A 230,686-nucleotide genomic window follows, 5' to 3' on the forward strand; every position below is an offset into this window, starting at 1 on the left:
GAACGTCTGCGGCTCGTCGCGCAGGCGACCGCGCTGCTGCTCGACATGATCAACCCGTCCGTGCTGGTGCTGACCGAGGCCGCGGTGATCCATCTGCCGCAGCTGCTACCGGAGTTCCACCGGGAGGTGGCCGCCCTTTCCCACCTGTGCGAGGACCCGGCCCGGGTCGTCGTCCCAACGAGCTTCGGCCGCCGGGTACTTGCGGTGGCGGCGGGCGCGACGGTGCTCGACGCCGTGTACCGGCAGCCGATGGAGCTGCGTACGGTCCGGCGGGACGGCACGCGGGGCGGCGGTGTGCGGGACGGCGCACGAGACGGCCTGCGGGACGCCGTACGGGACGGTCACCGCGACCGCGGCAAGGGTCGGGACCGGCGCCCGGACCGTGACGGGCGGGCCGCCGGATGAGGCCCGCCGGGATTACTTCCAGCCCGTCGCAAATGATTGCCGCAGGTCCGGCCGCACCCCAGAATCAACGTATGGACGCACGAGGGAAGGCCACCGTGGCCGCCGCCGCAGGTCGGCAGGCGGTCAACGCCTTTCGCCTCCACCATTTCGCCGGGCTCGGCTGTCGCCGCCCCGCGCATTCCTGACGCCCGTCCGGCGCCGGGCCGCTGACGTCCGCACCACACCGACGTCCAGCGCTTCGCGAAGCACTTCCCCAGGCGCTTTCCGAACGAACCACGTCCTGACCGTACGCACCCGGGTCACCGCTCGCACGGCCGCGCCGCGGCCCGCACCCAGCCGCGCCGGCGCACACCCCCGTACGACGTCCGGACGCGTCACCGCCCGCCCCGCCTTCCGCCCCTCCGTCACCGGGAGACCGAGCCATGCCTTCTGCCGACCGCCGCCAGCTGCACTTCAACCTGTTCCTGCTGGGCGTGGGCCACCACGAGGCCGCCTGGCGCCACCCGGCGACCGACCCGGCTGACCTCGCGGACATCGGCCACTTCCAGCGGCTCGCCCGCACCGCCGAGGCCGCCGCCTTCGACTCCGTCTTCCTCGCCGACGGCGTCGAGGCCAGGGCCGACACCGCGCACAGCCTGGCCAGCCACTTCGAACCGTTCACGCTGCTCGCCGCGCTGGCCACCGCGACCAGCCGCATCGGCCTGATCGGGACGGTGTCGACGGGCTTCTCCGAGCCGTACAACCTGGCCCGGCAGTTCGCCTCGCTCGACCACATCTCGCACGGCCGGGCGGGCTGGAACATCGTCACCTCCGCCACCGACCGGGCCGCGCAGAACTTCAACCGCACGGCCAACCAGGAGCACGCGACGCGCTACGAGCGGGCGGACGAGTTCCTGCGGGTGGCCACCGCGCTGTGGGACAGCTGGCAGGACGGCGCGCTGCGGCTGGACCGGGTGAGCGGCGCCTTCGCCGACCCGGACAAGGTGCGGGAGATCAACCACGTCGGCAAGCACTTCCAGGTGCGCGGGCCACTGAACATCCCGCGCGGCCCGCAGGGGCACCCGCTGCTGGTGCAGGCCGGATCCTCGCAGGACGGCCGGGGGTTCGCCGCCCGCTGGGCGGAGGCGGTCTTCACCGCGCAGCAGACCCTCGCCGAGGGGCAGGAGTTCTACGCCGACCTCAAGCGGCGGGCGGCGGCGCTCGGCCGCGATCCGGAGCAGGTCAAGATCCTGCCGGGCATCGTGCCGGTGCTCGGCTCGACCGAGGCCGAAGCGCGGGCGCTGGACCGGGAGTTGGACGAGCTGATCATCCCGCACCGGGCCATCGGCGTGCTGTCCTCGCTGCTCGGCGTGGACCTCTCCGACCATCCGCTGGACGCGCCGCTGCCCCCGCTGCCGCCGGTCACCGCGATCAACGGCGCCAAGAGCCGCTTCGAGTTGATCCGCGACCTGGCCGAACGCGACCGGCTCACGCTGCGGCAACTGGTCGGACGGCTCGGGGGCGGGCGCGGCCACCAGGTCGTGGTGGGCACGCCCGAACAGGTCGCGGACCACATCGAGGAGTGGTTCGGGCAGGGCGCCGCCGACGGGTTCAACGTGATGCCGCCCGTACTGCCCGCGGGACTTGAGGTGTTCACCGAGCAGGTGGTGCCGATCCTGCGGCGGCGCGGGCTGTTCCGCGCCGAGTACAGCGGGAGCACGCTGCGCGAGCACTACGGGCTCGCGCGGCCGGAGGCCCGGGTGCCCGAGGCAGCGCTCTCCCAGGCCACCGCCCCCGCCGAGGTGGCGAGTTGAGCCCGCTCCCCGTCATCTCCCGGCGCCGGTTCGCCGGTTCACTCGCCGCGCTCGGCGCCGCCGCCGGCCTCGGCGCCACCGCGGCCTGCGGCGGTCCGGCCCGGGCGGCCTCCGGCGGCCAGAGCAAGGTGATCCGCTACCAGGGCAGCGTCGGCACCGTCCTGCCACTGGAGTTGGCGTCCTCGCTCGGCTACCTCGGCGACGTGCGGCTCGACTGGATCGGCAACAGCATCAGCGGCCCGCAGGACATCCAGGCCACCGTCACCGGCGACACCGACATCGGCGGCGCGTTCAACGGCGCCATCATCCGGCTCATCGCGGCGGGCGCCCCGATCACGTCCCTGTACGGCTACTACGGCATCGACTCCACCATCTGGAGCGGCTTCTACGTCCGCGAGAAGAGCGAGATCCGCTCGGTCAGAGACCTGCCCGGCAAGACCATCGGCGCCAACACCATCGGCGGGCAGACCGAGGACGTACTCAAACTCAAGCTCAAGCAGGCCGGACTGGACGAGGACGCCGCCCAGTTGGTGGTCGTCCCGCCGGTCAGCGCCGAATCGTCTCTGCGCTCCGGGCAGTTGGACGTCGCCGTGCTCGGCGGTCCACTGCGCGACCTCGCGCTGTCGCGCGGCGGCATCCGGCCGGTCTTCACCGACTACGGGCTGCTCGGCACGTTCACCTGCGGCTGCGACGTGATGCGCGACAAGTTCATCCGCGACAACCCCGACACCGTACGGACCGTGGTCGCGGGCACCGCGAAGGCCGTCGCGTGGAGCCAGACGCAGCCGCGGGCCCGGGTGGTCGAGCAGTTCGCCCGGATCATCAAGGCCCGCAGACGCCAGGAGGACGACTCCCAGCTGAAGTTCTGGCACGGCTACGGCATCGCGGAGCGCGGCGCGGTCATCGCGGAACGCGAGTTCACCGTCTGGCTCGACCGGCTGGTCGACACCGGCATCGTCGGCCGCCACCAGCTCAGCGTCTCGCAGCTCTACACCAACCGGTTCAATCCGTACGCCTCCCGAGGAGCGACGTGAGCAGCGGCATAGTCTTCGAACAGGTCAGCAAGAGCTTTCCGGCGAGGGAGGAGCGCGGCAGCCGGTCGGGGCGGACGGGGCGGGGTGCGCGCAAAAGTGGCTCCGCGGGCGGCAGCGGACCGGCAGGCGCGAACGGGCCCACGACGCACGCGAACAGCCCCGTGCGCAAGGGCGGTTCCGCGGACTTCGCGGCGATAGCCGACATATCGCTGGAGATCCGGGCCGGCGAGTTCCTCGCGGTCGTCGGGCCCAGCGGCTGCGGCAAGTCCACGCTGCTCGACCTGCTGGGCGGCCTGACCACACCCACCACCGGCCGCATCCTGGTCGACGGCGAACCCGTCAGCGGGCCGGGCCTGGACCGCGGGGTGGTCTTCCAGCAGTACGCGCTGCTGCCCTGGCGCACCGCGCAGGCCAACGTCGAGTTCGGCCTCGAAGCCAAGAGGGTGCCGCGCCGGGAGCGGCGTGAACGGGCCCGCGACTACCTTTCGTTGGTCGGCCTTGACGGCTTCGCCGGCCACTACCCGCACGAGCTGTCCGGCGGCATGCGGCAGCGCGTCGCCATCGCCCGCAGCCTCGCGTTCGACCCCGGGGTGCTGCTGATGGACGAGCCGTTCGGCGCGCTCGACGCGCAGACCCGCGAGCTGCTCCAGGAGGAGTTGCTGCGGATCTGGCAACGCACCGGCAAGACGGTCGTGTTCATCACGCACGGCATCGACGAGGCCGTCTACCTCGGCGAGCGGGTCGCGGTGCTCACCGCGCGGCCCGGCCGGATCAAGGAGGTCGTCACCGTCGAGCTCCCGGACCGGGGCGGGGATGCGGACGTGCGCTCCAGCCCCGAGTTCGCCCGCCACCGGCACGCGATCTGGTCGCTGCTGCGGGACGAAGCCGTGGGCGGCGGCCCGGGCGCCGAGGTGCGGCCGGCGCCGCACGCGGAAGGAGAGGTCGTCCATGTCTGACACCGCACGCGCCGGAGGGCCGGGCGCGAGGCCCGCAACGCCGGCCGCCGCGAACGTATCGCCGGCGTCCGCGCCCCCCACGTCGCCCGCCGCGACCGCCGCTGAGTCCGTCACCGTACCCACACCCGACCCCGTCCCGTCGGCCGCCGACCTCGAACGCGCCCTGATCGCGGCGCCGGACGCGCCGGCCCGCGGAACAGGCGCGCTGCGTACGGCAGTACGCGCCCTGCTGGCTGTCTTCCGGCGGACCATCGCCGTTGCCCTCTTCCTCACCGGCTGGGAGATCCTGCCGCGCACCGGCGCCGTCGACAGCGTCTTCCTGCCGCCGTTCTCGAAGGTCGCCCAGGCGTGGTGGCACCTGCTGGAGAACGGGCAGCTGTGGACCAACCTCGAAGCCAGCCTGGTGCGTTCGCTCACCGGCCTGGCGCTGGCCGTGCTGGTCGCGATCCCGCTCGGCGTGCTCATCGGCTGGTACCCGCTGCTGGCCGAACTGCTCAACCCCCTGCTGGAGTTGCTGCGCAACACCGCGGCCCTGGCGCTGCTGCCGGTCTTCGTGCTGCTGCTCGGCCTCGGCGAGAGCTCCAAGATCTCGCTGGTCATGTTCGCCTGCACCTGGCCGATCCTGCTCAACACCATCGCCGGGGTGCGGTCGGTGGACCCGCTGCTCGTCAAGTCGGCCCGCTCGCTTGGCTTCCGGCCGTTCCAGCTGTTCCGCAAGGTCGTGCTGCCCGCCGCGCTGCCCACCGTCTTCACCGGCATCCGGCTGGCCGGCGCCGCGTCGATCCTCGTCCTCGTCGCGGCGGAGATGACCGGCGCGAAGGCCGGCCTCGGCTATCTGATCAACGCGGACCAGTACAACTTCGAGATCCCGCAGATGTACGCGGGCATCCTCACGATCTCCCTGCTCGGCCTGGTCGTGAACCAGGCCCTGGTGACCCTGGAGAACCGCTTCTCCCGCTGGCGCAGGCCAGTCGGCGCGTAGCCCCGCGCAGGCCGGCGGAGGCCGGCCGGCGCCCAACGCCCGCTGCCCGGCCCGGACCGGTCCGGCCCGCGCGCAACCCCGCACCCCACCCACCGCGAGGAGAGACACCCATGACCGTCAGCACCTCCACCCAACTCGACATCACCCGGATCGCCGGCCACATCGGCGCGCAGATCGACGGCGTCGACCTCGCCGCGGACCTCGACGGCGGGACGGTCGCGGCGATCCGCGCCGCCGTCCTCGCGCACAAGGTCGTCTTCTTCCGCGGCCAGCAGCTCGACGCCGCCTCCCAGGAGGCGTTCGCCCGCCGCTTCGGGACGCCGACCGCCGCGCACCCCACCGTCCCGTCGCTGGAGGGCAGCCCGGCCGTCCTCGACCTCGACTACTCGCGCAGCAGCGGCCGGGCCAACCACTGGCACACCGACGTCACGTTCGTCCAGCACCCGCCGCTCGGCTCGATCCTGCGCGCCGTCACCATCCCGGAGTACGGCGGCGACACCGTGTGGGCCAACACCGTACGGGCCCGCGACACCCTGCCGGCCGAGCTGCGCGAACTCGCCGACCGGCTCTGGGCCGTGCACTCCAACGCGTACGACTACGTCGCCGACGCCCGCCAGGGCGACGAGACCGCGGACGCCCGCGCGCGGCGCGAGGTCTTCACCTCGACGGAGTACGTCACCGAGCACCCGGTCGTCCGCGTGCACCCGGAGACCGGCGAGAAGGCCCTCGTACTCGGCGGTTTCGTCCGCCGCTTCGTCGGCTGGACGGGCAGCGACTCCCGCGACCTGCTGCGCGTACTCCAGGGCCACGTAACGGAGTTGGAGAACACCGTGCGCTGGCGCTGGGCGCCGGGCGACGTGGTGTTCTGGGACAACCGCGCGACGCAGCACTACGCCGTCGCGGACTACGGCGACCAGCCGCGGCGCGTGCAGCGGATCACACTGGTCGGCGAGACGCCGGTGTCGGTGAGCGGGGCGGAGAGCCGTGTCGTGACCGGGGACGACACGGCGTACAACACGTCGTTGGCCTGAGGGTTCGGTGCCCCGGGGCGCGGGTGGGCCGCGCCCCGGGGCAACGGGGGTGCGCGGGCTGCCCGTTCAGCCGCTCACGTGCCCGGCGTCCCGGAGATGCCCCGCCCCAATGTGCGCCCCGGACACCTCAGTTGGCGCCCTCACCGTACGCCGCCGCGATCTCCTGCGAGGACGCCCAGCGGCTGTACGTCGGGAACTTGGGCCAGCCCTCCGGGGAGTCCTGCCACTCCTCCTGGCGGCCGTAGGGCAGGACGTCCACCAGCGGGAACAGATAGCTGAGCTGCTCGGTGCCGCGGCCATCGGTGTGCCAGGTGCGGTAGACCTTGTCGCCGTCGCGCAGGAACACGTTGACCGCGAAGCCGTCGTCGGGCGCGGCGCCGACGTCGCTGCCGAACGGGCTGTTCGCCGTCGAGTACCAGCTCATCGTGTTGCCGACCTTGCGCTTGTACGCGAGCGCCTCGCCGATCGGCCCCTGGGTGACGATCACGAACCGCGCGTCGAACTTCTCCAGCCCCACGAGCCGGGTGAACTGGGAGGTGAAGCCGGTGCAGCCGCCGCACTGCCACTCGGCGCCGTCGTGCCACATGTGGTTGTAGACGATCAACTGCGGGTGCTCGCTGAAGATCTCCGCGAGCCGCACCGGGCCCTCCTCGCCCTCCAGCACGTAGTCGGGCATCTCCACCATCGGCAGCCGCCGGCGCTGCGCGGCGATGGCGTCGAGCTCGCGGGTGGCGGCCTTCTCCCGCACCCGGAGCGCGGCCAGCTCCTTCTCCCAGGTGACGGCGTCGGCGACGGGCGGCAGTGCGTTGGCGTTACTGCTGGTGGACATGGTGCCTCCGGGTGAGCGGTTGCCTTTTACGGGTGCCTTCCGGAGGTAGACTCCCGGGCCGCTCACAACTCATCGGTCCGCTTATGCGCGCCCGGAAAGAGCGGTTACGTCCGCAAGTATCGGGTCGCCCCGCGAGCGCCAGGTGCGGAGCGCCTCGGCTCAGCCGACGTACAGCCGCATGGCGGCGTAGTCGAAGGTGACGGCGAACGGCTTGAAGAACTCGTGGGTGATGTTGCCGATGAGGTCGAACCGCACCGCGCCCTCCCCCGGCACGGGGCCCGCGGAGCCGGGGAGGTGGCGGCCGACGGCGTCCCCGATGCTGACCCGGTCGGCGGTGATCGGGTAGATCGTGGCCGCGCCGCCGTTGACCGGGGTCGGGTGGTCGAAGTCGACGGTGATGCCGGCCCGTTCGGCGTTCGCCACGCTCGTGTTGAGGCCCGCGCCGATGGTGCCGGTGTCCATACCGGCGATCCCGGGGCCGTACCCGTTGAGCTTCGCGGGCGTGCACGGGACGTGATCCGGCAGCCACATCGGCTGCGGGCGCAGTCCGGTGCGGGCCGCCTCGGTGCGGAACTCCCGTTGCTGCGCCGGGGTTTTGCGGCGCAGGACGAGCGCCTTGCGCCGGTAGTCGAGGGTGGTCAGGAAGCGGTAGAAGACCGACCAGCCGATGGTGCCGTCGGGGACCGTGCCGTCGGGGAAGGCCAGGATCGCTTCGTCGATCCACGTGACCGGTACGTGGCGCAGCTCGATCTCCCCTATCCGCAGGCTCGGTGCGACGCCGAGATACGTCGTGCTGGGGCGCCCGTTGATCGTCATCGTCGTGGACGCGACGGCGCGCAGCCCCGCCTGCTCGGCCCGCTGGGTGGTGAGGGTGATGTCCCCCGCGCCGGTGTCGAGGACGAAACGCCAGGGCGCCAACCCGGCGACGGACGCCTCCAGTTGGGGCAGCGGGTCGACGGCGAGGAACGGGACGCGGGTGACCGGTGGTCCGTGCTGTTCGAAGGGGGTGCCGGTGACGGCGGCGGCCTGCACGCCGAGCGGCTCCGGCAGCAGCGGCGCCGCGCGGGCGTAATCGTCCTGGCGGATCAGGCAGTTGGCGAGCCGGCCGCGGGTGAACACGTCGTCGGGGGCCAGGCGCAGTGCCTTGAGGAGGAAGGACTCGGCGCGTTCGAGCCGGTCGGACAGCAGGTGGATGTACCCCGACTGGGCGGCGGCGTGGGCGTTGTCGGGGTCCGCTCGCAGCAGCCGGGCGTAGCCGCGGGCCGCGGCGGCGAACTGTCCTGACGTGAACAGCTGGTCGGCGTCGGCGGTGGGGTCCGCCGGGGGGACGGAAGTTCGGGGCGCCGGAGGGCGGTGCTCCGGGGTGGTGGTTCGGGCGGTGCGGGGCTCGGGGGTGCGGGGCGGTGACGCGTGGGCGGTGTCCGCCGCGCCCAGCAGCGGCAGCGCGCCGGCGCCGGCTGCCAGGCCGGCCTTCAGGAGGAAGCGGCGCCGGTCCAGGCCGGTGCGGGTGTGATCGTTCGTCGTCTGGTGGGTCATGCCACGACCTTGCCGCCGGCGGGCCGGGCCGCACATCTGGCTCAGGCCCGACTGCCGCGTCTGTCCCGGGACATACGCGTGGCTCCCCCGCCTCCTCCCCAGGACATACGGGCACCCTCCGCAGGTCGTACTCCCGGCTCCAGGATGTGTACGACCGACTCCCGCAGGCGTACGGCCCGCCCGCGGGACGGGTACGACCGTCCTCTCCCGCAAGGGCTACGGCCGCCAGCCGCACGGCGTACGTGCACCCCTCGCAGGGCGTACGTGCACCTCCCGCAGGACGTACGACCGCACACAGCAGCCGCCCGTACACTTTGCGCGGTCATGAGGGACGCGGCTCGCACTTTCCGGGCGTGGGTCCGTCGGCCGCCGCTCCAGGACGCGGCGCTGGCCTGCGGCCTGCTGGTGGCATGTCTGCTGGTCAACGACCCGTTCGCCCTGGTGCGGACGCAGGCGGACGGCACCGGCGACAGCCGGTGGAGCGGTCCTGGAGTGGTGTGGGTGTGGTGGACGGCGACCGCGCTCACCGCGGCCTGCGTCGCCCTGCGGCGGTGCCGGCCCGTACCGATGCTCGTCGTGTGCGCGCTGTCCACCGTGGCGCGGGTGGGCGTCGGCGTCCTTCCGACCGTCATGGACCTGGCGGTCCCGGTGCTGCTCTACACGGTCGCGGCCCGCTGCCCGCGGCCGATGTCACTGCCGGCCCTGGCCGGGCTGCTGCTGGCCGCGGCCTGGCTGATCGGCGGTTGGCCGGCCGAACAGCCGCTGCGGATACCGACATCGCGGGTGTGCGCCCGCCATGTCGCCGCGCCTGAACCGGCGTTGGCCGGCAGCACCTGGAGCACCTGGAGCACCCGGAGCACCGGTAGCGCCGGCCCGGCCTGCGAGGACGACGACCCGAGTCCGTGGCGCGCCCTGCCGGTGCTGGGATCGGTGCTGGTGGCCGCGTGGGCGGTCGGGGCGGGGAACCGCAGCCGGCGCGCGTACCTGGAGCAACTGCACGCCCGTGCAGAGGATCTGGAACGCGAACGGGACCACGAGGCCGCCCTCGCCGTCGCCGAGGAGCGCGCCCTGCGCCTGCACGACGTGGTCGCACACGGCCTGTCGTTGATCGTCGTGCAGGCGCAGGGCGCGGACGCGGCGCTCGACAACCACCCCGCCGACACCCGTACCGCGCTGCGGACGATCATCACCGCCGGCCGCGACTCCCTCGCCGACATGCGCCGCGTACTCGCCGCGCTCGGCGAGCCCGACGACCCCTGGCAGGCGCAACCCGGCCTCGCCCGGCTGCCCGGCCTGCTCACCCGGGTCCGGCAGGCGGGCACGCCCGTCCACCTGCGGATCGAGGGAACCTCGGCGGCGCTGCCCGCCGCGGTCGACCTGTCGGCGTACCGGATCGTGCAGGAAGCGCTGACGAACGTCATGAAGCATGCGGGTGCGGGGGCGGCCGCGGGCGTCGTCGTCTCGTACGGTGCAACCGAGGTCGCCGTCGAGGTGTACGACGACGGGGTGGGGGTCGTAGGCGGCGGGTCGGACGCGGGGTCGGACGCGGGGACGGGGGCGGCGTCCGGTATGAGGGCGGGTGCGGGGCTGGCGGGGACGGGAGCGGCGGCGGGGCCGGGCCCGGGTGGGAGCGGCGGCACGCTCAGCGGTATCAGCGCACGCGGCGGCACGGGCACCGGCACCGACCCCGGCCCCGGCCCTGGCACCGCCCCGGTCGGCGGTGGCAACGGCCTGCCGGGCATGCGGCGGCGGGTGGCGCTGCTCGGCGGCCACTTCAGCGCCGGGCCCGCCGACCGGGGCGGTTTCGTCGTACGGGCCGGCCTGCCCATCCACGCCGGCGGCGGGCGGTCAGGATGATCCGCGTACTCCTCGCGGACGACCAGGCCCTGGTGCGTACCGGCTTCCGGATGATCGTGGAGAACGCGCCCGACATGGAGGTGGTCGGCGAGGCGGGCGACGGCGCCGAGGCGGCGGCCATGGCCGCGGAGACCGGCCCGGACATCGTCCTGATGGACGTCCGCATGCCCGATGTGGACGGCGTCGAGGCGACCCGCCGGATCTGCGCCGGCGGCGCGGGCCACGCCCGGATCGTCATCCTGACGACCTTCGACCTCGACGAGTACGTCTACGCCGCCCTGCACGCGGGCGCCAGCGGCTTCCTGCTCAAGGACACCCTCGCCGCCGACCTGCTGTCGGCCGTCCGCGTCGTGGTCCGCGGCGACGCGGTGGTGGCGCCCAGCGTCACCCGCCGCCTCATCGACCGCTACGCCGGCACGCTGCCCGAGCGCCCCGCCCCGACCGCCGCCGGCCTGCGAGCGTTGACCGACCGCGAACGCGAGGTGCTGGCGCTCATCGCCCGCGGCCTGTCCAACACCGAGATCGGCGCCCGCATCCACGTCACCGAGGGCACCGTGAAAACCCACGTCAGCCGCATCCTGTCCAAGCTCCACCTGCGCGACCGCGTCCAAGCCGTGGTGTACGCCTACGAGTCCGGCCTCGCCCGGTCCGGCAGGTGACCCGGGGGGCCGACGACGTCCGTGCAACTCGTCCGCCCCCGTGGACCGTTCAGGGTCGGAACTGGATCACCGCATGTGTGCCGCTGGTCCGCCAGGCGTCGCCGCTCTCCTCCAGCGCGGCAAGCGTCAACGGCTCGATGCCGACGGCGACTTCGGACTTGAGGGTGCGCAGGGCCAGCAGCGGGCCGGGGAAGTACGCGGTGAGCTCGTCGAATGGGGTCGTCCCGGGCCAGCGCCGATCGCCCACCAGGCGACGGTAGTTGAGGTCGCCCTTGGCGATGGTGACCGTCGCCCGGGCGAGCTCGCCGCGCAGGTCGCCGGGCATGTCCGCGTACGGCAGTGGCGCGCAGGAGAACGGGTGGCTGCGGACGTCCAGCCGGCCGCTGGTGAGCGCGTCCCACAGCCGGCCGCCGATCTTCCCGGCCCGGCCAGGTGCCTCGGTGATGCGGCGCAGGCAGTCGATGACGTCCGCCGTCGTGGCGTCGGACACGAAGTAGGGGTACGGCTTGACGTGCAGCACGGCGGTCTCCGCCCGCCCGGTGTGGAGCAGGTGGTCCAGAAGGATGAGGTCGGGGATGAGCTCGCGCCCGGCGTTGTCGGCGATCAGGCAGACGGTGGCGCGGTCGGCATCCGCCAGGTGCCGCCAGAACGCGTCGCTGTCGTCCACGATGACCCGGCCGTCCTCCCCCTCACCGGGATCCCCGGAGGAGATCCGGAACCCGAGATCGGCCCGGTTCCCCCACAACGCGCCCGAGAGCAGGGCCTGATCCCGCGCGTCGAGCCCCAGCCCGCCCACGTCATCGAGCGCCGCCAGCTCCTCCGCGACGGCCGCCCCACCCAACTCCCCCCGCTTGAACGGCGCGAACGGATCAACCCCGCGCCAAGCCCCCGCCCCGAAGAACCCGACCGCGTCGAGCAGCCTGCGATAGAAGTAGCTCTCCGCCCAGAGAAACGGCACCTCGAACCACGACCGCCCGACGTGCTCCCGCCCCCACGACGCCCACACCCCCGCGTCAGCGGCTCCGCCCGGCAGGGCCTCGACAACCCCGCTCTGCGTTTCCTCCAGCAGGGCGTCCAACGCCCGCTGCTGCTCCGGCGGATAGGGAAACGCGTCCCGAACCTGCTGAATCAGAGCGGGATGCCGCTCGGCAAGAACGCTCCAGGCAAACGAGCCACGCTCATCACTCGTGATCACGGGGGCACCACCTACTTCGGCCATCTCCCCAGTGTCCCTTCCTCCGGCCGACCGGGAAGTCAGCCGGTCGCGCCAGGCGGGGCCCCGGAATCGGAGGTGACGGCGCCGATCACGCCGGCTGCCACAGCTCGATCCGGTTGCCCTCCGGATCGGTGACCCAGCCGAACCGGCCCACGCCGTCCATGTCCTGCGTCTCCTCGGCCACGTCCGCTCCCCTTGCTCGCAGTTGCGCGAGCATCGCGTCCAGGTCGCGGACGCGGAAGTTGAGCATGGTCTGCTGCCCGCGCGCCCCGAAGTAGTCGGTCCCGGACTCGAACGCCGCGAACACCGTAGGCCCGGCTTCCTGCCGCCACAGCCCGTTCTCGTCGGCGTCCAACCCCAGGCAGTCCCGATACCAGGAGCTCAGGCCCGCCGGATCGCCCGCCCGCAGAAAGTACCCGCCGATTCCCAGCACACGTTCCATGCGGCCATGGTGCCAGGACGCCGACCACGCCGGTCGGACGTCACGACCGCCCATCCCGGCGCAGCATCGCCGGCTGACCGATGATCTCGACGTACATGATCCGACCGTGAACGACGTCCACGTTCAGCATCCCCTCGGAGGGCAGCAGCGCCACACACCGATGACCCTCACCGAACGGCTCGCCCCGCGGGTGGTCGGCAGTCAGGATGCTCTGGCAGAAGTCGTCACCGCAGTCGCACTCGCCGAGGAGGCGAAGCTCCCGTGCGGAGACGGCCAACTCCCCTTCGCCCTCGGCTTCCAGGAGAGCGGTCAGCTCAGCGATGAGATCGGGGAAGACCACCCGAAGGAGAGGCCGGTCGTGTTCCACCCGCAGAGGATAGGCACGGCGGCGGACGTCCGTAAACGTGCTGCTGGTCCGTGCCGCGTCGCGGGGCCCGCGTCAGTGGACGTCGTACGTCAGGTGGGTTGCCGTTGAGGTCAGGGTGACGGTTCGGCGGGTCAGGGCGCGGGGGGTGCCCGGGGGGAAGAGGGGGGTGCCGGCGCCCAGGATTACCGGGGCGAGGTGCAGGGACAGGACGTCTACCAGGCCGGATGCCAGGGCTGAGCCGATCGTCGCGCCGCCGCCCATCAGCACGACGTCCAGGTCTTTGCCGCTCGACGCGGACGCCGCCTCGGCGCGCTCGCGGGCGGCGGCCACAGCGTCGGGGAGGCCGGTGGTCACGAACGTCCAGTCGAGGTCGGTGAGCCGGACCGACGCCGGCCGCGTGCTCGTCACCACGACGAACGGGGGCTTGCCGACCTCCGCGGCGCCGTAGCCGACCGTGTCGTCCCAGCCGCCCGGGCCGTCCACGATGTCGAAGAGCCGCCGGCCCATGACGACGGCGCCCGAGCGGGCCGTCCCCTCGCGCAGGAGCCGGCGGTCGTCCGGATCCTCGGAGAAGACCCACGTGTGCAGCGCCTCCCCGCCGGTCCCCAATCCGTTCTCCGGGCCCGCGTCCGGCCCGGTCACGAAGCCGTCGAGGGACATCGAGATGTCAGCGATGATTCGAGTCATACCAGGGCAGACCCCGGCCGCCCCGGGAACTCATCGGTCAGACCGTCGGGGAGTTCTGTCCGCAGCACCGGATACCTTGGCCGGCATGGGGACGGGGATCGACTACGTGCGCGGTGACGCGACGACGCCGCTGGGCAAGGGGCCGAAGGTGATCGCGCACGTGTGCAATGACCTGGGCGGCTGGGGCAAGGGCTTCGTGCTCGCGATATCCCGGCGCTGGCCCGAGCCGGAGGCCGCCTACCGGCGGTGGCACCGGGAGCGGTCGAAGAACGACTTCGCTTTGGGTGCCGTGCAACTGGTCCAGGTGGGGCGGCTGGTGTGGGTGGCCAACATGATCGGCCAGCACGGCATGCGCACCGGCAGCAAGGGCGTACCCGTGCGCTACGAGGCGATCGACACCGCGCTGGAGGCTGTCGCCGCCCGGGCCACCGAGCTGAGCGCGTCGGTCCACATGCCCCGGATCGGCTGCGGCCTGGCGGGCGGCAAGTGGGAGCGGGTCGAGCCCCTGATCGTCGCGCGCCTCGTCGCCGCCGAAGTGCCGGTCACCGTCTACGACCACGGGTGACGGTCACCCTCGGTCCACCCGAGGGATCACCACCGGCTACGTGACGACCCCCGTACCCGCGCCCCCGGCGCACCACAAACCTCACCCCCGCGCGGAGCGCCCCCGCGCATAGCGCCCCCACCCGGCGCGCCCCCACCCGCCGGACCGGAACCCGGAGCACCCCGCCCCGCACCCCCACAGACCGGGCGAAGTTCGCCGGCCAACTGACGAGTGTTCATGCGGGAGTTGCCGGCGGGACAGGAGTGGGCCGCGCGGTGTCTCTTGGTGTCTACATCAATGGGGGGATGATTCCTTATCAGAAGGTTCGCTGGAGAGCCGTGGCGGCGCTCGCCGGTGCCGTGGTCGCGGCTGGCGGTATCGCGGGGGCCGATGTCCTCGGCGGGAACGGGAACGCCTCCGCGGCGAGCATCGGGCAGACGTACAGCGCCGCCTGCCCGGCCGCCGACCAGGTAACTCCCGCCCTGGGCAGCAATCTTGTGGCCAACCCGGGCGCCGAGGACTACACCGCGGTCACCGACCTCGGCGCGCCCGACGGGGACCCGCAGGACGTGCCCGGCTGCTGGACGGCGTCCTCGCCGATGAAGGCGCCGGGCGCCGTCATCGAGTCGTACGCCTCGGCGACTCCGGGGCAGACCGGCAGCCGTACGTTCTACGGCGGCTACGACTACGACTCCCCGCAGGTCTCGATCGTCGGAGTCACCACCACCGCGACGCAGTTGATCGACGTCAGCTCGCTGGACGCGGGCGGGAAACCGTTCACGCTGACCGGCGCGCTCGGCGGGTACACCAACCAGAGCGACTACGCGACCGTCACCGCCGCGTTCGAGGACGGCAGCGGCGCCACCATCGGCTCGGCGGCCCTCAGCCCGGTCAACGCGGGGCAGCGCGCCAACGTCACCAGCCTCATCCCGGAGGCGGCGGTCGGCACCGTCCCCGCCGGCACCGAGAAGATCCTCGTCACGGTCGGCTCGACCGGCGTCAGCGCCGGCTACGGCATCGACGGCCGCGTCGACAACATCAACCTGACGATCGCCGCGGCCGGCACCGGCCAGAGCTACAACGCGCCCTGCCCGAGCGCCGATCAGGTCACCCCGGCGCTCAATGCCAACCTGATCGCCAACCCCGGCGCCGAGGACTACACCGCGGCCACCGACCTCGGCGCCCCGGCCGGCGACGACCAGACCGTCGCCGACTGCTGGACGAGCAACTCCCCGCTCAACGCCCCTGACGGCACGCAGGAGTCGAGGACGTCCAGCTACCCGGGCACGTCCGGCAGCCGGGTCTTCTACGGCGGCACCAACCCCAGCACCGTCGCGGTCGCCGGCGTCGTCACCACCGGCAGCCAGGTCATCGACGTCAGCTCGCTGAACGCCGACAACCAGCCGTTCAAGCTGGCAGGACAGGTGGGCGGTTACTCCACGCAGGGCGACTACGCCCAGGTCGTCGCGACCTTCCAGGACGCCGCCGGCAAACCCCTGGGGACCGCCGGCATCGGCCCGGCCACCGCCACCCAGCGTGCCAACACCTCGCAACTCCTCGCGGACGCCCGCTACGGCACGATCCCGCCCGGTACGAAGAAGATCACCGTCACCGTCATCACGGTGGCCGTCAGCAGCGGCGCCAACAGCGACGGGACCGCCGACGACCTCAACCTGACGATCGGTCAGAAGTCAGTCGGCCAGAGCTACGACGCTCCCTGCCCGACCGCCGACAAGGTCGCCCCGGCGCTGGACGCCAACCTGATCGCCAACCCCGGCGCCGAGGACTTCACGGCAGCGACCGCGCTGGGCGCGCCACTTGGCGACGACCAGACGGTCGCCGACTGCTGGACGAGCGCCTCGCCGCTCAACGCCCCTGACGGCACGCAGGAGTCGAGGACGTCCACCTACCCGGGCGTGACCGGCAGCCGGGTCTTCTACGGCGGCACCAACCCCAGCACCGTCTCGATCCCCGGTATCACCACCACGGGCACCCAGTCGGTGGACGTCAGTTCGCTCGACGCCGGCGGCCGGCCGTTCAAGCTGTCGGGCGACCTCGGCGGCTACGCGACGCAGGCCGACTACGCCACCGTCACCGCCAGGTTCCAGGACGCCCAGGGCGCCACGCTCGGCTCCGGCGTGATCGGGCCGGTCACCGCCGGCCAGCGCGACAACGTCTCCAGCCTGCTGCACCAGGCCTGGTACGGGACGGTGCCGGCCGGTACGCAGAAGATCGTCGTCATCGTCGCCACGGCGGGCGTCAGCAGCGGCGCCAACAGCGACGGCACCGCCGACAACCTGAGCCTCACGGTCGGTTCGAGCGCGCTGCCGACGGGACCGATCCTGCAGACGATGCCGTACGCGTCGGTCGGCGACGTGCCCGGTACGCACGTGGACCCGGGCACCGGCGCGGTCGTCCCCAACACCACACCGGGCGCGCTGTACCGCCCGGCGGGCGTCTCCGTCGACAGCGGGTCCGCGCCGAGTTCGGCGCACGCGCCGAAGGTCGGCACCAACGTGCTGTCGGAGCTGCGCGGCGGCGGCAGCGGCTCGGTGTACGTGTCCAACACCGGTGACAACGTGGTGGCGAGGCTGCTGAACGGCGACACGTCGATCCTGGCCGGCTCGCTGGAGGGCTACGGCGAGAAGGGCGACCGCGGCAAGGCCGCCGATGCCACGCTGTACCAGCCCGCGGGCACCGCCGTGGACTCCGACGGCAACCTCTACATCGCCGACAGCGGCGACAACGTGATCCGCGAGGTGACGACCGACGGGGTGATCCAGCGGTTCGCCGGCACCGGCACCGCCGGGCGCCGGCTGTCGCTCGCGGCCTCGGCGACCCAACTCAACCGCCCCGCCGCGGTGGTGGTGAACTCGGCGAAGACCGTGTTCATCTCCGACACCCAGAACAACCGGGTGCTCGAGGTGAACGCGAAGCGGATCGTCGTCCGGGTGATCGGCACCGGCAAGGCGGGCTACGCCGGTGACGGCAGGACGGCGTGGGGCGCGCAGCTCAACCAGCCGACCGGTCTCGCGCTGGACGCGAAGGGCAACCTGTACATCGCGGACTCGGCGAACAACGTGATCCGCCGGGTCGACGCGCGGACCGGCGTCATCACCACCGTGGCCGGCGACTACGCGGCGGACAAGGCGGACGACGGCCTCGGCGGGTTCTCCGGCGACGGCGGCCCGGCCACCTCGGCGCGGCTCAACGACCCGCAGGGCGTGGCCGTCGACGGCGCCGGGAACCTCTTCGTCGCCGACACCTTCAACAACGCGATCCGGCAGGTCACCCCGGCCGGGACCATCAGCACCGTGGTCAACTCCCAGGCCGCGCCCGGCGGGGAGAGCAGCGGGGCGGCGCCGTCCGCGTCGAGGCTCAACACCCCGTACGCGGTGGCGGTCGACCTGTCCACGCACCTGCTCTACATCGCCGACACGAACAACAGCGCCGTCGCGCAGGTGCTCGGGGTCGCCCAGGCCGGGAACGCGGCGGGCCCGGTGGCCCCCGGGAGGCACTGACATGGCGAGCGATCCCGACCCCGGGCGCACCGAACACCCGCGCACCGAACACCCGCGCACCGGCCACCCGCGCACCGACCGCGCCGAACAGCCCGCGCACGCCCCGACGTCCACGAGAAGAAGAGAGACGATGAGCAGCACCGCTTCCCACCCCTCGGGCCCCGCGGGCATATCCCGCCGCCGGTTCGTCGCGAGCGCGGCGACGCTGGCCGGCGCCGCCGGCATGGCCGGCATCCTGCCGGAGAACCTGGCGCGGGCCGCGACCGCGAGCCCGTCCAAGGGCAGCCTCTCCCAGGTCAAGCACGTCGTGTACGTGATGATGGAGAACCGGTCGTTCGACCACTACTTCGGCACGTTCCCGGGCGCGCGCGGCTTCAGCGACCGCACCGCGATCAGGCTGCCGAACGGCAACTCGGTGTTCCAGCAGCCCGATCCGGCGAACCCGGACGGGTATCTGGAGCCGTTCCACATGTCCACCATCAGCACCGGCGCCGCCGCCGTCCCGTCGCTCTCGCACGACTGGCGCGACCAGCACGCCTCCTGGAACCAGGGCGCGATGGACGGCTGGCTGACCACCCACCTCGCCTCCGACGGCGAGGTCAACGGGTCCTACACGATGGGGTACTTCACCCGGGAGGACATCCCGTTCCACTGGGCGCTCGCCGAGTCGTTCACGCTGCTCGACAACTACCACTGCTCGATCCTGGGCCCGACGGACCCGAACCGGCTGGTGTGGATGTCCGGCACCAACGACCCGGAGGGCAAGTTCGGCGGGCCGTGCCTGGAGACGGTGACGCCGAACCCGATGACGCACCCGTCGGCGGCGGAGATCCTGCACGACGCCGGGTACAGCGTCAAGACGTACTTCTCGGGCGCCACCAGCGGGTTCAACGTCTTCGCCTGGTTCGCGAACTTCCAGAACAAGGCGACGCTGCCGCTCGACCTCTACAACTCCGTGATGAGCGGGGGCACTTTGTACGGCGACGGCACCCCCGGCCGGGTCGGCATCCCGACCACCCCGACCCCGGCGGCCGACCCGGCGCTGGCCTTCGAGGAGGACTGCGCCAACGGCGTTCTGGCGGACGTCTCCTGGCTGTTCATGCCGAGCGAGGCCGACGAGCACCCGCCGAACCTGCCGGCCGCGGGCGCGCAGTACCTGGCGGCCAAGCTGGAGGCGCTCGCCTCCAACGAGGAGCTGTGGAACTCGACGGTGTTCGTGCTCAACTACGACGAGAACGACGGGTTCTTCGACCACGTGCCGCCGCCGGTGCCCAACCTGCGCCAGTACCCGGAGGAGTTCGTCACCATGCCGTCGCCGAAGGGCACGCCGGGCGGCGGCCTGCCGGTGGGCGCGGGCTTCCGGGTGCCGTGCATCATCGTCTCGCCGTGGACGGTGGGCGGCCGGATCTTCTCGGAGGTCTCCGACCACACCTCGGGCCTGCAGTTCATCGAGACGATCACCGCGGCGGGCGGCCTGTCCGGGCACGGCCCGGTCACGTTCACGCCGATCAGCAAGTGGCGGCGCCGTACGTTCGGCGACTTCACCGGCGCGCTGAACCTGCACGACCGCCAACCGGCCCCGACCAACCCGCAGTTCGACCCGGCCACCACGGCGGCGAACCTCGCCGCCCAGACCACGTCCGCGACCAAGCCGATGCCGCCCCGGCCGGGCGGAACTCAGTCCATGCCGCGCCAACTGCCCGACCACGGCCACCACAACTGACCGCCGCCTGAGCCGGCCGCGCGTGCGAAGGCACACCCCACGCACTGAGCGCGCGACCCGCAAGAGCACGCGTGAACACCGCAGGCCGCCCGCCACCAGCGGGCGGCCTGCGCCGTCCGCCCCGGGCCGCCGACACCCCGTTGGTGGTTCCTCCCCCGCCTCGTGGCAAAGCTCGGTATAAATTTGCCCATGACTCCGACAGAGCTCGACGGGTTGCGCATCCAACTCCGCGACACGCTCATCGACGGGGAGTCGTGGCTCCGGCGGATCGCCGCGATGGACGGGGCACCGGAGGACTGGGAGCGGACGGCCCTGGACGCCGCCGCCGAAATGCTGCGGCTGCGGACCCGCTCGGCATCGTCGCTGATCAAGGTCGCGATGCTGGGGGCGTTCTCCTCGGGCAAGAGCTTCCTGCTCAGCGCCTTGCAGGGCGGGCTCGAACTCGTCACCGTGCCGGACCGGGACGGCATCCCCGCGGAGAAGTTCGTCGGACTGCTGCCGTCCTCTCCCGTTCCCACCACCGCGTGCCCGGCGACCGTTGTTCCGGTCGAGCCGGAGGACACCGCGCACGACGCCTCCCAACGCGGCTTCCTGCGCGTGCAGTTCACCGACTCCCAGGACGACGAGTGGGAGGACGTGGGCAATTCACCGGCGCCGTCGGTGGTCGCCGCCTACGCCATGCAGGACGCCGACCCCCTCGAACGGCTCAGGCAGCACTGGGACCGCGAGGTCGCCGAGATCGAGATCCTGCTGTCCACCTACCGGTTGCCCGCGATGCTCTACGACCTCCCCGGCGCCGGCTCGGTGAACGCGATCCACGACACCATCATCAGACAGGCGATGAGCAAGGCGGACTGCTTCATCTACGTGGTGCACGCCTCGCGTTCGATGTCCGACGACGACCTCGAACTGATCCGGTTCCTCTACGCCCACCACAAGATCTCGAAGAAGCCGGTGATCTGGCTCGTCACGGCCATCGACTCGGCCACCCATCTCGACCACCGCAACGTCCGCGCCTGGCAGGCCAACGTCGACCGCAACAACACCTACCTCAAGGACAACTTCACCCTCGACGGGCGACCCGACATGGGCTTCATCAACGAGGGCTTCATTCCCGTGTCGCCCGCCTCCGAGGCCCGGTCGATCGCCCTCGAAGCGCAGGGAAACCTGGCCGAGGCCCGGACCAAGGCCGCCGAGAGCCGGATGGACGGCCTCCGCGCCATGCTCGACGACCTGATCAGCCGGGAGACCGGACAGCCGCACCTGGCCAGGGTGGCCGACGAGGCGAGCGGCCTGCTCGACCACCGGCTCAACTGGCTGAGCGACCGGCTCCGGATGGAGCGGACCCCGATCGAGGAGCTGCAAGGCTCCCTGTCCGCGCAGGAGTCGGAGCTGCACAAGGTGCGGGCCGCGGTTCCCCGGCTCAGGACGCAGCTGGAGGAGCAGCTCAAGGAGCACACCCGACGCGCCTGCCGGCCCTTCGACCGGCTGGCGGCCCATCTGCACTCCGTACTGGACGCGCAGATCCTCGCCACCGACGTGAAGCGGCCCACCAAGGCCAACCAGGTCCAACTGGCCAAGACCCAGGAGATGCAGAGCTGGATCGAGGCGCGGCCGGACGGCCCGGCCGCCCTGTGGGAGCGGCAGGTGGAGCACTTCAAGCGGGAGATCGTGCGCAGGGTGAAGGAGGAGCTGGGGGCCGACGACCGCGCCCGCCAACTCCACGGCCACAGCTTCGACATCGAGACCCTGACCATGCCGCGGGCGAGGATCGAGCGGCCGGCCGGCCGCGATCTCGTCCAGCAGACCGCGGCGCTCCTCGGCATCTCGGCGCCGATCGTCGCCACCGGATCGTGGATGGCCGGGATGGCGGCGGCCGGACTCGTCTTCCCCCCGGCGATCGCGGTGCTCGGCCTGTCGATGCTGGTCTACATGGGAGTCCAGCGCCGCCGGTCGCGGGCCACGTCCTTGGAGGTGACCCAGCGGGAGTGGATCGCCGCTCTGGACAGCGAGGCGCGCGAGGTGAGGGAGTCGTTCGAGCTGTCCATCGGCCTCCAGGGCATGGACCTGATCGCCAACCTCGTGGAGCGCCTGGAGAGTTACCAGGACGAGCTGGAGGGTTCGATGGCCCGGCTGCACGAGCGGATGGCCCACCCGGACACCCAGGACCAACAGGCACTGGTCGACCGCCTCCAGGCCGTCGTGGCGGAGGGCGAGAGCGTCATGACGCCGCTGCGAGCGCTGGGCACGGCGGTCGGCGCGGCTCCGAGGCGCTGAGGCGGGTGGGGCGGTTGCGGCTGAGGGCGCGCTGAATTCGGGCGTTCCGTCTACGGGGGCGGCGGCGCTGTACGTAGCCGGCCCGTGGTCGCCGGTCGGGGGCCGGTGGGCGGCAATACCGTGCCGGCCATGGAACGCAGTCGCATAGCCGCAGCAGTCGTCGCCGGATTCGCCGCACTCACCCTCGCCGCCTGCGGCGCGGCCGAGGCGAAGGACCCGCAGGCGGCCGCCCCGAGGACCAGCACCACCGCGCCGACCACCCCGGCGCCGACCACCACCGCCCCGCCCACGACCCCGCCGACGACCGCACCGACCACGCCCCCGACGACTCCCGCGACGACGCGGGCCACGACGGCCCCGTACACGGCTCCGCCGACGACCCACCGCACGACCACCCCGCCGCCCACCCACAAGGCCGCGCCCGTCGTCCGCCACACCACGCCCCCGCCGGTCCACCGCACCACGGCGCCCCCGGCCCCGACCGGGGTGTGCAGCATCCGCTCCAACGCGGGCAACTGCTACAAAGCGGGCCAGTTCTGCCGGAACGCGGACCTGGGCAAGTCGACGACGGACGCGTCGGGCCGCCCGATCACATGCGTGGTGGAATCCGGGGGGAAGCACTGGCACTACTAGCACTACTGGACGGGGGAACGGCGTGCGGCAGGCGGCTACAGGGGCGTTGGTGGGGCTGGCGGTCGGCGACGCCATGGGGTTTCCGACGGAGTTCAACGACATGGCGCAGATCGCCGCGAAGAACGGGCCGTGGCACACGATGCCGCTGCCGCTCTCCGCGGGACGGGCGTACGTCACCGACGACACGCAGATGACGCTGGCGCTGGGCGAGGGGCTGCTCGAAGCGCTCGCGGACGGCGGCCCGTTGACCGCCGAACGGCTGGAACCCCCCGTCCGCGCGCACTTCGTGGAGTGGTGGCAGTCGCCGGAGAACAACCGCGCACCGGGCACGACCTGCCTGAGAGCGTGCGAGGCGCTGAGCCGCGGCGGTGAGTGGGGAGCGGCCAGCCAGGTCGGCTCCAAGGGCTGCGGCGCGAACATGCGGGTCGCGCCGCTCGGCCTGATCCCGGGTCTCGACCGCCAACAGCGTTCGGGCGCGGCCCAGTTGCAGTCGGCGCTGACCCACGGGCATCCGACCGCGCTGGCCGCCAGCGACCTCACCGCGTACACCGTCTGGCTGCTCGCGCAAGGCACCCGGCCCGCCGAACTGCTGCCCGCCCTGCGCGAATACGCCCGGCAGAACCGGGAGCACTACCCCGCCGACTGGCTCGGCGACCTGGCCGAACGCGCGCACGACCACGACCGTGCGTCCTTCGCCGCCCGCGGCTGGGACGAGTGCCTGGCCGTACTCGACCGGCTGGAGGGCGCACTTGCGGCACCCGACCCGGAGGCCGACCCGTGCCTGGCCACCGGCCAGGGCTGGATCGCCGAGGAGGCGCTCGCCACCGGCCTGTACTGCTTCCTGATGCTGCCGGACGACCCGCCCGCGGTGGTCCGCCGCGGGGCCTACTCCTCCGGCGACTCCGACTCCATCGCCGCCCTGGCCGGCGCTTTCGCCGGCGCGCACCACGGTGTGGCGGCCTGGCCGGCCGAATGGGTCGAGGCGATCGAGTACCGCGACCGGCTGCTGGCGCTGGGCGCGGCCTGGGACGCCTGAGCGCCGCACTCGGCTCGCGCGGGCGTGCCCACGTGCGGGCCCGAGGCAGCGGGGCGGGTGGGCGGAAATCCAGGGGCCGTTCCGTGCGGGGTCCGGCAGCATAGGGGCATGTCGGACGCTGCCAGTGCTGTCTTCAGGGAATCCGAGCCGGGGCGCGGGGCCGCGCGGGCGGTGGGACGGGTCGAGGCTGCCCTGGCGGCTTCGGCGGCTCCGGGTGGGGACGGTCTGGAGCAGGACGAGCGGCTCGTCGAGGCTGTACGGGGCGCGGAGGCCGCCGGCGCCGGGGAGTCCGCCGCGGTGCTACGACTGCTGGCTGATCAGCCCCGGGGGCTACTCCGGCTGGATGAGGCCGTACGGCGGACGTGGGGCTACCACCTGCCCCGCCGTGGGCAGCCTCGGCGGGAGGCCGGGCCCGGTGGGTCGGACGGGCCGCTCGGCGTCGCGCTGGCGTCCGCTCATCCCGACGGGCGCGTACGGGAACGGACCGTGCGCCGGCTCGTCGAGTTGCTGGGTGACGGCCAACTCCCCGCTGACCTGCTGCCGTTCCTGATCCTGCGGACCGCAGACTGGGTGCGGCCGGTACGGGACCGGGCCCGCGCCGCGCTGGCGGTGCTGCTGGACGCGGAGCCGCAGCGGTTCGTTCCGGCGGCGCTGCCCGTCACGCTGCTGCTCGCACGGCGGGAACGCGGCGGGTTCGCCGAACGCCAGGTGCGCACGGCGCTGTTGTCCGCGCCCCGCACCGACCTCGTCCAGCAACTCCTGGCCGCGCCGGACCCGTTGGTGCGACGGTTCGTCCTGCGCGCCGCGCTCGACTCCCGGCGGCTGCCGCTCGCGGCCCTCGTCGCGATCACGAAGCGCGACGGCGACCGGCGCTGCCGGGGCATGGCTGCCGAGGCCGCCGTGCGCGAGGCGGTGTGGACCGCGCGGACCGACCTGCTGCGCCAACTCGCGGGGAGCCGGGACCCGGACGTCCGCGTGGTCGCGCTGACCGGCCTGGTCAGAACGGGGCTCGGCGCCGAGGTCACGTCATACCTGGACGACACCTCGCCGCTGGTCCGCGCAGTCGCCCGCGACGCGGTCCGCCGCGCCGGCGGTGACGCGCCCGGCTGGTACCGCAGCGCGCTCGCCGCCGCCGGCACGCCCGCGCCCGGCGCGATGGCCGGCCTCGGCGAGACCGGCCGCGCCGGCGACGCCGTCCTGCTGACGCCGCTGCTCGGCCACCCGGAGTCCGCCGTCCGGGCGGCGGCTCTGCGGGCGCTGCGCGTCCTGGACGCCGTGCCGGTGCGGGCCACCGTCCCGCTGCTGCGCGACCCGTCCACGAAGGTGATCCGGGAGGCAACCGCCGCCCTCCGCACGGTCGTCGGCCAACTGCCGGACGGGCTGGCCCGGTCGCTGCTGGCCGACCGCGACCGGGCGGCCGTCCGGCGGGCCGGATTCCGGCTGCTGAACGAACCCGACCCCGCCGAGCGGCTCCGCATCACCCTCGCCATCGCCGAGGGCGACCCCGATCCCCGGCTCGCGAAACGGGCCGCCGACGCGGCGGCCCGGCAGATCCGCGCCGAGCGCCTGCGGCGGTGAACGGGGCCTGCCGCAGCGTGCGTTCCGGACCGACGTTCCGGACCGGCGTTCCGGACCGGCGGACTGGATCGCACGACTGGATCGGCGAGGTGAGGGCACGCGTCAGCCATGGAACGCAGTGCGCAGGAGACTCCCGGAGCGGCCTTCGTGCTGGGCGGCGGCGGTGCGCTCGGGGCGTACGAAGTCGGCATGCTCAAAGCGCTGTTCGCCGCCGGGGTGAAGCCCGAGCTGGTGCTGGGGACGTCCGTCGGTGCGATCAACGGGGCGGCGGTGGCCGCCGAACCGTCGCAGGCGTCGGTGAGCCGGCTGATCGATCTGTGGACGGGGCTCGGCCAGGCGGGGGTCTTCTCCGGTTCGCTGGTGGGCCGGCTGTCCACGGCGGTGCGCAGCCGCACCCATCTGTACACCCCGGCGCCGCTGCTCGACCTGCTGCGCAGCCACCTGCCGGTCACGCTCATCGAGGAACTGGCCGTACCGTTCCAGTGCGTCGCGGCGAGCATCGAGCACGCCGCGGAGCACTGGTTCGACAGCGGACCGCTGGTCGAGGCGGTGCTCGCGTCGTCGGCCGTTCCCGGGCTGCTGCCGCCGGTCGGGATCGACGGCGAGCACTTCGTTGACGGCGGCCTGGTCAACAGCATCCCGGTGGGCCGGGCGGTCGCGCTGGGCGCCCGCGAGATCTACGTGTTGCAGGTCGGCCGGATCGAACGGCCGCTGGCCCCACCGAAGTTGCCGTGGCAGGTCGCCACGGTCGCGTTCGAGATCGCCCGCAGGCACCGTTTCGCCCGCGACATGGCCGACCTCCCGCCGCAGGTGACCGTCCACGTCCTGCCCAGCGGCGCGGCCCCGGCCGAAGCAGCCGGAACGCTGGGCCAGTTGCGCCACCGGACCTTCGGTCGGACGGCACAAAGGATCGAACGGGCGTACGCGGCCTCGTCGGACTACCTGTCGACGGCACTCGACGCGGCGAACGGCCAGAGGTGAGGGGCCGGGCGGCGAACCCGGAGGAGGAGCCGTTCGGCGAACCGGCCGCGAACCCGGGCGAGGGGCCGGCGCAAGTCCCGGCGGCGACACCGGGCAAGGGGTCGGTGCAAGTCCCGGCCGCGACACCGGACAAGGGGTCTGCGCAAGTCCCGACGTCTGACCTGCCGCCGAGCCCGGCAGTGCCCGCTCAGTCCCCTCCGCCGGCCGGCCAGACCGTACCGGCCCAAGCCACGGCCGCGAACTCGAACCACGGCCCATCCCATGCCCCGACCGCGAACCCGGGCGAGGAGCCGGCCGAAGTCCCGGCCGACGACCTGCCGCCGAGCCCGGCGGCGCCCCCTCAGCCCAATCCGCCCGCCGCGCCCGCCGGCCGAACCGTACCCGCCCAAGCCCGAGCGCACCCCGACCCGTCCACCGGCCGCAGCACCGTACCCGCCCAAGCCCGGCCTCACCCCTACCCACCCGCCGGCCGGGCCGTGCCGGCCGACAGCCGACCGCACCCCCACCCCACCACCGTCGCCCCGCGCTCCCTGCGCGCCGCCGCCGGAGAAGCGCTGGTCACCGGGGCCCGCCGGGTGATCACCACCTCGCTCCTGATTGCCATGCTCCCGCTGGTCGCCGCCGTGCTGCTCGCCGTGACGGTCCTCGGCGCGCCCGTCTCGCTCGCCACCCGCGGGCCGTGGCGGCCGACGCGTATGGCCGCGTTCGTGCTCACCTACCTCGTCGTCGACCTCGCCGGTCTGCTCGCGGCGACCGCGCTGTTCGTACGCCGGCCGCTCACCGGGCCGGCCGCGCGGGATCGGCGGGCGGCCGACGCGTTCGCCCTGCTCGCCCGGCTGCTCGCCGTGCTGCGCCGGGCGGCGGACCGGCTGTTCCGGCTGGAGGTCGAGATGACGCCCGCGCCGCTCGCCACCGCGAGGCAGCCGGACGCGCCCGCAGCCGTGCTCGTCCGGCACGCGGGGCTGGGCGACTCGTTCCTGATCCTGCAGATCCTGCTCACCGAGGGGGGTCTGCTGCCGCACACCGTCCTGAAGGGCCCGCTGCGGGCCGATCCGTGCCTCGACGTGCTGCTCGGCCGGGTGCCGCACTGCTTCCTGCCGCCGGCCCGCGGCACCGCCGAGGACGCGGTCGCGGCGCTGGCCGCCGGGCTGCGACCGCGCGACGCGCTGGTGATCTTCCCCGAGGGCGGCAACTTCACCCCGCGCCGGCACCGCCGCGCCGTCGCCTCGCTCCGCCGCCTGGGCCAGTACCGGCGCGCGTCGCGCGCGGCCGGGCTGCACTACGTCCTGCCGCCGCGGAACGCCGGGACCCTCGCGGCACTGGCCGCGGCCCCCACCGCCGACGTGGTCTTCGTCGGGCACGCCGGCCTCGACGTGATCGCCTCGCCGCGCGCGGCCTGGGACTTCCTTCCGTTCCGGCGTCCGGTACGGGTCCACTGGTGGCGGATACCGGCCGCGGAGATCCCGCGCGGGGAGGCGGCGGGCGGGGAGTGGCTGCTCGGGCAGTGGGAGCGGATGGACCGGTGGACGGCCGAGCAGGCGGGCGCGGCGACGCCGCGGGTCTAGGACGGGCAGGTGCCGCACCCCCAGGGTTCCCCGGTCCTTGGTTCCCTGATTCCCCGCCCCATGGTGGCGTACCTCACGAAAATCCGACAAAAGGAACTTGTGTGCTCACCCGCCCGTCTGACCCCACGAGGCCGATCGGGAAAGGCAGGCGGAGTCCGGCATGGGCGAGGCACGCGGCGACCACGAGCGCCCGGAGGACGCAACCTCCGGCAAGGATCGTGAGCGCAGGTTCGACCTGAGCGTGCCGCAGGTGGCGGGCAGCGCGGTCGCCGCGGTCGTGGCCGCGAAACTCGCGTCGAATCTCGGCGTGTACGGGACGATCCTGGGCGCGGGCGTGGTCAGCGCTCTGGGCACCTGCGGCGGTACGTTCCTCCAGCACGTCTTCCGGCACACCGGCCGGCAGGTGCAGGAGGTCGCCGTGCAGGCGCGCCCCGGGGTCCGCCGGATCCGGGGGCAGGCACGGGGCCGGGACCAGACGCAGGACCAGAGCCCGACGGAGACGCACGCGACGGACTCGACGGAAGCGGCGGCCCCGCCACCCACGGACCCGGCACCCACGGACCCGGTGCTCGCAGTACCGACGTCCGCAGAATCGGCGTCCGCAGAATCGGACCCGGGTCCGGGTCCGACCCCGGACCCCCGGCCGGCCCGTTCCCGCAGCTGGAAGCGCCCCGTCGCCGCCCTCGCCCTCGCCTTCGGCCTGACCATGGGCGGCATCACCTGCTACGAGGCCATCGCCGGCGAGAACATCAGCGGGCACGGCAACGGCACCACCGTCGGCAACGCCGTCAGCGGCCACAACTCGTCCCATTCGGGCGGCACCGGCCGCACTCCCACCCCCGCCCCCGGCGACGGCACGGGCACCGGCACCCCCTCGGACGGCGCCACCGGCACGCCGCACCGCAGCGACGGCAACGGGCGGCCAGGACCGGGCAGCACTTCGGCCCCGTCCACCCCGCCGTCCGCGAGCACCCCGTCCACGTCCGCGCCGTCCACGCCGTCCACCGGCCCCGGCACCGGTGACGGGCCGGGCGGCAGCCCCTCCCCGTCGGCCCCGCCGCCGGCCTCCGCACCGCCCGCGACCACCGCCCCGGCGCCGACGGCCACCCCGGGCGGCCAAGACGGCACACTCCCGGGCGGGGCCGCCGGCGACCCGACACCGTAACGGCGCGGCGCGGCGCTGCGCGGCGAACCCCTAGCTACAGCGTGCGTTCGAGGCGGTCCGCCAGGAGTTTCACGAAGCGGGACGGGTCGGGGAGTTCGCCGCCCTCGGCCAACAGGGCCATGGAGTAGACGAGTTCGGCCGTCTCGTCCAGCGAAGGGTCGTCCGCGCGCTCGGTGTGCGACCTGTTCAGGCCGACGATCAGCGGGTGCTTCGGGTTGAGTTCGAGGATCCGCTTCACATGCGGAAGCTCCTGGCCCATCGCGCGGTAGATGCTCTCCAGCGCCGGAGTCACGTCGTTCGTGTCGGAGACGATGCAGGCGGGCGAGACGGTGAGCCGGGAGGAGAGCCGTACCTCCTTGACGTTCTCGTCCAGTTGGGCGGTCATCCACGTCAACAGGCCGCTGAACTGCTCCTGTTGCGCCTCTCGCTCGGAGTCGGCCTCCTTCTTCTCCTCCTCCGTGCCGAGGTCGATCTCGCCCTTCGCCACGGACCGGAACTGCCTGCCCTCGAACTCCGGGACGGCGTCGACCCACACCTCGTCCACCGGGTCGGTCAGCAGCAGCACCTCGATGCCCTTGGCCTGGAACGCCTCCATGTGCGGGGAGTTCTCGACGGCCTGCCGTGACTCGCCGGTGAGGTAGAAGACGTGCTCCTGGCCGTCCTTCATCCGCTCCACGTACTGCGCGAGCGTGGTCGGCCGCTCCTTGTCGTGGGTGCTGTCGAAGGAGGACGCGGCGAGGATCGCGGCGCGGTCGGCGGGGTCGCCGAGCAGCCCCTCCTTCAGCACGCGGCCGAACTCCCGCCAGAACGTGGCGTACTTGTCCGCGTCGGCGGTCATCATGTCCTTGACCGTCGAGAGCACCTTCTTGGCCAGCCGCCGGTGCATCAGCTGGATCTGCCGGTCCTGCTGCAGGATCTCCCGTGACACGTTCAGCGACAGGTCCTGCGCGTCCACCACGCCCTTGACGAAGCGCAGGTACGGCGGCATCAGCGCTTCGCAGTCGTCCATGATGAAGACGCGCTTCACGTAGAGCTGGACGCCGCGCTTGTAGCCCTGCCGGAACAGGTCCTGCGGGGCGTGCGACGGGATGAACAGCAGCGCCTGGTACTCGAACGCGCCCTCCGCCTGGAGGCGGATGGTCTCCAGCGGGTCCACCCAGTCGTGGCTGATGTGCTTGTACAGCTCGTGGTACTCGTCGTCGGTGACCTCGCTGCGCGAGCGCGCCCACAGGGCCTTCATCGAGTTGAGCGTCTCGGGCTCGGCGGGGGCGGCGGGCTCCACCTCGGCATCGGTCGCGGCCTCGTCCGTCTCCCCGGGCGCCGCGTCCGTCTTCCCGGGCGCCGCGGACGGGGCCGGCGGCGCGGCCATCCTGATCGGCCAGGTGATGAAGTCCGAGTACCGCTTGACGATCTCCCGGATCTTCCACGGCGAGGTGTAGTCGTGCAGCTGGTCCTCGGAGTCCTCCGGCTTGAGCCGTAGCGCGATCGCCGTGCCCTGCGGGGCGTCCTCGACGGTCTCCACCGTGTACGTGCCCTCGCCGTCGGACGTCCAGCGGGTGCCCTCGCTCTCGCCGGCCCGGCGGGTGGTCAGCGTGACTTCTTCGGCCACCATGAAGCTGGAGTAGAAGCCGACGCCGAACTGCCCGATCAGCCCCTCGCTCGCCGCTGAACTCCCGCTGTCCTGGGCCTCCTTGAGCTCCCGCAGGAACGTGGCCGTACCGGAGTTGGCGATCGTCCCGATGAGGTCGACGACCTCGTCGCGGGACATGCCGACGCCGTTGTCCCGTACGGTCAGCGTCCGGGTCGACGGGTCGGCCTCGATGTCGATGTGCAGGTCGGACACGTCCGCGCCGAGTGTGTCGTCGCGAAGCGCCTCCAGCCGCAACTTGTCGAGCGCGTCTGAGGCGTTGGAGACGAGCTCGCGCAGGAACACGTCCTTGTTGGAGTAGATCGAGTGGATCATCATCTGCAGAAGCTGGCGGGCTTCCACCTGGAACTCGAACGTCTCGCTCGGCATAATCCGTTGGTCCTTCTCAGGCCACCAGGTCACCTGTTCATGGGGTCATGAGGTGACGGGGTGTGACGGGTACTGACCGCAGCACTCTAGAGGAGCGCCGCCGCCCGGCAGCGGCGCTCCCCGTGAGCAGAGGTGCCCGCGATCGGCCCGCCGGCCGCTTCTCCCCGGCCGGGGACCGGCCTCAGAGCTGGCGCTGCGCCTGCGGCTCGCGCCACATCGGGTACATGTGCGGGCCGCCGGGCAGGTCGATCGTGGTGCCGGTGAAAACGAAGCCGAGCCGCTCGTACAGGCGGCGGCTGCGCAGGCTGCTCGCCTCCAGGTACGCGTGCAGGCCGTCCCGGTCGCAGCGGTCGAGCACGTTGGAGATGAGGTCGGCGCCCCTGCCCTGGCCGTGCAGTTCGGTGGAGACGGCGATCAACTGGAGGTACTCGTGCGGCCGGTCGGTGGGGTGCGACTCGTCGAGTATCCGGACTATCTGCTCGATCCGCTCGTTGTCCGGGTCGATCGACTTGCGGAACTCGGCCGGCCCGTCGGCGGATTCGTCCCCGTGGGCGCCGCCGGCCGGCATGCTCATCCACAGCGCGACCGCCGAGCCGTCCTCGGCGATGTCCACATAGCCGTCGGCGAGCGCCATGTCGACGAAGGCGCCCATCATCATCGGGTTGCCGACCCGCCTGTCCTTCACGTCGGGGAAGATCCAACTGCTCACCGGGTCATCGTGGAACACCCGGTCGAGCAGCTGGGCCGCGGCCTCACGGTCGTCCGCTCCGGCCCTCCGAATCGCCAAACCCATCTGTACGACCGCCTTCCGCCTCAACGTCTCGACTGACTCCTCGGGCCCGGCGGCCGACCCGTACAACTGATCGTCCCGCCAGGGCGGTTGCAGCCTAGACCGTTCAGATGTTCTGGTGAACGGCAGGACCGCCCACCCGGAGCACACTCTTCCCCCTGGTGGTGCCGTCCGCCAACCGCTCGACTGCCAGGGCGAGTTCGCCGAGCTCGTACTCGGCGGTGACGTCCACCCGGACCTTGCCGTCCGCGAGCAGGTCCAGCGCGGCGCGGACGGAGGCGGCCAGCCGTTCGGGGTGGGTGCTGCTCAGCAGGCTGCTGTTGTACGTGAGCAGGGACGCGCCGCGCATCAGCAGGTCGTTGGTGTCGGCGAGGATGGGCTCGTACCCGGCGATGTTGCCGTAGGCCACCAACCGGCCGTGCGGCGCGAGCAGTTGCAGGCTCTCGCGGCGGGTGCCGGCGCCGACCGGGTCGAGCACGACGTCGAACCGCCGGTCGCCGAGCGCGGCGGGGAAGTCGTCGCGCAGCAGCACCTCGTCGTAGCCGAACTCGGCTGCGTACGCGGCCCGTTCCGGGCTTCCGGCCACACCGGTGACCGAGGCCGCGCCCCCCAGCCGGGCGAACTGGACCGCGAGCGTGCCCACTCCTCCGGCGGCGGCGTGTACGAGCACCCGCTCCCCCGGCCGCACCCGGGCGGCGGTGTTGACCAGGTCGTACGCGGTCGGCGTGCTCCAGCCGGCAGCCGCGGCCGTACGCAGCGGGAGCCGTCCGACGGGCAGCGCGAGGACGGCGGGCGCCACGACCACCTCGGCGCAGCAGCCCGACGCGGTCAGCACGGCGACCGCCTCGCCGACCCGGCCGCCGTCCACCCCGTCGCCCACCGACACGATGCGTCCGGCCGCCTCGAAGCCCGGGACGAAGGGGCGCGGCACGGGGAAGTGCCCGTCCCGGACCATCGTGTCCCCCCACTGGACCCCGGCGTACCCGACCCGGACCGCCACCTCGCCCGGGCCGGCGACGGGCACCGGCCGGTCCGTGACCTGGTAGCGGCCCTGCGCGTCGAGGACGACGGCCTGCATGGTGGTCATCACGGTCATGGGATGTAGCCTCCTGAGCTGACTCAGTATCCTGTGTCACCTGACCTGTCGAAAACTAGCTGTATAAGAGACCTGAGTCAACACAGGAACATGCGTGCACGTGCCGAGTGGGCGGGCGCGGGCGCGGGCCCGAGCGAAGGAGCGAGGAGAGCGATGGCCGACATCCCCGTCGAGGCGATCGAGGAGTACCTGTGCAACCGGATCAGGCGCGCCGAACAGGTGCTGATGGGCCACCACGAGGCCGTACTCCGCGGCTACGGCCTGACGATGACGCAGTACACGGCCCTGCTGGCCCTCGCGCGCGAGGGCGGCATGTCCGGCGCCCAACTGGCCCGCGCGTGCGGCGTGACGCAGCAGAGCATGGCAAGCGTCCTCACCACGATGGACAGCAAGGGCCTCATCCAACGCGAGCCGTCCCCGGTGCACGCGAAGGTCCAGATCAGCACCCTCACGGAGCACGGCCGCACCCAACTCGACGGCGCCTACGCCGAGGTGATCATCCTGGAACGCGCGCTGACGGCGGCTTTCACGCCGACCGAGTACGCGGAGCTGTGCGGCCTGCTGGAACGGGCGACGGTGGTACTCGCAGAACAGACGCCGACCCCGCCGGGCCGATCATCCCGCTGACGCGGGGGGTGGAGCGGGGGGCGAGCGCCCCGGCCGCAGGGGCGCGAGCAACCGAAGCGCACCCGCACCTGGGAGACGGGGCTCCGCCCCGACAGGGGCGCGAGGAACTGCGCGGCCAGCCCCCACCGGCCGTCAGCCACCCGACAACACCAGGGGCCACCCCCTCAGGGGCGCGGGGAACTGCGCGAGCAACCGAAGCGGACCGGCACCTGGGAGACGGGGCTCCGCCCCGACAGGGGCGCGGGGAACTGCGCGCTCAGCCCCCACCGGCCGTCATCCAACCGACAACACCAGGGGCCACCCCCTCAGGGGCGCGAGGAACTGCGCGACCAGCCACCGACGACCGGCACGCAACCACCGGCCCAACGGAGCAGCCCAGTTGTCCTCGGCCCACCGGCCGCCCCGGGGCTTACCGGCCCCCGCCGAGGGGACGGCAACCCGCCGACGGGGGTGATGAGCCGAGCCGGGAGGTATCGCGGCCCGGCCCACCACGCGTGTGGGCGTTACGCCGCCCCGCCCGGCCCAGCCGCAGGCGCCGAGTCGGACACCCCCGCCCCGACCGCCACCGAACCCTCAGCCGGGGCGTCGTCCTGCCCGCTGACCATCCAAGCCGCCGCCTCCGCCCGCGCGGCCCGCCGCCCAGGCGCAAGCAACCCCGCCGCGACCCCCGTCACGGCGACGACCGCCGCCACCACCTCCGCCGCCTTGAACCCGTCGATGAAGCGCCCCGGCGAGGAGTAGTCGCCGTGCGCGGCGAACACCGCCGCGAGGATCGCGACGCCGAACACCCCGCCCAACTCCCGCAGCGCGGTGTTCGCCCCGGCCGCCACCCCCGCGTCCTCAACGGGCACGGACGCGACCACCGCGTTCGCGACCGTCGGGAAGCACAGCGAGATCCCGATACCGGCGATGACCAGCGGCATCACCAACCGGCCGTAGCTGACGCCCGGTTCGGTGACCGCGGCGAGCCAGCCCAGCCCGCCGCCCTGCAACAGCAACCCGGCCACCATGAACGGCTTGTTGCCGAACCGGTCGGACATCACCCCGGCGACCGGCGCGACCAGCATCGGCATCGCCGTCCACACCAGGATCCGCAACCCGGCCTGCAACGGGTCGTATCCCAGGCCGGTCTGGAAGAGCTGCGCGATCATGAACAGCGAGCCGATCAGCGAGACCGCCTGGAAGAACACGACGACGTTCGCCGTCGAGAACGCCCGCCGCTTGAAGTAGCCGAGCGGCAACATCGGTGTGGGCGCCCGGCGTTCCCACCAGACGAACCCGGCGAGCAGCACCACGCCCGCGCCCAGCGAGCCGATCACCTCACCGCTGGCCCAGCCCGCGCTGGGCGCGCGGACCGGCGCCCAGGTCAGCGCGAACAGCGCCGCGAGCACCAACACCACCGCGATCGGGTCGAGTTGCGGCCGCGGCCCGCGGCTCTCGGTGAGCAGCAGCCGCGACAGCACGATGGTGACGACGCCGACAGGCACGTTGATCCAGAAGATCCACTGCCAGGAGATCCCCTGGATGATCGCCCCGCCGACGATCGGTCCCGCGGCCACGCCGAGTCCGGTGATGCCGCCCCAGACCCCGATCGCCGCGCCGCGCTTCTCCACCGGGAAGGCGTTGCTGATCAGCGTGAGGGTCAGCGGCAGGATCACGGCGGCGCCCGCTCCCTGCACGATCCGGGCGACGATCAGCCCGTTGACGGAGTCGGACAGCGCGCACGCGGCGGACGCGGCCGTGAACAGCCCCATGCCGAGTACGTACATCCGGCGGCGGCCGAAGCGGTCGCCGAGCGCGGCGCCGGTGAGCATCAGGCAGGCGAACGCCAGGTTGTACGCGTTGATCGTCCACTCAAGGTCCGACAGGCTCGCGCCGAGACTGCCGCGGAGCGTCGGCAGGGCGGTCGAGACGACCACCACGTCGAGGGAGGCGACGAACGCGCCGATGGAGCCGAGGACCAGCGTCCAGCCGGCCCGCTGCTGGGTCTGCGGAACGGACATCAGCGGCCGTCCCTCTTGGTGCCTGTGCCTGAACCGTTTTCGCCCGGAAGCCAGTTCGCGGCCGGGTGCGGGGGACTGGGTGGTTGGAGCACGCGGAGCGTGCTGTGCGCGCTGGGCGTGAAGAACGTGCTGGACATGGACGTACTCCGCTCGTGGAGTCCCTCTACCGGAGGGTGAGTTGTGCCGGTGGTCGTGGGGGGTGAATAAAGACCACGGCCACCGGCGGAACTCATCGGGCACAGCCCCCGGCCGGGCTCGGCGCGGCGCCCGACCGGCTCAACTCAGCACGGCGGGCAGGCCGAACAGCCTGAACATCGACGGGTCGCGGAACGCGAGGATCCCCGCGACGCCCGGGTCACCGGCGCCGGCGCCCGCCCCACCGGCACCCGCACCCGCTTCCGCTCCCGCCCGGGGGCCGAACGTCAGCATCTGCACGCAGTGCGGACGGAACAGCTCGCCGCCGCGGCCGTCCCCCGCCTCGTCGCGCCAGTACATCGCCAGGCCCAACTGCCCGCCGTTCGCCGTGACGGGCAGCGTCCGCAGCACCCCCGGCGCGCGGAAGATCCGGCGCCCGATGAACCGCCCGACATCCGCGCGGCCCGCGAACCAGTACGGCTCCGGCGGCATCTCCAGCGTCACGTCGTCCCGCAGCAACCGCAGCAGCGCCTCGATGTCGGCGTCGGCGAAGGCCCGCGCGTAGCCGTCGAGCAGCTCGCGGTGCCGGGCGTCCAGCCCTTGCGGGCGCACGTCGTCCTCGGTCAGCGCGTCCTGGTCCAGCTGCGAACGGGCCCGCTGCAGCGCGCTGTTGACGGCGGCGGTGCTGGTGTCGAGCAGCTCGGCGACCTCGGCCGCCCGCCAGCCGAGCACCTCCCGCAGGATCAGCACCACCCGCTGCTTCGGGGGCAGCCGCTGCAGCGCCACGATCAGCGCCAGCCGTACGCTGCCGCGCTCCACCACGATCGCGGCCGGGTCGGCGGTGAACGGGCCCGGCGCCGAGCCGAGCAGCGCGTCGGGCAGCGGCTGCACCCAGGAGATCTCCGGGCCCGCCGGGTTGTACGTCGCGTCCGGGTCGGTGGCCGGACCGCCGAGCCCGGCCGGGACGACCCTGCGGCTGTGGTGCCTGAGCGCGGTCAGGCACGCGCTGGTCGCGATCCGGTAGAGCCAGAAGCGCAGCGAGGAGCGGCCCTCGAAGCGGTCGTATCCGCGCCAGGCGCGCAGATACGTCTCCTGCACCAGATCCTCCGCGTCCTGCGCCGACCCCAGCAGCCGGTAGCAGTGCGCGAGCAGCTCCGGCCGGAAGGGCGCGGCGAGCCGCATGAACCCGTCCCGGTCCGTGCCCGTACCGCCCCCACCGCCCGGCACCCCTACGCCGCCGGCCCGCGAATCACCCGTCCGCGGCCCACCGGCCCGCAGGTCCCCGGCCCGTGCGTGCTCTGCGCGCCGCTCGCTGCTCACCGTGCTCACCGCGACTCCCTCGCTCACTTCGGGTCCACTCACTTCGGGTTCCGGGCAGGGAAGACCCCTGCCCGAATAGAGACAACGGGCGCGGCCGAAACTCATCGCGGCCCGCCCGGACCGGCCTGCCCGAGCCGGCCTGCCCGGGCAGCGCCCGGGCCCCGCTCCCCTACCCCTGACCTGCGGCTTGTCCCCGGGAGGCGTTTGCGACGGGGCTCGCCGGGCAGCCGAAGGTGGGTACCACGGCACGACAGGCGAAGGAGCAGACCATGGTGGAGCCGATTGCCGAACCGACCGGTGAGACGCCGTACGAGTCCCTGCGGGAGACCCGGAACGGCCAGGGGTCGGAAGCGGCGGCCCCCGACCGTCCCGCCCCGAGCGAGCAGTCCGGCCCCGACGAGGCCATGGAGCCCGCCACCCCCCGGATCGTGGTGGGTGTGGACGGCTCCGAGCCCTCCCTGCACGCCCTGCGCTGGGCCGCCAGGCAGGCCGCGCTGACCGGCGCGTCCCTGGAGGCCGTGATCGCCTGGGAGATGCCGTCGCTGTACGGCACCGGGATGATCCCCGGCATACCCGAGGGCTTCGACCTGGAGGACTCGGCGGCGAACGCGCTGTCCCAGGCGGTGGAGACCGCCCTGCCGCCGGAGCAGGCCACCGCCGTGGTGCAGACCCCGGTGCTGGGCAACGCGGCGCAGGCCATCCTCGACCGGGGCGAGGGCGCCGAGCTGATCGTCGTCGGAGTACGCGGGCACGGCACGTTCCGCTCGACGCTGCTGGGGTCGGTCAGCCATACGGTGACGCTGCACGCGGACTGCCCGGTCGTGGTGGTGCGCGGGAAGTCCGAGTAGCAGAGCCGGCCGGAATAGTAGGGGTGTCTGAGTAGTAGGGACGGGGACTGGGGCGGTCGGGCCGGTGCGGCGGCGCCGGCCCTTCGACGGTCATCCTACGAGCCCGGGGTCGACGCCCGCGGAAGTTATCCACAGGCCAGGTGACCTGAGGAGGTTATCCACAGGCTGGGGGGATCGCCGCCCCGGATGACCGCCGGGCGGAGCATCATAGGGCCATGAACGAGATCACCGGACCCGCCACCGGGTCCATGCCCGAGTGGGAGAAGCGGTATCGCGCGCCGCGCGTCGGACTGCCCGAGTGGGCTGAGGACGCCCCCGACCACAGCCTGTTCGTGTCCAACGTGACGGGCACCTACGAGCTGTACGCGTGGGATCGCGCGACCGGCGGGCGACGGCAGGTCACCGACCGGCCGAACGGCACGACGGACGGCACCCTGAGCCGCGACGGCGCGTGGGTGTGGTGGTTCTCCGACACCGACGGCGACGAGTTCGGCGTGTGGATGCGGCAGCCGTTCGGCGGTGGCGACGACATACCGGCGGCGCCCGGGCTCGACCCCTCCTACCCCGCGGGCCTGGCGCTCGGCGCCGACGGCCTGGCGGTGGTCGGCCGCTCCACGGACGACGAGGGCACGTCGGTGCATGTGATACCGCCGGACGGCGGTGAGCCCTACGAGATCTACCGGCACGCGGAGTCCGGCGGCGTCGGCGACCTGTCGGAGGACGGGACGCTGGTCGTCATCGAGCACACCGAGCACGGTGACGCGATGCACAGCGCGCTGCGGGTGCTGCGGGTGGCGGACGGCTCGGTCGTGGCCGAGCTCGACGACACCGACGGCGGCCGCCGCGAACTCGGCCTCGACTGCCTGGGATTCGCGCCGACGGCCGGCGACACCCGGCTGCTGGTCGGACACCAGCGCGCCGACCGCTGGCTGCCGATGATCTGGGACGTGGCGAGCGGCAAGGAGACGGCCCTGGCCATCGAGCTGCCGGGCGACGTGCACGCGGAGTGGTATCCGGACGGCTCCGCGCTGCTCGTGGTGCACGACTTCCACGCCCGCGGCGAGATGTTCCGCTACGACCTGGCGACGGGCACCCTCAGCCCGCTCGACAGCGCACCGGGCTCGATCGGCGGGGCGAGCGCCCGGCCGGACGGCACGGTGGAGTACCTGTGGTCGTCGGCCGAGCTGCCGCCGGCGGTGCGGTCCACCACCGGGGTCATCGTGCTGGAGGCGCCCGGGCTGCGGGCACCCGCCTCGGTGCCGGTGCGGGACGTGTGGGTGGACGGTCCGGCGGGGCCGATCCACGCACTGGTCCAGCAGCCGGAGGGGGAGGGCCCGTTCCCGGCCGTCTTCGAGATCCACGGCGGCCCGACCTGGCACGACTCCGACTCCTTCGCCGCCGGCCCGGCCGCCTGGGTCGACCACGGATTCGCGGTGGTCCGGGTCAACTACCGGGGCTCGACCGGCTACGGCCGGGAGTGGACGGACGCGCTCAAGCACCGCGTCGGCCTGATCGAACTGGAGGACATCGCCGCGGTGCGGGAGTGGGCGGTGTCCTCGGGCCTGGCCGACCCGGCGCGGCTGGTGCTCACCGGCGGCTCGTGGGGCGGCTATCTGACCCTGCTGGGCCTCGGCACCCAGCCGGACGCGTGGAGCGTGGGGATAGCCGCGGTGCCGGTCGCCGACTACCCCACCGCCTACGCCGACGAGATGGAGGCGCTCAAGGCCCTTGACCGCACCTTCTTCGGCGGCTCCCCCACCGAGGTCCCGGAGCGGTACGAGGCGTCGTCACCGCTCACCTATGTCGAGGAGGTCAGCGCGCCGGTCTACATCAGTGCCGGTATGAACGACCCGCGCTGCCCGATACGGCAGATCGACAACTACGTCGAGCGGCTGCGGGAGCTGGACAAGCCGCACGAGGTGTACCGGTACGACGCCGGACACGGCTCGCTGGTGGTGGAGGAGCGGATCAAGCAGGTCCGGCTGGAGCTGGCCTTCGCCCTACGGCACGTGGGCGGCTGAGGCACCGGAGTCGGCGCCGGCCTCGGCCTCCGCGGCGGCGGACCGGGCGGCGGCCTCCTGCTCCGGCTGCCCGGTCTGCTCCTGCTGCACCGGCTGGGCTCGGTCCTGGTGCCCGCCGAGACCGGGGCGGTCGGGCAGCAGGCCGAGGGCGGCGTCGGAGCGGGCCTCGCCCTCGCGCCGGACCAGCCGGAACCACATGAACACGGCGAAGCCGGCGAAGACGAACCACTCACCGGTGTAGCCGAGGTTCTGGAAGGCTCGCAGGTCGAGACCGCTGTCCGGCGGGGCAGCGGTGGGCACCGCCTTCAGCGGCGCGGCCGGGTCGGCGGCGGTGATCCAGCCGCCGTAGACCGGGTAGGGCAGCACGTTCACCAGCGAGGCGGCGCTGATGATGCCGAGCTGGCCGGCGGGCAGCGCGCCACCGTCGTAGACCCCGGCGGTGTCGCTGCTCTCCGGGTACTGGAGGGCGCCGGTGACGGTGACCTCGCCGGTCGGCGCCGCGGGCACGGCCGCGGCGCGGGCGGCGGTCACGTCACCGGGCAGCCAGCCGCGGACCACGGGAAGGGCGGCGCCGCCGCCACCGATACGAAGGGGGGTGAGTACGTAGTAGCCGGTGCGGCCGTCCAGCGAGCGGTCGGGGACCAGCAGTTGGTGGGCGGCGTCGTAGCGGCCGGTCGCGCTGACCAGCCGGCCCGAGTCGTCACCGTTCACCTGGGCGCGGGCGGTGGGCAGTACGGCCGTCAGCGGCACCGCCTTGGCGGCGGCCGCCGCGCTCTGGCTGTGCACGGCGGACTTGTGCTGGTCCACCCGGCCCTCGAACCTGCTCAGCTGCCAGCTCCCCATGAACACGCAGAAAGGCACGGACAGCAGCGCGAGCACACTGAACGCCAGCCAGCGGGGCGTGAGCAGGAACCGGTACACGCCTCAACGGTACGGGGGCGGTTCTCCGGCCCGGCAACCGGGACCCGTCAGGGCGTCGGGGTGGCCGTGTCGGTCGGGGCCGGCGGCACGGTCGCGGTGTAGATGGTGCCGGCGCAGGCGTCCTGGATGACCGGGCCGTCGACCGTCGGGGCGCCCGGTACGGCGGTGTGGTTGAGGGCCACGCTGGCCTGCGGCACGGACGGATCGGGTGTCTCGTCCATGAGGAGCTGCGGCGCGAGGTCCGAGGAGTCGGTGCCGGGGGCGGCGGCGCCACCGGGGTCGGCGCTGCCCGGGTCGGCGGTCGGGGTGTCGGTCGGCGTGGGCGTGTCCGGCGGGGTGGTCGGCACGGGGCAGCCGCCCGGCCCGGTGTCGGCCGGCACCCAGGCGAAGGCGACCTCGTAGTCCTCGCCGGGGCCGAGCACGATCGGCTGGTCCGGGTCGCTCGAGGGCAGTCCGGCGGCGGGGTCGCCTGCGGTGTGGTCCACCACGGCGATCTTGGAGGCGTCGGCGGCGCCGTGCGCCACCGCGTCCACCTGGCCGCCGTTGGGCACCTTGCAGGGAGTGCTGGAGACGTTGGCGACCCGGAACCAGCCGTAGACCTTGCCGCCGGAGTCCGGCGCCTGGACGTCGCTCGCGCCCTGGCCGAGCTGCGAGCCCGCACAGAGCGGGGCGTCGGCCGGCACCGGGTTGTGGCCGGAGGTGTGGGAGCTGGAGGTGCCGGGCGGGTCGTAGGTGCCGCCGTGGCCGGCCTGCGGCGGCGCCTGGCTCGTACTGCCGCTGCCGTCGGGCACGCCCGGGGATTTGCCGGGCACCCCGACCGAGCCGTTGGAGCCGCCGGCCGACCCGGAGTGCCCGCCGAGCGTCGGGGCCTGGGAGCTGGCGGTGCTGACGGCCGAGGCGCTGGTACGGCTCTCGTGGCCGGCCACCCGCATCAGCGCGGGCACCGCCATGCCCACGAGCAGTACGGCGGCGACGGCGCCGGCCAGTGCCTGCCGGCGGTGCTGGCGGCGGGCCGGGACGGCGCGCTGCAGGTAGTCGAGGGCGGCGGCGGAGGGCTCGATGGACCGTACGGCGTCACGCATGAGCGCGCGCACGGCGGCCTCGTCGAATGACTCCTCGCATTCGCTGTGCGGGGAGCGGGCCTCGGGCTCGGGTTCCGGATCCGGCTCGGGCGCCGACTTCTCGGCCGCGGTCTCCGGCTCGGGCGCGGCCTCGGGCTCCCGTGCGGGCTCGGGCTTGGTGTCCGCCTCAGGCGCCTCGTCCGCCTCGGCGACGGCCTCGGGCGCGGATTCGGCCTCAGCCTCGGCAGCGGGCTCGGCCTCAGCGGCGCCCTCAAGCGTGGGCTCGACCTCGGGCGCGGGTTCTGGCTGCGCCTCGGGCTCGGAGTTCTGGTGGTCCATGCCCTGCGGATCGTCGGGAACGTTCGAGGGGCTCATGCGGTCGCCTCCATCGCGACGCGCAGCGCCGCGAGTCCCCGCGAACCGTACGCCTTCACCGAGCCGAGCGAAATGCCCAGCGTCTCGGCGACCTGTGCCTCGGTCATGTCGGCGAAGTAGCGCAGCACCAGCACCTCGCGCTGCCGCCGCTGGAGCTTGCGCATGGCGGCCTTGAGCTGGTCGCGCTCCAGGATCTCGTACGCGCCCTCCTCCGCACTGGCCATGTCAGGCATCGGCTTGGAGAGCAGCTTCAGGCCGAGGATGCGGCGGCGCAGCGCGGAGCGCGAGAGGTTGACGACGGTCTGCCGCAGGTAGGCGAGCGTCTTCTCGGGGTCGCGGACCCGGCTGCGCGCGGAGTGCACTCGTATGAACGCCTCCTGCACCACGTCCTCGCACGAGGCGGTGTCGTCGAGCAGCAGCGCGGCCAGGCCGAGCAGTGAACGGTAGTGGGAGCGGTAGGTCTCGGTGAGATGGTCCACCGTGGTGCCAACAGCCATCGCGGCGTCAGTGCCCTCGCTCTCGGGGGCAGTGCCCACACGCACCGGCCAAGGCGCGATCACCGGAAATCCGCCATGCCCGTGCCCGCCGCCGGCACCAGGGGTGCGCGAATGCGGTCGCGGAACGAGCGGAGGGGCGATTCCGCCCAGCCGCCCGAATGTCGTTTCGATCCCCAGTGCCTCCGCCACGCCTGTATGACACGCATCCCCCCGTCAGGGTTGTACGCGGCGCAGGTGTAACCGTTCGAGTACGCACCGGAGTTCACGCGCGAGGCGACAGCGGCGGCAACAACGGCAGCAGCAGCCGGTCCGGCGTCGATCATCCCCATGCGTACCAGCTCTTCCTCAACGCCCCGCTCGCACCGACGCCCCCTGTGACCCGAGCGATGTGCCTCGCCCTGGGGCAGTTCGCTGACACAAAGACGCTCCCCTGTGACGGTCGGTTGCAGTCACGGGAGAGCAAATTCTCCAACGGGTGAGTGTGCTGCCACAAGTGGTCCAGACCTGCAGTTTCATCACAATCACGTGCGGGGCGCAACGATTTTCTCGTCGCGCCCCGCCGTTTCACGCCTCGCCGTTCCGCGGCCCACCCTCAGCGGGCCGCCCTCAGCCGTTCACCCTCAGCGGCCGGTGCCTCCGTACACGACGGCCTCGTCGCTGTCGCTGTCCAGGCCGAACGCCGAGTGCACCGCCTGGACGGCCGGCTTCACGTCGTCGACCCTGGTGACCACCGAGATCCGGATCTCGGATGTCGAGATCAGCTCGATGTTGACGCCGGCGTTGGACAGCGCCTCGAAGAACGTCGCGGTGACCCCGGGGTTGGTCTTCATCCCGGCGCCGACCAGCGAGATCTTGGCGATCTGGTCGTCGTACCGCAGCGAGTCGAAGCTGATCAGCGCCTGCGCCCTGGTCAGCGCCTCCATCGCCCGGTGCCCCTCGGTCTTGGGCAGCGTGAAGGAGATGTCGGTGAGCGCGGTGGCGGCGGCCGACACGTTCTGCACGACCATGTCGATGTTGATCTCGGCGTCCGCGATCGCGCGGAAGATCGTCGCCGCCTCGCCCGGCTTGTCCGGCACCCCGACCACCGTGATCTTGGCCTCGGACGTGTCGTGCGAGACACCGGAGATGATCGCCTGCTCCATCGGCCTGTCTCCTTGCGGTGGTTCGTTGCTGACCCAGGTGCCCGGAAGCCCGGAGAACGAGGACCGTACATGGATCGGGATGTTGTAGCGGCGGGCGTACTCCACACAGCGGTGCAGCAGCACCTTCGAACCGGAGCTGGCCAGCTCCAGCATGTCCTCGAAGGCGATCCAGTCCATCTTGCGGGCCTTCTTCACCACCCGCGGGTCGGCGGTGAAGATGCCGTCCACGTCGGTGTAGATCTCGCACACCCCGGCGTTCAGCGCCGCGGCGAGCGCGACCGCCGTGGTGTCGGAACCGCCGCGGCCCAGCGTGGTGATGTCCTTCTTGTCCTGCGACACGCCCTGGAAGCCGGCCACGATCGCGATGTTGCCCTCGTCGAGCGCGGTGCGGATCCGGCCCGGCGTGACGTCGATGATCCGGGCCCTGTTGTGCGACGAGTCGGTGATCACACCGGCCTGGCTGCCTGTGAAGGACTGCGCCTCGTGGCCGAGGTTTTTGATCGCCATCGCCAGCAGCGCCATGGAGATGCGCTCTCCGGCGGTCAGCAGCATGTCGAACTCGCGGCCCGCGGGGATGGGTGACACCTGCTCCGCGAGATCGATCAGCTCGTCCGTCGTGTCGCCCATCGCGGACACCACGACGACGACCTGATGGCCGGCCTTCTTGGTGTCGACGATCCGTCGGGCGACGCGCTTGATGCCTTCGGCATCGGCGACGGAGGAGCCGCCGTACTTCTGCACGACAAGGCCCACGTGCGCTCCTCGCTCAGGGGTTTTCTGTTGCGGTCGGCCCAGTTTAACGAGCAGGCCGGATCCGCCCCGGGCGTATTGCATGGTGAGACATGTCGCTCAGTACGTGATCACCTGCGGGAGGGCGGCCACGACGGGCCCCGGCCCCCTCCCCCGTGATCGCGTCGCCGGGCGCAGCCCCCGTGATCACCTAGCTGGACGCAGCCTCCGTCATCACGTGGCCGGGCGCAGCCCCAGCGTGCCGAGCTCCTGCTCCATCACCTTGCCGGCCTTCTCCGCGAGCGCGTCATCGTCATCGTCGTCGCTGCCGGTGTCCAGGCCGTCCAGCTCGTCCAGCGGACTGTCCAGCCGTACGTGCGCGACCAGCGACTGCAGCGCGCGCAGCGACGCGCTCGCCGTGGAGCCCCAGTTCGACAGGTAGGAGAACTGCCACCACCACAGCGCCTCGGAGATCCGCCCGGCCCGGTAGTGCGCGAGGCCGTGCGTGAGATCGGCCACCACGTCGGCCATGTCGTCCGAGATCCGGCAGGCCACCGGCGTGGACCGGGGCACGTACGGGTCGAAGACCTCCGAGTAGACGTCGATCGGCTCCAGGAGCGCGGCCAGCCGCTGCCGCAGGTCGTCCTCGTCCGGCTCGGGGCCGACATCCGGCTCGTACCGCTCGTCCGGCACGATGTCCTCGTGCGCGCCCAGCCGGCCGCCGGCCAGCAGCAGTTGCGAGACCTCGAGCAGCAGGTACGGGACCGCGCTGTCCGGGTCGTCGCCCTTGGCGACCTCGCGGACCGAGAGGATGAAGCTCTCGATCTGGTCGCTGATCTGGACGGCGAACTCGTCCGGCTCCTGCGGCTCGCGCGGTTCGGCGCCCGCGTCCGTACCGCTGCCGGTACCGGGGCCTGAGCCCGTGCCGGCGCCGTTCTCGTTCTTGTTCTTCTTGTTCACCACGGTGTCAGACATCGAGCAACCGCCTCCCTTCGAAGGCCCGCCCCAGCGTGACCTCATCCGCGTACTCCAAGTCGCCGCCCACCGGCAGGCCGCTGGCCAGCCGCGTCACCCGCAGCCCCATCGGCTTGACCATGCGGGCCAGATACGTCGCTGTCGCCTCGCCCTCCAGGTTCGGGTCGGTCGCCAGGATCAGCTCGGTGACGGTGCCGTCGGCGAGCCGGGCGAGCAGTTCCCTTATCCGCAGGTCGTCAGGACCGACGCCTTCGATCGGGCTGATCGCCCCGCCCAGTACGTGGTACTTCCCGCGAAACTCCCGGGTACGCTCCACCGCCACCACGTCCTTGGGCTCCTCGACCACGCAGATGACCGACGGGTCGCGGCGCGGGTCACGGCAGACCCGGCACAGCTCGTCCTGCGCGACGTTGCCGCACACACCGCAGAACCGCACCTTCGCCTTGACCTCGGACAGCACGTGCGCGAGCCGCCGCACGTCCGCCGGATCGGCCTGGAGGATGTGGAAGGCGATCCGCTGCGCGCTCTTGGGACCCACGCCGGGCAGCCTGCCCAGTTCGTCGATCAGGTCCTGAACCACGCCTTCGTACACGCCGACGCCTTCCTTGTTCCTCGTCGCATTGGTCGTACAGGTCGTAGGGGTCGTATAGGTCGTACGGGAGGGACCGGGGACCCGGTTGGCCGGGACCCGTGCGAAACGGGGCTCCGGACCTGGGTCAGAACGGCAGGCCGGGGATACCGCCGAGCCCCTGGGCGAGCGGGCCGAGCTTGGCCTGCTGGAGCGCCTGCGCGGTCTCGTTCGCGTTGTGGACGGCCGCCACCACCAGGTCGGCGAGCGTCTCGGTGTCCTCGGGATCGACCGCCTTGGGGTCGATGGCCAGCGCGCGCAGCTCGCCGGCGCCGGTGACGGTCGCCTTCACCAGGCCGCCGCCCGCGGTGCCCTCCACCTCCGTCTCGGCCAGCTCCTGCTGGGCCGCGGCGAGGTCCTGCTGCATCTGCTGGGCCTGCTGGAGCAGCGCCTGCATGTTCGGCTGACCACCAGGGATCACGGGTTCGCTCCTGCCTTACGACAACGGTCGTTCGCCGGCTGTTGAACGGTCGTTCAACAGCCTTCCGCGGTGGCCGCGCGGCCACCTTTCAGCTCACAGGGCGAGCCTACGTGCTCGTACGGCGCAGCGCCCTACGCCGTACGGAGGATCGGAACGGCGCTGCCTCCGCCCGGAGTACCGCCCTGGTTGCAGACGGGGTGTCGTCGCAGGTCAGACGTGCTTGATGTCCTCGATCACGGTGGCGCCGAGTTCCTTTATGAAGAGGTCGTGACCGGTTTGGACGGCCGAAACCTCCAGATCCGGATCGTCGTCCTCCGGGATGTCGTCCTCGATCGGGGGCGGCGGCGGGTCGTCGTCGTCCGGCGGGACGGAGTGCGTGAAGTCGGGCCGGGCGGCGGGGGCCGGCGCGGAACGGGGGGCGGGGGGCGCGGCGGCGGTGCGGAGCGCGCCTTGCGTGTCGGGGGGCGGGCCGCCCTGCGGGCCGCCTTGAGGGTGGCCGGGGCCCCCCGGACCCTGGCCTGCGCCCGGACCTGGGCCTTGACCCTGGCCTTGACCGCCGGGACCTGCACCTGGACCTTGGCCGCCGGGGCCGTTGCCGTACGCCGAGGGGCCGCCGCCGTACGATCCGCCGCCGTACGATCCGCCGCCGCCCTGGCCCTGCGGCCCGGGAGGGCGTGGCCCCTGCGGGGGCTGGTGCGGGCCGCCGGCCTGACCGCCCTGGCCGCCCGACGGGTCCACGATCGCCTCGATCCGCCACTGCACGCCGAGCGCGTCATGGACGGCCTGCTTCAGCACGTCCTCGCTGCCGCTGTTGGTGAAGCTGTTGCGGGCGCCGAGGTTGTCGAAGCCGATTTGCAGGGTCTCGCCGTCGAACCCGGAGACCTGGGCGTTGTTGAACAGCAGCATCCAGGTCAGCCGGCGCCGGTTCTTGACGGCGTCCAGGATCTGCGGCCACGCCTGGCGGACGCGGGTGGGGTCGCCGCCAGGTCCCGCCGACGCCGAGGCAGGGGTGGGGGCGGGGGCGGGGGTTGCGGCCGGCTGGGACGGGGGCGGCGCCGCTTGAGGCTGGGGTTGCTGCTGCGGTGCTCGCGCCGGGGGGCTCGCGGGGGCGCCCGCGGTCGTCGGCCAGGCGCCGGGGCGCGGGGCGGCGGGGGCCGGGGCGGGGGCCGCGGGGGGCGTTGCCTGGACGGGGGCGGCGGCATCGGCGGCTTGAGGTTGCGGGGCCTGCGGGGGTGTCGACTGCTGGGCTTGCGGTTGCTGGGCCTGCGGTGGCTGGACGGGTGTCTGCTGGGCGGGGGGCGGCGTGGCCTGCGGTTGCCGGGCTGCCGGCTGCTGACCCTGCGGCTCACCGGCCGTACGGTTGCCGGCCCCGCCACCCATCGCGGCGCGGGCGGCGGCAGCGCCACCGCCGGGCGGGACGGGCTGGCCGGGCTGGCCGCCGCCGTGCTGTTGCGGGCCGGTCTGAAGCGCGCCGGCGAGCGCGTTCTCCACTGGCCCGACGGGCCCGGCGGGTGCGCCAGGTCCGACGGCGCCGGCGGCCGCGAATCCGCCGCCCGTCATCATGCCCGCCCCCGTCCCGACCCCTCGCTCCAGCCGTTCCAGCCGGGCCTGCACCGACCGCTCGTCGTCGTAGGCGGCGGGCAGCAGCACGCGCGCGCAGATGAGTTCGAGCTGGAGCCGCGGCGAGGTGGCGCCGCGCATCTCCGTCAACCCGGTGTTGACCAGATCGGCGGCGCGGCTCAGCTCGGCGGCGCCGAACACGGCCGACTGGGCCCGCATCCGTTCGACCACCTCGCGGGGCGCGTCGATCAGCCCGGTGTCGACGGCGTCCGGCACGGCGGCCAGGATCACCAGGTCCCGCAGCCGTTCCAGCAGGTCGGCGACGAACCGGCGCGGGTCGTGCCCGCCCTCGATCACCCGCTCGACGATCCCGAAGACCGCGGCGCCGTCGCCGGCCGCGAAGCCGTCCACCACATCGTCGAGCAGCGCGGCGTCCGTATAGCCGAGCAGCGCGGTGGCCATGGCGTACGTCACGCCGTCCTCGGCGGCGCCGGCGAGCAGCTGGTCCATGACCGACATCGAGTCACGTACCGAACCGGCCCCGGCCCGTACGACCAGCGGATACACCCCGTCCTGCACCGGGATCGCCTCGCGGTCGCAGACCTCGGCGAGGTAGTCGCGCAGCGTGCCGGGCGGCACCAGCCGGAAGGGGTAGTGGTGGGTGCGCGACCTGATGGTGCCGATGACCTTCTCGGGCTCGGTGGTCGCGAAGATGAACTTCAGGTGCTCCGGCGGCTCCTCGACCACCTTCAGCAGGGCGTTGAACCCCGCCGAGGTGACCATGTGCGCCTCGTCGATGATGTAGATCTTGTAGCGGCTGCCCGCGGGCCCGAAGAACGCCTTCTCCCGCAGGTCACGGGCGTCGTCCACACCGCCGTGCGAGGCGGCGTCGATCTCGATGACGTCGATCGACCCCGGCCCGTTCCTGGCCAGGTCGAGGCACGACCTGCACTCACCGCAGGGGGTCGGCGTGGGCCCCTGCTCGCAGTTCAGGCAGCGGGCCAGGATCCGCGCACTGGTCGTCTTGCCGCAGCCACGCGGCCCGCTGAACAGGTACGCGTGATTGACCCGGTTGTTCCGCAGCGCCTGCTGCAACGGGTCAGTGACGTGCTCCTGCCCGATGACCTCGGCGAAGGTCTCGGGACGATAGCGGCGATACAGAGCGAGAGACACGCCTACGACGATATCCGGGCCCACTGACATCCGACCCCACCCCAGCTCCCCCGGGGCCCCGAGCATGCGAAGACCCCCCACGCACCCGCCAGAGCCCACCTACCCTTGCTGCCTTCCGGCCCTGGGGGAGTTCAGCGAGATAGCGCCACGTGAGGGGCTGCGCCCAACCCTACCCGATCCCCCACCCCCGAACGAGTTCGCTACCACCCCTCCACGTCTTGTACTGTTTGCGGCGGAGGATTCGCCTAGTGGCCTAGGGCGCACGCTTGGAAAGCGTGTTGGGGGCAACCCCTCACGAGTTCGAATCTCGTATCCTCCGCCAGTGCCTCACCGGGCACGACGTCGATGGGCCCCGCTGCTCGCAGCGGGGCCCATCAGACGTTCCTCAGCCCTCGTTGTCCTGGTTTTTGTCCACAGAGAAGGCCGAGGGTCCCAGATGGCGTCGGCAATCTTCTTGGCGACGTCCTTCAGCATCGCGTCCGGCACATGGAGGTAGCGCGCCCGCATGTGGGCGGACGTACCCGGTTCCCAGCCCATGATCTGGTCGATGACCCGGGCGGGGACCCCGAGCAGCATGGGCACGGTGGCCGCAGTGTGCCGGGCATCGTGCAGCCGGCCGTCCCGCACCCGTGCGTCCACCAGGAGCCGCTTCCTGTTCGGGCTCAGCGGGCCGCCTAACGCCCTGGTGAACGAACGTCCCGAGCGTCGTCGCCGACAAGCGCCTGCGGGACTACGGACGGGTTGATCAGCCCATAATTGGAGTCAGTACCGAGCGACCCGGCGCATCGCACCCGCCCCCGTGCACTCACCGCGATCGGAGAGCATTGTGAAGAACAGCGAGTTGTGGCGAGTGGTTGACAACGAGAGTGGTATCCAGTCCATCGTCAGCACGCCCTCCGAGGCGGTCGCGTTTGTCAACAGCCGGTTCGACACCGATGACGACGACGAGCCGTTCAGCATCACCAAGGTCGGCCCTCTCCTTCCGAAGCCGCTCGAGGTCCTCACCGCATGGGCAGCCAAGAAGGACGGCGAGCGAACCGACGGGCGTACTGCCCCGATCACCATCAGGCCGGTTGTGACGGACAACGCTAGCGAGTGCGATGACGTCGTGCTCTGGGGCGACGTGTACGTCTCTTGGGACCACGACATGTACACCGTCGAGGAGCCGGACAGCTCCGAGTACAGCGAGGCTTACAACGCAGCCGAGTTGAGCGCGATCCTCGACGAGTACGCCGACGACTACGAGTACGCACCTGAAGGGCCCGACAGCCACAGGTGGCCGAAACCGGAAGAGTTGATCACCTACGGCGCCCAGGAATGTGCCAAGCGGTTCGGGCACCTCGACGACGACGCCCTACTGTGGCTCGCTGCCACCCGCATCACGCTCGCCGTGTGGCGCAACACACCCGTCGAGAACTGGCATGCCGGGAAGAGTCCGCTCCACGACGGCACAATGATGCGGATCAACACGGCAACCACCCGACTCGTACGCTCGATGCTGTCGTTCGACCATGTCGACTGGATCGGTCTCGGTCTCGCGATCGTCAACCCGTCCCGGGTTCTACCGACCGGGCAGTCTGTCCTCGAGCTCGGGCTGGCCTGCCACAACCCTGACGACCCGGCACACGAGGTTGATCCGCGCGTAGAACTCGCGGGGATGGCACAGGTCGCGATCTCATGGGGGCGAAGGTACTGCCTTAGCGAGAAGGAGTTCGGCCTGCGAACCCTGATCGAATCCTTGTGCGCGTCCGACAACGGCTGGTTCGGGGAACCGAGTTGGGGGCGCATCGTCGATCGGTTCCTTACGGCTGTCGACGACCGGGAGAATGCGCACTGGCGCATACACCGGGACAAGCCTTGGTTCGACGAGTGGTTCACCAACCGGCCGGCCGACATTGCGGACACCACGGAATTTCGTCGTCTGCTCCTTGCCGGGCCCGACCTGCTGTCCGAGGAGGCCGCCGAATGGTGCGTGGAAGGTGCCATCGGCTACGTCTGCCAGGACAACCACGCAAACGGCTGCCCGCGGTGCGATATCCCGCTGGCAACGGAGTCCTCAAACGAGTGACGGCAGTGGCCAGCGATTCTAAATCCCGTGTCAGTTCGGCCAGTCACATGACATCGCGACTGAGAGAATGACACGGGATCTGAGAACCTACAAACTATTCAGCGATCCCCAGTCATGCTGACGAACCTTGCGTAGTGCCCCTGGAAAGCAACCGTTGCTATACCGTTAGGTCCGTTCCGATTCTTCCCGACGATCAGGTCTGCTTCACCCGCTCTTGGAGACTCTCGGTCGTATGCATTCTCACGATGGAGAAGGATCACCGTATCCGCGTATTTTTCCAAGGACCCCGGGATTTCATATAGGTCCGGACGGCGAATGCAGCAGACTTCCATGCCAAGTTAATTTCCGCCCGCGCACGGAACCCCGTGGCAAACGGCATCCGGCCGTCGGCGCCCTCGACCGCGTTCTCGGTGCCCGAACGTGACGAAGGTCTTGGTCGGCAGGGTACACCGAGGGTGATTGTTCAAGCATATAGCTGGGCTGGTATTCGACTGAAGGTCGTTCGACGGCCTGCACCCGCAGGATTTCACCGACGGCCGAGCAACCAGGATCAGGCCATGTCCGCCACCTCAGCCGCGTCACGGAAGCCCGGACGGACCGGGGATTCCTCCCGTTCCGCCCGGGCGCGGCCCGGGGTGCCCTCCAGCAGGACTGGCGCCGGCGCTCGCCACCGCCTCCGCCCGGGCGTCATATGACCGGCTCGGAGGGTTGCAGTTCGGGTTGCATTCGCCCCCGTTCAAGTACGTCCGCAGGTCGCACGGGCCGGTGCTGCCTACCAGCTCAGAACGATGGCGAACTCTTGCGGATCACCCGACGAACAGTTGGAAAGCGTGTTGGGGGCAACCCCTCACGAGTTCGAATCTCGTATCCTCCGCCAGTGCCTCACCGGGCACGCTACGCGGGTGCCCGCCGGCGGCCCGAGGCCAGGCGCACAGGTGTCTACACTCCTCGGGCAGGACGAGAACGAGCGGACTCGATCCGACCAGGCCGACATGGAGAGCTACCTCGAGAATGCGCTGACGCTCCTCCCCTTGGTCGGAGTCACGCAGTTCGCAATCCTGGAAGCGCCATCGCAAGCCCGGCAACCGCTGTGGCCGTCGCTCCCGTGGAAGGGACGGACGACACCGAGTGATCTGCGCTGCACTCGGCACAGACCCGAACGCCTTCACGACGACCTTCACGACGTGCTGGGCGACATCGAACGGACCTCTGACGGGCCGTGCGTGTCGGCACGAATCTACGTGGCAGGCCCGAAGCACCAGGAGTATGGTGTGTTGTATGGCGAGTAAGAAAGTAACGGTGACGATCCCCGAGGATCTTCTTGACGAGATCCGAGCGGAGGCGGCTGAGCGCGGCCTGTCGGCGTACGTCGCTGAGGCACTGCGGGTCAAGCGCGACCGGGACCGGCTCGTGGAACTCGTCGGCTGGATGGAGGAAGAGCACGGCCCGGTCACCGAAGACGAACGCACGACGGCCCTCGACGAGCTGAACAACCTCGACGCGGAGCACGAGCGTCGTCGGACCAGCAGTGTCGGAGACGCCGCGTGAAGAAGCGAGGCGGCGAGCACGGGCCCACGCTCCGGGCCTTCGTGCTCGATTGCGAAGCCTTGTCCCTGGCCGTACGCGGTGACCGGAAGATGATCGCCTGGCTCGACCTCGCGGCCCGGGGCGAAGCCGAGGTGGTGACATCTCCGATGACGTTGGTCGAGGCGTACGACGGTCGGATCACCGAGCAGCGCTGGGACTGGGTGCTCTCTCGCCTCAAAGTCGCCGACATCGGAAAGGACGAAGCCCGGCAGGCCCGCCGGCTCCTGGCCGATGCCAAGTTGCACGGTCACAAGTACGCGATCGATGCGGTGCTCGCCGTCGTTGCCCGTCGACAGCAGGGCCAGGTCACCGTCTTCACCTCGGATGTCGACGACCTGGAGAAGCTGCTTCCGAACACGGTCGTCGTCAAGAAGGTATGACACCGTCGTCCGGTCTCAGCTCTGGTCTCATTCGCCGTCGTCCAGTCCCGTCCGCTGGATCCTCGCTACGTGCTTCCGAGCGAGATGGCCACGAGCAGGATCCCCGCCGACGCCGCCGGCATTCGCGCACTTTCCGGCAGTCGCAGCACAGCTGGGAGCCACGTCATAAACGGTGCTACTACGGCGAGCCGTGCCAATCGCAGCGGCTCCCAGTTGTGAGCAGCCCCGCGCGGCGATTTCACTGCCGCGTGGAGTCTTTGCTTTCGGGGGTCAGCTCCGCAGGGTGGCGATGGCCTTCTCGATACGCCGTTGGCGCGTCTCGGGCTTCTTCGCGCTCTCGACGGCGCGCACGTGCTCGCGCTTGCGGCTATGGGAGAGGTTGTCGTAGGCGGCGCGGGCGAGTGGGTCGTCGTCCAGGGCCTGAGCGAAGTCCGGGGGCTCGACGACGACGCGCGGCTCGGTGTCGAGCTCCAGCTCGACCTCGACCTCCTCGCCGATCGCGACATCCGCGGCCTGCCGGTTGGCGTTGCTGAGGCCGAGCAGATGGCGGCCTCGCATGATGGCGACCCGGCTCTGCCAGGAATGCCCGTTGACCGTGATCGTCACCGGCGGCCCCGCGCCCCCGCCGAGCGCTGCTACCACCTCGGGCGGAACTTCCAGGCCCCGCATGGGCTCGGGTGGCTCGACGAGGGTGCGAAACTTCATGATCTTCCTCCTGTTGTTCTGCCTGCCCACCGCGGATCCGGCCCGCTCGGCTCCGTCGCCGCTCCCACTTCCCCCCACAGAACCATCGTCGTGTCCGGGACGGCTGCGACACGCGCCGCGCCCTCCCGGACGGCTGTGAGGCAGGAGAGCGCGGCTGCTCCGCGTAGGGCTGGTCGGTTCCTTGGGCGCTGTAGCCGAGACTCCAGATGTAGCCGTCCGGGTCGGCGGAGGTGCCGCCGTACCCGCCCCACGGCAGAGCACCGGCGGGCTTGGGGACCGTGGCGCCGGCCTTCTGGCCTCCGCCATGATCTCGTCGACCCGCGCCTCACTGCGGACGGCGTAGGTCAGGACCAGTCCGCTGAAGCCGCTGCCTTCCTGGTCCGTGCCCACCTGGTCGGCCAGGCCGTCGTGGCTGTAGAAGCCGACGGGCGAGGCGCCATCCGATGCGAAGAACACCGAGAAGCCGAAGTCGTTCTGGATCCTCCAGCCGAGCCCTTCGATGCAGGGCCGGAAATCAGGACGGCGTGGGGGAGTGACGTGCCCGGCTGACCGGCCGGGCCGACCGTGATCCAGCGCATCCTGCCCTGCCGGACATCGTTGCGGGCCTCGAAGCCGAGCGCCGGCCGCGGCCACCGGGCGCGTAGCACCCTCGGGGTGACAAGCCGCCTCCCTCGTCCAGCTCCTGCTGCGGGTGCGGCCCGAGCCAGTCCACGTGCCTCGAAGTCCCCAAGGGCTTCGTGCGTCCGTGCTTCGCGCGAACCGGCCCAGTGTCCGCCGGCGGTCAGTTGCAACTGGGCGGCGGGATGCCCGGGCCTGGCGCGTCGGCTCGCGCGCATCCATGCCGCAGTCGTCTCTCCTCTGGCGAACCATGCCGATTGCGGAATGTCTGATACCGGTGCCAACCGCATGTGATATTGCGAAATGCGGTTGAAACTCATAAATCTGGGGGGCAGCATCAACGTCTGTCACCGGGAAGCACCCGTTCGGGGGAGATCGGGTCACCGGCAACCAAGGCCCGCCGGACGATCCGGGCGGGCAAGGGGGAATACAGATGAAGCCTCGTCCTGCCTTCATGATCGCCGCTGTCAGCGGCGCCCTTGTGCTGGCACCTGCGTCAGCCACGACGACGTGGGCGGCCTCCGCGTCGTCGACCGGTGCCACGACGCTCGCGGGAGCCGACGTGTCAACGGCTCGGCAGGTGTCGTATCTGGCGTATCAGCCGCTCAGTACCGGCGGAACGGTGCCTGCGGCTTCGCTGCCCGCCGAAGCGCGCGCCCAGCTCGCGGGCGGGAGCGTGACGCCGGAGATCGCGACGCCACGCGGCTACAAACTGCGCAAGGGCGCACTGAAGTCCAGCTACATCTACCAGTCCGCCAACGTCTGGGCGGTCGAGGCATCGTGCGGATCGAACGGCTGCAAGCCGGTCCAACAGGTGAAGCTGTACCTCAAGGAAACCGCGGTCGGGAAGAGCTCCAAGCGTTGGACGCTCACTCTCTACGCCAGCCACTGGAGCGGCCCGGCGGCCTTCAGCCTGCGGTACTACTACGAGTGCGGTGTCAACATCGCCGGGGCCACGGACAAGACCTGCGCCAGTTGGCGCTCCGACCACGCTGACGTGTCCGCTGCCGGCGCCGCGCACAACGGCACGGTCCTGAACCACGGATTCGGCACCAGCACCAACGTCACGAAGTTCCCGATGGTCCGCTTCGACGTCAAGTTCGCCGACGGGAGTTCGGCGATCGGCGACGACGGCCACACCGGCGAGAAGTTCCGCGGCTGGGACGTCTGCGTCCGAGCCACGACCACTAAGATGTGCGGGAAGACGGGCGACGGCAACTAGAAACAAGACCTGGCCCTCTCAGAGCGGGGAGCTCTCCATGGCCGCACCTACCTGGGACGAGCTGTGGAGAGCCGTGGTCTCACGGCAGCGCCCCGCCCTGTCCGGTACGTACTCGGTGGCCCGCCCCCGCCGTGATTCCGGCAACGGTATGAAACCCGGGTTCGTCGCCGCCGGTGAGGCCTTCGCCTTCCGGCCACCAGGCTGGTGGCGGCGCTCCTACCACGATCCGTTCGGCCGTGCCGATGGCCCGCTGTCGATCACGGCCCCCGAGGAGTCGGACGGGGGCGGTCTCTCCTACGGAGAAGGCGGTTTCCCCTGGGACTTCGCCGAGTCTCCCGACCGGCTCGTCCTCGCTCGCCCGGGAGGCCCGCTCGCAGCCGCCGTGCCGCTGTCCGTACCCGAAGGCACTGTCTGCGCGGATCGCACGGCCTGGGCTGTCGACCTCGACATCCCCCTGGCCGGCCGGCTGAGGGTCGTCGTGGACGCCGCCGGCTTCTTCCTCCTGCAGGTCGCGTCCCCGGACGGGGCCTACCGTGAGGAGCTGACCGACCTGCGTTTCCCCACCCGCTTCCCGGCCGCCCTGTTCGACCGGCGGGAGGAGGAGGCTGCCAGGACGGCCTGGGAGGAACGCTGGCGTGCCACCGGACTCGCCTGGCGGAGCCGCCCGCTTCCCGTCCCCGGCTACTGGCCCACTCCCCGTCTTGAGCCAGCCATCCTCGACGGGGATCCGGAGAGCGGACTGCTGGTGATCGACCTCGGCCTCGACCTCGACGGAGCGGAGGGGTGCAGCAGTCCGCTCGATGCCCGCCTCGCCCGCCGTGGACGAGGCGAGCCACCGTACCTGGGCGGCATCTTCAGCGACCCCTCCATCGTCGTCCACACATGGACCGACCCTGCCTGGCAATGGGCCCTGGCCACCGACGGGCCCCCGCTCACCTCGGCCGAACTCGCCAAAGTCATCGCCTCCATGCCCGCCCCCACCAACGACCCGACCTGACCTCACGGCTTCGGACATCGAGGCTCGAACTTCGCGGGCAACCGGGGGCCAGGCCGCTCTCGCGACTGAACGTCTAGAAGCGACAGGCACGGAGATCCCCCTCGACGGTGGCACCTCGACAGTCGCCTTGATCCCCCACGCCGCGTGCGGGTCACCGGTCTCAGTTCTCGTCTCATTCAGTTCCGTCCGAGGGCATTCGGAACCCGGACCACCACGCCTCCGACGAGGTTAGGGCCGGCCGCCGGGCGAGTCCGCAGCTTCGTCGCGTTCGAGGGCGAACGGCACCGGCTCCCGGGTTATCGCGTCGCGGAGGTCTGGGGCGCACGAGCCCTACGGCCGATACACGATGCCCCGGTTCGGCCGGTAAAGCGTGACGATCCGGCCCCGACGCAGAGGGTTTGTCGGTCAGTGCCCTGACACGGTCGATCTTGCAGTGCCTCCTCCGATCCTGCCCAGGCCGGCGCGAGAGTTCCTGATCCTCCGGCCTCGCAGACTGTGGCCCCAACGAGGGTGACGCGATTCAGAGCCTGGTCGTCAGTGCGTACGGCTCGGGGATGTCGGTGCTCGCTGGGAGAGTGCCGCCGAGGACGGTGAGGGTGCCGTGGGAGGCGAGGGCGGCGTCCAGCCAGAAGCCGGCGCCGTCGGGCACGGACGGAAGCGGCAGGGAGGTCCAGTGGCCGGCGGCCCACCGCAGCACCGTGGTGTCGCCGACGGTGGTGATGCCGCCAGGTGTGGCGGTGAAGCCGTAGAGGCGGCCGGCGGCCGCGGGAACGGGTACCTGTCGCCAGGCGCCGCCGACCCGGCGCAGCACGAGGGCGTGGCCAAGGTCGTCAGGGTCGAGGAGCGTGCGCCCGGTGGCCCACAGCACCCCGTCGCGGTCCGTACCGAGCTGGTACACCTCCCCGTTCAACCCGGTAGCCGGCAGGGCGGCGGACTTCCAGCCGTACTTGTCATAGTGCAGTATCAGCGGCTGGTCGTCGCCGTTGTAGCCGCCGAGCATCACGTCCCGCGGGCCGAGCGCGGTCACTGAGGAGAGGTTGACGTGGGCCGCGTCGGGGACGGCCGTCTGCTGCCAGGCCGTTCCGTCCCAGTGCTCGACGAGCGCCTCGAAGTGCGAGACCACCGTGGTGCCGCCCGGCTTGCCGGGCGTCGGGGTCTCGCTGTCGGTGATCTCGGCCCAGCCGACCCCCCAGACGTCGTCCGCGGCCCTGGCCGAGACCGACAGCAGCCCGCCGCCGCGCGCGGCGTCCGGCAGCGGCGCGGTGACGATCCGCCAGGAGGAGCCGTCCCAGTGCTCGGTGAGGACCCCGCCGAGCGAGTCGACCTCGTCGCCGACGATCCACCCGTCGTCGGGATCGCCCGGGACCACAGCTGCCGCGGTGATGCGGCTTTCGCCGTCGAAGGCAGGCAGCGCTACCTCCCGCCAGCCGTGTCCATCGCCGCTGAAGAGCAGCGGGGTGGTCCTCCGCGCCTTGCTGCCGGGCACCTGCGTGACGCGCACCCCATACGCCCAAGTGGTGTGCGGGCCGACGCTCACACCGCCCAGCAGCGTGCCACCTGCGGGTGGCAGCGGGACCGGGGTGAAGCGGGACCCTTCCGCCTGCGCGGTTCCGCCGGCGCCGAGCAGCAGAAGAGTTATCGCCGCCGCTGTCGCCGCTCCGGTACGCCATCGCATGGGTGGATCTCCGTCAGTCTGTGAAAGGTCGTCACAGTTAAGACGCGCCGGAACCGCCGGAATGTTTCACCGGATGGCGCGTGGTGGGGGTGACTCCTTGCACCACTCACCTCCCGCTGCGGACGCACGTCGTAGGCGTCGGAGACTGCATCATCCTGATTGCGATCGGTGTGAACATCACCTCCGCGACAGACCAGCCGGCGGGCCTGGCGCACGGGTGGCCCGCCGGGCACGACCTCAGTGTTGCTTGCGAAGTACAGCTTGCGGGTACGGCCGCACCGCCGGCTCGTCATCGGGCCCAGGCCGCGCCGGTCCGTCCGTGCTCCAGGCCGAGCCGGTACCAGTCGCCGGCTGTCAGGACGTGCAGATCGGGGCCCCGCCCGAGCAACTGCGCTTCTGCGGGCAGGGGTTGGTCGTCTGGAAGCAGGACCAGATACTCGCCGGTGACGTGGAAGTCGCCATCCTCGAGGACACCGACGGCCAACCGATCGCGCTCTGGGGCGTAGCCCCCGAACAGGGCAGCGCGGGAGCCCTCCACCGCCAGCGCTTTCGGCCCCTGGACGGGGTTGCGCCACCCGGTCAGAGCGCCGTCTCGAACGCGAACGATGGGGAAGTCGGTGTAGTAGCAGGTCCAGGCGGTTTCCCCGTCGACATTCAGCGCATAGCAATCGCTGATCGCTCCTCTCGACAGGCCGGCCTCCCATGGGAAGTGCCAGTCCATGCGAAGGTCGGGGGCGAACCGGACCAGTCCGCTGGCTCCCATCGGCCTCGGGGCGCCACTGTCGCCCCAGCCGTAGTTGCCGTAGACCCCTTCGTCGAAGTACCCCACCCAGATATGACCGGTGGGCGTGGTGAGCACGTGCTCGATGGAAATGGATGCCTTTGCCGCCGACGCCGTGGTGCCCTGACGAACGGCCGACCTGTACATGCCTGCGGACCACCCCAGTCAAGCCGTAGTCCAGCAGACCGCGTCCGTCGCAGCCGAGCGGGATTCCGCAAGGCGGACACCACACGTCCGGATCCGCCGAGGGATCGGGGACGCCACAGGTCAGAGGGTCGCTGACGGGGCCTCGACCAGTTGCAGTTCCAGTTGCGTTCGTCTCTGTCCAGGAGCGTTCGCCGTACGTCCCGAGCCTGTTGCAGTGCAGGCCAGGACGGGGTCCGCTTCCGGGGTGAACCGGGCTGACCCTAGGGTGCAGTGGTGATGGATTCCCCGCCGCCGGCCGTCCTCTTTCTTGACGTGGACGGGCCGCTCATCCCCTTCGGGGGGACACGGGAGCAGTATCCGGACGGGTATCCGACGTACGTGCCGCAGGGAGCCGGCGGAAATCCGCTGCTGGCCAGGGTCAATCCGGCGATCGGGCCGCAACTGCTCGCATTGCCGTGCGACTTGGTGTGGGCCACCACGTGGGAGACCGAGGCCAACGAAAGCCTCGCGCCGCTCCTGGGTCTGCCGCAGCTCCCCGTGGTCGCCTGGCCCGACCCGACTGACGGGCCTGAGCCGGCGGGCCTGCACTGGAAGACCCGCACACTCGTCGAGTGGGCCGCCGGGCGCCCCTTCGCCTGGCTCGACGACGAGATCACCGATGCCGACCGCACCTGGGCCGAGGTCCACCACCCCGCCCGGACCTTCCTGCACCGCGTCGACCACCGTCACGGCCTCACCGCCGCCGACTTCGGCGCACTTGAGACGTGGTTGCGCGGCGGGTAGCGGTCCTCACCCAATCGTCGTCGGCAAGATCGTCGGGTCTGACACAGGCCGGCCACGTGGAGTCCATGCGCATCGGGCCCGACAGCACAGTCCTATACCTGCTCGTCGACACCGAGATTCCCATCACGGAGAGTCTCGCCGCGCACGGTCTGGAGGCGCCAGGCCGGACCATTCGTCTCCGCAGAACGTTCGGCGCGGTGTCACACGGTCGGGGGCAGGGGCCCTCGCCCTCTGCGGTCACGACGCTGGCGGAGATCACGCTCGCGCTGGAGGGCGGTCGCGGGGCGGGTGCTGTGCTGGGCGCTGCTCAGGAAGGGGGCGGTAGAGGACTTCGCCGGCGCGGCGGTGATCGCGTTGGCACGTCGGGCGCGAGGTGGGGTTCCCGTGGTGGTCTGCACGTGCTTCTCAGCGTCGTGGCACACGGCCTCAGCTCCGGACCTCTCGCACAGCGTTGCGCGAGGCGACACGGAGCGGCGGCGGAGCCGGGGCCGGGTCAGGAACAGCGCGGGACCGGGGAACAGCCGGTCAGAGGACTCGCGGCGAGACGTACCCGGCCGTGCACGGCGCCGGCCGCCCGGGACCCCGGCCCACCCCCTACGCCGCTCGCCCGGGACCCGGACCGTCCCCTACGCTGGCCGCCCGGGACCCGGACCGTCCCCTACGCCGCTCGCGCGCTGACCCGGCCCGCCCCCCTATCCCGCTTGCGCGCTGACCCGGCCCGTCTCGATCGCGTCGAGCAGTGCCTGGTGGTCGCGTTCGTTCTGGTCGGCATAGCTCTCGGCGAACCGTGCCACCGCCCGGTCGAAGACGTCACTGCGGCCGAGATAGGCGGCGATGGCGATCCGGTCCCCGGAACGTGCGTGGGCCCGGGCGAGCGTTCCGCCGCAGACCTCACCGAATGCCTCCATGGTCTGCGGCCCTTGGCGCGAGGGCACCGCGATGCCCTTCCAGTCGCGCAACTGGCGAACGTAGAAGTCCCGTTCCCTGCCATCGGGCGCGCGCACACGCTCCCAGCCCAGGAAGATGTCGCTGGCCGCCTGCATCAGCCGCTGACCGGCGACGACCCGTTGCCCCTGCGTGACGTACTCGCTCGCACCGACGTAGGGGGCGAGGACCGACTCGTCGGCCTCCTTGGCCTGGAGCAGCAGCGGATCGTCCCCGTCCCTGCCGAGCATCAGGATGATCCAGCAGCGGGTGCCGACGCTGCCGACGCCGACCACCTTGCGCGCCATGTCGGCCATGGTGAACTGCCGCAGCAGATGCTCACGGTCGGTGGGCAGGCTCCGCCCGTACCGCGACACCAGATCCCGGAACATCTCCTCCAACTGTCCGCGTTCGAGCTCGGGCAGCAGGTCGGACGCGCGCACGAGAGTGGGCGGTGTGGAAGCGATGCGCCGTTCGCCGTCGACGACCTCGGTCAGCTTCTCGAACGCCTGGCGGCTGTCACGCGTGCGCGCCTTCGCCATGGCGGCGGACAACCGCCGGCTCTCCCGCCGCGGCAGCCGCTCGGAGGCCAGTTCCCGCAACCGCCCGACATCGGCCTTCGCGTACCAGACGTCGAGATGGCGCATGCCGGCGAAGCCGCGCATCCGCTCGCGGTAGGACCGCACCGTGGAGCGGACGATCTTCGCGCGCCGGCCGTGGCTGAAGCCGTTCTCCCGTCCCGCGATGACCAGGCTGGCGGCCAGCCGCTTGACGTCCCACTCCCACGGCCCGGGCAGGGTCTCGTCAAAATCGTTGATGTCGAACAGCAGGTTGCGTTCGGGTGAGCCCAGCAGCCTGAAGTTCAGCATGTGCGCGTCTCCGCAGAGCTGGACGCGCAGGCCCGAATCCGGTGTCGTGGCAAGGTCGCCGGCCATGATCGCGGCGGCGCCCCGGTAGAAGCGGAACGGAGATTCCGACATCCGTCCGTAGCGGAGCGGGACCAGTTCCTCCAGACGGGTGGCCGACTGCCTCTCGATGACGTCCACGGGGTCCCGGCGCGCCCCGGACGGCTCGAAATGGCCGTGCTCCGAGCGAGGGACGCGGGCTCGCACCGACTTGCCGAGGGCAGCGCTCTCGTACGGTGAGAGCCGCTGCTCCGGTGTGCTCGCGCTGTGATCGGTCACGACACCGCCTCCTCGCTCTGCCGCCCCGACAACGCCGGAAGGCTGCCACCGCACCGGCTCCCACCGCACCATCGTCACACCCGCCGAAGCATCCCGCCCGCCCCGCACCGGACCACTCACCGTCACCGTCACCGGCACCGGCACCGGCACCGGCACCGGGCGACCCTGGCACCGTCTATCCCGCGCTCACGCGCCTGGAACGAGAGGGACGCCTGGCCACCCGGCTTGTCCCCTCGTCGAGCGGCCCCGCGCGAGATCCGCCCGGGCCCGGCACGTCGACGGCGTCGAGGCCGTCCTCGCCCGTCCGCTCCCCGCCGCTTCCCGCCGCTTCCCAGAAGGGCACCTGACGCCTGACGCCCTGGCCCGCGAATACCTCGGCGTCCGCCGGTCTCACCGTCACACCAACCGGGGCCGCAGGTTGGACCATTCGTCCAGCCGCGCAGCCAGGAGAGGATCCCGGAGGCGACCGCGGTGCTGCTCCGCGGCCCGGATGAGGTTTCCGGCCTGGCGTGAGCGGAGCAACTCGGCGCGGGAGCAGAGGTGGAGGTCGGAACGGCGGGCGAGATCGGCGGGAGTGCCGGGGATCGCAGCCAGACAGTCGCGGACCAGAGTGTCGGCCTCTGGCACGGTGACGTCATCGGGCAGTGGGGCGTAGCGGTCGTGGAGCGCCGCGACGAACCAGGCGCGGGATTCCACCGTGGCCAAGGTGGTGAACAGCCCCTGCCGCTCACCCTCGTCGAGGAGCCGGAGTTTGAGTCCGATCCAGGAGCCCTGGTTCTCTCCCTCCTGGCTGATGCGGAAGTCGATGACCTGCAGGTGGTAGAGCCACCAGTTGGTCCGTCCCTCTTCCGGCGCGGGTCCGTGACGGGCGAGCCAGTTCAACTGCTCTTCCGGGGTGGCCCGGAGCAGGTGGTCGAGACGGTCCAGTGCCGGGCGCCGGCTGGCGGAGCCCTGGGAGCGCACGACGGCTTGCCCAAGCGTCAGCGGCGCTCCGATCCGGTAGAGGGGCAGGTCGTCCGTACCGCAGGACAAAGAGCTCCTTCGCGGGCCGGCAAGGACGAAGACCTCGCTTTCGGGCTGCCACAGCTCGTGGAACTCCGGATCGGCACCCGGCACATCCCTCAGCGGCCACCGCTCGGCATCCAGCAGCGCCCTTATCTCCCCGAGGCGGGGAATCGCGGAGGAGAACGGGCCGTAGGCTGCGCGGATCGCAGGGTTGACCACTTCCGGGCCGACCGTCTCCAGCCGGTGGACCTGAACAGCTGAACCCACTCCCCGCCACGTCCGGTCAGCCCGCCGACGCTCCCACGTGAACTCGACCAACCCGAAATCGCGGGTCATCACCTCGCGCGTCCGGTGCTCACCGAAATCCGTTCCCAGTACGGCAGTCACCTGCTCCGGCGTGCTGTGAGCATCGAGGCCCAGGACCGTGCCTGAGCTGAGCACATCGGCGTAGAACTCAAGATCGCTCACCGGCCGTGCTCCCCTCTCACCCGCCGTGCTCTCCTCTCCCCCGCCGTGCTCTCCTCTCACCCGGCGCCCGAGCCGTCGGGCTGTGCGTCGGTCAGCGGCAACTGCGGGTGCGTGGCGCCGATGCGGGACGCGAGTCCTCCGGTCAGCGGGTAGGGGCGTTCGACCGGCAACAGCCGGCCGGCCTCAGCCGCCTGGCCCTCCCTGGTCAGTGCGTGGACCGCATGGCTGCGTTCGGTGACATCATCAACCCCCACGATCCACTCGTCGATGTAGCGGTGGACAGCCTCGCCCCGGAGGCCGACCTGGAGGGACCGAGCCGGCATCGGCTGCAGGTCGAGGTCCCGCTCCGGGTCCCACTGGATGCGCACGGAGCTGCGGCGCATCTCGCGCTTCCACTCGTCGCGAGAAGCGTGCATACGACCGTCGTACCCGGACGACACGCTGTGGGCGAGGGCCCACTCGAACCCTTCTCGGCGGATCTGGATGGCCAGCACCCGCTCCTGCCCCGCTGCGGTACCCCAGGAACTGCGGTACATCATCCACAGGAACGAGGGCTTGATCCACGTCATCCGCCCACGGTCGTATCGGTCGGGAAACCGTCCCGCGGCAGCCGCCGGGCAGGCGATCTCCGGCGAGTAGGCCTGGTAGACCGTGATCGTCTCGGCAGAGTAGAGGGCGCGGATCTCGCGCGTCACGACAGACACAGGTGCCATGGTCACCGTCGGTGCCGCCGCGGGCCACCGGGTTTTCACCGCGGAGCCGACGCACAGCCCGGTCTCGGCGCCGGTCCCCCGGAGCGGATTGGCTACGGTCCGCCAGGAAGCCCCACTCGGCGTCGGTCATGTCAGACGGATAGCGCGGCACTCCGTCCGGCCGGTCCGCGGCGTTCCCGTACACGTGCGCGCGGGGCCATCACACCCCTGTCGGACGGAGGAAGGTGCGGTCGAAGCGTCGGAACGGGTGGGGCCTCTCGCGTCGTAGTCGTAGGGGAGCAGGCTCAGGAGTTCCCGGGCGGCCACTCGGGGGCCAGGAGGGACCACACCTGCTTGTCGTAGCGCTCGCCGGCGTAGGGCCAGGCCTCGCGGCGGACGCCCTCCAGGGACATGCCCAGGCGCTTGGCCACCGCGGCGCTGCGGTGGTTGTCGGCGCGGCAGTGCCACTCGGCCCGGTGCAGCCCGCGCTTCCGGAACGCCCAGTCCAGCAGGGCGGCGCAGGCGGGGGTGACCAGGCGCCTCCCCTCCGCCGAGGGCTCCAGCCAGCAGCCGAGCTCGCAGCAGCCCGCGGCGGCCTGGAAGTCGGTGAACATCACGCCGCCCACCAGCACACCGCGCGACCAGATGCCGTACAGCCGGGCGGCGTCGCGGGCCTGCTGTTCGGCGTACCTGGCGAGCGTGGACCGCGCTCCCTCGACACCGGTGGTGACGAAGGCCGGGCCCACCCAAGGCCGGATGTGGTCGCGGGCGCGGTCGAGGTGGTCGGCGAACTCGTCGGCGTGCCAGACCTCCAGCGGGGCGAGACGGGCGTCATCGCTCAGCGGCAGTGCGAACACGGGTACCTCCCTGATTGCACAACAAGTGTTTTGTGAATGTAGCGTAGGAGGATGCCGCGTCCCAAGGGAGATCACGAGAGCCGCCGCCGCGAGGTCTCGGAGGCGGTGTGGCGGGTCATGTCCGCCGGTGGCTTCACCGGCCTGACGATGCGGGCCGTCGCCGGCGAACTCGGCTCGAGCACGGGCTTGTTGACCCACTACTTCGCCAGCAAGCACGCCCTGGTGAAGTACGCGCTCGACCTGCTGGAACAGCGCACCGCCGCCCGCCCGCGCCGCGAGGCGGGCGGCGGCCTCGACGGCCTGCGGGCGGCTCTGCTGGACATCCTGCCGCTGGACGCGGACGCCGTGGCAGGCAACCGCATCTGGGTGTCCTCGTGGGACTCAGCGCTCGCCGACCCGGAGCTGACCTGCGACCACGCGCGCAGATACGCCCACAGCCGTGGGGTGCTGGCCGCACGGGTGGCCGCGGCGCAGGACGCGGGCGACCTGCCCCCGGGCGACCCGGACCGGGTCGCCGCGTCGGCGCAGTCGTTCGCGCTCGGCCTGGTGGTGCAGGCGCTGCTGGACCCGGCGGCGTTCCCTCCCGAGCGCCAGATCGAGCTGCTCGACGACTACCTGACCGCACTCACCCGCGGCCCCGCCGGGGCGGGGCCTTCCCAGCCGTCGGCGAAGCCCGGGTAGGAGGAGTTATCGCCGGCCGACGGGTCCACCCTGCCGGACTGTCACGAACCCTCGGACGAGCAGTCGGAAAGCGGGCTAGGGGCACCCCCTCAGAAGGGCTCCGCCGACCCCTGCCCTCTATACATCCAGCGATATATAATCATTCCCATCATCGATATCAAGGGAGGTAGCCATGAGTCGGACGGTGATCGACCTCGACGACGAACTGCTGGCAGATGTAGCCCAAGCACTGGGCACGAGCACGAAGAAGGACACGGTCAACACGGCTCTCCGTGAGGTGCTGGACAACCGGCGGCGCGCCCTGGCACTCACCCGGCTGCGGACGGCGGCGGACGCGGGCGGCTTCGACCTGGACCTTTTTGAGGACAAGAGGAACTACCGTCGATGAGTGCGGCGCAGTTCCTGATCGATACCAGCGCCCTCGCCCGCTTCCTGCGGGGGGACGCCGGGCAGTACGGCTGGGATCGGGCAGCGGCAGCGGGACTCATCGCGACCTGCCCGGTGACCGAGCTGGAGTTCTTCTACAGTGCGCGTTCTGCTGAGGACCGGGCCCGGGGCATCGAGGACATGCGCCTGCTCTTCGGCTGGGTGCCGGTGGATGACCGGGCTTACGACCGCGCCTGGCGGGTCCAGGAGCTGCTGACCCGCAAAGGGCAGCACCGCAGCGCGGGCGCGGTGGACCTGGTGGTCGCAGCGACGGCGGAGCTCCAGGGGCTGACCCTCCTCCATCGTGACCGCGACTTCGACTGCATCGCCGCCGTCACCGGTCAGCCCCTCCAGTGGTACGGCCCCGACCCCGGGAAGTAGCCCGCCAGCACGAACACTGTTCGTCCTCGGAGGTTCTCTCGGGTCACCGTGTTCGGGGCCGTCCACGGCCACTCGTGACCCGTTGGAAAGCGTGTTGTGGGCAACGCCTCACGAGTTCGCATCTCGTATCGTCCGCCCCTCCGCCGTTGCTCGGGCCACATCCTTGGGCAAGTGATCCGCGGTCCGCCATGATTCGCACACTGCGGGCGGCGGCTCCGGTTCTCGCGATCAGCACGGAAAGCCGGATTCCTCGGCAGGTTTCCTCTTCGGGATCATCTCCGATCGCCGGCTCTTCAGTACCAGATGGCCACGAGGCGGCCGGCCGCGTCCCGTTCCGCGGTGGCGGGCAGGCGCTGCGCGGTTTCGACAGCGATGCGGTGCGCGGACCACGCCGCGGCGGCGGCATCCAGTACGTCGTCGGTGGGGACGGAGTCGGCCTCGCCGAGTTCGTCGCCGAGCTGAATGCCAGCGGCGGCCAGGAGAGCACGGCGTACGGCCTGGCCCCGCCAGCTCTTCTTGCTCTGACTCAGCGGAGTACCGCCGGCCATGGCCTGGAACGAGACCTCGGGGTGCATCTCGTACGGAGAACGTCCGTCTCGTCGTCTGGTTCCACTGACCTGACGCCCAGCGATCCCGGCCTGGCGCTCCGCGACGCGATGCCTCACCAATCACGACAAGGTCACAATGATGGGACTTTTCCAGCCTTGGGTCGACGCGATCCGACAGGATATCCCTCTCCGCACCGACAAGATCACGGTACGTGCTGGCACGCGGAGATCGTCAGGTGAGCGCGTTCGCGCGCAGCGAGGTCAGAGGGGCGTGCGATGGATCAGCCTGGAAACCAGCGGGGAAACAGAGGCCCTTCCTGGGCTCGTACGGATGCGGGCGCCGCAGAGCCGGCAGTGCCGGACGACCACGGTGTGGCCGCCGGGCCATCACCGAACGGTGTGCCTGAGATCGCGGTACCGACGGCGCTACCGCCGCAACGCGGGGGCCTGTTCGGTCGCCGGCGGCGCGACGAACCCTCAGAGGCAGCCGAGTTACGTGCGTGGATCACCAGGACACAGGGCGCGAGCGCGGAGCACATTGCCGGACTCATCCATCAAGTACGTTCTGAGGCAGCGGCTTTGAGGGCGGAGTCCCAGAGGGAAGCCGAAGGCATCCGCAACGACGCCCGAGACGTGGCCAAGGAGATCCTGGACGACGCCCGCAAGACGGCGAAGGAGACCCAGCGTCTTCAGAAGGACGCGGAGAAGTACCGCCGGGAAACCTACGAGGCGCAGACACACCTCGCCGCGACGCAAGCCAGAATCGTCACCACGGACGAGACAGCGCTGCTCCAGGAAGTGGGGATCTACTCCTACCGGCACCAGTTGCACGACGCCGTGGCCTACCGCAGCCGTCTCGACTCCTTGCAGGCGGAGATCAAGAACCTTGCGCGTGCGAACCAGGCGGTGCTCGGGGCTACGGACTGGACCGTCAACGGTTCCAGGCGCGAGGGCCAGAAGATGGTCCGCGACTTTTCCAAGCTCATGCTGCGCGCCTACAACGCGGAGGCGGACTACGCCGTACGAGCCATGCGTCCGCACCGTCTGAACTCGCTGATCGACCGGCTCTACAAGAGCCGGGAGACCATTGCGAAGCTCGGCGCGACCATGCACATCCGCATCTCCGACAACTACCACAACGCCCGGGTGCGGGAGTTGGAGCTCACATCGGACTTCCTGCAGAAGAAGGACGAGGAGAAGGAGGCCCAGCGCGAACTGCGGGCCCGCGAGAAGGAAGAGGCCGCGGTACAGCGCGAACTGGACCGTCAACGGGAGAAGCTGCGGAAGGAGCAAGGCCATTACGAGGCCGCGCTCCAGCGCCTCCGGGAGCGCGGCGACCACGCGGCGGTCCAGGAGATGGAAGCCAAACTCGCCGAGATCGAATCCGCGCTGCGCGATGTGGAGACCAGAGCCGCCAACATCCGCACGGGCTACGTCTACGTCATCTCCAACATCGGCGCCTTCGGCGACCGGATGGTCAAGATCGGCCTGACCCGGCGACTCGAACCCCTGGAACGCGTACAAGAACTCAGCGGCGCCGCCGTGCCCTTCCGGTTCGACGTCCACGCATTGATCTTCAGCAAGGACGCCGTCGGCCTCGAAGCGCAACTCCACCAGACCTTCGCATCACGCAGAGTCAACCGCGTCAACGGGCGCAAGGAGTTCTTCTACGTCACCCCCGGTGACGTGCGGGATGCGCTGCAACGCTATGCCGGCCAGCACCTGGTGGAGTTCACCGAAGAGCCCGAGGCACTGGAATGGCGAGCCAGCTCCTCCCCTCCCTCTGCGTCGTAGAACTGCCGGGGGTCTCTGGTCTGGTCTCGTTCGCCGGCGTTCAGCCGCATCTGGCCGACTGTCGAATGAACCTTCCGCCGCAGGTCAGGTGCCCCATCAGCCCGCAGGACACCCCTGTCGGCCTTACCTCCGACGGCCGTCGCCCCACCCCGGCAGGATCGGAGGCAGGTCGCTGAGCCCGCGGGCTGGTCGCTTCGGCGGCGGAGACTCCCCGTCGTCACCGTCCCAGTGGCGCGCGTACTGGTCCGGAAGGCTGCCCCAGCCCCGGTAGGGAACCGGGCGTTCGGGGGTCTCATCGAGTTCGTCGAGGGGATCGATGCGCTTCTCCGCCACCGTGCACAGGTGGGCCCAGTTGTCACCCAGGTCGAAGACGTAGGCGAACTGCTCGCCGGCCCGCAGCCTGCTCAGCTCGGTGGCATGGCCGTCCAGGGTGCCCTCCGGGGCCTCGCCGTCCCACCAGTCCAATGGGCTGACCGGTGTGCCGTCGGACAACGGACCAGTTCCACCCGGATGGACAGCCAGGTGCGTGCCACGATCGCCACCTCTTCATGCGCGAAGTCCAGGGGCCGGCGCCAAGGTTACTGACCATGACCGGCAGTCGCGGGACCGAAACGACCGGGCGACCAGGTGACCGGGCGAGCACGCTGACAGCCGCGGCGGCGGGATCAGAGCGTTCGTCGCGTCGCGCGCAGTACGACGTCGCTGACGTGGTGGGTGCTGGCCGCGCCGGCGGGGCGTGGGCGGGTTTCGTGGGTCTGGACCTGCCAGGTGCCGGGGTCGGCGGTGAGCGCGGCGGCGATCTCGTCGACTCCGACGAACGCCTCCGGGTCGTACATCCGGGTCTGGTTCGCCACGTCCACCGGGCCGCCCAGGGGGGTGAGGTCGTGGTGCACGACCAGCAACGTGCCGCCGGGGGCGACCGCGGCGAGCAGGCTGCGCAGGCCACGCTGGTCGGGGGTGCGCTTGAACGAGCCGTACTGCAGGGAGACCAGCTCGAAGGTCCCGGTGCCGAAGGGTGCGGAGTCGTTGACGTCGCCGCGTACGAGGGTGACGGCGAGCCCGCGGTGTTCGGCCTCGGCGCGCACCCGGGCGAGCGCGTTGCCGGAGATGTCGGTGGCGGTCACCTTCCAGCCGTGCTGGGCCAGCCAGAGGGCGTCGGCGCCCTCGCCGGTGCCGACGTCGAGCGCCCGGCCCGGGGACAGAGCGGTGGCCTCGTGGACGAGCGCGCCGTTGGGGTTGCCGCTCCACGCCCGGCCGGGGCCCGCGTAGCGGTGGTCCCAGTCGGCCTCCTCGCCCGAGTGCCGGACGGCGTCGCGCAGATCCTCCTCGGCGAGGCTGAAGGCGATCATCGCGCCGACCTGGCTGCCCTGAGCGGCCGACGGAAGCACTTGCAGGCTCGGGTCGGTGACGTTGCCGGCCGCGTAGATCCCCGGTACGGCGGTCTCGCCTCGCGCGTCGACCGCGAGGACGTCGCCGGCACCGGTCGGGTGCGGGGTGGCGGTGAGCCCGACGCCGGCCAGCACCTCGGCGCGCGCTCGGAACCGCGAGCCGACCACGACGGCGTCGGCCTCCAGCACGCGACCGTCGCCGAGTTCGACGCCCGACACCTCGCCGTCCGGCCCGGTGCGAACCCGGCTGACCTTGCCGCGCTCGACGACGACGCCGGAGGCGGCGAGGGCTTCGACGACTCCCTCGTCCACCCCGGCCGGGTCGTGCAGCACGACGGTCAGCCGGCCGGCCAGGTGCCGGAACAGCGGAGTGGGGTGCAGGCCCAGGGGGTTGGTGACGATCTGGACCAGGCGCTGGTCGCGCACCTCGAAGCCGTGGCAGAAGGGGCAGTGGATCACACCGCGTCCCCATCCCTCGGCGAGGCCGTCGATGGGGGGAAGTTCGTCGGACAGGCCGGTCGCGGCGAGGACGCGGCGGGCCACCAGTGTGTGCCCGCCGCTGAGGTCGAGGCGGAACCGGCCGTCGTCATGACGGTGCACTGCCACGACCCGGCCGGGAAGCACCTCCCCGCCGTAGGTGCGCACTTCCGCGCGCCCGATCTCCATCAGATCGCCGGGGGCGGCTCCTTCGTGGCCGAGGTAGCCGTGCATGTGCGCGGCCGGGGCGTTGCGCGGGGTGCCGTCGTCGACCACGACGACGCCGCGCCGCTGGCGGGAGAGCTGCAGGGCGGCGGCGAGACCGGCGGCCGAGCCGCCGATCACGGCGACGTCGCAGTGCCGCTCCATGGTGGGGTGCGGGGTGTTCCTGACCTGCTCGGACGGCTCGGAGTGGGCCGAGGACGGGCTGTGTGCGGCGTGCTCGCTCATGAATCCGACGGTACAGCGCCCTGCGCTTTCCGCAATGGCCCTTGCACAATCAGCAAGACGCGGTGGAGGATGGACGTATGCATGAAGTCGCCGACATCGAGGCCCTGGCGCGGTCGCGCCTGCGCAGCATGCGCACCACCCTGGGGTACTCCCTCGACGAGCTGGCCGAGCGCACCCACCTCAGCCCGTCGACCATCAGCCGGGTCGAGACGGGCCGGCGCACCCTCAGCCTCGACGTGCTCGTGCCGCTGGCCAACGCCCTCCAGATGAGCCTGGACGTGCTCTTCGAGGTGCCCACCGACGACGACGTCGTCATCCGTCCGGTCGCGCACAGCAGCGGCACGCGGACGACATGGCCGCTGAGCCGTCCGGACGGGCGGACGGTCGCGGTGAAGATGCGCCTCGAACCGCCCGAACCATCCGAACCACCCGACGCAGCGCCCGGTCAACGGATGCACCCGGGCCACGACTGGTTCCTCGTACTGGAGGGGCGGGTGCGGTTGTGGCTGGGCGAGCGACGGATCGACGTCGGCACCGGGGAGGCGGCGGAATTCGCGACGATGGTCCCGCACTCGATCACGGCTTTGGACGGCCCGGCCGAGTTGATCATGGTCTTCGACCGTGACGGCCAGCGCGCCCACGTGCACCAGTGAGCTCGACGCTCGCGAAGGGGCACGGCACACCGGGGGCCGCAGGAGGGGGCCGGGGGTTGCGGTCCGGTCTGCATGCGCGGCCGTTCAGACGGCGTGGGCGTCCTCCGGAGAGAATCCAGGCATGTCCACCGACGTGACCGGCATGATCGAGTGCAGACCCGGTGCCCGGCTCTGGGGGCCCGACGACGAGGACTCCGTGTGGCAGGCCGGCATCGACCTCTGGCTCCTCAACACGGGCAATGCCTACGACGCTCTCGCCTGCCTCTTCGGTGTGCGCAACACGTTCGGCTTCCGTCCCCTCTCCGAGGGCCGCGGCATGCCGGCTGACGCGTCCGACCGCCTGCGTGGCGAGCTCGCCTCATGCGGCGGTTCCGGACACTTCCACGGGACCACATGGATCTCCTGGGCAGAGCTGGCCTCCGCCGACTGGCAGGAGACGGACCTCTCCGGCACCCGCAGCCGCCAGTCAGCGGCGGGAAACGCCACGCGCTGGGGCCCGGTGTGGAAGGTGATGAGCACCCTCAGCGATGTCCACGGCCCAGAAAACGTCCGTCTCGTCGTCTGGTTCCTCTGACGTGACGCCCAGCGATCTCACCGGGCACGACCTCGCGGGCCCCCGCCGCGAGCGGTCGGGGTCCCGCGGCGCCGTGCGTCTCGCGGTGGGGGCTCGTGTCACCTTCGCCAGAAGAGGTGGTGGGTCACGCCGCTCGGGCTGGGGACCACCTCGAGGTGGAAGCGGTCGAGGAGGTCGTCGGGGGAATTCCAGAGGCGCAGGCCGGAGCCGAATTCGACCGGGGTGACGGCCACGTGCAGGGTGTCGACGAGGTCCGCGTCGAGGAACTGGCGGATGGTGCGGACGCCGCCGCCGAGGCGGACGTCCTTGCCCTGCGCCGCCTCGCGGGCCCGGGTCAGGACGGTGGCCGGGTCGGCGTCGACGAAGTGGAACGTGGTGTCGGAGAGCGTGAACGACGGGCGCTCGTGGTGGGTCATGACGAACACCGGCGTGTGGAACGGGGGCTCCTCCCCCCACCAGCCCTGCCACTCGTGGTCCTGCCAGGGCCCGCGCTGCGGTCCGAACTTGTTGCGGCCCATGATCTCGGCGCCGATGTTGTGGGAGAAGTCCCGGGTGAAGTAGTCGTCCAGGCCCCGGCTGCCCCCGGAGCCCGGGCGGCCCGGGAAGCTCGCCGTGGCCGTGGCCCATTCGTGCAGCCTCTCCTGGTGGTCCAGGCCGAACGGACGCTCCAGCGTCTGGTCCTCGCCGGCTCCGATTCCGTCGCTTGAGATACTGAAGTTCTGCACCCGCAGCAGTTGGCTCATGGCTCTCCCTATCAGGTCGGGTCCCGTCAGCGTGCGGCGAAGCGCCGCACACCATGGCGTCGAACGGGACCCGACCGGATCGACAGGGGTCACCGATTTCCTTCAGGGCCGGGGAAACGGGTTGGCGTGGTGCACCAGCTCCAGGGCCTGCTGCGGGAACCACGCGCCGGCCGCCGGGTCGGGGTAGCCGCGCTCAGGGTCGTTCGGGCCCGCGGTGCCGCGCGTGCACTGGCCGTCGGACTGGCCGGGGATCTTCACCCACAGCCTGGCGTCCTGCAGCGGGTCGCCGGTGTTGAGGGTGGGGAGGGCGCCGAGACCGCGGCCGGGCGGGTTGCACCAGTCCTGCGCGTCCGAGTAGACGCCGGCCGGCGGCACCCAGGGGCCCTGGCCGTTGCGGCTGGTGTCGGTGACGAAGTGCTTCATCGTGGCGGGCGCGGCGTGCACGTTCGCGTCGAGCCACGCCTGCGCGTCCGCCTGCGCCCAGTACTGGTTGGGGCACGAGGCGGCGTCGCCACCGCTTTGGACGTAGCTCAGGCAGGAGGAGATGAGCTTGCCGTACCAGGCGAGTTCGCTGTCCGAACGGTAGTTGGAGATGTTGAGGAAGAAGCCGCTCGCGTCGCCGACACCGCCGCTGATCAGCCGGGGCACGATGTCGTTCACGCTGTGCCAACCGCTGTGGCCGGCGTCGATGTACACCTTCTCGCTGCGGGCGGCGGACTGCAGCGCGTCGACGGCGTACCGGATCTCGTCGTAGCGCTCGGCGGTCCTGCTGCCCTGGGCGTCGTCCGCTCCGCAGTCGGACGGCAGCAGGGCCAGCGAGTCCGGCTCCAGGATGACGTCGGCCGGCCGGCCGCCGATGCCCGCCTTCACCGCGTCGATCCACGCCTCGTACTCGGCGGTGTTCGCGGCGCCGCCCGCCGAGTACTGCCCGCAGTCGCGACCGGGGACGTTGTAGAGCGAGAGGACCGGCAGGGCGTGCAGGCGGGCCGCGTCGCCGACGGTCTTGCTGACGGACGCCCGGACGTCCGCGGGGGCGTCGCCGCCGGTGAACCAGACGGCCTGCGGGGTGAGGGTCATGGCGCGGACGCCCACCGCGTCCAGGAGCTTCCCGTGCCGCAGCAGGTCGAGGACCTGGGCGTTCGCGGCGGGGTCGGCGGGCGGCGTGAACAGCCGCGCGGACGGCGTCCCACGGTGTTCGGGGGTGGCGGCATGCGCGGGGACGGCGGCGGTGGCCGCATGCGCGGGAACGGCGGCGGTGACGGCGGCCAGTGCGGCGGCCGCGGCGACGCAGAGGGAGCGGGTACGGCTGCGGGGCCGGACTTCGGCGGTACGGCCGCCGTCCCGGGTTGCGGCGGTACGGCCGCCGGCGCGGATGGTCATGGGGGGTGGGCTCCTCGGGGCAGCGGACGTGGCGGGGCGAAGGCTCGTCGGAACGACTGCATGGGAGCGCTCCCATACGCAGCGTTAGCATTAACCTCCGCACCACGCGACGGCGTCAATCCCCGCGCACGACGTATTTCCGCAGGAGGACTTCTTCATGACCGACCGGCCCTTGACGCTCATGGCAGTACACGCCCACCCCGACGACGAGGCCACCGGAACCGGCGGAATCCTCGCCCAGTACGCGGCGCAGGGCATTCGCACGGTTCTCGTGACGTGTACCGACGGCGGTTGCGGTGACGGACCGGAGGGTGTCAAGCCGGGCGATCCGGGGCACGATCCGGCGGCGGTCACCGCGATGCGCCGGGAGGAACTCCGGGCGAGCTGTGACGTCCTGAAGATCAGCGACCTGGAGATGCTGGACTATGCCGACTCGGGAATGATGGGCTGGCCGACCAACGACGCCCCCGGGGCGTTCTGGCAGACCCCGGTCGAGGAGGGCGCCGCCCGGCTCGCGGCGCTCATGCGGCACTACCGGCCTGATGTCGTCGTCACCTACGACGAGAACGGCTTCTACGGCCACCCCGACCACATCCAGGCCCACCGCATCACGATGGCGGCGCTGGACATGATCGCGCTGGAGACGGCCGCGCCGGAGACAGCCGCGCAGGGGACGGCCGCGCCGGAGACGACCGCCCCGGCGTCGAAGGTCTACTGGACCACGGCGCCCCGCTCGATGATGCAGCGGTTCGGCGAGGTCATGCGCGAGTTCGGTGAGGACATGCCCGAACCCGATCCTGCCGAGACCGCCGCGATGGCCGAGATCGGCCTCCCCGACGACGAGATCACCACATGGGTGGACACCACCGCGTTCAGCGGCCAGAAGTTCGACGCGCTGGCCGCGCACGCCAGCCAGGGCGAGAACATCTTCTTCCTCAAGATGGGCAGGGAGAGGTTCGGCGAGTTGATGGGCATGGAGACCTTCGTCCGCGTCCGGGACACCACCGGCGCGCCCGTCCCCGAGAACGACCTCTTCGCCGGCCTGCGCTGAGCGGTCCTCAGCTGCCGTCGCCGGCCACCACCGGGGCGACGTAGGTCCCGGGGTGGGTGGCACCGCTCTGGTCCATGACGTCGGCGAAACCGTCCCACTTCAGCGTGGCGGAGTGGGTCTCACCGGGCGGGGTGACCAGGAGGCTCGCAGCGTGGAACGCCACGGAGCCACCGGAGTTGCCGGCGTCGAAAGGCAGATAGGTGATCTCGAAGGAGGCGTCGGCGCCCGGCTTGACCGTCACCTTGCCGGCGGTCTTGGCCTGCCGGCTCAGCGACCAGTGCGAGCCGCTCGTGCTGACGATGTCGACCCCCGGAAAGCCCTGGAGGGCGCAGGTGCCGCTGCCCTTGTTGGTCAGCACCACGTCGATCCCTCCCTGGCTGTCCACCGACTGGGCGCCGCTGCCGGGGCCGAAGGAGAAGCCGAGGTTCGAGGTCTGGCAGCGCGTGCTGCTCGCGGGGGCGTCCCCGGTGCCGTTCCCCGCGCCTCCGGTGCCACCGTCGGCGGCCTTCGTCGGCGGAGCGGGGGTGGACGTGGTCCCGTCGGCAGCGCCGGTGGGCGTGGTCGCCCCTGCGTCCGCACTGGCCACCGCCGAGGTCGGCGCCGTGCTGGAGCCGGCCGCGTCGTTCCCTGAATCGCTCCCGCAGGCGGTGAGCGCCGCGCCCGCTGCCAGCGCCATGCCGACGGTCGCCGCTATCCGCAGGTGACGTACCTGAATTATCATCAGAAATCTCCTAAAAAGGCCGAATGTGGCGCTCTCGCTACTTTGATCCGGCGTCACATGATCTTCTCACGTGCCCCGCAGGTGTCCTGCTGCTCCCGTGGCACGCCTGTGGCACACCTGTTGCACGCCTGTGACAGTGCCGCCGGCCCGGCACGCGGGGCGGGAATTGAATTCCGGCGTGCGCCGGTTGTACGCCCCGCTCTTCTTTTCTCACCGCACTCTTCCGCGGACATTCACGGTCGGACAAAGAGCAGGTCAAGTGCCGTTTCAGGCAGGGACGCGAAAGCAAACGGAGAATTGCGCTCAGCGCCTTGTTTCTTTCGCCCGTGCGGGTGACGGCTGGCGCTTTCCTCCCTACCGTAATCGGCGGTGCGGGCACTCCTTGGTGCCCGCTGCCTTCCAGACGAAGGTGGGGACACACATGCTCCGACTTTTACGATCCCTTTCCTCCTCCGCCAGACCATCGCGGCCGCTCGCCGGAAGAGCGGCCGTCGCCGTGTCCGCGGCGCTGTTCGCGATAGCCGCCGGCTCCGTGCAGCCCGTCATGGCCCATGACGGTTCCGGCGGTACGCCGCCGCCGGCCAGTGGCGGCTCCACGCTGCTGAAGACCGCGCAGAACGTCACCAGCCCCGGCCAACTCCCCGTCCAGCACGGGGACACCGTCAACTGGACCGTCGGCTACCACAACACGGCCACCGGCGACCCGGCCGCCGCGACCATCACCGACCCGATCACCGGCGCGGGCACCGCGCAGACCTACGTGCCGGGTTCGCTGCACGTGCCGCCCGGCTGGACGCCCTCGTGGTCCACCGACGGCAGCACCTTCACCGGCACCGACCAGGGCGCCGCGACAACCGCCGTCCGGGGCACCGGCCCGGTGACGTCCGGCGCCGGGACCGGCGTGAGCAGCGACCTGCTGCCGCCGGTGCAGGCCGCCACCCGCACCACCGGCGGCGACGGCTTCACCCCGATCCTCTTCCACGATCCGTCCGGGGACGTCGAGGCGTGGAACATCTACCACCACACCGGCCCCGCGAACCCGGTGGTGGTCTGCAACGACCTGTCCTCGGGCCAGCCGTGCACCGGCGGCCCCTGGCCGCGCCCGCTCAACACCGCCTCGGGACCGCTGGGTTCGGGCAACACCGGGAACATCTTCACGCCGCTGTCGCCGCAGTACGTCCTCGATCCCGGCCGGCCGGGCGTCGTCTACTACCCGGCGACGACCTCCACCGCGGTCGGCGTGGGCTGTCTGGACATGGGCGCCCGCGCCAACTGCGGCTTCGTGCCGCTGGAGACCAGCGGCGGCACCCCGTCGAGCGCCAACGGCCTGGCCGGGCTGGTCGCTTACGGCGGCAAGGCGTACGCCACCGCCAGCACCGGCCAGGTGCTGTGCTTCGACATCGCCGGCCAATCCCCGTGCGCGGGGCAGCCGTTCGCCGCGATCGTGCCGCCGAACCACGACGTGCCGGGCAACACGTACGCCCTCTACCAGGGCGGCATGACGGTCGCCGACGGCCGCGTCTACGCCTCGTCGTCCCCGAACGCCGCCTCGACGACGCCCGGGGTCACCGCACTCGGCTGCTTCGACCCGGCCACCGGCGCGGTGTGCGCCGGCTGGACGACGCCGCACCCGGCCGGCCCGAGCACGAGCGCGTACACCTACAGCGCGTACACCTCGTATGACACCGCGGGCCATCCGAACGGCGTGTGCACCACCAACGCCACCGCCGGGGCACCCTCCACCAGTTGCTACGCGCTGGACGGCGGCCCACTGGCCGCGCCCGCCACCGGACTTGACGCGCTGCCGGCCGGCACCCTGACCTTCGCCCCCGAGGTCGTCACCTCCGGCGGCGACACCCGCAGCTACTTCGGCGTGTGGGGCGGACCGCTGCCCGGCGACACCGTCTGCTACAGCTGGACGCACGCCCAGCCCTGCGCCGGTTTCCCCGCGGTGGCCGGCCACCCCGCCGTCAACGGCGGTGTCACCCGCGACTACGGCTACGCGTACGACTCGACGACCCGCTGCCTGATCGGGCTCGGCGACGCCGGCGTGCTGTTCTCCATGGACCCGGCGACCGGCGGTTCACCGTGCCTGCACAGCGGCACGTCCGTCACCCTCACGCCCGCGGACTTCTACTGCGACGGCGGCAGCGGGCACGTCGCCGCCTACACCGAGGCCCGGCTGACCGGCCTCAACCTCGCGCACACCGATCCGGCCGGCACCACCGTCTCGGTGACCGACCCCGGCGGCACGGTGCTCGCCACCCCGCAGCTGTCCCCGGACGGCACCGTCGACCTGTCCGGCATCTCGGCCGCCGACCATCCGTCGATCACCGTGACCGTGCAGCTCAGCCTGACCGACACCAGCGACTTCACCGCCACCAACCACCCGGCCCTGACCGCGTCCTTCCAGGGCGACGACCCGCAGATCTGCCTGCGTACCGTCGTCTCCGCGGACTGCGCGACCACCCACGTCGACGACACCGCGACCGGCACCGACGGCACCGGCGCGCTGACCTCCAACCCCGTCTCGGTCGCCGTCGCACCCGGGGCGCAGTGCCACCCGCACGTCACCGTCAACAAGGAGATCTGCACGGTCTCCTCGTCCCACGCCTGCGGTCCCGGCGGTGCGGGCCCATGGGCCAAGTCCAGTCCCGTCGGCCTGCTGCAACTGCTCGGCACGGCCTACTGGCGGATCACCCTCACCAACACCGGGCCGGTGGACGCGTCCGGCGTCACCGTGAACGACGCGGTCACACCCGCCTGTTCGCATGCGGCCGGCACCTTCACGCTGGCGGCCGGCGCGACCAGGCAGGTCTACTGCAACTCCTTCCTGCTGGCCCTGCCGGTGAAGAACACCGCCAGCGCCACCTACTACCCGGCGGGCGCCCCGCACGGGACCCCGTCCGCCACCTCGCCGCCGTCCAGCGCGGTGGCCTGCTCCCTGCTGTGCATCCTGGCCGCCCCCGACCCGTCCTGACCGCGCTCTGACCAACTGACCGGGGGAACGAACCCGTGCCGCCGCTCCCCTGCGGCGGCGGCACGGGCGATCAGGGCTGGATGTCCGCGGACTCCATGCTCGCGACCGCGCGCGCGACGGTGTCCTCGTACAGGCCCAGCTTCGGCTTGAGCACGTGGGCGCCGGCGCCGAGCGGGAACTGGACCGTCTCCCGGCTCGACATGTGGTCGCCGTCGGCCAGCACGTTCATCTCGTTGACCCCGAACGCGGTGCCCTTGGTCGCGCCGCTGGGGTCGAGGTCGACGACGGCGTACGCGGTACGGCCGGCGTACACCGGACTCGCGGGCGGCCCGCCGAGACCGTCGGGAACCAGCGGCGTGATCGTCACCCCGCCGGTCGCCGAATCGGCGTTCCACAGGACGACGTGCGGGTAGTAGCTCAGGCCGCAGGAACGCGCGCCGTTGTTGCGGACCTCGATCACCCGCTGGGTGGGCGCCGAGGCGCGGCGGACCAGGTGCACGGAGATCTGCTTGCTGGAGCAGGGGTGCTTCCAGGCGTAGCTGTCGCTGGTGGCGTAGCGGCTGCGGGGGGCGGGGGCGGGCTTGGCGGGGCTGGGCTTGGCGGGGGCGGGCTTGGCGCTGCTGGGACCGGCTTTGCCGCTGCTGGAGGTGCTCGAAGTGCTGGAGACCTGCGAGGCGGTGCCGTCAGGTGGTGAGGCGGTCGTCGACGGCGGCGGGGCCGGCGCCGTGGTGTCCGCCGGGGAGGAGGCCGCACCGGCCTGCCGCGAGGGCGTCGAACTGCTCGCCGAGGCAGCCGAATCGGGCTGGCAGGCGGTGAGGGCGGCGGCACTGACCAGCAGGACCGCGGCGGAGGACAGAGCGGATTTCACATACATGGCGTTGGGCCCTCGCTGTCATCGGTTGGGATGCCGCAACCCTGCGCCGTGCTCCGCCCGCAATGCCACAGTTCCGCCACAGGTGGGGACGCTGGAATGATTCCGGCGACCCTGAACTGCGACGATGTCCTGGTCTGGAACACCGGGCCGGAACGGGGGCGAGGGTGGAATGGGCACCCACATCGAGGAGTTCGCGGAGCAGCTGCGGGAACTCAAGGAGCGCTCGGGCCGCAGCTACGGCATGCTCGCCACCTCGCTGCACGTCAGCACGTCCACGCTGCACCGCTACTGCAACGGCGCCGCCGTCCCCTTCGAGTACGCCCCGGCGGAGCGGTTCGCGCGGCAATGCGGGGCGAGCGCGGAGGAGTTGGTCGCGCTGCATCAGCGCTGGCTGCTGGCGGATGCCGCCAAGCGCCGGGAGTCTCACCGTCCGTCGGACGCCGCGACGGAGGGGGAGTCGGCCGGGCTCCCGGCGGTGCGTGTGCCGCCCGAGGACAGACCGTCCATGGACGGGCCGTCCGAAGCCGGGCCGTCCGGAGACGGGCCGTCCGGAGACGGGCCGTCCGGAGACGTGCGGTCCGAAGCCGGGCCGTCCGGAGACGGGTCACCCGAAGAGCACGCCCTCGTAGGCCACGCTCCCGTGGCGGCGCTGCACGCAGAGGTGGCGCCGCCCCCCGGACCCCCTTCCCCCGGCGTACCCGCCCTCCCCGACGTCGCGCACACGCCCGCGTCCGGCGGCAAGTGGCGCGGGCGCCGGGCGCGCCGTACCACCGTCGTCCTGGCGGCTGCCGCCGCGCTCGCCGCCGTACTCCCGCTGGTGTCGCACTCCGGCCATGGCGCCGACGACACCGGGACCTCGTCCCCGCTCCCGCACCCGACGGTGAGCGCGCTGGAGCGCCCGTCCCCCTCCGTGCCGGCGTCAGGCCGAACGCACGCTCCGGCCGGCGGGGCAGCTCCGGCCACGACCACGGCCACGCCGAGCACGTCGTCCGGGGCGACCGCCCCGAAATCCTCGCCCGCGCCGAACGCGTCGGACCGGCCCGTCACCGGCGGGAAGCCGCCCTTCCAGGTGACCGTGCTGGCGAACAACTGGGACACCCAGTGCGGCCAGTGGTTCCTGCTCAAACAGCCACCGGCGGAGGTCCCACCACCGCCGTCGCTGCAGGACGGGAACGCCTGGGCGGCCACGCTCGGCGGCATACCGGCCGGGCACCTGCGACTGCAACTGACCGCGCAGGGCCTGCCCGGCGAGCCGGTGGTGCTCCACGCGATGTACGTGAAGGTGCTCAGCAGCGTCGCGGCGCCGAAAGGCAACGTCTACACGCCCGAGGACGGCTGCGGCGGCGGGCTCGACCCCGCGTCGTTCGCCGTCGACCTCGACACGACCGCGCCGCGGGCCCGTGCCGTACGCGGCTCGGTGGACAACGGCGAGAAGGCCGCCACCGTCGACTTCCCGTTCCGGATCTCCGCGAGCGACCCGCAGGTCCTCGACGTGGACGGCCACACCCTGGACCACGACGTCCGCTGGTACCTCGACCTCGTCTGGACCTGCGGCGCCCGTCAGGGCACCCTCCGCGTCGACGACCACGGCACCCCCTTCCGCACGATCGGCATGAAGAACGACCCGGCCTACGGCTGGTCCTCCACCCGCTGGTCCCCCACCCCACCCGACCCGCAGTAACCGACCGAGCACCGCACGGGCGCACGACGTCACGCCCGTCACGCCAGTCGGCGACCGCGGACGAAGGGCACCAAGCCCACAGCACAGCATTCGGGACGACGTCCAGCCCGGCCCGTCTCACCGGCCGGTGCACCTTGCGGACCCGCTCCTGATCCTTTCCGCGCCAGTGCCTCACCGGGCGCGACGGCGATGGGCCCCACCGTCCGTGGTGAGGCCCATCGACGTTCGAAGGTTTCAGTGGCCAGCCCCTATGGAGCCCGAGGTCAGTTGACGATCTCGACGCTGACGGAGGCGGTTTCTGAGACGTGGTCGGGGTCTCCCGCATAGCTGACGGAATACTCGTACCAGCCGGTCAGGGCCGGGCGATCGGTGAATGTGAAGCTGCCGTCGCGCTTCACTTGCGAGGTGGCAATCTGCTCACCGGAGCGCGAGACCGTGACCTGTCCGTGAGACCGGTAAGGCAGCAGGGAACTGATGGTTCCGTGCACGGTCAGGCGCTTTCCGACCTGGCTCGATGTCGGTGCTTGGAAGGTGATGTCGCTGGACGCCTTGTGGACATCAGTGATGATGTCGAGGATCACCTCACCCGAGTACGGGAAGCGCGTGGCGAAGAGGCGGTTGCTGTCCGGGGCCCAGGCCAGCCCTCGTGGCAGCAGGTCCATATTCGGCCAGGACATAGCGATCTTACGTATCGCGGTGGTCGAGCCGGGCTTGTAGAGGTAGACGTCCCAGTCCCCGCCGGCCACAATGCCCGCGGCAACCGTACCGTCGGGGGCGACGGCGACGGAGTTGGGGTAGGGACCGGTGTCGTAGGTGGCGATCTCGGTCAGATCCGACATGCTCCACAGCTGATGGGCGTAGTTGGATCCCCGCGCCGTCACCACGCTCTGTCCGTCCGGGGTGACGGCCAGATCCTCGACGCTTCCGACCTCGTCGGTGTAGGCGACCTGCTGAGCGGTGCCCGATCCCACGTCGTACACCCGCATTCCCAGCGATCCTTGGCTCTCCGCGGCCACGAGGCGGTCGGGGGATGCGGGCGAGGAGGCGAGTTGCGGCTTGCCGTAGTACAGCGGGTCCCGGTCCAAGTCGACCACCGGGTTGGCCTCCTCGACGCTGACCGAGCCGATGCCGGCGTCGAAGACGGTGGCCTGGTAGGAGAACCAGAGCTTGCCACCCGCGACTGCCAGATTTTCTGGCTCGGTATCCTCCCCCGTGGCGAAGCGGCGGGTCTCCGTCAGAGTGGTGGTGTCGATGGCGGCGATCGCGTCGGCTTCGGGCAGCGCCACGTAAAGGGTGGCGTCGTCCCAGGACAGGGTCATGCCGCGAGCACCCTCGAGTCCTTCGATCTTCTTGAGCACATGGCCGTCGTGGTCAGTGGCAAGCACGGCGTCGTCTCCCGGTGCGCTGACGTACACATGCTGGCTGTCGGCAAGCGTCTGCCAGTGCGAGTTCACCGGGAGGACGATGCCGCTGCTGACGCCCTGCGCCTGCGCAGGGATCGGGCCGGCGAGCAGGGTCATTGAAGCGGCGATCGTGGCGAGCGCCACCCCTCCCGCAAATCTTCGTATGCGCAATGTAATAAACCCCCTTGGTGAGCGGGCGACCACACGCTGCGATCGCCGAGCCAACCGTACGGGCAGGCACTGACATCGACGCGGCAGTATTCTCGGCCGCTCTGCACGGGCCGAACCCACGACCTGACCGCGGCCCGCACCTCCGACCGCAACGCGGTCGAGCCGTATATGTCCAATTCGCGCCTTCAGTTCCTCAGCAGTGGCAGACTGCTGCCTCGCGGCCAAAGGAGGCAGGATGGGCTTCGGCTTTCGTGTGGGTGTGCCCGGGATGAGTGTGCGTGTCTCGACTCGTGGCGTCCGGACGTCCGTCGGCCCGCGAGCGGCAAGGATCAGCGTGGGAAGCGGGCGGACGGACTTGACGGGCTCGCGCGAGCCTACGGGGTCGATGTCGACTGACCCGGTCCAATAGCGCGATTCCGGTCGAGGTGGCTGAGTCGCGCTCTGTACGGAGCCCGTCAGTCCTGATGCCATGGCACGAGTGTGGGGGGGAGACCGTCGGCGTAGGGGGCTGCTGTGGGCACGTCCACTCGATGGCTGGGTCCGAGCGGAAGAAAGTGGACCGCGGCGAGGAGGCAGTTGGCGCGCTGGGAAGGTGATCCAGCCGATGACCGATGGTTGGAGAAGGCTGCCGCAAGCCATCTACGCGCCCTCCAGGAGGCGGTCCAGGCGGATCGCTCGGCCTTCGGCCTCTATGAGGCGTCCTGTGCGGCCGGAGAGCGGCTGGCCGGCATCCTCGATGCTCTGGCCACGGAGGGAACCGCTTCGCGGGATGCCCTTACTATCCGCCTCGTCACGGAAGTCGGTGGGAACGGCGGAACGCTTGCTGACGCCGCGGTGCGCCGCGCTGCTGCCGCCACCGTCGATGATGTGCTCCGCAGAAAGCCGGAGTTGGACGGCGCCATGCTGGGCCAAGGCTCAGGCGGCGGACTCACCTGGGACATACTCTGCGACCTCTACCAGGTGTTCTTCGCCGACATCGTGGGCGAGTTCCTCAAAGCCACCGTTGCGGAGCATGTGAAGCTGGCCGCCCCTGTGCTACTCGCGGTCGATCCGGAAGATCGGGTGGCTGACTGGGTGGCTGAGAAGCTCGTCGACCTGGTGCCAAATCCCTGTGAGGAATCGGCCGAGGCGACCGAACTTGCCGAAGCGGCGGCTACTGCGCAGTCGGTCGCGGACGCAGTGGAGGACCCGGTCGGCGCGCTCTCGGATATGGCCCGCTCACTGGTGCCGCGAGCGGTCGGCAGCGTGCTCGGGTTGATTTCCGGCATGGCGGCCGACGAGGAGGACGCAGCATGACGGAACTTCCGCATTCCCTTTGGTGGCGCGAGAGCCATGATGAGCGGCCGCAAGGCTCCCGCTGGAAGGAAATCGGCGGGCACTCGTTTCTGGAGCGTGAACAACGCATCATCGGGCCGGACCGGCTGCCAGGACCTGTGCCCGAGTGGGCTGATGAGCTCTTCCGCGTCGCGAGAGCCGTGTTCATCGCCGACAAGTACGTTCGCCGCACCCGTACCCAGGACCGTTGGAGTCGCCGAATTCGCCTCTCCGTTCCGGTGTCGCAGCCTGGGCGCTGGCACAGTACGGCCGCGCAGTCCCACCTGACCGCGCTCCTACGACTTCTCACCGGGGACGAATGGCACATCGAGTTCCGACGCCTCGGCCACCGATACATTCAGGATCCCTTGCCTGACGTCCCCTTACCTCGGGCATCCGAAGTGGCCTTGTTCTCCGGCGGGCTGGATTCCATGAGCTGGGCAGCTACTCGCGCCCGTGCGGCCGATGCTGGGCCCCTGCTTCTCGTGATGTTCAGGGAGATCGGCCTGCTCAGACTGCAACGGCGCGTCTACGCAGCCGTCCGGCAGTTGGAGAGGACCCGCGACATACTGCTCATGCCCTTGAGCCAGACTCCGCAAGGAGACGGCTCCGAGTCACGACTCGAAACCTCCTCTCGTACCCGCGGTCTACTGTACGCGGCAGGGGCGATCCGCGCCGCCACCGGTCACGGGGTGACGACCGTCCACATACCGGAGAACGGCCAACTCGCCCTCAACCCCGCTCTGACACCTGCACGTTCAGGTGCGTTGTCCACGCGCTCGGTACACCCGTGGACGCTGCACCACTTGAACGCTCTCGTACACGCCCTTTCCGGAGCAGGTAACGCGGTACAAGTCGTCAACCCTCTGGCCCTGCTGACGAAAGGGGAAGTGTGCCGCGCGGCTACGGCGACCTCTCTCCCTGCCTCCGCGCTGGAGGACACCCTCAGTTGCGGGAAACCGCCGGCCCGTCGCAGCAGAGGTCCTCGCAATGCCAACTGTGGCGTCTGCTTTCCCTGCCTGGTGCGCCGCTCCGGCCTGCTCCACGCGAACGGCGACGACAGAACCGACTACGAGACAGAACCGTGGTCCTCTGGCCTGTCGCCCAAGCGAACTGACGACTGGCGAGCACTCCAACGATGGCTGGTCACACCGTTCTCCCCGATCGATCTGCTGACCGACCGACCGCTCCCCCCGGAGACAGACTTGGCCATGGCGTACGAAGTCGTCCGTCGCGGACGGGGAGAACTGATGCGACTGCTGCCCACGGCCGAAGACTCGAACGCGGCATAACGACACATTCTCGATGGCCGGCATCGGCCACCCAGTCGCCCAAGTCCTCGAGCGGGACGGGCGCAACGAAGATGTCGACCCGGCGTCCACACTCGTTCGAGACGGACCCCGAGTCCGATCACGTAGGCGCCCTCTCAGAGAAGTAAACGGCCTCACGAACGACCTCGATCGGCCAAGAATGAGTTGAGGGAACCGACGAGCGCCTCGATCGACCTGTCGTCAGGGCTACTCATTCCGACGCATGGTCAGCAGGAGGATGTCAGGACTCGTCGTCGAGGATCTTCGCCGCGATTGGGCGCAACAGTGGAACCGCCTCCGGGGCGATGCGGAACCCGCTGGCTGATACGGCGTCGAACTCAGGATCGTAGACGGCGAGGAACAGCCGATCCGTGTCACCGACGGTCATACCCTGCTCTTCGAGCCGCCGGGCTGCCGTCTTCACGGGGCGGGTGAATCCACGAAGCATCCTGGTCTCGTCGTAGCCACCGATCTGGTAAACGGTGGCCCTGCTGACGAACCCGTCGTTCTGCGCCGCCTCAAGCAGAGCATGAGCCTGCACCTGCGCTTGCCCGAGCAGAAGGTCCACCAGCGCCTCTAGGGCCTCGGAGGTCCATTCGGTACCGGCATCGGAGGTGGTGGTCTGCAACTGCTCCAAGTCGCGTACCGAAGCGCTCTCCACCTTGAGGTCCAGCACGGATTGTGCCCGCTCCAGCAGACCGCTCGGCTGCACCATGAACAGTCGGTGTCCCGTCCGTTCGAGCATTTCCCGTACGAGTTCGGCGCGAGGACGGGCGGGCACATCTCCGTCCCTGAGCCTCCACCAGTCCTCCTTGCTGTCCCCTGTGACGAGCAGCACTTCACAGGAGCGCAGAGCACCCTCCACAAGGATCTGCTCCCAGACGAGGTAGTCACCTGTCGCCAGATCCTCTGGTTTGTTCTTGAAGTCCTCGTAGCCCGGGGGCTCTTCGGCCTCGCCTCGTCGTTTCGCCTCCCGAACCGCAGCCTCGTGCTGCTCCTGCGTCAGCGGGGGCCCGACGCGGCCTGCGAAGATGCGCTCCAGACGGGCAAGAACGGGATCGGCGTTGGTGTCGCTGGCGCCGGCCAACGCATCGCCGTCTGCCTGCCCCGCAATGAGGGACTGAATGCTCTGCAGAACCCCATCGAGCCTGCCACGGTGCTCAGCGATCGTTGCGCTTATTTCGGCTTCGTCGCCGACATGGACCTGCTTGAGCCATCGATCGAGCGCGTCGTTGGCAGACCGGCCCGCCTTCGACAACGCGGCGTGCACCTCACGCGCCCGTGCTCGATGATGTCCGAGCACGGACGGATTCTCACGATTGCGCCAGAACTCGACGAGAACCTGGTGTGGCACCCATAACCGCTCGCCGAGCCGCTCAAGAACGGTGAGCAGATCATCACGCGTTCGGTGGTTCGACCGGTACAGCGTCAGGAGGACGTTGGTGTCGACGACGACCAAGCCCTCGTCGAACAGCCGACGGTAGTCCTCTGCGGAAGGGGTGCGATACTCCACGAACCCGTCGAAGATGCCGCGGCTCGCTTCCAGCGCGGCTTCACCGCCGGGGCCAGTCCCGTTGCCTGCCATCTCAGACGTCCCTCCCGCCAAGTCGGTACCGCTCGCAATCTTCCCTCCAAGCCATGCGGCGGGCACCGGTTTCCTCAAAGATCGGGCGACGGCACGCGCTCCTTTCCGCCATGCCATCGGCGGGTGGCCACGGCAACCGTCGCCGGGGCCACCCGCCGGGCGGTCAGATCAGCGCGCGGGCCCGGTGTTCCCAGTCCGCGACCCGGGTCATCACACCACTGACCTGCTTGACCGCGGCCGAGATGTCTCGACCGGGCGCCCTCAGCTCCCGGCTCATCTTCACCAGCCACCGCATGCCGGCCTCGACCTCACTGAGCATGCCGATCACCTCATGGGTGGACTCGGCGACGCTGACCATCTGCTCCAGGAAGCCGGTCGGCGATCCTTCGCGGTGCTCCGGTGGCATCGCCTCGATGACGTCGAACGTCGTCTGGACTGCCGCATCCATCTCCACCATCTGCCCGGCGAAGCGGGTGCACGCTTCCCGGAGACCGGAGGCCGGCTCGGCCATCGCCTTCGCCAGCTCGTTCATCGCCGGCAGCCATGCGCTCATCGGCGACCCAGGTTGGGAGGCCCGCTCCAGCACGGGACCGATCTGCAGGGCGACTTCGGAGATCACCGTCATAAACCCGGCGATCGCCTCAGTGGTCTCGCCCATCGCCTCCGTCTGTTCCTCCACCCGGGCGAACCGGTCGATCAGCCCGGGGGTCTCCGGGTCTTCCGGCTCCGGCTCGACCACGGCCGGCAAGGGCGTCGCGGCAGGCAGCCCGAACAGGATCCGGGCCGGGGTCAGCGGCTCGAAGCCGTTGTGCAGGACACCCTCCAGTGCGGTCTCCAGATCCCGCCGCGCCGCGACCAGCCCGCTCCGGCTGCGCTTGAACATGATCGTCCGGATCTGCGAGAGGTCAAACGGCAACTGCCCGTGCTCACCGATGTGGATCACGGGCTTGCCGGTCAGATGCCGGATCCCGAGCTCGTATGTGACATTGCCGTTGCCCCCGGTGAGGTCGGCGATCACGACGTCATCCTGCAGCACGTGGCGGCAGATCTGCTCGGTGATCTCGCCCGAGTCGGCGATCCCGTCAGCCCGGATCGGGACGATTCGGTGCCTGGTGCAGGCAGGAAGGATCACCTTCTCGTAGATCTCCAGGTTCTCCTCGAACGCCTGGAGTTCCGGGCTCCCGTCCGGGGCGTGCTCGTTGCCGATGGGCGCGATGACGAAGCAGGTCGTCATCGGTACCTCCTCGGGAGCCGGATCGGTAACGGCCATGATGCTCATGCGTAGTCCTCCGTTTCGAATTCCGTCGCACGATCGCGCTGCTCCGCGAATTCGGCGCCGGCTCGCAGCTCAGGCGGGTAGACGGGGCGCTCGTCGATGCCGAGCGCCCGAAGCAGGTCGGCGGTGGGGATCCGGTACTGCCATCCGAGGCGCAGGACCGGGCAGGGGAAATCGTTCTCGTGGATGAGCTTGTATGCGGTGGCGGGGCAGAGCCCGAGCGCACGGGCGGCAGTGCGCAGATCGACGGCCAGCGGCAGGTCGAATGCTTCACCGAACGAGAGCCAGGTGCCGGAGCGAGGGGTCATCGCCGCCCTCCGACCGGACGCAGCGACAGGGTGCCGATCGGGCTGCCCTCGCTCGGGCGCCGTGCCCGGTGCACGATCTCTCCGAGGCCCAAGTGGCCTGCCAGTTCGCCCAGTCGGAAGCTCTCCAGGCGCTCTGGTGTGACGCTGAACCGCACCGTCGCGGACAAGCCGTCAGGCCTGGCAGGCGGCGACACGCACAGCTCCCAACCGTCCTGCCAGTCGCTGACGGGAGACTCCGCCGGCGCCTCCACGGCGAGGTGGGCGGCTGCCAGCGCCGCCACATCCGCGACCGGCCGTTCCCTGCGGGCCTGGGCGAACGTCCACACCTGGTTGATGGCGGGCCGAAGCAGTGCGCGGCCGGCCTCCTGGGCCTGCGGAGGCACGTCTGCGAGTGCTGTCAACAGGGCGAGAAGCGACTCGGATTCGAGCTCCCGTCGGTCGATCGGCCACCGGACCGCTATGCGGTAGAGAGTGCGCCGCATCGCGGGCAGCGCCAGCCAGAGCAGCAGTAGCCGGTCGTGTCCGGCCGCGCCCGTGTCACACTGCGCCGCAGCAACGGCCTCGCACCAGATCTCCTGGCGGATCCGCAGATCCGCCGACCTGCCGTACAGCACCCGCCGGGCCGCCAGGGCGGACACTCGGGCCGGGCCATCGGCCGTGGTGACCGCGAAAGGCAGTTCGGCGGCCCGGAAGCGGTGCTCCAGCAGGTCGAAGACCCGGTTGTAGTGGATCAGCCCCATGCTGACCCCCCCGAGTCGTCGGTGTCGTCACGCAGGTCGTCCACGATGCGCGAGCAGGCCCGGATAATCCGGTGCAACTCCTCGCGCAGCGTTTCGTACGGGACCGGTGAGAAGCCGGCCGCGCGCCGCCGGGTGCTCGCGGAGGACTGGTGGCCGCACGCGGCACCGTAGAAATACACGTCGCCGGTCCGGCCTTGGACGGACAGGCCCCGGATATCCTGCTGGCGGTTGCCGCCCGGGATGTCTTCATACGGGATCCGGCTTCCGAGGGGCGCGTCGCCGCTCATCGGCCTGCCTCGCCGTGTATCGCCCTGTAGACCACGGATCCGTGAATCACACCCTGTATCGCGGTGCCATGGACGCCGTGCTGCACAAAGCTCGACTGCTCCCGCTCCGCCGCTCGCGCCGGGGACCGGGGACCGTCCTCCGACGCACCGGGCGAGGGCTCCGCCGCGTCTTGCGGGTGCGCACCGGGCAACCGGAGCCAGCCATACCCGGCGAACCCCTTCTGCCGCACGTGGATGCGGCGGTACTGCTCCGGGTCAAGTCCGTGGAACCGCGAGCGCACCACGTCCTGGTAGAGGCGATCGGAGACCACGACGGCCAGGCTCGCCGACCCGGTGGCCGCCAGAGCCTGCTTCACCTCAGGTGCGTCCAGGTAACGGGCCACCGCGATCGGGGCGGGGCCGGAGAAGCCCAGAGCGGCCGTAACGGCCACGCCGACGTCGATGGCCAGCCGAAGCCGCATCCGGCCGACCGGCCGGCGGGTGGCGTTGTAGCCGCCGAGTTCGGCCGCCAGGTGCGTGACGTACTCGCCCAACACCAGCTGCTCAGGAGTGCCGGCCGGGAGGACCGCGAACTCCAGGTCGCCCTGCGGTTGGGTGGACCACTCACTGTGGTCCAGCCCACTTCGTTCGGCTGCCGCCCGCAGAACCCGATCGAGTTGGGCCTGTACGGCCTCCTGATGCGGGGTGTCGAAACGGCTGTACTGCTCAATGTCCGCCGCCAGGCAGAGGCGGCGGGTGATTTCCGGTCGGGGCTTGCCCGGGGGACTGCCGGCCGAATGCGATGCCATGAGAACCATCACCTGCTCAATGGAGGTTGGGCAATTGGCTGAGCTGGACGCCAACTGTGCTGCCGGTGAGCCCAAATCTCGGAGCAGGCCGCAAAAATGCGGATTCCTCGGTCCTGTCAGCGGCCGATCGCCGGCAGGAGTCCGATCGCCCGGAGGCGGTCCAACTTGAACACCTCCATCCGGCGGTTGGCGGTCGCGACGATCCCTTCGGCACGGAAAGTCGCCAGAGTCTTCTGAACCGTGCCCTGCCTCGCTCCGATGAGCCCAGCGAGTTCGATGTGCGTGAGGTTCACGCAGATAAGGGTGTACGAGCGGGCGGGACGGCCGTAGGTGCGGACGAGACGGCCGTGGTTCTCGGCCAGTTCGACGAGCGCCCGGGCCAGCCGCACTCGGGCGGGGAACGCGCTGAAGGCGATGCGCCAGGAATTCGCCGTGCGCTCGCGGCGATTGCTGAGCCGCGCAATCTGAATAGCGGCCTCCGGCCACTTGTCGAGGAAGCTGCGCATCGCTCGGCCTTGGACGACGTGTGCGTCGATGTCTTCGCACGCCGTCACCGTGGCAGACCTGGGCGCGCCCTCGATCACGGCCATCTCCCCGACCACGTCTCCGCCGACCCGGATGCCGATCAGGGCGTCGTGCCCGTTGCCGAGCCTGCCGGTGACTTTCACGCAGCCGGTCCTCAGAAGCACCAGGTAGTCGCCCGGTGCCCCTTCCACCAGGATCTTCTCCCCCGGCGGATACTTCTGCGGCGAACCGATACTCAGCAGTTCCTCCCGGACCGGCCCCGACAGGCTGCTGAGGAATCGGGCCGGCCGCGGCCCACCGATGTGATCCGTGCCGCGCCCTGCCGACCCCTGCATCGCGCGCTCCATACCCACCTCGCAGTCGAAACCTGAGTGCTTACCCGGCCAGGGAACTAGCCCCGGATTCGAGCAGAAAGGGCGTGCGAGAAGCATCTGGTGTGGCGTGCGCGCGCAGGGCGCGCGCCAGCGCAGGTGGAGCGCCCGAGCCGTCGCCCGGCGGCGGGATTGCCCATGGTCCGTGCTCTTCACCCGCCGCCTGGCAATTCAGCCCGTGCAAGTTCGATCTGCCAGTGCCTCACCGGGCAGGACAACGTCCGCCCCTGGTGCGGAGGTTGGCGGATGGCGCATGGTGGCCCGCATGGACTGGTTGCCACTGCTCTCCACGCTGGCCGGTGCTGCGATCGGCATCGTCGCCACGCTCATCGCGGATCGCAATCGCTGGAAGCGCGAGGATGACAAGGACGCTCTTCGGCTGCGGCTGGACGTCTACACGCAGTACACGAGCGCCGTGAAGGTGCTCGGTGAGACGCTGCGGGCGCTGGCCGAGCGGGAGCATGCCTCCGACCGTGAGCGGGCGTTCGCGTTGCGCGAGGCGTTTCGGGAGTCGGGCATCGCCCTGGCGTCCGAACGGATGTGGCTCATCGCTCCGGAACCCGTCGTCAAGGCGTCGAACGGCGTGTTCCACTGCCTGCGGCGCATCTGCGACGGCTACATCGACGGTGCTGCTGTCAGCGGCCCGGAGGATCAAGCCCGTTGGGAGGCACGCGGTCTGGCGGCTGCCAAGATGCGCAAGCTCATGCGCGAGGATCTGGGGGTCGGCCCCCTCACCGAGCGGCACACCCCCCTTCTCCACGACTACGACAGCCCTGCCGCGTAGCGGCAACCGCCCGCGACCGACCGACGCCAACGGCGGCCTGCGGGTGCAGCGCCTCCATGGAGCAGCCGACCACGAGCAGGACCACCGCCGTGGTTCCGGCCAGCAGCGATGCCCAGGACGGCGATCCCACCGCCCACGCCGACATCTGCCCCCGCGCCCCCGCCGGCTGCAACCCGTGACCTTCCGCTTGTTCCCCTGCCCCGGTGACCACCCCCGTGGATCACCGGAGTCGCTCCGATGTGAGGCGAAGCTAGCCTCAAGCGTCCTGAACTCGTCCTAGATCCGCCCTATCGCCAGGCCGGCTGGTCTGTCGGGATCGGTTCGGCGGGGGTGGGTTTGTGGAGGGCGGGGGTGGGCGGAGGGGCGTGGAACGCCCTTCCGTTTGGGGGGAGTTCGGCGTTCTGGTAGCGGAAGGGGAGGCCGGTGGCCGCGTCGGGGTCCGGGTGGGTCATCAGCTGGAAGTGGACGTGGGGCTCGGTGGAGTTGCCGGAGTTGCCGCAGCGGGCGAGGGGCTGGCCGGCGCGGACGCGGTCGCCCTCGCGTACGGTGAGCGAGCTTCGGCGCAGGTGTGCGTACAGCGCGTACGCTCCGTTGCCCAGGTCGAGGATCACGTGGTTGCCGAGGAGCCGTCCCGGGCCTGCCATGTCGCGCGCGGGGCCTTCGACGGCCAGTACGTAGAGCACGCCGAGCAGGGAGTTGCGGCTGCGGTGGTCGCGTCTGCCGTCGGCGGCGCGGACGACCGTCGCGTCCGCCACGGCGAGGACCGGTGCGCCGAAGCCCGGGAAGGCTTCCTCGCGCCGGGAGATCGGCCACACCCGCGCGAAGGCGGGGCGGGAGCCGCACGTGGGCTCCGCCACGAGGTCGATGGCGTAGGACTGCCCGTACGCGTGCGTGCCGTGGCTCGGCACCCGCGTGGCCGGGCTGTTCAACGCGATCCAGCGCCCGGAGACGGGGGCGGCCACCTCGATCGGCGCCCGCCGTACCGCCTGGATGTCGCGGGCGGTCAACCGTCCGCCGATGACGGTGCAGGCGGTCGCCGCCAGCGCGGGAACGTAGACCCACCATTGAGCGAAGGGCGGGGTGACGAAGAGGCCGGCGACCACCAGGCCCAGGAAGACCCACCAACACACCCTGCTTGCGGCCCTGTTGAGCTTGCGTATCGACATCACGTGTCACACCCCTCCTGGTTCGGGACTTCCGCATCGTGTACGGGGGGCGGCTGCCGGCCCACGTCCCCGTACGGCCACCGCGTCGTCACCGCCGCGCGGCGGACAACACCACGAGCAGGGGCACGACTCGGGCCGCCGGCACCCCGTACTTGCCGCGTCCCGTCGTGTGCAGCCAGCCCGCGCCGGCCAACTGCCGCAGGTGGTGGTAGATCTGGCCGGTGGTGCCGACCTCCGGCAGCTCCGCCAGCTCGGCGACGGTGTGGATGCCGCCGAGGACTCCGCGCAGGAGCTGCAGGCGCAGCGGATGGCCGAGGGCCGCGAGGGCGTCCGCCGTGGCCGAGTCGGCCGGTTCGTCCTCGGCGAGCAGCGCGTCGGCGGGCGTGGTGGCCTGCCACTCGTACCGTTCCTGCGGTGACAGCTGGACCGCGCCGGTGAAGAGCACGGCGCCGGCGGTGACGCCCGCCTCGTCCAGCTCCGCCTTCAGGTGTTCCAGCGCCCAGAAGTCGCCGCCGCTCACCGCGCCGGCGGCAGGCGTGTCGCGCGGCCCCCGGCCCTCCAGCTCGGCGAGCCTGCGCTCCAGCGCGCTCACCCGTTCCTCCAGCTCCATCCTGCCAATATACGTAGTTACGTAATTATTGCAAGCACGGAGCGTGGCCGCGCAGGCAGCCGCGCAGGCAGCCGTGCACCGGCTACCACCCGCCAGGCCCATGACGCCCGAGACTGCGGGCCGGAGCCCGTGTCACCGCCACTCACTGATGAGGTCCTCGGGTTCGATCGTCCGGACACCGGCCACCGCGCTGCCGCTTCTGGTCACCGCGACCAGCGGCGTCGACTCGTCGGCACCTGGCAGCTGGGAACGGTGGATGATCAGCTCGGTGAGGTCGTGGGAGTCGAACGGCCGGTTCTCCAGCCACTTGACCGAACCGACCCCGGTGATCCTCTTGGCGACCGGTCCGCGGTCCGCGCCCACGATGTCGATCTCCGGGTTGTTGGTACGCGTCCAATACCCGCCGACCACCCCCGTGTCGTCGGACACGACCGGTTCAGCGAGGTGGCGGGCAGGCCGCCGGCCGCCCTGCCGATCAGCGTGTGGGTCCGCTCGCCCGCACCGATGGCGCCGAGGACCTGGCGGGCCTGCGCGTCGGCCGGGAACTCGGCGGCCAGGGAGCGCTCAGCGCTCACGATCGCGGCAGAGGTCGGATCCTCGACCACCTCGGCCGGATAGTCGAGGACACCGGCCCCCCGCGGCAGGCGGTGACCGCCCCCACGCAATCCGACGCGGCGGATGACGCACCTGAACTACGCGGTTCGGGCGCGGTGACCGTCGCCCAGGGCTCGGCCGGGCAAAAGGCACGCCCCGGCCGAGGGGCAGAGCTCCGCGCAGCGGCCCGGCTGGGGGTCGAACCTCCCGCTCAGGCCCCCTCCCCCAGATCCTCGTGCAGCCGCGCCAGGTTCTTCGTACTCGCCCGCCGGTTCCCGGTCACCTGCGCCAAGTGCGCTTCGAGGGCGGCCAGTTGCTCGGGCCCGATCTCCGCCGCCCACCGCTCCCGGACCTCGGTGAAGAGCGCCGCCCCGAGCGTGGTCATCTCGTGGCCGCGGGCCGTGACCCGCAGCCGCTTCAGACGGGCGTCCCCGGGATCGGCCTCACGTTCGACGTATCCGAGCCGTTCGAGCGCGACGACCACCTTGGCGGCCGCCTGCTTGGACACCGACAGGCTGCGTCCCAACTCGGTAGCGGTGTCCGCGCCCCCGTCGATCGCGCGCAGGGCGAACTCGTGGGACGCGCGTACGCCCTCGTGGCCGCGGTTCGCCAGCTCGGCGTGCACCTCGTCCAGCATCGACTGGAAGCCGCCGAGCAGCAGCAGGGCCAGCTCGGCACCTGGTGACCGTGCCATGGGGCCCATCATACGAGCGCGCCTCCGCCCGGGTCGACAACTTGGTTGTCTATCGGTAGATTGACAACCAGGTTGTCGACTCAGAACGCGGAGGGAACGTATGGACACCAGGACCCGCGGCGCCACCATCCCGGGCGTCGAACACCACCACGTCAGCGTCAACGGAACGCAGTTGCACTACGTCTCGGCCGGCACGGGCGGCTCCCCGGTCGTGCTCTTCCACGGCTTCCCGGAGACCTGGTGGGTCTTCCACCGGCTGATCCCGCTGCTCAGCGCGCACCACCGGGTGTTCGCGCCCGACCTCCGCGGCTTCGGCGACTCCGCCACCGCCGGGCCGGACCACGACAGCGCCACCGCCGCCCGCGACCTGGCCGAGCTGATCACCCGGCTCGACGTCGGGCCGGTCCATCTGACCGGCCAGGACGTCAGCGGCCCGACCACGTTCCGACTCACCGCCACCCGCCCCGACCTGGTACGGAGCTACACGGCGATCGAGACCGGGCTGCCCGGCTTCGGCGTCGAACGGCTCGCGGACGTCACCCACGGCGGCGCGTGGCACATCGGCGTCCTCACCGCCCCCGGCATCCCCGAGATGCTGCTCGCCGGCCGGGAACGGGCGTTCCTCGCCGAGTACGCCCTGCCCTCCCTCTGCGCGACCCCCGGCGCGTTCACCGACCAGGACATCGACGAGCTCACCCGCGCCTACACCCGGAAGGGCGCGTTCGCGGGCGCGGCCGGCCTCTACCGGTCGATGCTCAGCGAGGGCGCGGAGATCAGGGAACTCGCGTCGCCGCCCCTCACCACCCCCGTACTCGCGGTCGGAGCGAGGTCCGGAGAGTTCACGCCGACGACGATGCGCCAGGTCGCCAAGGACACGAGGTCCGCCTCGATCGACGGCGTCGGCCACTACGTGGCGATGGAGGCGCCCGACCGGCTCGCGGACGCGCTCCTCTCCTTCTACCGGGAGACCGACAGCCCGACGTGACCCAGAGCCCGGCGGTACCGAGGACCCGGCGCAGCCAAGGGCCCGGCGCGAGAGCCGGCTTGGCGCAAACAGGAGGCCAAAAGCGCCCAACCGGCCCCACCCATAAGGACGTTCAGCCGATGCCCAGCGCCCGCAGCACCCCCTGGAGGTAGCCGATCGCGTGCGCCCGGCCCCGACTGGTGTACGCGGCCGAGGAGATGTCCATCCACGTGTCGAGGTCGCCCTCCATCGCGGGGACGTGGTCGTCGATCAGGAACCCGTCGAAGCCGGCCTCGTGCAACTTGCGGACGACGCGCGCCGGATCGAGGTTCCCCTCGCCGAGGAAGCACTCGCGGAAGGACGGCACGGTGTCCTGCACGTCGCGGAAGTGCACGTACGCGATCGCGCCGGCCGGCCCGAAGGTGTCGATGACCTCGTCGACCGCCGCCTGCCCGCCCATCTCGGAGACCGTCCCGAGGCACAGGTCGAGACCCCACGCGGGGCTGCGGCCGGCCTGTTCGCGGGCGCGCACCAGAGCGGCGGGGGTGGTGAAGATCCGCGCCGCGCCGCCGAGTCGGGTGTCGACCGGCGGGTCGTCCGGGTGCAGCGCGAGCCGGACGCCGACCTCCTCGGCCACCGGCAGCACCGCGTCCAGGAAATACTGGTGGTTGGCCCACATCCGCTCGGCGTCGAGCGGTTCGCCGAGCGGTTCCACCGGGGAGAGCCGGTAGGCGGCGAGGGAGTTGCCCGCGTCCGCCGCGTCGAGGTCGAACGCGGTGACCCGGGCGCCGCCCCGGCCCCGCGCCGCCATGTCGGTGCGCCAGACGTACGTCGGCATGAAGTGGTAGCCGAGCACGTCGATGCCGACGGCGGCCATGTTCCGTACGGTCTTGCGGTAGTTCTCGAGCTGCCGGTCCCGGCCGGGCAGGCCGCGGTGGATCTGCCACATGTGCGCGGTGGGGACGTTCTCCAGGCCGTCGATCCGCAGGCCGTCCGCGTCGCACCGCTCCCGCAGCCGCCGCAGTTCGTCCAGGCTCCAGTGGCCGGCCTCGCCGGGAAGCAGGTCCGGGGTGTGGAACTGGACGCCGGTCAGGCCGAGTTGGTGTGCGAAGGCCGCGACGCGCCCGTCGTAGACGTCGATGTGGCCGAGGGAGAGACGCACGGTCACGGCGGCCCCGTTCCTGTGATCTGCCTGGATGGGTGCGGGGGCGCCGAACAGGCCGCCCCCGCACCTCGGTCGTGGTCCCGGCTACTGGCCGAAGACCTGGAACTCCCAGAGCGAGTAGCCGTACTGGGTCGAGCGGGTGGTGCCGTACATCCTGATGTAGCGGCCGGAACCTGTGACGTTCAGGGTCTGGTTGCCGCCGGTGCCGGTGGTGGTGGAGTAGATCGACGTCCACGCCGTGCCGTCAGCGGACGTCTGGATCTGGAACGCCTTGCCGTACGCGGTCTCCCAGTTCAGCACGACCTTGCAGATCGAGTGCGTCGCGCCGAGGTCCACCTGGAGCCACTGCGGGTCGGCGAAGCCGGACGACCAGCGGGTGCCGTTGTTGCCGTCCACCGCGTTGGGGGCGGGGAAGGCGATGTTCTCCGCCGAGGACGCCGTCGCGCTCTTGTTCAGCGCGAGGTTGGCGGTGCCGCAGGTGCCGCCGCCGCCCGTGGTGACGGTCCAGCTGAAGGTGGCCGTTCCGGTGGTCCCGGCGCCGTCCTTGGCGGTGACGTTGACGGTCGAGGTGCCGGCCGCCGTCGGGGTGCCGGTGATCAGGCCGGTGCTGGGGTTGATCGACAGCCCGGCGGGCAGGCCGGTGGCGCTGTAGGTGAGGGTCTGGCCGGCCGTGGAGTCCGTGGCGTGGATCTGGGTGCTCACCGCGGAGCCGGTCGTGGAGCTCTGGTTGCCCGGGTTGGTGACGGTGACGTGCGGGGACGATCCCCCGCTGGGCAGTGTCCACAGCTGGCTGGCGGCGCCGGTGCAGGTCTCGATGTCGAGCCGGGCCCCGGTGTTGCCGCCCGGATCGGTCAGGCACAGGCCGGAGTTGTTGTTGACGAGTTCACCGTTGGCCTGGTGGGTCCAGTTCTGCGCCCCGGTGCCGTTGCACGGATACCACTGGACGGTGGTGCCGCTGGTGGTGCCGGCGCTGGTCACGTCCAGGCAACCGCCCTGCACCCGGACGGTGTTGTCGGTGTACGGCGACCACTGCTGGCCCGCGCTGCCGTTGCAGCCGGCCAGGCCGATCGGGTTGCCCTCGGTGTTGAGGCTGTTCTGGTTGGCCGCGCACAGGCCGCCGGGGCCGGTGACGGTCCCGGTCGAGGTGGGGGTGCCGGTCGGCGTGGAGTTGCCGCCCTGCTCGTAGACCGCCACGTAGCCGACGCTCAGCGTGCCGCCGGACGTGGTCGCCGACGTGGGGGTCGGCGAACCGTGGATGCCGTCCGGGTAGTTGCCGCCCATGGCGAGGTCGAAGATGATGAAGAAGCCGTGGTCGATGGCCTGTTGCCAGGCCGCGGTGCCGACCGACGCCTCGGTGATCGTGCTCTCCACCGTGCCGTCCATCAGGAACTGCAGTGTCTCGGCACTGGTGTTGGTGCGGTCCACGATGACCGAGTACGTGTGGTAGCCGGTCTGGCAGCTCGAACCGGCCCCGGGACACGGGATCAGGTCGTGCCCGCTGCTGCCCGCGCCGTCATGGAGCGTCTGGGAGCCCTCGTTGAGGGCGTTGACGTCCTCCATCATGTCGATCTCACCGGACTGCGGCCAGCCGCCGCCGGTCCGCATCGTCGAGCCGAGCGCCCAGAAGGCCGGCCAGTAGCCGAGGCCGTTCGCCGGGTTGGGCTGCTGGAGCGAGGCGGTCATCTCCAGCTTGCCGCCGGGCGGTGCCTGGAAGTCGCCGCGGGTGCTCTCGATCCGGCCGGAGGTCCAACTCCCGCCGCTGTTGATCGCCTTGAGCGTCAGATGGCCGTTGCCGTCGAGGTAGACGTTGTTCGTCGAGTTGGTGGTGTGCTCGATCTCACCGGTGCCGAAGCCCGATCCGATGTCGTAGAACCAGTTCGCCGAGGAGGGGGCGGAGCCGGCCGCGCCGGCGAAGTCGTCCCCGAAGACGGTGGTCCAGCCGGGAGGTGCGGGCGGCACAGTGGCGGCGGAGGCCGCCGGCGCGACCGCCAGCGTCGTGGCCGCGGCGCCGGTCAGACCGGCCGCGAGCAGTGCGAGCGTGGTGACCACCGAACGCCCGCGCGGCCCTGCACGATGGCGTGGGCTGCGGCCGATGATGCGCGGTAAGGAGAACATGCGTGGGGGTGTCCCTTCGAGTGCGCTTTCCGGTGACGGCTTCCCGGTGGCGGCGTGGATCAGGGCAGGTCGGCCTCGTCTCCCAACAGGGTGACGCGGCCGCGGAGCTGCGGTACAGACCTTTGGAGAGCGCTCTCAGGGATCTCAGGGAGAGGTGTACGACGCGGGCACCGACCGTGTCAAGGACTCGCGCAGCGACCGCTCGGAGCCTGTGAGGCTGCCCCCGGCGGACCGCCGTCACCGCGGGCTCGCGGCCGCCCCGCGTCCGGACGTCAGTCGGTGAGGACGGTGCCGAGGACGATCAGGGCGCGCCAGGTGCGGGCCATCCCGAACGGGGCGGTGGCGCGGACGACGGCGCGGATCTGCGCCGGGGTCGCTCCGGCGGTCAGCGCGCGGCCGACGTGCGCTTCGAAGCTCTCCTGGAGGGTCTGGTAGAGGACGTCCACCGTCAGGGTGGCGAAGGCCCGTTCGCGGCCGGTGAAGCGGGAGATGCCGGCGCGGATCCGGGACTGGAGGTCCATGTAGTCGGCGAATCCCTGGTCCAGTGCGCTCGCCTGGGCGCGGACCTCGGCGGGGATCTGGCTCCCGGTGCCGCTCGCGTCCACTTCGGGCACCGGGCCGGCCGGACCGGGCAGGCCGTGCGTCCGCTCGACCTCGGCCAGCCGCTCCAACGCGGCCAGCGCCGCCGGGTATCCGCTGTCGTAGGAGACGAACCGGATGAGCTCCCGCAGGTCGTCGGCGTCGAGCCCGGTCTCCAGGGCGCTCTGGACGTGCAGTTCGAACGGCATCCCGAGCGTCTGCTCGCACACGTCCGCGACGAGGTTCACCAGCGCGGCCTCGCGTGCGGTCAACTCCGGCCCCGACTGCGCGAGTCGGAAGCTGACGGCGGCCATCTCCGCGAACGCCGGGTCGAGTTCCTTGACCGCGGACCTGCCGGGCAGCGCCATGACGACTCCTTCGAGTGGGCGACTCCAACACTACAACCGTAGCGCTACAACCGCCCACACACAACGCGCAGCCGGGCCCCCGGGTGAACGCGGTGGTTCACCCGGGGGCCCGGCCAGATCCTCAACTCGCCCCGTGGGCGCTACCGTCGGCCGCGGTCCGCCTCCTGGAAGCCGACCGTGTAGGTGCGCGTGACCGACCCGTTGGCCGACGTCACCCTGATCGTGCGGGTGCTGATCCGGGACCCGGTGGACGAGAGGACCGGGCTGCCGTCGGTGACCCGCACCCGCGCCCCGTGCTCGGCCGGCACCGCGCCGACCGGCGGAATCCGCCCGTTCTTCGGCCAGTTGACGACGTACGTCGACACGTCCGCGTCGAACCCGTCGATCGGCACGCCGCCGACGGTGATCGCGGAGGCGTCGGCGACGCTCGCCTTCGTGGCGTCCGGCACGTTCGTCACCGTGACCGACCCGTCGGCGCCCACGACCACCTGCGCCGTCATCGCCGCCGCCAGGTTGATCCGCTCCCAGCTCGCCCCGCCGTCCCCGGTGAGGTCCAGCGGGTAGCCGGAGTCCGTCGCGGTCTGCTGGAGCACCTGCGTGCGCTGCTCGGCGGTCAGGCCGGGGAACGCGGTGAGCAGCAGCGCCGCCGCGTCGGACGGCGCCTGGAGCGTCTGCCCTGCCTTGCCGACCTGCGAGAAGCCGTAACTCAGCCGCTGGGTGTACAGGTTGACGTCCTGGGTCGTACTCAGCCCGTCGTACGAGTCACCCTCGCAGGCGGCGAGCGTGTCGCCGTACCCCTCCTTCTGGCACTGCGCGAGCAGCACGTTCTCGATCTCGGTGTGGGCCTGCGTCAGCAGGTCCGCGAACGCCGGGTCGGCCCACCGGTGCGCCACGGTGGCCTGCCCGGTGATCCGGCCGCCCATCACGTCCAGCGGGTAGTGGAACCCGAGCACGATCCGGTTGTTGCCGTACTCGGACGTGCGGGCCAGGATCGACGGCGCCAGCTCCGGCAGCAGCGTGGCGAGGATCGTCCCGGCCTCGTAACCGCCGTAGGTGTGGCCGCTGGGGTACGAGCCGTCGCCGGCGAGGCCGCCGTACGAGCCGTCCTGCGACTCGTAGATGTCACCGCCGTCGCCGACGAACCCGAGCCGTACGTACGGGCGCAGCGAGCCGTAGTAGTCCTTGGCGGCGGCGTGCGTGTCGATGCCCTGCGTGACCCGGCCGAACAGCGCGTTCGTCTTCGGCAACGCCCCGCTGTTCAGGGCGTCCTGGTAGATCTTGCCGAGCCGGGACCCGAGGCCGTCGGACATCGTGACGGTGGGGCTGCTGGTTGCGTCGACCTCGGCGCGGTCCACCTGCGCCTGTGTCGCCGCGTTGTTGATCGCGACCGCGGTCTTGTCGTTCTCGGCGGTGAGCGGAGTGCCGTCGGGAACCTTGGTGTTGGGGGCGAGGGTGCCGGGACCGAGGTCGCGGAAACCGCTGAGCAGGTCGTTGAAGTAGTCAGAACCGTCCCCGGTCGCAGGCCACTTGTCCGAGTCGTAGTCCGCCTTCAGGGTCTCGTCGGGGAAGGGCGAGGCGGTGTACGCCGGGTCGGCCGCGTCCTGGCTGCCGTCGGTGACGGCGCCGGTCACGGCCGGCTGCTGCGGCTGGTGGCCGCCGGTCGGCACCGGCGCGGTGGCCGCGCTCGGGCGCGAGGTGCCGTAGCGGTTCACCGCCTGCACGCGCGCGGTGTAGGACCTGCCCGACTCCAGCCGGGTGAACGCCGTACTGCGGGCGGCCGGATCGTTCACCCGGACCTGGTGTCCGCCGTCCCCGTGCCCGCCGTCGAGGGTGACGGTGTAGCCGGTGACCGGCGAGCCGCCGGTGTCCTCGGGCGCGGACCAGGCGACGGTCACGCTCGTACCGGACGACGTGGTCGACACCGCGCCGGGCGCGGCAGGCGCCGTCTTGGGCTTCGCGGTGAGCGCCGACATGGCGTGGTCGAGGGCGGTGTAGCGCGCGGTGAGGACGTCGTCGGTGGCCGCGCTGTCCGCGACCGCCGTCTTGGCCGCCGCCAGCGCCGTGGTGAACGCCTTCCACGTCGGGTCCGTGTAGCGCGCGTCATCGAGCGCCGAGGCGGTCGTGACCAGGTTCTCAAGTCGCAGCCTGGGCAGCGGGATCAGCTGGTCGGCGGCGAGGGTGAGGCTGCGGGTCTGGTTGTCGGCCTCCAGCTGGGTGGTGCCGTCGGCGGCCACCAGGGCCCGGGCGGCGGTGAGTTCACGGGTGAACACCGCGAAGTCGACGGCGTCGTACCGCTTCGCGTCGTCGGCGAGCCCCTGGTACTGCGAGATCGCCTTCTTCAGCGCGGACTTGTCGGTGGTGGCGGGCGTGCTGACGTGGTCGAAGGTGATCCGGCCCAGGTTCGCGACGTACGGGTGCGAGGAGTCCGGGGTGGTCACCAGCCGCAGGTGGACGTCGTGCCGGCCGGTGACCGCCTTCGGCAGCGTCAGGCGTGCCGTCCCTCCCGAGGACCACGCCGCTCCCGTCACCGGCAGCGGGATCGTCGCATACGGCGTGCCGGGGGCGGAGGCGTCGAACGAGTCCAGGTAGAGCTGGACGGCCGAACCAGTGCCGCAGCGCGCGGAGTTGTTGACGTACGTGATCGAGGCGGTGTCCTTCGTGGCGCTGCCGAAGTCGACGGTGCCGTAGTCCAGCCAGGCCCCGTCGTACGTGCCGCCGAGGTCGGTGCTCGAACCCGAGCCGCTCCAGCCGACCGGCTCGCTCTTGAGCCCGTTGCCGCTGTTGGCGGTGAACGCGGTGGCGTCGAACGCGGTCGGCGCACCGGCGTCCTGCGTCAGGGTCAGCGAGTAGACGTTGGCCACGTACGGCTGGGCGTCGGTCTGCGTGCTGGAGACGAAGTCGGCGTAGACGTCCTGGACGCCGTTGAACACGCTCGGATCGAGGTGCGCGGTCGCGGTGCCGATCGTTCCCCAGCCCGAACCGGTGGAGGCCAGCGGGATGGTGACGCTCTTGGCGCCGTCCTTCGCGCCGAGGTGCAGCTCGATGTGCGAGTCCGAGGCCGCCCGCGACTGCGGCTTGTCGTAGCTGACGGTGACGGTGTCGGCGCCGTCCCGCAGGTCGGTGTCCTTCCACTGCGCCCAGGCGCCGTTGGTGGTGTTCTCGAAGATGCCGCCTGAGAGGTTGAGCGGCAGCGTGCCGCCGCCGGTCGTGGTGGCACCGCCCGCCGTCAGCGTGGCCAGCGTGGTCGTGGGGGACGACGTCTGGTCCGGCGAGAACTGGTACCAGTCGAAGTTGGACACCCACTGCTGGCCGGCCGGGGCGTGGAAGACGAACGTCGCACTCCCCGCGTTCAGCAGCAGGTCGGGCTCCGTGATGGTGGCCTGCACCGTGCTGTAGTACTGCCAGCCGCCGGTGCCCGGCAGCGTGACGGTGCCGACCAGCGGGCCGTCGGCACCGCCCGCGTGGATGTCGACGCTGCTCGGTGTCGCGTTCGCCGGCTGGGAGTTGGCGTAGCGGACGGAGACGCTGTGCGGGGCGACCCCGCCGAAGTCCAGCTTGCCGTACTGCTCCCAGGCGCCGTCGGTCACGCCGCCGAGGTCGCCGTCGGAGTAGTACGCCTCACTGGTGAGGCTTGGGCCCTCCTTCTGGTCGGGGCTCTCGGCCTGGAGTACGGCGTAGCCGCCCTCGTCGATGGCGAGCGCGTCGATGGCCGAACGCAGCGCGTCCGTCGCGGCCATCAGGGTGCCGGTGCCGGAGGCGGTGTCGGCGAGGACGGTCCGGGCGCGCTCCAGCGCGGCCTGGAAGGTGTTCCAGGACGCGTCGGAGTAGTTGGCGGCGCGCACCAGGGACGCCTGGCCGACGAGCGCGGCCAACTCCGCGCGGTGCACGGCGGCGGCGGAGACGACCAGCGGGTCGGTGGCCGACACCCCGGCGCCGCTGACCGTCGAGGCCCGCGCGTGGGCGAAGGCCGCGTCGGTGAAGGTGATGCCGAAGCGCACGTCGGTCGTGGTGCTGCCGGTGAGCGTCAGGGTGGCGGTGCGCGAGCCGCTGACCCGGAGGTCCGCCGTGACGCCGTGCGGCAGGCCGGTCACGGTGGCGGCGCCGGTCCTGGTGAGGCTCGTTCCGCTGCGGGCGGCGAAGGACGCCGGTCCTGACAGGGCGAGTTGGACGCTGCCGCCGTGCTTTCCGCCGATCGTGCCGTCCGCGGTGGTGGCGATCGTGTCCGGGCGGGCCGAGACGACGGTGCCGTGGCCGTTCGTCCCGCCGCCGCCGTTCCCCGTGTCGGTGTCCAGCGAGTACGCGGGCTTGGTGTGGGCGCCCCACTGCGAGGGCTTGGCGCCCATCGTGAAGTCCAGGGTGCCGCCGGCGATGATCTGCGAGTAGTCCAGCCAGGTGTTGTCGAACCGCGAGCCGTTCAGGGTCGCGTTCTGCACGTAGTAGTTGCTCGCCGAGACGCCGTCCGCCTGGACCTTGAACTGCGAGCCGTTGGGGTAGGTGATCGTCGTGGAGTCGAAGAACGGGCTGCCGATCTGGAACTGGCTGGAACCGGCCGTCACCGGGAACAGGCCGAGGGCCGCCGCGACGAACATCGTTGACATCGTGCCGGCGTCGTTGTCCATCGTCGGCAGGAAGCCGTCCGGCGCGAGCTTGTAGACCTGCGTGTCGACCGGCGGGGTGAACTCGCCGCCGGAGCTGGGGGCTTCGTTGGTGGAGCCGGTCGCGATGTACCGGTTCCAGGTGGTGCCGGTGTAGATCGAGCGCACCCACTTCTGCGTCAGGCTGGGCTCACCGACGTAGTTGAAGAGGTACGGGGCCTGGAGGTCGATCTCGTTCGCGTTGGAGTGCAGCATGGTCGAGCCGTCGGCGGCCGCGGAGTCCTCGCCGAACATGTGCTCCACGGCGGCCTTTCCGGCCTTGTCGCCGCCCATGGCGTTGATGAGGCCGCCCATGTCGTAGGCGTCGTACCAGTTGTACTGCCACAGGGTGCCCTGGTAGAGGCCGGCCGCCTCGAACTTCGCGTAGTCCGTGCTCTGCCAGTCACCGCCCGACGCGCGCGGGGTGAGTAGGCCGACCTGGGTGCCGTCGGAGGCGGTCCACGCACCGGACTTGACCAGGTTGTCGATCGCCATCGTGGACTGCGTGCGCAGCTTGGCCGCGTCCGCGTCCTTGCCGAGCGCGCCCGCGATGACGGACAACGCCCACTGGTCGTAGCCCCGTTGGACGGTCGTACCGGGGTCGCCCGAGACGTACCCCTGCCGCAGCTGCGCGCCGGTGTAGTACCCGGCGTACGACATCAGCGCCGGGTACGCCTCGTCCAGCCGGTCGAAGTTCTTGTAGCCCTTCGACAGCGCGTCGGCGATCACCACCGCCGAGCGCTCCCAGCGCACCGTCGGCACCGAGTGCGTGAGGCTGCTGATGGACTTGCCCGAGCCGTGCACGTCGGCGAACAGCTCGATCAGCGACTGCACCATGTCCCGGTACGTCGCCGGGTCGATGTACGCCTCGACCGAGTACTTGCGGAAGTCGTCCCAGGTCGACCAACCGTCGTAGTACGTGAAGCCGTTGGCGGTGTGCACCGCCCCGTCGGCGCCGCGGTACGTCCCGCTGGTGCTGGTCGCGTTCACCGGCAGGCCGTACATCCGGTACAGGTGGGTGTAGAACTCCTTGGTGAGCGTCGACCCCGGGTCGGACGTCGCGGACGCGTGCACGGCGACGGCGCCGAGCGTGCTGTTCCAGTCCGCTTTCGTCCGCTCGCGTGTCTGGTCGAAGGTGCGGCCGCCCAGCTCGTTGTGCTGGTCGGTCGCGGCCTGTTCGGCACTGATCGGCGAGAGCGTGATGCGCAGTTCGACGTCCTTGCCCGCGGACGGGTCGAACCCGAGGACGGCGCCGGTGTCCGTACCGTCCTGCTGCGTCGCGTCGCTCAGCGTGCCGTCGTTGCCCCAACTCCGCAGCGAGGTCACGGGAACGTTGGTGGTGGCGTCGTAATACAGCTGGTACGAGGCGCCGTTGAACGAACCCGCGATCAGCCCGGTGATCGAGGTGGTGCCGTCCGCGAGCTTCGTCGCGTTCATGGTCGCGCGGGTGCGGCTGGTGTAGTTGTTCGCGAGGTCGAAGACCAGCTCGGGGTCGGAGCCCGCGGGGAAGGTGTACCGCTCCAGGGCGGTGCGCGTCGTCGCGGTCATCTCGGCGCCGATGGTGCCGGGGCCCTGCGTCACCGCCGAGCCGGTCCCGGACAGCGCGCCGAGCCCCACCCGGTACGAGCCGGGCGTCGCGCTCTCGTCGTCATGGCTGTACGGGTGCGCGTACGTACTGGGCGCGGGCCGCTTGTCGTACCGCACGGAGGTCGGGACGACCAGCAGGTCCCCGCCGCCGCCCGACCCGCCGACGCCGTCGAGGTCGGTCGCGGTGAACCCGGCGATGTGGTCCTCGTTGTAGTCGTACCCCGAGTGGTTGCGGTTCGGCGTGGTCATCGGATTGACCTTGGCCAGACTGTGCGGGGCCTCGGCGCCCGGCAGGTCGTTCCCGTCGTCGCCGGCGGTCGACACGAAGGGGTCGACGAGCTTGGTGTAGTCCGTGCTGGTGCCTTTGCCGGCGGAGGTGCCGGCGGACGCGGGCGGGGTGGGCGCCGCGCCGGCGACACCGGCCCCCGCGAGCGCGGCGAGGCCGAGCGCCCCGCTGAGCAGCACGGCGACCGTGCCGCGCGCGGGTCTGCGAAGGACGGCACGGAGCAGGGGAGTACGGGTTCTGCTGGACATGAGGCCTCTCGGGGGCGTCGCGGTACGCACGCACAACCCGGCAGACATCGTTGTCAGCCCAACACTGGAGCGTGCAGAGTGAAGACGGCAGTGGACAGGGGGGAGTATCCCCGCGGGGGTCGCGGACGTCCACTATCAGACACGGGGAAGGTTTCCGGGGGGCGAACGGGCGGGGGCTCCGCGGGGGTGACGCGATCAATCCCGTGGCTCGCGCGCCGGGTGCCCGGGGGGCGGGGCCGCGGTGTCGGCGCCCCGGCTACCCCCGGGGGGTGCGGGTGTCCGGGGCAAGGGCCCCGGCTACCCCGAGGGGCGCGGGGAACTGCGCCCTGGGGGCACCCCCGGCCGAAGGTTGGGGGACCACCACCGGCCCGGGGGCCCGGCAACCACCGCAAGGGGCTGGGCGGACGGCCCGCCTGCGGGCGCGCTCCGGCTGAGCGCGCAGTTCCCCGCGCCCCTGACGGGGCGCATACCTGGCCGGGAGCCCTCGTGCGCCGGGCGGGCGCAGCGCGACGGAACCGGGCCGGACCCCGGCAACCCCAAGAGGCGTGGCGGACGCAGCGGCGGCTGCCCCGGATACCCCCAGGGGCGCGGGGAACTGCGCCCTGGGGGCACCCCCGGCCGAAGGTTGGGGGACCACCACCGGCCCGAGGCCCGGCAACCACCGCAAGGGGCTGGGCAGTCGGCCCGCCCGCCGGCGCGCTGCGGCGCGGCTACTTGCTCGTCGCGAAGCGCATAAGCGCTTGCTCGTCCCCCTGCTTGATCTTGCCCGTCTCGTTGATCACCTGAAGCTTCCAGCCCTCCGCGCTCCTCGTCACCTTGGCCACCGCGCAGCCGTTGTCGTTGCTGAGCAGGCTCGGCCAGATGTCGGCGACCTGTTCGGTCGTGCCGCCGGTCGCGTCGTACACCTTGAAGCTGACGTTCCGCGCGTTCTGGAAGGCGCTGCGCTTCTTGTACGCGGCGGCGATGAACACGATCGAGGTAATGATCGGCGGCACCCGGTCGAGGACGACGGTCACCGTCTCGTCGTCGCCGTCGCCGCGCCCGGTCTGGTTGTCGCCGCTGTGCACCAACGAGCCATTGCCGAACGGGTCCAGGGAGTCCAGCCCGGCCAGCCGCACCGGGTCGGCGCCCTGCATCGCTATCGCGATCAGGTCGAGGTCGGTGCCGGACTTCTGCCGGATCTTGCCCATGATCCCGCCGCTGCTCCCGGCGGTGGGGTCCCAGGACACCCCGATGGACAGATGGGTCACCCCGCCGAGGTCCGCCGGCTCATCGTCCTTCTTGAGCGTGATCATGCGTGGTCCTTCTGTTTGGTTGGGACAGCGACACGTGAAGTGTGCCTGGTGCCCCGTATCGTGCCCGCCACCAGGTCCGGCGTCGACAGCGACGCGAGCATTCCGGGTGCACGGTCACCGTCCGTGCGAGCCGTCAACTCCCGAGCGCCTCACCGAGCCTGGCGTGGGCGGTGCCGGGAAGCAGTTGGTGCAGGGTCTCGGCACGGGACCTGACGAGGCCGTCGCGGTACGGCTGCGGCAGCCGCTGCCAGACGCCGACCGCCTTGTCCGCCGCGGCCGACGGATCACCGTCCGCGTTCAGGCACGTCGCCGCGTCCATCTCCAGCAGCGCGCGGGTCATCACGGAGGGTGAGCGCGTGAGGGCGAGCGCCGCCTCCTGCTCGGCATACGCGTCACGCGTACGGCCCAGGAGGGTGAACGCCTGGGACAAGTGCACGTGATGTTTCTGCGGCGGGTAGCCGAACCACGTGTCGGCGGCCTGGGCTCCGTCCAGGTGCTCGGCGATGCGGCGCGCGTCGGCGACCGAACGGAGCGCGCCTTCCTGGTCGCCGACCGCCGCGAGAGCCCGAGCGGTGACCGCCGATGCGAGCGCGGCAGCCGCTGACGGCCGCGGCCCGGCTTCCGTGCGGGCCCGGACGGCGAGGTCGGCAGCCGCCCTCGGGGCACCGTAGTTGAGCGGGACCATCGCGTGCCGGGCCAGCGCCCATGCGAGCATCTGCCGGTCACCGGACTCGCGGGCCGCCCGCTCGGCGGTGGCGAACCAGCCGTGTGCTTCGCGCTGGTCGCTGCGGTCGTGCTGGATGATCGCCACCAGCCCGGTGATTCCGGCAGCCGTACGCGCCAGGTCCGCCCGCGCGTTCGCGGCATGCGGGCGGCTGAGCAGGTTCCGCAGCAGGTCGAGGTCACCGTGCATCTGCGCCAGGGCGACGGCGGGGGGCCGGCCGTGGTATCCGCCACGATGCCGCTCGAACGCCCCGTCGAGATAGGCGAGATCACCGGCATCGGAACCGGACAGCGCCGCGTCGATGCCCTGCCTCGCCTCAGCGATACCGGGCAGTGCCACCGTGCCTGTCGCCGCGACCGCCGCCGCACCGAGAAACCTTCGTCGGTCCACCTCCGTGTCCTCCTCTCCGGTGTCCGCGCCGGCCTGACGCTGGAGCCTGCGCCGCTGCCTGCTCGCCCTCAGCGCCTGGGCGATCTCCGCGGCCGTCAGGCCGTAGACCTGGGCCAGCAGCGCATGCCAGGCGGGAATCGGTAACCGCCGTTCGGTCTCCCAGCGTTTCAGGTTCTCCGGGTCGAACCAACGCCCGCCTTGGGCCTCTTGCAGGACCGCCGCCTGCTCCTCGCGGGTGCGTCCGGCCGACTCACGAGCCGCACGCAGTACGGCGCCGATGCCCTCAGGTGCCATCATGCCCGCCTCCCCAGTGTCCCAAAGTCCCCTCGCCCGGTCCCGGCCCCCCAAAGCGGCCCCCCGGCGGAGAACGCACCCGCGCGGCACGACTTGCGGGCCGGGGCGGGATGCCGAACGGCCCCGTTGCCCGGTGAGGGGCGGCGGGGCCGTTGGCCTGTGGCGTGGGTGGGGCGGGTCAGACGGTGGGGAACTCCCTGGCCTTAACGCCCGCGACGAAGGAGGCGAACGCGTCGGCGGGGAAGGCCAGCACCGGGCCGTTGGGGTCCTTGCTGTCCCGGACCAGGAACTCACCGGTGGCCGCCGCGTGCGTCGGCGCCCACTCGACGCACTCGCCGCCGTTGCTCTGGCTGTAGCTGGAGGAGGTCCAGTCGGGGGCCTCGGGCCGGTCGGCGTGAGTCATGAGTAGCAGTCCTTCACAATGGAGTTGATCAACTCGGCCGTCTCATCCGGCGGCGCGGCCTTGGCCACCAACAAATCATAGGCATCCCGGGCTTCAGCAACATCGTCAGGTTCCGACAGCACGAAGCCGCGCGGGAAGCCGTCGACGTGCGCCACGTCCGGCCCGTCCGCAAAGGTGAGGAGCCCGAAGGGGCTGACCACCAGATTGTTGACCTTGCCCCTGGGGATGATCTGGACACGATGCCTTGGGGTCTCGGCGAGCTCGTGGATGTGCCGGAGTTGGGAACGCATGATCTCCGCATTCCCCACCGGGTTGCGAAGGGCGGACTCGTTGAGGATCAGCCAGAGCCTGGCCGGGTCATCGTCGCGGGTCAAGATCTCCTGCCGCTCCATCCGAACACGGATCAGGTCCGCCAAGTTGGTCGGCCGACCGGCGTGCAGGACCTCTTCGGCATAGGGACGGATCTGTACGAGCCCCGGTAGCAGCGTGGGGTGGAACATCTTCACCACCTCCGCCTTCTGCTCCAGCGCGACGTACGGTGCGAACCAGTCCGGGATGCCCCGCTTGGCGAGCTTGTTCCGCAACCGCAGGTACACCCCCGGCGTGCCGGCGACCCGGTCCATGGCCTTTGCGAACGACTCGGAGGCCATCACGTTGCCGCTCTCCACTTTCGAGACCTGGCCCTGGTTGTAGCGCAGCTTGAGGGCGAACTCCTCTTGCGACAGTCCGAGCGCCCGCCTGAGTGCCTTCACTTCCTCGCCGAAGAATGAGGCTGCGTCCCTGGGGGCGCCGTCATCACGGTCTGCGTTCTCGTTCACCTGTTCAACTCCCCGGTATGCCAAGCCGGTTCTCTTTTATGCCGGGCGCGTTGGCATGGGCTCAGCACTGTCGAGAGTACGCCTCGCAGGTCACTGTGTGTGTAGACCCGGTTGCAAATGCACGAGGGGGTGATTCACCCCCGCAACCAAGGACCGCAGCGAATGGACGCGGGCCCCACACCCCTCCAGACGACGAAGGCAGGCGAACGGTGAGCAGCACATTCCAAGGCACGATTCCGGCGAATGGCATGCCGTTACTCGAACCCGGGGCGCGCACCGAGCGCCGGGTTCCGGACGACGCGGACCGGGTGCCGCCGGTGGTGGTTGGGCGTTGGCCGTGCGCCCCCTCGTCGGTGCCGGCCGTGCGCCGCGAATTGCGGGGGGTGCTCGCCGAGTGGGGGTTGAGCGAACTCCGCGATGCCGCTGAGCTGGTGGTGAGCGAGTTGGTGACCAATGCCGTCAACGCGGGTGGGGGCGGGCGGGAGGTCGAGACGCGGTATGAGCGGGAACCCGCTGGTGTGCGGGTGGAAGTGGCGGACGGCAGCGGCGTCATCCCGGTCATGCGGGCGGCCGGACCGGGGGGCGGAGAACGGGCGGGGGCTTTGGCTCGTGGATGCCATCACCGGGGGGCGTTGGGGGTTTGACCGTGACCCGGGTATCGGCGGGAAACGCGTATGGGCGCGCATTGTCGAAAACCACGGGAGCGCAATAGCACGCGAAACTACGCGCCCGCGGGCCGGGCGGGGAGAAAGGTGACCGGGCGCGTCATGGTCACCGTTCCCTATATCTCCACGTGGAGCGAGGAGACCACCGAACGCCCGCACCGGGTGATGGATTTCCTCGGCCGGGTGGCGTACCACGACGAACGGCCCAGCGACCGGGACGAGCACGGCGTGCTGTGGAACCGCATCACCCACCAACCCGGCCAGGGCGAACCCCAGTTGGGGAAGGTCCACTCCCTACGCCAACGCGAAGTCATGACCGGGCTGCGCTGCCAGGTCTGCGCCGGACCCGCCGACCGCAACCAGGACGGCGTGCTGTGGCTGCTGCACGACGACCGGGGCGGCCCCGACCACTGGCCCGGCTGGCCCAACGACATGGCCGCCGTCCACCCCCCACTGTGCCTGCCCTGCGCCCGCAGATCCGTCCGCATGTGCCCCCACCTCACCAACACCTACGTCGCCGTCCGCGTCAAACACCACCCCATCGTCGGCGTCTACGGCGCCCTGTACGACCCCCGCAACCCCCACCGCCCCCTCACCGACGCAATCGTCGCCTACCACCACCATGAAATCCGCTGGACCATCGCCTCCCAACTCGTCCGCACCCTCCACGGCTGCCACCTCACCAACCTCGACGACGAGATGGGACCTCATCGACCGGGCTGATCGCCCGGCCACCCCCCGTCCCCGCCCGGCGGAGGGCCCGGCTCAGAGCAGGTCGTGGCGCATCGCGCTCGTCACCGCTGCCGTGCGGTCGGCTACTCCCAGCTTCGCGAAACTGCGGAGCAGATGCGTCTTCACCGTGGACTCGCCGATGAACAGACGGCGGCCGATCTCCGCGTTCGTGCAGCCCTCTGCTACCAGGCGTAGGACTGCGGTCTCACGCTCCGAGAGGCGGGGGCGTTCCGGGCGGTGGCGGAGTTGGTCGACCAGGCGGGCCGCCACTGACGGGGCCAGGACCGTTTCGCCGCGGGCGGCCGAGCGGACCGAGTCGGCGAGTTCCGCGCGGGCCAGGTCCTTGAGGAGGTAGCCGGCCGCGCCCGCCTCGACGGCGCGCAGGATGTCGCCGTCCGTCTCGTACGTCGTCAGGACGACCACCCGGGAGGGTAGGCCGGCCGCCGTCATCCGCACGATGGACTCCACGCCGCCACCGCCGGGCATCCGCAGATCCATCAGCACGATGTCCGGCCGCAGCGACGCGCTCAGCGCCTCGGCCTGCGGGCCGCTGGACGCCTCGCCGACGACCTCGAGGTCCGGTTCGGCGTCGAGCATCGCCCGCAGGCCCTCCCGGACGACGGGGTGGTCGTCGGCGAGCAGGATCCGGATCACCGCTCACCCCCGACTGCCGGGGCCAAAGGCAAGTCGCCGTCCGCCAGCGGCAGTTCGACGGTGATCGTGGTCCCCTCGCCGGGCGCGCTGCGGATCACCGCCGTGCCGCCCATCTCCGCCGCGCGGGCGCGCAAGCCGGGCAGGCCGTATCCGCGGGCGGGGCGGTCGGGGTCGAAGCCGCAGCCGGTGTCGCGGACGGAGAGCCGCAGCGCCCGCGGGGTGTAGTCGAGGCCGAGCGCGACGACCGCGCCGGGGCCGGCGTGCCGGCGGGCGTTGGCCAGCGCCTCCTGGCAGGTGCGCAGCGCGACCACCTCCACCGCGGGCGGCAGCGCCCTGACCGCCCCGGTGATCTCGACGGCGGCCGGCTCGCCGGTCTGCTCCTCCTGGCGGGCCGCCAACCGCCTTACGGCGTCGGGCAGTGAGCCGCCGTCGAGCCCGGCCGGGGTGCCGTGCGCCACCAGGGCGCGCGCCTCGGCCAGGTTGTCGCGGGCCGTGCCCTCCATCAACGCCAGGTGCCTGCGGGCCTGTTCGGGGTCGCGGTCCACCTCCGACTGCACGGCCTGCACCAGCATCAGCAGGCTGGTGAAGCCCTGCGCGAGCGTGTCGTGGATCTCCCGGGAGATCCGTTCCCGCTCGGCCAGCGCACCGCGCTCCGCCGACAGCCGGCCGACCTCCTCCCGGCTGGCGTCCAACTCGGCCACCAGGTCCGCCCGTTCCTCGCTCTGCGCGATGATCCGCATGATCCACCGGCCGACGACCAGCGAGAACGCCAGCGTCACGACGGCGAACAGCGAGTTGTAGTAGAGGTCGTGCGGCTCCGGCCGCCACAGCAGCGCCCAGCCCACCATCGGCAGCACGTTGACCACGAACACCGCGGCCAGCGCCGTGCCCCGGCGCAGCAGCATGAAGCACTGCGGCACCAGCGCGAACGCCGCCAGCCTGGTCTCGCCGACCAGCACGGCGGGCGGCAGGTACAGCAGCACCAGGACGACGATGTACCGGCGCGCGGCGACCTCGTCCTCGTCCGTGACGCCGAGCACCGCGCGGCGCGCCCACAGGTACCAGGGCACCGGCAGCGCGAACAGCCCGGCGGACACCACCCGGACCTTCAGGTCCGGGTTCTCGGCGGCCAGCGCGAAGAGTTCGGTGACGACCCAGACCACCGCGAAGTAGAGGTCCCAGGGCCGGAACCCCTCCCAGGCGTGCGAAGCCCGGGCCCCGGCCGAAGAGTTGAGCCACCCCGGCCCGGCCACACCCCGCCCCGGCCCGGGCCCCGGGCCGGCGCTCACCCGTCCGTACGGCTCTTCCAGCGGAACGTCAGCAGGCACAGCACCAATCCTCCGATGCACCAGGCCCCGAGCACCAGGGCGATCCGCCCGTATTCCCAGCTTCCCGCCGGTTCCAGCGCCGCCGCCGCGTGCGGCAGGAACACCCCGCGCAGCCCCTGGCACATCCACTTCAGCGGGAAGAACGCCCCGACGGTCAGCATCCAGTTCGGCAGCGCGTCGATCAGGATGTACACCCCGGAGATGAACTCCAGGACCAGGAACGGCAGGACGACCACCGAGCTGGCGCTCTGCGCGGACTTGGGCACGCTGCTGATCGCGATCCCGAGCAGCGCGCAGCCGGTGATCCCGAGGACGAAGATCCACCCGAAGGTGAGCCAGCCGGTCAGGTCCGACGGCAGGCTGACGTCGTACACCAGCGAGCCGAACACCAGCAGCAGCGCCGTCTCCAGCAGGCCGGTGAACAGCACCAACCAGATCTTGCCGAGGAAGTACGCGGCCGGCGGCATCGGCGTACCGCGCAGCCGGCGCAGCACCTTCTCGTCCCGCTCGATCGCAATCGAGATGCCCAGTGACTGGAAGCTGGTGGACATGATCCCCGCGGCCGTCATCGAGGCGACGTAGTACTGCGGGGCGGTGGCGCCGCCCGCGCCCTTCATCGTGCCGTCGAAGATCGTGGCGAAGAGGAAGAGGAAGACGATCGGGAAGGCGAAGGTGAAGATGGCCTGCTCGTTGCGGCGGAAGAACTGCCTGATCTCCAGGCCGCCGCGCAGCAGGCCGAGCGACCAGGCCCCGGGCAGCCGCCCGGAGCTCTCCGGGCCTGATGCCCCTGAACCCGTCTGCGCCGGAACGGAGTTGGTGGTGACGGTACGGCTGACAGCCATCAGTTGGCCTCCTGTCCGATGAGCCGCAGGTAGATGTCCTCCAACGTCGGCCGGGTGACCCGCAGTTCGGGGATCTCCCCGTCGAATCGGGCGCTCAGCTCGGCGACCGTCCTGGTCGGGGTGTCGGTCTCGGTGCTGTGCGGCGAGCCGTCCGGCTCGGCCCAGTGCACGGTGGCCCGGTCCTGCGCCCGGCCCGCGAGCGAGGCCGGTTCGCCCTCCGCGACGACCCGGCCGGCCGCGATCACCGCGAGCCGGTCGGCCAGCGCCTCGGCCTCGTCCAGGTAGTGGGTGGTGAGGATGATGGTGGTGCCCTCGTCGGCCAAGTCCCGTATCAGGGACCAGAACTGGCGGCGGGCCGCCGGGTCGAAGCCGGTGGTCGGCTCGTCCAGCAGCAGGAGTTCGGGGGCGCCGATCACGCCGAGTGCGACGTCCAGGCGGCGGCGCTGGCCGCCGGACAGCGCCTTGGTCCTGCTGCCGGCCTTCTCGGCCAGGCCGACCAGCGCGATGACCTCGTCCGGGTCACGGGGCTTCGGGTAGTACCGCGCGAAGTGCCGTACGGTCTCGGCGACCGTCAACTCGGCCGGCGCGGACTCGTCCTGCCAGACGATCCCGACCCTCGACTGCCAACGGCGGTTCGCCCGCCCCGGATCCTCCCCGAGCACCGACACCTCGCCGGCGTCCCTGCTCCGGTGCCCCTGGAGTATCTCCACCGTCGTGCTCTTGCCGGCCCCGTTGGGCCCGAGGATCCCGAACACCTCGCCGTGCCGGATACCTAGATCCACCCCGTCGACCGCGGTGACGTCGCCATACCGCTTGCGAAGCCCCCGTACGCGTACCGCTTCCTGAGTCATACCCCCAAGGTCCCCGCCCTGGCCGGGCGGCGGGTCCCCCGCGAGGCCCGCCCTCCGTCCACCGAACGACGGACACGGGCCCCGGTGTTGAGGTCCCCGTCAGCCGGCGGCCGGGGTCGCGCGGAGGGTGAGGAGGGTGATCTCGCTCGGGGCGAAGACGCGGAAGGGCGGGCCCCAGAAGCCGGTGCCGCGGCTGGTGTAGAGCTGGGTGCGTTCGCCGTGCCGGCTCAGGCCGTGGACCACCGGCTGGTCGATCCTGACCAGGAAGTTGAACGGCCAGATCTGGCCGCCGTGGGTGTGGCCGGAGATCTGCAGGTCGATGCCGGCGGCCGCGGCCTGCGGGACGTACTTGGGCTGGTGGGCGACCAGCAGGACCGGCTGGTCCGGGTCCGCGCCCTCCAGCGCGCCGGACAGGTTCGCGCTGTGCCCGGCCAGGCCGGAGGACTCCGCGGTCACGTCGTCCACCCCCGCGAGGACGAGGCGGTCGCCGCCGCGTTCGACCACGACGTGGCGGTTGTGCAGCGGCTCCCAGCCGAGTTCGGCCATCCGGTCCAGCCAGCCCTGGGCCTCGCCGAAGTACTCGTGGTTGCCGGTGACGTAGACCTTCGCCAGCCGTGACGTGATCGTCCCGAGCGGCGCGGACTGCCCGCGGCGCTGGGCGGGGGTGCCGTCGGCGATGTCGCCGGCGTGGACGACGACGTCCGGTTCGAGCGCGTTGACCTCCTCGGCGACCCGCGCCGACCAGCGGGCCCGGTTGATCGGCCCGTAGTGGGTGTCGGCCAGGACGACGACCCGGGTCCCGTCCAACCCGGCGCCGAGCCGCGGCAGTTGGACGTCCAGGCGCTTGATCCGCGGTACGCGCATGGCCTCGCGGTTCCCCCACGCCAGCAGGACGGCCACGACGGCGGCGACCGCCACGGCGACGACCCTGGCCCGGTCGGCGCCGCCGACGCCGAGCCCCATCAGCACCAGGTGCACCAGCCCGCCGATCACCGACCAGGTGAACAGCACCCAGACCGCCCCGAGCGTGCTGTCCGCGATGCGCGCCGCCCGGTCGTTGTGCCGCCCGTGGCCGGCGGCCATCAGGAACGGGAAGGTGGCCATCCAGCAGGCGAAGACGACCGTGCCGGCCAGGAAGACCGGGAACGGCCAGCCGGCGCCGGAGCCGAAGAGGGTCCACCAGGGGAGGGCGAAGAGGAGGGTGAGGACGAGGAGGACGATGACGATCCGCCGCCGCGGGCGGCGGCGGGGGTTTCCGGGTGCGGGGACGGGGACGGGCCCGGTGCCGGGCGGGGTTTCGGACTCGGCTTGGGGTCCGCTGCCGGGCGGGGTTGCGGATGCTGCCTGGGGTCCGCTGCCGGGCGGGGTTGCGGACGCTGCCTGGGGTCCGCTGCCGGGCGGGGTTTCGGACGCTGCCTGGGGTTGGCTGCCGGGCGCGGTGTCAGGCCCGGGCCCGGGCACGGCCTGAAGTCCCGTGTCGGGCTCGCCCCGGCGTTCGGTCTCCGGCCCGGCATCGGGCACGGTGCCGGGTGCGGTGGCGGACCCCGCCTGGGGTCCGGCCTCGGGTCCCGCGACGGTCACGTCGCTCGTCAACTCCCCGCCGGCTGCCCGAACATCCCGCTCCGCCCGGATGGACTCGCTCTCCGTCACCGCACCCGCCACCCCTCGCATCCACTGCCCCACCGCCGTCAACCCCCATCATCCGGCACCCGGATGCCGAGCGGGCCGACGGCCTCGTCCTCAACACAAGCGGAGTACGGCGTACTTGTGGAGCCGGTCACCGGCGTGGTGCCCTTGTGGCGCACGGGACACCTGTTTTCTGAGGAGGCGGACGAGTCTCATGATCAAGCGAATAGTCGCCGTGGCGGCACTGATCCCGGCCATGCTGGGCACCGCGACCGGGGTCGCCGCGGCGCAGCCCGCGCACTCCGCCCACTCCGCCGCGAAGGCGCCCGCGGCGGTGATCACCCTGACCTACGACGCCAGCCGGGCCGGCCAGTGGGCGAGCGCGATCACCCAGGGCGTGCAGAACTGGAACGCCGCCGAGCACAACGTGCGCCTCCAGCCCGCGAGTTCGCCGGGCGCGGCCGACTACGTCTACGTGGCGACCAGCGGCTGGCCGCAGACGACGCTGGGCCCGATCTTCCCCGGCGGCAGCGGCGAGGTGCAGCTCGGCCAGGAAGCGGTGGACGAGGGCTACGACATGACCCGGATCGCCGCCCACGAGACCGGCCACATCCTCGGCCTGCTCGACCACTACACGGGCCCCTGCTCGGAGATCATGTCCGGCCACGGCCCCGGCACCGCGTGCACGAACGCGAAGCCGAACGCGTCCGAGGCGGCGAAGGTCGACCGCTACTACGCCTCCGGCGCGAAGGCGCTGCTCCCGAACCGGCAGCGTGTGGTGGTGGACGTCTGGTCCGCCCAGGGGTCCCTGGCCTCCTCGCGCTGACCCGGCAGCGGACGGCGTCCGCCTCCTCAAGGGTGCTGCCCACGGAGGGAGTTGGCGGACGCGGTCCGCGATACGGCTAGTCCACCGGGTACTTACGGACGCGCGAGTCGTGGTCGAGTTGGTCCAGGCGCCAGAACACCTGGCCCTCGTACTCGGCCTCAAGGCGGATGCGCGTCAGATACGGGCGGGCCCGGTCGTCGTGGCGGACGGTGAGGGCGCAGGCCGCCTCCAGCGCGGCCTCCGCGCAGGGATCGGTCAGACGGGCGGCGAAGAGCTCGCGCAACTCCGGGGTGTCCAGGGCGGAGACCCCCAGGACGTACAGCGCGCTGCCCCGGGTCGGCCCGTCCTGGTCGGATGCCAGGGCGACCAGCGCCGACAGCACCTCGGGCGGGTCGGCGGGCCGGGGAAACCCGATCTCCCCGCACACCCGCTGGCGGACGTCCGCGTTCGGGTGGGCGGCGTGCGCCAGGATCGCGCCGAGGTCGTCGGCGCCCAGGTCGCCGACGACCCGGCCGGCGTACTCGCTGAACGCACCGAGCAGCGAGTCCAGCGTGCCCGGGTCGGTCTCGACGCCGAGCCGGCCGCGCAGCAGCTCCACGGCCTCGGCCCCGAAAGGCCGTTCGTCGAAGCTCATCGAGTGCAGCAGCTCCGCGCCGAACCGCCGCCGGGCGGCGGACGACTCGTCCCCCACCAGCGCGGCGGCGCAGCGGTACGTCTCCGTGTCCTCCCGCATCGAGAGCAGAACCAGGGACTCCGACCAGTCGTCGGAGTCCGGCCACGCGTAGTGCATCGCGCGGGCCACCAACTCCTCGCAGGGAGTGCGCAGTCCGAGACGGCTCTCCAGGTCGCTGACGATCGCCCAGTGGGCCTTGCGGGTCTCGGCGTGCCGGCCATCGGCGGTGGTCACGCGGACGTGGAGCACCGTCGGGCCGTAGTCCTCGCCGGGGACGGTCCGGTGGCTGACGGTGACGCCCGCCGCGTCGGACACGCCGAGCCGGCGCCGCAGTTCGACCTCCGGATCGATGTCGAGCCAGCGCAGCGCGAGCCGCAGCGCCCGGCGGTGTCGGCTGTCCGGCTTCGCCGCGTCGTCACCGGAGCGCCCGATCAGCGCGAGCAGCACGTCCGGCTCGCCGTGGTCCACCGCCCAGGCCACCGGATCGGTGCCGTCGTCCCACGGCGCGCCCGGATCGGCACCGGCTTCGACCAGCCGCTCGATCTCCTCAACGCGCCTACCCAGCACGGCATCCCGCAGCACCTCACCCCGCGAAGCCCCCCGCGCCCCGGCCTCCACCGACGTCTCCTCCCCCATCCCCTCACCCTGCCCGCCGGCCGGCCCCCCGGCAACCCCCGCCCACCCGGTGATCGGGACCCGCCGGTCGGACGGGCGGTGAACGGCCGTCGAACATCGTGTGAGCGGGGGTGGGGGCGGGGCTGGGCGTGGTTAGCGTGGGGGGCGGTGGGTGTCGCGGGGGAGGGGACCCGGTGCAGGACTGGTTGTCGGCGGACAACGTCATCGCGGTCGTGGGGACGGTGATCGGCACCGCGGCAACGCTCATTCCGTTCGTCGCCGACCGCAGGCCGCGCCGGCGCCGGATCGGGTACCGGGTGCAGATGGACGTGCCGGTGGACCGGCGGGGGGCCGACCCTGCCACCGCGTCCGCGACCGGGATCTTCCAACTCGACGGCGTGGAACCGGGATCGCTGGTCCTGCTGCGGATCGAGAACGACGGCTCCCACGACATCCACAGCTCGGACTACCCGGGTCCCGAGCACGGCCTCTCGGTGGACTTCGAACGCCGACGGATCTCGAAGTACTCGGTGCTGTTCCCGCGCAACTCCCGTTATCTGAACCGGTACTTCACCGAGGACCAGGGCTTCGGCCAGGACCGGCACGACCAGTCGGTGCTCCACTTACCGCGCGTCGAACTCCCGCGCGGCGAGCACTTCAAGCTGCTGGTGCTGCTCACCGGCGGCGAACCGGGCAACGCGATCCAGGTCAGCCCGGAGCTGATCGACGGCGACGTGCACGAGAACCGCTCGGCCCCGGTGGACGACCTCCCGCGCCGGTTCAGCCGGGCGGCGCAGGGACTGCTCGGGGTGCTGCTCGCCTGCGTGCTGGGGCTCAGCGGCTACCTCGTCTTCGGCCCCGACCGCACCGCGCACCCGGACTTCTGCCACCGCGGCACGCTGACGGTGGTCGGGTCCACCGCGTTCAAGCCGACCGTGCAGACGCTGAGCCGCAAGTACGAGTCGCTGTGCCCGGGTTCGACGGTCCGGGTGGACGCGGAGGGCAGCGAGAGCGGGCTGTCGGTGCTCCAGCAGTCCGACAACCCGGCGCACGTCATCGCGTTCAGCGACGGGCGCTCCGCGGACGCGTCCGTCACCAAGGGGCTCACGGCGGCCCCGGTGGGCAAGGTCGACTTCGCGGTCATCGCGGGACCGGGGGTGCGGGCCCGCGACCTCACCGCGGACCGGATCCGCGCGCTCTTCACGGGCCGGGCGCCGGCCTGGGGTACGCAGGAGGCCGATCGCGGGGGTGACGGCCGTCCGCTGCCGGTCGTACTCGTCGGCCGCCGGAGCGACTCCGGCACCAGGAAGGTGCTGCGGGACACCCTGCTGAACGGCGGCGGCGAGGCCGCGCAGACCTCGGAGGACTGCGTGCGCAGGTTCCCCGGCTCCGACGGCCAGGTGCTGCGCTGCGAACGTCCCAACACCGACGACGTGATAGCCACCGTGCGCAAGGTCCCCGGCTCGATCGGCTACGCCGAGTTGACCACCGCCGTCCAGCAGAAGGCGACCGTCCTCACCATCGGCGGCCTGGCGCCGGGCAGCGCCACCTACCCGTTCCACGCCACCGAGTTCGCGTACACGAAGACCGGGCTGCCCCGCGACTCGCTCGCCGCCGGATTCCTCACCTTCCTCGGCACCACGGCCTCCCAGGCGCTCACCTCCGAGGACGACAGCACGAGGTGACCGCCGGTCCCGGCAGGAACGCCCGATAGGAACGCCCGTGCGGGGCCCGGTAGGAGCGCCCGTGCGAGGCCCGGTGCGCGGCCCCGCGCAGCAGGCGAAGTGGCGCCGCAAAACAGCAAGTTGGTCTAGTCCTCTTGACGCGACGCCCGCCGCGCGGTTTGGTACGTACCAACTCAGGCCCCGAGACGCACACTCCCCCCACCACTCCCACGTCCGAGGGACTCCCATGCACCTTGCGAAATGGACGACTTCAGCGACCGCGCTCATACTCGCGTCCGCCGGCGCGGTCTTCGCCCTGGCCCCCGACGGCAACGCCGCCGCGACCACCGCGGCCAGTCCGGCCGCCACCGGCACCTACTCCGTGGCCCCCTACACCGACATGTCGAACGGCCAGGAGGGCCTGCTCGACACGGCCATCACCGGGCACGGCCTGAAGGCCTACACCGCCGCCTTCGTGATCGGCTCCGGCTGCAACCAGATCTGGGGCGACACCCTCCCCATCGGCAACGACTCCTTCACCGACCCGCTGATCGCCAGGGCGAAGTCCGAGGGCGCCTCCGTCATCATCTCCTCCGGTGGCGCCAGCGGCCTTGCGCTCGCCTGGACCTGTAGCAACCAGAGCTCGATCGACGCCGGCTACCAGGCGCTGATCAACGACTACGGCGTCACCCAGCTGGACTTCGACATCGAGGGCGCGGCGATCGCGGACACCGCCGCCGCGGCCCGGCAGATGCAGGCGATGAAGGACCTGAAGGCGTCCAACCCGAGCCTGAAGTTCTCCATGACGCTGCCGGTGCTGGCCAGCGGGCTGACCAACGACGGCGTGAACATCCTCAAGGCCGCCAAGACCGCCGGCATCAAGATCGACGTCGTCAACATCATGACCATGGACTACTACTCGGGTACCGGCACCGAGATGGGCCAGGGCTCGGTCGCCGCGGCCCAGGCCACCATGTCCCAGATGAAGTCCGTCGACTCCGGCTACACCTACGCCAACCTCGGCATCACCCCGATGATCGGCAAGAACGACGACGGCTCCACGTTCACCCTGGCGGACGCCACGACCGTGGTGAACTTCGCCACCCAGAACAACGTCGGCCGGCTGGCGTTCTGGGCGATCACCCGCGACCAGCCGTGCGGCGGCAACGCCAACTCGCTCCCCACGTGCAGCGAGATCAGCCAGAACACGCTGGCGTTCACCGACGCGTTCCAGCGCTTCGCCGGCGGCAACGGCGGCACCTCGACCGGCGGTACGAGCACGGGCGGTACGACCACCGGAGGTACCACCACCGGGGGTACGACAACCGGCGGGACTACGACCGGCGGTACCACCGGCGGCTCGTCGACCTGCGCCAACGCCTCGTGGAGCGCCTCGCAGATCTACACCGGCGGCAACAAGGTCTCGTGGAAGGGCCACAACTGGAACGCCAAGTGGTGGACGCAGGGCGAGGAGCCCGGCACCACCGGAGAGTGGGGCGTCTGGCAGGACCTCGGCGCCTGCTGACCCGCTCCTGAACGCAGCCGCCTGAACCACGTACGCCCGGGCACCGGACCCCGGCTCAGCCACCGCCTGAGCCGGGGTTCCGCGCTGTCGTCCGCGGGTGCCGGAGTGACAGGAAGCGGACTCGCGCCGCTGTGAAACCGCGTTGAGGACTCGGAGACCCGCGGCGGGCTTTAGCATGGCCCCGTCGCCGTGTCACGCACGACGGGAGACGGCACAGCCACGTCCATGGTGGCTGATCGTGGAGGGAGCACTGTGTCGAATCCCCGGCTGGACGACCGCCCCGTGGTCGAGGGGCCCGGTCAGGCCGACCGGTTCCGTCCTCCTGCGGGCGTCAGCCCCGAGCTGCTGCGGAGCGGCACGGACCATCCGGTGCTGACCGAGGTGCTGCGCCATCTGCTGGAGCGCCAGGCGCAGACGGTGGGCCTGCCGATCGCGTACTACGAGGACAGTCCCTGAGGTGGGTTATCGTCCGGAAGGCGGAGCGACGGGCTCCGCCGATGTGGCGGACGTGGCGGACGTGCACGCTTCCGCTCCGTGGCCGCACCGGCTGCTCGACGTGGCCGCCCTCCGGCACGCGGGCACCCCGCCGGTGCCCTTCCAGCAGTTCGTCCTCAAGCTGAACAGCCGCTGCAACCTGCTGTGCAGCTACTGCTACGTCTACAACGCCGCCGACCAGTCCTGGCGGGACCGGCCGCCGCGGGTCCGGCAGGATGTGCTGGAACGCAGCGCGGAGCGGATCGGCGAGCACGTGGCCGTGCACGGGCTGCGGCAGATCCGGGTCGAACTGCACGGCGGCGAGCCCCTGTTAGGCGGGGTGGACACCGCGCTGCGGCAGGTCGCCGAGGTGCGCGCCGCGGTCGAGTCCGCCGCCGGGCAGCACTGCGAGGTGCAGGTCAGCGTGCAGACCAACGGCACCCTGCTGACCGCCGAGGTGGTGCGCCGGCTCGCGGAGGCCGGCGTCCGGGTCGGTGTCAGCCTCGACGGCGGCCGGGCCGAGCACAACAAGCGCCGGGTCGACCACGCGGGCCGGCCCTCCTGGCACGCCGCCACCCGGGGCCTCGCCCTGCTGGCCGACCACCCGGAGGCGTACGCCGGACTGCTGTGCACCATCGACCTCGACCTGGACCCGCGGGACGTCCACGACTCGCTGATGGAACTCCGGCCGCCGGCCCTGGACTTCCTGCTCCCGCACGCCAACTGGGAGTCGCCGCCACCCGGCAAGGGCCCGTCGAGCGCCGGCGCGGCACCGTACGGAGAGTGGCTGGCCGAGGTCTTCGACCGGTGGTTCGACGGCGGCAAGTACCGCACTCGGGTACGGCTGTTCACCGAGATCATCGGGCTGCTGCTCGGCTTCCCGAGCCGTGCGGAGGCCGTCGGGCTCTCCCCGGTCGCCGCCGTACTCGTGGACACGGACGGTGACATCGAGCAGGTGGACAGCCTCAAGGCGGCGTACTCACAGGCCCCCACGACCGGCATGAACGTCTTCAGGAACAGCTTCGACGACGTCCTGGAGCACCCCGGCATCGCGGCCCGGCACCTGGGCCTGGACGCGCTCGGCGCGGACTGCCTGACCTGCCCGGTGCTGCGGGTGTGTGGTGGCGGCCACTACGCGCACCGCTACCGCCGGGAGAGCGGCTTCCGCAACAGGTCGGTGTACTGCGCCGACCTCGAACTGCTCATCCGCCATGTGGCGCACCGGATCGAGCCGGTGCTGCGCTCCGGTCCGCTGCTGTCCCAGTGAATCCGCTGCCGCCCGAGTGAACCCGTTGTGAGCCAGATGTCGTTGCACGGCAGGTGAAGCAGCGTCAGAATCTTGTCCTGAGCACTGACGGGGGCGGGGCTGCGGCACGGGGCTGGACGGCCAAGTGGACTGCGACTTGAAGGCGGGGCGAGGGTGGTCAAGTTGTTCATCAGCCACAGCACCAGTTCTGACAAGAGGACCGCCCGGTTGAGGGACGGCATCGCCGACGGCCTCAAGGGCCGGGAGTACGACGTCCTGCTCGATGTGCGCATCCGGCGGCCCAGCCGTCCCTGGCAGTTGAAGCTCGCCTGCTTCCTCGGGGAGTGCGACGCGGCCCTCGTCCTCGTCAACAAGGCGGCCCTGACATCGGACTGGGTGCGTCGCGAGACCAACATCCTGCACTGGCGCAAGACGCTGAATCCGGCCATGGTGCTGGTCACCGTGCTGGTGGGCGCGGTCAGCCCGGAGGAGCTGCGGAACTCCGAGATCGGCTATCTGGCCGAGGACGACCTGGAGAAGATCGGTCCCGGCGGCTCGGCCGGTTCGGCGGCGGAGGTCGGCCGGCTCGTCGCGATGTTCCCCAAGGTGCTGCGGGCGGGCAACGACGCGGTGAGCAGCTGGCTGCGCAACATCGCCATCCAACTCTCCGAGATCAAGCACGAGTCCACCTTCGCCGAGATCGCCCAGGAGCTGGAGATCCCCGCCGAGGAGCACACCGAGCTGGTCCCCGGGATGGCCCCGGTGCTGCTCGCCTCGCAGATGCTCGACACGCACGACATCGCCAAACTGCTCAAGACGCTGCTGGCGGCGCTGGACGGCGGCCTCGAACCGCGCCGCACCGCCTTGCTGGCGACGATGGTCTTCCCGGCCTGGGTCGACCGTGACGAGGCCCGGCGCATCGTGCGCGACACGGACGGCTCGGTCCGCCGGGTCATCATCCTCAACGTCGACAGCCCGCTGATCGGGCAGCAGTACCTGGACCGGGCGTTCTGCGTCAACAGCAGGAGCTACTACATCGCGCAGGCGGTGGGACGGCCGCTGGGCGAGGACGACCCGGAGTCGTACCTGCTCCACCAGTGCGAGGGCGCGGTCAAGGCCGCGCTGGGCCTGGAACCCCACGACGAGCTGGGCGCCCTGAAGGAACCGGCCGGCTTCGGCCGGTTCTTCCTGCTGCTCGACGCCAAGCGGTGCGATCTGCGGATCGTGCACCGGGTCATCGCCCAGTTGCACGAGAAGGTCCCCTGGATGCAGGTGCTGGTCATTCCCGGCCGGGGCGCGAACGCGCGGGAGCGCTGGCCGGGAAGTCCCGACGAAGTGCTGGTTCTCGATCCACCGTTCGAGGCGAGTCATGAGAATGTGGTCAAGTCCGCCGTACTGCGCGTGGCCGACAAGGTGGGTACGGTCAACGGGAGGTCGTGGTGAGCGAGCAGCACAGCGGTGCGGGGCAGCCGTCGGACGGCGCCGCGGAACAGGAATGGCTCGACACGCCGGACCGCGGCGACGGATACGTCTACGTCATGCCGGGCGACCTGGAGTTCGCGGTGAAGGTCGCCCTCGCCACCGGCCGCCCGCTGCTCTTACGGGGCATGCCGGGGTCGGGCAAGTCCTCCCTGGCGCCGTTCATCGCCCGCCAACGGGGCTGGCGTTACTACGAGCACGTGGTCACCTACCGCACCCAGCCGCGTGAACTGCTGTGGAGTTTCGACAGCGTCCGCAGGCTCGGCGACGCGCAGGTGGCAGGCCGCACCGGGGAGCGGCCCGACGACGCCGCGTACATCCAACCGGGCGTCCTGTGGTGGGCGTTGGCGCCCCGCTCGGCGCGCCGCAGGGGCAGGCGGGAGGACGCCGAGATCCCCGATCCGTGCCCCGACCCGTCCGAGGACAACCGCGACCGCAGCCCCGACCACGCCGTCGTCCTCATCGACGAGATCGACAAGGCCGATCCCGACGTGCCCAACAGCCTTCTCGTCCCGCTGGGCCTGCACAAGTTCCTGGTGACCGAGATCGGCGAGGAGATCCGCACCGAACGGCCCGACCCCGCCGCGCGGCCCGCCGCCAAGGACGCCGTCGAAGACGCCGTGGAGACCCACCACCTGGTCATCTTCACCACCAACGAGGAGCGCGAGCTGCCGCAGGCGCTGCTACGCCGCTGCGTGGTGCACGAACTGCCCGCGCACGGCCGGGACATGCTCATCAGCATCGCGAAGGAGCACATGCGGACGTGGCCCGGAGGGCTCACCCCGCAGGACGAGGAACTGGCCGAGGAGATCGCCGACAAGCTGGTGGAGGTGCGCGAGGAGGCCGACCGGCGGGATGTGCGGCGGCCGAGCACCGCCGAGTACCTGGACGCGCTGCGCGCCTGCCGGACGCTGAACATCCGCCCCGGCGGCGCCGAGTGGGAGATGCTGACCCGCAACGTCCTGCTCAAGCCGCAGCAGATGGCCGGTGACCAGGCATGACCGGTGAGATCTGGCTCGGCGACGTGGTCAGGGCGGCCAGGGCGCTGGGTGCCGGGTCCCCGGCGGAGTACGGCAGGATCGCCGCCCTGCTCGGCATGGGCGGCCGGCCGGCCGACCCCCGGCGCGCGGGCCCCGAGCCGCCCGGCGACGGCGCCCCGGCCCGGCAGGCGCCGGCCCGGGAGGACGACGAGGACCCCGCGCTGCCGCGTCCCGCCGACGACCCGTCGGTCTTCGGCCGCAGCCGGCGGCCGGCCCGGGCCGACACCGTCAACGTCCTCGTTCCCGTCCAGGACGCGGAACGGCCCGCGCTGCACTGGGCCACCCCCTCGCTGCCCCGCCCCGGCGGACGGGACCGGGCCAGGCGGCCCCCGCACCTGTCGCTGCTCGCGCCGCGCTCCACGGCCGCGCTGCTCAGCATGGTGCTGTCCCGGGTCACCGACGAGGGCGAGCTCGACGTCGAGCGCGCCACCGAGGAACTGGCGCACGCCCGCCCGCTGTCGGACCTCCCCCGGCTGCCGCTGCCCACGCTGCGCTACGGCGTGCAGATACTCGCCGACACCTCGGGCGCGATGGAGCCCTTCGCGCGGGATGTCGAAGAGGTCGTCGGCCAGGTCAGGGCGCTGGCCGGGATCACCGGCACGCAGGTGCTGCGCTTCGCCGACGTCCCCCTGCGCGGGGCGGGCCCCGGCTCCCGGGTCACCTGGCGGCGGCCCTACCGGCCGCCGCGACCGCGGGTGCGGGTGCTGATCCTGTCCGACCTCGGGGCCGGCGGTCCGGCCATGAACCCGTGGCGGGCCACCGAGCAGGAGTGGCGCGCCACCATCGACATGATCCGTCAACGCGGCTGCGAACCGGTGGCGTTGGTGCCGCTGCCCGAGCGCTACCACCCGCGCTGGGCCCGCGGGCTGCTGCCGACGCTGGCCTGGGACCGCGGCACCACCGTGGGCAAGGCGTCGGGGGTCAGGCCGTGACCGGGCAGCCGGGCCCCGGGCGGGAGTTAGCGGTCCTGCTCAGCATCGCCGCCCGGATCGAACCGGAGTTGATGCGGGCGGTGCGGCTGCGCGCGGCGCCCGGCCTCGATGTCGCCGCCGAGGTGGACTTCTGGTTCGGCGGCCTGGTCGCCCACCGCGGCTACGGCCATGTCGTTCTCAACCCGCAGCTGCTCGGCGAACTGCGGGCCGAACTGTCCGCGAAGCTGCGCCAGGCGGCCGACGGCGACCCCGTCCACCGGCTGTGGCCCACCTTCGTGGAGCTGCGGGTCGGGGAGTCCCCCGCGATGATCGCCCAGGAGACCGCCAACTGGCGCGCGGTCAGCGGCGATCCGGACGCCGACTGGCAGATCGACGAGGCGCTCCGGCCGGCCCTGCGGGCCCTGGTGGAGGAGGAGCGGGACGGCATCGCGCTGTGGTTCACCGAGGCGTGGGAGACGTTCCCCGAGCGCGTGCAACGCTCCACCACCGCCTGGCAGTTGCTGACGCTGTCGGCCGCGCGGCTGGACCAGGACCCGCCGGCCGGGCCGCGCCCGCCGCGGCTCGCGCTCGGCGACGCCGCCGTCATCGCGGAAGGGCTGCCCAAGGCGCCGCTGCACCTGGCGTGGGAGGGGCCCCGACTCCGGCTCAGCGACGTCCCGTTCGGGCCCGACGAGTTCGCCGTCATGGTGCCCGACACCGATCCGCGGATCGTGGAGCTGGTCACGGCCAACTCCGTACGGACCATCCTCGTCGGCCGGGACGCGTCCGTGGAGGAGTGGGTGGGGCCGGAGGGCGGCCGGCTGCACACCGCGGACGGATCGACGTACGCGCTGCCCTCCCCGGTCGTCACGCAGCCCGACTCCCCCCTGCCTGACGACTCTTGGGGTGGCGGGCCCACCTCCGAGGGGGACGAGCCGGCGGGGCACCGCGCCACCGGGCACATCAGCATCTGCTTCGCCGGGGAGAGCCGCCCCTGGGCGAAGTGGGCCGCCCATCTGATCGAGGCGGCCGGCCAGACCACCACCCTGCTGCACTGGGACACCGCCTCCCGCACCCCCACCGAGTCGCTGGGCTCGCTGCTGGCCGCGCCCGGCCAGGTGCTGCTGCTCATCAACGACCGGGCGCTGCGGCCCGATCTGCACGACGAGGCCGCGTGGGCCGAGGCGTTCCGGCTGGTCGTCGCCCCGAACCGGGACCGCTTCGCGGCCATCACGCTCAGCGAGCCGCTGCCGGGCGCCACCGCGCTGCTGCGCCCGGTGGACCTGGCCGGACTCGACGAGAGCCAGGCCAGGCGCAGAGTGCTGGAGACGCTGGGCGTCGATCCCGGCGAGGACCCGCCGCACCCGGACGGCCCGCGCTTCCCCAACGACCCGCTGCGGGCCCGCGAGACGCCCCGGCGCAACACCCAGTTCACCGGCCGCAAGGACGACCTGGAGGAGCTGTCGGAGCTGCTGGCCGACCCCGGCCCCACCGGCGCCCGGGTCGTCCTGCACGGCATCTCGGGCGTGGGCAAGACCCAGTTGGCCACCGAGTACGCGCACCGCTACGGCGACGGGTACGACATCGTCTGGTGGGTCACCTCAGGACCCACCGCACGCGAGGAGTTCGCGGCACTGGCCGCCCACCTGCACATCGCGGTGGGCCGTGACGTCGGCGAACGGGTCCGCGCCGTGCAGAGCACCCTGCGCGGCGCCGGCAGCGAGCCGCGCCGGCGCTGGCTGCTGATCTTCGACGGTGCCGACACCGTCGGCGAGATCCGCGACCTGCTGCCCGACGGGCACGGCGACGTGCTGGTCACCAGCCTCAGCCGCGACTGGGCCGTCATGCTGGGCTTCCAGGAGTTCACCGTCCGCCCGTTCACCAGGACCGAGAGCACGGCCTTCATCCGCCGCCGGGTACCGCACAGCACCGGCCCGCAGGCGGACCGGCTGGCCGAGGCCGCGGAGGACCTGCCGCTGGTACTGGCCCAGACCACCGGCTGGTTGAGCTCGAACCCCGACGAGCCGGTCGACGACTACCTGGACGCGCTGGAACGGCAGTCACCGGAAGAGCTCGCGGTGCGGACCGAGCCCGACTACACCGACGGCTTCGTACGGGCCTGGGGGCTGCTGCTCAGCACCCTCAGGCAGCGCAACCCCGAGTCGGCCGAACTGATCGAGCTCATGGTGATGTTCTCGCCGGACGCGATCCCGCTGCGGCTGATCGCCGCCGCCCCGCCCGGTGTGTTCCAGCCCGGCGGCCTTGCCAGCACGGTGTCGGACTCCACCCGCTGGGAGAACGCCCTGGCCGGGCTCGCCGACCTCGCCGCGATCCATCTGAACTACTCCCAGGACCCGTCGCGGGAGTGGGGCGTCGAGACCGCCCGGATGCACGGGCTCTACCACCGCTTCGTGCGCGGCAACCTCAGCGGCCCGCGCCGCACCGCGCTGACCGCCGTGGCCTGCGGGGTGCTGGCCGCGGCCAACCCCGGCCGGCCCCGGGACCAGCGCGAGTGGCCCGCGTACACCCGCCTCATCCCGCACCTGGACTACGCCGGCGCTCTGGACCGCGACGAACCCGAGGTGCGCAAGCTCGTCCTTGACTGCGTCGACACGCTCGTCCTGCGGGGCGAGTACGACACCGGGCTGCGGCTGTGCCAGCAGGCCGTCACCCGCTGGGGGCCGCGGCACCCCGACACCCACCCGGACATGCTGATCCTGCGGCACCAGCACGCCAACATCCTCCGCCGGGTGGGCCGTTACCGGGACGCGGAGGCCGTCGGACGGGCCGTCGTGGACGGGCTGGCCGGCAGCGCGGAGTCCGACGACCCGAACCTGCTGCGTGCCAAGGACGGCCTCGGCGGCACCCTGATGGCGCTCGGCCAGTTCGAGCGGTCCCGGGCCCTGTTCGAGGAGGTCTGGCGGGGCTACGCGAACCGGTCAGGACCGCAGGACCCCTACGTCGTCAGCGCCAGGGGCAACATGGCGCTGACGCTGGGCCTGCTCGGCCGCTACGCCGAATCCCTGCAGATTCACCTCGAGTTGTTCGAGCTGCGCGGCGGCAGCCTGGGGGCCGACCACTTCCGGACGCTGTACTCCGGCCTCTGCCTGGCCTGGATGACCCGGCTGCTGGGCCGCTACCGGGAGGCGCTGGCGGTGCAGGAGCCGAACGCCCGGCTGCACAGCCGGGTGCTGGGCCCGCACCATCCGCAGACCCTGCGCGCCGAGCACAACCTCGCCCAATGCCTGCGCAGGGACGGCCAGTTGGACGAGGCGACCAGCCTGTTCACCAGTGTCGTCGAACGCTCCCGGCAGGCGCAGGGCGAACTCCACCCGGAGACGCTGATGATGGCCTCCGACCAGGCCGCGCTGCTGCGCTCGACCAGCCCGCGGCAGGCCCACGAACTGGCCCGTACCGTCTACGAGCGCTACCTGCGGCTGCTCGGCCCCGACCACCCCTACACCGCGGGCTCGCTCGGCAACCTCGCGCTCGCCCAGTGGTCCGACGGCGACGAGCGAGGCGAGGCCGACGCCGCCGCGCACACCTCCTGGCGGCAGATGGTCCGCGCCGTCGGGGACGACCACCCGTGGACGCTCGGCTGCCGGCTCAACCTGGCCTCTGGGCTGGCCCTTTCGGGGCAGGCGCAGCAGGCGCTCGCCCACGACACCGACCTCATCGAGCCCACCGCCCGCCAGTTGGGCGCGGGACACCCGCTCAGCCTCGCCGCCGCCACCGCCCGCGCCTGCGACCTGCGCACCCTGGACCGGACCGAGGAGGCCGAGGAGCTGCGGCTCGACGTCGTCGCCCGGCTCCGCGACAGCCTCGGGCCGCAGCACCCGCACACCAGGTCGGCGGAGGCGCTGAAGCGGCCGCACTGGGACTTCGAACCGCAGCCGATCTGACCTCACCGGTTCGAGCCGCGGCCGATCCGGCCCGCACCGGTTCGAACCGCAGCCCATCTGACCCTCACCAGGACGCCGGACCCGGGTACGGCGGTCGCCCAAGGAGACCAGGCGCATGGACAGCCGGAGCACGGCCGACGGCCGGCACTTCACCATCAGCTACGCGGGGTTCAACCGGCCGTGGGCGGCCTGGATCGCCCACCAGCTCACCGGGCGCGGCCACCAGGCGGCCATGCGGCGCTGGAGCCCGCGGCCGGACGTGCCCTTCGAGGACGAGTTCGGCGCGCTGCTCGCCGGGCCCGGGAACGTCGTCCTGGTGCTGGACGACTGGTACTTCGGCCTCGGGCCGGTCCCGGAGGCCGACTGGGACCGGGTGCTGCGGCAGGCCGTGCCGCGGCACGCCGACCGGCTGACCGCCGTCACCGTCGCCACCCGCGAGGTGCCGGACGCCGTGTCGCTGCTCGATCCCGCCGACCTGCGCGACCTGGACGAGCAGGAGGCCGTCCGCAGGCTGCTGCGCAGGCTCTCCATCGACGCGGCGGAGGCACCGGTGCCGGCGGACGGTTCCGGCGCGCGCTTCCCCAACGAGCCGCCCGCGGTGGTCGACACCTTCCGCCGCAACATGCGCTTCACCGGCCGGGACGCCGAACTGGAGCGCATCCAAAGCCTGTTGACGGCCGGCGCGGCCGGGGCCGCCGGCCGGGTCGTGCTCAGCGGCGGCAGCGGCACCGGCAAGACCCAGATCGCCGCCGAGTACACCCACCGCTTCGGCAACGACTACGACGTGGTGTGGTGGGTGGACGCCACGCACCGCGCCGGCGCCCGCGAGCGGCTGGCCGCGCTGGCCCCGCTGCTCGGCCTGCCGGTCAGCGAACGCATCGGCGAGCGGATCAGGGCCCTGCACGAGGCGTCCCGGGCCGGCACGGGCGGCACCTGGCTGGTGGTCTTCGACGGCGCCGAGGACCCCGCCGAGCTGGCCGACCTGCTGCCGGACCGCCGCGCGCACGTGCTGCTCACCGGCGCCACTCGGGACTGGTCCGCGGTGCCCGGCACCCACGTCCTGGACATCCAGCCCTTCAGCCGCGTCGAGAGCGTCGCCTACGTACGGCGCCGGGCCCCTCGCCTCACCGCGGCGGAAGCCGACCGACTCGCCGCGGCCGTCCGGGACCTGCCGCTGCTGCTCTCCCAGACCGCCGCCTGGCTGAACGCCAACGACGAACCGCCCGAGGACTACGTGCGGCGGCTGCTCGCCGACGCCCCGGAGGGCGGCTACCCGCTCGGCTTCGGCACGGCCTGGACGACCACGCTCGCCACCCTGCGGGCGAAGCACGAGGACACCGTCGAACTGCTGCGCCTGCTGGCCTTCTTCTCGCCCAACGAGATCCCGGTCCGGCTGCTCACCGAGGTCAGGCACGGCGAACTGCCCGCCCCACTCGACGAGTTGGTGCACGACCAGCGCTCCTGGCACCTGGCGCTGCGCCGGCTGTCGGAGAACACCGCGGTGCGGCTTGACTACGAGCAGGAGCCGGCCGACTCCCCCGCCGTCGAGCAGGCCCGGATGCACCGGCTCTACCACCGCTTCCTGCGCGAGACGTTGAGCGCGCAGGAGCGGCAGGCGTACGCCGACATCGCCTGCCAGGTGCTGGTCGGCGCGGACCCGCGGCGGCCCGGCGACACCCGCGACTGGGAGCGGTACGCGCTGCTGCTGCCGCACCTGGAGTTCGCCGGCGCCTTCGACTCCGCCCGCCCGGCGGTGCAGGAACTGCTGCTCAACTGCGTGGAGTACCTGCGGGTGCGCGGCGAGTACCGCACCGCGCTGCGGCTCTGCGAGGAGATCCTGGCGCACTGGCAGCGCGACCTCGACCCCGCCCACGGCGCCCTGCTGTCGCTGCGGCACCGGCTGTGCCACATCCTGCGGCTGGCCGGCCGCTACGCCGAGGCCGAGACGTTCGGCCGCGCGGTCGTCCGGCTGCTGGCGGAGGCACGCTCCGACGACCAGCCCGAACTGCTGCGCGCCAAGGACGGGTTGGGCAGCACGCTGCTCGCTCTCGGCCGGTTCCCGCAGGCGCTCGACCTGTTCACCGAGGCCGCGGCCCGGTTCGCCGACCAGTTCGGCACCGAGGCCCCGCTGACCCTGGCCTCCCGGCACAACCAGGGCCTGGCCCTGCTGATGCTCGGCCGCTACACCGAGGCCCGCGCCATCCACCGGGACGTGCTGCAGATCCGGCAGCGCCGGCTGCGGTCCCGGCACCAGCTCACCCTGCTGACCGGCACCGTCTACGCACGGCTGATCCGGCTGATGGGCGACTACCCGGAGTCGGTCTCGCGGCTGGAGCAGATCGTGCGCACCCTGCGGCAGATCTCCGGCGAACGCCATCCGCAGGCCATCATGGCCGACCACCAACTCGGCGCGTCCCGGCGGCGGGCCGGCGACTTCGCCGAGGCCGGCGAGCGGCTGTCGGGCGCCTTCCACCGGGCCGCGCAGGTGCTCGGCCCCGACCACCCCGACACCCTCATCATGGAGGCCGACTACGCGACCTTCCTGCGCGAGTACGGGGACCTGAACGCCGCCCTGCGGCACTCCGAGTCCGTCGCGGACCGCTTCGACGGCCTACTGGGCGCCGAACACCCCTACAGCATCGGCACGTTGGGCAACCTGGGCCTCGCGCTCGGGCAGGCGGGCGACCACCAGAAGGCGCTGGACCTGGCGGAGGCGGCGCTGCGCTCCATGACCGGGGCGCTCGGCGACGACCACCCGTGGGTGCTGGGCTGCGCCCTGAACGTCTGCGGCGCCCGCAGCCGCGTGTACGACAACGAGGGCGCGTACCGGCTCAGCGCCGAGACCGAGCGGCGCGCCACCCGGCTGGTCGGCCCCACCCACCCGCTGACCCTGGCGGCGAAGACGGCGCTCTCCGACGACCTGCGCAACCTGGGCCGGGCCGCCGAGGCCGCCGCGTACGAACGGGATGCGGTCCAGGTGCTCGGCCAGACCCTCGGCACCGACCACCCGCAGGCCCGCGACGCCCGCCGCCGGGTGCGGCCCTACTGGGACTTCGAGCCGCAACCGATCTGATCCCGCGCTTCTCGTGACCGCAACTGTACGAAAAACTAGGGTATTTGTTGCAGTGAGCCGCCGGTTTCCGCGAATCTCCAGGAGCCCGTTGATGACGACCACAGTGCGCGCGACCGACCCCCCTCACGTATCCGTCGTCTACGCCGGGATCAGCAACGGCTGGGCGCAGTGGATCCAATGGGTGCTCGCCCAGGAGGGCTGGACGGTCGACGACGTGCGCTGGCGGCCGTTCGGGCACCTGCCCGAGGTGTCGCAGCTGCAGGAGTTCCTGGCCAAGCCCGGCCGGGTGCTGCTCGTCCTCGACGACTGGTACCTGCGCTTCGACACCGGCCGCAGCCGGGAGTGGGCCCAGGTACTGCGCGAGGTGATGCCCCGGCTGCGGGGCCGGGTCGGCGCGGTCACGGTGACCACCCGGGCGCTGCCGGACGAGTCGGTGAGCCTCGGCGCGGTCACCCTGCGCGGGGTCGGCCCGGAGGAGGCGCGTCGCCGGCTGCTGAAGGTGGTCGGGCGGGTGCCGTCCTCGCCCTACCAGCGGCAGGACGAGAGCCCGCGCTACCCCGAGGACCCGCCGGCCGTGGCGAACACCCCGCGCCGCAACCCGCGCTTCACCGGCCGCGAGGACCTGCTGAACGAGCTGCACGACATGCTCAACTCCGGTAACGGGGCGGGCGTCCGGGTGCTGCTGCACGGCCCGCCCGGGGTCGGCAAGAGCCAGTCCGCGGCCGAGTACGCGCGCCGGTTCGCCGGCGAGTACGACGTGACCTGGTGGGTGCCGGCCGCGACGAAGGCGGCGGCGCGGGAGGCGTTCGCGGCGCTGGCCCGGGAGGTGGGCCTCGGCGAGGGCGACCAGCTGACCGGCCAGATCGAGGCGGTGCGGGCGGCCCTGGAGAAGGACCCGAAGGGCAGCTGGCTGGTGGTCTTCGACGGCGCGGAGGACATCGACGGGATCGCGGAGCTGCTGCCCGCGGGCCGCGGGCAGGTGCTGATCACGGCGCAGAACACCGGGTGGACGCGGCTCGGGGTGCAGCCGCGCGAGCTGCCGCCGTTCGACCGGGACGAGAGCGTGGCGTTCGCGTGCCGCAGGGCGCCGCGGCTGAACGAGGCGCAGGCGGCGGAACTCGCCGCTGTGCTCGGGGACTTGCCGCTGGTGATCGACCAGAGTGCGGCGTGGATCGACGCGCATCCGACGACGGACATCGCGGATTATGTGCGGGTTCTGGGCGGGGCCGGGGCGCGGGACGGCGGGGCGGAGCCTGCCGGTGGGGGAGGCGGGGGCGTCGGGGCCGTTCGGGCCGGGGAGTCGGTGCCGGCGCGGACACCCCCGCAGGCGCCGTCGGCCCACCGCCAGGTGTGGGAGCGGACGCTCACCGGGCTCGCTGAGCGGTCCCCGCGGGTGCACGAGCTGTTGCTGCTGCTGTCGTTCTTCTCCCCCGACATGCTGCCGGTCCGGCTGCTGCACTCCGCCCGCCCGAGCGACCTGCCGCCGCGGCTCGCCTCCCTCATCACGGACGCGAGCAGCCGGGACACCGCGCTGCTGACGATCTCCGAACTGACGTCCATGCGGGTGGAGTTCGGCACAGAGCCGCAGCAGGACTCCACCAGCGTGATGTCGCTGCGCATGCACCGAAGCTTCCGCCGGTTCATCCGCGACGGGCTGACCCCGGAGGAGAAGCGGGCGTACTCCGCGACGGCCGCGCGGGTGCTGGTCGGCGCCGACCCCGGCGAGCCCGAGTCCCCCTGGAACTGGCGCCGTTACGCCGAGATCCTGCCGCACCTCGAACCGTCCGGCGCGCTGGAATCCGACGACCCCGACGTCCACCGGCTGCTGCTGCACTGCATCGACTACCTGCGGGTGCGCGGCGAGTACCAGGACGGCTGGGCGCTGGCCCGGCAGGTGCTGGAGCGCTGGCGGCAGGTCTTCGCGCCGACCGAGCAGCGCGTGCTGGCCGCCGCGTACCAGGAGGCGCGGATGCTGCGCGGCCTCGGCCGCTACGAGGAGGCCGAGAAGGCCGACCGGGAGCTGCTGGCGCTGTTCGCGGGAACGGGCGTCGAGGACGGCATCGAGCTGCTGCGCGCCAAGGACGGGCTGGGCGCCACACTGATGGCGCGCGGCCGGTACGACGAGGCGCGCGGGCTGTACGAGGAGGCCGCGCGCGAGGCCGCGGACTGGCTCGGCGAGCGGTACGTTCCGCAGACCCTGCAGTTCCGCACCAACCTCGCGCTGGCGACCGGGATGCAGGGCCACTACGCGGAGTCCTGCGAGTTACACCGCGACGTGTACGAACGGCGGGTGGGACTGCTCGGCTCGCGGGCCCGCCGCACCCTCCAGTCCGGCTACTACACCGCGCGGATGCTGCGGCTGCTCGGCCGGCTGAACGAGGCCCGCAGCCTCCAGGACTACAACGTGCACCTGCTGCGCAGAACCCTGGACGAGGCCCACCGGCAGACCCTGCTGGCCGAGCACAACCTGGCGCTCTGCCTGCGGCGCGACGGCGAGTTGGAGCCGGCCCGGGAGAAGATGCGCGAGGCCCGCCGCCGCCTCCTGGTCCTCAGCGGCGCCGACCACCCTGACGTCCTCATGGTCTCCCTGGACTACTCGATGCTGCTGCGCGTCCTCGGCGAACGCACCAAGGCCCGCGGCCTGGCCGAGGCGAGCGCCCAGACCTACGCCGACCGCCTCGGCGCCCTCCACCCGTACGCGATCGGCGCCCGCAACAACAACGCGATGCTGATGCTGGACGACGGCGAACTCGAAGCGGCCCGCGACCTGGCCGAGCAGTCGATGCGCCAGTTGGAGGAGACGATCGGCCGCGGCCACGTATGGACGGTGGGCTGCGCGATGAACTGCACGGCGGCGATGGCCGCGGTAGGCGACCCGGAATCCGCCGAACGCCTGGGCCGCGACGCCCTGGCCCGAGCGATCACCGCGGTCGGCGACCGCCACGTCCTCTCCCTTAACCTCCGCGCCGGCCTGGCCCAGGACCTCCGCACCCTGGGCCGCGACGACGAGGCGGACGCGCTGGAGCGGGCAGCGGTGTCGGTGCTGTCCGCGGAGTACGGCAGCGACCACGAACAGACGGTGTACATGCGCTCGGGAGCGCGCCCGTACTGGGATTTCGAACCGCAGCCGACGTAGCGGCATTTCCCCGATACGCCGTCCGGGTAATTCCCGACATGGCACAGGGCACCACGATGCTACCGTGCGAATTCCTCAGCATGGGAGAGACAAGTGGCGCCAGAATATGCCGGCAAGATCGCTCATGACGTCCGTGATTCCGTACCCGACTGGACCCCGTTCGCGGAGCCGAAGGCGCCGGAAGGGGCGCCGAATGTGCTCTACATCGTCTGGGACGACATGGGTTTCGGGTCGTGGGATCTCTACGGCGGCCTGATCGAGATGCCGAATATGAAGCGCATCGCCGACCGCGGAGTGCGGTTCACGCAGTTCCATACGACGGCGCTGTGCTCGCCCACCCGGTCGAGTCTGCTGACCGGGCGCAGTCCCGGCTCCAACGGCATGTCGACGATCGGGGAGTTCGCGGACGGATTCCCGAACATCTCGTGTGTGATCCCCCGGGAGAACGGCTTCATCTCCGAGACGCTCCGGGCGCGCGGCTACAACACGATGGCCGTCGGCAAGTGGCATCTGTCGCCCGCGACGGAGATGTCCATGGGGGCGTCCAAGCGGACCTGGCCGGTGCAGCGCGGATTCGACCGCTTCTACGGATTCCTCGGCGGACTGACCGACCAGTGGTATCCCGACCTCTGGTACGACAACCACCAGGTCGACGCGCCGGCCGGCCCTGACGACGGGTACCACCTGTCCAAGGACCTCGCCGACCGGGCGATCGAGTTCCTGTCGGACTCGCGGGCCACCGCCCCGGGAAAGCCCTGGCTGATGTATTTCGCGCCGGGCGCCTGCCACGCCCCGCACCACGTTTTCAGCGAGTGGTCGGACCGCTACCGGGGCACGTTCGACATGGGTTACGAGAAGTACCGGGAAATCGTGCTGCGCCGCCAGAAGCAGCTGGGCATCGTGCCCGAGCACCTGGAGCTGCCGGACATCAATCCGCTGGCGGGTGAGACCAGCGTGGACGGCACCCCGTGGCTCGACTCTGAGGTCGTACGCCCGTGGGCCGACATCAGTGAGGACGAGCGCAAGCTCCTGATCAGGCAGGCCGAGGTGTACGCGGCGTTCGCCAGCTACACCGACGCGCAGATCGGCAGGATGCTCGACTTCCTCGAACGCACCGGCCAACTCGACAACACCGTCATCGTGACGATGTCGGACAACGGGGCCTCCGCCGAGGGCGGTCCGCAGGGGTCGGTCAACGAGAACCGCTGGTACAACGGCGTCCCGGAGAATCTCGACGACAACATCCGGCACCTGGACCAGCTCGGCACCGAATGGACCCATCCGCATTTCTCCAACGGCTGGGCGATGGCCTTCAACACGCCGTTCAAGATGTACAAGGAGCACGCCTCCTGGGAGGGCGGCACCGCGGACCCGATGATCGTGTCCTGGCCGAAGGGCCTGCCCGACCAGGGCGGTGTCTGCCACGCGTACATGCACGCCATGGACGTGGTGCCCACGCTGTACGGGCTGCTCGGGGTCGAAGCGCCCGACCGGCTCGAAGGGGTGAAGCAGAGCCCGATCGAGGGGGTGGACATGGGCGCCGTCCTGCGCGGCCCCGAGGGCAGCAGCCCCAAGCACACCCAGTTCTACTCGATGCTGGGCACCCGCGCGATCTGGCGGGACGGCTGGCAGGCAAGCACCATCCACCCGCCGGCCCCGTCCGGTTGGGGGCACTTCGACGAGGACAAGTGGGTGCTGTACCACCTCGACCACGACCGCAACCAGATGGACGACCTGGCCGCCGAGAAGCCGGAACTGCTGGCCGAGCTGATCGCCCTGTGGGACGAGCAGGCCGCCTCGTTCAACGGATACCCGCTCGACGACCGGACCGCGGCCGACCTCAACAACATCGACCAGCCGAGTGTCGCCGACACCTCCGGTCGGCTGATGCTCCTTCCGGGCGGCGCCGAGGTCCCCGAGCGGGCCTTCGTCATCATCGGGCGCTCCTTCTCCGTCTCCGCCACCCTCACCGTGGACGATCCGGGGGCCGCCGGCATCCTGTTCGCCAGCGGCGGCCGTTTCGGCGGCCATTCCCTTTACCTGCTCGACGGTGTCCCGCACTACGTCTACAACTGGCTCGGCGAGCTCGAACAAAAGCTTGTGTCCGACAAGCCGGTGGCAACAGGCCGGACCATCGTCGTCGGCGCCGAGTTCGTGAAGAGCGGCACCGACGGGCCGTCGCCGACCGGAACGGCACGGCTGCTCATCGACGGTGACGTGGTGGCGGAAAGCGAGATCAAAGTGCAGCCGGCGTTCTTCTCCCTCTCCGGCGAGGGAACGAATGTGGGGCGGGACCGCGGCCAGCCGGTATCTTCTGACTACCGGTCGCCTTTCATGCTGACCGGGGCCACCATCGACCACGTCGTGGTCACGACCGGGGACGACGTCAGCATTGATTTCGAACGCGAATCCGAGGCCCTGTTCCGACGCGACTGAGACGGGACGCCCTCCACGCGGGATGGTGAACGTGCCGGCCGGCACGTTCACCATGGGCTGCGAGAACTTCTTTCCCGAGGAGAAGCCGGCCCATCAGGTCAGCGTGCCGGAATTCGCGATCGACACCCACCCGGTGACCGTCGCGCAGTTCCGCCGGTTCGTGAAGGCCACCGGTTATCTCACCGTGGCGGAACGGCCGCTCGACCCGGCGGACTATCCCGGTGCCGCACCCGCCGAACTGGTCCCCGGCGCGCTGGTGTTCCGGCGCACGCGGGGACCGGTGCCCCTTGACGACTGGCGGCACTGGTGGAGTTACGTCCCGGGAGCCGACTGGCGCCACCCCTTCGGCCCGGACAGCAGTCTCGACGGCCGCGACCAGCACCCCGTCACCCAGGTCGCGCACGCCGACGCGCTCGCCTACGCCGGGTGGGCCGGCAAGCGGCTGCCCACCGAGGCCGAATGGGAGTACGCCGCCCGCGGCGGCCTGCACGCCGCCACCTACAGCTGGGGCGACGACTTCGAGCCCAGAGGCCGGCGCATGGCCAACACCTGGGCCGGCGAGTTCCCCTGGCAGTTCCAGCCGGCCCGCGGGCAGGGCGCGCAGCCGGACACGACGCCGGTCGGCAGCTACCCGCCCAACGGATACGGCCTGTTCGACATGACCGGCAACGTGTGGGAGTGGACCGCCGATCGCTACTTCCCCAGGCACCGAGGCGCCGCCCCCGCGGCGTGCTGCGCACCCGCCATGCCGCAGACCGTCCAGTCCGCGGGGCCCGGTGCGGACGCGGAGGCAGCGCGGCTGATCCCCCGGGTCATCAAGGGCGGCTCCTACCTCTGCGCCCCCAACTACTGCCTGCGCTACCGCCCCGCGGCCCGCCAGCGCCAGACCGAGGACACCTCCACCTGCCACCTCGGCTTCCGCTGCGTGTCCGGCGCCGCCTCGCGAGAGGGGCGGGTGCCGTCCCCGGCCGGGGCCGCCGGGTGATCAGCCTGCTCGATGGGTTGCCATCTCGTCGTCGAGGTTGGTGAGGTGGCAGCCGTGGAGGGTGCGGACGAGTTGGGAGGCGATGGTCCAGCGGATTTCGTGGTGGTGGTAGGCGACGATTGCGTCGGTGAGGGGGCGGTGGGGGTTGCGGGGGTCGTAGAGGGCGCCGTAGACGCCGACGATGGGGTGGTGTTTGACGCGGACGGCGACGTAGGTGTTGGTGAGGTGGGGGCACATGCGGACGGATCTGCGGGCGCAGGGCAGGCACAGTGGGGGGTGGACGGCGGCCATGTCGTTGGGCCAGCCGGGCCAGTCGTCGGGGCCGCCCCGGTCGTCGTGCAGCAGCCACAGCACGCCTTGGTCGTTGCGGTCGGCGGGTCCGGCGCAGACTTGGCAGCGCAGCCCGGTCATGACTTCGCGTTGGCGTAGGGAGTGGACCTTCCCCAACTGGGGTTCGCCCTGGCCGGGTTGGTGGGCGATGCGGTTCCACAGCACGCCGTGCTCGTCCCGGTCGGTGGGCCGTTCGTCGTGGTACGCCACCCGGCCGAGGAAATCCATGACCCGGTGCGGGCGTTCGGTGGTCTCCTCGCTCCACGTGGAAATGTAGGGAACGGTGACCATGGCGCGCCCGGTCACCTTTCTCCCCGCCCGGCGCGCGGACGTTGGCGTTCCAGGGCGGTCACCGGGCAGCCGAGTACGTCGGCGATCCGCCGGAGATTGGGCGGCGTCGCACTTCGCCATCCCGACTCGATCTCGCCCATCAGCACCGGGGAGATACCGCCGGCGTCGGCGAGCGCGCGTCTGGTGAGCTCGCACTTCTCCCGCGCCCACGTCACGGCGGCCGGGTCCTGGCGGAGATGCTTCGGGCGCCGCCGGGTACGGGGTGCGGGCGCGGCCCCATGGCTCACGGTTCGGCCGGCCCCGACGCTTCCGACGACCCGGGCCCAGACTCGTTTGCCGCCCGTCACCGGGTCGTCGGCGAACCCCCAACGCCCCCCGGTGACCGCGTGCACGAGGGCCAGCCCCCGGCCGCTCTCCGCGTCCAGCGCGGCGTTCCGCATGTCCGGGTCGGCGGGACTGCCGTCCGCGATCTCCAGCCGCACGCCCACGGTGCCACGCTCGTACCGGGTCTCGATCTCCCGCTCGTGCCCACCCGCGTTGACCGCGTTGGTCAGCAACTCGCTCAACACCAGCTCGGCGTCATCGCAGAGTTCGGCCACCCCCCAGTCGGCGAGAACGGCCCGCAAGTCGTGCCGCGCGGCCGGCACGGAGGCCGCGACGCACGGCCAGGCCGCAACCACGACCAGGGGTACCCGGCACGCGGGTTGGGGGGCCGCGCACTCCCCGTGTCCCACGGGTTCAGGTACCCGTGGGGGTAACGCGTTGAGGTTGAGGTGAGGGTTAGAGAGCATGATCCGCTCCTCTCCGTAGCGGTACGACTACCAGGGCTGTCCAGAGTGGTCTACAGTCGCGCTGTCATCAACTTGCGCATTTTGCTCGGAGAGTTAGGGGTTCTGCATGGTGAACCGGAAGGATCTAGACCTCGATGCGTCTCCAGCGGCCCGGTTCGGGCAGCGTCTGCGGCAAATTCGAGACGAGAACGGATGGACGCAGGACGACCTGGGCGCTCGCATGAGGTGCACCGGAACCCACATTTCCGCCGTCGAAACTGGTCGCCGCCCTCCAACTAGTCGCTTCGCGGCAAGTGCTGACAGGGCGTTCGGTACCGGCGACAAGTTTCAGCGCATGGTGAGTGCGCTACAGAACACGGCGCTGCTGGAGGGGTTCCAGGAGTACGTACGGCAGGAGCTACGGGCCGCAGAGATCAGCCTCTTCGAACTGGGGATCGTTCCGGGTCTACTCCAGACACCGGAATACGCGGCGGCCATCGCCACGGGCGCCTTGCGGCGGGGGTCGATCACGGAGCAGCAGGCAGAGGAAAGGCTGGCTCTTCTTGCCGAGCGACAAGCGGCGCTAGGGCGGACACCCCCGCCATTCGTCTATGCGGTGCTGGACGAGAGCTGTATCCGGCGGCCGGTCGGCGGATCTGAAGTCATGGCTGCCCAGTTGGACAAGCTCGTTGCGTTCGCCGAGCTGCCGTCCACTGTGTTCCAGATCGCCCCGTTCGATCTCGGCGAGCGCCGCGCGTTCGACCTTCCGGTGACTCTCCTGATGCTCCCGGATCGGTCACAGATTGCCTACTCGGAGTCCGCGCAGCAGGGGCTGCTGGAGCGCGATACGCGCTTCGTTCAGCCCATGTTGACGGCCTACCATCAGCTACAGGCCGAAGCACTGTCGCAAACGACATCCGTGGCCATGATCGAACAGTTACGAAAGGGCACCCCGTGACGACCGACACCCCGCAGTGGTTCACGTCCTCGTACAGCAGCAACGGCGGCCAGTGCATCGAGGTCGCCGGCAACCTCATCGCCCCGCGCGGCGTCGTGCCCGTCCGGGACTCCAAGGACCCCGAGGGCCCCGCCCTCACCTTCCCCGCCGACGCGTTCGCCTTCTTCGTCGCGGGCGTCAAAGCCGGGGAGTTCCCCCTTACCTGACCCTCGACGGCGGCCCGCTACCCGTGGCGGACGGATAGCCGGGCCGTTCGGCTCCGAACACGGGGTGGTCCGGGCCCGAGCGGCGCTGGGACGGGCGCGGTGACGGACACAGCGCGGGCGGGTCAGAAAAGGGTCGGAGCTTCATCGGGGCCCCCGCCCGGCGGGAGACCGCGCAGCTCTTCCAGCGAGCCGGCCACCGTGGCGAGGTGGACGAAGAGGCGGGCCGCGACCAAAGCGTCGTAGTCGGCCCGATGGGGGCGCATGCCGGGGGGCAGGCCTTCGGCGAGTTGCAACGCCTCGGCCAGCGAGACCAGTCGGAAACTCTGCTGGCCGGGCAGGAGCCGTCGGGCGAGCTTGAGCGTGTCGAAGACCTCGGGGCACGTCCAGCCGGGCATCTTGCGGCGGAGGACGTTGGCATCCACGTGGGCGTTGTGCGCCACGAAGGCCGAGACGTCCAACGCCTTGAGCACGTCGTCCTTGATGTCCGCGAACACCGGGGCGTCGGCCACGGCCTTGTTGCTGATGCCGTGCACGCGCTGCGCCATCGGCGTGATCGCCTGGTCAGGGCGAACCAGCCACGACACCGGCGCCCCGACGACGCCGCCGACAATCGGGACGACCGCCAACTCCACGAGGTCGGGCGGCTGGTGGCCGTTCCCCTCGACGTCAACGACCGCGTAGGGGAGTTCCGTCCAGTCAGCCATCGTGCGTGCCGCCTTCCAGCCGATCTCAGCTCGGCCATGTCGCCGCTCCCGGTGCGGGTGCCGTACGTCGTGCACCTGGAACCCGAGGGCGTGTTGCAAGTAGTAACGAGGCTGCGTCGCCGGGTCAGGGAACCTCGGGGGTTGCGGCGTGGAGGAGGAGTTCGGCGCCTAGGGGGGTGAGGGTGTGGTGGGTGGTGCGGCCGGTGCGGTGGGTGGTGATCAGGCCCGCCCTCCGGAGGATCGTCGCGTGTTCGCTTGCTGAGGCTGGGGAGAGGCCGACGCGGCGGGCCAGCTGGCCGGTGGAGACGCCCTCGGCTATGACCTGGAGGACGGCTGCGCGGCTGTGGCCGAGGAGGGCGGCGAGGCCGTCGTGCGGGCCGGTCAGTTCGGGGAGGGGGCGGTCTCTGGTGACCTCGTAGTAGAGGGTCGGCTGCTCCTCGTCGGGGTCGCACGGGACGTACGAGGTGAACGCGGCGGGGGCGAGCAGCAGGCCGCGGCCGGACAGCCGGTAGTCGTACGAGCCCTCGGACACCGTGTCGATCTCCAGGTACGGGGGCCGCCAGCGCATCCGGGGGTGCAGCGTGGCCAGCAGCCGTTCGATGCCGCCGTCGCCCAACTGGCGTGCCCGCGAGGCGCGTTCGGCCGCGAGCAGTGCGGACAGCTCCGGCCAGTACGGGGCCACCGCCACCCGGTGGTAGTCGCGGACGGCCTGGGCCAGGCCGGTCGCCGCGCCCCGGTCGCCGTCGGCGAAAGCGCGGGTCCAGCCGGGCAGCGGGCGGTGCCGCGCCACGTAGGCCAGGTCCGCGCGCATCTCGCGGCGCGGGGTGCGCAGCAGGCGTTCCAACTCCTCGTCCAGCGTGGGCAGTCCGGCGGGCGGGCGCAGGAAGCGCGGGGCCGGGTGCGCGGCCTCGACCGGGGCGAGGCTGCCGAAGACCGCGAGCGCGGCGCCGGGCAGTTCGGCCCGCACGCTGCGCCGCCAGCCGTCCAGGTCGCCGCGCCCGGGGCGGCGGGACAGCCCGAAGACGCTCAGGGTGGCGGCGGTGAGCGGGCTCGGCGCGCCCGCCAGCCGGGTACGGGCCAGATCGGTCAGGCCGAAGTGAATGCGCACCGCTCCCCCTTGGACGGCGGATCCCGGACGGTCGGATCCCGGACGGTCGGATCCCGGACGATCGGATCCCGGACGCCCGGCCGCCGCCCCTGCCCGTCCACCCCGGCCTTTCGGGCACCGCCGAAACGTATGTCCCTCCCCCCTTTGTACATGGCAGCGTGCCCCCAGGGACGGCGCCGGCCGGACAGGGGGCGGCCGGTGCCGTCGGAACCAGCCAGCCACGACCGGAACGAGGGATGGCCATGCGGCTACGGACCAGGAACGTCGTACTGCTCGCGAGCGCGCTCACCGCACTCCTCGCCGTGCCGGCCGGCGCGCAGGCGCGCACACCCCCGGCCGGCGCGCAGGCGCGCACACCCCCGGCCGCCGGACAAACGAGCACGCCCGCCGCCGCACAGCCGAGCCCACCTCCCGGCGCGCGCGGACCGATCATCACGCACCCCACCGAGACCGCGTTCGACTACCCGGCCGGCGAGGTCTGCGCCTTCCCCTCGCACACCGACTTCCCGGTGGACGACCTCACCATGAAGACCTGGGTGGACGCCGCCGGCGACCCGGTGTTCGCCACCGAGACCGGCCCCCTGGTGCAGCGCACCACCAACCTGGACACCGGCCAGACCGTCGAGCGGAACATCTCGGGCGACGGCGTGATCACGTATCCCGACCCGGACTCGTACATCCTCAGCGGCAACGACTGGTCGGCCGGCTTCCACACCGCCGACCGCCCCGTGCACAACAAGTGGATCATCGCGGGCCCGTTCATGTCCGTGAAGATCACCACGGTGAACGGGCAGACCACCCGCTCCCTGCTGGCACTGGCAGGCCCGTACGAGGACCTCTGCAAGACGCTGTCCTGACCCGGCCACCGAGAAGCCCGGCACCACACAAGCGAAGGGCCCTGACCGCTCCAGGGGAACGGTCAGGGCCCTTCTTCACCTCAAAAAACGGCGAGCGGTCAGCCCAGCGTCCCGAGCGCCTCGTTCAGCACCTTCGACGGCCGCATCACGGCCGCCGCCTTGGCCGGCTCCGGCTGGTAGTACCCGCCGATGTCCACCGGCGACCCCTGCACCGCGATCAGCTCGTCCACGATCGTCTGCTGCTGCTCCGCCAGCGTCCCCGCCAGCGCCGCGAACGCCGCCGCGAGCTGCGCGTCCTCGGTCTGCGCGGCCAGCTCCTGCGCCCAGTACAGGGCCAGGAAGAAGTGGCTGCCGCGGTTGTCGATGCCGCCGAGCTTGCGGCTCGGGGACTTGTCCTCGTTCAGGAACGTCGCGGTCGCCCGGTCGAGCGTGTCGGCCAGGATCTGCGCCCGCGCGTTGCCCGTCGTCTGCGCCAGGTGCTCGAAGCTGACCGCGAGCGCCAGGAACTCGCCGAGGCTGTCCCAGCGCAGGTAGTTCTCCTTGAGCAGCTGCTGCACGTGCTTGGGCGCGGAGCCGCCGGCGCCGGTCTCGAACAGGCCGCCGCCGTTCATCAGCGGGACCACCGACAGCATCTTGGCGCTGGTGCCCAGCTCCAGGATCGGGAACAGGTCGGTGAGGTAGTCGCGCAGCACGTTGCCGGTGACCGAGATGGTGTCCTCGCCGCGGCGGATGCGCTCCAGCGAGAAGCGCGTCGCGTCCTCCGGCGTCATGATCTCGATCCGCAGGCCCTCGGTGTCGTGCTCGGGCAGGTACTCCCCGACCTTGGCGATCAGCTGGGCGTCGTGCGCGCGGCTCTCGTCCAGCCAGAAGACGGCCGGGGCGCCGGTGGCGCGGGCCCGGGAGACGGCGAGCTTGACCCAGTCGCGGACCGGCGCGTCCTTGGTCTGGCACATCCGGAAGATGTCGCCGGCGCCGACGGCCTGCTCCAGCACGACGGCCCCGGACCGGTCGGTGACCCGGACGCTGCCGGTGACCGGGATCTCGAAGGTCTTGTCGTGGCTGCCGTACTCCTCGGCCTTCTGCGCCATCAGGCCGACGTTCGGCACCGAGCCCATGGTGGCCGGGTCGAAGGCGCCGTGCGCCCGGCAGTCGTCGATGACGACCTGGTAGACGCCCGCGTAGCTGCTGTCCGGGATGACGGCGAGGGTGTCGGCCTCGTTGCCGTCCGGGCCCCACATGTGGCCCGAGGTGCGGATCATGGCCGGCATGGACGCGTCCACGATGACGTCGCTGGGGACGTGCAGGTTGGTGATGCCGCGGTCGGAGTCGACCATGGCGAGCGCGGGGCCGGCGGCCAGCTCGGCGTCGAAGGACGCCTTGATCTCGTCGCCCTCGGGCAGCGCGTCCAGGCCCTTGAGGATGCCGCCGAGGCCGTCGTTCGGGCTCAGCCCGGCGGCGGCCAGCGTCTCGCCGTGGCGGGCGAAGGTGTCGGGGAAGAAGGCGCGCACCGCGTGGCCGAAGACGATCGGGTCGGAGACCTTCATCATGGTGGCCTTGAGGTGGACGGAGAACAGCACGTCCTCGGCCTTGGCCCTGGCCAGCTGGGCGGTCAGGAACTCGCGCAGCGCGGCGACCCGCAGCACGGCCGCGTCCACCACCTCGCCGGCCAGCACGGGGACGGACTCGCGCAGCACGGTGGTCGAGCCGTCGTCGCCCTTGAGCTCGATCCGCAGGACGTCGTCCTGGGCGAGGACCGCGGACTTCTCGGTGGAGCGGAAGTCGTCCACGCCCATGGTGGCGACGTTCGTCTTGGACTGCGGCGTCCAGGCGCCCATCCGGTGCGGGTGCGCCTTGGCGTAGTTCTTCACCGACGCGGGCGCCCGGCGGTCGGAGTTGCCCTCGCGCAGCACCGGGTTCACCGCGCTGCCCTTGACCCGGTCGTAGCGGGCCCGGACGTCCCGGTCCTTGTCGGACTTGGGGTCGTCGGGGTAGTCGGGCAGCGCGTAGCCCTGGGCCTGGAGCTCGGCCACCGCGGCCTTGAGCTGCGGGATCGACGCCGACACGTTCGGCAGCTTGATGATGTTGGCACCGGGGGTCTTCGCCAGCTCGCCGAGCTCGGCGAGGTCGTCGGAGATCCGCTGCCCCTCCTCCAGCCACTCGGGGAAGCTCGCGACGATCCGCCCGGCCAGCGAGATGTCGCGGGTCTCCACGGTGACGCCCGCGGTGGCCGCGTACGCCTGCACCACCGGCAGGAACGAGTACGTCGCCAGGGCGGGGGCTTCGTCCGTGTGCGTGTAGATGATGGTCGAGTCAGTCACCGATGCTCCGCTTCGTGTCTTCTACGGTTCTCTACGGTCCGCTTGTCTTCCGTTTGTGTCTCGACATCAAGATACTCCGGCCGCCCACCGGCGGCCCAAACGGGGCAACGACGAACCGCGCCGACCCGGACGTTCCCGGGTCGGCGCGGTTCGTGGACGCTGCGGTCAGCCTGCTCAGCGGCCGGCCGGCCTGCTCAGCGGCTGCTCAAGCTGCTCAGCGGCTGGTGAAGGCGAAGTACGTCCAGTAGCTGTACGTGTTCACGTTGGCACCGTCACTGGCGGGGTGCACGAACTCCGCGCGGACCCGGTAGTGCAGGTTCGTCGGGTGGCTGCCGGTGAGCTCGGCGAACGCGGCGCTCGCGGAGGAGGTGCGCACGCAGGACGCGGTGGTCAGGTTGCGCCAGGCACCGCGGGTGTAGATCTGCGCGAAGTACGAGACGCACTCGTTGGCGTGGGTCGGCTGGACCACGGCCTTGATCAGCGGGTTGGTGTACGAGTGGTAGAGCTTGTACGGCGTGCTGCCGACGTTCACGCTGCTGATGTAGCGGCCCTGGGTCAGGCCCACCTTCGCGTACGAGCGGACACCGAGCGTCACCGTCTTGGGCGCGTACTTGCTGTCACCGCCGAACACCGCGCTGAAGTTGGTGCTGCGGGTCACGTGGAACGTGGTGGTGAGGTTGCCGTGCGAGTCGACGGTGCCCTTCTTGATGGTCACCTTCCCGCCGCCGTACTGCTGCGCGACGATGCTCAGCGTCCGGCTGACGGTCGCGCCGATGTGCGCGGTGACCGTGGCGTTGTCGTTGTAGTAGTACGTCTGCTTGTTCGTGGCGATCGAGATCGTCGCCGCGGCCCGCGGCGACTTCGTGTCGGCCTGCGCGGTTCCCGTCAGCGCGAGCGTGCCGGCCACGGTCGCCAGTGTGGCGACGGCGACAGCCTTGAGCGAAAGCATCTTGATGCGCATGATCCCCCATAAGTTCTGCTCGTCAAGTGGGCACAGGGGCTGACGTGTTCGTCGCCACGTCTGCGCCGCACTGAGGCAGCAAGATGCTACCTGTGCGTCTTCTCCGCTCGCAGGAAATTCCTGATAACGCTTTACCCAAGAAGCTCACGGGTCGGCGGCGGCGCACAACCGGCGGGTTCCGGAAAGGAGATGCCCCGGTGTTCGCGCCGGGGAGGGCGCGAGCACCGGGGCCGTCGATGGGCCGGGGCGGCCGGGATCAGCTGCCGTAGACCTGGAACTCCCAGAGCGAGTAGCCGTATTGGGTGGAGCGCGCGGTTCCGTTCATCCGCACATAGCGGCCGGTCCCGGTGACCGGGATGGTCTGGATGCCGCCGGTGCCGGTGGTGGTGGAGTAGACGGTGGTCCAGTTCGTGCCGTTGGCCGAGGTCTGGATCTGGAACGCCTTGCCGTACGCGGCCTCCCAGTTGAGCACCACCTGGCTGATGGTGTGGCTGGCGCCGAGGTCGACCTGGAGCCACTGCGGGTCGGAGAAGCCGCTCGACCAGCGGGTGCCGGTGTTGCCGTCCACCGCCATCGGGGCGGTGAAGCTGCCGTTCTCCGAGGACGAGGCGGTCGCGGTCTTGCCCTGCGACAGCAGGCTGGTGGGGCCGCCGCCCGGGTTGCCCGGGTCACCGGGGTCGCCGCCGCCGGAGGTCGGCGTGCCGTAGAGCGCCAGCTCGTACAGCGAGTTGCCGTACTGCGAGGTTCTCGCGGTGGAGTTGATCCGGACGTATCTGCCGGTCGCGTTCAGGCTGGTGTCCTGGATGTCCAGTGGCGAGTTGTTGTTGCTGTAGACGGTGGTCCAGTTGGTGCCGTCGGTGGACGTCTGCAACTGGTAGGCGGAGGAAGCCGCCGCCTCCCAGGTGACCGTCGCGTGGTTGATGTTGTAGTTCTGGCCGAGGTCGACCTGGAGCCACTGCGGGTCGCTGAAGCCGCTCGACCAGCGGGTGGTGACATCGCCGTCGGTGGCGTTGGACGCCGGGAACAGCGCGCTCTCGTTGGACGAGGACGTGGTCGGCTTGCCCTTGGCGATGTTGGCGCCGTGGTCGGGGTTCTTGTTGTAGACGGCCACGTAGTCGACGTTCATCTGGCCGCCGGAGACGGTGGCGGCGTTGGGGCCGCCGCCGAAGGCCGCGGGGAAGCCGCCGCCTATCGCCAGGTCGAAGATGATGTAGAAGCTGTGGTCGACGGCATGCGCCCAGGTGGCGGCGTCGACCTGGTTGGAGTTGATCGTGAAGTACTGCGCGCCGTCGAGGTAGTAGCGGATCTGCTCGGGGGAGGTCGAGCGGTCCAGCTCCACGGCGTAGGTGTGGTAACCGGTCTGGCAGCCGGAGCAGGCGTGCTCGCCGCTGCCGATGCCGGTGGTCTCGTTGCAGGGGCCGCCGGAGCCGACACCGCAGTGCAGGGTGCCGAACACGGAGCTGCGGCCGTTGATGTCCTCCAGGATGTCGACCTCGCCGGAGCCCGGCCACGGGTCGCCGACCCGCAGCGGGGAGCCCAGCATCCAGAAGGCCGGCCAGTAGCCGGCGCCGTTGGCGGTGCTGACGTTCGGCTGCTGGATGGACGCCTGCATCCGGACCACGCCGCCGGGGGGCGCCCCGAAGCCGTCCGCCTGCGTCTCGACCCGGCCCGAGGTCCAGTTGGCGGCCGGGTCGGTGCCGGTGTGCAGCGCCTTGAGCACCAGGTGGCCGTTGCCGTCGGTGTAGACGTTGGACGTGCTGTTGGTCATCGTCTCGATCTCACCGGTGCCGAACGTCCAGCCGGCGCCGGCGTCGTAGCGCCAGGTGTCGGTGTTCAGACCGGCGTTGGCGGCGCCGTTGAAGTCGTCGCTCCAGGTGGTGCTGAAGCCGGCCGGCGGCGCGGGCACGGCCGCGGGCTGTACGGCGGCGGGCTTGGCGGCGGCCGGCTGTACGGCCGAGGCGGCCGCCCGGTGGGTCGCGGCGGTCTGGTCGGCGGAGGCCGACGGGGTGCCCGCCAGCGTGACCGCCGCGGTGGCGCCGACCGCCAGCAGCCCGACGGCGAACCGCCGGACGTGCGGCATGCGAAGGCGCTTTCGTCTGATCGACATGCGTACTCCTTCTCCTGTGGGGGGAGGGCCGCCGGGACGCCGGGCCGGGCGGCCTTGTGGGGGGTGAAGGCGTGTGTGCGCGCGTGGTGAGAGCGCTCTCAGCGAGCGTCGGCCCTCGCCGGTGCGCTGTCAAGAAGAACGGCAACGTTTACGGAGACCGATCCGCAACCTCCCCGAAACCGGCGGCGGCGCCCCCAACCCCCGCCCAGGGCACCGCAGTAGCCGCGTATCACCTCAATTCGGACCGGGGACAGAGGTGCCAAACGGAAGGGGATACTGGGAGGGATTGCGGTGTGGCGTATCAGTCGTGCAACAGCCGCAACCGCGGACCCGGGGCGCGCCCTCCTACAGTGCGACCTGCGAGATGGGGAGACTCGAATTGATCACGGCACAGTCGGCGGACACCGCCGCAAGGGACAGGGACTCGGCCATGGGCCCCCGGCGCTCGGCGCGGCGGACGACGAAGGGCCTGCTCGCGCTCGCCCTCGGCGCCGTGCTGCTCGGTGCCACCGCCTGCGGTGGTGGTGGCGGCGGGCATGACAGCGGCAGCGGCAGTGACGGCAAGGGGGGCGGCGGCAGCCAGGGCGCGGCCTCGTCCACCGCCAACCCGAACGCCTCGCAGGCATCGCTCACCGTGCTGCCCAAGAACGGCTCCACCGGGGTGGACACCGCGGGCGCGCTGAAGATCTCGGCGGCCAAGGGCAAGCTCACCAAGGTCGCGGTGACCGGCGGCGGTGCCACGGTCGACGGCGCGATATCCGCCGACGGCGCCAGCTGGGCGCCGTCCGGGGTGCTGCACACCGGCACCAAGTACACGGTGGCGGCCACCGCGAGCGACACCGCGGGCAAGACCGTCCAGCAGCAGTCGACCTTCACCACGCTGACCCCCAAGGCCGTGAACTACGGCGTCTTCAACGTCGACGCCGGGGCGACGTACGGCGTCGGCATGGAGGTGTCGATCCAGTTCAACAAGGCGATCGACGGCTCCGACATGGGCGCGGTGCACAAGGGGATCACCGTCACCTCCGACCCGCCGGTGGACGTCCAGGGCCACTGGTTCGGCAACCAGCGGATCGACTTCCGCCCGGAGCACTACTGGGCGGCCGGCACCAAGGTCACCCTGCACCTGAAGCTGAACGGCGTGAAGACCGCGCCCGGTGTCTACGGCCAGCAGGCCAAGGACGTGTCCTTCACCATCGGCCGCAACCAGACCTCGGTGGTCGACAACAAGGACAAGATCCTCAAGATCTACCACGACGGCACGCTGATCAAGCAGTTCCCGGCCAGCCTCGGTGACGCGCAGCACACCACCTACAACGGCCAGATGGTCGTGATGGAGAAGGACCCGGTGGTGGACATGGACTCGCACACCGTGGGCCTGGGCAACGCCTACCGGATCAAGGACGTGCCGCACGGCATGCGGCTGTCGAGCTCGGGCACCTTCGAGCACGGCAACTACTGGCGGCCCAGCTCGACCTTCGGGCACGAGAACACCAGCCACGGCTGCGTCGGCCTGCACGACGTCAAGGGCGGCGGCGACCCGAACACCCCGGCGGCCTGGGTCTACGCGCACACCCTGGTCGGCGACGTCGTCCAGGTCGTGAACTCCCCCGACAAGGTGATCGCCCCGGACAACGGCTGGAACGGCTGGAACATGTCCTGGACGGCCTGGAAGACCAACTGATCCGTCCCTCTCCTCACGGGCCTCTCCGGCCCCGGCAGCAGTTGGCGCGGGCCCCGACCGGACCACCGGTCGGGGCCCGCTGCCGTGAGCGCCGGGCGCCCGCCTCCGCCGCCCCGCCGTCCGGGCCCGGCGCCGCGTCCATACCGCAACATCTTTCTCCTGCGCCCACGATGCGGTGGGCCGGTCGGCCGGGCAAACTCAGTACCCGACGCCCGGATCGGCCGAAAGCGGAGGAGGTGGTTCGCGTGCGCGGCCACCCACTGCTGACCGTCCGGGGCGCCTCCAAGCGGTTCGGGGCGGTGCAGGCGCTGCGTGACGTCGATCTGAGCATCGGGGCCGGCGAGGTCGTCGGGCTGGTCGGGACCAATGGCGCGGGCAAGTCCACCCTGGTCAAAGCCATCGCCGGGGTGTTTCCCCCGGACAGCGGAGTGATCGAGTGGAACGGCCGGCCGGTGGAGATCCGGCGGCCGTCCGACGCGCAGAAACTGGGCATCGCAACCGTTCACCAGAGCCTGTCGCTGTGCGACAACCTCGACACCGTCGACAACCTGTACCTGGGCCGGCCGCTGCGCCGGTTCGGGATGCTCGACTCGGTCAGGATGGAGAAGCGGTCCAGGAGCCTGCTGGACACGCTGGCGGTGAAGATCCCCAGCCTGCGGGTGCCGGTCGCCTCGCTGTCGGCCGCACAGCGGCAGGGCGTGGCCATCGCACGGGCGCTGATCGGCGACCCCGAGCTGATCATCCTGGACGAGCCCACCACCAGGCTGGGGCCGCGGCAGGCCACGCTGGTGCTGGAGCTGGTGCGGCGGCTGGCCGAGCAGGGCGTCGGGGTGCTGCTGGTCAGCCATGAGATGGAGGAGGTGCGGGCGGTCGCGGACCGGGTGGCGGTGCTGCGGACGGGCCGCAACCGCGGCCTCTTCGACACGAAGTACAGCACCCAGGAGCAGATCGACTCCGCCATCACCGGCAACCACACCATGGCGGTGAACCTCCAGCAGAGCCTGCTGCCGCACGGGCTGCCCGAGCAGGACGCGCTCGACGTCGCCTACCGCTACCTGCCCGCGCAGGCCGGGGTGGGCGGCGACTGGTTCGACGTCATCCCGCTGTCCGGCGCCCGGGTCGCGCTGGTCGTCGGCGACATCGTCGGCCACGGCATGCACGCCGCCGCGACCATGGGGCGGCTGCGGACGGCGGTGCACAACTTCTCCATGCTCGACCTGCCGCCCGACGAGCTGCTGGCGCACCTGGACGACCTGGTCGGCCGGATCGACAAGGACGAGGCCGCGGACGGCGGCGGCGCCCCGATCACCGGCGCGACCTGCCTGTACGCGGTCTACGACCCGGTCACCCGGCGCTGCGAGCTGGCCCGCGCCGGGCACCTGCCGCCGGGCCTGGTCCACCCGGACGGCTCAGCGGAATTCCTCGACGTGCCGGCCGGCCCGCCGCTGGGCCTGGGCGGCCTGCCGTTCGAGGCGGTGGAACGGGTGCTGCCCGAGGGCAGCCGGCTGGTGCTGTACACCGACGGGCTGGTCGAGGACCGCACCCGGGACATCGACGTCGGCCTGGAGCGGCTGCGGACGACGCTCTCCACCGCCGACCGCACCCCCGAGCAGACCTGCGACGACGTGCTCGGCGCGCTGCTGCCCGCCGACCCCAAGGACGACATCGCCCTGCTGGTCGCCCGCACCCGCGGCCTGCCCGCCGACCACATCGCCGACTGGGAGGTCCCGGCGGAGCCGGCCGCGGTCGGCACGGTACGCGACGCCGCCAACCGGCAGCTGGAGGAATGGGGCCTGGGCGAGCTGGAGTTCACCACCGAACTGGTGCTGAGCGAACTGGTCACGAACGCGATCCGCTACGCGTCCGGCCCGATCGGCGTGCGCCTGCTGCGCGACCGCAGCCTGATCTGCGAGGTGGCCGACACCAGCAACACCTCCCCCCACCTGCGCTACGCCGCGGCCATGGACGAGGGCGGCCGCGGCCTCTTCCTGGTGGCGCAGCTCGCCGAGCACTGGGGAACGAGGTACACGAGCTCCGGCAAGATCATCTGGGTGGAGCAGCGGCTGCCCGGCAGCCACCCGAACGGGGTGAGCGGCCTGGGCGGGCTGGGGCCGCTGTGAACGAGGCGCCGACCGCAGGGATGACTGTGCCCGCGTGGATGCGCGCGCCGGTCACCGCGGAGCAGTACGCGTCCTGGTCCGCGGAGCAGTGCACGGATGTCGAGATCCAGGACGGGATGGTCGTCGTGAGGCCCGGCGCGTCCAAGCGGCACAACCGGCTGGCCCGCATCCTCGCCAATGCCCTGGACGCCGCCTCCGGGGAGGAGTGGAACGCCGACACGGACTTCGACGTCCGGCTGCAGGACGTGCCGCTCAGCAACCGCCGGCCGGACGTCGTGGTGTACCGCGCCGACACGATCGACGTCACCCCCACCCGGCCGGAGCACGTGCTGCTCGTCGTGGAGGTCGTCTCCCCCGGCTCTGAGACCACCGACCGGATCGTCAAGGTCGATCAGTACGCCAGGGCCGGGATCCCGTTCTACTGGCGGGTCGAGCAGGCGGCCTCAGGCGTCCCGCTCGTCTACACCTACGTCCTGGACCCGGCGACTGGCAGCTACCGGGACGGCGACGTGTTCGCCGGTGTCGTCAAGGCGGTCGCGCCGTTCGGCGTGGAGGCGGACCTCGGGGCGGTGTGAGGCGGCGTCGGCTCCGTCCCGGCATGGCGGTGCCGCCGGGCGCTGTTGCGGCCGGCGGCACCTGTTCAGGGGGCGGGGGCGGGTCGGTCAGGTGGTCCAGACCTGGAACTCGGAGATCTGGGCGGCCGGCCAGCCGTTGTTCGCGGTGACGTCGAGCCGGATGTAGCGCGCGGTGCCGGCGGCGAAGGTGATCGTCACCGTGTTGTTGGCGGACGGGGTGAAGGCGTAGGACGCCGAGGACTTCAGCGACGTGAAGGTGGTGCCGTTCGTGCTGCCGGAGACCGCCAGGGTCTCGTTGCGGGCGCCCCAGCCCGCGGGGAGCTGGAGGACGACGCGGGACACGCTCTGGGACGAGCCCAGGTCCACCCGCAGCCACTGCGGGAAGGCGTTGTTGGCGCTCTCCCAGTAGCTGTTCTGGTTGCCGTCCGTGGTGTTCTGCGAGCCGTACACGTCGGCGTGGCTGGACTCGGCGGTGGGCTTGCCCGCCGCCAGGTTGGTGCTCACCGAGCCGGTTCCGGTGCCGGTCAGCGCCACGGTGGTCGGGCTGTTGGACGCGTTGCCGGCGATGGTGAGGGTGCCGGTGCGGGTGCCCGACGCGGTCGGGGCGAACTTCACGCTGACGGTGCAGGTGGCGTTCACCGCGATCGACGTCCCGCAGGTGTTGGTCTGCGAGAAGTCACCCGAGGTGCTGACCCCGGAGACCGACGCGGCCGCCGAGCCGGTGTTCTTCACCGTGACCGTCTGCGCCGCGCTGGTGCTGCCCGGCGCCTGGCCGGCGAAGGTCAGCGAACCGGGGTCGGTGGACAGCGTTCCCGTCGAGGGGCTGGTGCCGCCGCTGCTCGGGAACACCTGGAGGTCCGACAACTGGGCCGCGGTCCAGCCGGTGTTGCCGGTGATGTTGACCCGCACGTACCGCGCGGTGGCCGCGTTGAACGTGATGGTCACCGTGTTGTTGTTGGCGCTCGGGTCGAAGGTGTAGCCGGCCGAGCCGACGATGTTGGAGAAGCTGCTGCCGTCCGTGGAGCCCTGCACCGACAGCGTCTCGGTGCGCGCCGCCCAGGCCGCGGCCGGCGGGAGCTTCAGAACGACCTTGCCCACGCTGTAGTTCTGGCCCAGGTCGACCTGCGCCCACTGCGGGAACGCGCCCGTGCTCTCCCAGTACGTGGACGCGTCGGTGTCGGTGAGGTTCGTGGCCGTGTACAGCGAGTTGCTGGAACTCGCCGTCGCCGGGCGGCCGGCCGCGATGTTGGTGGTGCTGTCGATGCCGCTGCCGCTCAGCCCCACCGTGGTCGGGCCGTTGTTGGCGTTGCTGGCGATGGTGAGGCTGCCGGTGCGGGCGCCGCCGGCCGTCGGCTTGAACCCGACGGTCACCGTGCAGGTCGCGCCGACCGCGAGGCTGGAGCAGTTGTTGGTCTGGGTGAAGTCACCGCTCACGGTGACGCCGGAGACGGTCGCCGTGGTGGTACCGGAGTTGCTGACGGTCACCGTCTTCGAGGTGGCGGTCTGGCCGACCACCGTCGCGGGGAAGGACAGGCCGCCCGGGTCGGTGTTCAGGATCGGACCGGGCGCCACACCGCTGCCCGACAGGCTGACGGTGCTGCTGTTGCCGCCCGCGTTGACGGTCAGGGTCCCGGTGCGGCTGCCGGCCGCCGTCGGCGCGAACTTCACGCTGACGGTGCACGATCCGTGCGCCGCGATCGACGACCCGCAGGTGTTGGTCTGGCTGAAGTCACCGCTGGCGGTGATCGCCGAGACGGCCGCGGCCGACCCGGTCGGGTTGGACACCGTCACGCTCTGCGCGGCACTGGTCGAACCGGTCGCCACCGAACCGAAGTTGAGTGCGCCCGGCGAGGCGGTCACGCCCTCGTTGGGGTAGGGCGGGAAGACCGGGGCCGGCCACGGGCCGCAGATCGGCGTACCGGTGATGCCGGAGTTGCCGCCGCCGTCGGTCACCGCGAAGTTGTTGCCCTCGCAGCTGTAGATCGGCGAGGAGGCGCCGATCCCGGTGGCCGTGACGTTGCTGAACTTCGCGGCGCCGCCGGTCTGTTCCTGGAGCGCGAAGGTGCCCGCGCCGGCGATGGTGACGTTGTCCAGGCTGACGCCGCTGACGGTGCCTTCGACCCACTGCACGGCCTCGTAGGGGCTCTGCTCGATCAGCGCGTTGCTGACGTTGATCGGCCCGGTGATGGCGCCCTGGCTGCCGTCGAACCACAGCGCGCCGACACCGAACTGCCAGTTGGGGTCGAGGCCGCCGTCGCGGATCATCGTGTTGTTGGTGATGTTGGTCGTGCCGACCGGCGTTGAGGTGAAGCGCTGGCCGACGTGGATGCCGCCGCCCTGTGCCAGACCGGTGTCGACGACGCGGTTGCCGCTGACGGTGTTGTCGTGGCCGCCGTAGATCGCGATGCCGTTGGCCAGGATCTGCGTGCTGACGGTGTTGTTGGAGATCGTGTCGTTGGCGTCCGCGCCGAGTCCGGAGTCGGCCCAGGTCGCGATGCCGTCGTCACCGGTGTTGCGGATGTCGCTGTTGGTGACCGTCGAATTGGTCACCCCACCATGGAAGTTGATACCGTCCGCGGTGGTGTCCCGGATCCGCATCCCGGAGAAGGTGAGCTTGTCCATCGGGCCGTCCATCCAGGCCCCGACCTTCAGGTGGTCGATCCAGAGGTTGGAGACCGTGGAGTTGCTCATCGCGCCGCCGACACCGTTGACCTGCGCGGAGTCGTTGCGCTCCTGGACGTCACCGAAGATCGCGAAGTTCTGCAGGTGGACGTTGGTGCTGGCCGACGGGGCCGAGTTGCCGTAGAAGCCCGGCGCCGCTCCCGTCACCGACGAGTACCACATGCCGGCGCCCGCCACCGTGACGTTGTTGACCATGATGTGGCCCGGGACCTTGAACGTGCCCGGCGGGATCCACACCGTGCCGCCCGAACCGGCCGCGGCAATCGCCGCGTTGAACGCGGCGGTGGAGTCCGCCGCACCCGAGGCGTCCGCGCCCTTGCTCGTCACCGACACCGAACCGGACGGCTGCGGAAGGGCCCCGCCGACCTGCTCGAAGTCGGCGAAGTCGAGGGTGGTGACGGCGCTGCTGCCGCCGGTCTGCAAGGTGAAGGTGGTGCCGGCCGGATACGTCTGCGGCAGCAGCCGGTGCACCTCGTCGTAGAAGTGGTGCTGGTTGCTGCCCGGCTGGTTGGTGAACGGGTAGCCGCCGTAGTACCAGCTGTAGGCATTGGTCAGCGTGAAGTCGGGCTGCGCCGCGCCGTTGATCGCGAACGACAGCGGGGCGGTGTAGACCGAACCGCTGCCGGTGTCCGGGATGCTGTAGCGGAAGTCGATCGAGTTGGTCGCCACCGGAGTGGTGAAGGTGACGTACTTCCCGCTGCCCGACAGCGTCACCGCCTTGCGGTACGACGCCTCGTCGGCGAGCTGGCCGGCGGCGTAACTCGGGCCGATGGCCGAGCCGTTGGTGGCCGAGTTCTCCGCCTGCACCTCGACGTAGGGCAGGTTCGCCCCGTTGCCGCCGGTCGCGGTGGAGGCCGCCGCGGCGGGCTGGACGGCCATGGCGACGGCGCCGGCGGCCAGTAGCGCGGTGGTGCTGCCCAGGGCGATCGTTCGCCCCAGATATCTGATGGGCTGGAACAACTTCTGCTCCTTGGTCGACACGGAATGCCGGATGTGCACCGTCTGGGCCGCCATCGGCGGGAGGGGGGAAGCGAGGCGCGCGAAGCAGAGAGGATGGTGGGGGAGAAGCTGCGGAACAGGGGGGAGACGGCGCAAGGGGCACCGTAATCTCATGGACACGAGTCCGCAATATCGAGACGTATCTTTGTTCAATCGAAACTTTCTTGCGCAAAATTTGGTGTTTGACGGCAGTGAAGCGCAAGTGGCCAGAAGAGGGAGTGGCACGGCGTGACGCGCGTTACTGGTGGTGCTGGTGATACCGGACGGACCCTGGCGGAGATCCTCGACGCGGCCGCCGCCGGCCGGCTCCCGCCGCCCGACGGCCGCACCACCGTCGTCCCGCAGCCGAGCCACCGGGACGCCGGGGTGATCGCGTTCACCGCGCACTCGGTGGTGTTCACCGACCAGGACCCGCGGTGGGTGCGGGCCACCCTCGCGGCCCTCGACTGCGACGAGTTGGCGGCGACCATGAACCCGCGCTTCCTGTGCGCGCTGCTCGACCGCACCGGCCGGACCACCGACACCATCGACCTGCTCTCCGTCGGCACCGCGCTGCCCGGCGAACCCCCGCTGGAGCTGCGGGAGTTCACCGATCCCGCGCACCCCAGGGTGGCCCGCGCGCTCAAACGGCGGGACGGCGTGCGGGTCTGGGCGGCCGACGGCGGGGTGCTCGTCCTCGGCCGCGGCGTGGCCGGCCGCTGGGAGACCGCGATCGAGGTGGACGAGGACGCCAGGCACCGCGGTCTCGGCCGGGCGCTGGCCACCGCGGCCCGGCACCTCGTGCCGGCCGGCGCGGCCGTGTGGTCGCAGCAGGCAGCGGGAAACGCGCGCAGCATCCGGGCGTTCCAGGCGGCCGGGTTCCGGCCGGTGGGAGCGGAGTCGCTGCACTCGGCGCGGTAGGAGCGCCGCTCTGCCGCCTGGCACCGGTCGGAGGGTGAACGCGCAGGCCACAGGGCCTTCTTGCGTGATGACGTCGGAATTTGCAGCAAGTGATGCTGATCCGACGAAAACGGGTTCAGATATTGCGGCTCGGTTTCTCGGCGGTTACGGTCCCTCTCGTTGTCACACGAGATCACTCACCCCCCACAGACACCACATGCCCCAAGGCCCGGCGTTGAGGCGAGAGTTGTGGCGAGAGGAGAAAACGTGCATACGTCCCTCCGAAAGCTCAAGCGGGCGGTCGCGGTAGGAGGCAGCGGCGCGCTGCTGGTCTCCGCGGGCGCGCTCGCGCTGACCGCGCAGCCCGCCTTCGCGGCGGCGACCGGCGGCAGCGGCGCCGACCTGCCCTACTCCGAGGTGCAGGCGGAGAGCTCGGCCACCAACGGCTCGGCCATCGGCCCGAGTTACACCGCGGGACAGCTCGCCGACGAGGCATCCAACCGCAAGGCGGTCACGCTCCAGGGCAGCGGGAAGTACGTCACCTTCACCACTCCGGTGGCGACCAACTCGATCGACTTCCGCTACAGCATCCCCGACACCGGCGACGGCTCGGTCTACACCGCCCCGCTGTCGCTGTACGTGAACGGCACCAAGCAGCCGGACGTCACGCTGACCAACGCCTACAGCTGGTACTACGGCAGCTACCCGTTCACCAACTCCCCCGGCAGCAACCCGCACCACTTCTACGACGAGGCCCACCGGCTCTTCGACACCACCTACCCGGCCGGCACCACCTTCACGTTGCAGGTGGACGCGGGCGATTCGGCGTCGTCCTACACGATCGACTACGCCGACTTCGAGCAGGTGGCCGCGGCGAAGGCGCAGCCGTCCGGTTCGGTGTCCGTCACCGACAAGGGCGCCGACCCGACGGGCGCGGCGGATTCCACCGCCGCGTTCAACGCGGCGATTGCCGCGGCCGGTTCGGGCGGCACGGTGTGGATCCCGGCGGGCACGTTCAAGGTCCCGGGCCACATCATGGTCAACAACGTCACGGTGGCGGGCGCGGGCATGTGGCGCTCCACCGTGACCGGGGCCGCTCCCGGCTTCTACGGCAACTCCGCTCCCTCGGCCAGCACCGGCGTGCACCTCCAGGACTTCGCGATCTTCGGCGATGTGCAGGAGCGCAACGACTCCGCGCAGGTGAACGGGATCGGCGGCGCGATGAGCAACTCCACCGTGTCGAACGTGTGGATCGACCACCTGAAGGTCGGGGCCTGGATGGACGGCCCGATGGACAAGCTGACGTTCTCCGGGATGCGGATCCGGGACACCACCGCCGATGGGATCAACTTCCATGGTGGCGTGACCAATTCGACGGTCACCAACAGCGACATCCGCAACACCGGTGACGACGGCATCGCGACCTGGGCGGACTCCTCGCTGGGCGCGGACGCCAACGACACGATCTCCGACAACACCGTCAGCACGCAGATCCTGGCGAACGGCATCGCGATCTACGGCGGCCACGACAACACCGTGTCCGGGAACCTCGTGGTGGACACCGGTCTGGCGCAGGGCGGCGGCATCCACGTCGGCCAGCGCTTCACGTCCACGCCGGTCGGCACGACCAACATCACCAACAACACGCTGCTCAGGGACGGTGGCCTCGACCCGAACTGGCAGTTCGGCGTGGGCGCGTTGTGGTTCGACGGCAGCCAGGGCGCCATCGCCGGACCGATCAACGTCAGCAACGCGCTGATCCAGCAGAGCCCGTACGAGGCCGTCCAGTGGGTCGAGGGCACGATCAGCGGTGTCAGCCTGGACAACGTGACGATCTCGGGAGCCGGCACGTTCGCGCTCCAGGAACAGACCGGCGGCGCGGCCAAGTTCAGCAACGTGACCGCGACCGGCGTCGGCGCCTCGGCGCCCGTCTACAACTGCGAAGGGAACAACTTCACGGTCACGGACGGCGGCGGCAACTCCGGCATCGACGGCACCCCGTACTGCGGCCCCTGGCCGACCCCGGCCTCGTAGGCCCGGGACGGAACCGTTGGGTGGCGGCGGCCACCGGGTGCCCCGGCACCCGGTGGCCGCCGCCGGTCAGGTCGGATCAGGTCAGCACTCGCGCAGGCCGGGGGCCGGGTCCTGGCCGGTGTTCACGTCCACCGCGGGGACGTTGCCCCAGGCGCCGTTGTCCAGCTCGGTCCAGTACCAGATGTCGTTCTGCCCGGCGTGCGGGTCGCCGTGGCCCCAGCAGACGAACCAGTTGTACGTGCCGTTGAGCTGGCCGCGGGTGGCGGACCGGTAGGAGCGGTCCGCGTAGCCCTTGGCGCCGGCCCGGCCGCTGCAGTACAGCCGGCCGTCGGAGTGCACGCCGCAGTCGGCGGCCGGCTTGGCGGGGGCCGCCTTCACCGAGGCGGGCGCCGCCTTCACCGAGGCGTCGGCCAGCGCGGGCGAGCCCAGCGCGGTGAGACCGGCCGTCAGCGCCAGAGTCAGCGCCGAGCCCATGAGTGCGACCTTCTTGCGTACCTTCACCGCGTACTCCTCTTGTCCTGATCTTCGTACGTACATGGCGCAGTCGTACGCCCGTACGTCTACTCACGCAGAGTATCCGAATGATCACTATGAGGAGTTGATCTGCGGCGGCGCGCCGCGAATCGGCCGACGAACGTCGGCCCGCCCTCCGACCGCCGTCCGCCCGCACCCAGCCACCGTCAGACCCCGGGGCAGCTGTCCAGGCAGCAGCTGACGAAGTCCCGTACGACCGGGTTGTCGTCGTCCGCGGGCGCCCAGGCCACCCCGACCCGGGTCGGGCTGACCCCGCTGACCGGGCGGTAGACGATGCCGGGGCGGGCGTAGAAGCGCGTCGCCGACTCGGGCGCGAGGGCGATGCCGTAGCCGTTGGCGATCGCGTTCAGCCAGTCGTCGGGGTGCTCGGTGACGGCGCCGATCCTGACCGGCCGGCCGTCCCGTTCGTCCGCCGCCAGCCAGTAGTCCCGCCACGCGCCGGTCTCCGCCTTCGCCGCCACGAACGGCTCGTCCCACAGTTCGCTGAACGCGATCACCTCGCGGTCGGCCAGCGGGTGCGCGGCCGGCAGCACCACCCACCGCGGCTCGGTGAACAGCGGCTCGACCCGCAGCGCGTCCTGGCCGGGGATCGGCAGCCGCAGCAGCGCCGCGTCCACCTCGCCCGAACCGAGCCCTGCGCTCGGGTCGGACCAGGACGCCTGCAGCATCTCCGTCCGCCAGCCCGGCCGGCGGCGGCCGAACTCCGCGACGATCAACTGGGTCGCCTCACCGGCCGCGTTGGCCATGAAGCCGACCCGCAGCACCCGGGCGGCCCTGCTGGCGGCGCTCCTGGTGTCGCGCAGCACCCGGTCCCAGCCGGCCAGCACGCCGGGGGCCCGCTCGGCCAGCGCCCGGCCGGGCTCGGTGAGCGCCATGCCGGTACGGGAACGGGTGAACAGCCGCGTCCCGAGCTGCGCCTCCAGTTGCCGGATCTGCTTGGTCAGCGCGGGCTGGGACACGTAGAGCCGCTGGGCGGCCCGGGTCAGGCTGCCCTCCTCCGCCACCGCGACGAAGTAGCGCAGCAGCCGGGTGTCCACATCCATGCTTCCAGGTTATAGACGCAGGTATTGGACGCCAACCGGCGGTGCGGCGAGGCTCGGTGGCAGTGCCCGGCAAGAGGGACCGGGAGCCGGAACGGGGAGCTGGAACGGGGAGTGGGAGACGTGTTCGTCGCCTATGTGGTCGTCACCGCCGTCACGATCGCGGCCAACGCCGGGATCGCCGGCGCCGACTTCGCGAAGGCGGAGTTCGTACGGGCCAACTCGGCCGAAGTCGGCACGCCGGCCAACTGGTTGCCGTTTCTGGCGACGCTCAAGGCCGCGGGCGCGCTCGGGCTGCTGCTCGGGCTGCTCGGCGCCGGCCCGCTCGGGGTCGCCGCGGCGACCGGGCTGGTGCTCTTCTTCGTCGGCGCGGTCGGCGCGCACGTCAAAGCCCGGGTGTTCTACAACATCGCGTTCCCCGGGACGTATCTGGCGCTGGCCGCCGGCTCACTCGTCCTTGCGCTCGCGCACTGAGCGCTGGTCCGCCAACGGCTCGTCCGCGGCTGCGTAGCGCTTGCGCTCCAGGGCGACCAGCGGGCAGTTGAGCGCGGCGGCGATCTTGACGAGGTTGGCGGGGGTGGCGCTGCGCCAGCCGGACTCGATCTCGCCCATCAACTGCTCGGAGATGCCGACCAGATCGGCGAGCGCCCGCTTGGTCAGCCCCGACCGCTCCCGCGCCCAGGTGACCGCCTCCGGCTCCTGGTGAAGCCTGCTGGGGCGGGTGCGTGGGCGGGGCGTCATGGGGAAAAAGTAGCACGAGCTCCATATAACTACGTGCGAGCTACGCGTTATAAAGAGCGTAGTGATGCGAATATACGCAGCTCAGGCAAGCTGTTACCTTTAGGGGGTGCGCAGATATGGACGCAGAGCGCGTAGTTGTGCGAAGCTCGTCGCATGACAGAGCAGCCGGATGAGCCGGATGAGCCACCCGTCGGAGTGTTGATCAAGCAGGCCCTCGTGAGGGCGGGGCTCTCGCAGCGCGCCGCCGCGAAGCGGGCCAAGATCAGCGAGACCAGGTGGCGGCAGATCGCCGCCGGCTACCAGGTGATCAACAAGCAGCGGGTCGCCGACCCGGGCCCCGGCGGCACGCTGGCCCGGATGGCGCGGGTGGTCGAGGTGACCCCCGAGCAACTGGACGCGGTCGACCGCCCGGACGCGGCGGCGGCGCTCCGCGAGATCATCGAGGCGGAGGCCGAGGCCGGCCGGGCCGCACTGGCCGACACCGGCGCGGCCACCGGCCCGCAGTCCCGGGTCGACGAGCGCTGGCAGATGCTGGAGGCGCTGCTGCGCCAGGCCCGCACCGGCCTCACCCCACCCGAGTACGCCACCCTGGCCGCCCGCGTCACCGCCTTCGTCACAATCCCCCCGGACGACCCCTCGCCCCCGACCGAGTAGCCAGGGGGGCGCCGCGCCCCCGACCGAGTAGCCCCGGGGCGCCGCGCCCCCGACCGAGTAGCCCCGGGGGGCCGCCGTGACCGCCGAACTTGCGTCGGCCGTACGGAAGTTGCCCGTCCCGCACGAGTGCGGCGGCCACGGGACCCTCCCGACTGCCGGTGTGCGGGTAACCCGGACGGCGCTTCCGTGTGGCCGGGTGGCGGGGGCCGTCGTGTAGTGGGGGTGTGCGGCCCCGGTCAGGCGGCCCGTCGACCCGAGGAGACCTCGTGAGGTACCACGCCAGAGCCGTCGCGGCGATCGCCGGCACCGCACTCGCCGCTTTGACGGCTACCGCCTGCTCGGGCAGCGGTGACAGCAGCCACGCGGCGGCGGCCGCCACCGCTTCCCCCGCCACGTACGCCCCCGAGCAGGCGGCGCACGCCGCGCCGGCGACGGTCTCGACGAAGTCGGTGCCGCTGGGGAAGGTGCTCGTCAACGAGAAGGGGATGACGCTCTACGTCTTCGAGGCGGACAAGACGAGCAAGTCCACCTGCACGGGCGCCTGCGCGAAGGCGTGGCCGCCGCTGACGGTGAAGGCCAAGCCGACGGCGGCCGGCGGCGTCGACCAGAAGCAGCTCACGACGGCGAAGCGCCCCGACAGCAGCGCGCTCCAGGTGACCTACCACGGCCACCCGCTCTACCTCTTCGCCGGCGACACGAAGTCCGGCGACACGAACGGGCAGGGGCTCACCAACTTCGGCGCGAAGTGGTACGTGCTGGGCACGAACGGCAAGGAGATCAAGGCGTCCCCGAAGACGCCGAGCGTGGGCGGCTACTAACCCCCCTCCGGGCCCGGCCGGGGCAGGCCGGAGGGGCCCCGCCTGTCGTCGGTGGGGCCCCTCCGGGGGGAATCGAGTGGGGGTTACGCCACGTCGAAGCGGTCCGCGTTCATCACCTTGGTCCAGGCCGCTACGAAGTCGCGGGCGAACTTCTCGCTTGCGTCGTCGCTCGCGTAGACCTCCGCCACTGCCCGCAGTTCGGAGTTCGAGCCGAAGACCAGGTCGTTGCGCGTGCCGGTCCACCGCACCTCGCCGGAGGCGAGGTCGCGGCCCTCGAAGAGCGACTGGTCGGCGTTCGTGGACTTCCACGCCGTGCCCAGGTCGAGCAGGTTCGCGAAGAAGTCGTTGGTGAGGGTGCCGGGGGCGTCGGTGAGCACGCCGAGCTTCGAACCGTCGTAGTTCGCGCCGAGCACCCGCAACCCGCCGACGAGCACGGTCAGTTCGGGCGCGCTCAGCCGGAGCAGGTTCGCCCGGTCGAGCAGCAGGTACTCGGCCGGCAGCCGGCTGCCCTTGCCGAGGTAGTTGCGGAAGCCGTCCACGGACGGCTCCAGCGCGGCGAACGACTCCGCGTCGGTGTGCTCGTCGGTCGCGTCCACCCGGCCCGGGGTGAACGGCACCTCGATGTCGTGGCCCGCGTCCTTGGCGGCCTTCTCGACCGCGGCGGAGCCGCCGAGCACGATCAGGTCGGCCAGCGACACCTTCTTGGCCCCGGAGGCCCCGTTGAACTGCTGCTGCACGCCCTCCAGGGTGCGCAGCACGGTGGAGAGCTCCTCCGGGTTGTTGACCTCCCAGCCGCTCTGCGGCTGGAGCCTGATCCGGGCGCCGTTGGCGCCGCCGCGCTTGTCGCTGCCCCGGTACGTCGAGGCCGACGCCCAGGCGGTGGAGACCAGTTGGGCCACCGACAGACCGGAACCGAGGATCTTCGCCTTGAGGTCGGCGACGTCGGCCGCGTCGATGCTCTCGTAGTCCGCGACGGGCAGCGGGTCCTGCCACAGCAGCGTCTCCGCCGGCACCTCGGGGCCGAGGAAGAGCGACTTCGGGCCCAGGTCGCGGTGCGTGAGCTTGTACCAGGCGCGGGCGAACGCGTCGGCGAACTGCTCGGGGTTCTCGTGGAAGCGGCGCGAGATCTGCTCGTAGACCGGGTCGAAGCGCAGCGCCAGGTCGGTGGTGAGCATGTTCGGCGCGATCTTCTTGGTGGCGTCGTGGGCGGAGGGCGCGGTGCCCTCGCCGGCGCCGTCCTTCGGCTTCCACTGCTTGGCGCCGGCCGGGCTCTCGGTGAGCTCCCACTCGTAGCCGAAGAGGTTGTCGAAGAAGTTGTTGCTCCACTGCGTGGGCGTGGTGGTCCAGGTCACCTCAAGGCCCGAGGTGATGGTGTCGGCTCCCTTGCCCGTGCCGTGCGTGCTGTGCCAGCCGAGGCCCTGCGCCTCGATCGACGCGGCCTCGGGGTCGTCGCCGACCGCGTCCGCCGGCCCGGCGCCGTGGGTCTTGCCGAAGGTGTGGCCGCCGGCGATCAGGGCGACGGTCTCCTCGTCGTTCATCGCCATCCGGCGGAACGTCTCGCGGATGTCGCGGGCCGACGCGATCGGGTCGGGGTTGCCGTTGGGGCCCTCGGGGTTGACGTAGATCAGGCCCATCTGGACGGCGCCGAGCGGGTTCTCCAGCTCGCGGTCGCCGGTGTAGCGCTGGTCGTCCAGCCAGGTGGTCTCCGGGCCCCAGTAGACGTCCTCCTCGGGCTCCCAGACGTCCACCCGGCCGCCGCCGAAGCCGAAGGTGTCGAAGCCCATCGTCTCCAGGGCGACGTTGCCGGTGAGCACCAGCAGGTCGGCCCACGACAGGCTCTGGCCGTACTTCTTCTTGACCGGCCACAGCAGGCGGCGGGCCTTGTCGAGGTTGGCGTTGTCGGGCCAGCTGTTCAGCGGGGCGAACCGCTGCTGGCCGGCGCCGGCGCCGCCGCGGCCGTCGCTGATCCGGTAGGTGCCCGCGCTGTGCCACGCCATCCGGATCATGAACGGGCCGTAGTTGCCGAAGTCAGCCGGCCACCAGTCCTGGGAGGTGGTGAGCAGCTGCGCGATGTCCTGCTTGACGGCGGTGAGGTCGAGGGCCTTGAACGCGGCCGCGTAGTCGAAGTCCTCGCCGAGCGGGTTGGAGACGGCGGGGTTCTTCGCGAGGATCTTCAGGTTCAGCCGTTCCGGCCACCACTCGCGGTTTCCGCCACCCTGCGTCGGGTGCGGGGCGCGCCCGTGCGCGACGGGGCAGCCGCCGGCGGCCTCCGGCTGCTCGTCCGTCTTCGCGTCTACGACGATTGCATCATGGTTCTCAGACATGGGAATCCTTCTTCCGGCTTCCGGACCAGGGCGGATCACGGGGTTCGGCAACTGCGGACGATCGGGGTGGGGCGGTCGTGCGGTGCGGCGGCGGTTGGCTGTCGCCGGAACCGATCCTACGATGGACGGAGTCCAAGTCAAGAAGCGCACCAATTGCGTATCTCGTCGGAATCCGGACGACCACTGGTAATCTCGGGTGTCCCACGGACCTGAAAAGGTGAACCCATATGAGCGACCTGCTGGAGCGACTGCGTGGCCGTGGCTGGCGGATGACCTCCCAACGGCGGGTGGTCGCACAGGTCCTCGACGGCGACCACGTCCACCTCACCGCCGACGAGGTGCACGCCCGCGCGGCCCGGCGGCTGCCCGAGATCTCCCGGGCGACCGTCTACAACACGCTCGGTGAGCTGGTCTCGCTCGGCGAGGTGATAGAGGTCACCACCGACGGCCGCGCCAAACGTTACGACCCCAACGCGCACCACCCGCACCAGCACCTGGTGTGCTCCGGCTGCGGCACCGTCCGGGACGTCCACCCGTCGCACAGCCCGCTGGCCGATCTGCCGGCCGAGGAGCGCTTCGGGTTCACGGTGTCCGAGGCTGTGGTGACGTACCGGGGGCTGTGCCCTTCGTGCGTGTGAGCGCTTCCGGTTCCGACGGTTCGGGGTCGTTGCGGCCGTCGCCGGACCTCCCGCCGGTGGCGGGCCTGTCGCGCAGTTCCCCGCGCCCCTTGGGATGACCGGGGCACGTCGCTCGCGAAATCGCACGGACCCGCGAGGGGTGAACATCCGCTGATCTCGACGTGACCAGGGCCACGCGTGGGCAGAGGGTTGTCATGCGAGGGGACGCCGGGCCGAAGGACGTGCCGCTTCATGTGGCGTGTGTGATGGACGGGAACGGCCGCTGGGCCCAACTGCGGGCGCTGCCGAGGACGTCCGGGCACCAGGCGGCCGAAGCCCCGGTGATCGACGTCATCGAGGCCGCCAGGACGGCGGGCGTCCGGTGGCTGAGCCTGTACGCGTTCTCCACCGAGAACTGGCGCCGCCCCGGCAGCGAGATCGACTTCCTCATGCACCTGATGCGCCGGGTGGTGCGCAAGCACGCCCCGCTGCTGCACGCGCGCGGCATCCGCTGCCGCTTCCTCGGGGTGGCCGACCCGCGCATCCCCGCCCCGCTGGCCCGGGACTTCGCCGACCTGATGACGCTGACCGCCGGCAACCGGGGCATGACGCTGACGGTGGCGTTCGACCACGGCGGACGCCGGGACATCGTCGAGGCGGCCCGCTCCCTCATCCGCGACGGGGTGCCGGCCGACGCCGTCGACGAGCAGCTCTTCGCCGCGCATCTGCCCTTCCCGGACACACCGGACGTGGACCTGGTCATCCGCACATCCGGCGAGCAGCGCATCTCCAACTTCATGCTCTGGCAGGTCGCTTACGCCGAGTGGATCTTCCCGCCGGTGCTCTGGCCGGACTTCCGCGCGCCGCACTTTCTGGAGTGCCTGCACACCTACCGGCAGCGGGGGCGCCGTTTCGGCGGCGTGCCGTCACCCTCGCCGTCGCTGCCGCCGTCGCCCTCGCCGTACGTGAACGGAGAACCACGCCCGTGACCGAGACCCGGACCGGCGCGCCCGCCGCACAACCCGGTGAACTGTTCGGCCCCGACTCGCAGTTCCACCGCTTCTTCAACGATCCGCGCTGGGCGCTGGCCATGGTGCGGGCCACCGTCCTCGAAGCCGCGCACCCGCAGATCGGTGCGGCGCTGATCGACAACTCCACGTTCGTGGCGCACCCTTGGCGGCGGATGCGCAACACGCTCGTCAGCCTGCAACGGATGTTCGGCCCCGACGAGAGCGTCCGGCAGCGGGAGGCGGCCCGGCTCAACCGGATGCACGCGCGGATCAACGGCACCGACGAGCGGAGCCGGCCGTACGACGCGATGGACCCCGAGGTCCGCGGCTGGGTGGTGGCGACGCTCTTCGAGAGCTCGGTGAACATGTGCCGGGTGGCCGGACAGCCCCTGGACCGGGACTCGATGGAGGCGCTGTACGCCGAATTCCGCGCCTTCCACGCGGCCCTTGACGGTACGGCCGGCCAACTGCCGCCCGGGCTGCCGGAGTTCTGGCGGTACTACGACCGGATGGTCAACGAGGAACTGGAGAGCACCGAGGCGCTGCGGATCATCCTCTACCGGCTCTTCGACCACCTCCCGGCGCCGCCGCTGCTCGACGGCCTGCCCACCGTGTGGGCGGCGGGCCGCGCGCTCGCCGGGCCGGTGATCGGCGCGATCACCGTGGCGTCGCTGCCCGAGCCGTTCCGCCGCCGGGCCGGGCTGCCCGAGATCCCGGGCGCGCAGGTGCTGATGCAGGGCGCGTACACGGCGGCGGGGCTGGCCCGCTTCCTGCCGGACCACCTGATCAGGACGGAGTCGCTGACGCGGCTGCTGTATCAGTCGCAGGTGCTGGCGCCGGAGCCGCCGGCGGGGCCGTCCGCGGGGCCGTCCGCGGGGCCGTCGACCGGGGACGGCGAGCCGCGGGACGCGGCGCTCGCGGCGCTGCGCGGGCAGATGAAGCGGGCCGGCGCGCTGTTCCGGCTGGTCACGCCTTTCCCGGCGCAGCGCGGCCCGGCCGAGGACTCCCCCGCCGGGGACGTCCGGGCCGCCCCCGCCGAGGGGCCCCGGTGGAGCGCGGACGAGTTCTTCACGGCCGTCCTCGACCAGACCGGCGACGGCTACCTCGACTGGCCCGATCTCGCCGCCATGGCACGGGAATTGTCCTCCCGGCTCGACCTGGACGAGCCCGCCGAGACCGCGCTCTACACCGCGTACGCCGCCTGGTGGCGGGAACTCCAGGCGGCCCTGGACACGGACGGCGACGGCCGGATCAGCGGCCCCGAATACGCCGCCGCCGTCCCCTCCCTGGCCGGCCCGGCACTGATCAGAGTCGCCGAGGCACTCTTCGACGCCACGGACGCCGACGCCGACGGTTCGATCGACGCGACCGAATACCGCGCGCTCTTCCGCACCGGCTTCCACCGCACCATGTCCTCCGCGGCCCCCCGCTACACGCGCACCGCCTTCATCCAGGACTTCCTCTCCTTCATGTCCGGCCGCCGCCACTCCACCTCCTACGACCCGCTACTGGCCGGGTCTTAGCGGGGCTGCCGGCGCCGCGGCAGGGGTTACGGCGGGGGTTCGTCGCGCCTCAGCCTTCTCGGCGACGCCGATGCCGCCGAGCAGGAGGAGCGTGTACCAGACCACGAACACGGGAAAGGCCGGTCACTAGTCGGCGGTTACCGTGCGGTCACACCACGGATGCGCGCTGCGGATCGACGGGGTTGATCGCCTGTTCGTCGAAGCGGCTCTCCAGTGCCTCCAGGCCGGCCTCGTGCCGGAAGTCCTTCTCCGCCCCGGTGATCGGCAGCAGCCACAGGATGCGGGCGTGGGCGCCGTCGCCCCACGTGCAGAGCTCGAAATCCGGCCCGAAGGGATACGGCAGGCTCACCAGGTAGTGGTCGCAGGGCGAGTCGTCGAGCCATGGCCTGCCGATCGTGACCGTGTGTCCGACGTCGAGTCGTTGGTGGGCCGGGCCGCAGTGGTAGTACGCGTTCACGGTGGCGCTCTCCAGGTTGAGCCACTCGTCGCGTGGCGCCGCGAGGACGAACTCGACCCCGTGGCCTTCGTGTTGGGTCGACTCCCAGCACCCGGACGTCACGTGCAGCCACCAGTCGCCCGGGTGGGCGGGGTGGACCCGGAGCACCTGGAATCCGGGCGCGCGGTTGTCGATGCGCGCGTCGATCGCCGGGAGCTCGTCGATGACGCGGGCGGGGAATCTCTCGCGGAGATGACCGAGCAGCGCGGAGCGGGCGGAGGGGTGCGGCACCCGGTCATCATGCCCGAGAGCGGCGGAGGCGGGACTAGTCGGGTTGGGGGAGGCCCAGGAGGTCGTGGCCGGCGCGGCGGACGGTGGTGCGGACGGTTTCCGGGTCGTCCAGCTCCGCGGCGGACAGGGCGCCGTCGTGGAGGAGGACCAGGACGCGGCCGGCGTAGGCGGGGTCGGGGTGGCCGGCCAGGGACGCCAGGTCGGTGACCGTCTGCTGGAACCAGGCGCGGTGGTCGGTGATCGCCTCGCGGACCGGGTCGGACGCGTCGGGGTACTCGGCGGCCGCGTTGATGAAGTGGCAGCCGCGGAAGCCGGCCGCGCAGGTCACCTCGCCGATCAGGTCGAGCACCGCTGACACGCCCCGGGCCGCCTCGCCGCGCGCGACGGTCTCGGCGACGGCCGCGCGCAGCCGGTCGTCGGTGGCCCGCAGGTAGGCCACGACCAGGTCCTCCTTGGCCGGGAAGTGCCGGTAGAAGGTGGCCCGGGTGACGCCCGCCTCGGTGACCAGCCGGTCCACCGGCACGGTGTGGATGCCCTCGGCGTAGAAGAGCCGGCTCGCGGTCTCCAGCAGGCGTTCGCGCGGACTCGCGGCGGCCGCGGAAGCCGCGGCGGGCACAGAAGGCACGGCGGCGGTCTCAGGCATGCGTCCAGTGTAGAGACAGAACGTTCTGTTGACACCCGCCCCTGCGGTCCGTAGCGTCGAAGGCAGAACGAATGTTCTGTCTATCTCTTGTCCACCCGCTCAGCCCACCCCCGGGAGAACCCCCGTGTCCCATTTCTCGACCTTCATCGAGCGCAACAAGACCTTCGCGGACACCGACGCCAGGCTCGCCGTCCCGCCGATCCCCTTCGTCCCGTTCCAGCAGACCTTCGTGATCACCTGCATCGACCCCCGGGTGGAGCCGGCCGCGATCCTCGGTGTCGGGCTCGGCGAGGCCATCGTGCTGCGCTCGGTGGGCGGCCGGGTGACCCCCGCCGTCCTCCAGGACGTGGCCTGGATCAGCCATCTGCACGAGGCGAAGACGCCGGACGCCGACTGGTTCGACCTGGCCGTCATCCACCACACCGACTGCGGATCCGCCCTGTACGCCGACGACGACCTGCGGCACGACTTCGTCACCCGCGGCGGGTACGACGACCGGACGATCGCCGCGCTCGCCGTCGTCGAACCGGCCGCCACCGTCCGCGAGGACGTCGAACTGCTGCGCGCCTTCACGCAGTTGTCGTCCCGGGTGCGGGTCTCCGGCCACACCTACGACCTGCGAACGGGCCTGCTCACGACCGTCCTCGCCTGATCCGCCGGGCCGCCGACCGTCCGCCTTGCCGCACCGGCGCCGCGTCGGCCGCCCCGCTGCCTGCCCCTGCCGGTGGTAGCCAAAGCAGGGTGTGGCCCGGTTCCGCGCGCCCCGGCAGGCTCGTCGGCAGGACACAACGACCGCACGACCAAGGAGTGCACCACCATGGACCAGCTCGAAATCGGCGACGTGCGGATCGGCCGGGTGGTCGAGTTCTCCGGCCCCGTCGGCCTCACCACCGAGGGGTTCTTCCCCGGGTCTGACCCGGGGGTCTGGCAGGAGAACCGGGACTGGCTCGCGCCGCGGTTCGTGACCGCCGCCGACGACCAGGTGCAGACCGCCGTTCAGACCTGGGTCGTACGCAGCGAGGGCCGGACGATCCTCGTCGACACCGGCCTCGGCAACGGCAAGGAGCGGCCGTACGTCCCGGTGTGGTCGCACTACGACAGCGACTACCTGGCCGACCTCGCGGCGCTCGGCGTCGCACCCGGTGACGTCGACCTCGTGGTCAACACGCACCTGCACCTGGACCACGTCGGCTGGAACACCCGGCTGGAGGGCCGGGAGTGGGTGCCGACCTTCCCCAACGCCCAATACCTCGTGCACCGCGCCGACTTCGACTTCTGGAACCCGGAGGGCGACGCCACCCCAGGCTTCGGCCGCGGCAACCAGAACGCGTTCGAGGACAGCGTGGCGCCCGTACAGGCCGCCGGACAGCTCCAGTTGTGGGACGGCGAGCGCCACCGGATCGACGGCAGCCTGGTGTTGGAGCTCGCCGCCGGGCACACCCCGGGGTCGGCCGTGGTGACCCTGGACTCGAAGGGCGAGTCGGCGGTCTTCGCGGCCGACCTGCTGCACAGCCCGCTCCAGGTCTCGCACCCCGAACTCGCCAGCTGCTTCTGCGAGGACCCGGCCGCGGCCCGCACCAGCCGGGACCGGCTCCTCAGCCACGCGGCCGACCGCGGCGCGCTCATCCTCCCGGCCCACTTCCGCGCCGAGGGCGCCGCCCGCATCGGCCGCAAGGACGACGCCTTCACCATCACCGAGTGGGCCGCCTTCGCCTGAGCCCTCGACGCCGGACACGGGCCGGGCCGCGCCCGGTGATCGGCCCGGGGGCGTCAGAGCGCGGCGTTCAGGCGGGTGTGCTGGGACGGGGTCAGGCGCAGGGAGACGCCCGCCATCGCCTCGTCCAACTGCTCGACCCTGCTCACGCCGACGATCGGCGTGGCGGACGGGGACTCGCCGGTCAGCCAGGACAGCACCACCTGGTTGCGGGTCGCCCCCGTCTCGGCGGCGACCTCGTCCAGGGCCGCGAGGCGGCGGGTGGTGCCGGGGTGGTCGTACTCCGGGGGGAGTGGCTTGTCCGGGCGGGTGTAGCCGCCGCTCAGCAGGGGGGTGTACGCCCACAGGGCCATGTCCTGGTGCTGCTCCAGGTAGTGCAGCACCTCGTCGGTGACGGCCCCGAAGCGGTGGGACACGCTAGGCCGGGTACCCGGGCGCGGGCGCAGGTAGGAGTACTGCTGCTGTACGGCGGTGAAGCCGGTGCCGCCGGCCGCGCGGGCGATCTGCCGGGCGCGATCGACCTGCCAGGCCGGGTAGTTGGAGCAGCCGAGCCGGCCGACCGTGCCCGCGGCGACCAACTCGTCGAAGGCGCCCACCGTTTCCTCCAGCGGGGTGCCGGGGTCGGGCATGTGGGCCCAGTACAACTCGACGTGGTCGGTGCCCAGTCGGCGCAGGCTGCCCTCGATGCCGTTCTTGACGGCGGCGGCCGACAGCCCCTCGGCCGTCTCGGGGAACCGGCCCGCCTCGGCGGGTTCGCAGCCCACCTTCGTACTGATCCTGACCCGGTCGCGGACGCCCGGGCGGCTCGCCAGCCAGCGGCCGAGCAGCGCCTCGCTCTGGCCGCCGAAGCCGGTCGGGTCGGCCCAGAACGCGTAGCAGTCGGCGGTGTCGATCCAGACGCCGCCGGCGTCCACGAAGTGGTCCAGGATCTCGAACGACCGGCGTTCGTCCTGGACGGTGCCGAACAGCATGGCGCCGAGTACGAGTTTGTCTGTCATGCGCTTCACGCTAGGCGCGTTCGGTTCGGCGGTACGCTCCAATGCCGTGGCGGTTTCCCAGACCAATTTCGCGTGGGCGACGCTCCTGGCCGTCCGAGCGACGGGGTCGGCGGGCGCCCCGAACCGCCGCCTGCACGACCGCCTCGCGCAGGCGCTGCGCACCGCGATCCGCGACGGACGGCTCCCGGAAGGCGCCGCCGTGCCGCCCAGCCGCGCCCTCGCCGAGGAACTCGGCTGCTCCCGCTGGGTGGTGACCGAGGCGTACGGCCAACTCACCGCCGAGGGCTACCTGTCGGCCCGGGTCGGCTCGGCCACCCGGGTCGCCTGGTCACCGCGAACGGCCCCGCCGCGGCCCACCGCGCCGAGGGCCCCGGCGCCGCCACCCGTCCGGTACGACCTCGCGCCCGGCCTGCCCGACCTGCGGGCGTTCCCGCGCCGCCGCTGGGCGGAGGCGGTACGGGCGGTCACCGGTTCCGCCGTCCACTACGACCTCGGGCTGCCGGACCCCGCAGGGCACCCGGAGTTGCGCGGCACCCTCGCCCAGTACCTGCGGCGCTCGCGCGGCGCCGACGCGCACCCCGGCTCCGTGACGGTCTGCGCGGGCGTCACCGACGGCCTGGTCCGCGCCTGCCGGGCGCTGCGCGAGCGGGGCATCGCCGACGTGGCCGTGGAGGACCCGGGGTGGGGCCGGCTGCGGACCGCGGCGACGAGTGCGGGCCTGCGGGTCCACCCGGTGCCGGTGGACGGCGACGGCCTGCGCGTCGGCGGCCTCGCCCGCACACCGGCCAGGGCCGTGATCGTCGGCGCCGCCCACCAGTTCCCCACCGGCGCGGTGCTGTCGCCCGACCGCCGGGCGGGCCTGGTGCGGTGGGCCCGCGAGGTGGACGGCTTCGTCATCGAGGACGACTACGACGCGGAGTTCCGCTACGACCACCACCCCGTCGCCGTCATGCAGGGCATGGACCCGGGCCGGGTCTTCCTGCTCGGCTCGGTCAGCAAGACGCTCTCCCCCGCGCTCGGCCTCGGCTGGCTGCTGGCGCCCGCCGCGCTCGCCCCGGGCCTGCGGGCGGCGAACCCGGTCGCCGCCGCGCCGCCGGTGCTCGACCAACTCGCGCTGGCCGCGTTCATCGACCGGGGCTGGTTCGACGCCCATCTGCGGGCGGCCCGGCGGCGGTTCCGCGCCCGCCGCGACCTGCTGGTCGGCACGCTCGCGGGCGAGTTGCCGCAGGCCCGGGTGTCGGGAACGGCCGCGGGCCTGCACGTCCTGCTGCACCTCCCGCCCGGCGCGGACCCGCGCGCGACGGTCCGCGCCGCGGCGGCGGCCGGCCTGCGTCTTTCGGACCTGGACGACTACCGGGTGGCACCGTCGCCGGACCCCGCTCTCGTCCTCGGCTACGGCAACCTCACCGACCCCGAGATCGGGCCGGCCGTAGCGCTGCTCCGGGACGCCCTGCGGTAGCCCGCGACCGGGCTCCGGACCCGAAACCAGCCGGTCAGCCGCCTGCCCGCGCCCCTGGCAGGGCGCTGAGGGGGACCCGTACGGGTGGGGTCAACCCCCGTACCGACACGGGGACTTGCCTCATGTTCGGGGCCGATCACCCCTCGTAGGTTCCTTCGCACGGACCACTGAGAGGGAGCCCCTGATGAAGTACCGCAGCAAGATCGCAGGTGCGGCCGTCGTCGCCGCTGTCGCCGTCGCACTGCCCGCGACAGCCACGACCGCCACGGCGGCGGGGAGAAGCGACGGGGCGCGCCACAAGGAGGCGTCGGTGTTGCAGCAGGACCTGGACGCGGTGGCGGCCGGCGGCCCGACGAGCGCGCTGGTCGAGGTGAAGGGCGCGGGGCGGCGGACCGTCCGGGCCACGTCCGGGACGTCAATCGCCGGTACGCACAAGCCCGTTGACCCGGCGGGGCTGTTCCGGGCCGGCAGCGTCACGAAGGCGTTCGTCGCCACCACCGTCCTCCAACTGGTCGAGGAGCACCGGTTGGGGCTGGACGACCCGGTCGACCGGTGGCTGCCCGGACTCGTACCGGCCGGCGACCGGATCACCGTACGGGAGCTGCTGAACCACACCACCGGCCTTTACGACGTCACCGACACGCTGCCGCTGAGCCCGCCCACCGCGTTCCTGCCGATCCGCTACCGGACCTGGTCCACCACGGAGTTGGTGCGGCGCGGCACCGCGCAGCCCGCGCTGTTCGAGCCGGGCCAGGGGTACCACTACTCCAGCACCGACTACCTGGTGCTCGGCCTGCTGGTCGAGCGCGTCACCGGCCACTCCTACGCCGACGAGATCACCCGCCGCATCCTGCGGCCGCTGGGCATGTCCGACACCTCGCTGCCCGGCACGGACCCGCACATCCGCGGCAGCCACGCGCACAACTACATCCCGGACGGCACCGGCGGCGTCGTGGACATCACCGAGATGAACCCGTCCGTGATGAACGCGGCCGGCGAGCTGATCTCCAGCGCCGCCGACCTCAACACGTTCACCAGCGCCCTGCTCGGCGGCAGGCTGCTGTCGCCGCCGCTGCTGCGGGAGATGACGACGGTGTCGGCGCCGTCCGAGACCGGGCTCGGCCTCGAACCCGTCGAACTGCCCTGCGGGGCAACCGCCTACGGCCACGACGGGGACGCGCTCGGCAGCTCGACCTGGGCCTTCGCCACCCCCGGCGGCCGGTCCGTCACCCTGTCGGTGTCCTGGGGCACCGGCCGTCCGGCGAAGGCGGCGGTCACCAAGCTGCTGGACGACGCGCTGTGCGGCGGGTAGCCGTACGGCCCGGGGGACGACGCCAACTCCCCTACTCCTGCTTGCCGTAGAGGCGGAGCGTGATCGGCGCGCACAACAGCGTCAGGGCGGCGGTCGCCGCGAGCGACCAGGCCACCGCCCCACCGGTGTTACCCGTGTCGTTCATCAAGTCCCGTGCTGCGGTGGCGACATGGGTGAGGGGGTTGACGTTCACGACGGCCTGGAGCCAGCCGGGCATGGTGCTCGGCTGGACGAAGATGTTGCTGGCGAACGAGAGCGGCATCAGGACGGCGTTGGCGATGCTCACGACCACGGCCGCGTCGTGGATGAGCAGCGCCACCACCGCCCACAGCAGGGACAGCGACAGCCCGAACGCGATGACCAGCGCGACCGCGGCCAGCACGCCGGGGGCGCCGCCGGCCGGGCGGTAGCCCATCGCCAGGCCGAGGAGGACCACGATGGCCGACGCGAACAGGTAGCGGGCCGCGTCGCTGAGCAGCCCGCCGACCACGAACGAGCCGCGCCAGACCGGCAGTCCGCGGAACCGGTCGAAGGCCCCGCTGCGTACGTCCTGGGCCAGCCGGGCGCCGCCGTACATGGTGACGATCGCGATGCTCATGCTGAGCACGCCCGGCAGCAGCGACGTGAGGTAGTCGCCGGTCGAGCCGCTGACCGCGCCGCCGAACAGGTACGTGAACAGCACGGTGAACAGGATCGGGATGGCGGCGGAGTCCACGAGCTGCTTGGGATCGTGCTTGATCTTGAGCATCGCGCGTCTGCCGAAGGTGGCGGAGGCGGTGAGCGGCCCGGCGCGGCGGCGGGTGCGGCCCGCGGCGAGCAGCGCGTCGATCGGGTCGGCGCCGGGCGCGGCGGGGTTCGTGACGGGGGTGGTGACGGCGGGGGTGGCGGCTGCGGTGCTCATACGGTCAGTTCCTCGCGGTTGTCGGGGCCGGGGCCCGCCTGGTGGCCGTCGGTGGCGGGTCCGGCGCCGGGGCCGTCGGGACTGGTGCCGGGGCCGGCTGCCGCGTCTGGCGTCGCCTCCCGGCCGGTCAGGGCGAGGAAGACCTCGTCCAGGCTGGGGCGGCCGAGGGACAGGTCGGCGATGCCCACCCCGGCGTCGGCGAGCCGGGTCGCCGCCCGTCCGATCAGCCGGCCCACGTCGGCCCGGTCGGCATCCGGCCCGGCAACGTCCTGCCCGCCCCCCGTCCGGCTGGTGAGCAGCATCGACACCGCCAGCGGATCGGCGCCGGCCGCCTGGACCGTCCCCTCCAGCGCGGCGGCCAGGATCCGCAGCGCCTCCGGGCGCTGCGCCCCGTCGAGCAGCCGCAGGTGCAGCGTGTTCGAGCCGACCCGGGACTTGAGCTGCGCGCTGGTGCCCTCCGCCACGATCCGCCCGCGGTCGATGACCGCGATCCGCTCGGCGAGCTGGTCGGCCTCCTCCAGGTACTGGGTGGTGAGCAGCACGGTGGTGCCGACCGCGGCGATCCGGCGGACCAGCTCCCAGACCTGGTTGCGGCTGCGCGGGTCGAGGCCGGTGGTCGGCTCGTCGAGGAACAGCAGGTCAGGGGTGACGACGAGGCTGGCGCCGATGTCCAGCCTGCGGCGCATGCCGCCCGAGTAGCCGCTCACCGGGCGGCCGGCCGAGCCGGTCAGGTCGAACGCGGCGAGCAGGTCTTCGGCGCGGCGCCTGGCGGCGGACCGGGACAGGCCGTGCAGCCGGCCGAGGACGAGCAGGTTCTCGTAGCCGGTCAAGTCCTCGTCCAGGGAGGCGAACTGGCCGGTCACCGCGACCCGGGCGCGGATCGCGTCCGCGTCCGTCAGCACGTCGTGGCCGAGTAGCCGGGCGGTGCCGCCGTCCGGTCTGGTCAGGGTGGCGAGGATGCGGATCGTGGTGGTCTTGCCCGCGCCGTTGGGGCCGAGGAACCCGAACACCTGGCCGCGGCCGATCGTGAGGTCGATGCCGTCCAGCGCCCGGTGCTCGCCGTAGACCTTGACCAGGCCGCGCGCCTCGACCGCCGGCCGGCCTCCGGCCTCGCTCCCGCCCGGGTGTCGGCTCGCGCCTCCGGCCGGGTGTCGGCTCGCGCCTCCGGCCGGGTGCCCGCTCGCGTTCCCGGCCGCATCCCCGCCCGGGCCTTCCCTCAAGCTTTTCTCCAACATGCTGTAAGAGTTAGTTATCCCTGTCAGCTTGTCAAGGTTAAGCTCGGAGGCATAGCATGGTGACGATGTCCGACACGCAGGAAACCGCCCAGCCGCCCCGGCGCCGCCGCCGCAGATCTGACGCCCGGCGCAGCATCGACGCCATCCTCGACGCGGCCCGGGTCGTGCTCGGCGAGCGGCCGGACGCGAGCGTGGAGGAGATCGCGGTCACGGCCGGGGTCACCCGGCAGACGGTCTACGCGCACTTCCCGTCACGTGACGCGCTGCTCGTCGGCCTGGTCGAGGCCGCGTCGGCCGAGTACGACGCGATGCTCGACGAGGTGGGCCTGGACACCGCGCCGCCCGCCGACGCGCTGGCCGGATTCCTCGACGTCGGCTGGCGGTTCATGGACCGCTACCCGGTCGTGCTGAGCCAGTTGAACCCCACCGCGCCACGGATCCCGCGGCCGGAGAACGATCCGCATGACGTCGTACCGCCGCGGTTGGAGCGGGTCATCCAACGCGGCCAGCAGGCCGGCGACTTCGACGCTTCACTGCCGGCGGCCTGGCTCACCGCCGCCGTCTTCGGGCTCCAGCACACCGCGGCGGAGCAGGTCGTGACGGGACGGATGAGCAGCGAGGAGGCGGCGGCGGTGTGCCTGGAGAGCAGCTTGCGGCTGTGCGGCGGGCGGCACGGCGGTCACGCGGCCTGACGCCGGCCGCGCCGCCCGGTTCGACGTTCCCGCTCCCCGGTTTCTCCCCGGTCTCCCGTTCTGCCGTCAACGCCCCTTGCGCGGACGCACCTTCCGCAGGAGCGAGCGCTTGATCCGCTCCGGGTCGGGCCGCTCGTCGGCGGCATCGTTGCGTACGGCGAGGTTCCGGCGTGCCAGCCGCACCACCTCCGGGTCAACGCCCGGGCAGATCAGCACGATGTGGGCGAGCGGATCGTGCAGCTCCGTGGGCCGTTTGCCGACCGCCTCGGCCGCGCGCAGGTAGCGCTCCGCGATGGCTTCGGCGATCTCCGTGCGGTGCCCGCGCTGCCGCCACGCGGCGACGCACAGCGCGAACGCGGCGGCGTCGACCGTCCAGTCGTCGGGCCCGAACAGCAGCCGCATCAGCAGCGTGCGCCGGGCCGAGCCGGCCCATGGCTCGCCGGTCCGGTGGTGCAGGATGCCGACGCAGACCCATGCCTGGGCCAACCGCTGCCAGTACAGGGGGTGTTCGCGCTGCGCCTCCACCCACTTCTCCGCTCGCGGGTGCGGTATGTGGGCGAGCAGGCCGAGGAGTTCGGCCGATCCGAGCCGGCCCAGGGGCGCGGCGTGCTCGAACGCGAGCAGGGGGTCGGTCCAGAAGCCGGCCGCCACCCGGTTGAGGAGCGCGACGGCCGCCGGCGAGGGCGGTCCGACGGAGGCGGTGGCCTCGGTGGCGTCGGCGCCCTGGTAACTCCACAGCGGCGGGCCGAAGTCCGTCCTGACCGGTTTCCGCGGATCGGGTTTCCGCTGGTGCGGCACCGAGATCGTGACCTGCGGGAAGCGCGCGCGGTGGATGGCGGTCGGTGTCGGCGCCTCGATGGACGACATCTGCGCGGTGCCGGCGCCGACCTGGCCCTGGCCGGACGTCTCGATCCGCGTCCAGTGCCCGAACGACTCGCAGAGCGCCTCGGTCGGCGGGTGGACGACCTGTAGCCAGACGAACCCGGCGCAGGCGCGGGCCAGGCACTTGTGGACGTAGGGCTGCTCCGGATGGGCGAGGGTGAGGTCGACGAGCTGCGTCAACAGGGCGATGTCGCCGCCCTTTTCGGCCGCGCGGCCGCTCTCCCGGCCGGCCCGGTACCGGGCGGCGAGCAGCGCCGCCCGCGGCTTCAGCGCCGGGCCGCCGGCCGCTGACCCGCCGGCGGCCGCCGCGCGCTCGGCCCACCGCAGCGACTGCTCGGTGTCGCCTTGGTCGGCGGTGATGTCCACGAGGTCGAGGAGGAGTTCGGCGTTCTCCGGCGGCATCGCGGCGGCCCGCTGCCACACGCCGATCGCCCGTTCGCTCCGGCCGCCGTCGCGGAGCGCGTACCCGAGCATGATCAGGGTGAGCTGGGTGGCACGGCTGTTGGACCGTTCCCACTCCTCGGCCTTGACGCACCATGCGAGCGCGTCCTCGTACGCACCGAGCCGTCTGGCCAGCGCGGACAGGGTGCACAGGACGTCGGCGCCGACCTCGGCGCGGGCGGCGGCCTTCCGCGCGAGCGCCAGCCACGGGGCCAGCAGCGGTGCGATCTCCGGTGGCGCCGGGTTGTCCACGGCCTCCCAGATGGACGTGACGCACTTGCCGATCGCCAGCAGCGGGACGGAGTCGCCCAGTTCAGGGCTGAACCAGGGCGCGGCGGTCCATGGCTTCTCCGGATGCGCGGCGACCAGTTTCCCGAGCATCCGCAGCGCTTCGGACGTCTCCCCCCGTTCGGCGAGCAGCACGAGGATCGCGGCGGCGTTGCCGGGAGAGATGGTGCGGCCGTCCCCCTTGAACAACTCCCGCGCCGCTTCCGACGATCCGGCGGCGGCGACGATCTCCCGCAGCGCGACGTAGGCGTCCTGAAGCGCCGGGGCAAGAAACAGCGCCCACCCGAGATGGGACGCGGCATGCGCCAGATCCCCGCCGGCCACATACTCCCGGCAGAGCCGCACCTCGTCCGCGGCGCGTTGAGCCCCGCCGCCCGCCCAGCCCTTGACGCCGACCGCCATGCTGCTCCCCCGTCGTTCCCGTCACTGTTTCCCGGCGTCCGGCCCGTACCGATGGAGGGGCCGGCCGGTGACGGCCGCGACGCCCTTGACGTCGCGGTCCCGTTCGCCGTCCCGGTGCAGCAGGGTAAGCCCCCGGGCTCAGCGGTCCCTGAGCAGGTCGCGCGCCGCCGCGGTGAAGGCGCGGACGCGTTCGGTGGCGTTGTCCGCCCGCCACAGCAGGCCCCATTCCAGCGGCGGGGCGTCGCTGAACGGCACGTAGCCGACGTCGGGGCGGGCGTAGTAGCGGCGGGTGTGCGCGCCGACGGGGAAGACGCCGTGGCCCGCGCCGACCAGGGTGAGGATCTCGTTGAGCGTCGAGGCCGCGGGGCCCGGCGGGATCGGCCGGCCGGCCGGGGTGGCGTGTGGTGTGCGGGCGGCGCGGCGGGCCGGCGGCAGGTCGTCCGGCAGCTGGATCATCGGTGCGCGGGCCAGGTCCTCGACGCCGACCGCCGTGCGGCGGGCGAAGGGGTGGCCGTGCGGCACCGCGAGCATCCGGGCCTCGGTGATGAGGACCGGGCCCTGGGCGAGGTCGGCGTCACCGGCCGGGAACGTGTCGAGGCCGACGTCCGCCGTGCCGTCGCGCAGCCGGTCCGCGATCTCGGTGAGCTGCGCCTCGCGCAGCAACACCTCGCATTCCGGGTGCCGTTGGCGGAACAGTGCGCCCGCGCCCGCGAGCAGCTGGCCCCCGGCCGCGCCGACGAAGGCGATCCGCAACGTCCCGGTCAGGCCGCGCCCGGCCGCGACCGCCCGCTCGACCGCCGCGGTGATCTGCTGCCAGGCCGGGTGCACCTCCTCGTACAGCCGGCGGCCGGCCGCCGACAGCTCCACCCGGCGGCTGGTGCGGTTGAACAGCCGTACCCCCAGCCGGCGTTCCAGCGTGGCGACGATCTGGCTGACCCGGGCGGTGGACACGTGCAGGCGCTCGGCGGTGCGGCCGAAGTGCAGCTCTTCGGCGAGGGTGAGGAACGCGTCGAGCTCGCGCCGCTCCAGCACCCGGCTTCCCCTTCCGCCCGTTCGATCCGGCCGCCGCATCGTCAAGCGTGACTTTACGACCCTTGCGCGGCCGGGCATTGATGGGTGCTCCGGTGCGACGGATAGTCGAGGACGTGCCGGCACCGGCACGTCCAACCCCCCTGAGCTGCACAGGAGTACGCCCATGCCCGACGAAACGGCCGCCGTCGTAAGGGAGTTGCGCGACCGCGCGGAGATCGCCGACGCGCTGTACCGCTTCGGCCTCGGCCAGGACCTGAAGGACGCCGGACTCTTCGCCTCGTCCTTCGCCGCCGACGCCGAACTCGACTTCCGCCCGGCCGCCGCCAAGTGGGGCGCGGCGCCGCCGCTGATGGTGGGCCGCGACTCCATCGTCTCCACGATCCTCAGCGGTTTCGAGAACCGCGTCGACACCACCCACCAGGTCACCAACATCCGTATCACCCCGACCGGCAACGGCGACACCGCCCACGTCACGGCCCTGGTGGAGGCCCAGCACCTGCTGTCCGCCGACCCCGGCACGTACGCGCTGCTGAAGAACCCGTACGAGGTGGAGGCGGTGCGGGACGGCTCACGCTGGGTGATCAGGAGGATGCGGATCACGAACACGTGGTTCACCGGCGACCCGAGGGCGATCTTCGGCTGACCACCGGCTTGGCGCCCGCGGCGGGCGAACTCCCGGCTGGCAGCGGGCCGTTCAGCCGAACTCGCTCAACGGCGATGTGACCGCCGTCTCCCACCGCTCCCGGTGCCCGTCCGCCCGCAGCCGGTAGTAAAGGGTCTCCCGGGGCTCCTCGCCGGACGGTCCGGTGTGGTCGCCGGTGTTGTGCGCGAGGAGGTAGTGCGCGAAGAGCACGCTGCCGGCCGGCCCCAACGCCTGCACCGGAGCGCCGAGTTCGACCTTCGGGTACGGTCCCGGCGCCATGTCGTCGATCCGGGTGAGGGCGGCGCCGCCGCGCTCGGCGAGGTACCGGCCGAACCGCAGATGCGTGCCGGGCCACAGCCACAGGTTGCCCCGGCCGGGTGCCGTCTGGTCGGTCAGCCACGCACCGGCGAGCATGGTGAACGTGCCCGGCCTGCCGTCCGGTTCGGTCGGCGTCAGCCCGTCGACGTGCGGGCCGCCGGGCCGGTACGGCCACGGCGGGATCGTGGTGGCCACCTGCACACCCTCCGGCTGCTCGATGCCGAGACCGGACCGTACCAACTGCCCTGCCAGCCCGTCGATCCCCGTCCTGAGGTAGAAGGCGAGCAGCGGATGCCCCTGCCCGTGGAACTGCCGGAAGATGAAGTGCGGCCCGGTGTGCCCCTCGGCGGGGGCCGCTTCGCGAGCATGGCGGCGACGATCCTGCGCCCGGCTTTAGGGCCGGGTGTCCGGCTCGTCGTCGTCCTCTCGATTGAGGACCGTAGCTGTCCGCAAGGGCTCCTAACGTGGTCCATGAGCGGTGGGGGAAACGGGAACCCGCCGGTGGGCAGTAGGACGGAAGGCGCCGACCATGAGTGAGACGACGACCATCGACAGCAAGCCGGTCACCGATGGGGACGGCGGCGGGGCGGTTCGTGGGGAACGGGGGGATCTGCTTGTCGCGCTCGGGAAGCAGCGGCACTTTCTGCGGTTCACCGCGCGCGGCCTCAGTGACGAGCAGGCGGGGCAGCGGACCACCGCGAGCGAGCTGTGCGTCGGCGGCCTCATCAAGCACGTCACGTCCGTCGAGCGCGGCTGGGCGGAGTTCGCCGTGCACGGGCCGTCCGCGATGGGCGACGCGAGCGCCATGACCGAGGCCGACTACCAGCGGCGGGCCGAGGAGTTCCGCATGCTGCCCGGCGACACCCTGGCCGGCGTCCTGGACGCCTACGCCGAGCAGGGCCGCAGGACCGACGACCTGGTCGCCACGCTCCCCGACCTGGACGCGAGCCACCCGCTGCCGCAAGCCCCGTGGTTCGAGCCGGGCGCCCGCTGGTCCGTACGCCAGGTGATGCTGCACATCGTCGCCGAGACCGCGCAGCACGCCGGCCACGCCGACATCATCCGCGAGTCCCTGGACGGCGCGAAGAGCATGGGCTGACCCGCGACGGGGCTCCCGAAGGATCAGATGGTGGTGCGGTAGAAGATCTTGTCCGCCTTGTGCTCGGCGCCGAGCGAGGCGTAGAAGGCGAGCGCGCTCGGGTTGTCGGTGTCGGCGGTCCACTCGATCCGGATGCAGCCGGCGTCGGCGGCGACCTTGCGCAGCTCGCCCATCAGCGCCCGCGCGACCCCGCCCCGCCGGGCGCCGTCGCGCACGTACAGCTCCTTCAGGAAGAGCGACGTGTCCGGCCCGGAGGCCGGCCACAGCAGCGAGTACGAGGCGAGCCCGAGAACCGCCCCCGCACCGCCACCGCCGCCATCCCCCTCGCGGGCCAGCAGCACCGTGGCGACGGGCTGCCCGGAGAACAGCGCGCGCCGGATCCGGACCGGATCCCGGGGCGACGGGTCACCGCCGTAGTGCCCCTCGATCTCGCCGAGCAGGACGGACAGCTCCCCGGTGTCGGCCTCGGTGGCCGGGCTGATGTACATGTCCCTGTTCGCCGCCCCTCACAGTGAAGGCGCCACAGAACCGCCGCGCCGCCCCTTCGTCTCCTCAAGCCCCCAGCACCCTATCCGCGCCCCACCTGCGCGGGAGTGGCGGTGCGGGTGGCGCGCCAGCACAGCGAGCGGAAGGGGAGGTCGAACTCCTCGTCGGCGGGGAGGGACAGGCGGGCGCGGAGGGTGGTCTCGGCCTTCGCCAGGAGGCGGCGGCGGTCCTCCGGGGGAAGCATGATCACGCGGCTGTACGTGCCGAGGAGGGCCGCCGCATCGGCCGGGGTCGTGCGGCGGGTGCAGGTGACGGCGTTCTCCTCGGGGTCTTCGAAGAGCGGGCCGGCGGCGCGCAGGTCCTCGCGCAGGCGCGCGCCGCGGGAGGCCAGGCGCCGGTCGGGGGCCTCACGGGGGACGGCGGGATCAGGGGCCTCGCGGGAGGCGGCGGGATCGGGGGCCTCACGGGAGGCGGCGGGATCGGGGGCCTCACGGGAGGCGGCGGGGCCGGGGGCCTCACGGGGAGCGGCAGGGTCGGGGCGCAGGCCGGCGTACCACTCCGCCACCCACGGCACCGTGATGTCGAGGGTGTTCCAGACGACGCTGAGCCGGCCGCCGGGGCGCAGCACGCGGGCGATCTCGGGGACCGCACGCTCTGGGTCGAACCAGTGCCAGGCGGAGGCGACGACCACCGCGTCGAGTTGGCCGTCCGGGAGCGGCAACTCCTCGGCGGTGCCGTTCAGTACGGTCGCGTCCGGGCAGCGGTCGGCGAGCGTGGCCCGCATCCGGTCGTCGGGCTCCACGGCGACCACCTCGCCCGCCCGTTCCCCGAGCATCGCGGTCAACGTCCCCGCCCCGGCGGCCAGATCGAGCACCCGCCCGCAGCCCTCGGGCACCAGCCAGTCCACCGCCGCCCCGCACGGCGCCGGCCGCAGCCGCGCGTACTCCTCCGCGACCGTCCCGAACGTCCGGGCCCGCAGGCCCCGTTCGCTGTCCTGATCAGCCATACGTGCGTCTCCTGCGGGGCGAAACGGATGAAAGGGCGCGCGCCGCCGAGCTTAGAAGACCACCCGCCACCGGCGTCCGGCGGCCCGCCGCGGAGGCGGGACAGCGCGGGGATTCTCCCTGTCGGATGTCCTACGGAACCGATACGATTCGCTGGCCCTGAACGGCCCTCGTGATCGTCACGGGGCCGGGGCGACGTCTCCAGGGGGGGACCGTATGTCAGAGCTGTCCGGCGGTAAGCCACGCCGCCGCGAGCGTCGTCGAAGAAGAGCGGGTACGACCGCGATCACCGCGCTTGTCACCGGCGCCGCCGTCGCGCTTCTCGGGTGGGTGGGGCCCAGCTACGCCAGCACCGGATCGGCGGGTGCGAAGCCCACGGCCAGTGCCACGTCCGCGGCGCCGCAGCACAAGGCCGCGGCCACCCCGGCGGAGAACCCGCGGCCTGCGGCAACCAGCCCAGCAACGTCCAAGCCCTCGGCGCAGAGCCGTTCGACGTCCGCACCCTCGGCGTCCGGCCCGTCCACGTCCGCACCCTCGAAGTCCACCACCGCCACCTCCGCGCCCTCCGCCGCCAAGGTGAAGTCTCTGCGCGCCAAGGCCGCGGCCCACGCCCTCTCCTCGGCCTCCGCCAAGAACACCCAAGCCACCTCGTGCGGCGGCCCGTTGGCGTTCGACACCGTGCACGCCTGCGCCTCGATCGCCGACGGCGGCAGCGACACGTACACGCTCACCACCACCTCGGCCGACGACCTCCTGACGGTCCAGCTGACGCAGACCGGCGAAGGCGCCGTCACCGGGACGCTCACCGGCCCTGACGGCACGGACACCGGCTGCCAGATCACCAGTTGGTTCGGCCCCGCCGACTGTCCGACCGGCGCGGCCGGTACGTACACCCTCGTCGTCAGCGACGCCTACGACACCAGCGGCTACTCGCTCTCGGTGTCCTCCCTCCAGTCCTCGCCCTGCACCGGGCTCACCGCCTCCCAACTGACCTTCGGTGCACCGGCATTGACCGGCTCGCTCGCCGCGGGTGGCGCGTCCGCCTGCTACGCCCCCACCGGTGGCGGCAGCGGCGACCTGCTGCGGGTGGGCGGCCTGCCGGACGAGCTCGGCGCCACCGTCTACGACGCGAGCAGCACCGAGGTCTGCGACCTCCAGCGCGGCCGCGACACCTGCACGCTGACCGGCACCGCCCCGTACCGGGTGATCCTGCGCGACGACTACGCGCAGGCCGTCACGTACGAGGTGAACCTGAACCGGGTCTCGTACCCCGCCGGTTGTACGACGCTGGCGGCGGCCCCGTTCGGCGACCCGGGCCAGGCGGTCGTGTCGGGCACGCTGCCGGTCGGCGCCGCTGAGTGCCGCAGCCTGACGCTGCCCGACGGATCCGCGCGGGTCTCCGTCGAGGGCGGGGTGTCCAGCAGCGGCAACCTGGTCTGGACGATCTACACCTCGGACGGCCAGCAGGTCTGCGAAGGGATCGGCGACGCCGTCTGCGACAGCCTTCCCGGGGCCGGCACCTACACGCTGCTGCTGGAGAACACCTCGATCTTCGACGCGGTCGTCTACACCGCGGCCGTCATCCCGCTGACCGGTACCAACGGGTGCGCCACGAGCGTGGGTACGGCCTACGACCTGCCGCTGCTGCACCGCACCCTCGCCTCGCCGGTCCAGGTGGACTGCCAGCCCTTCAGCGGCACCGCCGGCGACCGCATCGACCTCACCACGAGCGGCGACGCGGGCGGCGGCCTCGCATCCACGATCGTCGACCCGTCGGGCACGCCGAGCTGTTCGACCGACGCCGGCGACGGCAGCAGCCAGGACGGCTGCGTGCTGACCGGCAGCGGCCCCTACCGGGTGATCACCACCAGCTGGAACGGCTACACCGACGCGTACACCATGCGGATCGCCCGGCTGTCGGACCCGGCGGGCTGCACGCCGCTGGCCCCGCAGACGTACGGCGGCGCGCCGGCCTCCTCGAACAACCCGTGCTGGCTGCTCCAGGTGCCCGCGGCCGGGACGTACGACGTCGGCGGTACGCGGGTCTACCACCAGGACGGCACCCGGTTCTGCGCGGACGGCGCCGAATCCTGCACGTTCCCGGCCGCCGGGACCTACGCCATGGTGTTCCGGCCGAGCTTCCTCGACGACACCCCGTTCACTCCGGTCTTCGTCTCGCACACCCAGGTCAGGGGGTGCGTGGCCACCTCCGACACCGGCTTCACCAGCGCCCCGGTGAGCTTCGACCTGACCGCGGCCGGCCGGCGTGACTGCCTTGTGCTGTCCACCGCATCCGGCAACGGCCTCTACCTGGTGTCCCGTTCGGACGATCCCGACATCGGGGCGGATCCGGTCGAGACGGTGTACGACGTCAAGGGCGTGCAGCAGTGCGACAGCGAATACGCCTTCGACGTCTGCAAGTTGACCGGCACCGCCCCGTTCCACGTGGTGGTGACGGCGCCCGTGCCCGGCCACTACGGGCTGACCGTCCAGCGCACCGCTGACACCGCCGGCTGCGCCGCGTGGCCGCAGTCCGCGTTCGGCGGCTCCACCGGTACGCCGTTCCAACTCACCGCGCAGCAGCAGACCGTCTGCCTGGCCCTCCCCGCGAACGGCCACTCCACGGCGGAGATGTTCGACTACACCGACACCACCAACAAGGTCAACGCGTCCGTGCGGGTGTACGACGCCGCCGGCAACGAGGTGTGCAGCACCGTCGGCAGCTCCACGACCACCTGCCGGTTCACCGCCGGCGTCGGCTACACGGCCGTACTGGTCGGCACCGGCACGGCCGACACCTACCACCTCGTGCACCGCGACGTGTCGTCCACCGCGACCTGCGCCGCGCCCGCCTCGCTGGCGATCGGCGGCCAGTCGACCGACTACAGCTTCACCTCGGCCCTGGACTCCCGCTGCCTGCGCGTCCAGGCCGCCGCCGCTGACAAGCTGTGGCTGTCGGTGCGGACGCCGGACGCCGCCGCGAAGACCGGCGCGGATCTGATCGTCGTGGACTCCACCGGCACGGCCGTGTGCTGGCAGCACGGCGTCGCGTGCCGGGTGACCGGCTCGGCGTCCTACGTGGTCATCCTGCTGGCCTCGGGCTACGCGGGCACGCCGATCGCCGCCCATGTGGACACCTGGCGGATCGGCACCACGGCCGGCTGGGTACCGCAGTGCACGGCGAACTCCCTTTCCCCGGACGGTTTCGGGCCACGCAGCGGCTCCCTCACGCAGACGTCCGCGGCCTTCTGCGGGGTGATGCAGGTCAAGCCGGGGCAGCGCTTCGAGGTCTACGGGACGGCGGCCGGCTCGACGAGCGTACCGGCGCTGGGCCTGTACAGCTCGGCCAACTGGCCCGGCGAGACCATCGACTTCGACTACCAGTGCACCCAGTACAGCCCGGGGTTCCACTACTCGTGCCTGGTCCTCGGCGCCGCCACCCAGGTGGTGTTCGTCATCAGCCCGGGCAACACGCGGCTCCCGGTGCAGTACACCGTCCAGGGCGTGTGCAGCTCCCAGTGCTCGACCGGGCCCAAGGCCGCTGACGTCACGTCGGTCTCCCCGGCCTCCGGGCCGACCAACGGGAACAACAAGGTGGTCATCCACGGCAGCAACCTCACGCTCGGCACCGAGGTGGATCTGGCACAGAACGCCGATCGGCCGGCCGAGTACCCGATGTCGACCCCGGTCTCGGTCAGCGCCGACGGCACGAGCCTGACCGTGCTGCTCAACACCTACGAGGTTCCGGTCGGCACGTACGACGTCGTCCTGGACCTCGCCGGATACTCGCCGGGCACCCGTTCCCCCGGCTACCTGCCGGGCGGCTACACGGTGACGGCACCGAACCCGCCGTCCAAGGGCGGCGGCCCGGCGCACATCACCGACCCCGCGTGGGTCGCCGCGCACCGGCCGAAGACCTGATACGGCAGATCACGAGGGACACGAGAAACACGAGAGATCACGACGCCGGCCCCGGCTCCACCGCGGGGGCCGGCGTCGGCGTTTCCCGGTCGGACCACGTGCCGGCCTGGGCCGCGGTGGTGGCCGCTGACGCGGCGCGGTCGGCGGCCGTGGGGGTGAGGGAGGTGCCCGTGTTGAGGAAGGCGTAGTAGAGGGGGGCGGAGACGGCGGCGATCACCGCGTGGGGGTCGGTGCCGGGGGGGACCTCGCCGCGGGTGACGGCGTCGCGGACGCAGCCCGCCCACTCCTCGATGCGGACCGCGTAGAAGCGGTGCAGGGCCTCGGCGGCCTGGTCGTTGCAGAGGGAGGCGGCGATCAGGGCCTTGAACAGGCGGCTCTGGCGGGGGTCGGTGAGGGTTTTGACGACGAGGCGGGCGTTGGCGCGGAGGTCCGCGTGGAGCGTGCCGTGGTCGGTGCGGGGGAGTGACTGCTCGGCCATGTCGGCCAGCAGGTCGGCGGCGAGGGCGCCGGGGCTGCCCCAGCGGCGGTAGACCGTCGTCTTGCCGACGTCGGCTTGGCGGGCGATCTCGGCGAGGTCGAGGGCTTCGAAGCCGTGGGCGGCGAGGGCTTCGCCCGCGGCGCGGAGGACGGCCTCGCGGACGCGGGCGGTGCGGCCGCCGGGGCGCTGGGCGCCGGGTGGAGCCACGGTTGCGGCGGGTGGCACGTCAGGCATGAGCCCTCTTTCCTTTCCGCGGTGGGTCGCGATACCGGACAGCTTATCGGAACAGGAGTTCCCTTAGCGACGCGACCCATGCTACTGTCCTGTCTTAACGGAACCTCAGTCCCGTTAACCAGATCCCCGAGCAAGGAAGCCTTGCCATGTCCACCACGAACGCGCCACGGCCGGCCGCCACCCACCCGACGGCGGCGGCCCCGCCGTCCGCGCCCGGGCCCGAGCAGCCCCGGCTCACCGGCCGCCTCAAGCTCGTCCTCGCCGTCCTCCTCGTCGCCCAGTTCATGCTGGCCGTCGACTTCTCGATCCTGAACGTCGCGCTGCCCACCATCGGCCGCGGCCTCGGCTTCTCGCTGGCCGGCCTCCAGTGGATCGCGACCGCGTTCGCGCTCAGCGCCGCAGGCTTCACGCTCTTCCTCGGCCGGATCGGCGACCTCGCCGGCCGCAAGAAGATGTTCATCGGCAGCATCGCGCTGCTCGGACTGTCCTCGCTGGTCGGCGGTCTGGCCACCACGCCCGGCGTGCTGCTCGCCGCCCGCGTCGCGCAGGGGCTGGCCACCGCCGCGGCCACGCCGGCCGGCCTGGCCCTGCTGACCACGGCCTTCCCCGAGGGCCCGCTGCGGCAGAAGGCGCTCGGCGTGAACGGGGCGCTGATGTCCGCCGGTTTCACCACCGGCGCCATCCTCGGCGGCGCGCTGACCGACCTGCTGTCCTGGCGCTGGTCGTTCTTCCTCAACGTGCCGGTCGCGCTCGCCGTCGTCGTCATCGCGCCGGCCGTGATCACCGAGTCCAGGCCGGCCCACCGGCCCCGGCTCGACCTGCCCGGCGCGCTCACCGTCACCGGCGGCCTGCTCGCGTTCGTCTACGGCCTCACCCAGGCCGGCGAGCACGGCTGGACGAGCGCGCACGCCGTGACCGGGCTGGCCGCGGGCGTGCTGCTGCTGGCCGGGTTCTTCCTGATCGAACGCCAGGTGGCGCAGCCGCTGGTGCCCCTGCGGGTGCTCGGGCGCCGCAACGTCGCCTGGGGGAACGTGCTCGGGCTGCTCGCGTTCGTCACCGAGACGTCGCTGGTGTACCTGCTGACGCTGTACCTCCAGGAGACCCTGGGCTTCTCCCCGCTCGCGGCCGGCGCCACCTTCGGCGTGCTGGGCGCGGGTACGGTCGCGGGCGGCCTGCTCGCGCCCCGGGTGATCGCGCGGACGTCCCTGCTGACCGCGCTGGTCGGCGGCGGCCTGCTCCAGGCGGCGGGTACCGCCGCGCTGCTCTTCCTCGGCACGACGACGGGCGCCTCGCTGGCCCTGCTGCTGCCGGCGACGTTCATCGGCGGCATCGGCAACATGCTGGTCATCGTCGGCTTCATGGTCACCGCGACCAGCGGACTGCCGGACGCGGAACAGGGCTTGGCGACCGGCCTGGCGTCGATGTCCCAGCAGGTCGGCATCACGATGGGCACGCCGATCATGTCCGCGGTCGTCACCGCGACCACGGCGGGCGCCACCACCCCCGCGGCGATCCACCACGGCGTGACCACCGCCATCGCCGTCAACGCGTCCCTGGTCCTGCTCGGCGCGACGGCCGCCGCAGCCTTCCTACGCCCCCGGAGCCGGCGGCCGGCCGCCGGGCAGAACCGGTGGCCGGGCGAGCGGCCGGCGCGATGAGATGGGGCACGCACCAGCCCCCCGCGAGCCGAACGCCCGCGCCCAAGGAGACGCCCCGTGCCCACGCCCGACCCCGGGCACGTGCCGGGCTACGACGGCACGCTCAATGACTACTTCCTGATCCGCACCGCCCGCTTCACCCCGTGTGGCGCGCTGTCCGGTGCCGAGCTGGCCGCCGACAACATCAGCGGGCTGGCCTGGTGGGACCCCGCGGAGATCATCGGCCACCGCGGGCCCGATCGCTTCTCGCCGCGCGACCTCGGTAACCGGCTGACGGCGCTGCTCACCTCGGGCGTGCCGCCGGCACCGATAGCGATCGGGCGGTGACTCCCGCCCGTTCAGCCGGCCGTACGTCGGCCCGCCGGGCACCTCCGGTCCCGGACATGCCGAACGGGCCGCCGGCAGGGGGTGGCCGGCGGCCCGCGGTGGGGCGGTGGGGCTGGGTCAGCCGTTGGAGACGCCGTTGGCCGAGAGGACCGGGACGTCGTCCACCAGGTGCGACAGCGGCTCGTCGCCCTTGATCTGGCTGCTGTTCTCGGCGCACTGCTGGTTCTGCGGCGACGACAGGACGTTGATGTCCTGGGCCGTGATCGGCACCAGGCCGACCAGCGAACCGACGTTGGCCTTGACCGGCAGGCCGACGCACGGCTTGTTCAGGCTGCCCTGGACCAGGCCGAGCTGGGGGCTCTCGGTGCCACCGGTCACGGTGTTGCCGTACGCCTGGGCGGCGCCGTTGCCGTTGACCGTGGTGGTGCCGTGGTCGTCGCCGAGGGCCATCGCCTGCGGAGCGGTGGTCGCGCCGACGGCGACGACCGAAGCAGCGAGGGCAGCGCCCGCGAGGATCTTCTTGATCATTATGAGTCCCTTTGTGGTGCTCGATTGCACGGTTCTGAAGGTCTGAAGCGATCTGATCAACCGCTCCCGACGGGTTTGGTTCCGGCGGTTCACTCCGATGGCGGAGTACCTGATCGCGCGGACGGCCCAGCGGGCGGCTCAGCCGCCGCCGAGACCGCCAAGCGGCAGGCCGCCGAGCAGCGAGGCGCCGGGGACGGCGCCCAGCACGGCGGACTTGGCGCTGTCGCGCACGGCGGTGGTGCCCTGGCCGAGCAGTTCGTCGGTCGGAGCGGCGTCCTTTAGCTGCTGGACGGTCTGGCCGGCCTTGCCGGCCTCGTCCAGCAGCGGGGCCACCGGCGCGTTGTCACCGACCTGCTGCAGCGGCTGCTGCGCGGTCAGTTCGTTGACGCCGCCGGTGATGCTGGTCGGCGGCATGGCCGTCATACCGGCCGTGCCACCGGACTCACCGCTGCCGACGGAATCGGCAAAGGCGGGTGCGGCGACGCCGACCGCCAGCATCGAGCCGGCCATGACCGCTGCAACCTTCGAAAACTTCACTTGCCACCCTTTCAGGAACGCCGGAGTCTGTCGCCATGAACAACGACCGGCGATAGCAACGGAAACGCCCGGTCAATCGCCCGACGCCCAGTCAGTCGCCCGACACTCAGTCAATCGCCCGGCGAATTCGCGACTGGCGCGCCGCACGGCGATAGAGCAGGGCTCCGCCCACGAGCAGAACCGCGCTGGTGCCCGCCGCCGCGCCCAGTTCGCCGCCGGACACACCGGTCTCGGCGAGCCCGGACGACACCGCGGGATCCTGCGTCGGATGGCTGACGGGCGGGGGCGTGACCTGCTGCTTCAGTGGCGTGGAGGGCGCGGGCGGCGCCTCGTGCGCCGGGGGCGCGTGGTGCGGGGCGGGCGGGCTCGACGGCGGCGGGGTGGTCACCTGCGGCGTGGCCGGAGCGACCCCGTTCCCGCAGGAATTGCCCATCGCCGGATTCAGCGCACCCACTCCGTCAACGGTGTTCCCACACGCGTTGACCGGGGCGTTCAGCGGAATCTCCACCGAATTCCCGGACAGAATTCCGGGCGAGCCCTGCGCCTCACCTTGGGCGCCGGAATCCGCGTACGCGTAGCCGCCGGTGACGGCGATGATGCTGCTCGCGGCAGCGGCGGTGAGCAGACTCCGGCTCAGGATCTGTCGCATCGACTCGTTTCTCCGCTCGGACCGATCAGCACCCGGGGCGGTACCCCGGGTGCGGTGAAAGCCGCCCCGGAGTGCGCCGCGCGCGCTCCGGGGCGGCACCTGGCCGGCAGCTGACCGCCCGCCAGGTCAACGTCACGTGCGCGACGCCGCTTTCCCAACGTCAGTTGCCTGACGTCACTGGTTGACGCAGGTGTTGCCGAACGCCGGGTTCAGCAGGCCGATCACGTCCACGGTGTTGCCGCAGAGGTTCACCGGAACGTGCACCGGCACCTGGATGCTGTTGCCGGACAGGACGCCCGGGGAGCCCGCGGTGAGGCCGTGGGCGTCGGAGTCGGCGAAAGCGGGGGCGGCGACGCCCATCGCGATGACCGTTCCTGCGGCGACAGCCGCAACCTTGGAGAACTTCACGGTTAACTCCTTTTCCGGCACGGTGTCTGGTGCCGCGACGACCATCGTCGCGGCCGGACACGAAAAGCCGCCTCCGTGCACACCGTTACCGACCGGGCTAACGACCGGTGATGACGGGAGAAACCCCCCAGCGTTGCTGACCTGTCATCATCCACCCGAATGGACGGGTGGATACAGCCAGATGGCACCGGACGGATTCGGCCGGGAATGCGGAAGGGGCGCGGAAAGGCTGCGCGGCAAGGGGCCGCGGAAAAGGGGGCGGCCCCGGCCGCCGGCGGAAAGCCGGGGCCGGGGCCGGTGTTGGTGCGGCGGGCAGGTCAGTGGTTGCCCGCACCGTTGCCGGAGAGCACCGGGATGTCGTCCAGGATGTGCGACAGCGGCTCGTCGCCCTTGGCCTGGGTGGAGTTCTCGGTGCACTGCTGGTTCTGCGGCGACGACAGCACGTTGATGTCCTGGACGGTGATCGGCACGACGCCGACCAGCGAACCGAGGTTGGCCTTGGCCGGCAGCGCGATGCAGGGCTTGTTGAGCGAGCCCTGGATCAGCGCGAACGACGGGCTCATGTAGCCGCTGGTGTAGGTGTTGCCGTAGGACTGCTCGGAACCGTTGCCGTTGGCGGTCGTGGTGCCGTGGTCGTCACCGATGGCCATCGCCGACGGGGCGACCGTCGCCGAGACGCCCGCGATGGAGACGGCCACAGCGGCCGTGGCGAGGAACTTCTTGATCACGGTAGGTCCTTCTTTGGTGAGATTGCCCCGGAAGGTGGGTCTGTCGTGGCTAACCTCGGCGCGCGCGAATAGTAATGATTGTTCACTCGAATGGATAGGGACGGCCGTCCGCCGCCGGCCGTCACACACAAGGGTGTATTGCGGGTAGCCATGTTGACGCTTCGTCAACATGGCTCTTGTGATCGTCGTAAGAGCATCAACCTGCTGACCGGCCGCGCGTCGCGCGTGATTCGCGCCCCGGCGTCTGCCACGGTGCATTCCTGTTCCCCGAGGATTACCTGACCGGCAGGCGATTCGTTGAGATCACGCGGGCTGCACAGCAGGGGCCGCGGGATGTGAATCACGACTTCGGCTTCTCCCACGACTCGGAGAGAGAGAACGGCGCGCGATGCGGCAAGCGCAACACCAGGAAGGGCTCGCGGGGCTGACGGTGCTTCATGTCACGCAGCCCGTCGAAGGCGGGGTCGCCCGCGTCGTCACCGACCTGGCCGCCGCGCAGGGTGGGGCGGGGGCGCGGGTGGTCGTCGCCGGGCCGTTGGCGCCGTCCGAGCGGTCCGGGCGGTCCGGGCCGTCCGAGCGGTCCGGCCGGTTCGCGGCGGAGGTGGAGCGCGCCGGAGCGCGGGTGGCGCACTGGAGCGCGCGCAGGTCGCCCGGGCCCGGGCTGCGCGCCGAGACGCGCGCGCTGGCCCGGCTGGTGCGGGACGTCCGCCCCGACCTGCTGCACCTGCACAGCGCGAAGGCCGGACTGGCCGGACGGCTCGCGGTGCGCGGCACCGTCCCGACCGTGTTCCAGCCGCACGCCTGGTCGTTCGACGCGGCCGGCGGCCCCGTCGGGTACGCGGCGCTGCGCTGGGAGCGGTTCGCCGCGCGCTGGAGCGCGCGCGTGGTGTGCGTCAGCGAGGCGGAGCGGCTGGCCGGCGAGCGGGCCGGGATCCGTGCGGCCTGGTCGGTCATCCCCAACGGCGTCGACCTCGGCCGTTACGCGCCCGCCGGCGATCCGGCCGCGGTGCGGGCGGCGCTGCCCGCGCTGTCCGGCCTGCCGGCCGGGGCGCCGCTGGTGGTGTGCGTCGGGCGGCTCTGCCCGCAGAAGGGGCAGGACGTGCTGCTGCGGGCGTGGCCCGAGGTGACGGCACGGGTGCCGGGCGCGCGGCTGGTGCTCGTGGGTGACGGCCCGGACCGCACGCGGCTGCTGCGGGACGCGCCGCAGGGCGTGGTCTTCGCGGGCTCGGCGGCCGACACGGTGCCGTGGTACCAGGCCGCGGACCTGGTGGTGCTGCCCTCCCGCTGGGAGGGGATGGCGCTGGCGCCCCTGGAGGCGATGGCCTGCGGCCGGCCGGTGGTGCTCACCGACGTGAGCGGGGCCCGCGAAAGCCTTCCCCCCGGTGACGCCGCCTCGGTGGTCCCGGTCGGGGACCCGGCGGCCCTGGCGTCGGCGATCGTCCGCGGTCTGACGGCCCCGGCGCCGGCCGATCCGCTCCCCCACGTGCGGGCGTCCCACGACATCCGAAGAACGGCCGCGTCCGTATCGGCCCTGTACGGCGACGTCCTCGCCCTGCCCAGCCCCGAGCGCAGGGAGAGTGCCCTCCGATGACCCGGGACCCCGCCACCCCCACGCCGCCGCCAGCCGCGTCGAACTCCGCTGCCCCGAGCCCCGTTTCCCCCGCGCCGGGCGGGGACCCGCAGTTGACGGCCGCGGGAACCCCGAAGCCGGGCGAGCAGCCCGCGGCGGCGGGCGCGTTGGAGCCGAGCGACGGGCCGAACTCCGGTGCGCGGACGCGTGATTCGGCTTCGCCGAGTGCGGGCCCGCGCCCGGAGGCCGCCGGCACGGGCGGGGCTGCGGGTTCCGCATCGAACCCCGGCACACGGACCACCGATCCGAGCCGACCCGGCCCCGCACCCCAGGCCGGCGGCCACGCCGTAACGGCAACACCCGGCCCGAGGCTCACCGGCAGCCCGAACTCCGGCTCACCCATGCCCGATTCGACGCGGCCCGGCTCGGACGCACGCTCCACGCCGCAGGCGGCTGGCGGTACGGACTTCCGTGGGCAGGGGGATGATTCGGCTTCGCCGGGCGCCGACCCGTATCTGGTGATCGCTCGGGCGGCAGCCTCAGGTGGGTTGACGGGGTCGGTGGTTGCCGCGGTGACGCGTGGCGGGCGCGGTGATGGCGGCGGGGCCGGTTGGGGGCTGATCGGGAACGGGGCCTCCAGCGGGCGGGTGGTGCTGGCGCGCGGGGTCGGCGGGGGCAGCGCGTTGTCCGCCGCACTCGCCGCCATCGACGCGGCGCCGCTGCCGCTGGGCTCCCCCGAGGCCGAGGCGGCGACCGCGGCCGGCAATCTGCGCCGGGCCGTACTCGGTGCCTCCGGCGGCTCGCGTGGGGCGGTCGGCGACCGCAACGCACCGCCGGTATCGACGGCGCGCCGGACGACCGCCGATGTCAACTCCGCATCCGCGAACGGGCCGCGCAGCCCCGTCCTCGCCAACGACACCCGCGCATCCCTCACCGACCGCAACGCACCGGCCGCGCCGGGAACCCGCCGCCCGACCGCCGACCTCAGCCCCGTACCCACGAACGGGTCCCGCGGGCTGACCGCCGACCTCAGCCCCGTGGCCGCGAAGGCCGGGTTCTCCACCCTTGCGGCGCAGCCGACCGGGAAAGCCGGCGGCGGCACGCCACCCACCCCCGCCGCTTCCGGTGGCGGGCCCGGGACGCCCGCGGCAACGGCCGCGCCCACACCCGGGATCCGGCGCGGAGCGCCCAGGCATCGGCGGGTGCGGGAGTGGGGGGCCGTGCGGATGCTGGTGGCGGCGGACTGCGTGGGGGGGCTGGCCGGGTTCGGGGTGGTGGGGCCCGGGATGGGGTTTGCCGTCTTGGGCGGGGTGCTTGGGGGGGTTGTGCTCGCGCATCGGCGGGCGGGGCTTTATCGGCCGGGGTTCGCGCCGGCCGCGTTCAGGGAACTGCCGGCCGTCACCGGGCGGGTCGCACTCGTCTGGGGGGCCGTGGCCGCCGGGATCGCCGCGTTCGATCCCGGACACGCGCTCGACTGGGCCGTGTTGGCCGTCGCGATCGCCGTCACCGTGGTCGTCACGGTCTCCGCGCGGGCCGTCGCCTACCGGGCCCGGCGGTGGGCCGCGCGGCGGCGTCCCGCCTCGACGCTGATCGTCGGCGGCGACCGCACCGCCGAGCAGGTGGCCGCCGCGCTGCACGCGCACCCCGAGTACGGGATGCGCCCGGTGGGCATCGTCGCGCGCGGCGCGCTCGAACTGCCGCTGCCCGGGCTGCCCGTGCTCGGCGATCCCGGCGACGTGACCCGGGCCGTGATCCAGAACGCCGTCCGGCACGCCGTCGTCACCTGCCCGCAGCCGCTGGACGACGAGACCACCGCGACCGTACGGCTGCTGGCCGCCCGCGGCTGCCAGGTGTGGCAGGTCACCGCCGGGCGGCACGGCACCGGGCCCGGCAGCCCGCCGGCCCCCGACCACCTGTGGGGCTTCGCGTGCCGCCGGCTCGACCCGTACCCGGCCACCGCCCCCGCGAGCCGCACCGCCCGGGCCGCCAAACGCGCGCTCGACGCGAGCGCCGCAGCGCTCGCGCTGCTCTGCCTGGCGCCGGTACTCGCCGCGTGCGCGCTGGCGGTCCGGCTGACCGACGGCCCCGGCGTGCTGTTCCGGCAGGAGCGGATCGGGCTGAACGGCCGCCCGTTCACGCTGCTGAAGTTCCGCACGCTGCGGCCCGCCGACGCGCACGAGTCGGCGACGCTGTGGAGCGTCGCGCACGACAGCCGGATGAGTACCGTCGGGCGGCTGCTGCGGCGCAGCTCGATGGATGAACTCCCGCAGTTCTGGAACGTGTTGCGCGGCGACATGAGCCTGGTCGGGCCGCGCCCCGAACGGCCCTACTACGTCAGCCAGTTCAGCCAGACGCTGCCCGGCTACCGGGACCGGCACCGGATGCCGGTCGGGATCACCGGCCTCGCCCAGGTGAACGGGCTGCGCGGCGACACCTCGATCGCCGACCGCGCCAGGTTCGACAACCACTACATCGACAGCTGGTCGTTCTGGCAGGACGTCTCCATCCTGCTGCGGACCGCGACCTCCCTCTTCCGGTTCGGCGGTAGCTAGCCCATGACGTTCGGCGGTAGCTGACCCATGACGATCCTCGTGCAACCGCTCCCGGCGGCCCGGCGGCAGGCCGACGCGCAGGCCCCCGTTCCAGCCCCGGCACCCTGGCCGGCCAGGCTCGGGTGGCTGGCCCCGCTGCTGCCCGCGCTCGCCACCGTCCTGCTGCTGGCAGCGCCGGTGAGCACCGGCGACGTCAGCACCTCGGGCAAGGTCACCCCGGCCGACGCGGCCTCCGCCGTGCTCGTACTGGCCTGCGCCGTACGGCTGTTGCGGGACCGGTCCCGCCCGCTGACCCTGGCCGCCGCGCTGTTGCTCGGCGCGCCCGCGGTCGGCTTCGCGCTGTCCGCGATGACCTCGCTCGACCCGGGCGCCGGGGTCGCCGGATTCCTGCGCTACGTCCAGGTGTTCGTCGCCGTGCCCGCGTCGCTGGTGCTCCTGCTGCGCGACCGGCGGGACTTCGCGGTGGTCGCCGGGTCGGTCGTCGTCCTCGCGCTCGTGCAGGGCGCGGTCGGGGTGACGCAGTACGCGACGGCCACCGGGGCGTCGTACATGGGCGAGAACATCCGCGCGGTCGGCACGTTCGGGCCCTCCGACATCATGGGCATGGCCACGGTGGTGGCGTACGGCCTGGTGATCTGCGTCGGTTGCGCGCTCGCGCCCGCGACGGCGGGGATGCCGGCCTGGCTGCGGCCGGTGGCGCTCGGCTGCGCGGCGGCGCTGGTCGTACCGCTCGCGGTGTCGTTCAGCCGCGGTACCTGGATCGCCACCGGGGCCGCGTGCGCGGCGCTCATCGTGCTGTCGGGCGGGCGGCGGGCGGTCCGGATCTTCGCGGTGCTCGCGGCCGGCGCGGTGCTGCTGGTCGGCGGGCTCGGCGTCGGCTCCGCGATGATCAGCGAGCGCGCGGCGAGCATCACGCAGGTCACGGACGCGCCCGACCCGTCGGTCACCGACCGCTACGCGCTGTGGGCCGCGGCGATCAGCATGTGGCGTGAGCACCCGGCGACCGGCGTCGGCCTCAAGCGCTTCCCCGAGGAGCGCGACGGCCACGCCTCGCTGGCGCTGTCCGCCGCGAGCGACACCGAGGGGGCCGGCCAGTCGTTCGTCCGCGAACCGCTGCTGTCCCCGCACAACATGTACCTGCTGGCGCTCAGCGAGCAGGGCCTGATCGGGGTGACCGCGCTGGTCGGCGGCTGGGCCGCGTTCCTGGCCCTCGGCACGCGGCGGTTGCGCGGCCGGCGCGCGGCGGGCGACGGCGGGGCGGCCGCGTGCGGGCTGACGGCGGTGGGACTGCTGCTGTGGCAGTGCGTGGACTTCCTGTACGCGGACATCGGCGGGCCGTGCACGGTGCTGACGGCGATGGTGATCGGGCTGGCGGCGTGGTGGTCGCTCAACTCGGCGAACGGGACGGCGTGATGGGCGGGGATCCGCGGGTGCCCGGCCCGGGGCCGGGGTCACCTGCCTCGACGGCCGGGTCGGGGGCGGGGCTGGGGTCGGCGGGTTCGACGGCCGCTTCGAGGACGGGGCCGGGCCAGGCGGCCCGGCTGCCGCTCGCGGGTGCGGCGTTCGCGGTGGCCGGGCGCCGCCGGGGCGCGGCGGTCGTGGAAGAGCGGAGCGGGCGGGCCGGGTCCAAGTCCTCTCGGACAGCGACGACTTGGGGGACCGCCGGAGGTCTGGTCTCCCCGGCCGCAGGTGCGGTCGCGCACCCGGCGGAACTCCCGGCCGCCACCGCGCACCAGCCCGTACCGGCCTGCACGAACGCCCGCAGGCCGGGGGCCGTCGGCGCCAACGTACGCCGAACCGCGCCGACTTGCGCGGAGGGCCCGGTCCCGCGCCCGGCGGCCCACGAACCGGTCCTCGCGGCCGCGTCCGACCCCCGCACACCGTTCAGCGCGCCCCAGACCGGGCCCACTTACCTGGCGGCTGCCGATCAGCCCGCCGACGTCAGCCCGAACTCGCCCCAGACCGGGACCGCTTCACCACCCTCCACCGGCTCGCGTTCGCGCTCGGCCGGCGGGTTCCTCGTCCGGGCCGCCGGGATCACCGCCGGGCTCAGTGCGGCCGGGTCCGTACTCGGTCTGGTGCGGGACCAGGCCATCGCCCACCTGTTCGGCGCCGGGGCCGCCAGTGACGCGTTCCTGGTCGCGTGGACCGTGCCCGAACTCGCCTCCACCGTCCTGATCGAGGACGCGATGGCGCTGCTGCTCGTGCCCGCGTTCAGCGGGGTGCTCGCGCGGGCCGGCGGGGGCGGGGTGCGGTCGCTGGTGCGGGACACGCTGCCGCGGCTGGTCGCCGTGCTGGCCGCCGTCACCGCGCTGCTCGTCGTCGGGGCGCCGTACATCGTGGACGTGCTCGCGCCCGGGCTGCGGGACACCCGGCTCGCGGTCGACTGCACCCGGCTGACCGCCGTCACCGTCTTCAGCTTCGGCCTGACCGGCTACCTCAGCGCGGCGCTGCGCGCGCACCGCAGGTTCCTCGCCCCGGCCGCGATCTACGTCGCCTACAACGTCGGCATCATCGTCACGCTGGTCACGCTGCACGGGCGGTTCGGGGTACGGGCCGCAGCGGCGGGGGTCGCGATCGGCGGCGTGCTGATGGTGTTGGTCCAACTCCCCACGTTCGTACGGGAGACGCGCCGTCCGAAGGCCGAGGCGCGGCCCGTCGAGCGGCTCACGGAACCGGCGGGCGGGCGGCGACGGCGGCTCGGACTCGCGCTGCTCGCGCCCGTGATCGTCTTCACCGTCAGCCGCCAGGCCCAGGTCCTGATCGAGCGGTTCTTCGCCTCCGACCTGCAAGCGGGCGCCATCTCGCACCTCAACTACGCGCAGAAGGTGGCGCAGATCCCGATGGTGCTGTCGCTGATGATCTGCACGGTCACCTTCCCCGTCGTCTCCCGCGCGCTCGCGGAGGGCGACCGCGAACGGGCCAGGCGGCAGGTCGAGCACGACCTGATGCTGGCCTGCCTGGTGGTGCTGCTCGGCACCGCGTACGTCATCGCCTGCGCGCCGCAGATCGTCCAAGTGCTCTTCCAGCGCGGTGCGTTCACCGCGGCGGACACCGGCGCGACGGCGTCGGTCATGCGGGTGTACGCGCTCGGGCTGCTCGGCCAGTGCCTGGTCGGGGCGCTGATCCGGCCCTACTTCTCGGCCGCGCGGCCGACCTGGTACCCGGCCGCCGTGATGGGCGTCGGCCTCGCGGTGACCACGGGCGTGGACGCGGCGGCCGTCGGACGGTGGGGCAGCTACGGGATCGCCGCGGGCAACGCCGCCGGGATCACCGTCACCGCGGCGCTGCTCCTGCGGGGCCTCGCCACCCGGGGCGTGCCGGTCAGGGCACGGGCCCTGACCGGTGGGCTCGGACGGGTGGTCGTGGCGGCGGCCGCTGCCACCGGGGCGGGTTGGGGTGTGGCGGCGGTGCTGCCGGGGCCCGCGCTCGGGGTGCTCGCGGGGTGCGTGGTGGTGCCCGTCGTGTTCGCCGCGGCGGCGGCGGTCGCCGGGGTGCCGGAGGTGCCCTATCTGTTCGGCACGGTGAAACGGAGGCTCAGCCATGCCAGTTGATCTCGCAGCGAACGGATCGGCCGGATCAGCCGGTTCGACCGGCTCGACCGGCTCGGTCAGGACGGCCGATACGGAAAGGACCGCGGGCGGGCGGCGGTCGCTCGCGCCGTGGGTGCTGATGTACCACTCGGTGAGCGAGGACGCCGACGATCCGTATCTCGTCACCGTCAGCCCGGACCGGCTCGGGCGCCAACTCCGGTGGCTGCGCGACCGGGGGCTGACCGGAGTCTCCGTCGGCCGGCTGCTGCGGGCGCGGGCGGCCGGGCAGGCACGGGGGCTGGTCGGGCTGACCTTCGACGACGGGTACGCCGACTTCCTCGATCAGGCGGTGCCGCTGCTGCGGCGGTACGGGCACACCGCCACGGTGTTCGCGCTGCCCGGGCGGCTCGGCGGGGAGAACGCGTGGGACGCGGAGGGGCCGCGCAAGCCGCTGCTCACCGCGGACGGGATCCGGGCGGTGGCCGCGGCCGGCATGGAGGTGGGGTCGCACGGGCTCGTGCACAGGCGGCTCACCGGGATCTGCGAGGAGGGGGCGCTCGATGCGGAAGTCGCGGACAGCCGGGGGCTGTTGCGCGAGTTGACCGGGGCGGCGCCGGAGGGGTTCTGCTACCCGTACGGGGCGCTCAACTCGCGCGCTTTGCTCGCGGTGCGGCGGGCGGGTTACGCGTACGCGTGCGCGGTGGATCCGGGGGCGCTCGCGGGGCGGTTCGCGCTTCCCCGCACATACGTCGGCGCGCGGGACGGTTCCCTTCGCCTGCGGGCGAAGCGCTTCCTGCACGCGGCGCGCCGCGAACGCTTGATGCCCTCCCCGGGCGGTACCCCCCAATGACCCCGACCCGCGGCCAACCCCGCAACCGGCTCACCCTCCAGCCCGTGCGCAGGCCCGCCGTGGCTCGTCGCGCAGTTCCCCGCGCCCCTTTTATGCACCGGGGCACCCGCAACCAGTGCCGTCCCGGCACTACGACGACCCCGAGCGGCAAAGGCCAAGCCCGCAACTGGCTCAGCACCCACCCCGCGTGCAGGCCCGCCGTGGCTCGTCGCGCAGTTCCCCGCGCCCCTAATATGCACCGGGGCAACCCCGGTGCACCGCTGGCCCCGTCCAACCGGGCAAGCGTGCGCGCCTGGCGCGACAACGCCCCGGCATCACCAGGGGCGCGGGGAACTGCGCGGCCAACCCCCACCGGCCGGGAGCCAGGCAACGACCCCACGCCGCGCGGCGGGCAGCCGGCGACAGCCGCAGACCCGGCATCACCAGGGGCGCGGGGAACTGCGCGACAAGTTACCGCCGGACGGGAGTCGGGCGGCGAACCTGAGCGGGAGGCGTGGGCGTGAAGGTGTTGCATGTGGTGACCGGGCTTGGGGTTGGGGGGGCCGAGCTGCAGCTTCGGGGGTTGTTGCGGGTCCTGCCGCAGAGCGTTCGGTCCGATGTGGTCGCGCTCACCAATCCGGGGGCCGTCGCCGACGGGATCCTCGCGGACGGGACCGCGGGCGTCACGCATCTCGGGATGCGGGGGAACCGGGATCTGAGCGCGCTGCCGCGGCTCGTGAAGCTCATCCGGCGCGGGCGGTACGACGTCGTGCACACGCATCTGTACCGCGCCTGCGTCTACGGCCGCCCGGCCGCCCGGCTCGCCGGGGTGCGGGGGGTGGTCGCCACCGAGCATTCACTCGGGGAGTCGCAGATCGAGGGGCGCCCGCTCACCCGCGGCACCCGCACGCTGTACCGGGCCACCGAGCGGCTCGGCGCCGGGACGTTCGCCGTGTCGGGGACGGTCGCGCGGCGGCTGCGCGACTGGGGGGTGCCCGAGGGCCGCATCCACCTCGCGCCCAACGGCATCGAACCCGACCGCTTCCGGTTCGATCCCGCCGTGCGGGCCGCCACCCGCGCCCGGCTCGGCCTGCCGGCGAACGCGTACGTCGTCGGCGGCGTCGGCCGGCTCGTCACGTCGAAGCGCTTCGACGTCCTGCTGCACGCCGTGGCCGCCGCGCCCCCGCACGCCCACGCCCTGGTCGCCGGGGCCGGCCCCGAGCGCGCCGCGCTCGGCGAGCTCGCCACCGCGCTGGGCATCGCCGGCCGCACGCACATCCTGTCCGCGACCGACGGCCCCCCGCTCGGCGTGCCGGAACTGCTCGCCGCCATCGACCTGTTCGTCTCGCCCTCCGCCGAGGAGTCCTTCGGGCTGGCCGTCCTGGAGGCGCTGGCGGCCGGCCTGCCCGTGCTGCACGCCGCCTGCCCGGCCGTCGAGGACCTGCCGGCCGCGGATGCTCCCGGCGCGCGCCTGGTGAGCGCCGGGGAGTTGGACGCCGCCGTCGCCGCGGAGGTCGCGGCCGGGCCGCGCCGGCTGCCCGTGCCGCCGGCCGTCGGCCAGTACCACATCGCCCGGACGGCGGACCTGGTGATGGACCTCTACACGCGCGTCACCGAGCACCGCACCACCACCACCCGGACGTCCACCCGTCGAACCGTCGAGAAATGAGAACCCGCATGGACGAGAACCGCAGCCGCCCCGCCGGCCCCACCCGTCGCCGCGGCCTGCCCCGCTGGCTGCCGCTCGGCCTCGGCATCGGCGTCGGGCTGCTCGGCGGGGTCGGCTACGGGCTGACCGCGTCGCCGCAGTACGCCGCCACCAGCTACGTGATGGTGGTGCCCGTGCACGGCGACTCCGCGACCGCGCTCGGCTTCGCGCAGGCGTACGGGCGGGTGGTCACCGGGTCCGCGGTGCTGGCGGGCGCGCAGGCCACCACCAAGATGAGCGTGGACGATCTGCGGGGCAGCGTCCAGGCCGCGACCTCCCCCGACGCGCCGATGATCTCCGTGACCGGCACCGGATCGCACGGTCAGACCGCCGCCACCGTCGCCAACGCCGTGGCCCGCTCGCTCACCGAGACCGGCAACCGCAACGCGGCCAGCACCGGCGTACGCCTGCTGGTGTTCTCGCCGGCCGCCGCCCCGACCTCGCCCTCGTCGCCTTCGGTCACGCTGTCCGGCGCGGTCGGGGCCAGCGCGGGCGGCCTGCTGGGCGGGCTGGTGCTGCTGGTACGGCCGAAGGACCGCCGCGAGGAGCCCGCCGCGGCCGTGCCGGGCCCCGCGCCCGAGCCGGTCCGCGAGCAGCCCGCCCGGACGGCGGCCAGGGAGACGGTGTGACCACCGCCGACCCGCTGACCGGGGCCACGGCAAGCCCGCCCGCCCCGGTCCGGGCTGCCCCTGCTGCCCGGGTTGACCCGCTCGCCAAAGCCACGGCTGACCCCGCCGCCCCGGCCAGCGCGAACCCGGCCGGCCCGATCTCGGCCGACCCCCCTGACGTGGCCAGCGCGAACACGGCCGACCCGGTCCCGGCCGACCCCGTTGTCCCGGCCATGGCTAACCCGGCCACCCCCGCCGCCCGCGCAGCGGAAGCCCGCCGCGCGACCGTCCCCGCGCCCGGTGGCGCGTCAACCGGCGCCGGGGCCCCCGACCTGACCGTCACGATCTGCCGCGACCCCGTCGCCTTCGCCGCCCTCGCGCGCGAGTGGGCCGACCTGCACCGGCGGTGCCCGGTCGCCACGCCGTTCCAGTCGCACGCGTGGCTGTACTCCTGGTGGCTGTCGTACGGGACCGGCGGCCGGCGCGGGGCGCGCCGGCTGCGGGTGGTGCTGGTACGCCGGGGCGAGCGTCTTGTCGGGGCGGCGGCGCTGATGCGCGGTCGCGGGCCGCTGCCCGTCCTCGTCCCGCTCGGCGGCGAGATCACCGACTTCACGGACGTCCTGATCGACGCTGACGCCGACACGGGCACAAACACAGGCACCGTCACCGCCGCGCTCGCCGCCGGCCTGCGCAAAGCCGCGCGCGGTGCGCTGATCGACCTGCCCGAGGTGCGCCCTGGCGCCGCCGCCGAGCGGCTGTACGCGCACTGGTCAGGGCCCAAGCGGCGGCTCCCGGACTCCGTCTGCCTGGAGCTGCCCGGCCTGCCGATGGACGAGCTGATCGCCCGGGTGGGCAGCTCCCGCGGCCAGCGGATCCGCGCCAATTTGCGGAAGCTGGACGCCGCCGGGGTCGTCGAACGCGAGGTGCCGGCGGCCGACGTGCCCGCCGCCGTCGGCACGATGCTGCGGCTGCACCTGCTCCAGTGGCAGGGGCGCGGGGTGACACCGGAGCACGTACGGCCGCGCTTCGCCGAGCACCTCGCCCGGGCTGCCGGGCTGATGACGGCCTCGGGCGAGGCGGTGGTCACCGAGTTCAGCGTCGGCGGCGAGGTGCTGGCCGCCAACCTGACCGTGCTCTCGCCGAGCCTGGCCGGCGGCTACCTCTACGGCGCGCACCCGGACCTGCGCGCCACGAAGGTGGACGTCACGACGCTGCTGATGCGGCACGGCGTGCGGCACGCGGCGGGCGGCGGCCGGGGCGCGCTGAGCCTGCTGCGCGGCGCGGAGCCGCACAAGTTCCACTGGCGGCCGGAGCACGTGACGAACCAGCGGCTGCTGCTGGCCGGCCGGCCGCTGGCCGCGCTCCTGCACGCCCGTTACGCCGCCGTCACCGCACGCACCCGGCTGGCCGGGGCCGCGGCCCGCCGGGTGCCCGCGCTCCGCGCCTGGCGGGCCCGGCTGAACGACCTCAGGTCCCGTACGACCTCCGGTACGACCTGAACCCCGTCACCGCGCGGACCCACCCCTACGCCCGGCCCCTACTTCTTCTTCGGCTGGAGCCGGAAGCACACCTGCCCGCTGGCGTACTGCTTCTTCATCTCCGGCGTCAGCTCCATCGGCAGGCAGGCGTCCACGGCGGGCGCGGGCGTGCTGACCGGCTTCGGGACGGGGGCGGCGCCGGGAACGGCGGTCGGGGTGGGCGTGGGCTTGGGCGTGGTGGGCGCGGGAGTGGGCGTCGGCGCCACCGTGGGTGTGGGCGTCGGCGTACCGGACGGCGTGGGCTCCGGGGCCACCGTGGGCGCGGAGCTGACCGTCGGGGTCGGCGTGACGGTCGGCGTGGGAACCGGGGCCGCCCCGGGAGCGGCCGTCTCCCCGGCCACCGGAGTCACACCGGCAGTCGGGGTCACCCCCGGCGTCTCGGTAGCCGTGGCCGTCCCACTGGGCGTGGGCGTCACACCGTCCGTCGGCGTCGCACTCGGAGTGGGCGTCCCCGTGGCACTCGGCGTCCCGCTGGGCGTCGGCGTACCGGTGCCGGCGTCCGTCCCCGTGGCCGTCGGAGTAGGCGTAGCCGTAGCCGTAGCCGTAGGCTCCACCACCGACTTCCGGTCGAACAGCGCCGTCCTGAACACCTTCGACGCCTTCGGGTTCTCGCCGCACTGCCACACGCCGTGCGGGCAGTAGTCGGTGATCGTCTGGTAGAGCGGCTTGTGGTCGCCGATCCAGTCCAGCATCAGGCTCATGTAGTCGGGGTTGTCGCCGTTCCTGAACAGGCCCCACTCGGGGTACGAGATCGCCTTGCCGTGCTCCTTGGCGAAGTCCACCTGCGCCTGGAGCCCGTACGGCTCGTTGACCTCGTCGTAGAAGGTCTCGCCGGGCGGCTGGTCGTAGGAGTCCATGCCGATGATGTCCACCGACTTGTCGCCGGGGTAGCACTGGGTCCAGCCGATGGCGTCCTGGCCGCGGTTCGGTGCGAAGTCGAAGCGGAACTTCTGGCCGGGCACCGCGCGCATCGCGGCCACGATCCGGTTCCAGTACGTCTTCCAGTCCGCCGGGTCGGGCCCGCAGCGGTGCGAGTACGTGGTCCCGTTCATCTCCCAGCCGAGCACGATGACGGTGTCGGGCACGCCCATCGCCACCAGCCGCTCCGCCAGCCGCGTGTAGTGGCTGTCGAAGTCGCCCGCGGCACCCTGCTGGATCCGGGAGCGCACCTCGGCGTCGTCGAGGCCGTCCTCGTTGTTCTGCTGCATGGGGACGTTGAGGACGAACAGCCGGTCGGCTTCGGCGCGCTTCCAGTCGGCCCACGGCTGGAGCAGGCTCGGGTCGCCCTCGATGCTCGACCAGCGGTCGCCGGGCAGGTAGGTGTGGCCGACGCGCAGTTCGGTGCCGCCGAGCCAGGTCTCCAGCTGCGGGATGTGCTGGACTCCGTCGGACCCGGAGTCGGTGAAGGCGCCCATGAACGCGAAGGCGTTCGGCGGGGCGGGGTGGCCGACCGGGCCGCCGGCCGCCTCGGGCGCGTCACCGGCGGCGGTACCGGCGGGGACACCGGCGAACGAGCGGCCGGCGGAGGTCGCGGCGGTGGAGACCGATGACACCGCCGACACCGCCGAGCCGAGCGCGGAATCGGTCAGCCCGGTCATCAGCAGGGCGGCCGTGACGACACCGACACCCGTCCCTGCCACCCAGTGGCGTCGGTTGGCCATGGTCACTCCCTCGTCGTTGAAGCATGCTGAGCACCGTTGTGCAAGAGCTCTCCTCACGGTCAGTCATAACGTAGGAAGAATTGCGCCGCCCGTTGTCCTGGGCCATCCGAGCCTGCCCGGCAGACGGTCCGTCAATCGGACGTAGGCGAGCCGCGTTCAGCAGCGGGCATTCGGTGCCCGGTAATCATCCGACACACCGTCAACCGCATTCCTTGACCAAGGCGATACGAAGTCCGCTGATACCCAGCTCATAGCGGCAGGAAGCCCAGAGCGACATCACTCGGGCGGATGAATTTTCGTGCAGCGATCACCGATTATTCGCGATTGCTCACCCCTACGGCGGCATGATGAGGCTCGGTAACGACCGCCGGACGACTACCGGACGACTGCCTGAAGACTGCCGAACGACCGCCCGCGAGCCAGAGGAGCCGGATGAAGACCGCACGGTCACGCGTGACCCGCAGGCGGCTGATCAGGAGGGGCCTGACCACCGTGGCCGCCGTGTCCGGTACGGGCGCGGCGCTGCGGCCGATGCTGGCCGCGGGCCAGCCGGGCGGCACCGGCGACGAGGCCGGTTCCCGTTCCGGCGACGGCCTCGACGACGGCAGCGGCGACGACACCGAGGCGCTGGCGCAGGGCGCCCCGCAGGACGCGCCCGCGCTGTTCGACGAGGTCTACCGGGGGCGCCGGATCCAGGGCTACCCGTCCACCGACGACGCGCGGCTCGACATCCGGATCGACGGCATGCCGCTGCACGTCATGCGCCGGGTGGACGGCAGCTGGATCAGCATGGCCAACCACTACCAGCCCTACACCACGCCGCTCGCCACGGCCCGTGGCGCGGTCGACGTGATCGGGCGCGCCGAGCTCGCCATGGACATGGACACCGAGCACCACCAATGACCACGACGAGGGGTCGGCATCCGTGTACACCCGGATCAACCAGAGGCATCTGACCAGCAGCCAGCGGACCCGCTTCGTCGAGGCGGTGGTCGAGCTCAAGCGGATGGGTTCCTACGACAAGTACGTGCGCCTGCACGCGAAGTACTTCGCGGCCGACGGTGAGACCGGGCTGCGGGTCGCCCACATGGCGCCGACGTTCTTCCCCTGGCACCGGCGGTTCCTGCTGGCGTTCGAGTCGGAGCTGCAGATGCTCGACCCCGAGGTCAGCATCCCGTACTGGGACTGGACGGTGGACAACTCGGCGAAGTCGCCGCTGTGGGCGCCGGACTTCATGGGCGGCAACGGCCGGGTGAGCGACGGGCAGGTGATGGACGGCCCGTTCGCGTACGGCACCGGCAACTGGCCGATCACCTACGGGGTCACCACCGAGAAGTACCTGACCCGCAACATCGGCCGCCCCGACCGGCCGATCGTGCTGCCGACGAAGGCGGAGCTGTCGGGCGCGCTGGCGATGCCGGTGTACGACACGGCGCCGTGGAACTCCGCGCCGACCACCAAGGGCTTCCGCAACAAGATCGAGGGCTGGACGGTCAGCGACACCAAGGGCGGCTACCTGCACAACCGGGTGCACCAGTGGGTCGGCGGCCACATGATCGGCGGCGCCTCGCCGAACGACCCGGTGTTCTGGCTGCACCACGCCTTCATCGACCTGATCTGGGTGCGCTGGCAGCGGCTGCACCCGAAGTCCCCGTACCTGCCGAGCCGCCCGCTGGCGGCCAACGACCCCGAGCACGGCCGGGTGATCAGCACGGACGAGCCGATGCCGCCGTGGGGGACGAAGCCGTCGCAGATGTTCGACCAGCGGCCGTTCTACTCGTACGAGGAGAACTGAGCACGGACGGTGTCCCCACGTACGCAACGGCCCCCCGCACACCCAGGGGGTGACGGGGGGCCGTTCGGTGGTGGTGCGGATCTACCACTCGCCGCCGTGCACGGAGGCGTTCTCGCAGTGGTTGCCGAACGCCGGGTTCAGCAGACCGATCACGTTGACGGAGTTGCCGCAGACGTTGACCGGGACGTGGACGGGAACCTGGATCAGGTTGCCGGACAGCACGCCCGGGGAACCGACCGCAGCACCCTGGGCACCGGCGTCGGCCGCAGCCACACCAGCGCCGCCGGCCAGCACGGCACCCGCGGCAGCGGTGATCGCCGCAGCCTTTGCGATACGCGACATCAAGATCTCCCTGAGACGAAACCAGCCGCAACAGCTGCGGCTATGACGCTCTGCGCAACGGGACGAGATCATGAATAGTCACGCAAGTTGAGCTGAACCGGTGACGAAGCGGCAGATTCCGCCGTGCGGGTGACTACCGCACCGGAGCGGCGTGCACGGCACCCGGGAGGGTGTGCACGGCGCCCGGGGCGGCCTGCTGGACGGGAGCGGCGGGGTGCGCGGGAGCCGCGGGGTGCGCCGGGGCGGCCTGCTGCGCCGGAGCCGCCGGGTGCGCGGGGACAGCCACGTGCGCCGGGGCAGCCGCCTGGGCCGGGGCCGCTACCGCCGGGGTGCCGGGCAGCGCCGAGTCGGCGGGCAGCGTCGGCAGCGCCGGGGCGCCGGGCAGCGTGGGCAGCGCCGGCAGGCCGGGCAGGTCGGCCTTGGGCAGCCCGCCGCCGAGCGCGGTGGCGACGACCACGTTGACCAGGCCGGTGACGACCTTGGTGCCCGCGGCGACCATCGCCTTGGCGTCCTTGGTCCCGGCGGCCTTGGCCAGCGCGTCGGCGTCCGCCTGGAGCGCGGTGAGGGCGTCGGCGCGCAGGTCGCGCGGGGCCGCCGCGGTCCTGCTCGACTTCGCCGCGTTGCCTGCGGCCTGGGCGGCCTGGCCGGCGGGGGCAGCCGGGACGGCGACCGCTGCCGGGGCCGCGGGGGCGGCGGCCTTGGCGGCGTCGACGGCCTTCTTGACCGCGTCGGTGGCGGCGGTGACCTTGGCCGGGTCGGCCGGCTGGGTCAGGGCGGCCTGCAGCAGGTCGGTGGCCGGCGTGAGGACGCCGCCCAGCTGGCCGAGCGTGCCGGCCTGGGCGAGCACGGCGTCGGCGCCGGGCACGGCAGCGGCGGGACGGGCACCCGAGGTGTTGGTGCCGTGGACGTCGGCGGAAGCGGCGTTGGCGCCGAGCACACCGCCGGCGAGCGAGGCGGCGAGCGCGGTGGAGACGACCACGCCGGTGATCCGGGGGTTACGCATGGGGACAGCTTCCCTTCGGTGGAAAAGAACGGCTACGCAGACCACGGTGAAAAGGGGGCCGCGAGGCCGCAACCGGGGAAATCGGGAAAGGGCCGCGGCCCGGCGGCAACCGGCGGACCGGAATCGCGAAGTACCGGTCGGGTGTTCCGACTTCGCCGCAGCACGGGAATTACCGGACGTCGCCCGCTGATGGGCCGTTAGAGTGCGTACGCGGATTCGACCGCTCCCCTAACGGGGGAATCCGGCGGCCGGGGTCGCCCGCTGAGGTGATATCGGCGGCAGGGGATTGCCCGCGGCCGTTAGGGTCCGGCGCATGAGCCAGACGAATACCGCGAACGACACGTCAGTCCTGAGCCGTCTTGGCACCCTCGTGGTGATCCCGTGGGCCGGCGCGCACCACGAGGACGGCCAGGACATGCCGTTCCTGATGGCCTATTCGCTCGGCGACGGGGTGGGCGGGCCCGCGGCGGTGCAGGAGACCGTGCACGCCGTCGCCCACGAGGCCGGGCTGCCGGTCGGCGGGATGATCCTGGACGTCTCCCGGGCGGCGAACCCGCCGGTGAAGGTGCTGGTCGAGGGCGGCAAGGCGGTGCTGACGATGCCGTACCTGCACGTCACCTGCCCGGTGCCGGACCAGTGGGTGACGGCGGCCAGGCAGCGCGGCACGGTGTACGTGATCCTGTCCGGGCGGCCGTGGCCGGAGGCGGTGCCGGGCCAGGAGGTCACCGAGGAGACGCTGATGGCCTTCGTCGGCGACGAGGACACGCTCGGGGCCGGGGCGCACGTGCTGGTGCCGGTGAGCACGCTGCGGCTGTAGCCGGGGCGGGCCGCGGGGCCTTGCGCGGGCGGGCGGCCGGGCGCGAGCCGGGCCGCCGCCGCCCGGGCAGCCCGGGCGGCGGTACGACGAAAGAAGCGGGGCGCCCCGCGGGACCTCGAAGGTCCCGGGGGCGCCCCGTTCGCGTGCCGGTGGCCGGGTGTCAGCCGTTGACGAGTTCGTTCCCCGCGCTCACCGCGTCGGTGCCGGCCTGCACGGCGTGCTTCACCGCGCCCACCTTCTGGTCGACCTTGTACTCGCCGAGGACGCTGGAGGTGGCGCCCTTGGCCTGCTGGCCCGCGGCGGCGGCCGTCACGGCGGTGCTGCTGAGCGTGCTGCCGAGATCGGCGGCCTGGGCGACGGCCGGGGCGGCGGAGGCGGCGGCGGTCAGCAGGAAGGTGCCGGCCGCGGCGGACGTGAGGATTCGGCTTCCATTCATGATCGATACAACGCGTGAACCGCGCGCAGGGCACGCGTACCGGCCGGTTCGGTCGCCCTCTTCCGCCATCTTCCGCCGTTTCGGCCCTTTCGACCCTTCCGCCCACGCTCACGAACGACCGCCTCCCTTACCGCCCTTCAGCGTCCGCCACGGCTGTAGCGCGGCCGTGACAACTGCCGCACAGAGCAACGACGTCCGGCGGGCAGGCTTCTCTCGTCACACCGTCACACCGTCACACCGTCAGCTCAGCACCACCGTTTCCGGGGGGATCCGCCATGTCCGCAGGCAACCGTCGCCGAAGCCGCCGCAGCACCGCCGCGGCCGTCGCCATGACCGTCGGCCTCACCACCGGGGCCGCGCTGCTGCTCAGCGCGTGCGGCCCGAACGACGCGACCGCCTGCTGCGCGCCGCCGCGGGCGAGCGGCAGCCCGACGGCGACGGCCGGTTCGAACGGCGGCACCGGCGGCAGCGGTGCCAACGGCTCCACCGGCTCGCCCTCCGACGACCCCAAGGGCGCCGGCACGCCCAGCGCGCCCGCCGTGCCCGCCACCCTCAACGGCACCGCGCACAGCCGGCTGACCATCAGCGACGGCTCCCGGTACGTGGTGATGAACGGCACCCGGGTGGACTTCGGCACCCAGGTCCGCGACCTGGCCTGGTCGCCCGACGGCAGCCTGGCCGCGTTCGTCGACGGCGACGGCGACCTGGCGGTGGCCGGCCCCGACGGCGGCGGGCGGCGGGTCATCGCCAAGAACCCCGGCGACCAGAACTGGTCGCACCCGACCTGGCAGGTGCGCCCGGCCGACACGCAGAGCGCGCTGCCCGCGGTGGACGACATCCTCTTCGCCGCCCGCAAGGACGGCGTCTCCCGGCTCTACGGCGTCAGCGCCCAGGGCACCGACGGCACCCCGCACCTGCTCACGCTCAACCGCGAGTTCGACGACAACGTCAAGCCGCTCCCGCAGACCGGCAACGCCTGGCCGAACGCCGGCGGCAAGCACGGCTCCTCGGTCTACGCCAACGCCGGCTCCGGCGAGGTCTACATCCGCGACGACTACCTGCGGCAGCAGGGCTCGGCCCTCACCCCCGGCTCGGAGCCGGCGATGGGGCCGACGAACGACGAGGACATCGTCTTCGTCCGCTCCACCGGCGGCCACGACCACCTGTTCGTGGAGCACTCCACCGACAGCGGCCCCGTCTACCGGGACCTCACCCCGAACGCCACCACCGACTACACCGAGCCGGCCTGGTCGTCGGACGGTCGTACGATCGCGGCGCGCACCCCCGCCGGCATCGTGACGCTGCCGGCCGACGGTTCCGCGGCCCCGGTCAAGGTGTCCGGCTACCAGGGCCTGCCCGCCTTCCGCTGACCGGCCGTCAGCCGCGCCGGGCGGCCAGCTCGGCGCGCAGCTCGTCCAGATGCGCGTCGGCCGTGTCGTGCGGCAGGAACTCCACCGGGTCCAGGAACCGGAACAGCACCTGGTCGGCGGTGACCGCGAACTCGTAGTCGGCGAAGCCGACGACCGCGCCCAGGCTGCCGCGCGCCGCGCCCCGTACGACATGCGACGTCAGGTCGTCGGGGCGCTCCGCGCCCAGCCCGCGGCGGGCGTTGGGCCGGGCCAGGTAGGGGCAGACCATCGAGGCGTAGAGCATGCACGCCCGGTGGCCTGGCCCCTCAAGGGTGGGCGTGAGGTTGCGGTACGGCCGGCCGGCTGCCAGCGCCTCGCCGATCGCCGCGCTCTCCGCCGCCCCGACCACCCGCCAGACGGGGCCGCGCGGTATCAGCACGTCGCAGACCGAGCAGCGCCGTTCCCGCGCGCAGTCGGCGCTGCGCGCGTAGTCGGTGAGCGCGAACCGCGGCTCGTCCCCTTCCCAGGGGGTGATCGCCGGCACCGGGTAGCCGCGTTCGTCCCGCGGTCGGCCCTCGACGGTCGGCGGCATCGGCACCGCGTCGAACCGCACGTCAGGACTCCCGCCCCGCCCGCCAGTCGGCGACGACCTGCTCGACGTCGAACGGCGCCAGGCCGAGCGGCGGCCCCTCCGGCGGCCTGCGTATCGCCGCGCGGATCTTGTCGTTGATGTCGGCGATGAGCTGCCGCACCTTCTCCTCCGAGCGCGCCTTCGCCACCGCGGCGACCACGTCCTCGGCCTCCTTGCGCAGCACCAGCGTCGGCGGCAGGTAGGACAGCCCCTCCGCCCGCATCTTGCCGCGCACCCACCACAGCTCGTCATAGGGCGTGTCGAGGGAGGGCAGCGGCTTGCCGGCGCCGGGCAGGTCGGCGAACTCCCCGCGCGCCTCGGCCTCGCGGATCTGCTTGTCCACCCACGTCTCGAAGGGAACGCCGGGCGGCTTGCGTTCGGTCATACCTCACTCCTCGCGTGGATCGGCAGGCTCGGATCCCGGGCGGCGGCCTCGGGCTCCGAGAGCGGCAAGCTCTGGTTCCGAGATTACAAGGGGGCGCCCGACCGGCGGGACGGCCCTGTGGATAACTTCCGCGGGCCGGCCGGCTACGGCAGCCGCGTACGGACTCGTCCCGCTACGGCAGCGGCGTGCGGGCCCGGGCCGCCAGCAGCGCCACGTCGTCCTCGGTCGCGGACGGCACGAGGCTGCGCAGGATCCGGGCGAGGGTCGCGTCCAGCGGGCCGTCCGGGCGCGGCAGGACCAGCCCGGCGAGCCGGGACAGCGACGCGTCGATGTCCTCGGTGCGGCGTTCCACCAGGCCGTCGGTGTAGAGCAGCAGCGTCTCGCCGGGCTGCCAGGGGACATACACCGTCCGGTAGACGCCGCCCAGGTCCGCGCCCAGCGGCGGCCCCGGCGGCACGTCGAGCAGCCGGACCCGGCCCTCGGCGCTGATCACGGCGGGCGGCAGATGGCCGGCGCTGGCGAACCAGCAGCCGCCGCGCGCGGAGTCGGCGAGCCCCAGCAGGCAGGTCGCGGGGCGCTCCGCGCGGGCCGCCGCCAGCAGCCCGTCCATCCGATGCAGGATCCGGTCCGGCGGCTCGCCGTCGCCCGCCACCACCCGCAGCATCGCCCGGTAGTGGCTCATGTCCACCGCCGCCCCCACGCCGTGCCCCATCACGTCGCCCATCGCCAGCAGCGTCAGCCCGCCGGGCAGCGCCAGGGTGTCGAACCAGTCGCCGCCCACCAGGTCGGTGGCGCCGGCCGGCAGGTAGCGGGTGGCCACGTCCACGTCGGGCTGCGGGTTTCCGGGAGTGGCGAGCAGCGCGCGCTGCAACTCCACGGCGATGCCGTGCTCGCGGCTGTAGCGGCGGGCGTTGTCCAGGCTGATCGCGGCCCGGTCGGCGAGCGCGCGGCCGATCGCGGTGTCCTCGTCGCCGAACGCGGGCGAGCCGCCGGCCCGCACCATGGTGACCGTGCCGAGCCGGCTGCCGCGCGCCGACAGCGGCACCACGAGCGCGGAGTGGATGCCGGCCGCACGGTAGGCCGCCACCCGTTCGGCGTTCGGCGCGGTCCTGCTGATCTGCTCGTCGGGCAGCAGGTTCAGCACCACCGGGTGGCCCGACTCCAGGCAGCGCGGGATCGCCGAGCCCGGCTGGTAGTCCACGTACTCGCCGGGCGTGCCGAAGATCCGCACCTGCTCGCGCAGCGCGGGCTTGGACGCCATCGCCGCCCTGCGCAGCCTGACGGTGCCGTCCGGCGGCGGCCGGTGGCCCTCGCCGCCGCCCATCGCCAGCACCTCCACCGTCGCGGTGTCGGCGATCACCTCGACCAGCAGGTCGGCCAGCTCCTGGCAGGTGCGGTCCATCTCCAGGGTCGAGCCGATCCGGGCGGCGGCGGCGTCGAGCAGCAGCAGCCGCTCCCTGGCCTGCTCCAGCTGGAGCAGGATCTCCCGGTCGGCGCTGACCTCGAGGATCACCCCGCACACGCCGTGCGCCCGGCCGTCGGGGTCGGTCAGCCGGTGGTAGCTGCCCTGCCAGTAGCGCAGCCGGTGCGGGGAGTCGGCGCGGGTCTGGCCGCTGGAGACCATCTCGCGGGGCTTGCCGTCGGCCAGCACCTGGCGCAGGACGTCGTCGTCCGAGTGCACGTCGGGGATCACCTCGGGCAGCGTCCTGCCGAGGTGCGCGGCGGCGGACAGGCCGTTCATCCGGGCCAGGGCGGCGTTGACGTAGGTGTAGCGCAGGTCGGTGTCCAGGACGGCGACGCCGGCGGCGGTGCCTTCGAGGAGCTGGCCCAGCAGCCACTGGGCGGGGACGTCGGACGGGGGCGGGGTCGGCCGCGGGTCGGAGGGGGACGGGGCGGTCTGTGGGGTGTCCGCGGGCGCGGGGCGCGGGCCGTCCGGTGGCTGGGGCCGGAGGCCGGACGGCGGAGGGGTCGCGGGTGGCGGAGGAGCGTCGTCGGGCATCGGCGGTCCTCCTCCTGGTGTCGGGCCGCCGGGCGGCGGGGCCGGGCTGCCGTGGCTCGCGGACCGGCGGACGGGACCGGCCCGCGGGGCCGGCCGTCGCCGGCGGGTACGTTCCACAGTGCCCGCAGGGCCGCGAGTCGGCGATTCAGGGGGCTTCCGGCTGCTCCGCGCGTGGCTGCCCGGCCTGCGGCGACCCGGCTTGCGGCGCCCCGGCCCGCTGCGGGCCGTCCTGCTGCGGCCCGTCCTGCTGCTCCTGGTCACCGGCGGCCTGGACGGCCTCGCCGATCCGGTCCCGCATCGGGCGGCGTTCCAGCGCCGCCAGCGCCTCGCCGATCAGCCTGCTGAGCGGGTACGGCAGCTCGGCCTCGAAGGCGGTGGCCGCCGCAGTGGTGGCGGCCCACTCCCGTTCGAGCGCGGGCAGCAGGGATTCCGCCCTCGGGGCGAGCCGGACGATCCGGCGCCGCGCGTCGGCGCCCGGTGTGAGGGTCACCAACTCCTGGCGGGCCATCTGGGCGACGGTCTGGCTGGCCGCCGAGTGCGTGACGCCCAGGGCCCCGGCCAGCTCCCTGATCGACGCGGGGCCGCCGGCCGCCAGCACCCGGACCACGGGCGTGAAGCGCGGCCGGAAGCCGTCGTCCAGGCCGAGGGCGGGGTAGCAGGCGGCTAGCTCGCCGTCGAGCAGGTCGAGGAGGTGGCGCAGCCGGGTGCCGAGGAGTTCGGGACCGGGGGGTGTGCTCATGATCCGATAATATAACAGCGCTGTTAGATTGACCGCGCCACAGCGCCCCGGCGCCCCCGCGAGCACGAAGGAGCACGCAGTGACCAGCCCCGACCCGCTCTACCCGCCCGTCGAGCCGTACGACGAGGGCATGCTCGACGTCGGCGACGGCAACCTCGTGCACTGGGAGGTGTCGGGCGACCCGGCCGGCAAACCCGCCGTATATGTGCACGGTGGCCCCGGTTCCGGCTGCCGGCCCTCGCAGCGGCGGCTGTTCGACCCGGCGCGCTACCGGATCGTGCTGTTCGACCAGCGCGGCTGCGGCCGGAGCACCCCGCACGCCGCCGACCCCGCCACCGACCTGAGCCGCAACACCACCGACCACCTGATCGCCGACATGGAGCTGCTGCGCCGTCACCTGGGCATCGACCGCTGGCTGCTGATGGGCGGTTCGTGGGGCTCCACGCTGGAACTGGCGTACGCGCAGCGGCATCCGGAGCGGGTGACGGAGATCGTCATCAACGGTGTGACGTCCACCCGGCGGGCCGAGATCGACTGGCTCTACCGGGGCGTCGGCCGGTTCTTCCCGGAGGAGTGGGAACGTTTCCGCGCGGCGGCCGGCCCCGATGTCGACGCCTCCGACGAGCTGGCCGGCGGCCTGGTGGCGGCCTACGCCCGGCTGGCCAACGACCCTGACCCCGCCGTACGGGAGCGGGCCACCGCCGACTGGTGCGCGTGGGAGGACGCGGCGGTGTCGCTCGAACCCGCCGGGAGCGCGCGCCCGTACAGCGACCGGCCCGACCGCGCAAGGCTGGCGATGGTCCGGATCACCACGCACTACTTCGCGCACGCCGCCTGGCTGGAGGAGGGCGCGCTGATCCGGGACGCGCACCTGCTGAAGGGGATTCCCGGCACCCTCTGCCACGGGCGGCACGATCTCAGCTCGCCGGTGGAGACGGCCTGGCACCTCACCAGGGCGTGGCCTGAGGCCACGCTCAAGGTCGTCTCCGACTCGGGCCACAAGGGCAGCGCCACGATGAGCGCGACGCTGCGGGCCGCGCTCGACGGCTACGCGGACGCCTGGACGGCCTGACGGGCCCGCCGCGGGGCCTGACGGGTGGGCTGCGGGGCGCGCTCAGCCCCCGTCAGCAACTCGGCCCCCGTCAGCGCTCAGCCCGCGTCAGCACTCGGCCTGGAGGATGTCGGCGAACTTCTCCAGGCCGACCGACCTGGACGCCTTCACCAGGACCACGTCGGCCGGGTCGAGCAGGCCGTTCAGCACCGGCAGCAGCGCGTCCGGGTCGGGTACCGACTCGATCCGCGGGCAGCCGCCGCGGCGAGCGGCCCCGGCCAGGGCGGTGATCTCGTCGCTGGTCCCGACGGTGACCAGGGTGCCGACGCCCAGTTCGGCGACCAGCCCGCCGATCTCCTCGTGCGCGGCCCGCGCGGTGTCGCCCAGTTCGCGCATCTCGCCCAGCACGGCGACCATCGGGCGGCCGGCGGCCAGCGACACCAGCGCGTGGAGTCCGGCGCGGGTGGACTCGGTGTTGGCGTTGAACGCGTCGTTGACGATGGTGACGCCGTCGGCGCGCTCCAGGACCTCAAGGCGGCCGGCCGACACGGGCTCCGCGGCGGACAGCGCCTCGCCGATCGCGGCCGTGTCCATGCCCAGGACGTGGGCGGCGGCGGCCACCGCGAGCGCGTTGTGCACCTGGTGGGCGCCCAGCAGCCGCAGTCGCACCGGGGCGGACCCGTCCGGGGTGTGCAGGGTGAACGCGGCCCGGCCGGCGTCGGTGCGCACATCTGTGGCGCGTACGGTCGCGTCCTGCCCGGTGCCGTACGTCACGACGGCCGCTGCGGTGCGGGTGGCCATGGCGGCGACCAGGTCGTCGTCGGCGTTGAGCACGGCGACCCCGCCGTCGGCGGCCGGCGGCAGCGACTCGACGAGCTCGCCCTTGGCCTCGGCGATCGCCTGCCGTCCGCCGAACTCGCCCACGTGCGCGGAGCCGACGTTCAGCACGATGCCGATGCGGGGCGGGGTGAGCGTCGTCAGGTACGCGATGTCGCCCTTGTGGCGGGCGCCCATTTCCAGCACAAGGTAGCGGGTGGACTCATCCGCGAGGAGGACGGTGAGCGGCAGGCCGATCTCGGTGTTGAAGCTGCCCGGGGTGGCGACGGTCTCGCCGTGCCGCCCGAGCACCTGGGCGAGCAGGTCCTTGGTGGTGGTCTTCCCGGCGGAGCCCGTCAACGCGACGATCTGGGCGTCGGCCGTACGGGTGAGCGCGTACTGGGCGAGCCGCCCGAGCGCCGCCTGTACGTCGTCCACGACGACCGCGGGCGCCCCCACCGGCCGCTCGGCCAGCACGCAGGCGGCCCCGCGGCGAACGGCCTCCGGCACGAAGTCGTGCCCGTCCACCCGGGCCCCGCTGACGGCGACGAACAGCCCCCCGTCCCGCACGGCCCGCGAATCGCTCGCCCCCGGCGCGTTGACGATCGCCTCGGGATCGCCCACGTCATGCAGGACCCCGCCGGTGGCGGCGGCGATTTCGGCGAGGGTCAGTGACATCGTCACGGCAGGGGCCTTTCGCGCTGGCAGCGGGCTTTCATCGTATGACCCGCCTTCCCCCCGCGCCGGGAAGCTCACCCCGGGTGCGCGCGCCCGCGGGTACGCGCCCTGCGCTGCCGGGCCGGGGTGCCGGGCGGGACGGGCTTGACGTCCGGGTGCTCGCGCCCGACGATCGGCGGATCATGGACATCCTCGTGGAGCCGATGTGAACACGCAGCCGACCAGCACCTCCCGACTCGTCGAGAACTGCCTTCGCGACGCGGAGTTCGCCGAGCTTCCCGGCTACCGGCGCAACAAGGTGCGCGACACCTACCAGCTGCCGGACCGGCGCCGGCTGCTGATCGCGACCGACCGGCAGTCCGCCTTCGACCAGGTCCTGGGCGTGGTGCCCCACAAGGGGCAGGTGCTGACCCAGACCGCGCGCCACTGGTTCGACGAGACGGCGGACATCTGCCCGAACCACGTCATCTCCTACCCGGACCCCAACGTCGTCCTGGCCAAGGACCTGGACATGCTCCCGCTCGAGATCGTGGTGCGCTCGTACCTGACGGGCTCGACCAACACCAGCTTGTGGCCGAGCTACCAGAAGGGTGAACGGGTGCTCTACGGCCACCCGTTCCCCGACGGGATGGTCAAGAACCAGCAGCTGGACCGGCCGGTCATCACGCCCACCACGAAGCCGCTGGACGGCGGGCACGACGAACCGATCACCGAGGCGGAGATCCTGCGCGACCGTCCGGTCACGCCCGCGCAGTGGGAGGAGCTGGCCGAGGTGAGCCTGAAGCTCTTCGCGCGCGGGCAGGAGATGGCCGCCGAGAAGGGGCTGATCCTGGTGGACACCAAGTACGAGTTCGGCGTGGACGAGGACGGCACCCTCGTGGTCGCCGACGAGATCCACACCCCCGACTCCAGCCGCTTCTGGACGGCGGACAGCTACCGCGAGCGGTTCGAGGCGGGGGAGGAGCCGGAGAGCCTCGACAAGGAGTTCCTGCGTCTGTGGGTCGTCAGCCGCTGCGACCCCTACCGGGAGCCGATCCCCGAGATCCCGGTCGAGACGCTGATCGAGTTCAGCACCAAGTACGTCGGCCTGTTCGAGCGGGTCACCGGTCTCGCGTTCGAGGCACCGGAGGCCGGGGCCCCGGTGCGGGAGCGGATCCGGAGCGCGCTGGCGACCGAGCTGCCCGAGTTCTTCTGACCGCCTTCTTCTGACCGCCTTCTTCCGACCGCCTTCTTCCGACCACCGCCCCTGCCCCGGAGGCGGCCGGCTGTCGGCTGTCGGCCGGCGCGGCCTCAGGGGGAGCCGGCCTAGCTGTATTGACCCGCAGGGTTGTTGACACGGCTGATCGGGGGTTGTCCTCCGAGTGCGGTGTGGCAGCGATGGTAGTTGTAAGCGTGCAGGAAGGGTGCGAAGGCTTCGGTGCGTTCGGTGTTGCTGGCGTAGGGCTTGAGGTAGGCCCATTCGTCGAGCAGGGTGCGGTTGAAGCGTTCTACTTTCCCGTTGGTCTGGGGCCGGTAGGGCCGGGTTCGTTTGTGGGTGATCCCGGCCGCGGTCAGGGCGTCGCGCCAGGCGTGGGATTTGTAGCAGGAGCCGTTATCGGTCAGGACACGCTCGACGGTGATCCCGTGGCCGGTGTAGAACGCCTGGGCCCGCTGCCAGAAGGCCACGGCGGTCTCTTTCCGCTCGTCGCCCAGGATCTCGCTGTAGGCCAGGCGGGAGTGGTCGTCGACGGCGGTGTGGATGAAGCTGTAACCGATCTTCGGGGTGCCGGAGGGGCTGCGGGCGGGTGTGGTGGCCTGGCGGTTCGCCTCGCCGGCCTGGCGGTCCATGACGCGGTGGCCGCCACCGTCGGGAATGTTCCCGAGTTTCTTGATGTCGATGTGGACCAGCTCGCCCGGCCGGTCCCGCTCGTAGCGGCGGATCACCGTGCCGGTCGGACGGTCCATCCAGGCCAGCCGGTTCAGGCCGTGCCGGGTCAGGATCCGGTGCACCGTCGATGTCGGCAGGCCGAGGACCGGGCCGATCCGGGCGGGCCCGAGCTTGCGTTCCCGGCGCAATTCGCACACGCGCACTTCGATAGCCGGCTCAGTCCGGTGCGGCGTGGTGCGGGGTCTGCTCGGCCGGTCGGCCAGACCCGCCTCACCCTCGTCCCGCCACCGCTTCACCCACTTGTAGCCCGTTGCCCGGGAGATTCCCATCTCGGCTGCCACATGAGCCACAGGCCGGCCGGCATCGACCCGCTGAACCAGCAGCCGTCTGCCGTGAACGGTCAGCCGGGCATTACGGTGGGACACGAAGACCTCCATGCGGTGCAGTCCTAGACAGCTCCACTGCATCGGAGGTCTTCGCCATGATCAAGCCCGACACGTGTCAACAACGCTCGTGATCAATACACCTAGCGGGGGAGCGACCTGCTCCACACCTCGCGTTCCCCCGCGCCCAGCTCGCCGATCCTGCTCCACCCCCACGCCGCGAGCGTCGTCGCGGCCGGCGCGCTGTCCTCGCTCGCCGGGTCCACCAGCGCCGTGGCCAGCGCGGCGTCGCTGCGCAGGAGGAGCTGGTTCATCAGCCGGGTCGCGATCCCCTGCCGCCGGTAGGCCGGCAGCACCATCAGGCCGGCCAGGGCGAACACCTGGCCGGAGGCCGTGAGTTCTTCGAGCTGGCGCAGCGCGCCGCCGGTGAACTCGCGCCACCACCCGTCGGCCCGGTCGAGCCGGAAACCGTAGGCCGCGCCCGTCATCCGGCGCTCGCTGGCGACGACCATGTCGAAGCCGGGCCGCCGCATGTCGTCGGCGAAGCGCCGCAGGAAGTCCTGGCGCTGGCTGAACTCCTGGCCCGCCGGGCCGTGGTACGCCTCCACGTAGACGTCGGCGACGTCTTCGCGCTGCTGCTCGGCCTGCCATCTGGACATGCGGCGGGTGAACACCTCGGTCACGAACGACTCGCCTCCCGCGTACGCCTCATGCCGACCCGCCACCTCTCCGGTCCGGGTCCGGCCGCCCCCTGCGTACGGCGTTCCCGATCACTACCCACATCGTCGCAGCAGGACACGGCCGGGGAAACAGCCCGGGTGCGGCCCGTTCTGGCCGCCGTGGCGGAGCCGGCTCGGGGGAGCCGGGGACAGGGCTACGACCCGGCCGCGTACAGCAGCGCGCGGGTGGCGGGCAGCGACGCGCGGGCCGGCGGCCAGGTCAGCCGCAAGTGCAGGGTGGGCAGCGGCAGCCGCAGCGCCGTGAGCGTGCCGGCCGCCAGGTCCGCGGCCACCGCGAAGGCCGGCAGCAACGCCACCCCCATGCCCTGCCGGGCCCAGGCGCGCATGACGGCCACGCTGCCGGCCTGGACCCGTTCCACCTCCGGGTCGAAGATCTGGTTGGCGGCGAGCGCGAAGGAGCACGACGAGGCCGCGTTGACCAGCAGCCGCTGGCCGCGGAAGTCGGCCGGGGTGAGCGGGCCGGCGCCGGCCCGCGGGTGGTCGGGGGCGGCGACCAGCACCAGCGGCACCGGGTCGAGGTCGAGGAAGTCGAGCGGGCGCTCGGCGGGCACCGGGAAGCCGAGGCCGCCGAGCGCGGCGCCGTTGTCGAGGACCAGCGCGGCGTCCAGCTCCGCGGCCTGCACCGACGCGAGCAGCGCGGCACGGGACGCCTCGGCCCGCACCTCCACCCGCAGGTCGGGGCGGCGGGCCGCCAGCCGGGTGACGATCGCGGGCACGATCTCCGCGGCGATCGACTCCAGCGCGCCGAGCCGTACGGTGGTCACCTCGCGGCCGGCCGCGTCCGCCGCGAGCACGTCGAGCCTGGCCAGCTCGGCCTGCTCCAGCAGCCGGCCCGCCCAGGTCAGCAGCCGCTCGCCGGCCGCGGTGGGGCGCATGCCGCGCGGGCCGCGGACGAAGAGGCTGACGCCGAGGGCCTGTTCGAGGGTGCGGACGGCCTGCGAGACGGAGGACGGCGCGAGGTCGAGCGAGACGGCCGCGTCGGTGACGCTGCCGTGCCGGACGACGGCCTCGAACGTGCGCAGCTGCCGCAACTCCATGGGTTCCATCGCTCACTCCCCCGCTTTCGGTTTCGCCGAACGCAGCGTGCGGCCGGGCCGGTGGAGCGGGCACGGTGGCGCGCCGCACTCTGGACGCCGTTTCCCCCTGAACACGCGAACCGGAGTTCTTCATGCCCGGCATACCCGGCGGCTCGTCCGCCGCCGCTCCATCCGTGACGCCCGCACCAGGTGCGCGTTCCCCCGCGCCCGGCGCCGCACCGAAACCGTACGCGCTGCTCGGCATCTCGCTCGGCTACTTCATGGTGCTGCTCGACATGACCGTGCTGTCGGTCGCCGAACCCGACCTGGCGCACTCGCTCGGCAGCTCCGTGGCCGGCCTGCAGTGGGCGGTGACCGGCTACACGGTCGCCTTCGGCGCGCTGCTGCTGTCCGCGGGGGCCGCGGCCGACCGCTACGGCGCGCACCGGCTGTTCCGGGGCGGGGTCGCGGCCTTCGGGCTCGGCTCGCTGCTGTGCGCGGGCGCGCCGGACCTGTGGACGCTCGTCGTCCTGCGCGCGGTGCTGGGCGCGGCGGCCGCCGCCTGTGTCCCCAGCTCCATGGCGATGATCACCCGGCTGTACCCGGACCCGGTACGGCGGGCCCGCGCGGTCGCGGTGTGGGCGGCCGTCAGCGGGGCGGCGCTGGCCACCGGGCCGATCGCCGGGGGACTGCTGGTCGGCCTCGCGGGCTGGCGGGCGATCTTCCTCGTCAACGTGCCGCTCGCCGCGCTCACCCTCACCCTGGTCGCGGGTAACGCCGTGCACTGCCCGACCACGCAGCGGCGGATCGACTGGCCGGCCCAGCTGCTGGCGTGCGCGACGCTCGCCCTGGGCACGGACGCGCTCATCGCGCTGGGCGCGCGCAGCTGGACGCACGTGGGCTGGTCGGCGGCCGGGACGCTCGCGGCGGGGGCGCTCTTCGCGGTACGGGAACGGCGCAGCCCCTCGCCCGTGCTGCCCCGGGCGGTGCTGCGGGCGCCCGGCATGGGCACGATGCTGGTGGCCGGGGCGGCGGTCGGGTTCACGTTGAGCGGGATGCTCTTCGTACTGCCGCTGCTGTTCCAGCAGCACCTGGGGTACAGCGCGCTGCTCGCCGGGACGGCGTTCCTCCCGATGACGCTGCCGACGGCCTTCAACCCGCTGCTCACGGGCCGGATCGTGGCGAGGATCGGCCCGCGCGGCCCGGTGCTCGCGGGTCTGTGCCTGCTCGCGGTGTCCGGCGCGGTACTGGGCGCCGCGGTCTGGTCGGCCGCCCCTTACCCCCTGCTGGCGGTGGGCCTGGCGGCGGCCGGCTTCGGCGTCTCCCTGGCGCTGCCCGCCCTGACGACGGCGGTGATCACGCTCGCGCCGCCGGGAGCGGCGGGTTCGGCCGGCGGCCTGCTCAACGCGGTACGCCAGGTGGGTGCGACGCTGGGCGTGGCGGCCCTCGGCGCCTTCCTGACCCTCCCCCCGGCGGCCACCCGGGCCGACCACGGCATGGCCCGCGCGCTGTTCCTGACGAC

195 protein-coding genes, 1 tRNA gene, 1 other RNA gene and 5 pseudogenes (2 of these 202 cut by a window edge) are annotated in these 230,686 nt (G+C 72.0%); 97 read left to right on the plus strand and 105 right to left on the minus strand.

All coding sequences use genetic code 11. The features are described from left to right. The 6 genes from ACQPW6_RS17175 to ACQPW6_RS17200 all read left to right on the plus strand — a co-directional run. Positions 1–405 carry the final stretch of an ROK family protein gene (locus ACQPW6_RS17175; RefSeq protein WP_433890511.1) on the plus strand. 984 nt of this gene lie to the left of the window's left edge, so 405 of the gene's 1,389 nt are visible here — the last part of the coding sequence; its start codon lies beyond the left edge, outside the window; its stop codon occupies positions 403–405. Between the two features lie 422 nt (positions 406–827). Then, complete coding sequence (locus ACQPW6_RS17180) at positions 828–2,198, plus strand: LLM class flavin-dependent oxidoreductase (protein WP_433890512.1); 1,371 nt, start codon at positions 828–830, stop codon at positions 2,196–2,198. Further along, positions 2,195–3,232 (plus strand): ABC transporter substrate-binding protein, encoded by a 1,038-nt coding sequence (locus ACQPW6_RS17185; RefSeq protein ID WP_433890513.1) that lies wholly within the window; start codon positions 2,195–2,197, stop codon positions 3,230–3,232. Before ACQPW6_RS17180 ends, ACQPW6_RS17185 begins: the two co-directional genes overlap by 4 nt. Before the next feature lie 161 nt (positions 3,233–3,393). Further along, positions 3,394–4,188 carry an ABC transporter ATP-binding protein gene (locus ACQPW6_RS17190; protein WP_433894563.1) on the plus strand — a complete coding sequence of 265 codons (795 nt, stop codon included), beginning with the start codon at positions 3,394–3,396 and terminating at the stop codon, positions 4,186–4,188. Beyond that, positions 4,181–5,170, plus strand: coding sequence for an ABC transporter permease subunit (locus ACQPW6_RS17195; RefSeq protein WP_433890514.1), 990 nt, complete (start codon positions 4,181–4,183; stop codon positions 5,168–5,170). The genes ACQPW6_RS17190 and ACQPW6_RS17195 overlap by 8 nt, the downstream gene beginning before the upstream one ends. Positions 5,171–5,280: 110 nt before the next feature. Next, a complete protein-coding gene (locus ACQPW6_RS17200) occupies positions 5,281–6,201 on the plus strand; it encodes a TauD/TfdA dioxygenase family protein (protein WP_433890515.1) in 921 nt (306 codons plus the stop codon). Positions 6,202–6,328: 127 nt separating this feature from the next. Here ACQPW6_RS17200 and ACQPW6_RS17205 read toward each other — a convergent pair whose 3' ends face one another. Both ACQPW6_RS17205 and ACQPW6_RS17210 read right to left on the minus strand, forming a co-directional pair. Beyond that, positions 6,329–7,030, minus strand: a complete 702-nt coding sequence (locus tag ACQPW6_RS17205) for a DUF899 family protein (RefSeq protein WP_433890516.1) — start codon at positions 7,028–7,030, stop codon at positions 6,329–6,331. A gap of 159 nt (positions 7,031–7,189) precedes the next feature. Continuing rightward, complete coding sequence (locus tag ACQPW6_RS17210) at positions 7,190–8,566, minus strand: aspartyl protease family protein (protein WP_433890517.1); 1,377 nt, start codon at positions 8,564–8,566, stop codon at positions 7,190–7,192. 324 nt (positions 8,567–8,890) lie between these two features. Between ACQPW6_RS17210 and ACQPW6_RS17215 the strand changes: the two genes are divergently transcribed. Then, complete coding sequence (locus tag ACQPW6_RS17215; protein WP_433890518.1) at positions 8,891–10,423, plus strand: sensor histidine kinase; 1,533 nt, start codon at positions 8,891–8,893, stop codon at positions 10,421–10,423. Continuing rightward, complete coding sequence (locus ACQPW6_RS17220; protein ID WP_433890519.1) at positions 10,420–11,082, plus strand: response regulator; 663 nt, start codon at positions 10,420–10,422, stop codon at positions 11,080–11,082. Before ACQPW6_RS17215 ends, ACQPW6_RS17220 begins: the two co-directional genes overlap by 4 nt. A gap of 49 nt (positions 11,083–11,131) precedes the next feature. Here the strand turns inward: ACQPW6_RS17220 and ACQPW6_RS17225 are convergent, their stop codons facing one another. From ACQPW6_RS17225 to ACQPW6_RS17240, 4 genes are all read right to left on the minus strand, one after another. Further along, entirely contained in the window at positions 11,132–12,301 is a 1,170-nt protein-coding gene (locus tag ACQPW6_RS17225; RefSeq protein ID WP_433890520.1) for a damage-control phosphatase ARMT1 family protein, read from the minus strand. Positions 12,302–12,386: 85 nt separating this feature from the next. Beyond that, a complete protein-coding gene (locus ACQPW6_RS17230) occupies positions 12,387–12,740 on the minus strand; it encodes a VOC family protein (protein WP_433890521.1) in 354 nt (117 codons plus the stop codon). A 40-nt stretch (positions 12,741–12,780) separates the two neighbouring features. Next, entirely contained in the window at positions 12,781–13,107 is a 327-nt protein-coding gene (locus ACQPW6_RS17235) for a hypothetical protein (RefSeq protein ID WP_433890522.1), read from the minus strand. 72 nt (positions 13,108–13,179) lie between these two features. Continuing rightward, positions 13,180–13,794 carry a dihydrofolate reductase family protein gene (locus ACQPW6_RS17240; protein WP_433890523.1) on the minus strand — a complete coding sequence of 205 codons (615 nt, stop codon included), beginning with the start codon at positions 13,792–13,794 and terminating at the stop codon, positions 13,180–13,182. 85 nt (positions 13,795–13,879) lie between these two features. Between ACQPW6_RS17240 and ACQPW6_RS17245 the strand changes: the two genes are divergently transcribed. From ACQPW6_RS17245 to ACQPW6_RS17290, 10 genes are all read left to right on the plus strand, one after another. After that, positions 13,880–14,359 (plus strand): macro domain-containing protein, encoded by a 480-nt coding sequence (locus ACQPW6_RS17245; protein WP_433890524.1) that lies wholly within the window; start codon positions 13,880–13,882, stop codon positions 14,357–14,359. Between the two features lie 284 nt (positions 14,360–14,643). Beyond that, positions 14,644–17,859, plus strand: coding sequence for a hypothetical protein (locus ACQPW6_RS17250; RefSeq protein WP_433890525.1), 3,216 nt, complete (start codon positions 14,644–14,646; stop codon positions 17,857–17,859). Between the two features lies 1 nt (position 17,860). Then, the gene (locus ACQPW6_RS17255; protein ID WP_433890526.1) at positions 17,861–19,582 is read left to right on the plus strand and encodes a phospholipase C; all 1,722 of its coding nucleotides are present in this window, start codon (positions 17,861–17,863) and stop codon (positions 19,580–19,582) included. A 189-nt stretch (positions 19,583–19,771) separates the two neighbouring features. Then, positions 19,772–21,859 carry a dynamin family protein gene (locus tag ACQPW6_RS17260; RefSeq protein WP_433890527.1) on the plus strand — a complete coding sequence of 696 codons (2,088 nt, stop codon included), beginning with the start codon at positions 19,772–19,774 and terminating at the stop codon, positions 21,857–21,859. A gap of 129 nt (positions 21,860–21,988) precedes the next feature. Continuing rightward, complete coding sequence (locus tag ACQPW6_RS17265) at positions 21,989–22,492, plus strand: hypothetical protein (RefSeq protein WP_433890528.1); 504 nt, start codon at positions 21,989–21,991, stop codon at positions 22,490–22,492. 46 nt (positions 22,493–22,538) lie between these two features. Next, a complete protein-coding gene (locus ACQPW6_RS17270; RefSeq protein WP_433894564.1) occupies positions 22,539–23,528 on the plus strand; it encodes an ADP-ribosylglycohydrolase family protein in 990 nt (329 codons plus the stop codon). A gap of 108 nt (positions 23,529–23,636) precedes the next feature. Then, positions 23,637–25,106: a hypothetical protein gene (locus tag ACQPW6_RS17275; RefSeq protein WP_433890529.1), complete on the plus strand. Its 1,470-nt coding sequence runs from the start codon at positions 23,637–23,639 to the stop codon at positions 25,104–25,106. Positions 25,107–25,214: 108 nt separating this feature from the next. Continuing rightward, positions 25,215–26,087, plus strand: coding sequence for a patatin-like phospholipase family protein (locus ACQPW6_RS17280; protein WP_433890530.1), 873 nt, complete (start codon positions 25,215–25,217; stop codon positions 26,085–26,087). Between the two features lie 476 nt (positions 26,088–26,563). Then, a complete protein-coding gene (locus tag ACQPW6_RS17285) occupies positions 26,564–27,652 on the plus strand; it encodes a hypothetical protein (RefSeq protein WP_433890531.1) in 1,089 nt (362 codons plus the stop codon). Between the two features lie 160 nt (positions 27,653–27,812). Beyond that, positions 27,813–28,817, plus strand: coding sequence for a hypothetical protein (locus tag ACQPW6_RS17290; RefSeq protein WP_433890532.1), 1,005 nt, complete (start codon positions 27,813–27,815; stop codon positions 28,815–28,817). A 34-nt stretch (positions 28,818–28,851) separates the two neighbouring features. Here ACQPW6_RS17290 and htpG read toward each other — a convergent pair whose 3' ends face one another. The 3 genes from htpG to ACQPW6_RS17305 all read right to left on the minus strand — a co-directional run bounded on the left by htpG (position 28,852) and on the right by ACQPW6_RS17305 (position 32,720). Beyond that, on the minus strand, positions 28,852–30,834 hold the full coding sequence (gene htpG / locus ACQPW6_RS17295; RefSeq protein WP_433890533.1) for a molecular chaperone HtpG: 1,983 nt from the start codon (positions 30,832–30,834) through the stop codon (positions 28,852–28,854). Between the two features lie 181 nt (positions 30,835–31,015). Further along, complete coding sequence (locus ACQPW6_RS17300; protein ID WP_433890534.1) at positions 31,016–31,627, minus strand: GNAT family N-acetyltransferase; 612 nt, start codon at positions 31,625–31,627, stop codon at positions 31,016–31,018. 103 nt (positions 31,628–31,730) lie between these two features. Continuing rightward, the gene (locus tag ACQPW6_RS17305; protein WP_433890535.1) at positions 31,731–32,720 is read right to left on the minus strand and encodes a quinone oxidoreductase family protein; all 990 of its coding nucleotides are present in this window, start codon (positions 32,718–32,720) and stop codon (positions 31,731–31,733) included. Between the two features lie 153 nt (positions 32,721–32,873). On the opposite strand from ACQPW6_RS17305, the gene ACQPW6_RS17310 reads away from it, so the two are divergent. Further along, positions 32,874–33,347: a MarR family winged helix-turn-helix transcriptional regulator gene (locus tag ACQPW6_RS17310; protein ID WP_433890536.1), complete on the plus strand. Its 474-nt coding sequence runs from the start codon at positions 32,874–32,876 to the stop codon at positions 33,345–33,347. Positions 33,348–33,850: 503 nt separating this feature from the next. On the opposite strand, the gene ACQPW6_RS17315 is transcribed toward ACQPW6_RS17310, so the two are convergent. Then, positions 33,851–35,350: a DHA2 family efflux MFS transporter permease subunit gene (locus ACQPW6_RS17315; protein ID WP_433890537.1), complete on the minus strand. Its 1,500-nt coding sequence runs from the start codon at positions 35,348–35,350 to the stop codon at positions 33,851–33,853. A 276-nt stretch (positions 35,351–35,626) separates the two neighbouring features. Then, a complete protein-coding gene (locus tag ACQPW6_RS17320; protein ID WP_433890538.1) occupies positions 35,627–36,814 on the minus strand; it encodes an RNA polymerase subunit sigma-70 in 1,188 nt (395 codons plus the stop codon). A gap of 395 nt (positions 36,815–37,209) precedes the next feature. On the opposite strand from ACQPW6_RS17320, the gene ACQPW6_RS17325 reads away from it, so the two are divergent. Both ACQPW6_RS17325 and ACQPW6_RS17330 read left to right on the plus strand, forming a co-directional pair. Beyond that, positions 37,210–37,653: a universal stress protein gene (locus ACQPW6_RS17325; RefSeq protein ID WP_433894565.1), complete on the plus strand. Its 444-nt coding sequence runs from the start codon at positions 37,210–37,212 to the stop codon at positions 37,651–37,653. 248 nt (positions 37,654–37,901) lie between these two features. Continuing rightward, positions 37,902–39,674: a prolyl oligopeptidase family serine peptidase gene (locus ACQPW6_RS17330; RefSeq protein WP_433894566.1), complete on the plus strand. Its 1,773-nt coding sequence runs from the start codon at positions 37,902–37,904 to the stop codon at positions 39,672–39,674. On the opposite strand, the gene ACQPW6_RS17335 is transcribed toward ACQPW6_RS17330, so the two are convergent. The 10 genes from ACQPW6_RS17335 to ffs form a co-directional block, all read right to left on the minus strand. Beyond that, positions 39,654–40,595 carry an SURF1 family protein gene (locus ACQPW6_RS17335; protein WP_433890539.1) on the minus strand — a complete coding sequence of 314 codons (942 nt, stop codon included), beginning with the start codon at positions 40,593–40,595 and terminating at the stop codon, positions 39,654–39,656. The two genes, ACQPW6_RS17330 and ACQPW6_RS17335, sit on opposite strands and share 21 nt — an antisense overlap. A 47-nt stretch (positions 40,596–40,642) precedes the next feature. Next, positions 40,643–42,031 carry a hypothetical protein gene (locus tag ACQPW6_RS17340; RefSeq protein ID WP_433890540.1) on the minus strand — a complete coding sequence of 463 codons (1,389 nt, stop codon included), beginning with the start codon at positions 42,029–42,031 and terminating at the stop codon, positions 40,643–40,645. Further along, on the minus strand, positions 42,028–42,705 hold the full coding sequence (locus ACQPW6_RS17345; RefSeq protein WP_433894567.1) for a SigE family RNA polymerase sigma factor: 678 nt from the start codon (positions 42,703–42,705) through the stop codon (positions 42,028–42,030). Before ACQPW6_RS17345 ends, ACQPW6_RS17340 begins: the two co-directional genes overlap by 4 nt. Next, complete coding sequence (locus ACQPW6_RS17350) at positions 42,588–42,857, minus strand: hypothetical protein (protein WP_433894802.1); 270 nt, start codon at positions 42,855–42,857, stop codon at positions 42,588–42,590. Before ACQPW6_RS17350 ends, ACQPW6_RS17345 begins: the two co-directional genes overlap by 118 nt. Before the next feature lie 291 nt (positions 42,858–43,148). Then, positions 43,149–44,423 carry an aspartate kinase gene (locus ACQPW6_RS17355; RefSeq protein WP_433890541.1) on the minus strand — a complete coding sequence of 425 codons (1,275 nt, stop codon included), beginning with the start codon at positions 44,421–44,423 and terminating at the stop codon, positions 43,149–43,151. A gap of 210 nt (positions 44,424–44,633) precedes the next feature. After that, positions 44,634–45,374: a DUF5063 domain-containing protein gene (locus ACQPW6_RS17360; protein WP_433890542.1), complete on the minus strand. Its 741-nt coding sequence runs from the start codon at positions 45,372–45,374 to the stop codon at positions 44,634–44,636. Further along, the gene (gene recR, locus ACQPW6_RS17365) at positions 45,367–45,966 is read right to left on the minus strand and encodes a recombination mediator RecR (RefSeq protein ID WP_433890543.1); all 600 of its coding nucleotides are present in this window, start codon (positions 45,964–45,966) and stop codon (positions 45,367–45,369) included. Before recR ends, ACQPW6_RS17360 begins: the two co-directional genes overlap by 8 nt. 124 nt (positions 45,967–46,090) lie before the next feature. After that, a complete protein-coding gene (locus ACQPW6_RS17370; RefSeq protein WP_433890544.1) occupies positions 46,091–46,423 on the minus strand; it encodes a YbaB/EbfC family nucleoid-associated protein in 333 nt (110 codons plus the stop codon). Positions 46,424–46,633: 210 nt separating this feature from the next. After that, the gene (locus ACQPW6_RS17375) at positions 46,634–49,156 is read right to left on the minus strand and encodes a DNA polymerase III subunit gamma and tau (protein WP_433890545.1); all 2,523 of its coding nucleotides are present in this window, start codon (positions 49,154–49,156) and stop codon (positions 46,634–46,636) included. A gap of 65 nt (positions 49,157–49,221) precedes the next feature. Then, positions 49,222–49,318, minus strand: an RNA gene (gene ffs, locus ACQPW6_RS17380) — signal recognition particle sRNA small type. A 72-nt stretch (positions 49,319–49,390) separates the two neighbouring features. Here ffs and ACQPW6_RS17385 point away from each other — a divergent pair. Further along, positions 49,391–49,478 (plus strand) — tRNA-Ser (locus ACQPW6_RS17385). 63 nt (positions 49,479–49,541) lie between these two features. Here the strand turns inward: ACQPW6_RS17385 and ACQPW6_RS17390 are convergent. Continuing rightward, a pseudogene (locus tag ACQPW6_RS17390) lies at positions 49,542–49,846 on the minus strand (site-specific integrase); the annotation flags it as partial. 136 nt (positions 49,847–49,982) lie between these two features. Here ACQPW6_RS17390 and ACQPW6_RS17395 point away from each other — a divergent pair. After that, the gene (locus tag ACQPW6_RS17395; protein WP_433890546.1) at positions 49,983–51,224 is read left to right on the plus strand and encodes a hypothetical protein; all 1,242 of its coding nucleotides are present in this window, start codon (positions 49,983–49,985) and stop codon (positions 51,222–51,224) included. A gap of 98 nt (positions 51,225–51,322) precedes the next feature. Here the strand turns inward: ACQPW6_RS17395 and ACQPW6_RS17400 are convergent. Then, a pseudogene (locus ACQPW6_RS17400) lies at positions 51,323–51,511 on the minus strand (DnaB-like helicase C-terminal domain-containing protein); the annotation flags it as partial. Positions 51,512–52,502: 991 nt separating this feature from the next. On the opposite strand from ACQPW6_RS17400, the gene ACQPW6_RS17405 reads away from it, so the two are divergent. Beyond that, positions 52,503–52,772 carry a CopG family transcriptional regulator gene (locus ACQPW6_RS17405; RefSeq protein ID WP_433890547.1) on the plus strand — a complete coding sequence of 90 codons (270 nt, stop codon included), beginning with the start codon at positions 52,503–52,505 and terminating at the stop codon, positions 52,770–52,772. Then, positions 52,769–53,191: a PIN domain-containing protein gene (locus ACQPW6_RS17410; RefSeq protein WP_433890548.1), complete on the plus strand. Its 423-nt coding sequence runs from the start codon at positions 52,769–52,771 to the stop codon at positions 53,189–53,191. The genes ACQPW6_RS17405 and ACQPW6_RS17410 overlap by 4 nt, the downstream gene beginning before the upstream one ends. Before the next feature lie 270 nt (positions 53,192–53,461). Here the strand turns inward: ACQPW6_RS17410 and ACQPW6_RS17415 are convergent, their stop codons facing one another. Beyond that, a complete protein-coding gene (locus ACQPW6_RS17415) occupies positions 53,462–53,896 on the minus strand; it encodes a YdeI/OmpD-associated family protein (protein WP_433890549.1) in 435 nt (144 codons plus the stop codon). 497 nt (positions 53,897–54,393) lie between these two features. Beyond that, positions 54,394–54,522 (minus strand): annotated as a pseudogene (locus ACQPW6_RS17420) (VOC family protein); the annotation flags it as partial. A gap of 425 nt (positions 54,523–54,947) precedes the next feature. Here ACQPW6_RS17420 and ACQPW6_RS17425 point away from each other — a divergent pair. Together ACQPW6_RS17425 and ACQPW6_RS17430 are read left to right on the plus strand one after the other, a co-directional pair. Beyond that, the gene (locus ACQPW6_RS17425) at positions 54,948–55,736 is read left to right on the plus strand and encodes a hypothetical protein (RefSeq protein ID WP_433890550.1); all 789 of its coding nucleotides are present in this window, start codon (positions 54,948–54,950) and stop codon (positions 55,734–55,736) included. 37 nt (positions 55,737–55,773) lie between these two features. Beyond that, positions 55,774–56,733: a hypothetical protein gene (locus tag ACQPW6_RS17430; protein ID WP_433890551.1), complete on the plus strand. Its 960-nt coding sequence runs from the start codon at positions 55,774–55,776 to the stop codon at positions 56,731–56,733. Positions 56,734–57,253: 520 nt separating this feature from the next. Here the strand turns inward: ACQPW6_RS17430 and ACQPW6_RS17435 are convergent. Together ACQPW6_RS17435 and ACQPW6_RS17440 are read right to left on the minus strand one after the other, a co-directional pair. Then, a complete protein-coding gene (locus ACQPW6_RS17435) occupies positions 57,254–58,408 on the minus strand; it encodes a hypothetical protein (RefSeq protein WP_433890552.1) in 1,155 nt (384 codons plus the stop codon). 289 nt (positions 58,409–58,697) lie between these two features. Beyond that, complete coding sequence (locus tag ACQPW6_RS17440; RefSeq protein WP_433890553.1) at positions 58,698–59,267, minus strand: hypothetical protein; 570 nt, start codon at positions 59,265–59,267, stop codon at positions 58,698–58,700. A gap of 345 nt (positions 59,268–59,612) precedes the next feature. Between ACQPW6_RS17440 and ACQPW6_RS17445 the strand changes: the two genes are divergently transcribed. Beyond that, positions 59,613–60,119, plus strand: a complete 507-nt coding sequence (locus tag ACQPW6_RS17445; protein WP_433894568.1) for an HAD domain-containing protein — start codon at positions 59,613–59,615, stop codon at positions 60,117–60,119. A gap of 692 nt (positions 60,120–60,811) precedes the next feature. Here ACQPW6_RS17445 and ACQPW6_RS17450 read toward each other — a convergent pair. The 4 genes from ACQPW6_RS17450 to ACQPW6_RS17465 all read right to left on the minus strand — a co-directional run bounded on the left by ACQPW6_RS17450 (position 60,812) and on the right by ACQPW6_RS17465 (position 65,249). After that, positions 60,812–62,299, minus strand: a complete 1,488-nt coding sequence (locus tag ACQPW6_RS17450) for a DUF2252 domain-containing protein (RefSeq protein ID WP_433894569.1) — start codon at positions 62,297–62,299, stop codon at positions 60,812–60,814. Between the two features lie 324 nt (positions 62,300–62,623). Continuing rightward, a complete protein-coding gene (locus ACQPW6_RS17455) occupies positions 62,624–63,700 on the minus strand; it encodes a hypothetical protein (RefSeq protein WP_433890554.1) in 1,077 nt (358 codons plus the stop codon). Between the two features lie 56 nt (positions 63,701–63,756). Beyond that, the gene (locus ACQPW6_RS17460; protein ID WP_433890555.1) at positions 63,757–64,413 is read right to left on the minus strand and encodes a DUF4291 domain-containing protein; all 657 of its coding nucleotides are present in this window, start codon (positions 64,411–64,413) and stop codon (positions 63,757–63,759) included. Positions 64,414–64,697: 284 nt separating this feature from the next. Then, positions 64,698–65,249 (minus strand): GNAT family N-acetyltransferase, encoded by a 552-nt coding sequence (locus ACQPW6_RS17465; RefSeq protein ID WP_433890556.1) that lies wholly within the window; start codon positions 65,247–65,249, stop codon positions 64,698–64,700. 51 nt (positions 65,250–65,300) lie between these two features. On the opposite strand from ACQPW6_RS17465, the gene ACQPW6_RS17470 reads away from it, so the two are divergent. From ACQPW6_RS17470 to ACQPW6_RS17480, 3 genes are all read left to right on the plus strand, one after another. Continuing rightward, positions 65,301–65,930 carry a TetR/AcrR family transcriptional regulator gene (locus tag ACQPW6_RS17470; protein ID WP_433890557.1) on the plus strand — a complete coding sequence of 210 codons (630 nt, stop codon included), beginning with the start codon at positions 65,301–65,303 and terminating at the stop codon, positions 65,928–65,930. A 172-nt stretch (positions 65,931–66,102) separates the two neighbouring features. Next, positions 66,103–66,318: a type II toxin-antitoxin system VapB family antitoxin gene (locus ACQPW6_RS17475; protein ID WP_433890558.1), complete on the plus strand. Its 216-nt coding sequence runs from the start codon at positions 66,103–66,105 to the stop codon at positions 66,316–66,318. Further along, complete coding sequence (locus ACQPW6_RS17480) at positions 66,315–66,737, plus strand: PIN domain nuclease (RefSeq protein ID WP_433890559.1); 423 nt, start codon at positions 66,315–66,317, stop codon at positions 66,735–66,737. Before ACQPW6_RS17475 ends, ACQPW6_RS17480 begins: the two co-directional genes overlap by 4 nt. A 293-nt stretch (positions 66,738–67,030) precedes the next feature. On the opposite strand, the gene ACQPW6_RS17485 is transcribed toward ACQPW6_RS17480, so the two are convergent. Continuing rightward, positions 67,031–67,402 carry a DUF429 domain-containing protein gene (locus ACQPW6_RS17485; protein ID WP_433894570.1) on the minus strand — a complete coding sequence of 124 codons (372 nt, stop codon included), beginning with the start codon at positions 67,400–67,402 and terminating at the stop codon, positions 67,031–67,033. A gap of 516 nt (positions 67,403–67,918) precedes the next feature. Here ACQPW6_RS17485 and ACQPW6_RS17490 point away from each other — a divergent pair. Beyond that, entirely contained in the window at positions 67,919–69,079 is a 1,161-nt protein-coding gene (locus tag ACQPW6_RS17490) for a DUF4041 domain-containing protein (RefSeq protein WP_433890560.1), read from the plus strand. Positions 69,080–69,202: 123 nt separating this feature from the next. On the opposite strand, the gene ACQPW6_RS17495 is transcribed toward ACQPW6_RS17490, so the two are convergent. Together ACQPW6_RS17495 and ACQPW6_RS17500 are read right to left on the minus strand one after the other, a co-directional pair. Beyond that, a complete protein-coding gene (locus ACQPW6_RS17495) occupies positions 69,203–69,571 on the minus strand; it encodes a hypothetical protein (protein WP_433890561.1) in 369 nt (122 codons plus the stop codon). Between the two features lie 173 nt (positions 69,572–69,744). Continuing rightward, positions 69,745–71,394: an FAD-dependent oxidoreductase gene (locus tag ACQPW6_RS17500; protein WP_433890562.1), complete on the minus strand. Its 1,650-nt coding sequence runs from the start codon at positions 71,392–71,394 to the stop codon at positions 69,745–69,747. Positions 71,395–71,471: 77 nt separating this feature from the next. Between ACQPW6_RS17500 and ACQPW6_RS17505 the strand changes: the two genes are divergently transcribed. Together ACQPW6_RS17505 and ACQPW6_RS17510 are read left to right on the plus strand one after the other, a co-directional pair. Continuing rightward, positions 71,472–72,047 (plus strand): helix-turn-helix domain-containing protein, encoded by a 576-nt coding sequence (locus ACQPW6_RS17505; RefSeq protein WP_433890563.1) that lies wholly within the window; start codon positions 71,472–71,474, stop codon positions 72,045–72,047. 121 nt (positions 72,048–72,168) lie between these two features. Next, on the plus strand, positions 72,169–72,621 hold the full coding sequence (locus ACQPW6_RS17510; RefSeq protein WP_433890564.1) for a hypothetical protein: 453 nt from the start codon (positions 72,169–72,171) through the stop codon (positions 72,619–72,621). Positions 72,622–72,719: 98 nt separating this feature from the next. Here ACQPW6_RS17510 and ACQPW6_RS17515 read toward each other — a convergent pair whose 3' ends face one another. Together ACQPW6_RS17515 and ACQPW6_RS17520 are read right to left on the minus strand one after the other, a co-directional pair. Next, positions 72,720–73,364, minus strand: coding sequence for a dihydrofolate reductase family protein (locus tag ACQPW6_RS17515; RefSeq protein WP_433890565.1), 645 nt, complete (start codon positions 73,362–73,364; stop codon positions 72,720–72,722). A gap of 102 nt (positions 73,365–73,466) precedes the next feature. Continuing rightward, entirely contained in the window at positions 73,467–74,744 is a 1,278-nt protein-coding gene (locus ACQPW6_RS17520) for a glycoside hydrolase family 6 protein (protein ID WP_433890566.1), read from the minus strand. 157 nt (positions 74,745–74,901) lie between these two features. On the opposite strand from ACQPW6_RS17520, the gene ACQPW6_RS17525 reads away from it, so the two are divergent. Next, complete coding sequence (locus tag ACQPW6_RS17525) at positions 74,902–75,795, plus strand: PIG-L family deacetylase (RefSeq protein ID WP_433890567.1); 894 nt, start codon at positions 74,902–74,904, stop codon at positions 75,793–75,795. Between the two features lie 7 nt (positions 75,796–75,802). On the opposite strand, the gene ACQPW6_RS17530 is transcribed toward ACQPW6_RS17525, so the two are convergent. Further along, positions 75,803–76,516: a DUF4232 domain-containing protein gene (locus ACQPW6_RS17530; RefSeq protein ID WP_433890568.1), complete on the minus strand. Its 714-nt coding sequence runs from the start codon at positions 76,514–76,516 to the stop codon at positions 75,803–75,805. A 496-nt stretch (positions 76,517–77,012) separates the two neighbouring features. On the opposite strand from ACQPW6_RS17530, the gene ACQPW6_RS17535 reads away from it, so the two are divergent. Beyond that, positions 77,013–79,496 (plus strand): DUF7617 domain-containing protein, encoded by a 2,484-nt coding sequence (locus ACQPW6_RS17535; RefSeq protein WP_433890569.1) that lies wholly within the window; start codon positions 77,013–77,015, stop codon positions 79,494–79,496. Between the two features lie 70 nt (positions 79,497–79,566). On the opposite strand, the gene ACQPW6_RS17540 is transcribed toward ACQPW6_RS17535, so the two are convergent. Beyond that, the gene (locus tag ACQPW6_RS17540) at positions 79,567–80,364 is read right to left on the minus strand and encodes a DUF4232 domain-containing protein (RefSeq protein WP_433890570.1); all 798 of its coding nucleotides are present in this window, start codon (positions 80,362–80,364) and stop codon (positions 79,567–79,569) included. Between the two features lie 175 nt (positions 80,365–80,539). On the opposite strand from ACQPW6_RS17540, the gene ACQPW6_RS17545 reads away from it, so the two are divergent. Beyond that, on the plus strand, positions 80,540–82,051 hold the full coding sequence (locus tag ACQPW6_RS17545; protein ID WP_433890571.1) for a helix-turn-helix domain-containing protein: 1,512 nt from the start codon (positions 80,540–80,542) through the stop codon (positions 82,049–82,051). Positions 82,052–82,314: 263 nt separating this feature from the next. Here the strand turns inward: ACQPW6_RS17545 and ACQPW6_RS17550 are convergent, their stop codons facing one another. After that, complete coding sequence (locus tag ACQPW6_RS17550; RefSeq protein WP_433890572.1) at positions 82,315–83,598, minus strand: hypothetical protein; 1,284 nt, start codon at positions 83,596–83,598, stop codon at positions 82,315–82,317. A gap of 603 nt (positions 83,599–84,201) precedes the next feature. On the opposite strand from ACQPW6_RS17550, the gene ACQPW6_RS17555 reads away from it, so the two are divergent. Together ACQPW6_RS17555 and ACQPW6_RS17560 are read left to right on the plus strand one after the other, a co-directional pair. Next, positions 84,202–84,921: a hypothetical protein gene (locus tag ACQPW6_RS17555; protein WP_433890573.1), complete on the plus strand. Its 720-nt coding sequence runs from the start codon at positions 84,202–84,204 to the stop codon at positions 84,919–84,921. Further along, positions 84,918–86,231, plus strand: a complete 1,314-nt coding sequence (locus ACQPW6_RS17560) for a 7-cyano-7-deazaguanine synthase (RefSeq protein WP_433890574.1) — start codon at positions 84,918–84,920, stop codon at positions 86,229–86,231. The genes ACQPW6_RS17555 and ACQPW6_RS17560 overlap by 4 nt, the downstream gene beginning before the upstream one ends. Positions 86,232–86,490: 259 nt before the next feature. Here the strand turns inward: ACQPW6_RS17560 and ACQPW6_RS17565 are convergent, their stop codons facing one another. The 7 genes from ACQPW6_RS17565 to ACQPW6_RS17595 form a co-directional block, all read right to left on the minus strand. Continuing rightward, positions 86,491–87,834, minus strand: coding sequence for a PIN-like domain-containing protein (locus tag ACQPW6_RS17565; protein WP_433890575.1), 1,344 nt, complete (start codon positions 87,832–87,834; stop codon positions 86,491–86,493). A gap of 163 nt (positions 87,835–87,997) precedes the next feature. Then, on the minus strand, positions 87,998–89,113 hold the full coding sequence (locus ACQPW6_RS17570) for a hypothetical protein (RefSeq protein ID WP_433890576.1): 1,116 nt from the start codon (positions 89,111–89,113) through the stop codon (positions 87,998–88,000). Then, positions 89,110–89,418, minus strand: coding sequence for a helix-turn-helix domain-containing protein (locus ACQPW6_RS17575; protein ID WP_433890577.1), 309 nt, complete (start codon positions 89,416–89,418; stop codon positions 89,110–89,112). The genes ACQPW6_RS17570 and ACQPW6_RS17575 overlap by 4 nt, the downstream gene beginning before the upstream one ends. Then, complete coding sequence (locus ACQPW6_RS17580; protein ID WP_433890578.1) at positions 89,415–90,158, minus strand: hypothetical protein; 744 nt, start codon at positions 90,156–90,158, stop codon at positions 89,415–89,417. Before ACQPW6_RS17580 ends, ACQPW6_RS17575 begins: the two co-directional genes overlap by 4 nt. Next, entirely contained in the window at positions 90,149–90,445 is a 297-nt protein-coding gene (locus ACQPW6_RS17585) for a hypothetical protein (protein WP_433890579.1), read from the minus strand. Before ACQPW6_RS17585 ends, ACQPW6_RS17580 begins: the two co-directional genes overlap by 10 nt. After that, positions 90,442–91,242, minus strand: coding sequence for a hypothetical protein (locus ACQPW6_RS17590; protein ID WP_433894571.1), 801 nt, complete (start codon positions 91,240–91,242; stop codon positions 90,442–90,444). The genes ACQPW6_RS17585 and ACQPW6_RS17590 overlap by 4 nt, the downstream gene beginning before the upstream one ends. Positions 91,243–91,349: 107 nt before the next feature. Further along, entirely contained in the window at positions 91,350–92,105 is a 756-nt protein-coding gene (locus ACQPW6_RS17595; protein WP_433890580.1) for a Crp/Fnr family transcriptional regulator, read from the minus strand. Between the two features lie 289 nt (positions 92,106–92,394). On the opposite strand from ACQPW6_RS17595, the gene ACQPW6_RS17600 reads away from it, so the two are divergent. Both ACQPW6_RS17600 and ACQPW6_RS17605 read left to right on the plus strand, forming a co-directional pair. Next, complete coding sequence (locus tag ACQPW6_RS17600; RefSeq protein WP_433890581.1) at positions 92,395–92,913, plus strand: hypothetical protein; 519 nt, start codon at positions 92,395–92,397, stop codon at positions 92,911–92,913. 56 nt (positions 92,914–92,969) lie between these two features. Then, positions 92,970–93,092, plus strand: coding sequence for a hypothetical protein (locus ACQPW6_RS17605; protein ID WP_433890582.1), 123 nt, complete (start codon positions 92,970–92,972; stop codon positions 93,090–93,092). A gap of 108 nt (positions 93,093–93,200) precedes the next feature. Here ACQPW6_RS17605 and ACQPW6_RS17610 read toward each other — a convergent pair whose 3' ends face one another. The 4 genes from ACQPW6_RS17610 to ACQPW6_RS17625 form a co-directional block, all read right to left on the minus strand. Further along, the gene (locus tag ACQPW6_RS17610) at positions 93,201–94,079 is read right to left on the minus strand and encodes a M23 family metallopeptidase (protein ID WP_433890583.1); all 879 of its coding nucleotides are present in this window, start codon (positions 94,077–94,079) and stop codon (positions 93,201–93,203) included. Positions 94,080–94,167: 88 nt separating this feature from the next. Continuing rightward, entirely contained in the window at positions 94,168–94,689 is a 522-nt protein-coding gene (locus ACQPW6_RS17615) for an ArsR/SmtB family transcription factor (RefSeq protein ID WP_433890584.1), read from the minus strand. A gap of 132 nt (positions 94,690–94,821) precedes the next feature. Continuing rightward, entirely contained in the window at positions 94,822–95,118 is a 297-nt protein-coding gene (locus ACQPW6_RS17620; protein WP_433890585.1) for a hypothetical protein, read from the minus strand. A gap of 376 nt (positions 95,119–95,494) precedes the next feature. Beyond that, positions 95,495–95,977, minus strand: coding sequence for a MarR family winged helix-turn-helix transcriptional regulator (locus ACQPW6_RS17625; protein WP_433890586.1), 483 nt, complete (start codon positions 95,975–95,977; stop codon positions 95,495–95,497). A gap of 100 nt (positions 95,978–96,077) precedes the next feature. On the opposite strand from ACQPW6_RS17625, the gene ACQPW6_RS17630 reads away from it, so the two are divergent. Beyond that, on the plus strand, positions 96,078–96,962 hold the full coding sequence (locus tag ACQPW6_RS17630; protein ID WP_433890587.1) for an alpha/beta fold hydrolase: 885 nt from the start codon (positions 96,078–96,080) through the stop codon (positions 96,960–96,962). A gap of 112 nt (positions 96,963–97,074) precedes the next feature. On the opposite strand, the gene ACQPW6_RS17635 is transcribed toward ACQPW6_RS17630, so the two are convergent. The 8 genes from ACQPW6_RS17635 to ACQPW6_RS17670 all read right to left on the minus strand — a co-directional run bounded on the left by ACQPW6_RS17635 (position 97,075) and on the right by ACQPW6_RS17670 (position 111,847). Continuing rightward, on the minus strand, positions 97,075–98,109 hold the full coding sequence (locus ACQPW6_RS17635) for a mannonate dehydratase (protein ID WP_433890588.1): 1,035 nt from the start codon (positions 98,107–98,109) through the stop codon (positions 97,075–97,077). A gap of 81 nt (positions 98,110–98,190) precedes the next feature. Next, positions 98,191–100,155 (minus strand): ricin-type beta-trefoil lectin domain protein, encoded by a 1,965-nt coding sequence (locus ACQPW6_RS17640; RefSeq protein ID WP_433890589.1) that lies wholly within the window; start codon positions 100,153–100,155, stop codon positions 98,191–98,193. Between the two features lie 338 nt (positions 100,156–100,493). After that, positions 100,494–101,168, minus strand: a complete 675-nt coding sequence (locus ACQPW6_RS17645; RefSeq protein WP_433890590.1) for a carboxymuconolactone decarboxylase family protein — start codon at positions 101,166–101,168, stop codon at positions 100,494–100,496. Positions 101,169–101,308: 140 nt separating this feature from the next. Further along, complete coding sequence (locus tag ACQPW6_RS17650; protein WP_433890591.1) at positions 101,309–107,923, minus strand: glycoside hydrolase domain-containing protein; 6,615 nt, start codon at positions 107,921–107,923, stop codon at positions 101,309–101,311. A 710-nt stretch (positions 107,924–108,633) separates the two neighbouring features. Next, a complete protein-coding gene (locus ACQPW6_RS17655) occupies positions 108,634–109,218 on the minus strand; it encodes a TerD family protein (RefSeq protein WP_433890592.1) in 585 nt (194 codons plus the stop codon). A 133-nt stretch (positions 109,219–109,351) separates the two neighbouring features. After that, a complete protein-coding gene (locus ACQPW6_RS17660) occupies positions 109,352–110,629 on the minus strand; it encodes a transcriptional regulator (protein ID WP_433890593.1) in 1,278 nt (425 codons plus the stop codon). Positions 110,630–110,804: 175 nt separating this feature from the next. Then, positions 110,805–111,029 (minus strand): DUF397 domain-containing protein, encoded by a 225-nt coding sequence (locus ACQPW6_RS17665; protein WP_433890594.1) that lies wholly within the window; start codon positions 111,027–111,029, stop codon positions 110,805–110,807. Continuing rightward, the gene (locus ACQPW6_RS17670; protein ID WP_433890595.1) at positions 111,026–111,847 is read right to left on the minus strand and encodes a helix-turn-helix domain-containing protein; all 822 of its coding nucleotides are present in this window, start codon (positions 111,845–111,847) and stop codon (positions 111,026–111,028) included. Before ACQPW6_RS17670 ends, ACQPW6_RS17665 begins: the two co-directional genes overlap by 4 nt. A gap of 209 nt (positions 111,848–112,056) precedes the next feature. Between ACQPW6_RS17670 and ACQPW6_RS17675 the strand changes: the two genes are divergently transcribed. Further along, positions 112,057–112,491 (plus strand): ATP-binding protein, encoded by a 435-nt coding sequence (locus ACQPW6_RS17675; protein WP_433890596.1) that lies wholly within the window; start codon positions 112,057–112,059, stop codon positions 112,489–112,491. Between the two features lie 108 nt (positions 112,492–112,599). Further along, the gene (locus ACQPW6_RS17680; protein WP_433890597.1) at positions 112,600–113,235 is read left to right on the plus strand and encodes a hypothetical protein; all 636 of its coding nucleotides are present in this window, start codon (positions 112,600–112,602) and stop codon (positions 113,233–113,235) included. 42 nt (positions 113,236–113,277) lie between these two features. On the opposite strand, the gene ACQPW6_RS17685 is transcribed toward ACQPW6_RS17680, so the two are convergent. From ACQPW6_RS17685 to ACQPW6_RS17705, 5 genes are all read right to left on the minus strand, one after another. Further along, positions 113,278–113,898 (minus strand): response regulator, encoded by a 621-nt coding sequence (locus ACQPW6_RS17685; RefSeq protein WP_433890598.1) that lies wholly within the window; start codon positions 113,896–113,898, stop codon positions 113,278–113,280. Then, positions 113,895–115,226 carry a sensor histidine kinase gene (locus ACQPW6_RS17690; RefSeq protein WP_433890599.1) on the minus strand — a complete coding sequence of 444 codons (1,332 nt, stop codon included), beginning with the start codon at positions 115,224–115,226 and terminating at the stop codon, positions 113,895–113,897. The genes ACQPW6_RS17685 and ACQPW6_RS17690 overlap by 4 nt, the downstream gene beginning before the upstream one ends. After that, positions 115,184–116,068: an ABC transporter permease gene (locus ACQPW6_RS17695; RefSeq protein WP_433890600.1), complete on the minus strand. Its 885-nt coding sequence runs from the start codon at positions 116,066–116,068 to the stop codon at positions 115,184–115,186. Before ACQPW6_RS17695 ends, ACQPW6_RS17690 begins: the two co-directional genes overlap by 43 nt. Continuing rightward, positions 116,068–116,919 carry an ABC transporter ATP-binding protein gene (locus ACQPW6_RS17700; protein ID WP_433890601.1) on the minus strand — a complete coding sequence of 284 codons (852 nt, stop codon included), beginning with the start codon at positions 116,917–116,919 and terminating at the stop codon, positions 116,068–116,070. Before ACQPW6_RS17700 ends, ACQPW6_RS17695 begins: the two co-directional genes overlap by 1 nt. Positions 116,920–117,018: 99 nt before the next feature. Beyond that, positions 117,019–118,146: a metallophosphoesterase gene (locus ACQPW6_RS17705; RefSeq protein ID WP_433894572.1), complete on the minus strand. Its 1,128-nt coding sequence runs from the start codon at positions 118,144–118,146 to the stop codon at positions 117,019–117,021. A 613-nt stretch (positions 118,147–118,759) separates the two neighbouring features. Here ACQPW6_RS17705 and ACQPW6_RS17710 point away from each other — a divergent pair. After that, positions 118,760–119,371 carry a snapalysin family zinc-dependent metalloprotease gene (locus tag ACQPW6_RS17710; protein WP_433890602.1) on the plus strand — a complete coding sequence of 204 codons (612 nt, stop codon included), beginning with the start codon at positions 118,760–118,762 and terminating at the stop codon, positions 119,369–119,371. Between the two features lie 76 nt (positions 119,372–119,447). On the opposite strand, the gene ACQPW6_RS17715 is transcribed toward ACQPW6_RS17710, so the two are convergent. Beyond that, on the minus strand, positions 119,448–120,680 hold the full coding sequence (locus tag ACQPW6_RS17715; RefSeq protein ID WP_433890603.1) for a HEAT repeat domain-containing protein: 1,233 nt from the start codon (positions 120,678–120,680) through the stop codon (positions 119,448–119,450). A gap of 173 nt (positions 120,681–120,853) precedes the next feature. Between ACQPW6_RS17715 and ACQPW6_RS17720 the strand changes: the two genes are divergently transcribed. From ACQPW6_RS17720 to ACQPW6_RS17775, 12 genes are all read left to right on the plus strand, one after another. Continuing rightward, positions 120,854–122,344: a PstS family phosphate ABC transporter substrate-binding protein gene (locus ACQPW6_RS17720; RefSeq protein WP_433890604.1), complete on the plus strand. Its 1,491-nt coding sequence runs from the start codon at positions 120,854–120,856 to the stop codon at positions 122,342–122,344. A gap of 226 nt (positions 122,345–122,570) precedes the next feature. Next, positions 122,571–123,848, plus strand: coding sequence for a chitinase (locus ACQPW6_RS17725; protein ID WP_433890605.1), 1,278 nt, complete (start codon positions 122,571–122,573; stop codon positions 123,846–123,848). 252 nt (positions 123,849–124,100) lie between these two features. Continuing rightward, the gene (locus ACQPW6_RS17730; RefSeq protein WP_433890606.1) at positions 124,101–124,304 is read left to right on the plus strand and encodes a hypothetical protein; all 204 of its coding nucleotides are present in this window, start codon (positions 124,101–124,103) and stop codon (positions 124,302–124,304) included. A 100-nt stretch (positions 124,305–124,404) separates the two neighbouring features. Further along, complete coding sequence (locus ACQPW6_RS17735; protein ID WP_433894573.1) at positions 124,405–125,589, plus strand: FxsB family cyclophane-forming radical SAM/SPASM peptide maturase; 1,185 nt, start codon at positions 124,405–124,407, stop codon at positions 125,587–125,589. 153 nt (positions 125,590–125,742) lie between these two features. After that, complete coding sequence (locus tag ACQPW6_RS17740; RefSeq protein ID WP_433890607.1) at positions 125,743–127,011, plus strand: toll/interleukin-1 receptor domain-containing protein; 1,269 nt, start codon at positions 125,743–125,745, stop codon at positions 127,009–127,011. Beyond that, complete coding sequence (locus ACQPW6_RS17745; RefSeq protein WP_433890608.1) at positions 127,008–128,048, plus strand: AAA family ATPase; 1,041 nt, start codon at positions 127,008–127,010, stop codon at positions 128,046–128,048. Before ACQPW6_RS17740 ends, ACQPW6_RS17745 begins: the two co-directional genes overlap by 4 nt. Next, positions 128,045–129,019 carry a hypothetical protein gene (locus ACQPW6_RS17750; RefSeq protein ID WP_433890609.1) on the plus strand — a complete coding sequence of 325 codons (975 nt, stop codon included), beginning with the start codon at positions 128,045–128,047 and terminating at the stop codon, positions 129,017–129,019. Before ACQPW6_RS17745 ends, ACQPW6_RS17750 begins: the two co-directional genes overlap by 4 nt. Next, a complete protein-coding gene (gene fxsT, locus ACQPW6_RS17755) occupies positions 129,016–132,900 on the plus strand; it encodes an FxSxx-COOH system tetratricopeptide repeat protein (protein WP_433890610.1) in 3,885 nt (1,294 codons plus the stop codon). The genes ACQPW6_RS17750 and fxsT (ACQPW6_RS17755) overlap by 4 nt, the downstream gene beginning before the upstream one ends. A 115-nt stretch (positions 132,901–133,015) precedes the next feature. After that, complete coding sequence (fxsT, locus tag ACQPW6_RS17760) at positions 133,016–135,973, plus strand: FxSxx-COOH system tetratricopeptide repeat protein (RefSeq protein ID WP_433890611.1); 2,958 nt, start codon at positions 133,016–133,018, stop codon at positions 135,971–135,973. A 91-nt stretch (positions 135,974–136,064) separates the two neighbouring features. Further along, entirely contained in the window at positions 136,065–139,109 is a 3,045-nt protein-coding gene (gene fxsT / locus ACQPW6_RS17765) for an FxSxx-COOH system tetratricopeptide repeat protein (RefSeq protein ID WP_433890612.1), read from the plus strand. 93 nt (positions 139,110–139,202) lie between these two features. Then, positions 139,203–141,545, plus strand: a complete 2,343-nt coding sequence (locus ACQPW6_RS17770) for an arylsulfatase (protein WP_433890613.1) — start codon at positions 139,203–139,205, stop codon at positions 141,543–141,545. A gap of 22 nt (positions 141,546–141,567) precedes the next feature. Then, positions 141,568–142,530 carry a formylglycine-generating enzyme family protein gene (locus ACQPW6_RS17775; RefSeq protein WP_433890614.1) on the plus strand — a complete coding sequence of 321 codons (963 nt, stop codon included), beginning with the start codon at positions 141,568–141,570 and terminating at the stop codon, positions 142,528–142,530. Here ACQPW6_RS17775 and ACQPW6_RS17780 read toward each other — a convergent pair whose 3' ends face one another. Continuing rightward, a complete protein-coding gene (locus tag ACQPW6_RS17780; protein ID WP_433890615.1) occupies positions 142,531–143,151 on the minus strand; it encodes a hypothetical protein in 621 nt (206 codons plus the stop codon). It lies immediately after the preceding gene. Positions 143,152–143,162: 11 nt separating this feature from the next. Next, positions 143,163–143,831, minus strand: a complete 669-nt coding sequence (locus tag ACQPW6_RS17785; RefSeq protein WP_433890616.1) for an ATP-binding protein — start codon at positions 143,829–143,831, stop codon at positions 143,163–143,165. Positions 143,832–144,048: 217 nt separating this feature from the next. Here ACQPW6_RS17785 and ACQPW6_RS17790 point away from each other — a divergent pair, with 217 nt between their 5' ends. Continuing rightward, the gene (locus tag ACQPW6_RS17790; RefSeq protein ID WP_433890617.1) at positions 144,049–144,879 is read left to right on the plus strand and encodes a helix-turn-helix domain-containing protein; all 831 of its coding nucleotides are present in this window, start codon (positions 144,049–144,051) and stop codon (positions 144,877–144,879) included. Then, a complete protein-coding gene (locus tag ACQPW6_RS17795) occupies positions 144,876–145,085 on the plus strand; it encodes a DUF397 domain-containing protein (RefSeq protein ID WP_433890618.1) in 210 nt (69 codons plus the stop codon). Before ACQPW6_RS17790 ends, ACQPW6_RS17795 begins: the two co-directional genes overlap by 4 nt. 122 nt (positions 145,086–145,207) lie before the next feature. Here ACQPW6_RS17795 and ACQPW6_RS17800 read toward each other — a convergent pair whose 3' ends face one another. Together ACQPW6_RS17800 and ACQPW6_RS17805 are read right to left on the minus strand one after the other, a co-directional pair. Then, on the minus strand, positions 145,208–145,789 hold the full coding sequence (locus ACQPW6_RS17800) for a 3'-5' exonuclease (protein WP_433890619.1): 582 nt from the start codon (positions 145,787–145,789) through the stop codon (positions 145,208–145,210). 124 nt (positions 145,790–145,913) lie between these two features. Beyond that, positions 145,914–146,897: an ArsR/SmtB family transcription factor gene (locus ACQPW6_RS17805; protein WP_433890620.1), complete on the minus strand. Its 984-nt coding sequence runs from the start codon at positions 146,895–146,897 to the stop codon at positions 145,914–145,916. 242 nt (positions 146,898–147,139) lie between these two features. Here ACQPW6_RS17805 and ACQPW6_RS17810 point away from each other — a divergent pair, with 242 nt between their 5' ends. Beyond that, positions 147,140–147,754, plus strand: a complete 615-nt coding sequence (locus ACQPW6_RS17810) for a hypothetical protein (protein WP_433890621.1) — start codon at positions 147,140–147,142, stop codon at positions 147,752–147,754. Between the two features lie 98 nt (positions 147,755–147,852). Here ACQPW6_RS17810 and ACQPW6_RS17815 read toward each other — a convergent pair whose 3' ends face one another. From ACQPW6_RS17815 to ACQPW6_RS17825, 3 genes are all read right to left on the minus strand, one after another. Then, the gene (locus tag ACQPW6_RS17815; RefSeq protein WP_433890622.1) at positions 147,853–150,072 is read right to left on the minus strand and encodes an NADP-dependent isocitrate dehydrogenase; all 2,220 of its coding nucleotides are present in this window, start codon (positions 150,070–150,072) and stop codon (positions 147,853–147,855) included. A gap of 214 nt (positions 150,073–150,286) precedes the next feature. Continuing rightward, positions 150,287–151,033 (minus strand): hypothetical protein, encoded by a 747-nt coding sequence (locus ACQPW6_RS17820; RefSeq protein WP_433890623.1) that lies wholly within the window; start codon positions 151,031–151,033, stop codon positions 150,287–150,289. 256 nt (positions 151,034–151,289) lie between these two features. Next, positions 151,290–153,140 carry a galactose-binding domain-containing protein gene (locus tag ACQPW6_RS17825; RefSeq protein WP_433890624.1) on the minus strand — a complete coding sequence of 617 codons (1,851 nt, stop codon included), beginning with the start codon at positions 153,138–153,140 and terminating at the stop codon, positions 151,290–151,292. Positions 153,141–153,519: 379 nt separating this feature from the next. On the opposite strand from ACQPW6_RS17825, the gene ACQPW6_RS17830 reads away from it, so the two are divergent. The 4 genes and pseudogenes from ACQPW6_RS17830 to ACQPW6_RS17845 all read left to right on the plus strand — a co-directional run bounded on the left by ACQPW6_RS17830 (position 153,520) and on the right by ACQPW6_RS17845 (position 157,519). Next, positions 153,520–154,824 carry a L,D-transpeptidase gene (locus tag ACQPW6_RS17830; protein ID WP_433890625.1) on the plus strand — a complete coding sequence of 435 codons (1,305 nt, stop codon included), beginning with the start codon at positions 153,520–153,522 and terminating at the stop codon, positions 154,822–154,824. Positions 154,825–154,994: 170 nt separating this feature from the next. After that, a pseudogene (locus tag ACQPW6_RS17835) lies at positions 154,995–155,573 on the plus strand (ATP-binding cassette domain-containing protein); the annotation flags it as partial. Positions 155,574–155,792: 219 nt separating this feature from the next. Beyond that, a pseudogene (locus tag ACQPW6_RS17840) lies at positions 155,793–156,944 on the plus strand (ATP-binding SpoIIE family protein phosphatase); the annotation flags it as partial. A 20-nt stretch (positions 156,945–156,964) separates the two neighbouring features. Beyond that, positions 156,965–157,519, plus strand: a complete 555-nt coding sequence (locus ACQPW6_RS17845) for a Uma2 family endonuclease (protein WP_433890626.1) — start codon at positions 156,965–156,967, stop codon at positions 157,517–157,519. 87 nt (positions 157,520–157,606) lie between these two features. On the opposite strand, the gene ACQPW6_RS17850 is transcribed toward ACQPW6_RS17845, so the two are convergent. Further along, positions 157,607–161,161, minus strand: a complete 3,555-nt coding sequence (locus ACQPW6_RS17850; protein ID WP_433890627.1) for a choice-of-anchor D domain-containing protein — start codon at positions 161,159–161,161, stop codon at positions 157,607–157,609. A 267-nt stretch (positions 161,162–161,428) separates the two neighbouring features. Between ACQPW6_RS17850 and ACQPW6_RS17855 the strand changes: the two genes are divergently transcribed. Further along, complete coding sequence (locus tag ACQPW6_RS17855; RefSeq protein WP_433890628.1) at positions 161,429–162,100, plus strand: N-acetyltransferase family protein; 672 nt, start codon at positions 161,429–161,431, stop codon at positions 162,098–162,100. A gap of 246 nt (positions 162,101–162,346) precedes the next feature. Next, positions 162,347–164,113 (plus strand): glycosyl hydrolase family 28-related protein, encoded by a 1,767-nt coding sequence (locus ACQPW6_RS17860; protein ID WP_433890629.1) that lies wholly within the window; start codon positions 162,347–162,349, stop codon positions 164,111–164,113. Between the two features lie 81 nt (positions 164,114–164,194). On the opposite strand, the gene ACQPW6_RS17865 is transcribed toward ACQPW6_RS17860, so the two are convergent. Together ACQPW6_RS17865 and ACQPW6_RS17870 are read right to left on the minus strand one after the other, a co-directional pair. Beyond that, a complete protein-coding gene (locus tag ACQPW6_RS17865) occupies positions 164,195–164,650 on the minus strand; it encodes a hypothetical protein (protein ID WP_433890630.1) in 456 nt (151 codons plus the stop codon). A 143-nt stretch (positions 164,651–164,793) separates the two neighbouring features. Then, positions 164,794–165,690 (minus strand): LysR family transcriptional regulator, encoded by an 897-nt coding sequence (locus tag ACQPW6_RS17870; protein ID WP_433890631.1) that lies wholly within the window; start codon positions 165,688–165,690, stop codon positions 164,794–164,796. 120 nt (positions 165,691–165,810) lie between these two features. Between ACQPW6_RS17870 and ACQPW6_RS17875 the strand changes: the two genes are divergently transcribed. Further along, on the plus strand, positions 165,811–166,161 hold the full coding sequence (locus ACQPW6_RS17875; protein WP_433890632.1) for a DoxX family protein: 351 nt from the start codon (positions 165,811–165,813) through the stop codon (positions 166,159–166,161). On the opposite strand, the gene ACQPW6_RS17880 is transcribed toward ACQPW6_RS17875, so the two are convergent. Then, positions 166,135–166,428, minus strand: a complete 294-nt coding sequence (locus tag ACQPW6_RS17880) for a helix-turn-helix domain-containing protein (protein WP_433890633.1) — start codon at positions 166,426–166,428, stop codon at positions 166,135–166,137. The two genes, ACQPW6_RS17875 and ACQPW6_RS17880, sit on opposite strands and share 27 nt — an antisense overlap. 216 nt (positions 166,429–166,644) lie before the next feature. Here ACQPW6_RS17880 and ACQPW6_RS17885 point away from each other — a divergent pair, with 216 nt between their 5' ends. Together ACQPW6_RS17885 and ACQPW6_RS17890 are read left to right on the plus strand one after the other, a co-directional pair. After that, on the plus strand, positions 166,645–167,082 hold the full coding sequence (locus ACQPW6_RS17885; RefSeq protein WP_433890634.1) for a helix-turn-helix domain-containing protein: 438 nt from the start codon (positions 166,645–166,647) through the stop codon (positions 167,080–167,082). Between the two features lie 266 nt (positions 167,083–167,348). Further along, positions 167,349–167,900: a COG4315 family predicted lipoprotein gene (locus tag ACQPW6_RS17890; protein ID WP_433890635.1), complete on the plus strand. Its 552-nt coding sequence runs from the start codon at positions 167,349–167,351 to the stop codon at positions 167,898–167,900. Positions 167,901–167,983: 83 nt separating this feature from the next. Here ACQPW6_RS17890 and katG read toward each other — a convergent pair whose 3' ends face one another. After that, positions 167,984–170,224, minus strand: coding sequence for a catalase/peroxidase HPI (gene katG / locus ACQPW6_RS17895; RefSeq protein ID WP_433890636.1), 2,241 nt, complete (start codon positions 170,222–170,224; stop codon positions 167,984–167,986). A gap of 227 nt (positions 170,225–170,451) precedes the next feature. Between katG and ACQPW6_RS17900 the strand changes: the two genes are divergently transcribed. The 3 genes from ACQPW6_RS17900 (at position 170,452) to ACQPW6_RS17910 (ending at position 173,374) form a co-directional block, all read left to right on the plus strand. After that, positions 170,452–170,862, plus strand: coding sequence for a Fur family transcriptional regulator (locus tag ACQPW6_RS17900; protein ID WP_433890637.1), 411 nt, complete (start codon positions 170,452–170,454; stop codon positions 170,860–170,862). A 194-nt stretch (positions 170,863–171,056) separates the two neighbouring features. Next, positions 171,057–171,830: a polyprenyl diphosphate synthase gene (gene uppS, locus ACQPW6_RS17905; protein WP_433890638.1), complete on the plus strand. Its 774-nt coding sequence runs from the start codon at positions 171,057–171,059 to the stop codon at positions 171,828–171,830. Beyond that, a complete protein-coding gene (locus ACQPW6_RS17910; protein WP_433890639.1) occupies positions 171,827–173,374 on the plus strand; it encodes an oxygenase MpaB family protein in 1,548 nt (515 codons plus the stop codon). Before uppS ends, ACQPW6_RS17910 begins: the two co-directional genes overlap by 4 nt. Before the next feature lie 148 nt (positions 173,375–173,522). On the opposite strand, the gene ACQPW6_RS17915 is transcribed toward ACQPW6_RS17910, so the two are convergent. Continuing rightward, complete coding sequence (locus tag ACQPW6_RS17915; protein WP_433890640.1) at positions 173,523–174,101, minus strand: suppressor of fused domain protein; 579 nt, start codon at positions 174,099–174,101, stop codon at positions 173,523–173,525. A gap of 34 nt (positions 174,102–174,135) precedes the next feature. Next, positions 174,136–174,744 (minus strand): TetR/AcrR family transcriptional regulator, encoded by a 609-nt coding sequence (locus ACQPW6_RS17920; RefSeq protein WP_433890641.1) that lies wholly within the window; start codon positions 174,742–174,744, stop codon positions 174,136–174,138. A gap of 124 nt (positions 174,745–174,868) precedes the next feature. Here ACQPW6_RS17920 and ACQPW6_RS17925 point away from each other — a divergent pair, with 124 nt between their 5' ends. Together ACQPW6_RS17925 and ACQPW6_RS17930 are read left to right on the plus strand one after the other, a co-directional pair. Further along, the gene (locus tag ACQPW6_RS17925) at positions 174,869–175,396 is read left to right on the plus strand and encodes a carbonic anhydrase (protein ID WP_433890642.1); all 528 of its coding nucleotides are present in this window, start codon (positions 174,869–174,871) and stop codon (positions 175,394–175,396) included. A 165-nt stretch (positions 175,397–175,561) separates the two neighbouring features. Beyond that, the gene (locus tag ACQPW6_RS17930) at positions 175,562–176,461 is read left to right on the plus strand and encodes an MBL fold metallo-hydrolase (protein WP_433890643.1); all 900 of its coding nucleotides are present in this window, start codon (positions 175,562–175,564) and stop codon (positions 176,459–176,461) included. A 53-nt stretch (positions 176,462–176,514) separates the two neighbouring features. On the opposite strand, the gene ACQPW6_RS17935 is transcribed toward ACQPW6_RS17930, so the two are convergent. After that, on the minus strand, positions 176,515–177,456 hold the full coding sequence (locus ACQPW6_RS17935; RefSeq protein ID WP_433890644.1) for an aldo/keto reductase: 942 nt from the start codon (positions 177,454–177,456) through the stop codon (positions 176,515–176,517). A 46-nt stretch (positions 177,457–177,502) separates the two neighbouring features. Here ACQPW6_RS17935 and ACQPW6_RS17940 point away from each other — a divergent pair, with 46 nt between their 5' ends. Next, positions 177,503–178,915, plus strand: coding sequence for a PLP-dependent aminotransferase family protein (locus ACQPW6_RS17940; protein ID WP_433890645.1), 1,413 nt, complete (start codon positions 177,503–177,505; stop codon positions 178,913–178,915). Between the two features lie 184 nt (positions 178,916–179,099). Continuing rightward, positions 179,100–180,227: a serine hydrolase domain-containing protein gene (locus tag ACQPW6_RS17945; protein WP_433890646.1), complete on the plus strand. Its 1,128-nt coding sequence runs from the start codon at positions 179,100–179,102 to the stop codon at positions 180,225–180,227. Between the two features lie 31 nt (positions 180,228–180,258). Here ACQPW6_RS17945 and ACQPW6_RS17950 read toward each other — a convergent pair whose 3' ends face one another. Then, complete coding sequence (locus tag ACQPW6_RS17950; RefSeq protein ID WP_433890647.1) at positions 180,259–181,128, minus strand: ABC transporter permease; 870 nt, start codon at positions 181,126–181,128, stop codon at positions 180,259–180,261. Next, positions 181,125–182,363 (minus strand): ATP-binding cassette domain-containing protein, encoded by a 1,239-nt coding sequence (locus ACQPW6_RS17955; RefSeq protein WP_433890648.1) that lies wholly within the window; start codon positions 182,361–182,363, stop codon positions 181,125–181,127. The genes ACQPW6_RS17950 and ACQPW6_RS17955 overlap by 4 nt, the downstream gene beginning before the upstream one ends. A 65-nt stretch (positions 182,364–182,428) precedes the next feature. On the opposite strand from ACQPW6_RS17955, the gene ACQPW6_RS17960 reads away from it, so the two are divergent. Beyond that, a complete protein-coding gene (locus tag ACQPW6_RS17960) occupies positions 182,429–183,055 on the plus strand; it encodes a TetR/AcrR family transcriptional regulator (protein WP_433890649.1) in 627 nt (208 codons plus the stop codon). A gap of 66 nt (positions 183,056–183,121) precedes the next feature. Here the strand turns inward: ACQPW6_RS17960 and ACQPW6_RS17965 are convergent, their stop codons facing one another. Beyond that, the gene (locus ACQPW6_RS17965; protein ID WP_433890650.1) at positions 183,122–185,068 is read right to left on the minus strand and encodes a tetratricopeptide repeat protein; all 1,947 of its coding nucleotides are present in this window, start codon (positions 185,066–185,068) and stop codon (positions 183,122–183,124) included. A gap of 138 nt (positions 185,069–185,206) precedes the next feature. Beyond that, positions 185,207–186,100, minus strand: coding sequence for a LysR family transcriptional regulator (locus tag ACQPW6_RS17970; RefSeq protein WP_433890651.1), 894 nt, complete (start codon positions 186,098–186,100; stop codon positions 185,207–185,209). A 163-nt stretch (positions 186,101–186,263) separates the two neighbouring features. Between ACQPW6_RS17970 and ACQPW6_RS17975 the strand changes: the two genes are divergently transcribed. Then, complete coding sequence (locus ACQPW6_RS17975; RefSeq protein ID WP_433890652.1) at positions 186,264–186,743, plus strand: nuclear transport factor 2 family protein; 480 nt, start codon at positions 186,264–186,266, stop codon at positions 186,741–186,743. Positions 186,744–186,794: 51 nt separating this feature from the next. On the opposite strand, the gene ACQPW6_RS17980 is transcribed toward ACQPW6_RS17975, so the two are convergent. Next, positions 186,795–187,256, minus strand: a complete 462-nt coding sequence (locus tag ACQPW6_RS17980; RefSeq protein WP_433890653.1) for a phytanoyl-CoA dioxygenase family protein — start codon at positions 187,254–187,256, stop codon at positions 186,795–186,797. Positions 187,257–187,590: 334 nt separating this feature from the next. Between ACQPW6_RS17980 and ACQPW6_RS17985 the strand changes: the two genes are divergently transcribed. Next, positions 187,591–188,160 (plus strand): DinB family protein, encoded by a 570-nt coding sequence (locus ACQPW6_RS17985; protein ID WP_433890654.1) that lies wholly within the window; start codon positions 187,591–187,593, stop codon positions 188,158–188,160. A gap of 23 nt (positions 188,161–188,183) precedes the next feature. Here ACQPW6_RS17985 and ACQPW6_RS17990 read toward each other — a convergent pair whose 3' ends face one another. From ACQPW6_RS17990 to ACQPW6_RS18000, 3 genes are all read right to left on the minus strand, one after another. Continuing rightward, a complete protein-coding gene (locus ACQPW6_RS17990; protein WP_433890655.1) occupies positions 188,184–188,648 on the minus strand; it encodes a GNAT family N-acetyltransferase in 465 nt (154 codons plus the stop codon). An 80-nt stretch (positions 188,649–188,728) separates the two neighbouring features. After that, entirely contained in the window at positions 188,729–189,652 is a 924-nt protein-coding gene (locus ACQPW6_RS17995; protein WP_433890656.1) for a methyltransferase domain-containing protein, read from the minus strand. Between the two features lie 339 nt (positions 189,653–189,991). Continuing rightward, on the minus strand, positions 189,992–190,225 hold the full coding sequence (locus ACQPW6_RS18000; protein ID WP_433890657.1) for a hypothetical protein: 234 nt from the start codon (positions 190,223–190,225) through the stop codon (positions 189,992–189,994). A 1-nt stretch (position 190,226) separates the two neighbouring features. On the opposite strand from ACQPW6_RS18000, the gene ACQPW6_RS18005 reads away from it, so the two are divergent. Continuing rightward, a complete protein-coding gene (locus ACQPW6_RS18005) occupies positions 190,227–193,571 on the plus strand; it encodes a hypothetical protein (RefSeq protein WP_433890658.1) in 3,345 nt (1,114 codons plus the stop codon). Positions 193,572–193,608: 37 nt separating this feature from the next. Here the strand turns inward: ACQPW6_RS18005 and ACQPW6_RS18010 are convergent, their stop codons facing one another. After that, positions 193,609–194,283 carry a TetR/AcrR family transcriptional regulator gene (locus ACQPW6_RS18010; RefSeq protein ID WP_433890659.1) on the minus strand — a complete coding sequence of 225 codons (675 nt, stop codon included), beginning with the start codon at positions 194,281–194,283 and terminating at the stop codon, positions 193,609–193,611. Positions 194,284–194,429: 146 nt separating this feature from the next. On the opposite strand from ACQPW6_RS18010, the gene ACQPW6_RS18015 reads away from it, so the two are divergent. Beyond that, positions 194,430–195,941, plus strand: coding sequence for an MFS transporter (locus ACQPW6_RS18015; RefSeq protein WP_433890660.1), 1,512 nt, complete (start codon positions 194,430–194,432; stop codon positions 195,939–195,941). Between the two features lie 57 nt (positions 195,942–195,998). Further along, positions 195,999–196,268, plus strand: coding sequence for a hypothetical protein (locus tag ACQPW6_RS18020; RefSeq protein ID WP_433890661.1), 270 nt, complete (start codon positions 195,999–196,001; stop codon positions 196,266–196,268). 117 nt (positions 196,269–196,385) lie between these two features. Here ACQPW6_RS18020 and ACQPW6_RS18025 read toward each other — a convergent pair whose 3' ends face one another. The 5 genes from ACQPW6_RS18025 to ACQPW6_RS18045 all read right to left on the minus strand — a co-directional run bounded on the left by ACQPW6_RS18025 (position 196,386) and on the right by ACQPW6_RS18045 (position 199,118). After that, positions 196,386–196,796 (minus strand): rodlin, encoded by a 411-nt coding sequence (locus ACQPW6_RS18025; RefSeq protein WP_433890662.1) that lies wholly within the window; start codon positions 196,794–196,796, stop codon positions 196,386–196,388. Between the two features lie 138 nt (positions 196,797–196,934). Next, a complete protein-coding gene (locus ACQPW6_RS18030) occupies positions 196,935–197,306 on the minus strand; it encodes a hypothetical protein (RefSeq protein WP_433890663.1) in 372 nt (123 codons plus the stop codon). Between the two features lie 133 nt (positions 197,307–197,439). Beyond that, positions 197,440–197,982: a chaplin gene (locus tag ACQPW6_RS18035; RefSeq protein ID WP_433890664.1), complete on the minus strand. Its 543-nt coding sequence runs from the start codon at positions 197,980–197,982 to the stop codon at positions 197,440–197,442. A 174-nt stretch (positions 197,983–198,156) separates the two neighbouring features. Continuing rightward, positions 198,157–198,390 (minus strand): chaplin, encoded by a 234-nt coding sequence (locus ACQPW6_RS18040; RefSeq protein ID WP_433890665.1) that lies wholly within the window; start codon positions 198,388–198,390, stop codon positions 198,157–198,159. Positions 198,391–198,707: 317 nt separating this feature from the next. Beyond that, the gene (locus ACQPW6_RS18045) at positions 198,708–199,118 is read right to left on the minus strand and encodes a rodlin (RefSeq protein ID WP_433890666.1); all 411 of its coding nucleotides are present in this window, start codon (positions 199,116–199,118) and stop codon (positions 198,708–198,710) included. A 388-nt stretch (positions 199,119–199,506) separates the two neighbouring features. Here ACQPW6_RS18045 and ACQPW6_RS18050 point away from each other — a divergent pair, with 388 nt between their 5' ends. From ACQPW6_RS18050 to ACQPW6_RS18085, 8 genes are all read left to right on the plus strand, one after another. Further along, positions 199,507–200,709 carry a glycosyltransferase gene (locus tag ACQPW6_RS18050; RefSeq protein WP_433890667.1) on the plus strand — a complete coding sequence of 401 codons (1,203 nt, stop codon included), beginning with the start codon at positions 199,507–199,509 and terminating at the stop codon, positions 200,707–200,709. A gap of 995 nt (positions 200,710–201,704) precedes the next feature. Then, entirely contained in the window at positions 201,705–203,240 is a 1,536-nt protein-coding gene (locus tag ACQPW6_RS18055; RefSeq protein ID WP_433894574.1) for an exopolysaccharide biosynthesis polyprenyl glycosylphosphotransferase, read from the plus strand. 27 nt (positions 203,241–203,267) lie between these two features. Next, the gene (locus ACQPW6_RS18060) at positions 203,268–204,653 is read left to right on the plus strand and encodes an O-antigen ligase family protein (protein ID WP_433890668.1); all 1,386 of its coding nucleotides are present in this window, start codon (positions 203,268–203,270) and stop codon (positions 204,651–204,653) included. Beyond that, complete coding sequence (murJ, locus tag ACQPW6_RS18065; protein WP_433890669.1) at positions 204,617–206,794, plus strand: murein biosynthesis integral membrane protein MurJ; 2,178 nt, start codon at positions 204,617–204,619, stop codon at positions 206,792–206,794. Before ACQPW6_RS18060 ends, murJ begins: the two co-directional genes overlap by 37 nt. A gap of 118 nt (positions 206,795–206,912) precedes the next feature. Continuing rightward, complete coding sequence (locus tag ACQPW6_RS18070; protein ID WP_433894575.1) at positions 206,913–207,623, plus strand: polysaccharide deacetylase family protein; 711 nt, start codon at positions 206,913–206,915, stop codon at positions 207,621–207,623. 499 nt (positions 207,624–208,122) lie between these two features. Then, complete coding sequence (locus tag ACQPW6_RS18075; protein ID WP_433890670.1) at positions 208,123–209,271, plus strand: glycosyltransferase; 1,149 nt, start codon at positions 208,123–208,125, stop codon at positions 209,269–209,271. Positions 209,272–209,279: 8 nt separating this feature from the next. Next, on the plus strand, positions 209,280–209,939 hold the full coding sequence (locus ACQPW6_RS18080) for a lipopolysaccharide biosynthesis protein (protein WP_433890671.1): 660 nt from the start codon (positions 209,280–209,282) through the stop codon (positions 209,937–209,939). Beyond that, positions 209,936–211,417 (plus strand): GNAT family N-acetyltransferase, encoded by a 1,482-nt coding sequence (locus ACQPW6_RS18085; RefSeq protein WP_433890672.1) that lies wholly within the window; start codon positions 209,936–209,938, stop codon positions 211,415–211,417. The genes ACQPW6_RS18080 and ACQPW6_RS18085 overlap by 4 nt, the downstream gene beginning before the upstream one ends. A 38-nt stretch (positions 211,418–211,455) precedes the next feature. Here the strand turns inward: ACQPW6_RS18085 and ACQPW6_RS18090 are convergent, their stop codons facing one another. Beyond that, positions 211,456–213,117 carry a glycosyl hydrolase gene (locus tag ACQPW6_RS18090; RefSeq protein ID WP_433890673.1) on the minus strand — a complete coding sequence of 554 codons (1,662 nt, stop codon included), beginning with the start codon at positions 213,115–213,117 and terminating at the stop codon, positions 211,456–211,458. A 432-nt stretch (positions 213,118–213,549) separates the two neighbouring features. On the opposite strand from ACQPW6_RS18090, the gene ACQPW6_RS18095 reads away from it, so the two are divergent. Together ACQPW6_RS18095 and ACQPW6_RS18100 are read left to right on the plus strand one after the other, a co-directional pair. Continuing rightward, on the plus strand, positions 213,550–214,020 hold the full coding sequence (locus ACQPW6_RS18095; RefSeq protein ID WP_433890674.1) for a tyrosinase family oxidase copper chaperone: 471 nt from the start codon (positions 213,550–213,552) through the stop codon (positions 214,018–214,020). Positions 214,021–214,042: 22 nt separating this feature from the next. After that, positions 214,043–214,912 carry a tyrosinase family protein gene (locus tag ACQPW6_RS18100; protein WP_433890675.1) on the plus strand — a complete coding sequence of 290 codons (870 nt, stop codon included), beginning with the start codon at positions 214,043–214,045 and terminating at the stop codon, positions 214,910–214,912. 81 nt (positions 214,913–214,993) lie between these two features. Here ACQPW6_RS18100 and ACQPW6_RS18105 read toward each other — a convergent pair whose 3' ends face one another. Both ACQPW6_RS18105 and ACQPW6_RS18110 read right to left on the minus strand, forming a co-directional pair. Further along, positions 214,994–215,254, minus strand: a complete 261-nt coding sequence (locus ACQPW6_RS18105) for a chaplin (protein ID WP_433890676.1) — start codon at positions 215,252–215,254, stop codon at positions 214,994–214,996. 133 nt (positions 215,255–215,387) lie between these two features. Then, the gene (locus ACQPW6_RS18110) at positions 215,388–216,257 is read right to left on the minus strand and encodes a hypothetical protein (RefSeq protein ID WP_433890677.1); all 870 of its coding nucleotides are present in this window, start codon (positions 216,255–216,257) and stop codon (positions 215,388–215,390) included. Positions 216,258–216,570: 313 nt separating this feature from the next. Between ACQPW6_RS18110 and ACQPW6_RS18115 the strand changes: the two genes are divergently transcribed. Beyond that, positions 216,571–217,074, plus strand: coding sequence for a DUF5949 family protein (locus ACQPW6_RS18115; RefSeq protein WP_433890678.1), 504 nt, complete (start codon positions 216,571–216,573; stop codon positions 217,072–217,074). 160 nt (positions 217,075–217,234) lie between these two features. Here the strand turns inward: ACQPW6_RS18115 and ACQPW6_RS18120 are convergent, their stop codons facing one another. Beyond that, on the minus strand, positions 217,235–217,510 hold the full coding sequence (locus tag ACQPW6_RS18120) for a hypothetical protein (RefSeq protein ID WP_433890679.1): 276 nt from the start codon (positions 217,508–217,510) through the stop codon (positions 217,235–217,237). Positions 217,511–217,785: 275 nt separating this feature from the next. Here ACQPW6_RS18120 and ACQPW6_RS18125 point away from each other — a divergent pair, with 275 nt between their 5' ends. Continuing rightward, positions 217,786–218,880, plus strand: a complete 1,095-nt coding sequence (locus ACQPW6_RS18125) for a hypothetical protein (RefSeq protein ID WP_433890680.1) — start codon at positions 217,786–217,788, stop codon at positions 218,878–218,880. Positions 218,881–218,887: 7 nt separating this feature from the next. Here ACQPW6_RS18125 and ACQPW6_RS18130 read toward each other — a convergent pair whose 3' ends face one another. The 4 genes from ACQPW6_RS18130 to ACQPW6_RS18145 form a co-directional block, all read right to left on the minus strand. Beyond that, a complete protein-coding gene (locus ACQPW6_RS18130) occupies positions 218,888–219,472 on the minus strand; it encodes a hypothetical protein (protein WP_433890681.1) in 585 nt (194 codons plus the stop codon). A 1-nt stretch (position 219,473) separates the two neighbouring features. Continuing rightward, positions 219,474–219,875, minus strand: coding sequence for a DUF1992 domain-containing protein (locus ACQPW6_RS18135; RefSeq protein ID WP_433890682.1), 402 nt, complete (start codon positions 219,873–219,875; stop codon positions 219,474–219,476). Between the two features lie 172 nt (positions 219,876–220,047). Beyond that, positions 220,048–221,874 (minus strand): SpoIIE family protein phosphatase, encoded by a 1,827-nt coding sequence (locus tag ACQPW6_RS18140; protein WP_433890683.1) that lies wholly within the window; start codon positions 221,872–221,874, stop codon positions 220,048–220,050. Positions 221,875–222,019: 145 nt separating this feature from the next. After that, the gene (locus tag ACQPW6_RS18145; RefSeq protein WP_433890684.1) at positions 222,020–222,613 is read right to left on the minus strand and encodes a MarR family winged helix-turn-helix transcriptional regulator; all 594 of its coding nucleotides are present in this window, start codon (positions 222,611–222,613) and stop codon (positions 222,020–222,022) included. Positions 222,614–222,692: 79 nt separating this feature from the next. Here ACQPW6_RS18145 and pip point away from each other — a divergent pair, with 79 nt between their 5' ends. After that, positions 222,693–223,685: a prolyl aminopeptidase gene (pip, locus tag ACQPW6_RS18150; RefSeq protein ID WP_433890685.1), complete on the plus strand. Its 993-nt coding sequence runs from the start codon at positions 222,693–222,695 to the stop codon at positions 223,683–223,685. An 87-nt stretch (positions 223,686–223,772) separates the two neighbouring features. Here the strand turns inward: pip and ACQPW6_RS18155 are convergent, their stop codons facing one another. Then, positions 223,773–225,158, minus strand: a complete 1,386-nt coding sequence (locus ACQPW6_RS18155; RefSeq protein WP_433894576.1) for a UDP-N-acetylmuramoyl-tripeptide--D-alanyl-D-alanine ligase — start codon at positions 225,156–225,158, stop codon at positions 223,773–223,775. A gap of 205 nt (positions 225,159–225,363) precedes the next feature. On the opposite strand from ACQPW6_RS18155, the gene ACQPW6_RS18160 reads away from it, so the two are divergent. After that, positions 225,364–226,353 (plus strand): phosphoribosylaminoimidazolesuccinocarboxamide synthase, encoded by a 990-nt coding sequence (locus ACQPW6_RS18160; protein ID WP_433890686.1) that lies wholly within the window; start codon positions 225,364–225,366, stop codon positions 226,351–226,353. Between the two features lie 110 nt (positions 226,354–226,463). On the opposite strand, the gene ACQPW6_RS18165 is transcribed toward ACQPW6_RS18160, so the two are convergent. The 3 genes from ACQPW6_RS18165 to ACQPW6_RS18175 all read right to left on the minus strand — a co-directional run bounded on the left by ACQPW6_RS18165 (position 226,464) and on the right by ACQPW6_RS18175 (position 229,194). Next, positions 226,464–227,450, minus strand: a complete 987-nt coding sequence (locus ACQPW6_RS18165) for an IS481 family transposase (RefSeq protein WP_433894407.1) — start codon at positions 227,448–227,450, stop codon at positions 226,464–226,466. Between the two features lie 101 nt (positions 227,451–227,551). Next, a complete protein-coding gene (locus tag ACQPW6_RS18170) occupies positions 227,552–228,133 on the minus strand; it encodes a GNAT family N-acetyltransferase (RefSeq protein ID WP_433890687.1) in 582 nt (193 codons plus the stop codon). A 149-nt stretch (positions 228,134–228,282) separates the two neighbouring features. Then, positions 228,283–229,194, minus strand: a complete 912-nt coding sequence (locus tag ACQPW6_RS18175) for a LysR family transcriptional regulator (protein ID WP_433890688.1) — start codon at positions 229,192–229,194, stop codon at positions 228,283–228,285. A 122-nt stretch (positions 229,195–229,316) separates the two neighbouring features. Here ACQPW6_RS18175 and ACQPW6_RS18180 point away from each other — a divergent pair, with 122 nt between their 5' ends. Next, positions 229,317–230,686 carry the 5' portion of an MFS transporter gene (locus tag ACQPW6_RS18180; protein WP_433890689.1) on the plus strand. 52 nt of this gene lie beyond the right edge of the window, so 1,370 of the gene's 1,422 nt are visible here — the first part of the coding sequence; the start codon lies at positions 229,317–229,319; the stop codon falls past the right edge of the window.

It is taken from the genome of Streptomyces sp. CA-111067, assembly GCF_050956065.1.
GTDB lineage: Bacteria > Actinomycetota > Actinomycetes > Streptomycetales > Streptomycetaceae > Actinacidiphila.

Excerpts from the sequence above, each read along its gene's own strand:
- ACQPW6_RS17515 (WP_433890565.1), bottom strand. The coding sequence starts at position 73,364 with ATGAGCCAACTGCTGCGGGTGCAGAACTTCAGTATCTCAAGCGACGGA.
- ACQPW6_RS17360 (WP_433890542.1), bottom strand. The coding sequence starts at position 45,374 with ATGTCTGACACCGTGGTGAACAAGAAGAACAAGAACGAGAACGGCGCC.
- ACQPW6_RS17205 (WP_433890516.1), bottom strand. The coding sequence starts at position 7,030 with ATGTCCACCAGCAGTAACGCCAACGCACTGCCGCCCGTCGCCGACGCC.
- ACQPW6_RS17865 (WP_433890630.1), bottom strand. The coding sequence starts at position 164,650 with ATGTACGTACGAAGATCAGGACAAGAGGAGTACGCGGTGAAGGTACGC.
- ACQPW6_RS17325 (WP_433894565.1), top strand. The coding sequence starts at position 37,210 with ATGGAGCCCGCCACCCCCCGGATCGTGGTGGGTGTGGACGGCTCCGAG.
- ACQPW6_RS17650 (WP_433890591.1), bottom strand. The coding sequence starts at position 107,923 with ATGTCCAGCAGAACCCGTACTCCCCTGCTCCGTGCCGTCCTTCGCAGA.
- ACQPW6_RS17625 (WP_433890586.1), bottom strand. The coding sequence starts at position 95,977 with ATGGCACGGTCACCAGGTGCCGAGCTGGCCCTGCTGCTGCTCGGCGGC.
- ACQPW6_RS17695 (WP_433890600.1), bottom strand. The coding sequence starts at position 116,068 with ATGGCTGTCAGCCGTACCGTCACCACCAACTCCGTTCCGGCGCAGACG.
- ACQPW6_RS17645 (WP_433890590.1), bottom strand. The coding sequence starts at position 101,168 with ATGGCGCTGCCCGGCAGGTCCGCGGTCAAGGAACTCGACCCGGCGTTC.
- ACQPW6_RS17530 (WP_433890568.1), bottom strand. The coding sequence starts at position 76,516 with ATGATAATTCAGGTACGTCACCTGCGGATAGCGGCGACCGTCGGCATG.
- ACQPW6_RS17660 (WP_433890593.1), bottom strand. The coding sequence starts at position 110,629 with ATGATGGCACCTGAGGGCATCGGCGCCGTACTGCGTGCGGCTCGTGAG.
- ACQPW6_RS17945 (WP_433890646.1), top strand. The coding sequence starts at position 179,100 with ATGAAGTACCGCAGCAAGATCGCAGGTGCGGCCGTCGTCGCCGCTGTC.
- ACQPW6_RS18105 (WP_433890676.1), bottom strand. The coding sequence starts at position 215,254 with ATGTCGCGTATCGCAAAGGCTGCGGCGATCACCGCTGCCGCGGGTGCC.
- ACQPW6_RS17200 (WP_433890515.1), top strand. The coding sequence starts at position 5,281 with ATGACCGTCAGCACCTCCACCCAACTCGACATCACCCGGATCGCCGGC.
- ACQPW6_RS17955 (WP_433890648.1), bottom strand. The coding sequence starts at position 182,363 with ATGTTGGAGAAAAGCTTGAGGGAAGGCCCGGGCGGGGATGCGGCCGGG.
- ACQPW6_RS18120 (WP_433890679.1), bottom strand. The coding sequence starts at position 217,510 with ATGAATGGAAGCCGAATCCTCACGTCCGCCGCGGCCGGCACCTTCCTG.
- ACQPW6_RS17585 (WP_433890579.1), bottom strand. The coding sequence starts at position 90,445 with ATGAGCGGCGACGCGCCCCTCGGAAGCCGGATCCCGTATGAAGACATC.
- ACQPW6_RS17575 (WP_433890577.1), bottom strand. The coding sequence starts at position 89,418 with ATGACCCCTCGCTCCGGCACCTGGCTCTCGTTCGGTGAAGCATTCGAC.
- ACQPW6_RS18125 (WP_433890680.1), top strand. The coding sequence starts at position 217,786 with ATGTCCGCAGGCAACCGTCGCCGAAGCCGCCGCAGCACCGCCGCGGCC.
- ACQPW6_RS18095 (WP_433890674.1), top strand. The coding sequence starts at position 213,550 with ATGAAGACCGCACGGTCACGCGTGACCCGCAGGCGGCTGATCAGGAGG.
- ACQPW6_RS17500 (WP_433890562.1), bottom strand. The coding sequence starts at position 71,394 with ATGAGCGAGCACGCCGCACACAGCCCGTCCTCGGCCCACTCCGAGCCG.
- ACQPW6_RS17935 (WP_433890644.1), bottom strand. The coding sequence starts at position 177,456 with ATGACAGACAAACTCGTACTCGGCGCCATGCTGTTCGGCACCGTCCAG.
- ACQPW6_RS17700 (WP_433890601.1), bottom strand. The coding sequence starts at position 116,919 with ATGACTCAGGAAGCGGTACGCGTACGGGGGCTTCGCAAGCGGTATGGC.
- ACQPW6_RS18015 (WP_433890660.1), top strand. The coding sequence starts at position 194,430 with ATGTCCACCACGAACGCGCCACGGCCGGCCGCCACCCACCCGACGGCG.
- ACQPW6_RS18115 (WP_433890678.1), top strand. The coding sequence starts at position 216,571 with ATGAGCCAGACGAATACCGCGAACGACACGTCAGTCCTGAGCCGTCTT.
- ACQPW6_RS17565 (WP_433890575.1), bottom strand. The coding sequence starts at position 87,834 with ATGGCAGGCAACGGGACTGGCCCCGGCGGTGAAGCCGCGCTGGAAGCG.
- ACQPW6_RS17725 (WP_433890605.1), top strand. The coding sequence starts at position 122,571 with ATGCACCTTGCGAAATGGACGACTTCAGCGACCGCGCTCATACTCGCG.
- ACQPW6_RS17665 (WP_433890594.1), bottom strand. The coding sequence starts at position 111,029 with ATGACTCACGCCGACCGGCCCGAGGCCCCCGACTGGACCTCCTCCAGC.
- ACQPW6_RS17715 (WP_433890603.1), bottom strand. The coding sequence starts at position 120,680 with ATGGGGGAGGAGACGTCGGTGGAGGCCGGGGCGCGGGGGGCTTCGCGG.
- ACQPW6_RS17415 (WP_433890549.1), bottom strand. The coding sequence starts at position 53,896 with ATGAAGTTTCGCACCCTCGTCGAGCCACCCGAGCCCATGCGGGGCCTG.
- ACQPW6_RS17340 (WP_433890540.1), bottom strand. The coding sequence starts at position 42,031 with ATGAGCCCCTCGAACGTTCCCGACGATCCGCAGGGCATGGACCACCAG.
- ACQPW6_RS17975 (WP_433890652.1), top strand. The coding sequence starts at position 186,264 with ATGCCCGACGAAACGGCCGCCGTCGTAAGGGAGTTGCGCGACCGCGCG.
- ACQPW6_RS17545 (WP_433890571.1), top strand. The coding sequence starts at position 80,540 with ATGGGCACCCACATCGAGGAGTTCGCGGAGCAGCTGCGGGAACTCAAG.
- fxsT (WP_433890611.1), top strand. The coding sequence starts at position 133,016 with ATGGACAGCCGGAGCACGGCCGACGGCCGGCACTTCACCATCAGCTAC.
- ACQPW6_RS17605 (WP_433890582.1), top strand. The coding sequence starts at position 92,970 with ATGGAGCAGCCGACCACGAGCAGGACCACCGCCGTGGTTCCGGCCAGC.
- ACQPW6_RS17950 (WP_433890647.1), bottom strand. The coding sequence starts at position 181,128 with ATGAGCACCGCAGCCGCCACCCCCGCCGTCACCACCCCCGTCACGAAC.
- ACQPW6_RS17180 (WP_433890512.1), top strand. The coding sequence starts at position 828 with ATGCCTTCTGCCGACCGCCGCCAGCTGCACTTCAACCTGTTCCTGCTG.
- ACQPW6_RS17305 (WP_433890535.1), bottom strand. The coding sequence starts at position 32,720 with ATGACCGTGATGACCACCATGCAGGCCGTCGTCCTCGACGCGCAGGGC.
- ACQPW6_RS17240 (WP_433890523.1), bottom strand. The coding sequence starts at position 13,794 with ATGACTCGAATCATCGCTGACATCTCGATGTCCCTCGACGGCTTCGTG.
- ACQPW6_RS17630 (WP_433890587.1), top strand. The coding sequence starts at position 96,078 with ATGGACACCAGGACCCGCGGCGCCACCATCCCGGGCGTCGAACACCAC.
- uppS (WP_433890638.1), top strand. The coding sequence starts at position 171,057 with ATGCGAGGGGACGCCGGGCCGAAGGACGTGCCGCTTCATGTGGCGTGT.
- ACQPW6_RS18175 (WP_433890688.1), bottom strand. The coding sequence starts at position 229,194 with ATGGAACCCATGGAGTTGCGGCAGCTGCGCACGTTCGAGGCCGTCGTC.
- ACQPW6_RS17595 (WP_433890580.1), bottom strand. The coding sequence starts at position 92,105 with ATGGAGCGCGCGATGCAGGGGTCGGCAGGGCGCGGCACGGATCACATC.
- ACQPW6_RS18025 (WP_433890662.1), bottom strand. The coding sequence starts at position 196,796 with ATGATCAAGAAGATCCTCGCGGGCGCTGCCCTCGCTGCTTCGGTCGTC.
- ACQPW6_RS17230 (WP_433890521.1), bottom strand. The coding sequence starts at position 12,740 with ATGGAACGTGTGCTGGGAATCGGCGGGTACTTTCTGCGGGCGGGCGAT.
- ACQPW6_RS17560 (WP_433890574.1), top strand. The coding sequence starts at position 84,918 with ATGACGGAACTTCCGCATTCCCTTTGGTGGCGCGAGAGCCATGATGAG.
- ACQPW6_RS17580 (WP_433890578.1), bottom strand. The coding sequence starts at position 90,158 with ATGGGGCTGATCCACTACAACCGGGTCTTCGACCTGCTGGAGCACCGC.
- ACQPW6_RS18080 (WP_433890671.1), top strand. The coding sequence starts at position 209,280 with ATGGACGAGAACCGCAGCCGCCCCGCCGGCCCCACCCGTCGCCGCGGC.
- ACQPW6_RS17900 (WP_433890637.1), top strand. The coding sequence starts at position 170,452 with ATGAGCGACCTGCTGGAGCGACTGCGTGGCCGTGGCTGGCGGATGACC.
- ACQPW6_RS17315 (WP_433890537.1), bottom strand. The coding sequence starts at position 35,350 with ATGTCCGTTCCGCAGACCCAGCAGCGGGCCGGCTGGACGCTGGTCCTC.
- ACQPW6_RS17790 (WP_433890617.1), top strand. The coding sequence starts at position 144,049 with ATGGTGAACCGGAAGGATCTAGACCTCGATGCGTCTCCAGCGGCCCGG.
- ACQPW6_RS17310 (WP_433890536.1), top strand. The coding sequence starts at position 32,874 with ATGGCCGACATCCCCGTCGAGGCGATCGAGGAGTACCTGTGCAACCGG.
- ACQPW6_RS17820 (WP_433890623.1), bottom strand. The coding sequence starts at position 151,033 with ATGCGCATCAAGATGCTTTCGCTCAAGGCTGTCGCCGTCGCCACACTG.
- ACQPW6_RS17780 (WP_433890615.1), bottom strand. The coding sequence starts at position 143,151 with ATGGTCACCGTTCCCTACATTTCCACGTGGAGCGAGGAGACCACCGAA.
- ACQPW6_RS17610 (WP_433890583.1), bottom strand. The coding sequence starts at position 94,079 with ATGTCGATACGCAAGCTCAACAGGGCCGCAAGCAGGGTGTGTTGGTGG.
- ACQPW6_RS17920 (WP_433890641.1), bottom strand. The coding sequence starts at position 174,744 with ATGCCTGAGACCGCCGCCGTGCCTTCTGTGCCCGCCGCGGCTTCCGCG.
- ACQPW6_RS17600 (WP_433890581.1), top strand. The coding sequence starts at position 92,395 with ATGGACTGGTTGCCACTGCTCTCCACGCTGGCCGGTGCTGCGATCGGC.
- ACQPW6_RS17990 (WP_433890655.1), bottom strand. The coding sequence starts at position 188,648 with ATGTACATCAGCCCGGCCACCGAGGCCGACACCGGGGAGCTGTCCGTC.
- ACQPW6_RS17405 (WP_433890547.1), top strand. The coding sequence starts at position 52,503 with ATGGCGAGTAAGAAAGTAACGGTGACGATCCCCGAGGATCTTCTTGAC.
- ACQPW6_RS17460 (WP_433890555.1), bottom strand. The coding sequence starts at position 64,413 with ATGGCACCTGTGTCTGTCGTGACGCGCGAGATCCGCGCCCTCTACTCT.
- ACQPW6_RS17290 (WP_433890532.1), top strand. The coding sequence starts at position 27,813 with ATGGGCGAGGCACGCGGCGACCACGAGCGCCCGGAGGACGCAACCTCC.
- ACQPW6_RS17750 (WP_433890609.1), top strand. The coding sequence starts at position 128,045 with ATGACCGGTGAGATCTGGCTCGGCGACGTGGTCAGGGCGGCCAGGGCG.
- ACQPW6_RS18140 (WP_433890683.1), bottom strand. The coding sequence starts at position 221,874 with ATGCCCGACGACGCTCCTCCGCCACCCGCGACCCCTCCGCCGTCCGGC.
- ACQPW6_RS17965 (WP_433890650.1), bottom strand. The coding sequence starts at position 185,068 with ATGGCGGTCGGCGTCAAGGGCTGGGCGGGCGGCGGGGCTCAACGCGCC.
- ACQPW6_RS17655 (WP_433890592.1), bottom strand. The coding sequence starts at position 109,218 with ATGATCACGCTCAAGAAGGACGATGAGCCGGCGGACCTCGGCGGGGTG.
- ACQPW6_RS18050 (WP_433890667.1), top strand. The coding sequence starts at position 199,507 with ATGCGGCAAGCGCAACACCAGGAAGGGCTCGCGGGGCTGACGGTGCTT.
- ACQPW6_RS18030 (WP_433890663.1), bottom strand. The coding sequence starts at position 197,306 with ATGGCCGGCTCGATGCTGGCGGTCGGCGTCGCCGCACCCGCCTTTGCC.
- ACQPW6_RS17930 (WP_433890643.1), top strand. The coding sequence starts at position 175,562 with ATGGACCAGCTCGAAATCGGCGACGTGCGGATCGGCCGGGTGGTCGAG.
- ACQPW6_RS17350 (WP_433894802.1), bottom strand. The coding sequence starts at position 42,857 with ATGGGGATGATCGACGCCGGACCGGCTGCTGCTGCCGTTGTTGCCGCC.
- ACQPW6_RS17870 (WP_433890631.1), bottom strand. The coding sequence starts at position 165,690 with ATGGATGTGGACACCCGGCTGCTGCGCTACTTCGTCGCGGTGGCGGAG.
- ACQPW6_RS17505 (WP_433890563.1), top strand. The coding sequence starts at position 71,472 with ATGCATGAAGTCGCCGACATCGAGGCCCTGGCGCGGTCGCGCCTGCGC.
- htpG (WP_433890533.1), bottom strand. The coding sequence starts at position 30,834 with ATGCCGAGCGAGACGTTCGAGTTCCAGGTGGAAGCCCGCCAGCTTCTG.
- ACQPW6_RS17510 (WP_433890564.1), top strand. The coding sequence starts at position 72,169 with ATGTCCACCGACGTGACCGGCATGATCGAGTGCAGACCCGGTGCCCGG.
- ACQPW6_RS17255 (WP_433890526.1), top strand. The coding sequence starts at position 17,861 with ATGGCGAGCGATCCCGACCCCGGGCGCACCGAACACCCGCGCACCGAA.
- ACQPW6_RS17480 (WP_433890559.1), top strand. The coding sequence starts at position 66,315 with ATGAGTGCGGCGCAGTTCCTGATCGATACCAGCGCCCTCGCCCGCTTC.
- ACQPW6_RS18090 (WP_433890673.1), bottom strand. The coding sequence starts at position 213,117 with ATGGCCAACCGACGCCACTGGGTGGCAGGGACGGGTGTCGGTGTCGTC.
- fxsT (WP_433890612.1), top strand. The coding sequence starts at position 136,065 with ATGACGACCACAGTGCGCGCGACCGACCCCCCTCACGTATCCGTCGTC.
- ACQPW6_RS18070 (WP_433894575.1), top strand. The coding sequence starts at position 206,913 with ATGTACCACTCGGTGAGCGAGGACGCCGACGATCCGTATCTCGTCACC.
- ACQPW6_RS17215 (WP_433890518.1), top strand. The coding sequence starts at position 8,891 with ATGAGGGACGCGGCTCGCACTTTCCGGGCGTGGGTCCGTCGGCCGCCG.
- ACQPW6_RS18110 (WP_433890677.1), bottom strand. The coding sequence starts at position 216,257 with ATGCGTAACCCCCGGATCACCGGCGTGGTCGTCTCCACCGCGCTCGCC.
- ACQPW6_RS17430 (WP_433890551.1), top strand. The coding sequence starts at position 55,774 with ATGGCCGCACCTACCTGGGACGAGCTGTGGAGAGCCGTGGTCTCACGG.
- ACQPW6_RS17570 (WP_433890576.1), bottom strand. The coding sequence starts at position 89,113 with ATGAGCATCATGGCCGTTACCGATCCGGCTCCCGAGGAGGTACCGATG.
- ACQPW6_RS17280 (WP_433890530.1), top strand. The coding sequence starts at position 25,215 with ATGGAACGCAGTGCGCAGGAGACTCCCGGAGCGGCCTTCGTGCTGGGC.
- ACQPW6_RS17810 (WP_433890621.1), top strand. The coding sequence starts at position 147,140 with ATGCGGCTACGGACCAGGAACGTCGTACTGCTCGCGAGCGCGCTCACC.
- ACQPW6_RS18035 (WP_433890664.1), bottom strand. The coding sequence starts at position 197,982 with ATGCGACAGATCCTGAGCCGGAGTCTGCTCACCGCCGCTGCCGCGAGC.
- ACQPW6_RS17260 (WP_433890527.1), top strand. The coding sequence starts at position 19,772 with ATGACTCCGACAGAGCTCGACGGGTTGCGCATCCAACTCCGCGACACG.
- ACQPW6_RS17995 (WP_433890656.1), bottom strand. The coding sequence starts at position 189,652 with ATGGCTGATCAGGACAGCGAACGGGGCCTGCGGGCCCGGACGTTCGGG.
- ACQPW6_RS17800 (WP_433890619.1), bottom strand. The coding sequence starts at position 145,789 with ATGGCTGACTGGACGGAACTCCCCTACGCGGTCGTTGACGTCGAGGGG.
- katG (WP_433890636.1), bottom strand. The coding sequence starts at position 170,224 with ATGTCTGAGAACCATGATGCAATCGTCGTAGACGCGAAGACGGACGAG.
- ACQPW6_RS17960 (WP_433890649.1), top strand. The coding sequence starts at position 182,429 with ATGTCCGACACGCAGGAAACCGCCCAGCCGCCCCGGCGCCGCCGCCGC.
- ACQPW6_RS17445 (WP_433894568.1), top strand. The coding sequence starts at position 59,613 with ATGGATTCCCCGCCGCCGGCCGTCCTCTTTCTTGACGTGGACGGGCCG.
- ACQPW6_RS18155 (WP_433894576.1), bottom strand. The coding sequence starts at position 225,158 with ATGTCACTGACCCTCGCCGAAATCGCCGCCGCCACCGGCGGGGTCCTG.
- ACQPW6_RS18060 (WP_433890668.1), top strand. The coding sequence starts at position 203,268 with ATGACGATCCTCGTGCAACCGCTCCCGGCGGCCCGGCGGCAGGCCGAC.
- ACQPW6_RS17225 (WP_433890520.1), bottom strand. The coding sequence starts at position 12,301 with ATGGCCGAAGTAGGTGGTGCCCCCGTGATCACGAGTGATGAGCGTGGC.
- ACQPW6_RS17300 (WP_433890534.1), bottom strand. The coding sequence starts at position 31,627 with ATGGGTTTGGCGATTCGGAGGGCCGGAGCGGACGACCGTGAGGCCGCG.
- ACQPW6_RS17825 (WP_433890624.1), bottom strand. The coding sequence starts at position 153,140 with ATGTCGATCAGACGAAAGCGCCTTCGCATGCCGCACGTCCGGCGGTTC.
- ACQPW6_RS17470 (WP_433890557.1), top strand. The coding sequence starts at position 65,301 with ATGCCGCGTCCCAAGGGAGATCACGAGAGCCGCCGCCGCGAGGTCTCG.
- ACQPW6_RS17195 (WP_433890514.1), top strand. The coding sequence starts at position 4,181 with ATGTCTGACACCGCACGCGCCGGAGGGCCGGGCGCGAGGCCCGCAACG.
- ACQPW6_RS17520 (WP_433890566.1), bottom strand. The coding sequence starts at position 74,744 with ATGACCATCCGCGCCGGCGGCCGTACCGCCGCAACCCGGGACGGCGGC.
- ACQPW6_RS18135 (WP_433890682.1), bottom strand. The coding sequence starts at position 219,875 with ATGACCGAACGCAAGCCGCCCGGCGTTCCCTTCGAGACGTGGGTGGAC.
- ACQPW6_RS17425 (WP_433890550.1), top strand. The coding sequence starts at position 54,948 with ATGAAGCCTCGTCCTGCCTTCATGATCGCCGCTGTCAGCGGCGCCCTT.
- ACQPW6_RS17220 (WP_433890519.1), top strand. The coding sequence starts at position 10,420 with ATGATCCGCGTACTCCTCGCGGACGACCAGGCCCTGGTGCGTACCGGC.
- ACQPW6_RS18145 (WP_433890684.1), bottom strand. The coding sequence starts at position 222,613 with ATGAGCACACCCCCCGGTCCCGAACTCCTCGGCACCCGGCTGCGCCAC.
- ACQPW6_RS17275 (WP_433890529.1), top strand. The coding sequence starts at position 23,637 with ATGTCGGACGCTGCCAGTGCTGTCTTCAGGGAATCCGAGCCGGGGCGC.
- ACQPW6_RS18010 (WP_433890659.1), bottom strand. The coding sequence starts at position 194,283 with ATGCCTGACGTGCCACCCGCCGCAACCGTGGCTCCACCCGGCGCCCAG.
- ACQPW6_RS17525 (WP_433890567.1), top strand. The coding sequence starts at position 74,902 with ATGACCGACCGGCCCTTGACGCTCATGGCAGTACACGCCCACCCCGAC.
- ACQPW6_RS17250 (WP_433890525.1), top strand. The coding sequence starts at position 14,644 with ATGATTCCTTATCAGAAGGTTCGCTGGAGAGCCGTGGCGGCGCTCGCC.
- ACQPW6_RS17450 (WP_433894569.1), bottom strand. The coding sequence starts at position 62,299 with ATGGTGCGGTGGGAGCCGGTGCGGTGGCAGCCTTCCGGCGTTGTCGGG.
- ACQPW6_RS17590 (WP_433894571.1), bottom strand. The coding sequence starts at position 91,242 with ATGGTTCTCATGGCATCGCATTCGGCCGGCAGTCCCCCGGGCAAGCCC.
- ACQPW6_RS17265 (WP_433890528.1), top strand. The coding sequence starts at position 21,989 with ATGGAACGCAGTCGCATAGCCGCAGCAGTCGTCGCCGGATTCGCCGCA.
- ACQPW6_RS17985 (WP_433890654.1), top strand. The coding sequence starts at position 187,591 with ATGAGTGAGACGACGACCATCGACAGCAAGCCGGTCACCGATGGGGAC.
- ACQPW6_RS17845 (WP_433890626.1), top strand. The coding sequence starts at position 156,965 with ATGACTGTGCCCGCGTGGATGCGCGCGCCGGTCACCGCGGAGCAGTAC.
- ACQPW6_RS17245 (WP_433890524.1), top strand. The coding sequence starts at position 13,880 with ATGGGGACGGGGATCGACTACGTGCGCGGTGACGCGACGACGCCGCTG.
- ACQPW6_RS17615 (WP_433890584.1), bottom strand. The coding sequence starts at position 94,689 with ATGGAGCTGGAGGAACGGGTGAGCGCGCTGGAGCGCAGGCTCGCCGAG.
- ACQPW6_RS17775 (WP_433890614.1), top strand. The coding sequence starts at position 141,568 with ATGGTGAACGTGCCGGCCGGCACGTTCACCATGGGCTGCGAGAACTTC.
- ACQPW6_RS17880 (WP_433890633.1), bottom strand. The coding sequence starts at position 166,428 with ATGACGCCCCGCCCACGCACCCGCCCCAGCAGGCTTCACCAGGAGCCG.
- ACQPW6_RS17435 (WP_433890552.1), bottom strand. The coding sequence starts at position 58,408 with ATGCGATGGCGTACCGGAGCGGCGACAGCGGCGGCGATAACTCTTCTG.
- ACQPW6_RS17210 (WP_433890517.1), bottom strand. The coding sequence starts at position 8,566 with ATGACCCACCAGACGACGAACGATCACACCCGCACCGGCCTGGACCGG.
- ACQPW6_RS17475 (WP_433890558.1), top strand. The coding sequence starts at position 66,103 with ATGAGTCGGACGGTGATCGACCTCGACGACGAACTGCTGGCAGATGTA.
- ACQPW6_RS17710 (WP_433890602.1), top strand. The coding sequence starts at position 118,760 with ATGATCAAGCGAATAGTCGCCGTGGCGGCACTGATCCCGGCCATGCTG.
- ACQPW6_RS17330 (WP_433894566.1), top strand. The coding sequence starts at position 37,902 with ATGCCCGAGTGGGAGAAGCGGTATCGCGCGCCGCGCGTCGGACTGCCC.